Source organism: Urbifossiella limnaea, from assembly GCF_007747215.1.
Taxonomy (GTDB): Bacteria; Planctomycetota; Planctomycetia; order Gemmatales; family Gemmataceae; genus Urbifossiella; species Urbifossiella limnaea.
The window spans coordinates 2527771-2753215 of the sequence record NZ_CP036273.1 but is presented as its reverse complement, the minus strand read 5'-3'; the positions used below and the strand labels follow the sequence as shown (position 1 = coordinate 2753215).

The following is a 225445-nucleotide window of genomic DNA, read 5'->3' as shown; positions in this document are numbered from 1 at the left end:
CGGCGACGGCGCGGTCGTCCTTGTCCGAGCCGAGCTGCTTGCCCGTGTTCGGGTCCTTCAGCTCCTTCTTGTCGAGCACCGTGCCGAGCGCCTCGATGAACTCGCGGAACTGCTCCGCGATCTTCTTCGAGTAGACGGTGTCGATGTCCTTCTCCTGCCGCGCCAGCTCCTTCCGCTCGTCCTCGGTCATGCTCGCGCGGCGGCTGAACCGGTGGGCGGCGATGACGACGCCTTCCACGCCCGACGGCACCTCGAGCGAGTCGTTCTTCACGTCCTCGCCGGCCCGGCCGAAGATCGCGTGCAGCAGCTTCTCCTCGGGCGTCAGCTCGCTGCGGCTCTTCGGCGACACCTTGCCGACCAGGATGTCGCCGGGGTGGACGAACGTGCCGATGCGGACGACGCCGTTCTCGTCGAGGTTGCTCAGCGCCTTCGGCGACACGTTCGGGATGTCGCGGGTGAACTCCTCCTTGCCGAGCTTCGTCTCGCGGATCTCGATGTCGAACTCCTCGATGTGGATCGAGGTGTACGTGTCGTTCTTCACCAGCCGCTCGCTGATGATGATGGCGTCCTCGAAGTTGTACCCCTCCCACGACATGAACGCGACCAGCACGTTCCGGCCGAGGGCCAGCTCGCCCTCCTTGGTGGCGGCGCCGTCCGCCAGGATCTGGCCGCGCTTCACCTTCTCGCCCATGTCGACGATCGGCTTCTGGTTGAGGCAGGTGCGCTCGTTCAGGCCGTGGTACTTCCGCAGGACGTACTCGCGGACGATCTTGTCCTTCTCCTCCAGCTTGATCCGCTCGGCGTCCACGTACACGACGGTGCCGTCCTCCTGAGCGCGGACCAGCATCCCGGAATGCTTGGCGACTTCCCGCTCCAGCCCGGTGGACACGATCGCGGGCTCGGGCACGAGCAGCGGCACGGCCTGCCGCTGCATGTTCGAGCCCATGAGCGCCCGGTTGGCGTCGTCGTGCTCCAGGAACGGGATGAGCCCGGCGCTCACGCCGACCATCTGCTTCGGCGACACGTCGATGTACTCGAGCTTCTCGGCCGGGATGCTCGTGAGGTCGCCGTCGTACCGGCCGCTGACGCGGTCGGACGACAGCCGGTCGCCCTCGGTCGGGGTGTCGGCGGGGGCGAGCTTGGCCTGGCTCTCCTCGTCGGCCCGCAACTTCACCACGTCGTCGCTCAACTTCTTGTTGTGGACCTTCTTGTACGGCGTGATGAGGAACCCGTAGTCGTCGATCTCGGCGTAGATGCTCAGCGACGAGATGAGGCCGATGTTCGTGCCTTCCGGCGTCTCGATCGGGCAGATGCGGCCGTAGTGGGAGATGTGCACGTCGCGCACCTCGAACCCGGCCCGCTTGCGGTTTAGGCCGCCCGGCCCGAGGGCCGACAGCCGCCGCTCGTGCGTCAACTGCGCCAGCGGGTTCGTCTGGTCCACCACCTGCGACAACTCGCTGCGGCCGAAGAAGTACTCGATCGCGGCCGACACGCTCTTCGGGTTGATGAGCGTGCGGGGGCTCATGTCCTGCTGGTCGCGGATGGCCATGCGCTCCTGCACGGTGCGGCGGAGCTTCAGGAAGCCCTTCCGCAGCTCGTCGGCGGCCAGCTCGTCGATCGTGCGCAGGCGGCGGTTACCCAGGTGGTCGATGTCGTCGACGTGGCCCTTCCCGGCACGCAGGTCGAGGACGTACTTCACCGAGTTGACGAAGTCGACGCTGCGGAGCGTCATCTCCGTTTCGGCGATGGTCTGGTTGAACTTCCGGTTGATGCGGAAGCGGCCGACGCGGCCGAGCCGGTAGCGGTTCGGGTCGAGGAACTTCTCGCGGAACAGCTCGCGGGCCTTCTCCAGTTGCGCCGGGTTGCCGGGCCGCAGCCGCTGGTAGATCTTCAGCAGCGCCTCCTCGTGGGAGTGCGTGCCGTCCTCGTTCAGCGACGTGATGATGATCGGGTCCTTCGGGTACGGAAGAACCTCGATCTCCTTCAGCGTGGACACGAGAATCTTGTCCACCTTCTCGTTGGTGAACGGCTTGCCGGCGTCGAGGTAGACCTCGCCCGTCTCGGGGTCGATCACGTCGTCGGCGGCGTACATCGGGAAGATGTTGTTTTCCATGTCGCCGACGAGCAGCGCGCGCGACTTGTCGGACAGCTTCATCTTCTCGGTCGGGTAGAACTCCTTCAGGATGTTCGCGGTGCTGGTGTACATCGGGTCCATCGCCCGCAGCAGCGTCAGCGCCGAGAACTTGCCCGACTGGTCGATGCGGACGCCGAACGTCTCCTTCTTGGAGACGTTGATCTCGATCCAGCTGCCGCGCTCGGGGATGATGCGGCAGCTGTGCATGTCCTTGTCGGCCTCGCGGGTGACGACGAAGTCGACACCCGGCGACCGGTGCAGCTGCGACACGACGACGCGCTCGGCCCCGTTGATGATGAACTCGCCGCCGCCGATCATGATGGGCATGTCGCCGAGGTACACCTCCTCCTCGACGGCCGTGCCGTCGCTCTTGCGGAGGCGCAGCCAGACGCGGAACGGCCGGCCGTAGGTGAGGCGCAGCTGGCGGCACTCGTCCGGGTCGTAGCGCGGCTTACCGAGGTCGTACTTCACGTACTCGAGCGAGATCTTCTTGTCGTAGCTCTCGATGGGGAAGATTTCCTTCAACACCCCTTCGAGGCCGTGCTGCTCTCGCTTGTCGTAGCCGACCTCCAGCTGGAGGAAGCGCGCGTAGGAGCGGGTCTGGACGTCGGTCAGGTCGGGAACCTCCACGGCGTCGCCGAAGCGGCCGAAGTTCCGCTCGGTTTCCGGGAGAATGATCCGCTGGGCCGGGATGGGCATCGGGGTTGCTCCTGACCACGAATGACGGCACGACGCCGGGGCGGCGTTGCCTCCGGTGGCAACGGGCCTTGCGTCGGGTGGCGTGGGGCGTTATTGAATGCAGGCGGGCAACCGGCCCGCGACCGACGGTCGGACGACGATCGACGGCCCCTCCACACCGCGGGACGCGGCGTCGGCGGGTACCAGAATTAGCGGCATGGTGCGAATCTGAGAGGGCGGAGCGACACGGCGGACCGGGTTGGTCGCGAACATTGTCACCACTGTTTCGCGGCTCGGCCAATCATCCCTCCCGCGGCCGACGGGTGGGATCACGGGCCGTGGAAAACCAACGGCGCGAACGACCGCTAACGGAACATCATACCCACCCGAGTCGGAAAAGTCGACCCGGGCGGGCATTTTTTTTGCAGACCGCACCACCGGCAGGACCGACAACGCTTCGCAAAGGCGAGCCGGGGGCGTGAGCCCCCGGATTCTTTGCTTGCGAAAATGCGAATCCGGGGGCTCACGCCCCCCGACCCGCGCGGCACTTAGACCGGCTTGACCGACACCTTGCCGCCCGCCTCTTCCAGCTTCTTCTTGAGGTCTTCGGCGATCTTCTTGTCGACGCCTTCCTTGATCGCCTTCGGGGCGCCCTCGACGGTCGCCTTGGCCTCGGCGAGCCCCTGCCCGGTCAGCTCGCGGACGATCTTGATGACGTTGATCTTCTTGGCCGCGTCCACGCTCTCGAGGATCACGTTGAACTCGGTCGCCTCGGCGGCCGGGGCCGCCGGGCCGGCCGCAGCCGCCGGGCCGGCCATCATCACCGCGCCGCCGGCGGCGGGCTCGATGCCGTACTTTTCCTTCAGGTAGTTCTTCAACTCGACGGCCTGGGCGATGGTGAGCCCGGCCAGCTTGTCACCCAGTTCCGCGACGGCGCTCATGGTCAGTCCCTTTCAGTGTCACTTGCCGGGTGAAGCGGCCCGGCGGTGCGTAATAGGTCGAGGTCATGCCGCCCGGTGCCACACCGGACGGCGGAAAGTCACGTCAGGTTCACGCGGCCGGCGGGGCCGGGGCGTCCGCGGGGGCGTCGGCCGCCTTCTCCTCGATCGCCTTGAGGATGCCGGCCAACTGAGTCGCCGGCCCGGTGAGGGCGGCAGCGATGTTGCCGCCGGCCGACAGCACCGCGTTGAGCACGTCGCCGATCGCCTCCAGGCGGGTCGGCATCGTCTTGGCGATCGCCATCGTGACCGGCTGGCCGTCGGCCACGGCGGTCTTCTCTTTGAACTTGTCCGGCGCCTTCGGGTCCTTCTTCAAGTCCTTGACGACGCCGTCGACGGCGTTGCTCAGTTCCTTGATGCTCTCGGCACCCCAGCACAGGAGCGTCGGCCCGGACAGGCCGTCGATGGCGATGCCGTTCTCGCCGAACACCTTCTTCAGGAACGTGTTCTTGACGAGTTGCGTCTTGACCTTCTTCTCGCGGAGCCTCTTGCGGAACTCGAACTCGGTCGCGGAGTCGACCTTGATCGGCTCCAGGATGACGTAGTTCTTCACGCCCGCGAACGTCTTTCGCAGGGCCGCGAGCTCCAGTTCCTTGATCTTCTTGCTCATGTGTCAGTCCGCCGCGGTGGCCGCGGGTTTGGGGTGTCAGATGGCGACCCGGATGCCCGGGGACATGGTGGCGGAGACCGACACCCCGTTGATGTACACGCCCTTCACGGCGGCGGGCTTCGCGGCCCGCACCTGCTCGACGAAGGTCGTGATGTTGGCGACGAGCTTGTCGTCGTCGAAGCTCATCTTGCCGACGCCGGCGTGGACCTGGCCGGTCTTGTCGGAGCGGTACTCGACCTTACCGGCCTTGAACTCCTTCACCGCCGCGGCCACGTCGCCGGTGGCGGGGACCACGGTGCCGGCCTTCGGCGTCGGCATCAGCCCGCGCGGGCCGAGCACCTTACCGAGCCGCGACACCTGGCCCATCATGTCCTGCGTGGCGATGGCGACGTCGAACTCCAGGAAGTTCTCCTTCGTCACCTTTTCGACCAGGTCGGCACCGCCCACGACGTCCGCGCCGGCGGCCTTGGCCTTCGCCGCGTTGTCGCCCTGGGCGAACACGGCCACGCGGACCGACTTGCCGATGCCGTGCGGCAGGCCGATCGCCCCGCGAACCATCTGGTCCGACTGGGTCACGTCGATACCGAGGTTGATGTGCACCTCGATCGTCTCGTCGAACTTGGCCCGCTTGAGCTTGCGGAGCTCGGCGACGGCCTGCTTGAGCGGCATCGTGCCGGCCTCGCGGAGCCGCTTCTCGATGTTGGCCAGGTGATTCCGCAGCTTCTTGCCGCGCTTCGGCGGCACGCCGGGCTTCTTAGTCCGCTTCGGGGCGGCGATGGCCGCCTCAGCTTCCGGCCTCGCCGCGGGGGCTTCAGCCGGGGGAGCGGCCTCGGCGGCAACGGGCGGGGCGGCCGCGGCAGGCGCCGCGTCCTTGTTCTCGTCCTTGGCCATGTCTACCTCACGGGGCGGGGTTCTCGCGGCCGAAGCCCGATACAACCCCTCCCGCCTCTTGGGTGAAAAAGGCGGTGAATGTATAAACCTATTCGGCACGCCGGGTGCGGCAACGGGCGGGCGTGAAATTCGAAGCACGAAATCCGAAACTCGAACACACGCGACCGGTTCGAATTTCGGATTTCGTGCTTCGATACTCGGCCGCTACTCGGCCGCGACGGCGATGCCCATGCTGCGGGCGGTCCCCTCGATGATGCGGGCGGCGTGGTCCACGTCGCGGGCGTTCAGATCCTGCAACTTCTTCTTGGCGATCTCCAGCACCTGCTGCTTGCTGAGGACGAAGCCCTTGTACTTGCCGCCCTTCTTGCCGTCCGGCGGGATCACTTCCTTGCCCTGCTTCTTGCCGGCCGGGATCTTCGCGGCGAGCTTGATGAGCACGGCCGCGGGGGGCGACTTGATCTTGAACTCGAAACTGCGGTCCGAATAGACGGTGATCATCACCGGCAGCATCAGCCCCTTCGTGTCGGGGCCGCCGGTCTTCTCGTTGAACTGCTTCACGAACATGCCGATGTTGACGCCGTGCGCGCCGAGCGCCGGGCCGACCGGCGGGGCCGGCGTGGCGGTGCCGCCGGGGCACTGGAGCTTCACGACTGCCGTAACCTGCTTCGCCATGACTCACCTAGCGGCGCGTGTTTCCGTTGAAGATAACTGATTCTATGAACCCGCCCGCCGCCCGGCGAGCGGGTTCGGCCGGAAGCCCACCCGCCGCGGCAGGTGGGCGTCGAGAGCGTCACAGCTTCTCGACGTGCCAGTAGTCCATTTCCATCTCGACCGGCCGGCCCCAGATGGTGACCACCACGGTGACCTTCGGCGTGTCGGTCGGGTCCTTCGGCATGGTGATGACCTTGACCTCGGCCTCCGACCCGGAGAACGCCCCGTCCTTGACGCGGACGCGGTCGCCCTTCTCGAAGTCGAGCTTCACCGCGACCTTCGGCTTCCCCTCGCCGGCGGTGGCGGTGCCGAGCATCTTGCGGACCTCCAGCGGGTCCATCGGGGCCGGCGGCTTCAGCACGCCGCCGCCGCCGCCGACGAAGTCGCCGACGCCGCTCGTCTCGCGGAACAGGTACAGGATTTTGTCGTTGAACTCGACCTCGGCGAAGATGTACCCGTGGAACTTCTTCCGCTTCTTGACGACGTTCTTCTCCTGCGTGACCGTCTCCACCTCGCCGGTCTTCTTGTTCTTGACCTTGGCCCGGACGCTCTTCTTCTCCACGAACTCCTCGACCGGCACGAGCACCTGGCCGAAGAACTCTTCGAGCCCCTCGATCTTCACCTTCCGCTCGATGGCCGCCTTGATGGTGTCCTCGCGGCCGCTCTGCACCTTGATGACGTACCAGCGCTTCTTACTTTCCGGCTCGGCCGGGGGGGCCTCGACCTCGGCGGGGGCGGCTTCGGCCGGTACTGGCTCCGGTTCCGGCTCGGGCTCCGATTCAGGCACCGCCCCGGCTTCTGCCTCCGACTCGGGCGCCGTCTCGGCAACGGGTTCGGCGGCCGACTCCTCGGCGGCCGACTCCTCGGCGGCCGGCTCCTCGGCGGCCGACTCCTCGGCGGCCGGCTCGGGCAACGCCGCGTGCGGCTCCGGGGTCGGCTCGGCAGCCGGCTCCGCCGGCGAATCGGCCGGGGCGACCGGGGCGTCGTCGGGGGTGTGGGTGGTTTCGTCGGTCATGGGAACCTGGCTTGTAAGGGGCGAAGCCCGCCCGGGGACGCCGGACGGGCTTCCGCTTCAAACCGCGACTCAGTCAACTGCACCCGTCCGTGGGCTCACCAGCGGGCGGCCTGCACCTGGCCGCCCTTCTGCCCGGTCTCGCTCCGGCTCGGCAGGACGCCGACCGGCCCGCTGCTCAGCAGCCAGCCCCAGAACAGGTCCACGAACAGCAGGAAGAGGGCCATGAAGATGGTACACACCAGCACGACCACGGTGTCGGCCGCCAGCCGCTTCCGGCTCGACCACGACACCTTGTTCATCTCCGCCTCGGTGGCGATGAGGAACTCGGCGAACGCCGGCATGTTCACGGCCCGATACGCCACCCACGCGGTCAGCACGCAGATCAGCAGCGGGATGGTGATCTTGGCGTCCGACAGCAGGCGGAACAGTTTCGGGGCGCCGTCCTCGGTGTGCAGGAACGGCAGCGGCACGTCCCAGTTGTCCGGTAGCGTCCCCTGGGACACTAGCGCGTACGCGCCGGTCAGGCCGATGCCCAGGATGCCGATCATCGTCACCCGGCGGACGACCCGCCCGAGCACACGCTTGAACGTGCCCCCGTGGAACCAACCCTGCTCTTCGAGGCTCAGCATCCAGTTGGTGCCGCGGGGTGACACGAGCAGCCGAAACGCGCCGAACAGGATGCCGCCGACGACGATCGCGGTGACGACGGTACCGGCGGCACCCTCGAACTTCGCCGTCGCCCAGCCGCCGAGGAGCAGGACCAGGAAGAACGTCACGAGCACAAGAAAGACGCCCCCGCGCATCCCCTTCGGGGGCGCGGTGCCGGCGAGCTTGAGGCCGAACCACACCAGCCCGCCGAGCGCGCCGAGCGTGAGTACGCCGCGGACAAAGGCTTCGAGGATCGTGTCACCGCCGACGGCCGGGCGGACGTACTCGGCCCACAAGGTCGGGATGGCGTAAAAGACGACGGCCAGCGCGGCGAGGACGTAGCCCGCGCCGACGAGGCTGTACAGCAACAGGCCGGAGTCGGCACTCGGAGTCCGCGGTTGGGTCGGCGGGCTGGGTTCCACGGCGGTCGCCATCGTTCGTCCTTTGCGAGTCCGGTTCGCCGTCGGCGGGCCTTGCCCCGAACGAGTCGGCCGGCCCTCGCCCCCGCGTCCGAACGTCGGGGGCGGGCCGGCAGTGGTGGTCGGGTCGTGAGCAGGAGCGGAGGGACTCGAACCCCCGACCGGTGGTTTTGGAAACCACTGCTCTACCAACTGAGCTACGCTCCTTCGTCCTACTCGTCATTCGTCATTCGTCATTCGTCCCTCGAGCACTGGACTCGCCGCGGGGCGATCCTCGCTGCCGTGAGGCCGAATGACAAAGGACGAATGACAAAGGACGCCGCGTTACTTCTTCGCCGGCGGGTCGTCGGCCAGGATCTTCGTCACCACGCCCGAGCCGACGGTGCGGCCGCCCTCGCGGATGGCGAACCGGAGGCCCTCGTCCATGGCGACCGGCATCCCCTCCATCAGCTCGACGGACACCTTCACGTTGTCGCCGGGCATGCACATCTCGACGCCGGCCGGCAGCGCGATGCTCCCGGTCACGTCGGTCGTGCGGAAGTAGAACTGCGGCTTGTACCCGCTGAAGAACGGCGTGTGCCGGCCGCCTTCGTCCTTCGACAGGACGTAGATGCTGCCCTCGAACTTGCGGTGCGGCTGGATCGAGCCGGGCTTGGCGATGACCTGGCCGCGCTCGATGCCGTCGCGCTCGATGCCGCGGAGCAGCGCCCCGACGTTGTCGCCGGCGATGCCCTTGTCGAGGGTCTTCTGGAACATCTCGATGCCGGTGAGCACGGTCTTGATGCTGTCCTTGCGGAGGCCGATGATCTCGACTTCGTCGCCGACCTTGCACTGGCCGCGCTCGATGCGGCCGGTGGCCACGGTGCCGCGGCCCTTGATCGAGAACACGTCCTCGACGGACATCAGGAACGGCTTGTCCTCCTCGCGCTGCGGCAGCGGCACGTAGGTGTCCAGCGCGAACATCAGGGCGTCGATCGACTTCGGGCCGTCGAGGCCGTCGTTGGTCGGGTTCTCGAGCGCCTCCTTCGACCGGCCGTAGACGATGGGGATGTTGTCGCCGTCGAACTCGTACTTGTTGAGCAGGTCACGCAGCTCCATGACGACGAGCGGGATCAGCTCGGGGTCGGCCTTGTCGCACTTGTTGAGGTACACGACGATCTTCGGCACGCCGACCTGCTTGGCCAGCAGGATGTGCTCGCGGGTCTGCGGCATGGGGCCGTCGTCGGCGGCGACGACGAGGATGGCGGCGTCCATCTGGGCGGCGCCGGTGATCATGTTCTTGATGTAGTCGGCGTGGCCGGGGCAGTCGATGTGGGCGTAGTGGCGGCCCTTGATCGGCTGGCTGAAGTCGATCGCGGCGAGGCCGGGGTAGTCCATCAGGTCCTTGTACGGCAACGCGTCGGCGCTTGCGACGTTCCGGTCGTTGCTCTCGTACTCGACGTGCGAGACGGCGATGGTGACCGTCTTGTTGGCGTCGCGAACGATGCCGCCCTTGGCAATTTCGCTGTAGGTCTTGAATTCCTTCAGCTTGTTGATGTGGGCGTTACGGGCCATGATGGCCGCGGTGGTGGTCGTCTTGCCGTGGTCGATGTGGCCGATGGTGCCGACGTTGACGTGCGGCTTGGTCCGCTCGAAGTTGCCCTTCGCCATCGCAGTCTCCGCTCCTTAGTGGTGTGTCCGGTTGGTCGGCGGCCGGGGTCGCCGAGGTCCGGCGGGCCGCGTCACGTCCGAGAGCTGCTGATGGGACTCGAACCCATGACCTCCTCCTTACCAAGGAGGTGCTCTACCAGCTGAGCTACAGCAGCAAATCCGCCCGCGGCGCCGGCGACCGGGGGTGTGATACGGGCCGCGCGGCCGGCCGGCCAGAGCGGGCGATGGGATTTGAACCCACGACATCTTGCTTGGAAGGCAAGAGCTCTACCGCTGAGCTACACCCGCGTCGGATTTTCGATTGCCGATTTGTGCTTGACGATTGAACGGATACGGGCGGCAAGTCCGGGCCGGGCAATCATCAATCTCCAATCCTCGATCGAAAAAAATCCAGTGGGTAGGGAGGGATTCGAACCCCCGAACTCCGAAGAGGCCAGATTTACAGTCTGGTGCAATTGACCGCTCTGCCACCTACCCGTTACTCGATCCTCCGGCACGGCCTGTTGTACGAACCCGAGCCCCCGGTGGGGATAAGCTCGCGGAGGGATTTGAACCCACGACCCGCGCTTTACAAAAGCGCCGCTCTACCACTGAGCTACGCGAGCACGACCCGCGGACGGTCAGAGTAGGCCGCACCCCGCGGCGGTTCAAGCCGAAAAGCCCGCCCGCCGCACGGACGCGCCCGCCGCCGCCGGGGTTCACCGAAATCGCGCCTCGGCCTGCGCCTTCACCGCCGGCGTCCACCGGTACACCGTCGGCGAGCCGACGCCGTCGTACCCCGGCGTCCGCAGCTGGCCGACCACCACGAAGGCGTCGCCGCGCCCCTTCGCCAGCAACAGCAGGTACTCGCCCGGCCCATCGTACCCGGCCGCCTCCGACAGGTTCGCCACGGTCAGCGGGCCGTCGGGCTTCGTGCCCGAGAGCACGTCCTTCACCTCGACCACCTGCGGCCCCTCGACGGCCGGCACGTGAGCGACGACGGCGAGCGCCGCGACGGCCGCCTGGGACCGCGGCACCACCGGCCCGCGGTACTTCGCCAGCGCGGTGTACCCGAGCCAGCCGAGCCAGCCGAGGAGCAGCAGCGACGCGACCGCCAGACGGAGCTTGCGGCCGGTCATCGCTCCCCCCGCCGCGGGCGGTCGCCGATGGTGAGTTCGAAGCCGTCCAGCAGCACCTTTTCGATGTCGAACACCTCGCGGAAGTCCTCGGGGTCGTCGTCGTCGGAGCGGCTCAGGCGGTTGGCTTCGATCAGTTTGAAGACGAGCGTGCCGAAGTCGTCGGTGGTGCGAATACCCCAGCGGCGGAAGACGACCGGCGCCATCAGGCCGAAGTCGCGGACGGCCATGGCGCACGCGCCGCGGAGAAGTTCCTCGCCGCTGACGTGGTTCTCGTCCTCGCCGGCCTCGACGTCGGTTCGGCCGAGGCGGTCCTGGGTGAAGCCCACGGCCTCGCAAACGAACTCGTAGGCCTCGTAGGCGTACCGCGGGTCGGTGCGGGTGAGTTCGAGTAATTTCGCGTCCACTATGCCCTCGAGGATTCGGTCGGCGTGCGTCCTGCGTTTACGTTCTACAACCGCGTCAGCACCTCGGCGGCGGGTACCGGCAACCGCCGGCCGTCCTCGAACTCGACGAGGAGGCGGCGGGCCAACAATTCCTGCGCCAGCACCCGCCCCTGCCCCTTGGCGGTGACGACGCGACTGCCGACGGGCGGCAGTTCCTGGAGGACCTCCTCGTACACGTCCTGCTCGTACCGGAGGCAGCACTTCAGCCGGCCGCACCGGCCGCTGATCTTGTTCGGGTCGAGCGTCGCCTTCTGGAGCTTGGCCATCTTCATGCTCACGGGCGGCATCACCACCAGGTGCGTGTTGCAGCACACCGGCCGGCCGCAGTCGCCGTAGTCCGCCTTCAGCCGGGCCTCGTCGCGGACGCCGATCTGCCGCAACTCGATCCGCGTGTGAAACTCCCGCGCCATGCTGCGCACCAGCTCGCGGAAGTCGACGCGGCTCTCGGCCAGGAAGTAGAAAACGATCCGCTCGCCGCTGAACAGGTGCTCCACGTCCACCAGCTGCATCGCCAGCCGGTGCGCCGCGATCAGCTTCTCGGCCGCGGCGAACTCCTTCCGCTCCACGTCCGCCAGGTGGGCCAGCTTCGCCCGGTCCTCGGCGACCGCGACGCGGAGGATGTCGCCCTTGGTGGCGTCGGGGATGGCGCTCACCGCCTGCGGCGTCGCCGGGCACAGCACCTCGCCGACCTCCTGGCCGCGCTCGGTGCGGACGACGACCGTGTCGCCGCGCCGGGCCGACACGCCGACCGCCGGCACGAACGCGCCGAGGAGGCGCATCCGGCCGTGGCGCACGAGCAGCGGGTCGCGCGGGGGGAGGTTCATGGAGGTATTGTGGTCGCACGCGGTCACAGGTGCAACTCGACCACGTCCTTGTCCTTCACGACGTGGTCGCGGCCGACGGTCTGCCCGTCGAACGCCGCCGACCCCCAGACGCGGGCCGACTTCAGCCCCTCCTCGAAGTCCTTGTGGACGCACCCGGCGAACTCCGCGACCGTGCTGCCGGCGGGGCACGTGAACGGGCTCGTCATGTCGGCCGGCTTGCCCGGCTGCTTCGTGTACACGCGGATGACGCCCAGCCGGTCGTAAATCGCCTTCTTCAACTCGGCAACGCCGGTGCCCTGCTCCGCGGACACGACCAGGAACGGGTATCGGTCGCCGACCGCCTCGCGGGCCAGTTCCAGGCGAATGTCGGCGGCCTCGTCGTCGGCCTTCGTTGCGACCAGCAGCGTCTTCAGCGAGTACGTCGCGGGGTCTTCCTCGGCCGGCAGCTCGGTCACGAGTTCGCGACGGGCCTGCTTCAACCGGTCGATCGTGGCCTGCGTCGCGGCGGGGCCGTCGTCGTCGCTCAGGTCGAGGAACAGCACGGCGGCGTCGGCCGCGCGGGTCAGGTCGGTGACGAAGTGGTCGTAGTGGTCGGCGGTGACCGGCGGCAGGTCCACCAGCTGCACGCGCACGTCCTCGTAGTCCATCATCCCGGGGATGGGCTCGCGGGTGGTGAACGGGTACGGCGCGACGGCGGGCTGGGCCTTCGTGAGGGCGGCGAGGAGGCGCGACTTGCCGGCGTTCGGCGGGCCGAGGAACACGACCGTGCCGGCCCCCTGCCGCGGCAACTTGAACGTGCCGGGGGCAGCCTTCTTGGGGCCGCTCTTGGCCGCGTCGATCTCGTCGTTCAGCTCCGAGATGCGGCACTTGAGGTCCATCTGGACCTTTTCGCTGGCCTTGTGTTTGGGCAGCAGCACCCACATCTCGCGGAGCGCGGCGAGCTTGTCCTCGGGCGTCTTCGCCTTCTTGTACCGGGCGTCGGCTTCGTGGTAGTGCGGCGGGAGGTTGACGGCCATTGCGTGCGTCGTGAGGTGATACCGGGCTACTCGCCGATTGTACCGAACCGCGCCGCGAGTGCCCTCAAGCCGCGCCGGTCGAAGCGCGTGCCGGTCAGGTCGAGCGCCTGCAGGGTCGGGTGCCCGAGGAGCGGGGCGGGGTCGGCGAGCGGGTTCCAGGCGAGGTCCAGCACGCGAAGCTTCGGCAGCGCGGCGAGAACGGCAGCGAGTGCGGCGTCGGAGAGGCCGGTGTTGGCGAGATTCAGGTGTGTGACGTTCGGGCAGCGGGAGACGGCGGCGCCGGCGTCGGCGAGCGGGTTGACGCTGAGGTCGAGCGCGGCGACGGACGCAGACCGTATCGCGGGGCGGGCGAGACGGCACGCGCGCAAGCCGAGCACGCAAAGGGTGGGAAAGGCAGCGGCGTCGAAGGCGTCGCCGCAGTCGGTGAAGCCGAGGTTGAGGTGGGTCAACGCGGGGCACGGGCCGAGGGGCGGGACGCGGGTGTGGCGGAGGTCAAGAGATGCGAGAGTCGCCGTTCGGTCGTGGGGCCGGCTTCCAGTTGCCTGTGCCTGGCCCGCGGCAAGCCGGCCCCACGTCGAACCGACCGCCACGACCTCGCGCATCCCGCGCCGCGCCACCTCCGCGAAATCTGCCGCGTTCCCCGACACGTCCACCGCGGTCACCCGCGGCGCCGCATCAAGCACGCGAATCACGTCGTTTGCTGTCAGCCCGTTGCCTGCGACCTCCAGCCGTTCCAGCCCCGACAGCCACGGCGCACCCGGCAGCGCGGCCGCCCCCTCCGACCCAATCGCGTTCCCGTTCAACACGAGTTCCCGTAGCCCCCCAAAAAACGGCGACGCCACCAGCGCCCGCGCCCCGTCGGGGCCGATGCGGTTCCCCGTCAGGTCGAGGCGCCGGAGCGTCCGCAGGTGCGGGCACGCCGCCAGTTCGCCCACGAACGGCTGCACCGCAACGAGTCGCACGTCGGGCCGCGTCGAGCCGGAGGCGATGAACGCCCTCCCGCTCAGCACCAGTTCCGAGGACGGCCCCGCGGGCGGCTGGAAGGTGGTCGGGTCGTGCAGGTCGGCGGCGCGCGGCGCCCGGTAGGACGGGAACCGGGCGAGCCGCGCCAGCGCCACGGCGGTCAGCCGCTCGAACGGGAACCGCCCCCGGGGATGTGCGAGGCCGAACGAGGGCATAGAACCATCCGGGATTCGCTGGGGCCGCCACCGTACCGCCCCGCCGACGCCGCCGTCAACCGCGAGCCGCCATGACCCCGTCGCCGCTGTACGACCAGATCCAGGAAGCGGCCGCCGCCGTCCGGGCGAAGTGGCCCCGCACCCCCGCCGCGGGGATCATCCTCGGCACCGGCCTCGGCAAGCTCACCGAGGACATCGCGGCCGAGGCCGTGCTCCCCTACGAGAGCATCCCGCACATGCCGCGCTCGACGGCCCCGACGCACAGGGGACAGCTCGTGTGCGGCACCCTGGAGGGGAAGCCGGTCGTGGCGATGGAAGGCCGGTTCCACTTCTACGAGGGGTGGACGCTGCAACAGGTCACGTTCCCGGTCCGGGTGATGAGGGCGCTCGGGTGCGAGACGCTGCTCGTCAGCAACGCGTGCGGCGGGATGAACCCGCAGTGGAACAAGGGCGACCTGATGCTGATCGAGGACCACATCAACCTGCTCGGCGACAACCCGCTCATCGGCCCGAACGACGACCGCCTCGGCGAGCGCTTCCCCGACATGTGCCACGCCTACGACCGGGAGTTGCTGAAGCTCGGCAAGCGGCTGGCGATGGAGGAGCAGATCACCTGCCACCAGGGCGTGTTCGTCGCCGTGTCGGGGCCGAACCTGGAGACGCGTGCGGAGTACCGGTTTCTTCGCCAGTTGGGCGCGGACGTGGTCGGCATGTCCACCGTCCCGGAGGTGATCGTCGCGGTCCACGCCAAAATGCGCGTGATGGGCGTGTCGGTCATCACCGACCAGTGCCTGCCGGACGCCCTGGAGCCGGTCAGCCTGGCCGACATCGTGGCGACGGCGAACGAGGCCGAGAAGCAGTTGCGCCGGCTGGTCCGCCGCGTAGTCGCGGCCCTGTGAAGGTCGTCGTCTACGAGTACCTGACGGCCCGCGGCCTCGTCACCGACCCGATGTACGCCGAAGGCCGCGCCATGCGGGACGCGGTCGCCGCCGACTTCGCGGCGCTCCCGGGCTGCGCGGTCGTCACGCCCGACGCCGACGACGCCGCCGCGTTCGCCGCCGCCGACTGGGCGCTCGTCGTCGCGCCCGAATCGGACGGCATCCTGCTCGACCGGTGCCGCCGGGTGCTGGACGCCGGCGGCCGCCTCCTCGGCCCCTCGCTCGCGGCCGTGGAACTCACCTCCGACAAGCTCGCCCTGCACGACCACTGGCGCGCCCGAGCCGTCCCCACACCCGCGACGACCGACCGCGCCCCGACGGCGTGCGAGGCGTTCCCCGTGGTGTGGAAGCCGCGCGACGGGTGTGGCTCGACCGCCACGTTCCTGCTGCGCGACCGGTTCGAGTTGGTGCAGGCCCAGGCGCTCGCGGCCGAGGAGTACCCGGGGCCGATGATTCTCCAGGAGTACGTCCCCGGCGTCGCGGCAAGCGTGGGGTTCCTCTGCGGTCCGGAGGGGAACGTGCCGCTCCTCCCGACGACGCAAATCCTCTCGGCCGACGGCCGCTTCCACTACCGCGGCGGCGAACTGCCGCTGCCGCCGGCTCTGGCCGAACGGGCCGTCTCGCTCGCCACCCGGGCCGTCGCTTGCGTCCCCGGCCTGTGTGGGTACGTCGGCGTCGATCTGATCCTCGGCGACGGGCGCGACGTGGCCGTGGAAATCAACCCGCGGCTGACCACGTCCTACGTGGGGCTTCGGGCGCTCGCCGCGGACAACCTCGCGGCCGCCCTGCTCCGCGTCGCCGGGGGAGACGTGCGCCGTCCCGTACGCTGGCACGACGGCGGGGTCCGGTTCGCGTCCGACGGGACGGTCGTTCACGCGACGTTCAAATCGGGTTAATTGGTAACGCCGCAGCGCGGTGTTACGATGGCGGCACCTCGCCGACTCGTACCCGCCCCGGTGAAGTCCATGTCCGACACCGCCCTGTCGTTCCACACCGCGCACATGAACCGCTGCATCGACGGCCTCCGGGCCGGCGACCCGGCCGCGGTGAACGAACTCGTCCGCCGGGCGCAGGGCCGGTTCCACCGGCTGGCCCGGCGGATGTACCGGAGTTTCCCGAACGTGCGGCCGGTGGCCGACTCGGAGGACGTCGAGCAGGTCGGCTGGGTGCGGCTACTACGGACGCTTCAGCGCCTCCGCCCGGACAACACGGGGAAGTTCTTCCTCCTGGCCGGCGTGATGATCCGCCGCGAGCTCCTCGACCTGGCTCGCAAGGCCCGCGGGCAGGCGTACCAGCTCCGCTCGCTGGACGCCCTCACGTCGGAGGACGGCACGGCCGGGGCGAACGCCATCCCCGAGCCCGCCGCCCGCGCCGCCGCCGCCGAGTTCGAGCTGTGGGAGCTGTTCCACGAAGCCGTCGGGCGGGTCTCGATGAACCCGCAGAAGGTGATGATCCTGATCTTCTACGACGGCCGGACCCGGGCCGAGGTCGCCGACATCCTCGGGTGCGACATCCGCACCGTCGGCCGGTGGTGGAAGCAGGCGTGCATGGAGGTCCGCGCCCTCGTCGGCGGGGCCGCTCCGCTGCCGCACTAACGCGGCCCGGCCGCGAGGACGCGCACGTCGCCGTCGCGCCTCGTCAGGCCGATCCGGTCGAGGTACTCGCAGATCGGCACTGCGTACTTCCGCGTGGTGCCGAGCGCGTCGCGGATCGCGGCGACGGTAGCCCCAGGCGTCGCCGCAAGTAGGGCCAGTACCTTTTCTCGCAACTCCGCGGCCGCGGCCGCGTGCAGGTAAAGGTCCGCGGCCAGCTTCACCAACTCCCCCTCGGCCACGGCCACGTCGTAAATGTCCGTCAGCGCCGCCGCTTGCCCGCCGGCCTGCCCGGCGAACTCGCGCGGCTCCGGCGGGGCGAAGCCCGCGGCCGCGTGCGCGGACACGATGCGGTCCTTCAGCTTCCGCTGGTTCGCGGAGAGTTTGGGCTTGAAGTCCGCCCGCGCCACCCGCCGCCGGTCGCCGACCAGTTGCCGGGCCGCGAAGAGGCGGTCGATCACGGCCTGCGTCACGGCTTCTTCGGCCGCGGCGGTGAGGGACGCGGCGAGTTTCTGGCGGTCGTGGCTGGTGTGAAGCGGGAACTCGGCGTGGAGTCCGCCCAGGGCGCGCAGCACCGTCGCTTCCAACTCCGCGACGCGCTCGGCGGCGAGCACCAGTCGGCGGGCCGGCGGCAACAGGACTTCGACGAGTCCGCCGGTAGCCCGCTCCGTCACGGCAGCGATGTCGGCGGCGGGGACGCCGGTCGTCCGCGGCAGGTCGGCGGGGTCGAGACCCGCGCTGCCGGCGAACCACGCGGCGGCGACGAACCGGACGGAAGGATCTGCCGATTCGAGCCGTTCGACGCGCTCGAGGGCGACGAGGTGCCGGCGGCGGAGCTTCCGCGCGGTCGGGTGGAGGATCGTGCCGCCGCCGAGGGTGTGCTCGGCCGACGAATCGCGGACGACGAACGGCTGCCCCCACACGGCGGTGACGGGTGCGTCGAGGAATAACTGCGCCGGGCCCGTGCCGCCGGGGTCGAGGCGGTCGCTGTCGAGGAGCGAGACGGTGCCCATCACCTCGGCCGTGCCGATGTGGACGCGGAGCGGCAGTCGGTGTTTCAGCGGGCGCGGCGACCCACGGGCGACCCGCAGGCGCACCGTCAGCACGGTGGACGGTACCACCGCCCCGGGCGCAGCGAGTTCCTGCCCGCGGCGGACTCGCTCGTGCGGCACGCCAGCGAGATTCACGGCCGCGCGCTGCCCGCGGCTCGCGACCGGCACCGCAGCGCCGTGGTGGTTCAAGCCGCGCACCCGAACCCGCTCGACGGCGCCGTCGCCGGTGTGCCAGTCGAGTTCGTCGCCGACACGCACCCGGCCGGCGAGCACGGACCCGGTGACGACGGTGCCGTGCCCTTGCACGACGAACGCCCGGTCGATCGGCAACCGGAACGCCCCGTCGCGACCATCCGGCACGGCCTCCGCCGCGGCGCGGAGCGCGGCTCGCAGCGCGTCGATTCCCTCCCCGGTGTGGGCCGACACCGGAACGACGGCCGCGGCTTCGAGGCCGGTGCCGCGCAGCAGTTCTCGCACCTCCAGCGTGACGACCTCGCGGGTGGTGTCGTCCACGAGGTCGGCTTTCGTGACGGCGACGACGCCGGCGCGAACGCCGAGCAAGTGCAGGATGTCGAGGTGCTCGCGGGTCTGCGGCATGACCGAGTCGTCGGCGGCGACGACGAGCAGGGCGATGTCGACGCCGGTAGCCCCGGCGAGCATGTTGCGGACGAACCGCTCGTGCCCCGGCACGTCGACGACGCCGAGTTCCAGGTCGCCGAGGGCGAGGCGGGCGAAGCCGATGTCGATGGTGATGCCGCGGGCCTTTTCCTCCGGCAGGCGGTCGGTGTCGGTGCCGGTGAGGGCGCGGACGAGCGTCGTCTTGCCGTGGTCGATGTGCCCGGCGGTGCCGAGGATCAGGTGGCGCGGCATGGGGGCATTGTACCCGCCGCGGTTGGCCTAGTCCGGCGGCGCGGGTTTGGGTAACGTCGCGGGGCCGCGGGAGGGCGTGCGATGGGTGTTGAGGAGCCGCTAGAATTCGCTGGCAGGGGGGTAGTGAGGGACGGGCAGATCGTGCTCGACACCCCGCTCGACCTTCCGGACGGTACGTTCGTGACGATCAACCACGACAGGAAGAGAGATGTCCCGGGTCTGCTGAGCGACCCGGCCGTGTGGACGGAGGAGCAGGTCCGCTGGCTCGAGGAGGATCTCGCGTGGCTCAGCGCCCGGGCGGCCCGACAGGCGGCCGACAAGCAGCCCCGGCCGAAAGCCGCGTAGTCGCGGGCGCCCGGCCGACCACACTCACGGCTCACGACCGACGACGCGCGGGTTGCCGCGGCGACGCTGGTTGAGAAACTAGCCTTACACGCCCTCGACCCGGATCGTTACGCCGGCGTCTCAGGCCTGACCGCACTCCCCGCCCGCTGACCCGCGAGGACCGCCATGCTCGGCACGACGCTCAACCCCAAGGAATTCCTGGCCCGGGTCGCCGCCGAGCTCGGCCGCATCGACCCCCGTGAGGTGCAGAAGCTCGCCGACCTCATGTGGGAGCGGTACCAGGCCGGCCGGTTCGTGTTCGTCATCGGCAACGGCGGCAGCGGCTCCAACGCGTCCCACTTCTGCGAGGACATCGGCAAGGGCACCCTCGCCCGCAAGTTCTTCGACGACGACGCCAAGAAGCGGTTCAAGATTCTGAGCCTCACCGACAACACGCCCTACATCCTGGCCTGGGGGAACGACGAGGGCTTCGACCGCGTCTTTTCCGAGCAGCTGAAGAACCTCGCCTCCCCCGGCGACCTGCTCGTGGCGATCAGCGGCAGCGGCAACAGCCCGAACATCCTGCGGGCCGTGGACTGGGCCAACGCCCACGGCCTGACCACGTTCGGCTGCACCGGATTCACCGGCGGCAAACTCCGCGAGATCAACCACCACAACCTGCACGTGCCGCTCGACGACATGGGCATCGTCGAGAGCATCCACCTGACGGCGTTCCACTGGGTTGTGGACGACCTGCACCGCCGGGTGTCGCTGTAGCCGTCAGCGGAGCCGCGCCACGATCGCGTCGGTGAACTGCGTCGTGGTCGCGGTGCCGCCGATGTCGGCGGTGCGCACCTGCCCGTCCGTCAACACGCCTTCCACGGCCGCGACGATCCGGTCGGCCGCGACCGCCTCGCCGAGGTCGCGCAGCATCTCGACGGCCGGCAGCACGAGCGGCAGCGGGTTGGCCTTGTCCTTCGGCACCATCTCGTGACCGGCGCCGTACACGGCCTCGTACACCGTCACGCCGTCGCCGTGATTGACCGCCGCGGTCGCACTCACGCCGCCGACCAGCCCCGCGCCGAGGTCCGACAGCAGGTCGCCGTACAGGTTCCCGGCCGCCATCACCTCGAACTGCTGCGGCCGGCTCACCAGCTGCATGCACGTGTTGTCCACGATCAGGTCTTTCGCCGCGATGTCTGGGAAGTCGGCGGCGACGCGGCGGAAGCAGTCGAGGAACAGGCCGTCGGCCATCTTCAGGATGTTCGCCTTGTGAATGCAGTGGACCGACTTCCGGCCGGTGCGGCGGGCCAGTTCGAAGGCGAAGCGGAAGAACCGCAGGCTGGTCGCCGCCGTGACGATCTTGAAGCTCTGCACCACGCCCGGCACCAGCTCGTGCTCGCTGGCCGTGTACAGGTCTTCGCTGATCTCGCGGACGAGGAGGAAGTTCACGCCGCGGAACCGGCTCGCCAGGCCGCCCAAGTTCCGGACCGGGCGGACCGACGTGTGCAGTCCGAGCTGCCGGCGGAAGGCGACGTTGTAGTTCGTCGGCGGCGCGGCCCCCTTCTGCGTCAGCAGCTTCGTCTTGAGCGCGACGCCGCGGGCGCGGACGGCGGCGAACACGCTCTCGGGCAGTGCGTCGAGCCCCTGCTCCAGTGCGGCCCGGCCGGCGGTGACAACTTCGAACTGCACACTCACGCCGGCCGCGTCGAGAATGCGGCGGACGGCGAGTTCCTGATCCACGCCGACGCCACCGCCCTGAACGAACACCACCGAATGCATCGCCGGTCCCCGTGGGTGCCGCGGTCGCGGGTATGATAGGCCGATCCGCCCCTGCGACTCGGAGCGACGATGCCGCCCGACTGGCTGACCGTAAGCGACGAGGTGGCCGCCGCCCTCTCCGCGGGCCGGCCGGTCGTCGCGCTCGAATCGACGCTCGTCACGCACGGCCTGCCGTGGCCAACGAACCGCGACACGGCTCGGGAGGCCGAGGCCGCCGTCCGCGCCGGCGGGGCCGTCCCGGCGACCGTCGCGGTCTGGCACGGCCGGCCGACCGTCGGGCTGAGTTCGCCCCAACTCGACGAGCTGGCACAAACCAGCGGCGTGATGAAGGCGAGCCGCCGCGACCTGGGCGCGGCCGTCGGCCTGGGGCGGACGGCGGCGACGACGGTGAGCGCGACGATGGCGCTCGCCCACGCCGCGGGGGTGCGCGTGTTCGCCACCGGCGGCATCGGCGGGGCGCACCGGGCGGCCGAGGGGGTGAGTTGGGACGTGTCCGCGGACCTGACCGAACTGGCGCGGACGCCCGTGCTCGTGGTCTGCGCCGGGGCCAAGAGCATCCTCGACCTGCCGCGGACGCTCGAGTTGCTGGAGACGCTCGGCGTCCCCGTCCTGGGCTACCGCACCGACCGGTTCCCGCGCTTCACCGTCGCCGACGAGGGGAACGCACTGCCGGTGTCGGTGCGGGTCGAGTCGCCGGCCGAAGCCGCGGCGGCGTTCGCGGCGCACGTGCGGCTCGGCGGCGGTGGAGCGCTGCTGACCCAGCCGTGTGCCGCGGACGTGGCGGTTCCCGCGGGCGAGTACGAGGCCGCACTCGGGCGGGCGCTTGCGGACGCGGACCGGGCACACGCGCACGGGCCGGCGGCGACGCCGTTCGTGCTGGCCCGGCTCGCGGAGCTGACGGAGGGGCGGACACTGACCGCGAACCGGGCGCTCATTGTGGCCAACGCCCGGCTCGCGGCGGCCGTGGCTCAGGCCTTCGGCGGGAAGATGTAGCTGCGGAGCACGACCAGCACCGCGACCCCGCCCACGGCCATGAGCGCGTACAACGGCAGCTGGTAGTCGTTGAACGCGGGCTCGGGAAACTTCACGACGGGCGGCGTGGTCGAAGCCGGCTTGTCGTCCGTCGCCTCGGACTTGGCGTCGGTCTTCTCTTCCGCCTTGGGCTCGGCCTTCGGCTCGACCGGTGCGGACTTCGGCGCCGGCGGGTCGGCCTTCGCCACCGGCTTCGGGGCGGGCTCGGGTACAGGGTTCGTCTTCGGCGCCGGCATCGGGACCGGCGTCGGCTCGGCCTTCAACACCGGCTTCGGCTTCGGATCGACCGGGAACGTGGTGTCCACCCGCGGCGGCGCCTTCTTGGCGGTCGCCGCGGCCTTGAGGCGCGGCGGCGGGGCGACCGGTACGGGGTCGTCGTCCTGGCCGAGCGCGACGGGGGACAGCAGCACGAGCGCGAGGAGTGTCCGCACGACGTAACCTCTGGGGTCGGCCGGGGAGAGGGACGGCCGTGCGTGAGTGATGCCCCGCAACATACGGCCGGGCTCAGCTTTCGGCTACGGCGGCCCCGGCAGGTGCCACGCGAACCGGAACAGGTTGCGGGCGTCGACGTACCGGGCCTCGTTCGACGGCGCCCCGAGCACGACCACGATGCGGTGGTCGCCGTCGCGGCGGCCGCTGGCCACGAGGCAGGCCCCGGCCGCGCCGGTGGTGCCGGTCTTCACCCCGTCGTACCCCTCGATGCCGAGCAGGCGGTTCGAGTTGTCCCAGACCAGGGTGCGGGTCGTTCCGTCCTGCGCGGTCACGGTGCAGGTGTGGCGGCGCGTTCCGACGACCGCGCGGAACAGCTCGTTGCGGAGCACCTCGGCGGCGAGGGCGGCCAGGTCGCGTGGCGTGGAGCGGTTCAGCCCGAGGCCGTGCGGGTCGAGGTACCGGGTGCTCGTCATTTTCAGCGCCGCGGCCTCCTTGTTCATGGCGGCGACGAACGGCGCCGCCGGATCCGGGTCGGCCTTCGTGTCGGCCTTCGGGTCGGCCGGGTAGCGGCCGGCGAAGTGCTCGGCGAAGGCGCGGGCCGCGTCGTTGCCCGAGGGCAGCATCAGGCCGTAGAGCAGGTCGCGAACGGCGACCTTCTCACCGTTCCTGATCTTGGCGGACGTGCCGCCGGTGTTCGCGGCCTTGGCCGAGAACGTGACCACCTCGTCGAGCACCTTGGGGTCGGCGGCGACCAGTTTCAGGACGAGCCAGGCGGTCATGATTTTCGTGGTGCTGGCGATGGCCAGCGGCTCGGGCGGGTCGGCGGCGGCGAGGATGGCGCCGGTGCGGCCGTCGGCCACGGCCCACGCCTTCGCTGACACCACCGGCGGGCCGTCGAGGCGGTCCGGCGGCATCCGCGGCGGCAGCGGTTCCGGCTGGGCGAGCGTGACGAGCAGCAAAAGGGTGGGCGTCATGACGCACTCCGCGGCGAGACGTGATTCCGCCAGCGTACCCGGTATCGCGGCCGGGGGAAAGGTGCTGGTTCCGGGCGGCCCTGCGCGGTAGAGTGTTGGCACTTCCCGCCCCGGACCACGTTCATGCCGCCTGCCCGCTGGGCCGCCCTCCTCGTGCTGCTCGTTTCGCCCCCGGCCGCGCTCGCGGACCCGGCCGGCGACGAGTTCTTCGAGAAGAGCGTCCGCCCCGTCCTGGTCGAGCGCTGCCTGGGGTGTCACGCCGCCGACAAGGCGAAGGGCGGGCTGCGGCTCGACACCCGCGACGGCGTCCTGAAGGGCGGCGACGGCGGCCCCGCGGCCGTGCCCGGGAAGCTCGCCGACAGCCTGCTGGTGAAGGCGATTCGCTACGCCCACGACGTGCGGATGCCGCCGAAGGAGAAACTGCCGGACCGCGAGCGGCTCGCGCTCGAGCGCTGGGTCGAGATGGGGCTGCCCTGGCCGGCGCAGGCGGTGCTGAAGGCTCCGGACGCGATCGAGAAGGCGGCCGCGGCGCACTGGGCGTTCCGGCCGGTGACGCGCCCCGCCGGCGCCGGCATCGACGCCTTCGTCGCCGCGAAGTGGCGTGACAAGGGGCTGTCACCGGCGCCGCTCGCAGCCGCCCGCGCGCTAATCCGCCGCGCCACGTTCGACCTGCACGGCCTGCCACCGACGCCGGAGGAAGTGGACGCCTTCGAGAAGGACGCCGCCCCTGACGCCTACGCCAAGCTGATTGATCGCTTGCTGGCGTCGCCGCGGTACGGCGAGCGGTGGGGCCGGCACTGGCTCGACGTGGCCCGGTACGCCGACAACAAGGGGTACGTGTTCTTCGAGGGGAAGGAGTACCCCTGGGCGTGGACGTACCGCGACTGGGTGATCGACGCCCTGAACCGCGACCTGCCGTTCGACCGGTTCGTGACGGCGCAGCTGGCGGCCGACCTGGCCATGCCGGCCGATCGCGCGGCGCTCGGGTTCCTGACCGTCGGCGGGCACTTCGTCAACAACACGCACGACATCATCGACGACCGCATCGACGTGGTCACCCGCGGGCTGATGGGCCTGACGGTGACGTGCGCCCGCTGCCACGACCACAAGTTCGACCCGGTGCCGTCGGCGGATTACTACTCGCTTTACGGCGTGTTCCGCAGCACCGCCGAGCCCGTCGTCCCCCCGCTGCTGGGGGCCGCGCCGCAGACCGGCGAGCACACGCTGTACGACGCCGAGTTGAAGCTGCGGCAGGCGGCGCTCGACCGGTTCGTATCCGCCCGCCACGCTGAACTCGTGACCGGCGGCCGCAGCCGCGCCGCCGAGTACCTGCTGGCGGCGCACGCGGCGCGGAATCACCCCCCGGCCGACGACTTCATGCTGATCGCCGACCGCGGCGACCTGAACCCGGCGATGACGACGCGGTGGCGGCAGTTCCTCGCCGACACGAAGCGCCGCAAGGACGCCGCGTGGCAGCCGTGGCACGCCCTCGCCGAGTTGCCGGACGCCGACTTCCCGCGCAAGGCCGCCGAGGCGCTGGCCGCGCTCCCGTCCGGGAACAAGCTCGTGAAGCAGGCGTTCGCGACCGCGCCCGAGTCGATGAAGGACGCGGCCGCGCGGTACGGCAAGCTACTTGCGTCGGTCGACACGCCGACGCCGAACGCAGACCCGGACGCGGAGGCGCTGCGCCGCGTACTACACGGCCCCGATTCCCCCGCCGACGCGCCGCTGGCGCTGGACTGGGGCTTCCTGTCGCTGTTCCCCGACCGCGGCTCGCAGGGCGAGTACCAGAAGATCCTCCGCGATGTCGAAACGTGGCTGCTGAAGGGGCCGCCCCGCGCGATGGCGCTGGCCGACGCCGAGCGGCCGTACCAGCCGCGCGTCTTCGAGCGAGGTCAACCGGGCCGCGTGGGCGCTGAGGTTCCGCGGCAGGTTCCGAAGGTCGTGAATCCCCAGCGCCGCCCGTTCGGCCCCGGCAGCGGCCGGCTCGACCTGGCGCGCGAGATCGTGTCGCCGTCGAACCCGCTGACAGCGCGGGTGTTCGTGAACCGCGTGTGGATGCACCACTTCGGCGCCGGCCTCGTCACCACGCCCGGCGACTTCGGCCTTCGCGGCGAGCCGCCGAGCAACCCGGAACTGCTCGACTGGTTAGCCGCCGAGTTCGTGGACGGCGGGTGGAGCATGAAGCGCCTCCACCGCCTCATCATGCTGTCGGACACGTACCGCCGGTCGAGCGTGGGGGACGCGGCGGCCGATCCCGAGAACCGCTGGCTCGCCCGGCAGAACCGCCGGCGGCTGGAGTTCGAGCCGCTGCACGACGCGCTGCTCGCGGTGTCGGGTTCGCTCGACGCCAAGCTCGGCGGCCCGCCGGTGCCGCGGTTCGGGTCGCACCGCCGGGCCGTGTACGGCTACACCGACCGCCTGGAATTCCCGACACTCCTCACGACGTTCGACGTGCCGAACCCCGCGGCGAGCGTCACCGAACGGACCGCGACGACGGTCGCGCCGCAGGCGCTCTTCCTGATGAACGGCCCATTCGCGCGAGACGCCGCGGAGCGCCTGGCGGCGCGGCCCGACGTGCAGAGGCTGGACCCGGCCGCGAGGGTGGATCGCCTCTACCGCATCGTGTACGGCCGGCCGCCGTCGGCCGCGGAGGCGGAGCTGGCGCGGGCGTTCGCCGCCCGCGGCCCCGAGCGCTGGGCCGACCTGACGCACGCGCTGCTGCTGACCAACGAGTTTGCGTTCGTGGACTGAGGGAGCCGCATGTTCACCCGCCGCGAAGCCCTGGCCCGCTGCGGCACCGGCCTCGGCACGCTCGCCCTCGCCGGCGTCCTCGCCGACGACGCGCGCGGGCAACTCGACCCGCTCGCGCCGCGCGCCCCGCACTTCCCCGCGAAGGCGAAGCGACTCGTTCACCTGTTCATGAACGGCGGGCCGAGCCAGGTCGATACGTTCGACCCCAAGCCGATGCTCGACCAGTACCACGGCCGGGCGGTTCCCGCGGGCAACCTCCGCACCGAGCGCAAGACCGGCGCCGCGATGAAGTCGCCGTTCGCCTTCGCCCCGCGCGGCCGGTGCGGCCTCCCCGTCAGCGAGTTGTTCGCCCACACCGCCCGGCACATCGACGACATGTGCGTCGTCCGGTCGATGCACGCCGACGTGCCGAACCACGAGCCGTCGCTGCTCCTGATGAACAGCGGCGACGGCCGCGCGCCGCGTCCCAGCGTTGGCAGCTGGGTGACGTACGGCCTCGGCAGCGAGAACCAGAACCTCCCCGGGTTCGTCGTCATGTGCCCCGGCGGCTACCCGATCGTGACGACGCACAACTGGCGGTCGGCGTTCCTCCCCGGGGTTTATCAGGGCACCTACCTCAACACGCAGAGCACCGACGCCGACAAGCTCATCGCCCACCTCCGCAACCCCGAGTTGAGCCCCACCCGGCAGCGCGAACAGCTGGACCTCGTCGCCGCGCTGAACGCCCGCCACGCCGCCGATCGCCCCGCCGACCCGCGGCTCGAAGCCCGCATCCGCACCTTCGAGCTGGCCTACCGGATGCAGGCCGAAGCGACCGACGCTTTTGACCTCTCCCGCGAAGCGAAGAAGACGCGCGACCTGTACGGCGACACCGTCCACGGCCGTCAACTGCTCCTGGCCCGCCGGCTGCTCGAGCGTGGGGTGCGGGTGGTGCAGGTGTGGAGCGGGGCCGGGCAGCCGTGGGACAACCACGACGGCCTCGCCGCCGCACACCGCACGCTGGCGAGCCAGTGGGACCGACCCATCGCCGCGTTCCTGACGGACCTCAAGGCTCGCGGCCTGTTCGACGAGACGCTCGTGCTGTGGGGCGGCGAGTTTGGCCGTACGCCGGTCGCCGAGTTGCCGGCACTGAACGGCCGCGACCACAACCACTACGGCTTCACCTGCTGGCTCGCCGGCGGCGGCGTGAAGGGCGGCACCGCCGTCGGCGCGACCGACGAGTTCGGCTTCCGCGCGGTCGAGAACCCGGTCCACGTCCACGACCTCCACGCGACGATGCTCCACCTGCTCGGCTTCGACCACGAGAAGCTGACGTACCGCTACGCCGGCCGCGACTTCCGCCTGACCGACGTGCACGGCCGCGTGGTGAAGGAGATGCTGGCGTGAGCGATTCGCCCGTTCGGAGTAGTGTCGATTTCGAGAAGCCGGGGAAGCAGGTGGGGAACCTGTTCGTCCCGTACTCGTACAACCTCGGCGGCTGGGCCAACCTGCTGCTGCCGGTCACCGTCGTGAAGAACGGCGCCGGGCCGACGGTGCTCGTCCTCGCCGGCAACCACGGCGACGAGTACCCCGGCCAGGTCGCGGTGATGCGGCTCCTCCGTGAGTTGGTTCCCGAGCAGATCAGCGGCCGCGTCATCCTTGTCCCGACGCTGACGATGCCGGCGGCGAAGGCGGCGACGCGGCTGTCCCCGCTGGACGGCAAGAACTTCAACCGCTGCTTCCCCGGCAGCCCGACCGGCACGCCGAGCGAGGTGGTGGCGCACTACCTCACCACGGTGCTGTTCCCGCTCGCCGATGTCGTGATCGACATGCACACCGGCGGCCGCAGCATGGACTTCGTGCCGTGCGCGCACATGCACCTCGTCCCCGCAGGACAGCAGCGTGCCGCGATGCTGGCCGGCACCGAGGCGTGGAACACGGACGTGTGCTTTCTCTACGCCGACGTGGCGGGCACGGGGCTGCTGCCGGTGGAGGCCGAGCGGCAGGGGAAGACTGTCATCACGACCGAGATGGGCGGCAGCGAGAACGTCACGGTGGCGGTTCATCGCGCGACGCAGGCGGGGTTGCGGAACGTGCTCGTGCAGCAGGGCGTGCTGCGCGGCGAGGTGGTGCCGCGCACGAAGCCGGCGCGGTGGGTGCAGGCGCTGGCGTGGGAGGACTACCGCTTCGCCCCCGAGAGCGGCGTCTACGAAAACCTCGTGCCGCTGGGCGAAGACGTGGCCGCGGGGCAGCCGGTCGGGGCGATTCACTTCCTGGAACGGCCCGACCGCGAACCCGTCGAGGTGACCGCACACGCGGCCGGCGTGCTGGTCGCGTGCCGGGCGCCGTCGGTCGTGGCACAGGGCGACTGCGTCGCGTGCGTCGCCCACGACGTGGACCCGCGCCAACTCCCCTGATCCGAGGTCGTGATGTCCCGCGCCCGCACCGAGTACCGCTACGAGAAGCTGACCTGGCCCGAGGTCGACGACGCGGTCGAGATGGGCAAGGTGTGTGTCGTCCCGTGCGGGGCCGTGGAGCAACACGGGCCGCACCTGCCGCTCGATGTCGATCTCGTGTGCCCGGTCGGCATCGCCACCGGGGCCGGGAAGGAGATCCCCGACAAGCTGCTGGTGTTGCCCGTGGTCGCCTACGGCTACACCGGGCACGTCATGGACTTCCCCGGCACCATCAACACCGACTACGAGCACCTCATCCACCAGGTGCTCGACATCACGAAGTCGCTGGCCTACCACGGGTTCAAGAAGATCGTGCTGCTGAACGGGCACGGCTCGAACATGCCCAACCTCGACCTCGCGGCCCGCCGCACGAACGTCGAGACGGACGCCGAGTGCTGCGTCGCCGCGTGGTGGAATCTCCTCACCGTGGACAAGACGTTCCTGCCGAAGTGGCGCGAGAGTAAGTTCCCCGGCGGCTGCTCCCACGCCTGCGAGCTGGAGACGAGCCTGTACCTGTACCTCGACGGCGACAACGTCCGCAAGGACCTCATCAAGAGCGGCACCATCTCGTTCAACGCCGACGACAGCCCGTTCAACTGGGTCGACCTGTTCGCCGCCGGCCCGGCCACGACCGTGTCGTGGACCAGCAGCTATTCCGACACCGGCGTACTGGGCGACGCCGAACTGGCGACGCCCGAGAAGGGCCGGCAGGCCTACGAGGAGGCGGTGCAGCAGCTGGTGCGCTTCGTGACGTGGTGGAAGGACCGGCCGAAGGACGGGCGCAAGGACCGCCACCGCACGCCGCCGACGATGCCACTTCCTTGGGGACAACGCCCGCTATGAAGATCGTCGACATTCGCCTGACCGGCCTCAAGGGCGGCACCGTCGAAGGCGGCTGGGCCGCGGAACTGACGCCCGAGGATAACGTCCACACCGTCGTGGAAGTCCTCACCGACACCGACCACGTCGGCGTCGGCAGCGTGTTCACGAGCCGCGACCTCGTCGCCGCCGCGATGAAGCTGCTGCGGCCGTTCCTCATCGGCGAGCGGGCCGACGAACCGGCGCGCGTCAGCGAGAAGCTGCGACAACACACCTTCTGGCAGGGCCGCGGCGGGAGCGTCGAGCACGCCATCAGCGGCATCGACATCGCGCTGTGGGACTTGTTCGGGAAGCACACGAACCAGCCCGTCGCGCGTCTGCTCGGCGGCTGCTACCGCACGAAGATCAAGCCCTACGGCTCGCTGCTGTTCGCAGAACCGGGGCCGCTGCGGGAGAAGCTGCTTGCCGCGGTCGGACGGGGCTTCAAGGCGCTCAAACTCGGCTGGGCGCCATTCGGCCGGCACGACCACAAGAAGGACGAACTCCTGGTTAAGACCGCCCGTGACACCGTCGGCCCCGACGTGGAGCTGATGGTAGACGCCGGCGGCTCGGACGCCTTCTGGCCGCACGGCTACAAGTGGGCGCTGCGTACCGCCCACATGCTCGCGGCCTACGACGTGACGTGGTTCGAGGAAGCACTCCCGCCCGACGACATCGCCGGCTTCGCGGAACTGAGGCGGCACTCGCCCGTGCCCATCACCACAGGTGAGGTGCTGACGAGGCGGCAGAGCTTCCGCCCGCTGTTCGAGAAGCAAGCCGTGGACATCGTCCAACCCGACTGCACCAAGTGCGGCGGGCTCACCGAGGCGTGGCGGATCGCGTGGATGGCGCACGACCACAACGTGCTGTGGGTGCCGCACGGGTGGAACACGGCCGTCGGCCTCGCCGCCGACATCCAGCACGCCTGCGCCATGCCCGTGGCCCGGTACGTCGAGTTCCTCACGCCGTCGCCCTACGTGGATGACCTGATCCTCAACCCGTTCCGCCCCGACGCCGACGGGTTGCTGACGCTGCCGGACCGGCCGGGGCTCGGCATCGAACTCAACCCCGACGCGCTGGCCCGCTACGGCGACCGCGGGTGACTGGCGCAGACTCCGCCGCGCGGCTTCCGGTACAGTGCCCACCGGAGGAACCCGATGGGCCGGTGGCGCGGAGCACTCACGTTTCTTGTTGTTCTCGTTGGCGCGGTCGCGTTCGCGGCCGGGGGCTGGTACGTCTGGCTGCGCGACCCCGAGGCGGCGGCGCGGCCGCTGCCGGTGCCCGGCGGCGATCAGGAAGTCGTGTGGCTCTACCCGTCCACCGCCGGCGACGCGTGGTCGCTGTTCGTCATCGGGCTGAAGCGCTGCGAGATGCCGCTGAACGGCGCCCCCTCCGGCGTCACCGTGGACGACTCGGCCGCGTTCCCCGAGCAGACGACGGCCGTGCCCGAACTCGTGATCACGCGCGCGGGCCACGACGGCCAACTGCGCGTGCGCTGGTACAAGATCAGTTCCGAAGCGCCGATCGGGGCGTGGGTCGAAGCCCTGTCGCGCCGCCGGCCGGCGCCGCTGGCCGTCGTCGGCGGCTCGACCAGTGACCGGGCGCAGGAACTCGCCTCCGCCCTCGACCGGCAGGTGAGTTGGAACGGCCCGCGGCCGCTGTTTCTCATCACCACCGCGACCGTCGATTCCGTCCTTCCCGACGCCGCCGACGGGTTCGCGCGGGCGAGCGAGCAGCGGAACCTGGCCGACGTCTACCCCGGCCGCACGTTCCGGTTCTGCTTTACGAACGGCCAGATGGTCCGCGCCGTCAGCGACTTCGTGCGGCAAGACCCGACACTCGCCCTCCCCGCGGCCCCGAAGCGGCCCACGGTGTTCCCGCTGGAGTGGGCCGACGACCCGTACTCCGGCGACCTGTATAACCAGTTCCGCGAGTACCTCTTCGACGTTCTCGGCGGCGCGGCCGCGCCGCCGCGGATCGTCAAGGACGCGGCGTTCACCATCCCTTTCAGCGTCGGCACCTTCTCGCGCCCGAACCCCGGCGAATCCGCGGCCGTGAAGGCGATTCTGTCGGAACTGCCGGCTGATACGACAGAGCGGTCGATCCTCGTGCTGCCGACCGGGAGCAGTGCCCCGGCCCGGCGGGTGCTGCTGGCGCTGGCCGAGCGGGTGCCGCAGGCCGGAAAGCGACTCGTCGCTGTGACCGGCGACGGCATGTCGGTGAACACCTTCTACCGCGACACGGAATGGGCGTGGCCGGCCCGCTCGATCCCGATCCCGCTGGTGCTGTTCACGCACTCCAACCCCGTCGGCTGGGACGCCCCCGGCGACACGTCCCCGCCCGCGGGCTACCGGCTCCAACCGAAGACCTCGACCGAGGAAGTGTTCCTCGACCACACGCTGGCGCGGGCGCTGATCGCCGCGGCGTTCGCGGGTCAGCCGGCCCGCCTGCTTGGCAGCGCCGACGAGGTGGCGGCGAACCTCCGCAGCCGGGCCGACAAGTTCTTCGACGACAAGGGGAACCGCCGCAGCCTGGGCGGCGAGCACGTCGTGGTGGTGCGGCCGACGCTCCGCTACGGCGACACCACGCCCGGCGCCGTCCGCCCCGACGCGACCATCGACGTGTACCGCCGCGAGGACGACGGGCGCACGTGGACGCGCGTCGGCAGCGTGCCCGTCCGGTGAGGAACCCCGCGAGCATGAGCAGCGTCATCCCGCCGCCGTCGGTCCGCCGCTACGTCTGGCGGCTCGCGCCGCTGGTCGTCCTGTGGTTCATCCCCGTCGGCTGGGTCGGGTGGCAACTGGCCGCGCGCGGCGAGTGGACCCGCGAGACGGACGAGGCCGACGTGCGCGAGTGGCTGAACGAGTCGCGCGTGTTCCGCAAGCCGCTGCCGGAACTCGTCCGCGAGTACGCCGAGACGACGGACCCGGAGCGGCTCCGGCTGAAGGCCGACGAGATCGACGCCCACCTGACGGCACTCGCCGAGCCGACGCGGCAGTACGCCGGCAAGCTGCCGCTGTTCCCCGACGTGTACGCGATCGCGGTCGAGTTGCCGGGCCGCGACCCGCCGCCGGGCCGAGACGCACACCCGGCGTGGCGCTCGCCGATCCCGCGGCCGGGGGCCGACGCCAAGGGGCGCGTGCGCGTGCTGGAGTTCGACGCCGGCGGCGGCCGCATCCGCTGCGAGTACCGGGCACACAGCCTGAACCGCTTCGAGCAGGAGCAGCGCGAGCGGCGCGTCGGGCAGTTCGCGGCGGTCGCCGTGCTCGTCGCCGGGTTCGCGGTGGTGTCGTACTTCGTGGTGCGGTTCCTGCGCCGCGAGCGCGACCGCGAGGTCCGCGACTACGAGGACCGCCTCGCCGCCGAGCACCGCGAGCTGGAGTTGGTACAAGCGAAGCAGGCGGCCGAGGAGTTGGAGCGGCAGGTGCTCGCGGCCGAGCTCGACAAGGCGAAGGTCGAGGGCCGCGCGGCCGAGGCCGAGCGGGCGGCGCTGGAGATGAAGTCGCAGTTGTACGCGAGCATCGGCATCATGGCCGGCAGCTACGCCCACAACATCAAGAACCTGCTGGTGCGGCCGAACGACCTGCTGGCCCGGTGCATGGAGGCCGACGCCCTCCCCCGCGAGCAGCACGGCATGTTGCAGGAGGTGAAGGCGACGCTCGGCACCGTCACCGAGCGGTTGCAACAAATCCTCCGCACCGTCCGCCGCGACCCGAACAAGACCGAACTCACGCAGCTCGACCTGAACGACCTGGTGCGCGACTCCGAGCGCACGTGGGCGGCGATGGCCTGGGACAAGTGGAAGCTGCGGCTCACCGCCTCACCCGCGGGCGTGCCGCTGCCGGTGACGGGCGACTTGTCTCACCTGCAGCAGGCGGTCGAGAACCTGGTGTTCAACGCCCGCGACGCCACGTTCGAGATGCGGAACCACCTCCGCGAGGCGGCCCGCGGCGGCGACGCGGCCGGCCGAAAGCAGCGGCTGCTCGACGCCGCGGCGTGGAAGGGCGAGGTGAGTTTGCGGGCGTTCCGCGACGGCGACGAGGCCGTGCTGGAGGTGCGCGACAACGGCATCGGCATGACCGACGACGTGCGGATGAAGTGCCTGACGACGCACTTCAGCACGAAGCGCGACAATGCCCTGTACGAGGGCTACAGCGCGGGCATGGGGCTCGGGCTGTCGTTCGTGGCGGTGGTGCTCGAACACCACGGAGCTTCGCTCGAAATCGACTCCGCGCCCCTTCGCGGGACGACGTTCCGTGTGCGTTGGCGACGTGCCGAATGACCAATGCCGAATGACCCACCAATGACCAGGGAAACCCAGCGGTTCCCCCGCTTGGTCATTGGTGGGTCATTGGGCGTTGGTCATTCCGGCGACGTAGGTAGCTGCCACACGATCGGCGCCACGCCGTGCCCCGCCAGCGCCGCATTCACCGCCGAGAACGGCCGGCTGCCGAAGAACCCGCTCGACGCCGACAGCGGCGACGGGTGGACGCCCTTGATGACCGTGTGCCGCGCCGCGTCGATCAGCTTCGCCTTCTTCTGGGCGTAGCTCCCCCACAGCAGGAACACTGCCGGTTCGGCCCGGTCGTTCACGGCGCGGATGGCGGCGTCGGTGAATTTTTCCCACCCCTTCCCGGCGTGCGAGTTCGGCTCGTTCGCGCGCACCGTCAGGCAGGCGTTCAGCATCAGCACGCCCTGCTTCGCCCACGACGCCAGGTGGCCGTGCGTCACCGGCGTCGCCCCCACGTCGTCTTGCAGCTCGCGGTAGATGTTCTTCAGCGAGGCGGGCACCTTCACGCCCGGCAGCACCGAGAAGCACAGGCCGTGGGCCACGCCCGGAGTCGGGTAGGGGTCCTGGCCGAGCAGCAGCAGCTTGACGTCGTCGAGCGGCGTGAACTTGAAGGCGTTGAATACGTCGGCGGCGGGCGGCATGACGGCGTGGGCGGCGCGCTCCTCGGCGACGAAGCGCGACAGGTCGGCCCAGTAGGGCTTGTGCGTCTCCGGCTCCAGCACGGCGCGCCAGGACTCTGGCAGGTCGGCAGGCAAACCCGGCACGTCGGCCGGCCGCGAAGCCGCGGGCTCGGCGTCGAACAGTGACGGCGCGGCTGCGGCGGGCCTCTTCTTGGCCATCGGTCGCTCCCGGTTCAGTACGGCCCCGCCTCGTCCTCCGCCGTCGGGGGCGGAAGCGAAACCGGGGCCGGCGGCGGGGCCGGGGCGAACTCGCGGATGGCCAGCTTCGTCTGGTGCTCCTCGAACCCCTCGCCGCCCTGCCGTTTTCCTTGGAAGTAGTCCTTCTGCCAGCCCACCTTCACCGCCTGCGGGTCGCGGGTGTGGAGCCCGTGGAGGAACGTGTTCCGGCTCGCCTGCCAGGCGTCGTACTCGGCCTTCAGGTCGGGCGCCGACTCGATCCGTTCGCGCCGCGGCACCAGGCTCTCGGCCAGCCCGCGCGGCACCGGCACCAGCATGCAGAACGGGTCGCCGCGCTCGAACCGCACCCACTCGCACACCCGCGTCAGCTTCCAGTTCATCGTGAACGTCGACGCCAGCCAGTCGGTCTCCACGACGCCTTCGAGCGGCTGCGCGCCGTCCTTGATCCAGTTGGTCGGCCCCTTCACCCACAGGTTGATGCCCGGGGGCGTGCGGAACAGGAACGGGATGGTGAACGTGAAGGTGCCGACGCCGAAGTGGCTGCACACGCGCGGGTCGGGCGGCCCGTCGAAGCGGACCTCCACGTCCTCCTTGTTCGGCCCGCCGTACCAGTACACGGCGAAGCCGATCGGGCTACGGATGACCCAACCGGCCTGGTTGGCGATGGTCAGCGGCAGGCAGCGGTACGGGAAGCGCAGGTGCGCCTTGTCCATCCACTCGCGGTTGATGGGCGCCGCCTCCAGCGGGTAGTCCACCGGCTGGTGCAGCTCGTAGGCGATGAAGGGTTGTTCGGTCGGCTCGTCCGTCGGCATGGGGTCCGGTCCGTGGAGCGGGTGGGTTTCCCCCTCTCAGGATACGGACCGGCGCCGGCGGAGCAGCACGTACAGGAGAGTGCCGCCGAGCAGTAGACCGAGGCCGACCGACAGGCCGAGCGTCTTGTCGATCCGCCACCGCTCGTACGTCATCTCGACGACCGGCTCCGTGGCGGCCGGGGCGGGTGCCTCGATCGTGAACTCCTTGGTGTCGCGGTGGCCACCGTCGCGGACGACGATCACGTACTTGCCCGGCGGCGGCAGTGGCGTCGTCCACACGCCCTTGGCGTCGAGGACGCCCTTGGCGACTTCGGCCCCTTTGTGAACCGACAGCGTCACCTTCGCCTCCTCGGCCGGGGTGTCGTCGTCGTAGGCGGCCACGACCTTCAGTTCGGTCGCGGTGAAGGTGACCTTCGCGATCAGGTCGTGGGCGCGGGCGGGTGACGCCGTCGCGCCGACGACGGCGAGGGCCGCTAAAACGAGGATGCGGGTCGGTCGCATGACTTGGCTCGCGGGGCCGGTGTGACGTTTCACGCGGTCATCATACCGACCACCGGGCTGCCCGTCATGCCGCTGTGGCACGCCGTCGTCCTCGGAATCGTCCAGGGGCTGACCGAGTTCCTCCCCATCAGCTCCACGGCGCACCTTCTCCTCGTCCGCCAACTGCTCGGCCACCCACACCCGGACGACGCCTTCACCGTGGTGATCCAGCTCGGCACGCTCGTCGCCGTGGTCGCGTACTTCCGCATCGACCTTCGCCGCATCCTGGCCGCGGTGTGGGCCGATCTGCGCGAACGCCGCCTCGGCACCACCGTCGAGGGGCGCCTGGCGTGGTTCATCGTGCTGGGCACCGTCCCCGCCGTGGCCGTCGGCTTCCTGTTCAAGCGGCAGTTGAAGGAGACGTTCTTCAACCTGCCGGCCGTGGCCGTGGTGGCGACGGCGTTCGCGGTGCTGCTCGCGGCCGCGGAGTGGTGGGCGCGCCGCCGCGCCGCCCGCGGCCTGCCCGATCGCAACGACGCCAATCTTACGTGGCTCGACGCGCTGTGGATCGGCTGCTGGCAGGCGTGTGCCCTCATGCCGGGTGGGTCGCGCTCGGGGACGACGCTCACGGGGGGGTTGTTCGCCGGCCTCGGCCGGGCGGCGGCGGCGCGGTTCTCGTTCCTGCTGTCGGTGCCGGTCATCCTCGGCGCCGGGCTCAAGGACTTGCTCGACGAGTACAAGAAGCTCCGCGCCCCGGAGCCCGACGGGCCGCCGAGCCTGTTCGCGTCCGCCGACGACGCCGCGGCTCTGCTCGTCGGCACGCTCGTGTCGGCGGTCGTGGGTTACCTGGCTGTGGCGTGGCTGCTTCACTTCCTGAAGCGATACTCGACGGTTGTATTCGTCGCGTACCGATTGTTGCTCGGTTCCGCCATCGGCGGAGCAGTCCTGGCGGGCTGGCTAAAATAGGATCAGTGTTGCCGAATTGCGCATCTCGCTGCGCAATTTCGAACCACCTTCCTGAATCTTCGCCGTTACTCGACACGATTTGGGCCGAAAATCGGCACTTCCGGGTAGGGCACGCGGCTTGCTTGAGCGGGGATCCGCCGACGGCCCGCTCCCGCTGCGGGTTCGCTCGGGGTTCGCCCTCCCCCTTCGGGAGCGGACATCAGGACGAAGCACCGATTCGGAGGAATCACATGACCGTGCGGAAGCTGCTGACGGGGTTCGTGGCCGTGGCCGGCCTGCTGGCGTTCGCCACCGACGCCCAGGCGTTCGGCAAGCGGAAGAAGAACAAGGGGTGTGACACCTGTGCCACCGCGGCGCCGGTGAGCACCGGTTGCGGCGGGTGCGGCATGGCGTACGCCGGCACCGGCGCGGCCGTGGCGATGACCCCGGAGGCGATGCCGGCCACCGGTACCGCGACGACGGCTGTCACGCCGGCGAGCGGGACGCCGGCCGGCGTGGTGATTCCGGCCGCGTACTCGACGGTCGAGGACCAACCCGAGACGACGACCCGTACCCGCCGCGGCATCCTGCGCCGCTGAGTGCTGCACTGAGCCCGGGGACGGCCGTCCCCGGGCGTTCTTCACTTCTGCGCTTCCCGATACCAGTCGAGCGCCGCCTTCATCCCCTGCTGGAACGACACCCGCGGCGCGTAGCCGAGACGGCCGCGGGCCTTGGCGATGGAGAAGTCGAGGTTGAGCCCCGCGAACTTCAGCTGCGCCTGCGTCGCCCGCGGCGGGTGCGGCTTGTTCTTCCGCCGGAACACGCTCTCGCGCCAGTTGGCGACGAACCGCGCCAGCCACACCGGAATGCTCCCGCGCGGCCGCTTCGCCCCGATCCCGTCGGCGATCGTCTCGAAAAACGTCCGCTTGCTGACGAACTCGCCGTCGGTGATGTTGAAGACCTCGCCGACGGCCTCCGGCCGGTCCACGGCCAGCAGGATGGCATCGACGAGGTTGCCGACGTAGGTGGTGTTGAGGGCATAGCGGCCGCGGGCGATGTAGATGACGCTCCGCTCCCGCAGCCGGCCGGCGATCCGCGGCAGTACAGAGCGGTCGCGCGGGCCGTAGATGAACCCAGGCCGCAGCACCGTCACCGGCAGCTTCTGCTTGCGGTAGTACTGCAACGCCAGCCGCTCGGCCTCGACCTTCGACTGCGTGTAGCCGTCGATGTGGTGGTCGGGTAGCGGTTCGGTCTCGTCGGTGCCGAAGTGGTGGCGGGCCTCGTAGACGCCCAGCGACGAAACGACGACGAACCGGTCGAGCGGCCGACCCAGGGTGGCGTCGAGCAGCGACCGCAACCCCTCGACGTTCACCTTGCGGTAGTCGTCCACCGGCCCCCAGTCGCCGACCTTTGCCCCGCAGTGGATGACCACGTCGGCCCCCTCGGCGGCGCGCCTCACGGCGTCGGGGTCGGTCAAGTCGCCGCGAACCACGGTGACGCCGAGCCTGTCCAGGATGGCAGTGTCGCTCCCCTCCCGGGCGAGGGTGCGGACGAGGTCGCCGCGGGCCACGAGGGCTTCGGCGACGTGCGAGCCGACAAACCCGGTAGCGCCGGTGACGAGGAACGTGCGAGGCATCGCGGTGCGGCTCGTGGGGATCGGTCAGCGGATGTTGTGGCGGAACCGCGCCGCGGCGGCAAGCGCGGCCCTTGACGAAGCGGCGGCCGCGGCGATAATTCCGGGGAAGGACGTGAGCGGCCCTATCGTCTAGAGGCCTAGGACGGAGCCCTCTCAAGGCTCAGACTGGGGTTCGAATCCCCATAGGGTCATCAGGCTGTCAGGGCTGGACAGCCCCGGAGCGGACGGGATCGGACGGAATGCTTGCCCCGCAAGCATTTCATCCGAACTCGTCCGCTCCGGTCGTTTCGAGTCCGCCCCAGTCTGCGTCGGTTTCTGTGTCGCCCGTGCGTCTGATTCTGCGTCGCCCCGGCCGGCACCCGGTCGAGCAGTTTCCTAACGGCCGGGTCATCACTCACCGGGCGGATGATCGCGGGCCGTCGGCGCCGGGGGGTAGGTCCTTCGAATAGATCATCGGTAGAGCTCCTCGGGTTCGTCGCCACTCGGGCCGCCGGTGAAGCCGGTGGCCGGTTTGGATCATCACCACCCGGAACACCCGGCCGGCGAACCGGTCGAACGCGGCGCCGGCGGCGAGTTCGGCGTCGGCACGGGCGACCGTCGCCCGCGCTTCTCGTCGGTCGTGCTCGCGCATAGCCCGGATGTCGTCCGCTCGCCCACGGTAGTAATCGGCGTCCTCTGCGCACAACGGGCCGCGGTACTCCATGACGACCCGCCCGCGAACCCGGCGCACACCGGACAGGTACGGCCGACCCTTCCACTGTTCGACGGTCACGGTCGCCTCCCGCAGTGGTGCAACAGCTCGGTGGTTGCCCCGGTTCCCCCGACCAACCACTGTCGATCTGGCGATCTTCTTACAGTGCGATTTCGGGGACCTTTCCGAAGGAGTCAGGCGAGCGGCCCGTTGAGCCGCCTGTGTTGCGCGGTCCGCCCGCCAACGCCAGTGTTCTCTCCGGCGTCGCGGAGGGTGGCGCCTGCGGTGCGCCGAGTGTCGGCGTTTTCTCTAACACAGCGTGCCACGGACTTCCTTCCGCGCCGGACGGAAGCTAGGGGAGCTGAGGGGATGCCTCTTCATAACCCGAATGCCAGCCGCAAGGAGCCGCTCGGCCGAGTGGAAAGCACGTAGCGACTCGATTATGGACCGGATAACTCCCAACTTGGCGAGCCGCTGGCGACGCCGGCCGTTCTCCCGCTCGTCAACATCCGCCAGGTACGCCTTGGCCACCGCTACGAGTAGCGTAGCCGCCTCCGCCACCGGTTCGCCGTCCAACTCGACCTGCATGACCGAGGGGGACGGGACGAACGACACCCGGAGGGCGTCCTCCGGCCTGGCGCCTGCTGGCGGTTGGCGAGCGGCTCGAGGATGTGGCCGGTCAGCATTGTGCATCACCCGGACCCCTGGCCGCCGCTCGAGACAAGAAGGGAGGCGGGGCCGTCGGCCAGCTGGCCAGCCGCCCCGCGGCTTCCCGCGGGGCGGTCGTGGGTGGGCGGTTCATGCTGACTCACCGCCTAACGCGGACCGTCGCCGTGCCCTTCACCGCGCCGACGCTGGCCTGGACCAGCGCCGTGCCGGTCCTCCTCCCCGACGCGGTGTAGAGCCCGGATTGGTCGATCGTCCCGGGGCCGCTGGCTACCGTCCAGGTGAAGGTCGGCTGGGTCGTGAGGGCCACCCGGAACTGGTCGAGGGCCAGTGCCGCGAACCGGGTCTGCGTCCCAAGGCGGAGGGTCGTGGACAACGGGGTGACGGTGATGCTGGTGAGGGTCTGCACCACGCTCACGCTTACCGAACTGGTTATGGTGAGCCCGCCGGCGTCGGCGGCGGTGACCTGGAACAGGTACATGCCCGCCCGGTTGAACGTCACCGTGATGTCCCTCGCCGCGTTGGTCCCGTTGGCGCTGTAGACCGGGGCCGCCCCGGCGGGGCCGGTGAGCATCGTCCAGGTGTAGCGGAGGTTTGCCTCCCCGCCGTCGTCGGACCCGCGCATGCGGAGCGTGGTCGTCGTCCCCGCGATCGGGTTCGGGGTGGCCGAGGCCGGGGCCGATACGGTTGGTGCGGCGTTGGCCGGGGGCGGCGGGGGCGGGCTGGTGACGGTCAGAGTGAACGTGTCGGTGGCGGTGAGGCCGCCAGCGTCGGTCACGGTCAGCGTGATCGTTGCCGTACCGGTCTGGCCGGCAGCCGGGGTGACGGTAATCGTCCGGCTCCCGCCCGACCCGCCGAGCATTAGTCCGCTCGACGGGACCAGCGTCGTGTTCGACGAGGCGGCCGTCACTCCCAAACTCCCGACCGCAGTCTCGGCGTCGGCCACGGCGAACGGCAGGGGGCCGGTCGAACCGCCCGCGCTGACGGTCTGGGTGGCCACATCGCCGACGGTCGGCGGCGTGTTCGCCGGCGGGGGCGGGCTGACGCCGTACGTGAACCGGCCCGCGGCGGTGACCGGGGACAGGCCGTAGCCGAAGACCGGGTTCTTGACGTTCTGAGTCACCCCCGGGGCATCCACGCCCGACTTTACCTTCACGTCCACCGCCCCCGACCCGGCCGGAGCCCTGACCGTCAGTTGACTGTCGCTGAGGATGGTGACATTCGTCCCCGGGTTGCTGCCGAACAGCACGGACAGGCGCCCGGCGGTCCCGCCGAAGTTCCGGCCGGTCACGGTGACGGTGTCCCCGGCCGCTCCGGCGGTGACGCTCAAGCCGGTCACGGCGGGCGTAAGGTCCACCATTTCGAAGTCGCTGTACCGGAGCCGCTTCAGGCCGGTGGTCGTGCTCTGGATGTCGTTGTCGTCGAACGTCAAGGTGTAGGCGTTGTTCGCGTCCACCGAGTGGCTGGCCCCGGAGAAGAAGAAATTGCTCCCGTTGTCGGCGAGGATCAGCCCGTACTCCTTCATCGCCTGGGCGATGACCCGGGACTGCGGGCTGAGGGTGGAGATGTCCACCCCGGCCTTGAGCCGGAACCGCGACCCCATCGGAGGCTGGACCGCGGCATTCGTGTTCCCCGGGTTGGCGGTGTGCGACGCCGGGTAGACGAACTGGTTGAGGATCACACTGTTCTGGAGTGTGAACCGGATGGCGTGGTTGATGACCCCCTGCCCGCCCTGCGACACCGGCAGCGCCTCGTCGGGCCGCACCAGGCCCGGGAGGATGGCCAGCCCGGCGGCGTCGGCGCTCGTCCAGGTGAGGGGGCGGAAGGTGTTCCCCCGCATGTCCCAGACCGACTGCTGGGCGGCGTGCCAACGCCCGTCGGCGTTCTCCGACGGCCGGGAGGCGCCGAAGAACTCGTACCCGATCTGGTTGTCGATGTCGTAGACGAGCAAGTGTGAGTCACCCCGGTTGGCGAGCCCGGCCCGCGGGCCGTTCTGGTAGTCGCCTTCGAGAACCGCGTCGGCCGGGATCGGGGTGGCCAGGATGTCACTCTCGTCGGCGTAGTCGTCGATTACCACGCTGATCTTGGGCACGCTGTTGCCGCGAACCACGTTGTAAGGGATGCCGTACAGGTCCGCCCCGACGGTGCGAGCGTCCTGGCCGAAGTCCGGATGGAGCCGATTGTCGCCGAACGAGGTGACGATGCTGTTCATCACCGCGGCCGAGTTCGCCGCCACCGGGGCGTCAGCGACCCGTTGGTTCCACGGGTTGTCGGCCGGGAACAGGGTGGTGCCGAGCAGTGCCGGCACGGCCCGGTCCTCGAGCCGCAGGACGCCGAGACGTACGGTACGGGCGGCCGGGGGCCGCACACGAACGGAAATAGCCATGAAGTGTCCTGACAACGGTGCTACGGCCACGGGGACTGGTCCCGCGGTGAGCGGTGATGGGTGCGGGCGAAAAGAGAACTAGCAACGATCCCGGCTTCCCCGGGCTGAGCGATGGTGGCCGACTACGGGCGAAGGGTAGATGGGGCGAATCCGCCGGACTGTTCGAGAAGCCTAGAACAGGCTAGCCGAGAGGTCAACACATCCCCCCGGGTTCGACGGCGAGTCGTAATACTCACGCAAATAAGAGGCCGATGGTTGGCCAAGTTCAAGCCACCAACCACCGAAGCGGTGACGACAAGGCAACCGCGATCCGGCCCGCCGTGGACCCTACTGTACGCATCCGATCAGCGCCAGCACGGCCCTGCGTATCGGTTCGGTGAGGGTCGGCCACGCCGCGGTCACGGCGGCCAGATCGGGGTCGTTGGCCGTTTCGACTATCCGATGAGGACCACTTGCGTCGGAATCTGCGTCGTCCTCCCCTGCCACTGGCGCGTTTGGGCCTAGAATCATTGGTATTCCGGCGCCGCGTCGAATCCTAATAGGGTCACTGCCGGCGGGCCGTGTCGGGGTTTGTTCCCGACCCGGCCCGCTGCCGTTTCGGGGCACAACGCCCGCACCAAACGCGTCCGACCGATGCCACAACGTCACCTCTTTCCCGCTTTTCTGGCCGCCGCCGTCGGCTGGCTCGCCGCGTCGCCGACGCCGGTCCAACCGCCTCCCGCGACGGGCGGGTTCGCCGACGTGCGCGCCCACGTCACCGAACTGTGCGGCCGGTGCCACGGCGAAAAGACGTCGAAGGGCGGCGTGAACCTCGCCCCGTTCGCCGACGAAGCCACTGTCCTTCGCGAGCGAAAGCTGTGGCGCGCCGTCGCGGAGCAGCTCAAGTCTGGTGAGATGCCGCCCGAAGGGGCGAAGCAGCCGACCGCGGAGCAGCGCACCGAACTGGTGAAGTGGGTCACGTCGCGGCTGGACGCGGCCGACGAGCAGGACCGGCGTCGGCCCGACCCCGGCCGGTCGGTCGTGCGGCGGCTCAACCGCTACGAGTACAACCGCACCGTCCGCGACCTCCTCGGCGTGGACCTCGACGCGGCCGGTGCCGTCGGCATCACCGACGACGTGGCCGGCGAGGCGTTCGACAACCTCGCCGCGGCCCTCACCGTTACGGACGCGCTCGTCGAGAAGCACTTCGCCGCCGCCGACCTGATCGTCGACGCGCTGTACGCCACCGCCCCGAAGAAGGGCGCGAAGGCCGGCAAGGGGCCGACGCCGTTCGAGCGAGTCTTCCCCGACACCGCCGGCCTCCGGCCCCGCGACGCGGCACGTCGGGTGATCGAACCGCTGGCCCGCCGCGCCTACCGTCGCCCCGTCGAGGCGCGCGAGCTGGACCGACTCTTAACCGTTTTCGACCGCGCGGCCGCGGGCGGCGCGGACTTACCCACCGCACTCCGGCCGGTGCTGAAGGCGCTGCTGGTGTCGCCGAACTTCCTCCTGCGCGTCGAACGCGACCGGCCCGGCGCCGACGCGTACCGCGCGAGCGGGCACGAGTTGGCGACGCGGCTGTCGTACTTCCTGTGGTCCACGATGCCGGACGCCGAGCTGTTCGCGGCCGCCGACCGCGGCGAGTTGAACGACACCGCCGGCGTCGAGAAGCAGGCCCGGCGGATGCTCGCCGACCCGAAGGCGGAGGCGCTCACGGAGTCGTTCGCGGCCCAGTGGCTGCACCTCCGCAAGCTCCCGGACGCGCGGCCGTCGGTCGAGTTCTTCCCGACCTTCACGCCGCAGTTGCGCCGCGCCATGCACGACGAGGCCGCACGGTTCTTCGACGGCCTCCGCACCGAGGACCGCAGCATCCTGGAGTTGCTGGACGCCGACTACACTTACGTCAACGCCGACCTGGCAAGGCACTACGGCATCCCCGGCGTGAGCGGCCCCGAGTTGCGGAAGGTGAAGCACGCCGACGCAACACGCGGCGGCGTGCTCGGCATGGGGGCGGTGCTGGCAGTCACGTCGCACACCAGCCGCACGAGCCCGACGCTGCGAGGGAAGTACGTGCTGGACGTCATCCTCGGCACGCCCCCGCCCCCGCCGCCGCCGGACGCCGGGCAACTCGACGAGGCTAAGAAGGGGAAGGACGCGATGACCTTCCGCGAGCAGTTGGCGAACCACGCCGCGCGGCCGGCGTGCGCCGGGTGTCACGCCAAGATCGACCCGCTCGGCTTCGGCCTGGAGAACTTCGACGCCGTCGGCCGGTTCCGCAAGAGCGGCAAGGGCATCGACGCGACTGGCAAGCTGCCCGGCGGCGAGGCGTTCGACGGGGCTCGGGAGATGCGGCAGGTGCTGCTCAAGCGGAAGGACCGATTCGCCGAGAACCTGACGGAGAAGCTGCTGAGCTACGCGCTCGGCCGCGAGCTGGCGGCGCCCGACGCCGCGGCCGTGCGGGCGATCACGGCTGAGTTGAAGGACGGGTTCAAGTTCTCGACGCTGGTGCTGGGCGTGGTGAGGAGCTACCCGTTCGGGCACCGGCGGAACGAGCGGGATTGATCTTCCCGCGAGCGGCGAAGTCACGGGCCTACTTCACCACAACTGTGGTATCTTTTCCTCATGCACCGCCACCCACCCACCCGCCGCGCGTTCCTGGGCACCGCCGGCGCCACAGTCGCGCTGCCGTTCCTCGAACAACTCGCCCCCGCGGCGTCGCCGAAGCCGCCGACCCGCCTCGGCATCTGGACCGTCACCGGCGGCACCGTGCTCGAATCGTGTAAGCCCAAGGAATCCGGCCGCCTGCCGGACAAGCTGCCGTCGATCCTCCGGCCGCTGGAGTTCGCCCGCGACGACCTGTTGATCCTCTCCGGCCTCAGCCACCACGGCCGCAGCGAGGGCGGGTTGAACGCCCACGAGCACTGCTCGCTGCTGCACCTCACCGGCGCCGAGGTCGTCCGCAAGGTGGACGGCAAACTCGTCGCCGGGCCGTCGGTCGATCAGGTGGCCGCGCGGGCGGTCGGGGGCCAGACGTTCCTGCCGTCGCTGGAGATCGGCCTGGCCGGGCACGAGAACAAGTACTCGTTTCGCGCCGCCGACGTGCCGGTGCCGTTCGAGGCGAACCCGCGGCTGATCTTCGACCGCATGTTCCGCGGCCGCCGCCCGGTGGTGCCGAACTGGGCCGCCCGCGCGACTACCCCGCCGCCTGCCCCGACGACGCGCCCCGACACGCCCGACCGGAGCGTCCTGGACCTGGTGCGCGAGGAGGCCAACGACCTGCGCCGCGGCCTCGGCGCCGCCGACCAGCGCCGCCTCGACCAGTATTTGGAAGCCGTCCGTGCCATCGAGCGCCGCATCGCCTTTGCCGAGGCCCGGCAGCAGGTCGAAGCGCGCGACGCGCTCAACCCCGGCCCGTCTCGCCTGACCGTGCCCGGCAACCTCCCCGCGGCGAACGTGCCGATCTGGCAGATCACCAACCCCGTGTCCCGCGACCCGGAACGGCACGAGGACTACATCCGCCTCATGGCCGAGCTGATGGTGCTGGCCTTCCAGACGGACACGACGCGCGTCTGCACGTTCGCCTGCGGCAGCGACGAGGCGCTGTTCCCCGGTGTGGTCACCGTCGGCTACGAGACGCACTGCCACACGCTGGAGCACCAGGGGAATGCCGGCCGCGTCGAGGACGCCGACCCGATCGCCCGCGAGGCGCTGCGACAGATTCACGCCTGGTACACGAAGCTGTTCGCCGAAACGGTGCGGGCGATGAAGGCGATCGACGAGGGCGGCAGTTCGCTACTCGACAACACGCTGTTGCTCTACACGTCGTACATGGCCGACGGCGGCCACGGCACCCGCGACTACCCCGTGGTACTGGCCGGCAAGGGCGGCGGCTCGGTTCGGCCGGGCCGACACGTGGCGTACACGCCCCAGACGCCGGTCGCCAACCTGTACGTCGAGTTGCTGGACCGTATGGGGGCGAAGGTCGGCCGCTTCGGCGAGAGCCACACCAGCGCCCACCGCCGCTACGACGGCCGTCTCCCCGACCTCACCTGATTCAACCCCATGCCCCGCCCGCTGTTCATTGCCGCCGGCCAGGACGGCGTCCGCCTCGCGTCCGCGGACGGCGTTACCTGGGCCGACCGTCAGGCCGGCCGCGAAGGCGAGACGTACCGCGCCGCGGCCGCGGGGAACGGCCTGCTCGTCGCCGTCGGCAGCTACGGCGGCGACAACATCCTGGCGGCCACGGCCGACGGCCGCGCCTGGCGGACTGGCAAGCACGAGGCGAAGTACGTGCAGTACCTCCGCGGGCTGGCGTTCGGCAACGGCTCGTTCCTCGGCCTCGGCGGCGACCCCGGCTCGGTCGGCAGCTCGAAGCCGTTCGTGATGCTGTCGAAAGACGGCGTCGCCTGGGACGGCCCGCACGACATCCCCGGCCGGCACATCCTTCGCCGCGCCGCCTGGGGCGCGGGCCGGTTCGTCGCCGTCGGCGACCGCGGCCGCCGCGCCGCCTCCCCGGACGGGCGAACCTGGACCGATGCCGCCGAGGCCCGCGCCCTCGACACGCTCGTCGACGTGGCGTTCGGCGCCGGCGTGTTCGTCGGCGTCGGCCTGCACGGGTTGCGCATGACAAGCGCGGACGGAGTGACGTGGTCGGAGCCGGTCCGCGGCGAGGAGGGCGAGCACCTGAACAGCGTGGTCTTCGCCGCCGACCGGTTCGTGGCGATCGGCGCGACGGCGACCTACACGTCAGCCGACGGCCGCCGCTGGGAGCGGCACGCGGCCGAGAACGGCCCGCAGGCGGCGGCGTTCGGCCACGGCGTGTTCGTGGGGGCGAGCTGGCGCGGCCGGCTGATGCGTTCCGAGGACGGCGTGCGGTGGCGCGAGACGCACAAGAGCGACCAGCACCTCGGCGCCGTCGCGTTCGGGATGGTGAACTAAACCGGCGCCGCCTTCATGCGCATGGTCCCCGGCGTACGCTCGTGGGGTTGCATCACAGCCCCGACGCCGATCGTGTTCAGTCTGTGCATCGGCAGGGCGCAGAACTCCTCCACCAACTCCGGGTCGAGCCCGCCGCCGACCGCGTCCTTCCGCAGGATGGAGAGGCTCACGTCCGTCGGCAGCGACGCGCGGTACGGCCGGTCGCTGCTCAGCGCGTCGTACACGTCGGCCACGGCCAGCACCCGCACCAGCAGCGGAATCTTCTCGCCGGCAAGGCCGTCGGGGTAGCCGGTGCCGTCCACCCGCTCGTGGTGCCAGCGGACGAGCGGGATCACGTCGCGGACCGACTCGATCGGCTCGATCATCCGCACGCCCTGCACCGGGTGCTCGCGGATGACGGCCATTTCGTCCGGCGTCAGCGGGCCGGCCTTGTTGAGGATGGCGTCGGGTACAGCGATCTTGCCGATGTCGTGGAGGATGGCACCGCGGCGCAGCAACTCCTGGTCCGCGCCCGACAGCCCGAGCCGGGACGCGAGCGCCAGGGCGTACCCCTTCACGCGCTCGGAGTGGCCGCGGGTGAACGGGCTCTTGCCGTCTACGGCGCGGGCGAACGAGTAAACCACCGTCTCGCTCGTTTGCAGGGTGACGATCCGCCGGCCGACACGCAGCCGGGCGGCCAGCTCGCCGCGGTCGAACGGCTTCGTGACGTAGTCGTCGGCCCCGCCCTCGAGCGCCTCGGCGGCGCTCGCCTTGCCGTCGCGTGAGGTGAGGATGATGACGTACGTCGGCTCGGGCCGCGGCATCGCGCGGAGCCGGCGGCAAACCTCCACGCCGTCGGCCTTCGGCATCATCCAGTCGAGGACGGCGATGCGGGGGGCGGCGTCCGACTCGAGCACGGCCCACGCCGCCTCGCCGTCGGCGACCGCGGTCACCTCGTACCCCCACTCCCGGAGCGTCGCTTCCAGCGCGCAGCGGTAGAAGTGGTTGTCGTCGGCGATGAGCACCTTCATGGGCGCGAGACCCCGCGGCCGGAGGGCGGACCGGTCACCCAAGCGTAGGTCACGCCGGCGCGGGTTCAAGCGGGCGCCGGGCGCGGCGATTCCGGCGGCGGCCGAATTCGGCCCCGGCCTGAATCCGCGGCCGATTCGGCCGAAACCGCTCGCGATTGCCGCATCGGGCGAAGGGCGTGCTATGGGTTAAGCCACCCGCCCCGATTCGAGGCATGACCCACGTCCCCCCCGTCCGCCGCCGGCTCGCCGTCGAAGCTCTGGAGTCCCGCGTCCAGCCGAGCGCCAGCCTGGACCCGCTGCCTGCCGCGGTCACCACGGCGACGGTAGCCGGACAGCTACCGCTCGCGGTCGTGGACTTCCCGCTCCCCACTCTCAGCCCCCGACCTGCCCCCGTCACGGCCGCCCCGGCCGCGTCCGCGCCGTTGGTCGTGAGCGGCCTAGGGCAGGTGACGTACCTCGCCGCGTTCGACACCTCGGGAGCGGGCGGCGGGGCGATGATCTCGGCCGCGCCGGCCTTGCCTGCTGCGCTGATCGTGGCCGTCGACACGACCCCACCGACGGCCGTGGACGACGCCTACACGACGGCCGTCCGCACGAGTGTCCTTTCCCTCGACCTGGTGGTCGGAGTTCCCGGGGGGCTTCTCGGGAACGACCTGAGCCCCGGCGGGGCGGTACTCACCGCGTCCGCCGTGGCGCTGCCGTCGAACGGCCTGCTGCTCCTCAGCCCGGACGGCTCGTTCGTGTACACCGCGTTCGTGACCTTCACCGGCACCGACTCGTTTACCTACGTCGTGACCGACGGCGTCATCACGTCCGCCCCGGCGACCGTGGTCGTGACAGTCGCCGCCGCGAACCGGGCACCGGTGGCGTCGCCCGACGCTTACACGGTGGCGGAGGACACAACTCTCTCGGCAGGCGCCCCCGGCCTCCTCGGCAACGATACCGACCCGGACGGCGACACCCTGACGGCACTTTTGGAGACCGCCCCCGCCGTCGGCACACTCGTGCTGACCACCGGCGGCGCGTTCACCTACACGCCACCCGCCGGCTGGTCCGGCACGACCTCGTTCACGTACCGCGTGACCGACGGCAGCATGAGCCCGGCGCCGGTCACCGTCACGCTGAACGTCGTTGGCGCCGTCGCCCGGCCGGCTGCGGTGGACGACGACTACGCCGTCGCCGCCGGCGGCACCCTGAGGGTGACCGCACCCGGCGTGTTGGCCAACGACACGCCTTCGGGAATCGGGACACTCACGGCCGTTCTCAACAGCGACCCAGGCCACGGCACGCTGACCTTCGACCCCGACGGCTCGTTCACGTACACGCCCGACGTCGGGTACGCCGGGACCGACTCGTTCGGCTACTCGGCGGCGGACGGCGGCGGCGTCACCGGCGGCACAAGGGTGCGGATCTTCGTCCACAGTACCAACCGGCCACCGGTCGGCGGGGTGGACACCGCGACCACCGTCGCCGGTACGCCGGTCACGGTCTCGGCCGCGACCGTCCTGGCGAACGACTCCGACCCCGACGGCGACGTGCTGGCTGCCGAGTTGGTCGCCGGCGGCGCGCACGGGACTGTAACGGTCGCGGCCGACGGGTCCATGACGTACACGCCGGACGCCGGGTTCCACGGGACTGATACGTTCACCTACCTCGTCACCGACGGTCAGCTCCGCTCGGGGCTGGTACAGGTGACGGTAACGGTAGCGAACCCGCCCACGCCCGAACCCCCGCCGACACCCGATCTCTTGCCACCGGTACCGTCGCCGACCGGCACGGCCGGGCCGACGATTGCTGCCACGCCGCCCGACTCGGTCGCGCCGAGAGCCTCGGACTCTTCCGACGGCGATAGCCCGCTCGGTGGCGCTCCCGGGGGAACCGTCAGTCCGGTGCCCGCCGTCTCGTCCGGCACGCCGACCGGGAACTCCCAGCCGGCAGGCACGCCGACCGCGGCAGACGCGGGTCGTGTGTACGCCGCCGGCGACGCTCCGGTACTGCCCGAGGCACCAGCGCCGGCGCCGCAGCCGTCCCCCGCCACGCAACCCCAACCGGTGCCCACGGCGCCGGAACCGTCGGCACCGGCGGCCGCCGTGGCGTTGCCGCCCACGGTTCCGGCGACGGCGCCGGTGCCGATCACGCCTGCGATCACGACGCCACAAGCGGCGGTGAACCTGCCCGCGACGCTGCTCGCGCCTCTGGACCGCGTCCGCGACGAACTCCGGGCCGAAGCGGCAGAGCGGGCCACCGCCGACTCCATCGTCGTGTCGGGTACCGTGGCGGTCGCCGGGATGGTGCTACTGAACACGCGGGCCGTGTACTGGTTCCTCAGCGCCCTGCTGGCTCGCCCGGCGGTGATGCGGAGGTTCGACCCGCTGGACGTCATCTTCGCATGGGAGCGCGACGCCAGGCGGCCCCGCGACGGCGGCCCGGACGACTCCCTGCAGGCGATGGTCGGCTGACCGCGCACCCCGAGCTTCCCGCAATGAATCGCGTCTGCTTCGGCCTCGTCAGCCTCCTCCTCTGCGTGCTGTTCCTGGCGCGGAACGTCGGCGTGCTCGCGGACCCGGACGCGGCCGAGCTCGCCCGCCGGCAGGCCGTGTGCGAGGCCGTCGCGGTCGAGTGCGCCGTCCTGTCGTACCGCGGCGAGTCGCCCGCCGCCGCCGAGTCGTTCGCCCGAGCGGTTGCCCGCCGCAGCCCCGAGGTTCTGTCGATCGGCATCCGGAACGCCGACGGGCGCCTCGTCGCCGACACCGGCGGGCACACCCAGCACTGGGCCGACGCGACCGACACGGCGACGCCCACCCACTTACAGGCCGAGGTTCCGAAGGCGGACGGCAGCGCGTGGGCGCGCGTCGAGGTGGCGTGCCGGCCGCTGCCGTTCTCGGGCGCGTGGCGGTACGCCGGCGGGTCGATGCTTCCACTCCTGGCGTTCTGCTCGGTCGGCTGGTTCGCCGCCACCGCGGTCTACCTGAGGACCGTGCTGCGCAAGATCGATTTGGCCGAGGCCCGCGTGGTACCCGACCGCGTCAAGGCGACACTGAACACACTCTCCGAAGGCGTCGTAGTGTTGGACCGGCACGGCGTCATCGCCCTGGCCAACGACGCCTTCGGCCGAGCGGTCGGCGTGCCGGCCGACGACCTGCGCGGCCGCCGGGCGTCCGACCTGCCGTGGTCCGCGGGGGCGGTGCCGATCTCCGAGGCGGAGCACCCGTGGGTCAAAGTGCTGCGCGACGCCGCCCCGCAGACCGGGCACGTCCTCGGCCTCCGGGCCGGCGAGGGGAAGACGCTCTCGGTCAACTCCACGCCCATCCTCGCCGACGACGGCAGCTGCCGCGGCGCGCTGGCGACGTTCGACGACCTCACCCCGGTGGAGAAGGCGCGGGCCACGGCCGAGGCCGCGAACCGGGCCAAGAGTGAGTTCCTGGCCAACGTCAGCCACGAAATCCGCACCCCGATGAACGCCATCATGGGGATGACCGAACTCGTGCTCGAGGGCGGTCGGCTGACCGGCGAGCAGCGAGAGTGCCTCGGCATCGTCGGCGAGTCGGCCACGGCGCTGCTCGGCGTCATCAACGACCTCCTCGACCTGTCAAAGATCGAAGCCGGCAAGTTCGACCTCGACCCGGCCGACTTCGACCTCCGCGCCGTGCTCGACGACACGCTGCAAGGTCTGGCCCTACGGGCTCACACGAAGGGGCTCGAACTCGGCTGCGACATCCCGGCCGACGTGCCCGACGTGCTCGTCGGCGACGCCGGCCGGCTGCGTCAGGTGGTGGTCAACCTCGTCGGCAACGCCATCAAGTTCACGCACGCCGGCGAGGTGTTCGTCCGCGTCCGCGTCGGCGAGCGGTCCGCCGGCGTCGCGAACCTGCTGGTCAGCGTCGTGGACACCGGCATCGGCATCCCGTCGGACAAGCTGCAAGCCGTCTTCGAGCCGTTCACGCAGGCCGACGGCGGCACCTCGCGGAAGTACGGCGGCAGCGGCCTCGGCCTCACCATCTCGGCGCACCTCGTTCGGCTGATGGGCGGCGAGGTGTGGGCCGAGAGCACCGTCGGCCGCGGCAGTGCGTTCCACTTCACCGCCCGGTTCGGGGTGCCGAGCCACTCGCACGCGTCACTGTCCTTGTCCGACTTCTACCTGACCGAGGGCGGACCGGTCCTGGTGGCCGAGGACAACCTCACGACGCAGCGCGCCCTGGCCGGTATGCTGGAGCGGCTCAACTTCCAGCCGACGACCGCGGACGACACGCCGTCCGCGCTGGCAGCTCTGGAAGCCGCAGCGGCCGCGGGCACGCCGCTTCCCCTGCTGCTGGTCGACGCCACCCTCCCCGAGCCGGACGGCTTCGTGCTCGCCGAGCAGGCCGTCGCCCGCCGCCTCGCACGGTCGGTGGTGGTGCTGCTCTCCTCGGCCGACCTGCCGCGGGACGTGGAGCGCTGTCGGACGCTCGGCGTCGCCCACCTGCGGAAGCCGGTCCGCCGGGTCGACCTGGCCCGTGTGCTTCAGCTCGCCGTCGACCCGACGCAGCTCACCGGGGGCGTACCGACGCCGGCGCCGCGCGTGACGCCGCCGGCCGGTCCGACCGGGTTGCGGGTTCTGGTGGTGGAGGACAACCGGTTCAACCAGCTGGTAACGGCGAGGAAGCTGGAGCGGTGGGGCCACAGCGTCACCGTCACCGCCGACGGCCGTGAGGCGCTCACGGCCCTCGCCGACCGCTCATTCGATTTGATGTTCACCGACTTGCAGATGCCGGACATGAGTGGCTTCGAGCTGGCTGCGGCCGTCCGCCGCTCCGAGGCCGGCGGCCGCAGCCGAATGCCGATCGTGGCCCTCACCGCGCACGCCATGTCCGGCACCCGCGAGGAGTGCCTCAACGCCGGGATGGACGATTACGTCTCGAAACCGGTCCGCGACGACGACCTGCACGCGGTACTGCGGCGCGTCGCGGTGCCCGCCGAGTCGGGCGCCGAGGACACAAACGCGCGGCACCGGCAGGACACGAACGACGTCCGGACGCCGGCCGACGCGACGTTCGACCGCACGACGGTGCTCGAACGGGTCGGCGGCAACCGCGACGTGCTCCGCCAGTTGGTCGGCGTCTTCTACCAGGACTGCAACACGCAGATGGCCGCGCTCCGGGCCGCGATTGGCAACGGCGACGCCGACGGCGTCCGGGACGCGGCCCACACCGTCAAGGGAATGGTGGCGTTCTTCAGCCAGCCCGGCGCCACCGAGGCGGCGCGGGCGCTGGAGGACATCGGCACGCGCGGCGAGCTGAGCGGGGCGGCCTCCCGGTGCGCGGAGTTGGCGCGGGAGCTGGCGAGGATCGAGGCGGGACTGGCCGAGTTCGCCCCGCCGCCGGCCGACGGCTGGCACCTCGGCTTCGCCGACCGCTCCGAGGCCGAGACGGTGTGCCCCGCGGAACTGTGACACACGTCAGCGCGCGGCCAGCGTCGCCGGGATGCCGTACTTCGGCAGCAGCGTGATCTGCGGGTCGAAGTCGATGACCGCCGCGGGGTCGAGCGTGAACCGGTATCGCTGGCCGACCGTCGCCAGGAGGATCGCCGCCTCCATCAGCGCGAACGTGTTGCCGATGCACACCCGCGGGCCGCCGCCGAACGGGTAGTACGCGTACTTCGGAATCCGCTTCGCCAGCCCGTCCAGCCAGCGCTCCGGCTTGAACGCCCCCGGGTCCGGGAAGTACGCCGGGTCGCGGTGGTTGACCCACTGGCTCATGAAGATTGTGTACCCCTTCTTCACCCGGTAGCCGCCGAGTTCCAACTCCTTCGTCGCCTCGCGGCCGATGAGGTAAACCGGCGGGTAGACGCGCATCGCCTCGGCGATCACGGCGTCCGTGTACGGCAGGTTCGGCAGGTCGTCGGGCGTCGGCGAGCGGCCGCCGAGAACGGCCTTCCACTCAGCGACGAGCCGGTCCTCGGCCGCGGGGTTTTGGGCCAGCAACAGCCACGCCCAGCTCAGCGTCAGCGCCGTCGTTTCGTGGCCGGCGAGGTACAGCGTCATGGCCTCGTCGCGGAGTTGCCGCGGCGTCATCGCCGAGCCGTCCTCGTCGCGCGCGGCGAGGAGCCGCGTCAGCAGATCGACCGCCTCGCCGGCCGTGCTCCCCTGCCCTTCGCGCTCGGCGGCGCGCTTCTTCCCCGCGGCGATGAACCCGTCCATGACGGTGTCGAGGTGGCGGATGGCGCGCTTCAGCTTGCGGTTGGCCGGCGTCGGCACCCAGCGCGGCACCGCCAGCACGGTGCGGAACCGGGCGCTCATCAGGTCGAACGCCTCCCGCAGTGCCTCGACGAACGTGGCCCGGTCCTCAGTGCTTTCGAGGCCGAACAGCGTCTTGAGGGCGATCGCGCTGGTGAGGCCGCTGAACTCGTACTGCACGTCCACCCACTTCCCCGGCCGCCAATCGGCGAGCATCCGCCGCGTCAGTTCGGCCATCGCGGGGGCGTACGAGTGCACGCGCTGCTTCAGGAACGCGGGCTGACTGAGGCGGCGCTGGCGGAGCCAGAACTCGCCTTCGCTGGTGACCAGGCCGTTGCCGAGCACAGGCTTGTACATGCGGGCGCCGAAGTGCTTGATGTAATGCTTGGCGTCGGTCACCAGGACCTGCTCGATGAGTGCCGGGTCGGACGCCAGGAACATCCGCCGCGGGCCGAAGCGGAAGCTGGCGAGGGGGCCGTAGTCCCGGGCCACGTCGAGGAAGAAGTCGAGCCGGCGGGCGGTGAAGTCGCGGAGGCTGCCGCCGAGCCAGGAACTGCCGCGGGGGCCGGGCGGGAGTTGGTCGGAAGGCATGATTCACCACAGAGTCACAGAGGGCGCAGAGAGAAGACACAAAGCCGAAAAAAGACGTTGGTCCGAGCCCTGCATTGTCTCGGTCCTCTGCCTTCTCGCTGCGCCCGCTGTGACTCTGTGGTTATTTCTTCTTCCCGACGGCAACCACAGCCGCGTCGACCCACCCGGCCTCGGGTACGCCGTACGGGCGGAACTTCTCCGGCCGCTCCTGTTCTTCCTGGAGGAACAGCGCCCGGTGCCGGCCGAGCCGCGACGCCGCCGGGCTGTCCATCAGCGTGCTACTGTCGGTCGGGCTCATCTGGAACAGCACCCGCATCCCGAACTCGCGGAGCAGCGACCGGTCGAACGCGCGGTTCAGGTTCGTCAACGAGTCGCACCACGCCACCACGTGAACGCCGACGCCGGGGCCGTCCTTCAGCAGCGCGGCGAACCGCTCGGCCGGGCTCGGCTCGCGCTCGGCGCCGCGGCGGCTGAACGAGTAATCGTCTTCGGCCTTCCGCAACTCGCGGAACCGGTGGACGCCGAACACGAACAGGAACCGCGGGGCGCGGCCGCCCTCCCCCTTCGCTCGCCGCTCCACCTCCGCGGCGAGTTCGGCGATCGCCGCCGGCAGCGCGGGGCGGTCCGGGGCGCGGGCGTGACCGGGCACCTTCGCGGCGAGCCGGCGCAGCGTCTCGGCGTCGTCGGCGTCGTCCGGCGTGCCGTCGAGCAGGGTGAAGACGGGTGTGCCGGCCGGCGCGATCTGCCCCGCGAGCCCCAGCAGCGCGGCGGCGAACAGGCCGCGGGCGGCGTCTTCGTTCTGGCCGATCAGCAACAGGTTCGCCGACCCTTGGGGGCGGAACACGGCGACGGTCGGCTCCTTGATCGCCACCGGGTCGCCGAGCCACGCCGCGGGGGCCTTCGGCTCCGCCCACGTCTCGGCGGCCAGCACGCGGGCCAGGGCCGGGTTGCGGGCCGGGTCGGCGTCGCTGTTCCCCTCGAACACCAGCGGCGGCGGGTACTTCCCGGCCGCGCGCCGGCCCAGCTCGCGCAACACGCTCTCGCGCTTCTCCTCCGACAGCCACACCACCTGGAACGGGTCGTTCCCCTCGACGAGCCCGTTCTGGTCGTTGTAGATCGCCTCGCCGGGCCGGCTCAGCAGCCGGGCGGCGTTGTTGTCCTTGCTGAGGATCAGCTGAGCGTCGGCGTCCGAGCACTGGAGTGCGACGCGGACGGCCATCTGGTCGATGGTGCTCCGCGCCAGCGAGTACGCACCGCCCAGCGTCTGCGAGCCGAGCAGCACGTGCAACCCGAACGCGCGGCCCTGGCGGACGAGCCGGTCGAGGAGCAGTGCCGCCTCCTGGGCCAGCTTGTCGTCCTCGACGAAGAACTGCTGGAACTCGTCGACCACGAGCAGGATTCGCGGGCACGTCGCCTGCCCCTTCAAGAACTCGCGGTAGCCGGCGAGGTCGTTCACGCCCGCGTCGCGGAAGCGCTCGCCGCGCTCGCGGAGGATGCCGTCGAGCCGCTGGAGCACGCTCAGCCCGAACTCGCGCTCGCTCTGGATGGCCACGACCCGGGCGTGCGGCAGCTGGTACGTCGCGTACCACTGGAACTCGACCCCCTCCTTGAAGTCGATGAGGTACAGTTCGGCCTCGTCCGGGCTATAGTTGAGCGCCAGGTTCGTGATGAGGGCGTGCAGCAGCGTGGACTTGCCGGAGCCCGTCTTGCCGGCGACGAGCGCGTGCTGCGCGGTGCCGCGGCCGAGCACGAACGCCTGCCGGCGCGTCGCCCCGGCCCGGCCGACGGGCACGTCAAAGCCCTTCGCCGCACTCTTCGTCCACACCTCGTCCGGCTTCGGGGCGATGTACTCGAACGGCACCTCGACGCGGACCGCGTCCTTGCTCGCCTGCCCGACGCGGCGCACCAGTTGGGCCACCGTCGCGGCGTCGGGCGGGGCGTCCACCGTCAGCGGGAACGGGGCGAGGGCCGGCTCCTTGGGGCTGAACCGGCCGTCCTTCCAGTTCAGCACGAGGCTCGGCGCCTCCAGGTCGGACAGCACAAAATCGCGCGGCATGGCCGCCCGCGCGTCCACGCCGACGAGCACGCACACGCCGCACGACGGGCCGCTCTGCGCGATGCTCACGAGCCGCTTCGCCGCCTCGGGGCTGAAGTTCGCGGGGAAGTTGGCGACCACGAGCACGCGGTACGGCTCGGCCACCTCGCCGGCCACGCGGTTGTACTCCTCGATGCTCTTGTACTGGTTCCGCAGGTACTTCTGGATCACGCTGGCGACGTGGTCCGTCAGGTCCGTCAGCCGCGCCTCGATCTCGCGCGGCTCGGTCCAGATGCGGCCGGTCACCAGCTTCTCGTCGTGGTCGGCGAGGTGCATGAACGACGCGAAGTTGTCGCCGAGGCCGACGGGATCGACGATGGTGAAGCGCACCTTTCCCGGCGGCAGGCCGGTGAGGAACCGCAGCATCATCGCCTGGAGCGCCGCGACCGCCGCGGCGCGGCCGTCGTCGCGGGCCTTCAGCACGACGGAGCAGCGGTCGGGGAACGGCAGGAACGCCGGCGTCGGTCCCGCGAGGTCGGGGGGCGGCGCGAGCCGGGCGTCGGCCGAGACGCCGTCGGGGAGCAGGTGCGGGTCCACGGCCATGACGCCGTAGCGGATGCCGCCGGGGACCGTCGTGGGCAGCGCACGCCCGCCGGCGACCGTCGCCCAGTCGGGGAAGTCGGCGGCGGCCTCGGCGCGGAGGGCGATCAGCGTCGTCGTCGCTTCGACGGCGATGCCGTGCCACGCGGCCGACAGCCGTTCCCACGCGGCGTCGCGGGCCTCGGTCGCGTAGCCGATCTTGTCCTCGTGCGTCTCCTCGGCCGCCTTCAGCTCGGCCTTATTCCGCGCCGCGGAGAGGCGGCGGCCTTGCTTGTAGTCGCTCTCCGTCGTCGCGCCCTCGACGCCGCGCTTGCTCCGGACCGCGGTCGCGGCCGCCTCGAACTCCGCGCCGATCCGCGCCCGCTCCGCCTCGTACTGCTCCTTCTGCGTGGCGAGCAGCGGTTCGTAGTGCTCCTGTGCCTCGCGGCGCTTCCGGGCGTGCTTCTCGCGCGCCCGTTCGGTCTCCGCGGCGTACTCGGCGGCTGCGAACCGCTTCAACTCGGCGACCGCTGCCTCCGCCTCGCCGAGCCGCGCGCCCACGGCCTCGGCCTCGGCGAGCAGCCGGCGCCGGGTGCTGCCGAGTAGGACGAACAACTTGCCGCCCGCGTCCTTCCGCAGCGTCCCGATCGCGTCTTCGGCGGCGGCGATGGCCTTCTGCACGCGGGTGATGGGGTCGTCGTCGGTCGCCGCGGCGGCGGCCGCGCCGCTCACCGCCTCGCGGGAGGTGCCGGCCTTCTCGACCAGCGGCCCGGCCTCGGCCCACAGGCCGGCCACCTGCTCCTCCGCGGCGGCGGCCTTTCGACCGAGCGACTCCTTCTGATCGGCCGCCCGCTTCAGCGAACCCTCGAGCACGGAGTCGAGCGCCCACAGCTTGTCCTGGTACTCGGTCCGCCCCTTCTGCTCCGCGGAAGTGTACCGCAGCGACAGCGACGTGAGCCGCTCGTCGCGGGTGCGGGTGGCCGCGTACAGCTCGGCGTCGGCCCGCCCGTTCAGGTCGGTGACGGCGAGGGTGTAGTTCTCCTCGATGGCCGCCTGTTCCTTCTCGCGGGCGGCGGCGAGCGACTTCTTGGCCCGGCCGAGTTCGCGGTCGGCACGGTCGCTCGCCTCGCGGAACGCGGCGGCGGCGGCGGCCTCGGCGGCGGCGCGGGCCTTCGCGGCGTCGGCCAGGCGGGCCAGCGCCGTACGTAAACGGTCGTACTGGTTCGCGGCCATGCGGGAGGTTCCCGTGGGGCGATGGACGGCGGTCGGGTCGGACAGTTCCGGCGGCAGCGGCTCGCCCCGGAGGACGCGGCCCAGCGCGTCGGCCACGTCCGCGGCCGACGCGAACCGCCGGGCCGGGTCGGCGGCGAGGAGGCGGCGGACGACGACGTCCAGCGCCGCGGGCACGTCCGGCCGGCGGCCGCGGAGCGACGGGCGCGGGTCGGTGGCGGCGCGGCGGACGGCCTCGAGCGGCGTCTGCCCGGAGAACGGCGGCGCCCCGCTGAGCAGGAAGTACAGCGTGGCCCCGAGGCCGTAGAGGTCGGACCGGGCGTCGGCCCGGCGCGGGTCTTCGGCCTGCTCCGGGGCCACGTACTCCGGCGTGCCGAGGAACACGCCCGCTTCCGTCAGGGCGGAGTCGGACGGGTGCGAGGCCGGAAGCACCAGGCGGGCCACCCCGAGGTCGAGGAGCTTGACGCTCGCCGGCCCCGCGCCGTCGGCGGGGACGACCATGACGTTCGATGGCTTCACGTCGCGGTGGACGAGGCCGCACTCGTGGACGTGCCGCAGCCCTTGGGCTGCCAGGCGGGCGTACTCCACGGCCTCCCGCCACGGCAGCGAGCCGCGCTCGCGCACCAGTCGCACGAGGTCGAACCCGGGCACGTACTCCAGCACGAGGAACGGGCAGGGGGCGTCGAGCCCGGTGTGGTACAGGGCGACGACGTTCGGGTGCTGGAGCCGGGCGGCGGCGCGGGCCTCGCGCTCGAACCGCTCGCGCACGTCCGGCATGGCCAGCGCCGCCGGGGCGATCATCTTCAGCGCCACGACGCGGTCCAGGGCCGTCTCGCGGGCGCGGTAGACGACGCCCATGCCGCCATGGCTGAGCACCTCCAGTAGCTCGAACCCGGGCACGGCCACGGCGGGCGTGGCGTCGGCCGCCGCGGCGGAGCGGAGGGCGGCGGCGGCCGGGAGGACGACCGTGCCCTCGTCGGGTGATGGTGAAGGGCTCACAGGTTCCCCGGGTACTCGCACTCGCCGCGAATCTGGGTGAACAGCACGCTCAGCTGGTCGATCGCCCGCAGCGCCTCGCTCACGCCGGCGTCCAGTGGTGACACCACGGTGTCGTCGTGGTCGCGGCGGGCGGCGTCGTTCCAGTCGTCGGTGACGGCGAGCCAGTGGGCCTGCGCCGTCTTCTGGGCGTCGTACACCTGGCTGCGGGTGGTGCCGAACCTCACGGGGCGGCCTCCGGCGGCGGGGGCGGGGGTGCCGGCGGGGCGGCGGCGGGGGCGAAGTCGGTCCGCAGGCCCGCGTACGTCTCCAGCGTCTCGACCTGCCGGCCGAGGGCGGCGAGGCCGCGCGGCAGGTCGGCTTCGAGGAACCCGCCGAGACGGTTCGCCGGGCCGCGGTACATCTCGTCGATCAGCTTCGGCAGCCGGCCGATCCACGACCGTACGACCCGCACCTGATCCTCGGCGTATTCGAGCCGCGCCTTCGCCCGACGCAGCGCCCGCTCCTGAACGGTCGTGTCCGGCTCGCGGCCGTCCCAGCCGGTGAACTTGCGGGCCGACAGCTCGGCCTTCGCCTGTACCACCTCGTCCTCGCAGTCGCGGACCGCCTTCTGCCAGCGGCCGAGTTGCTCGTCGAGCCAGTCGAAGCCCCGGCGGAGCTCCAGTTCGACGCCGGCCAGCGACTCGGCCAGGCTCTCGCCGTAGCCGGCGAGGGCGGCGTACCAGTCGCGCAGCGCGGCGATCGATCTCACGTCCGCGGACATGGTGCGTTACCGCTGCGACAGGTATTCCTCGATCCGCTCGGCCTTGCGGAGGAGAAACGGGATGTACTCGCCGGACAGGTCGAGGAAGCGCTCCAGGGTCCGGACGACTTCCTCGAACTCCTGCTTGAAGCGCTCGTGTTCCTGGTCGCGCCACGAGTCGCCGAGGGCGACGAGCTGGCTGTGAAGGCCGGCCGAGTCGGCCTGCAGGTCGGCGTTGAACCGCTTCAGGTTCGCTGCAAACCGGCGGAGTTCGCCGGGGTCGACGATCGCCTGCGACATGGGGCCGGCTCCGGGGACGTGTCTACCGGATTATACCACCGCGGCGGCGAAAGCGGGCGCGGGGGTGGAAAGCCCCCGGGACCGCCGTCCCCGGGCGTCCCGTGTGCTAACTCCGCAGCAACCACCCGCCGACGGCGATCAGTACCGCCCCCGCGGCCAGACACACCGCCTCCGGGCTGATCGGCAGTTCGACGCCCGCGCCGTGTAGCAGCGACGGCCCGAGCAGTGCCAGCGCCGCGCCCGGTAGCGCCGCCGCGCTCGGCCGCCAGCCGAAGCAAACGACCCCCGTCATCATCAACAGGAACCCAGTCACGGGCGCCGGGTAGCCGCTCAGCGGCTTCACCAGCTCGGCCGGCAACCCGACCAACTGCAGCGGCTTCCCGGCCGCCTTGTCCAGCGCCGTGCCGGCCCCCGCGAAGTCGAACGCCGTCAGCTTCTGCAGGACGTTGTTGTCCTTGCTCAGCAGGCCGTTCTGGCTCATCCACAGCAGGCCGGCGGCGAACACCGCGGCGCCCAGCACGAACCGCGTCCGCTGGCCCAGCACCGCGTTGAGGAAGTACTTCGGCCCCATACTCCGGAGGGGCTTGCCGGCGATGTTCTTGCCCGGGTTCGGCCGGCGGCGCTCCTTCGCGGCGGCGACCATCTCGCGGACGCTGACCTCCTTCCCTTCCTTGCGGGCCTGCGTCGCCTCGGCCGCCTGCTCCACCATCCCCTCGGCCAGCTCCGCCGCCTTGGCCTTCGCCTCGGCCTTGCTCACGCCCTCGGCCTCCAGGGCCTTCGCCTCGATCCGCTGCAAGTGCTTCCGCTCCCGCGCCAGCCGCCGGGCTTCGAGCCGGGCGTCGAGCGCCTGTACCACCGGCTCGCGCCAGGTGCCCTGCTTCGTCCACGGCTCGCCGGTGTCGCCCTTGCGGTACGCCCGCGCGGCCAACTTCGCCTCGTACCCGAACAACCCCTCGTAAAACGGCTCCCAGTTCGGCCCGGCGTACTTGCACACGAACTGCCGCAGCGCCTCCTCGTCGAGCCCCTGCAGCCGCAGCGACCGTAACAGGCTGCGGGCGTCGTCCAGCGGCTCCTTCTGGGCCGTCGCGGCCGCCCGGTCGGCGGCGTACCACAGCCCCGCCGCCAGCGCCGCCGCCGCGACCGCGAAGGCGATCCAGCTCCACAACAGGCCGAACAGGTAGAGCGTCGCCAGGAACAGCAGCCCGCCGCCGACCACCATCAGCCAGTCGGTGAAGCCCATGCCGAACACGAGCACCCGGGCGCGGGTGAACACGACGTTGCCGCACAGTACCCCGTGCGTGACGAAGTACGCCAGCGGCGTCATCACCAGCAACCCGAGGATGCCGCCTGCGAGCCCCGGCATCCCGGCCAGGCCCGCGCCGACGACGCCGAGGCCGCACGCCGCCGCGAACGCCAGTGCGGCGACGGCCTTGAGCTTCCCCTTGCCGCGGACGTTGTACTGGCAGCAGAACTTCTCCAGTTCGTCGGCCTGGGACTCCTTCGGATTAAACGTGCCGCCTCGCTCGACGCCGAGGAAGCCTTCCAGAGCGGCGACCACCTCGTCCATCGAGGCGTAGCGGTCCGCCGGCTTCTTCGCCATCATCTTCAGCAGGATCGCGCTCAGCGCCTTCGGCACGCGCTTCACCACCACCTCGGGCGGGACCACTGCCTGCGTCTGGTGCTTGGTGATGATCTCGAGCGCCGTCTTGCCCTCGAACGGAGGCTTGCCGGTGAGCAGCACGTAGAGGGTACAGCCGAGCGAGTACACGTCGGCCCGCTGGTCCACGGTGCCGCTGTCCTTCCCCTGCTCCGGCGCCATGTACGCCGGGGTACCCATCACGGCGCCGGCGTGGGTGAGTTGGGTGATGCCGTCGTCGTCGTCGTCGCCGGCCGGCGACCCGGCCTGTGACGGAACGTCGCCGCTGCTCAGCTTTACGAGGCCCAGGTCGGCCACCTTCACGACGCCCTCGTCGTTCACCATCAGGTTGTCGGGCTTGATGTCGCGGTGGACCATCCCCTGCTTGTGCCCGTACCGCAGCCCGCGCGCCGCCTGCAGGATTAGGCCGACCGCGGCCTCCGGCGAGAGTTTCCCCTCCTCCTTGAGCCGCTCGCCGAGCGACTGGCCGTTGACGAACTCCATGCTGAAGAAGTGCCGCCCACGGTCCTCGCCGATGTCGTAGACCTGCACGACGTTGTGGTGCGTCAGCTGGGCCGCGGCGTACGCCTCGCGGGTGAACCGGGCCACAAAGCTGGGGTTCTGCGCCACTTTCGGGTGCATCACTTTGAGCGCCACCTTGCGGTCGAGCGAGATCTGCCGGCCCAGGAGCACGGCTCCCATCCCGCCCCTGCCGAGTACCCGCAGCACCTCGTAGCCGCCGAGGCGGGCCGGCGCGTCGGCGTCACCGAGGACCTCGCTGGCGTCTCCGGACTTGGCCGCGATCAGCTTCGGCTTCACCTTCGGCGTCAGCACCGGCTTCGGGCCGACGCTGAAGTCGACGTTGTCCGTACCCCCGGGCGCGGCCGTGAAGTCGCCGGTGGCCAGGGCGTCGGTCCGGTCGGGAACGCCGCGCGCTGCCGGGGCGTCGGCCTCCGTGAACTCGCCGGTCGCGCCGCCGGTTTCGGGCGAGTCGGTGAATTCGCCGGTGCGCTCCGCCACGCCGGCGGGCGGTGACATCTCGCGGGGGCCGTCGGGCTCGGTGAAGTCGCCGGTCGCACCCGGGCTCGGCATCGCGCCACCGACGACGACCGACTTCGAGGGTTGGCGGGCCGCCGGGCTCACGGCTTCCGGCTCGGTGAACGCGCCGGTGGTGGTGGGGTCGGTCGCCTTAACGGGTACGAGCGGCGGGTCCTGGGCGACGGCCATCGCGGCGGCGTCGGGGTACGTCGCCCACTGGACGTGGAGGACGAACGCCGTCTGACACTTCAGGCACTTGGGGGCATAGCGGCCGGGCTTCAAGTCTTTGGGCGCGAGCCCGGCCCCGCAGTGGGGGCACCTGGCGGACATGGGCGTAACCCTTACAGACCCCGCCCCGCCAGGTAGGGAAACACCCGGAATCCCGGGACGACGCGAACGATAGCGGCAGGGAGGAAACCCTCGGGCGATTATAACGCCGGTGCGCTTTTACCGGGTATCAGAAACCGGCCCTGCCACCCCGTTCGATTCCGGGCCGTTTCCGAAAATGCGGCCGAGTGCAGGACGAACACCACAGCAGCGGGTAAGATTTCAATATGATATCACTCCGCAATCAGGGGGATGCGTCGTGGACGACCGCGAACTTCGGCTGGGGTCGGGATGGATGGGGCTGGCCTGGGTGCTCGCGCTGCTGGGCGGCATCATCGGGCTGATCGCGCTGGCGGCCAAGTGGCGGGAGCCGCTGCTGATCTGGGTCATCGTGCCGCTGGGTTTGATGTGGCTCGTGAGCCTGTTCGGGTTCGTCGTGAACGGGCCGAACCAGGCCCGCGTCGTGCAACTGTTCGGCACCTACGTCGGCACCATCCGGGAGGTCGGGTTCTTTTACGGCAACCCGTTCTACTGGCGGACGCGGGTGAGCCTGCGGGTGCGGACGTTCGAGACCGGCGTGCAGCGGACCGAGGAGAAGAAGGACGCCTCCGGGAACGTGACCGCGGCCGCGACGCAGCGGCGGCAGCCGCTGAAGGTGAACGACGCCGACGGTACGCCGATCGAGATCGCCGCGGTGGTGGTGTGGAAGGTGACGAACGCGGCCGGCGCGGTGTTCAACGTGGACAGCTACGAGGGCTACGTCGAGACGCAGGCGGACGCGGCCCTGCGGGCGCTGGCGAGCCGCTACTACTACGACGCCCCGGCGGAGGCGTCGCACTCGCTCCGCGGCCACATCGAGGAGGTGGCGCTGCAGCTGAAGCAGGACATCCAGGCGCGGATGGCCCCGGCCGGGGTGGAGATGATCGAGGCGCGGATCAGCTACCTGGCGTATGCCCCGGAGATCGCGGCCGCGATGTTGCAGCGGCAGCAGGCCGGGGCGATCGTGGCGGCGCGGGCGCAGATCGTGGCCGGGGCCGTCGGTATCGTGCAGCACGCGCTGGAGCAGTTGGAGCAGTCGAAGGTGGTCGAGCTGGACGGCGAGCGGCGGGCGGCGATGGTGAGCAACCTGCTGGTGGTGCTGTGCGGCCACAGCACGCCGCAGCCGGTGCTGAACACCGGCACCCTGTACACCTGAGCCGGGGGTGCAGCCGTGGCGAAGAAGGCGTTCCTGTTGCGGGTCGATCCGGCGGTGCTGGCCGCGGTTCAGAAGTGGGCCGAGGACGACCTGCGGAGCCTGAACGGGCAGATCGAGTTCCTGCTGCGGCAGGCGCTGGCGCGGCGCGGGATGAAGCTCGCGCCGCCCGGCGCCGAGCCGCCGTCCGGGTCCGACGACGGCGGACAATAACCGGCTCACTCGCCGCCGCCGCCGATTTCAAATCGGAAGCCCGCTGACAGCCGCCCGCCGGCCGGGTACGATCGCGAGATGCCGCCCGTACCCGACGCCGTCCGCGACCACCTCGCACTCGCTCTGGTTCCCGGCCTCGGGCCGAAACTCACCGCCGCCCTCCTGGAACGATTCGGCTCCGCAGCCGCGGCCCGGCAGGCCACCGCCGCTCAGCTGCGCACCATCCCTCACATCGGCGACAAGACCGCCTCCGAACTGGCCGCCGCGCTGCGGGCCGTGGACCTGAAGCGCGAGCTGGAGTTGATCGCGTCCTTCGGTGTGACGCCCGTCCCGCTGGGCTTCCCCGACTACCCGCCGCCGCTGGTGCCGCTGACGACCGCGCCGCCGCTGCTGTACGTTCGCGGGGCGTGGGCCGAAGCCGACGCGACCGCTGTCGGCATCGTCGGCTCGCGGGGGTGTACCGCCTACGGCAAGAAGGTTGCCGCGGACATCGCGCGCGGGCTGGCGCGGGCCGGCATCACGGTCGTTTCGGGCCTGGCGCGCGGCATCGACGGCGCGGCCCACCGCGGCGCCCTCGAAGGCGGCGGCCGGACCATCGCGGTACTGGCCGGCGGGCTGGCGAGCATCTACCCGCCGGAGCACACCGAACTCGCGGACCAGGTCGCGGCGGCGGGCGCGCTGATGACGGAAACGCCGATGACGGTGGCCCCGCAGCCGGGGATGTTCCCGGCGCGGAACCGCATCATCAGCGGGCTGAGCCGCGGCGTCGTGGTCGTGGAGGCGAACGTCAAGAGCGGGGCTCTCATCACCGTGGAGCACGCCCTGGAGCAGGGGAAGGAGGTGTTCGCGGTGCCCGGGCCGACCGACAGCCCGGCCAGCGCCGGGTGCCTCGAACTGATCCGCAAGGGCGCCCGGCTCGTTCGCACCGCCGCCGACGTCCTCGACGACCTGAACGGCCTCGCACCGCTGGAATGGAAGCCGCGGGCAGCGCCCCAGCCGACGCTGTTCCCGGACCCGCCGCCGGCCGCGCCGACGAACCTGGATCCGGCGCAGCAGGCGCTGTGGGACCAACTCGCGTCGAAGCGGCACGCCGACGAGCTGAGCCGCGACACCGGGCTCGGCGCGGGCGAGCTGGCGAAGGCGCTGATGCAGCTGGAGTTGAAGCGCCTCGTGCGGCGGCTGCCGGGGAACTACTACGAGCGGCGCTAACCGCCCGCAAGCCGCAACCCGATCGGCAGCGACTCGCCGAACAGCCGGGCCTGCTCGTCGCCGTCGTTGCGGGTTACTTCCTCGACCATCTCCCGCCATGCCTTCGGGCCGAAGTTGCCCCGCAGTATCGTGAGCACGCGCTCGCGGGTCGTGTCCGACACGTCCACGGCGCGGAGGCCGCTGCGGCGGGCGAGTTGGGACAGCGCGAACAGCCAGCCGTTCCGCTCGTTGTCGTTGCCCGGCTCGAACTCCAGCAGCTGGTCGATCCACCCCTCCACGACCTCGGGGTGAACCAGCGTGTTGAGCGGGCCGTACAGCTGCACCCGCGCCCCGAGCCGCGTCAGGCTCCAGAAGGCGTACACCGGCACCGGCGACTTCTTCACTTCGCGCAACAGTGCCGCCGCGAGGTGCTCCTTCGTCTTGGAATCGAGCCGCTCCAGGCTCGCCGCGGCGCGCCACATCTCGGCGAACTCGTTCGCCGGCGGCTTGCTGTACGCCTTACCCTTCGTCGGCAACAGCGCCGGCCGCAGCCGCGCGAAGAGTGCCTGTTGCAGGGCCGTGTTCAACCCGCCGCTGACGCGCCGCCACATGATCCAGTAGTCGGCCCCGCCCTCGGGCACGGCGGCCTTCTTCGGCCCGGCGGGGGCACTGGCCGCGGCCGTGATGAGCTTCCACAGCGCCTCGACGCGGTAGCGGTCGACCGGGTCGCCGAACCCCGGGCGGAGGCAGAAGCCGACGAGGTTGTACCACCGCCCCAGGTGCTGCGGCGACCGCCCGCGGCCGGCGGCGTGTTCCTCCAGGAAGCCCCACAGGCGGCGGATCAAGCCGGTCGGCCAGTCGCCCCGCGGCGACTCCAGCGCCGCCTCCAGGAGCTTCGGCAGCTCGGCCGGCGCCGCGCTTTCCGCGAACGTCGCCGCGACCGCGCCGCCCGCCGCCTGCACCTTCTCCTCGGGGAACACGTCCACGACGCCGGAGGGGCCGTCGTCGTCCGGTTCGCCGGCCGCGGTCGGCTCGCGGAGGACGTCGCGGACGTTGAATTCGAGCCGCCAGCGGTTCCCGTCGCGGGACACGCAGTACAGTTCCAGCGTGCCGATCTCGGTACACTTCGCGGCCAGCGTCACCGGCACGCGCTTCGACCCGGCGCGCTTCCCGCCGCGCAGCACGGTGTGGAGTGGCGGGAGTTGCAGCAGCGATTCTGGCGGCAGGCTCAGCACCGCGCCGGGCGGGTCGTCGCCGCGCACGGTCGAGGTGTACAGCGGGAACAGCACCGGCTCGCCGAGCGCCAGTTCGAGCTCGGGCTGCGGCAGCCGCACCTCCTCACCTTCCTGCAACCGCCGCGGCACCACACAGAGCACGGACAGCTTCCCGCCCTCGGCCGGCGCCCCCTCGACGCCGACGTAATAGCTGCGCGGGATGCCGCCGCCGATGCGCTTGCCACCCGAATGCTTCAGCCACGCGAAGTACGCCGCGCCCCACGCCACCGCCAAGTCGAGTGACGGGCTGGTCAGGATGAGCGGCTTCCACTCGCGGCCCGGCGCCTCGAACCACGGCCGCATCACCTCGACGACGCGGTCTTGCAGCACCTTGGGCTGGAAGACGCCGCCGTTGAACAGGATGGCGTCCACCGTCGTGCTTTCCCCGGGTTGCTGCCGCAGGAACGAGGCCAGGTGCCGCGTCACCGCCGGGTCGGCGACGTACGGCAGGCCCATCTCCTGCAAGCCGACGCGGGCGCCGCGTGCGGGTTCGGCGTCGGCCGGCACCGCGGGGAAGAAGCCGTCGGCGATGGCCGCGAGAACGTCCGCCGCCGTCACGTTCACCGACACCGTGCCGCCGACAACGGATCGGCCCTTCCCCACCACCGTGACCGGGTACGTGGGAGGGGGGTCGTCCGCGAGTAGCACTTCCTTCGCGGCCCGGCACGCCTGCACGAGCGCGCCGAACTGCGCCGCGTCGAGCTTGCCGCCGGGGAGCTTCCCCTCCACCGCCTTCGCCAGCGCCAGGTCCATGTTGTCGCCGCCGAGCAGCAGGTGGTCGCCCACCGCGTCGCGGACGAAGCCGAACTCGCCGTGCTCCTCCGTCGCCCGGATCAGGCTGAAGTCGCTGGTACCGCCGCCGACGTCCACGACGACGCAGCGCATGCCCGGCTTCAGCATCCCGGCCTCTTGCGCCGAGTGCGTGCCGAGCCAGGCGTAGAACGCGGCCTGCGGCTCCTCCAGCAGCGTGACGTGCTTCAGCCCGGCCTGCTTCGCCGCGTCGGCGGTCAGGTTGCGGGCCACGTCGTCGAACGACGCCGGGACGGTGATGACGACCGACTGTTCCTCGAGCTTGTCGTCGGGCTTGTGGTGCGCCGCGTTCCACGCCTCGACGACGTGCCGGAGGTAGCGCGCCGACACTTCCAGCGGCGACAGCCGCGGCACGTCCGGCGGGGCGGCCCACGGCAGCAGCGGCGCGGTGCGATCCACACCGGGGTGGCACAGCCACGACTTCGCGCTGCTGACGAGCCGACCGGGAATCTTCGCTCCATGGTTGCGGGCGAACACGCCGACGACCTCGCCGGGGCTTTCCTTCCACGGCAGGTCAATGGCCCCGGGGGCGAGGTCGTGCGGCCCCGGCAGGTAGAGAAACGACGGCAGCAGCGGCCGGTCCTGCACCTGCCCGGCAGCGACGACCTGGGCGACGTTGAACGTGTGGAGCTTCGGGCCGCCGGTGTTGCGGGCTTGCGAATCGACGTAGGCGACGGCCGAGTTGGTGGTGCCGAGGTCGATGCCGACGAGGTAGCGGGGCATGGGGTCTTTCGCGGGCCGGTCGGCGGAATATCCTGCCCCGATGGGCACAGCGGGCATTTTAGGACTCGACATCGGCGGGGCGAACCTCAAGGCGGCGACGGCCGACGGCCGGGCCGCGTCGGTGCCGTTCGCCCTGTGGAAGCAACCGGACAGGCTCCCGGCCGCTCTCGCCGAGCTGGTGGCGCAATTCCCGGACGCCGCCGAGCTAGCGGTGACGATGACCGGCGAGCTCTGCGACTGCTTCGAGACGAAGCGGCAGGGCGTGAACGCCATCCTCGACGCAACCGAACACGCCGCGGCCGGCCGGCCGGTGCGGGTGTGGGGCACGGACGGGGCGTTTCACACGATCTCGGAATCACGCGCGAATCACCTGACGGTCGCCGCCGCGAACTGGCACGCGCTGGCGACGTTCGCCGGCCGCTTCGCCCCGTACCACGGCGGCATCCTGATTGACATTGGAAGCACGACGAGCGACCTGATCCCGCTCGACAGCGGGCTGCCGTCCACTTACGGGCTGACCGATTGGACCCGCCTTCAGGTACGGGAGCTCGTGTACGCGGGGGTGCGGCGCACCCCGGTGTTTGCCGTCTACCCCGATCGCGTGTGTGCGGAACTTTTCGCCACCACGGCAGACGTGTACGTCGTACTCGGTTTGTTGCCCGAGAACGAACACGACACGGATACTGCGAACGGTAGACCGCTCACGGTTGAGCACGCCCTGACCCGACTGGCCCATGTGCTGGGGGCGGACCGCGAGGAACTCGGCGACGACCACCTGATTCACTTCGCCACCCGTGTCCACGATCGCCTCCGCGGGCAACTCGCGGACGCAGCACGGGGGGTGTACTACGACCAGCAGCAGGCACCCGAGTTACGGACAGCGATCGTTTCGGGCACGGGTGAATTCCTTGCGCGACAGGTGATCGATCGCGTATTTGGAGGAGCACCAATCGAACGCACCGTCTCACTGAACGACGAACTCGGCCCGACGGTGTCGGCGTGCGCGCCGGCCTACGCGGTCGCGGTGCTGGCGGCGGAGGGGCGGGCGTGATCGTCGTGAAGGTCGGCGGCAGCCTGTACGACTGGCCCGGCCTCGGCCCGGCGCTGCGGGCGTTCGTCGCCGCGCTCGACCCCGCCCCGGTGCTCGTCGTCTCGGGCGGCGGCGGGTTCGCGGACGCCGTTAGGATGCTGCACCGCGTGCACGGCTTTACCGAGGAGCAAGCTCACTGGCTGGCGATCGATTCGCTGTGGCCGGCGGCCATGTTTCTCAGTGAACTTCTTGGCGCCGGTCTGACGGACAGCCTCACGGCGACGGGCGACCGCGTCAGCGTCTTTGACGTAACGACCTACTGCCGCTCGTACCCCGTCCCGCTGCCACACAGTTGGGAGGTAACTACCGACTCGCTGGCGGCGTGGGTTGCACGCGCGGTTCGTGCCGACCAGCTACTCCTGCTGAAGTCTGTGGACGTTCCCCCAGGCACACCGTGGGACGAAGCCGCGGCGCGTGGCTGGGTGGACGGCTACTTCACCCGCGCCCTCGCCGGCTTCGCGGGACGCACGGAAGCCGTGAACCTGCGCACCTGGGGCGGAAACGCGCTGGCGGGCGGCTCGCGGTAGACGTTAGGATTCGGGGAGAACACGTCTCGCACTCGCATTCTCCTGTCGGAGCCCGCCCATGTCCCGCGCGCCGCGTGCGTTCACGCTCATCGAGTTGCTGGTGGTGATCGCCATCATCGCCATCCTCATCGGGCTGCTGCTCCCCGCCGTCCAGAAGGTCCGCGAGGCGGCGGCCCGGGCGAAGTGCGCCAACAACCTCAAGCAGATCGGCATCGCCTTCCACGCCTACCACGACACCGCCGGCTTCGTTCCCACCGCCGGCAGCGACGGCGGCGTCGGCAACAACCCGGCCGTCAACCGGCTCGACTTCGGGTGGACGTACGAGATCCTGCAGTTCGTCGAGCAGGAGCCGCTCACCCGCGTCACCAGCGTGGCGACGATTCGGGTCACGCCGCTGGCCGTGTACGGCTGCCCGAGCCGGAGCGGCCCGCGGGTCGTCGGATCCAGCGCCAAGAGCGACTACGCCGGCAACGGCGGCACGAACCCGAACGCCCGGCCGACCCGGAACTGCACCGGCCCGATCGTCCTCAGCCGCGACGGCCTCAGCACCCCGACGTACCCCGGCGTCATCCGCTTCTCGGCGGTCCGCGACGGCCTGTCGAACGTGCTGTTCGTCGGCGAGAAGATCGTGAACCTGGACAAGACGTGCTGCGCCGACAACGAGTCGTGGGCCGGCCCCGGGATCGACGCCGACATCATCCGCGGCAGCCGCACGAACGGCACCGGCGGGTGGACGCCGGCCCAGGACCGCCGCGACGCCGGCGTGCCGGACGACGAGTATTATCGCTTCGGCTCCGCCCACGTCGGGGGCATGAACGCACTGCTCGGAGACGGGTCCGTCCGCATCATCCGCTACACCGTGGACCCGGTGCAGTTCCAGCGGCTCTGCCACAAGTCGGACGCCGCCCCGGTAAACTTCGACTGACTCAGCCGAGCCCGAACAGCGCCCGGGCGTTCCGCGTCGTGTGCTCGTCGATGACGCCGACGGGCACGCCCTTCACCTCCGCGAGGCACGCCGCCGTGTGGACGACGTACCCCGGCTCGTTCCGCTGGCCGCGGTGCGGCACCGGGGCCAGGTAGGGGGCGTCCGTCTCGATCAGCAAGCGGTCGAGCGGCACCCCGGCCGCCACGTCGAGGAGTTGCTGTGCCGTCTTGTACGTCACCATGCCAGCGAACGACACGTACAGCCCCATGTCGAGGCAGGCGCGGGCGGTGGCCGCGTCGCCGCTGAACGAGTGCATCACGGCGCGGACCGGGCCGTGCCGGTCGTACTCGGCGCGGAGTACCTTTACCACGTCGGCCTCGGCCTCGCGGCAGTGGATGACGAACGCCCTGCCGAGTCGCCGGGCGAGATCGATGTGGCGGGCGAAGTAGTCTTCCTGCAGCGCAAACGGCGCCCGGTCCCAGTAGCGGTCCAGGCCCGTCTCGCCGATCGCCGCCACGCTCGGCTCCGACTCCGCGAGGCGGACCACCTCGTCCCAGTCGCAGGGGTCGGCCTCCGCGGTGTGGTTCGGCTGGATGCCGACGGCCGCGACCACGAGTGGGTGCGCCTCGGAGATGCGGACGGCGGCGCGGCTCGTTTCAGCGTCGATACCGAGGCAGACGACGCGCTCGACGCCGGCGGCCGCGGCGCGGCCGAGGACCGCGGGCAGGTCGGCCGCGAACCGGTCGTCGAACAGGTGTGCGTGGGTGTCGATCATGCGCGACACGGCGAGAGGCCGGCGTGTGCCGCCGGCTCTACCCGCGCGACGGCTTCCTCGACGGGCTTTGGCGCGCGGCCGGGTTTGAACAGTACCGGCATCACCACGAAGATCGTGAAGATGGCGAACGCCAGCGTCAGCAGAGCGGCCAACCCGGCGCCGAACCGCAGTACCGGCCAGAACGCCACGTACCACGCCGCGAACATGCCGAGGTTGATGAGGATCGCCAGGAACACCGTCGTCGCCGACGGGATGTACACGACGCCGGGTTGGTCCAGCGACACGTACCGGCTGCCGTTCTCCTCCACGAACCGGCGGCCGTCGTTCCCCTTCGGGAAGTAGGTCTTGCCGCGGGCGTCCTCCTTGAACCCGGCGTTGAACCGCACCGCCGGCCCTTGCAGGTCGGGCTTCAGCACCACCGCCGCGGTCAGCGTGCCGCCGTCGGACAGGACGAAGTCCTTGCCCGTCTTCTCGTCGGCGAACCGCGGCGGCGACTTGCCGACCCGCTTGAAGTGGGTGACCGTCTCGGCCGGCTTTCCGGCCGCGTCCTTCTTGAACTCGGCCTTGTTCCGCACGGCCGGGTCCGCCTCCCAGCGGACGGCGTCGAACTCGTCGAACGTGGTGGTCGTGTACCCGGCGAAGGCCAGGAAGTCGTCGTACTTCCCGGGGCTCTTGCGGTCGAGCGCGACCCAGAAGATGACGTACCCGCTTACAATCAGGGCCGCGACCGCGGCCTTCGCCGGCAGCCGGTCGGTCGGCTGCTGGTAGACGTACGCCTGCGCGACGGCGGTGACGCCCCACAGCAGCGCGAACAGGCCGACGAGCACGAGGAGAAAGGTGAGCAGCATCGCGGGCGGTCCTACTTCTTGTACACCTGTTTGGGGTCGAACACCCGCTCGCCGACGACCTTCAGTTCGCCGCCGGCCAGCTCGCGGAAGAAGCAACTCGGGTAGCCCTCGTGGCACGCCGCGCCGCCGACCTGCTTCACCTTCAGCAGCACCGTGTCGGCGTCGCAGTCCACGAACACGCCCTTCACTTCCTGCACGTTGCCGCTCTCCTCGCCCTTCCGCCAGAGGCGGTTGCGGCTGCGGCTGAAGTACACGGCCCGGCCGGTGCGGACGGTCTCGTCGAACGCCTCGCGGTTCATCCACGCGAGCATCAGCACCTCGCCGGTGTCCGCGTCCTGGGCCACGGCCGGGACCAGCCCGCCGCTCTTGTCGAAGTCGATCAGCATACTCCCCTCGTTGTCCGCGTCAGTCGTTGTGGGGCGGGCCGCCGGTCTCGGCGTAGTCGTCGAACGCGTTCTTCACGTGCAGCCGGTTGATGACGATGATCGCCCAGATTCCCGCCGCCAGGTGGAAGATGCTCGACACCAGAACCGCCAGCACGGCCGCGGCCATCGCCCACGGCCGGCTCGACAGCCGCCGCAGGTGGCGGGCGCCGATGATGATCGGGATGTGCACACCCACCCCCAGCACGCCGATGCACCCGGCGAACCCGAGCGCGAACACCGCCGCCTCGGGCGGCTGGTTCGGCTTCCCGGGCGGTGGGGCCATGCCGATCGCGGCGAACAGAAATGCGATGCCGACCGACGCCAGGATGCCGAGCCAGCCCAGCAGTTCGAGGAACACGCTCGGGCCGTGCACATCCCTCTTTGCGTCGTCGTAGTCGTCGGCCGCCGACCTCGGCCGGCGCCGCCGGCGCGGGCGGTCGTCGAAGTCGTCGTCGGGCGGCCGGCGCGGGGCGAAGGCGTCGGCCGGGCGCGGCTCGTCGGGGACGAACTCGGCGGCGCAGCGCGGGCACCGGACCTTCCAGGTCCGGTGCTCGTCGTCCACGTCCAGCGGCTCCCGGCACCCCGGGCACGGCACGGTCAGCGGCATCGCTCCCCCGCCGGCGTGGTTAGTAGGTGAGGAGGCTGAACACCTCGTACCCGGGCAGGTGCGCCCGCCCGCCGAGGAACCCGAGTTCAATCAGGAACGCACACCCGGCGACGGTCCCGCCGGCCTGCTCGATCAACTTCCCGGCCGCGGCCATCGTGCCGCCGGTGGCGAGCACGTCGTCCACCAGCAGCACCCGCGCCCCGGCGGCGACGCCGTCAATGTGCATGTGGAGTTCGGCCGAGCCGTACTCCAGGTCGTAGCGGAACGAGTGCGTCTTGTACGGCAGCTTGCCCGGCTTGCGGAGCGGCACGAGCGGCAGGTTCAGCTCGAGTGCCAGCGGCGCCGCGAACAGGAACCCGCGGGCCTCGGCGGCGGCGATCGCACCGAGCGACGCCTTCGCGTAGTGAGCGGCCATCCGGGCGACGACGTAGCCGAAGGCTTTGGGGTCGGCGAGGAGGGGGGTGATGTCCTTGAACAGGACGCCCGGCTTGGGGAAGTCGGGCACGTCGCGGATGAGCGCGTTCAGGTCCATCGCCGGCCTCGCGGGTGGGGGATGTCTTACGCCCGCGCGCCGAAACGGGAAGCGCCGTCGGGCCTCCCCTACGGCAGCGCCAGCACGTAAGCCGTGCCGTCGGCGTTGGCCGTCACGAGCGACCGGCCGTCCGGAGTGTACGCGGCCGCCAGAACACCCACCGGCAGCGCCCAGACCCGCGACGGCTTCAGCTCCCCCGCCGCGGCCAGCGGCCACGCCTTCACCTCGCCGCCGTCGCGGCCGATCGTCACGAACGAGTCGCCGGCCGGCGACACCACCAGCGCCCGTACCCCCTTCGCGTCCGCCGCCGCGGTGGCTACCACGGCACGCTTCGCCACGTCGGCCACCTTCACGTGCCCGGCCGCGTCGGCGGCCACGAGCTTCGCCTTGTCCGCCGTCAGCCCCAAATCGGCGAGCGGTTCCGCGAACAGCGGCCAGTCGCCGCCGGCCTGCTTCTGCGTCGCCAGGTCCCACAGGCGGATCGTGCCGGTGGCGTCGCCCGCAACCGCCAGCGACAGGTCGGCCGCGAACGCCACCGCCCGCACATCGCGTCCCGCGTCGCGGACCACGGTCAGCGACTTCCCGCCGGCGTCGTACACCTCGTACGCGCTGGCCTTCACCACCTCGCCCTGCACGGCGCGGGCGGTCCACGCGGCCAGCTTCGAGCCGTCCGGCAGCGCCGCCAGCGCGTACACCTCGCCGGGCGTGACGGACGACACGAGCTTCGCCGGCCGCCCCTTCCAGAAGTGCAGCTGGCCCGAGCCGCCGGACAGGGCCAACGAGCCGACGGCGAGGCGGTCGGCGCCGAGGAAGGCCAGCGCCTGCGGCCTGTCGGTCGGGCCGGCGAGCGTGTCCAGCTCGCGGCCGGTGGCGACGTCCCACAGCTTCACCGTCCTGTCGTCCGAGCCGGTCGCCGCCGTCTTCCCGTCCGGGCTCACGGCCACGGCGTTGATCTTCAGCATGTGCCCGACCGGCGTCGCCCCCTCCTGCGGCGTCAGTTCGAACGCCAGCACCTTCTTGTCGGCGCCGCCGGACACCAGGAGCCGCCCGCCGGGGCCGAACGCCAGCGCCGTGGTCCACTCGGCGTGGCCGCGGAGGCCGCGCACCTCGGCCTTCGTGCGGGTGTCGAACACGCGGACGACGGCGTCGGCCCCGGCGCTGGCGACGAACCGGCCGTCGGGCGTGAAGGCGACGGCGGACAGCGGCGCGAACCCGCCCTTGTCGGCCCGCGGCGTCCCCTCGAAGCGGTGACCCGGGCTCGGCCGGCCGGCCTCGTCCAGCTCCCACAACTGCATCACCCCGTCGCCCCCGACCGTCGCCAGCGCGGCGCCGGCCGGCGCGTACGCCGCGGCCGCGACGCCGGCCGTGTGGGCGCTGCCGGACCAGACTTCCTTCGGCTCACCCCCGGTGACGTCGAGTACGGCGAGGTTGCCGTCCGCGGTTCCGACGGCGACCTGCTTGCCGCCCGGCCGCACCGCAGCGGCACACGCCGCCGCCTTACCCGTCCACGTCCACAGCCCCTTGCCGGCGGCCGCGTCCCAGCCGCGGGCGGTGCGGTCGGCGGCGGCGCTCACCAACAACTTGCCGTCGGTGGCGAGCGCGAGCACGGGCAACTCGTGACCGGGCAACTCCTTCACGACCGCCCGGGTCGCGGTGTCCCACAACTTGACGACGCGGTCGCCGCCGGCGGAGGCGAGCTTGCCGTCGGCGAGGAAGGCCAGCGCCGTGACCGCGGCGGCGTGCCCGGTCAGCTCCCCCGCGGCGGCGCCGGTCTCGGGGTCGTACAGGCGGACGGTCTTGTCCGCCCCCGCGGCCGCGGCGAGCTTGCCGTCGGCCGTCAGGGCCACCGCCCACACCGGCCCGGCGGCGCCCGCGAGCGGGCGGTTCTCGTCGGCCGCGTTCAAGTCCCACAGCCGAATCGAGCCGTCGTGCCCGGCGCTGGCCGCCTGCTTGCCGTCGAGCCGCACCGCCACCGCCGTCACCCCGGACTTCGACACCTGCTCGACGACGTGCCCCTGGAACAGCCGCACCTGCTTGGCCGTGTCCGTCTCCCACACGCGGACGGTGCCGTCGCCCGAGCCGGTGACGAGCGTCTTGCCGTCGGCGGTGAGGGCCAGGTCGGTCACCGCGTCGGTGTGGCCGACGTACTGCTTCAAGTCCTTGAGGATGTCCGGGTCCGGCGTGCCGTCGGCCTTCGGGCCGCTGGTGAGGCGGGCCTTGTTGTCGGCCCCGCAGGTGAACACGGCCCGCCCGTCGGCCGCGAACGCCACGCCGAGGCACGGCCCGCCGCGCTCGACCGCCGGCACCGACATCGGCATCGGGTTCGGCAGCCCCGGGGCGTACACGCCGACGTTCCCGGTGCTGTCGGCGGCGCCGATCAGCTTGCCGTTCGGGGAGAACGCCACCCGCTCGATGCGGGCGTTGCGGGGGCCGGACTTGAACGTCTCCTTGCCGCTCGCGGGGTCGTACACCCGCACGACGCCGTCGTCGCCGCCGACCGCGACCGCCTTGCCGTCCGGGGCGTAGGCCACGGCCCGGAGCGGGCGGTCGTCCTTCTCCACGACGGCGAGCGTCTTCACGACCTTCCCGGTGGCCGCGTCCCACAGGTGGAGTTCCTTGCCGCCGACGGACGCGACGGTCTTGCCGTCCGGCGCGAAGTCGACGCCGGCGACCTTGAACACGTCGGCCCCGCGCGGGGCGTCGGCGTCGGCGTGGCCGCGGTACGTGAGGAGTTCGCGGCCGTTGCCCAGGTCCCACAGGCGGACGGTGCCGTCCTTCGACGCGGACGCGAGCACGGCCCCGTCGCGGCGGTAGGCGAGCGAGTTGACGTGGTCGGCGTGGCGGACGCGGCTCTCACCGAGGACGCGGGTGACGTGCGGCGGCAGCCCGGCGGGGAGGAACGGCAGCTGCCAGCGGGCGTCGCGGTAGTAGCGGGCAGCGCCGCGGCCGTTGCCGGCCTTCAGGGCCGCCGCAGCCTTGGCGGCCAGGTCGTCGGCGGGGGCGAGGCGGCCGGCGGGGAAGCCGGCCTTGTCGGCCGCGGCGCGCTCGGCGGCGAACCGCTCGGCGAGCGCCGCCGGTTCGGGGTCGGGTTGTGCCCGGGCCGCGGTGACGAGCGCGCCGGCGATGACCGCCAGGGCGAGGGCGCGGGTACGGGCGTGCGGCATGGTTCGGACCTCGGCGCGTGCGGGACCGCGGGCGCAAGTGTGCTGTGAGTATAAGGGGACGACCGGACGGGGGGAACGCAACCGGCGAAGGCGAGCCGGGGGCGTCCGCCCCGGGTTTTCGCACAGCACACCGTGAGAATCCGGGGGCGGACGCCCCCGGCTCACCGGGTCGGGTGTCAGACGCCCACGTCGCGGTTGTCGAACGTGCCCCGCATCTCGCGCAGGTAGACGTGGCCGTCCGGGTCCAGCAGCCCTTCCGCCTTGCGGGCGTCGGCGAACCCGCTCGCCAGCCCCGGCGACTCGCGCCACCCCGTGCGCGGCGCCTCCGGTGCCTGGCAGTACAGGGCGTGGTCGAACCGCGCCCGCGCCGGCACGCTCCCGTCGTGGATGTGGACCGTGGGGAAGAACAGCACGCCGCGGTCGGCCCGCGGGAACTCGAACGCCATCGGGTGAACCTTCTTCTCGCCGCGCTCGGGCTTGCGGAGGCGGAACACGGCGAACCCGAACTCGCGGTACTGCGGCAGCCGGTCCCACGTCTCGGCGGGGATGCGGAACCGGGCGTCGAGCCGGCCGAAGTCGCCGACCGTCGGCACGAACGACGCCTCGAACCCGCCGACCTCCACCACCGCCAGCGGCGCGCCAACGCCCCCGGCCCGCGACGCCGGGTCGCTCTTGGCCGACTTCGGCGGCGGCGGCTCGGGGAAGCCCTTCTTCAGGTCCGCGAAGAATTCGGGGTACTTTTCCAGGTTGATGAACCGGACGGCGTTCTCGGGGCTGCGCGGCGGCGTCGGCAGGGGCAGGATCATGGCCAGGTCCTCGCCGGCCCGAAATTTCATCTGGTAGGCGAGGACCTGCCGGCCGTCGCGGGACGCCCGGGCGAAGATGTTGGTGTCGGCGACGGACTGCACGGGCCGGGAGAAGCAGCACATACGGGGGCTCCGGGGTCGGGGTGCGAAACGTACCATCATCCGGGCGCGGAGAGCCGTGGTCAACACCTGACCGGCCGGGGTTGCGGCCGGCGCGGCCCCGCGGTATGCGGCATTCCCTGTGATTCCGAGGGCGTTCGATGCGACTGGCCGCCGCGTGCGTCGTTGCCGTCGCGTTACAAACCGGGTGCGTTCCGGGCGACTTCCGGGTCGGCCAGGCGCCGATGGACGACGGCTGGTACGTCATGCGCAACCGCATGATGGACGCCGTTCCGCGGCACGTCAACACGGCAATCATCGCCGCCGCCCCGCCGGGCACGAAGGTCGCCGAGCTCGGGTGGATGTCGAGCGGCAGTTCCGGCGAGCACGAGTGGACGCGCCACGTCCGCTACCACCACCCCGACGGCCGTACCGAGCCGATGCCGCCCGGCTGGACCCGCACCGTTCGCAACGCACTCGAACACGCGATGCTGACCGAATTGGAGAACATCGAGTACCACCCCCCGCAGCCGGAAGAGCCGGTAGCCGACGACCGCTTCGTGATCCGCTACACGCGGGCGAACGGCACGGTCGCCGGCGACGTGGTCGGCGTCATCGAGCCGTCCCGCCAGTACGCCGGGTACACGAAGGTCACCGTCGTCCAGACCGAGTGGCGTACCCGATAGTGGAGGCGGCCGATGCGTCGGGTCTGCGTCCTTCTCGCAAGCCTGCTCCTCGGCTGCGCCAGCGTCGGGTCGCGGGCCGGGCTGCCGCCGACGGACCGGCACAACCGGGTCGTGGTGACGGCGCTGGAATCGGTCGTCCCACGGGCCGTGGAAGCTGCCATGCGAGACGCCGCCCCACCGGGAACGACTCCGGAGTTCCGCGGGCAGGGGTGCGTCGGAAGCACCGGCGAACAGGAATGGCAGATAGACGTGCGGTACGTCGGGACGGACGGGACCGCCGTCCTCGTAGAGGACTCGCACTTCGCGCGCGTCATGACGGCCGTGCGGGACGCGGCGTGGCACGCGGTGAAGGTTGACGGCGTCGAGGCGGTCGGCTCCGCCGGGTCGCCGTCGTCCGACGCGCTGAGCTTGAAGGGGAAGCACTGGGGCGAGCCGGTCGCCTTCGTACTCCAGTACTTCCGCCGCGACATGGCCGTACAGGGTGAGGTGGTCGGGAGCGTCGGCCCGTCGCCGTCACAACCCGGGTTCACGCGGGTCAAGGTGATCGCAACCGAATGGTGTACCCGCTGACCGAGGATCGACCGATGCTCCGCTGGTTGTGGGCACTTGTTCCGGCAGCGGCACTCGGGTGCGTCACGAACGGCGGGTCGCGGGTCGGCTTCGCGCCGTCCGATCACACGTCGCCGGTCCGCGAGGCGCTCGACGGCGTGGCTCTGAAGTCGATCGAGAAGCACCTCGTCGGCGCCGGCTGGGTGCCGTTCAAGTCCCTCCACGGGTCGGGCGGGTCGAGCACCGAACACTCCTGGCACACCCACTTCGCCTGCCAGAAGCCGGGCGAGTTTCCGGTTACGCGGGTGTGGAAACTGCCCGAGGCGGACTACGCCCGCATCCTCACCCCGATCCGCGCCGACGTACTCGCCGCGGTGGAGAAGACCGGCGTCGAGATCGGCACGGCGACGCCGGTCGAGATGACGGTCGGGGATAAGACGACGGCCCGGTTCGAGATCACCTACGTTCGCCGCGGGGGCGAAGTCGCCGGCGTCGTCGAGGGGATGCTGGGGCCGCAGATTCGCACGTCAGGCGTCGTGGACGAGTTCCTCGACCTGGTGGTCCGTATCCGCGAGTGGTACACCCGCTGACCGTCAGGGCAGCAGGTCGGCGGCGGGGATCGTGCCGACGGCCACGCCGTCGAGGACGAGGGACACGTCGTCGCCGGGGTGGTAGTCAGTGCGGGTGCGGTACGCCGGCGGCGTCGCGGCCGGGTCGGGGTCGGAATAGACCTCGACCTGCCGGTCTACAACGTTCACGATCCAGTACACCGGCACGGCCACCTCGGCGTACATCTTCCCCTTCACCTGCCGGTCGAACAGCAGGCTCGAATCGGACACCTCGATGATGATGCCGAAATCCGCCGGCACGGGGTGGCGGGTGGCGTACCTCGCCTCGTCGCCTCGGACCACCGACCCGTCGGGTTCCGGCTCGCTCTCCTGGAACGAGACGGCCGACTGAATCCGCACCTCCCAACCCGCAAGTCCGAGCCGCAATAGCCGCTTGGTAAGTCGCTGGAGGGTCACGTCGTGGGGGGGGTTGCGCATCGGCTTCTCCACGATGTACCCGTCGAGCAACTCCACCCGCTCCCCTTCCATCAGGATGCCGGCGTCGTGCATGGTGTGGTACTCGGCCACGGTCAGCCGGCGGGCGCCGAACGCGGCCAGGGCGTCGAGTACGTCCGGGGACGGGAACACAGCGGGCGCGGTCATTGGTCGAGCCTCCTGGGCCACCGCCCTCTTACCACACCGCGGGAAAAAAGAAAACCGCGGGGGGAACGCCCCCCGCGGCTCGTGCCGTTCGTCGTCCGCGACGGTTACTTGTCCCGCTGCCCCGCGCCGAGCGCGGCCTGGGCCGCGGCCAGCCGGGCGATCGGCACCCGGAACGGCGAGCAGCTGACGTAGTCCATCCCGATCTGGTGGCAGAACACCACGCTGTCCGGGTCGCCGCCGTGCTCGCCGCAGATGCCCACCTTCAGGTGCTGGCCGTGATTCGCGCTGCGGCTCGCCCGGCCCTTCGCGATGCCGATCTTCATCAGCTCGCCGACGCCGGCGAAGTCGATCGTCTGGAACGGGTCGATCGGCAGCACCTTGTCCGCCAGGTACGTCGGCATGAACCCCTTGATGTCGTCCCGGCTGAACCCGAACGTCATCTGCGTCAGGTCGTTCGTCCCGAAGCTGAAGAACTCGGCCTCCTCCGCGATCTTGTCCGCCGCGATGCACGCCCGCGGCAGCTCGATCATCGTGCCGATCTGGTACTCGACCTGAACGCCCGCCTTCTTCATCGCCTCCTCGGCGACGGCGACGGCCCGCTTCTTCAGGATCGTCAGCTCCTCCAGCACGCCGACCAGCGGGATCATGATCTCGGGGAGCACGGTCTTCCCCTTCTTCTTCACCTCGATCGCGGCCTCGATGATGGCCCGCACCTGCATGTCGCCGATCTCGGGGAACACCAGCGGCAGCCGGCAGCCGCGGAACCCCATCATCGGGTTCATCTCGTGCAGCTCGTCCACACGCTCGAAAATCTTCTCGACCGTCACGCCGATCTGCTTGGCGACGGCCTCGGCGCCGGCCTTGTTGTCCTTCTGCGGCAGGAACTCGTGCAGCGGCGGGTCGAGCAGGCGGATCGTCACCGGCAGCCCGGCCATCGCCTCGAAGATGCCGACGAAGTCGGCCTTCTGGAACGGCTCGATCTTCGCCAGCGCCGCCTTGCGGCCCTCGACGGTCGTGCTGAGGATCATCTCGCGGACGGCCGCGATGCGGTCCTCGCCGAAAAACATGTGCTCGGTCCGGCACAGGCCGATGCCTTCGGCCCCGAACTCGCGGGCCTTCAGCGAGTCGGCCGGGCTGTCGGCGTTGGTGCGGATCTTGAGCTTCCGGACCTTGTCGGCCCACGTCATCAGCGTGGCGAAGTCGCCGGTCATCGTCGGGGCGATCGTCTCGACCTTGCCGATCATCACGTCGCCGGTGGTGCCGTTGATCGTCAGGAACTCGCCGGCCTTCACCACGTTCCCGGCGATGGTGACGGTCTGGGCCTTCTCGTCGATCTTCACGGCCTCGCAGCCGACGACGCACGGCTTGCCCCAGCCGCGGGCGACGACGGCGGCGTGGCTCGCCTTGCCGCCGGTGCTGGTCAGAATCCCCTTCGCCAGGTGCATCCCCGCCACGTCCTCGGGGCTCGTCTCCTTGCGGACGAGCATGATCGGGTCGTTCGGGTACTTCGCCGCGTGCGCCACTGCGGCCTCGGCCGACAGGATCACCTTGCCCGACGCGCCGCCGGGGCTGGCGGCGATGCCCTGGGCCACCGGCTTCACCTTGCTCTTGGGGTCGAGCTGCGGCTGAAGCAGGTGGTTCAGGCTGTCCGGGGCGACGCGCTTCACGGCCGTCTGCTCGTCGATCAGGCCCTCCTTCGCCATCTCGACGGCGATCCGCACGGCCGCGCTGCCGGTCCGCTTGCCGCCGCGGGTCTGGAGCATGTACAGGGTCCCTTCCTGTACCGTGAACTCGATGTCCTGCATGTCCTTGTAGTGCTTCTCGAGCGTCTGCCGGATCTCCATCAGCTGCTTGTAGACGGCCGGCATCTCCTGCTCGAGCTGGTCGATGTGCTCGGGCGTGCGGATGCCGGCGACCACGTCCTCGCCCTGGGCGTTGATGAGGTAGTCGCCGTAGAAGACGTTCTCGCCGGTGTTCGGGTCGCGGGTGAACGCGACGCCGGTGCCGGACCCGTTGCCGGTGTTGCCGAACACCATCGCCTGCACGTTGACCGCAGTCCCCTTCAGGCCGGTGATCCGCTCGATGCGGCGGTACTCGATCGCCTTGTTGCCGTTCCACGAGTTGAACACGGCGTTGATGGCCAGGTACAGCTGCTTGCGGGCGTCCTGCGGGAAGTCGTCGCCGACGTGCTTCTTGTAGACCGCCTTGTACCGCTTCACCAACTCCTTCAGGTCGTCGGCAGTCAGGTCGGTGTCGAGCTTGACGTTCTTCTCGTGCTTGAGGGAGTGAATCTCGTGCTCGAACGCCTCGTGCTCGCACCCCATCGCGGTGCTGCCGAACATGTCGATGACGCGGCGGTAGCTGTCGTAGGCGAACCGGGGGTTGCCGGTCTTCTTGGCGAGCCCCTCGACCGAGGCGTCGGTGAGGCCGAGGTTGAGGATGGTGTTCATCATCCCGGGCATCGAGAGCGCGGCGCCCGACCGCACGGACACGAGGAGCGGGTCGGCGGCGTCGCCGAACTTCTTGCCGGCGACCTCTTCGACCTTCTTGAGCGCGGCGTCGATCTCGGGGACGGCGGCGTCGGGGATCTTCTTGCCGGCGTCGTAGTAGGCGGCGCAGACCTCGGTGGTGATGGTGAAGCCCGGGGGGACGGGGATGCCGATCTTGGACATCTCGGCGAGGTTGGCCCCCTTGCCGCCGAGGAGTTCCTTCTGCTTGCCGTCGCCGTCCGCCGTGCCGCCGCCGAAGAAGTAGACGTGCTTCGTGCTCATGGTCGCCCGTGTGGGGGGTCGGAGTAGCCCCGGCCGCGCCGCCGCGACCGATCAGCAGTCCGTTTTACGGACGGATGTCTCGACGGCGAGAGACCGCGGACCGGTGGTAGAATCACCACCCCGGAGACCCGCCCATGACCGACCGCGACGCCCTCCTCGCCGCCGTCGCCGCCCGCCCGCGGGACGACACGCCGCGGCTCGTCTTCGCCGACTGGCTCGACGACCACGGCGACCCCGACCGAGCCGCGTTCGTCCGCGTCCAGTGCGCCGCCGCCCGCGCCGCCCCCGGCAGCCGCGCCCGGGCGGACCTGCTCGACGAAGCCGACGACCAGCTCGCGACGGGCGACGCCCGCTGGCTCGGGAACGCGCGCGAGTACCTCCACGACTGGGAGTTCCGCCGCGGCTTCCTCCACCGCGTCCGCATCTCCGCGGCCGACTTCGTCCGCCACGCCGACGACCTGTTCCGCGCCGAGCCGGTGAGCCGCGTCGAGGTGTGCGGCGACGACGGGTGGGAGGAGACCGACGCGGACGCGGTGCGGGCGGTCGTTGCGCACCCGATGTTCGCCCGCGTTCGGAGTTGTGTCGTCGTCACGCGCTTCTTCGCGGTGCCGCTCGGGGCGTGGCTGGCCGCCCTGGCGTCGAACCCGCGCCTCACCCGGCTGCGGGAGTTCGGCCCGTCCGGGCACTTCACCTCGTTCCAGCACCCTCGCCGGCGGGGCCGGGTGGAAGGGTTCACCACGAGCTCGTTCCGGGCATTCTGCTCCGCCTCCCACCTGCGCGGGTTGCGGTCGCTCGACCTGTCCGTCCGCGGCGGGGAGCGGGAGCAACTCGCCCACTCGGTGCGCGTCCTCGAAATCGCCGGGGCCGCGTTCGCCACCGGCCTGCGGCGGCTGAACCTCCGGGGCTGCGGGCTCACCGCCGAGTGTTTCGAGCGGCTCGCCGGGGACCGCGTCTTCGCCCGGCTCCAGGCCCTGGACGTACGGGCGACGCTGTCGCAGCTCGGCGGGTGGCAACCGTTGTTCGGCAGCACCGTACTCCGTTCACTGCGGTCCCTTGCCGTGCCCGGCAACCTCATTCACACCCTCGCCCGGTCGCGGGTGGTCGGGCAGCTGAGCGACCTCCGCGTCGGCCGGGAGGAGGGCTACGGGCACCCCCGGCGTGACACCGACTGGCAAGAACTCGTTGACGCCATGCCTCCGCCCCGGCGGCTATCCTTCCAGATCCACAACCCCGGCGGCCGGGCGTTCCGCGCCATGAGCCGCGCCGGCTGGCTCCGCCATCTCCGCACTCTCGACATTGCCGGCGACTCGCAAGGGGACGTGTACCACAACCCGTCCGGGCTGCGCCACCTGTTCCGCCCCGGGGTGATGCCGCGGCTCGTGCGGCTGCGGCTCCACGAGGCGGCCGACGACGCCCTGCTCGGCCGCCTCGCCGAGTGGCCGGGCCTCGCCCGCCTCGAATCGCTGGAGGTGACCGACGACTACCTCGGCCGCCTCGACTTCGACGCCTTCGACCCCCGCCACCCGCCCGAGCGCGCCCGCACCCTCCGCGGCGTGACGCTGGCGAGCGACGCCGCGGTCGAGCGGTTCCTCGCCATGCCCGGCCTGGAGGCGGTGAACCGGCTCCAACTCCGGGTCGGCATCGACCCGGGACACACCGCGCCGTCGGTGACGGCCGGCGAGCGGGTGGTGCGGTCCGAGCGGCTGGCGAACGTGACGGACTTGACGCTGTCGTTCCACGACGCGGAGGACATCGAGTCGCGCACCTGGCCGGTACTCGCCGACCCCGCCGTGCTGCCGAGGTTGAAGTCGCTCACCATCCACGGGAGCGGCGCCGCCGACCGTCCGACGTTGGACCAGTCGGGCGTGCGGCGGCGGTTCGGCCGGCGGCTGCAGGCGTACTGAGGCGTCGTGCACGGGGTGCCCCACGCCCGTCACTTCCCCTTCGGGTAGTGCTTCTCGTACAGCGGGCCGATTTCCTTCGTGCCCGGCGGCACGTGGGTGTAGTACCACGCCAGCAGCCGCTTGTCGGCGGCCTTCAGCCGCGGCCCCCCCTCGGTCCCGCCGAAGAAGCCGGACTCCTTGTAATCGCTTGTGAACTGCACGCCGAGGCTGGCCGCGACCGAAAGTGCCACGCCCCACTCCACCTCCCCGGCGTCGGCCGCGTCCGACGACACGAAGATGAGCGACCGGGCCGTGACGTGCTTCGACGTGGGGTACGGGAACACCTGGGACGCGAAGCTCTGCTTGTCGCTCTCCCACAGCTTCACGTCCTTGGCCGACCACCCCGCCTGGGCGAGAGCAGCCGGGATGCGGGCCTTGGGCATGAAGCTCACCATCACGGTGGTGCCGCCCGCGCCGGCCGGCAGGAGTTTCATCCCCTTCAGCGGCGTCCCCTTGATCGCGGCGTGGAAGTCCTCCACGACGGCGGCGACCGCCTTGCGGTGCTCCTTCGTGCCGCCGGTCACGGACACGTTCAGCGGCTGCCCCTTCACCCACTGGAAGGCGCCGGTCTCGGTCGCGGCGCCGATGAACTTCGGCCGCAACACCACCTTCTCGACCCACTCGAACTCCGGGTCGGTGTCCTGAGCGGAGGCGGTGGCGAGCACGACGACAAGAGCGACGACCGCGGCGGCAGCCGGGCCGAAGATGCGGTTGCGGGTCACGGGTGGCTTTCCGGGCGGGGCGGGGCGGCGGAACTGGTGTAGGCGGCGAGTCGGGCGGGTTCAAGACGAATCGTGCGGGTCGGCGTTTGACCGACGTGAGTCGCCGGATCTACTACGCCCCGGATTCCGCACCGATTTCCTTGACAACCCCCACCGGGAGGTTATTGGACATGCGCACAAATCGCCCGAACACATCCCGCGGGTCTCCCCATGCCCCCCGCCGCCGACCTCGCGGACCTCCGGTCCGCGCTTGCGACCGTTCGCGCCGCCGACCCGTGCGAACCGGCCAACGGCCCCGCCGTGGCCGCCGGCTTCGTCGACGCCGTCCGCGCCCTGCGGCTCGTCCTCACCACGGGCACCACGGCCCACGTCCTGCGGGCCGCCGAATTGCTGTGCCGCGTCTGGATGACCCGTCGACGGCACCGCCGCTGCCGGTCAGCCGCCCACGAACACGCCGCCGAGGAAGGTCGGGTCGTCGGTGAGGATCTCGTCGAGCTGCGCCCCGTCGAGGGTGAACAGCCGGACCCGCGGCGTGTTGTCGGGGCTCGTCCCCGGACCGGTGCCGACCGCCAGCACGTCGGCGGCGACGCCGGCCCGCCGCGTGGCCGCGACCCGCAACCCGGACTGCCACGGCGCCCCGTTCTGGGCGGCGGCGGGCGGGAAGGCGAAGAACGACGCGAGCTGCGCCCCGGTCTCGGCCTCGAACACCCGGGCCGCCGGGCCGCCGCCGGCCCCCGGCCCGGTCAGCACCTCGGCCAGACCGTCGCCGTCGAAGTCGCCGGCCGCCACGAAGATGCCGTTGCGGACCGTGTCCTCGTAGGCGAAGAAGCTCGACCGGACGCGAACGTCCACGCCGTCGAACACCTGCACGTGCGGGCCGCCGCCGAACCCGGCCCCGGTGATGATGTCCGCCCGGCCGTCGCCGTTCACGTCCCCGGCCGCCACCGTCACGCCGCCGCTGAAGCTCGGGCGTAGGCGAAGAAGCTGTTGATGGGGTGGTTGTCTCGGCCGCTGAACACCTGCACGTGCGGGCCGCCGCCCGTGCCCGGCCGCGGCGATGCCGCGTTCGGCGTGCCGCAGCAGCGCCGTTCCGACACCCCTCCCCTGGGCCGCGGGTGCGACCCACAACCCGTTCACCTCGTCGCCTGCGGGCTGGACCACGCCGACCACCACCCCGCCCTCCTCAGCCACTGCCATGTCCGGCCAGTACCGGGGATACCAGTCGCGCTCGAACTCGCGGGCAAGCCGGTCGCGGACGAACGCGGCCGGCGCAGCCGCAAACGCGCCGACCCACGACCGGCGGGCCAGGGCGACCAACGCAGCCACGTCCGACTCGCGGGCCGGGCGGATGGTCAGCATCGGTCGTTCCCGACCAGACACTCACGCACGTGTCGGGTTCGCGCCGAGCCCGGGGGCCGTTCGGCGCCGAGCGAGCGCACGGCGACGACCGCGGCGAGAAGGTCGTCCAGCGTCTCGACCCGCTTCACCACCTCGAACCCGGCGAAGCCCCCGTGCCGAGCCGCCATCGCGAGCCACTGTTTGAGCCGCCGGACGGTTCCCCCGGGGCTCGCGGGGGTGAACCGGCTCACCCAGCCGACCAGCCGACGTAGCTCAGCGGCCCAGTCGACCGGACGATTCGCGTCGTCGGGCGGGACCGCCGGGGCTAGCCCGAGTTCAGCCGCCACCTGCCGGGGGAGCCGTGGGTCGGCCAGCGCGCCCCGGCCGAGCATGAAGTGTTGGCACCCGGTCTCGTCCCGGCACCGGCGAAAGTCCGCGACCGTCCAGATGTCCCCGTTCGCCACCACCGGCAGCCCGAGCCGCTCTCGCACCCGCCCGATCGGCCGCCAGTAGGCCGGCGGGGCGTACCCGGCCGCCCGCGTCCGGCCGTGCACCGTCAGCCACGTCGCCCCGCCCTCGGCCGCCATCGCTGCGACCGTGTCAATTGCATCGGGGGTGTCCCACCCGAGTCGGAGTTTGGCCGACACCGGCACGCCCCGCGGGACGGCGGCCCGGACCGCGGCGACGACGGCGCGGACCCGGGGAGGGTCGCGGAGCAGCGCGGCCCCGCCGTCGTGTCGGTTCACGGTCTTGGCCGGGCACCCGAAATTCAGATCGATGGCGGCGGCCCCGGCGGCGTGGGCTACAGCCGCCGCCTCGGCCATCCGACCCGGGTCGCCACCGAGGAGTTGGAGTTGAACGGGGAGGCCGCTCGGGGTTCGCCCGCCGGACAGTAGTTCGGGCACGTGTCGGCGGACGACGGCCCGGCCGGGGACGGTGTGGGCAACGCGGAGGAACTCGGCGACCGCGTAGGTGAAGGCGCCGGACTCCCCGAGGGCGGCCCGCATGGGGGCGTCGGTCACCCCCTCCATCGGGGCCAACACCACGGCGGGGGTTGCGGGGTCGAGCATCGGATTGGTGTACCAAGCCCAGCCGGGGCCGGACACGCCCGCCCGTTGGCCGAGTCCGAGATGACTGCGGGCGACGGGTCACGGCTCGTTGTCGGGGCCGCGGGGGGTTGCGACACCGTCCGGGTGCCGGGCGGGCCACACGTCGCGTACCTCGCCAACTTACCGAGACTGGGCCATCGATTGAGATCCTGAGCTGGTTCCGTGTAAGCGTTGCACGGAACCGGTCGGCTGGACGACGCGCCCGCGACTCGCGGGGCAAGGTTGAAAGCCTTCGGCGAAGGGATTTAGCAGAGTGGGCGGTACAGGATTTGAACCTGTGACTTCGTCCGTGTGAAGAACGCACTCTACCGCTGAGTTAACCGCCCGGTTCGCCCACGCTTTTGGCCGCGGGCGAGTGGTGTTTCTAACGGACGACCGGCGGGTCGTCAAGGTTCACACCTTCGGCGGCAACGTGGTCGGCGCCGGGGCGTCGTCGAACTTCGGGGCGGCGGCGGGGGTGACCCGCTGCGGCGGCCGCACCGGCTCCGGCTCGATCGAAGCCCGCGGGGCCGACGCCTCGCTCACCTCGTCCTCGATACCGCGCATCCCCTTCTTGAACTCGACCATCGTCTTGCCCAGAGACCGGCCGATCTCCGGCAGTTTCCGGCCGAACAGCAGGATGCCGAGCACCAGCAGCAGGAGCATTTCCTGGCCGCCGAGCCCCGGGATGAAACCGTACAGCATCGCATGCCTCCTCGGTGAGGGGTGGGTTGAAGAACCGTCTTCAGGAGGAGGTTGAAGGTAACCCCACCGGATGTCCGCCTGGCAGGCTTCCGGCAGTATATCCTATGCCCGCCCACGGGGGCAACGGCGCGGTGGCCGAAATCCGCCGGAATCGCGGACGCGGCTGTTACCCACCCGTTACCGCGCCGCCGCTACACTGGCGCCGTTCGGCCCACCGTGGAGCTCGCGCGATGACCACACGCGTCATTCTGCCCGCCGTCGAGGCCGCGGCACTGGCCCTGACCGCAGCGGCCCAGCAACGACCGGTTCCTCCCGACCCGGACCGGCTGGTTGACGTGTCCCTCATCCGTCTGATCGCCAACCCAGACGCCTTCGACGGCAAGCGAGTGCGGGTCCACGGCTTCGTCCGCGTCGAGCACGAGGGGACATCGGTCTACCTGCACCGCGAGGACTACGTGAGGGCGCTGTCCCGGAACGGCCTGTGGCTGGCGGCGAGCGACGTGGCCGTCCCGGGCAGTCGCGAGGCGGCGGTCAACAACCGCTACGCGCTGATCGAGGGGCGGTTCAGCGCCAAGATGACCGGACACCGCGGGATGTGGAGCGGGGCCATCCAGGACATCACCCGGATGGAGCCGTGGGACTTCGACCGCGACAAGAAGTGACCTCACTTCTCGGTCGAATGAATCGTCAGGTAGACCGACCCCACCACCGGCCGACCGTCGGCCGCGGTCAGGTTGTAGCCCACGTGCATCTGCATGACCGGCGACAGCTTCTCGAACCGGATCGTGAGCGTCTTGCCGTCCACGCTTAGCGCCGCGGAGCGAACGGGGACGGCGTCGGCCCCTTCCGTCGTCGGGTCGCTCGGCTTCCAGCGAATCGAGCCGTAATCGCCGGACCAGCGGTAGTTCCACGCCGAGCCCTGATACCGCGCCGCGTCCGCCGCCGTCCTCGCGTCCAGCGGGTGCGTGAAGCTCAGGCGGATCGTATCACCCTCGACAGCCATCGCCGCCGGCACGTCGAGTGGCTTGCCGGTGTAGCGCACGCGCTGCAACGAGCCGTCGGCCTTCGCCGCGGTCTGCCAGCCGTTCAGGCCGCACACGTAGAGCGAGCCGTCCGTGTGGAAGCGGCCGCGGCAACTGCCCAAGAGGAAGTGCATGTCCAGCGGGGCGACGCCGCCCTGCACCCGGCCGCCGGCGAGTTCCTGCCGCAGCAGCACGAACGCCTGGCAGCGGCCGTAGCTGAAGTGCAGCGGCTTGCCCGCGAGCGGGCCGAACGAGTTCGCCGGCACCCACACCTGCCCGCCGGCCGAGTTGTCCACCTCGCGCGGCAGCCAGCACAGCGGCGGGTCGAACGTCTTCGGCGGCGTCGCCCGGTGGTGCGCCCGCATGTCGCCGTAGAAGCCGCCCTGCCGGTACTCGTCGATCCGCGTGGCCGGCATCCAGTTCCCTTCCTGGTCGGCGCCCGTCAGGATGCCGGTGGGCGACATCCCCATGCCGATCGGGTGGCGGAACCCGGTGGCGAACGTCTCCGCCTTCGAGCCGTCCTTCGACACCTTGATGAGGGTGCCGCCGGAGGGCGTGTCGGTGTCGCCGGTCTTGAAGAAGTAGAAGTTGCCGGCCGGGTCGGTTTCGAGGCAGGTGTCGTAGCTGTGCTCGCCGCCGCCGGTGTGCCAGTCGTTGCAGACGCACTCGTAGAAGTCGGCCTCGCCGTCGCCGTTGTTGTCGTGCAACCGCGTCAGCTGACCGCGCTCCAGGACGACCACCTTGCCGGCCACGACCTTCAGGCCGAGCGGGTGGTATAGGCCGGTGGCGAAGCGCTGCCACGCGCACGTCCCCGCGGCGTCGTCCACGCGCACGAGCCACACGTCGCCGTGGCAGGTACACATGGCGACGCGACCGTCGGGGAGGAAGTCCACGCCGGTGCTGAAAAACAGCGCGCCGAAGCGGTTCTCGTAGGGGATGGTGAGCGTGTCCACGGCGAAGGGGCCGGTCTCGGCGCCGCGGACCAGCTTCGTGACGATCGGCTCGCCCCACCGCTTCGGGCCGGGCTCGGTGGGATCGTTCGAGACGGTTCCGTTCACAGGGTGGCCCAGGTCGCCTACGAACGGCAACAGGTGCCCTTGGTCCGACGCGGAAAGGCGAGTCACTCCACCGTTCGGAGTACGGAAGACCAGGGGCTTCGAACTCGGTGCCGTGTAGAGCGTGCAGACGAGCCGGCCCTCGGCGTCCGGACGCGCCGACTTGTGAACCCGCACCCCGTTCACGTCAAACGCCCACGTCACGCGGTCGCCGTCGAGGTAATGCCCACGATACTTCACCCACTCCTTCGGCAGCGGGGCGGTGAAGCGGCCCAGGGGTGGCGTCCAGTCGCCGTCGGGGTTCGCCCAGCCGGGGCCGGACGGCGACGCGAACAGCATCTTCCCGACGGGCGTCGGCGTGTTCAGGAGGCCGAACCGGCGGTCGCTGTGCTTGAGGTAGCCGCCGGTCCACGCGGCCGCGAGTTGGCACGTCGAGCGGTCGAACACCGCCCCGCCTTTCCCGTCCGTGAGGCGGACCACGCTTGCCTTGTAGACGCGCTGCCGGCCCGACCCGAACGGGTAGTCCATCGTGCAGTTCAGGACGGGGCCGGTGTCCATCGTGCGGAAGCGGGCGTCGATCCAGTCCTTGTCGGTGGCCCGCTCCCACGGCTCCTTGCCGATGGGGCGCGGCGTCCAGTCGGCGAGGGCGGGGTCGAGCCCGACCGGCCGCGGGGCCGGCGCGACGGGCGGCTGAGCCGGTGCGAGCAGCAGCAGGGCGAGCGGCAGCATGGGGGGGTTCCGAGTGGGCGCTGGGGTGCCGAGTTACTTCGCCCGCACGTCGTAGCAGTACAGCAGGTCGCCCTCGCGGACGTACAGCCGGCCGTCGCTCACCACCGGGTGCGCCCACGACGGGCCGCCGCGCCGCGGGGCCGTGAACGAGCCCACCTCGCGGTAGCCACCCGGCGACGGGTCCACCAGCGCCACGGTGCCGTTGTCGTAGTGGAAGTACAGCCGCCGGTCGGCGAACGTCACCGACGCCGACCCGCCGCCCTTCCCCTCGTCGCCGCGCTTCCAGATCACCTTCCCGGTCTTTACCTCGGCGCAGTACGGGTGGCCGCTGTCGTCGGTGTCGCCGTACACGTAATCGCCCACCTGGATCACGCCGCCGTGCTTGTTCGTCAGCTCCCGGGCGTAGTACACCTCGCGGACGGTGATGCGGCCGTTCTCCGCGGTCAGGTGGAGCAGCGACGCCCCGCGGCCGTAGCCGATGCTGCTGAAGATGTGGTCGCCCATCACGATCGGCGTGGGCACGTTGGCCGTGTTGCCGCCGAGTTTCTCGAACGTCCACAGCACCCGGCCGTCGAGGCTGACGCCGACCAGGCCGCCGTTGAACAGCTGCACGTAGTGGCGGATGCCGCCGACGGTCGCCACCACGACGGACGAGTAGCCGGCTTCCGTGTGCTTCGTGGGGATGGGACAGCGCCACACTTCCTTGCCGGTGTTCTTGTCGAGCGCCACCATCGTCGCCTCCTTGCCGCCGGGGGTGACGATCACGCGGTCGCTGTCCACGAGCGGCGACTCGCAGTAGTTCCAGCCGCCCTTCTTGCCGCCGAACTCCGTGGCCAGGTTGCGCTGCCACACCTTCTTGCCGTCGGCGTCGATGCACACCAGGTCGCCCATCTGGCCGAGGGCGTAGACGCGGCCGCCCTCGACGGTCGGGGTGCAACCCAGGCTGCCGCCGGCGGGGCCGACCTCTGCCGACCACAGGACGGAGCCGTCGGCGCGGCTCAGGGCGACAACGTGCGACTCCTTCCCCTTATTGCCAAGGGTGTAGATGCGGTCGCCGCTGACGCTGACGGTGCTGTACCCGCCGCCGAGCCCCTTCGCCGTCCACGCCAGCGGCGGGCCGCCGTCCGGCCAGCTCTGGAGCAGCCCCTTCTCCTTCGAAACGCCGTCGCGCGCCGGCCCGCGGAACTGGGGCCAGTCGGCAGCGAGGAGGGTGAGTGCGAGGAGTCCGGCGAGAACGCGCGGGAACATGAGAGGCTCCGGGGTGGGAAGATGAGCATAAACGGCCGCGAGCGGCGTGTCGAGCGTACGGGGCGAAAGGAATGGGGTTGTGGGCGGAAGGGGAAAAGGTCGAGCCCGGTTGACACGGCGCCAATCGGGCTTATATACAGATGTATACTCAATTCCGGAGGAGTCAAATCTCCCCGGACCGATTTTCTACTCCCGCACGATCTTCAACACCCGCCCGTTGCTGGCATCCGAGATGTACAGCTCGCCCGTCCGCGGGTGGACGATCACCCCGTGCGGCTGGTTGAACTCCGCCGCGCGCGGGTCGCCGCCCACGCCCGCGGTGCCGCGCCGACCGGTTCCCGCGACCAGTTCCAGCTCACGCTTCGCCGGCAGGTAGCGGACGATGCGGTGGTTCTCGGTGTCGGCGATGAGTACGCTGCCGTCGCGGTCGATGCACAGGTGCTTGGGGCCGTTCATGGCCGCCGCGAGTGCCGCCCCGACGCCCGAGCCGGCGCGGCCGGTGCCGGCCACGGTGCGGATGCGACCGTCCGGCGACACCACCCGCAGGGCGTGCCCGCCGCGTTCGAGGATGTACAGGTTGCCGGCCCGGTCCACGGCGTGTGCCCGCGGGTCCACCAGCGGCTGACTCGCCGCAGGCTCGCCGTCCTTCGGCACGCCCCTCTCCCCGTTGCCGGCCACCGTGCTCACGACGCCCGTCTTCACGTCGATCTTGCGGATGCGGCGGTTGTCCAGGTCGGTGACGTAGCACGCGGTCCCGGCGGGGTCGAACGACACGCAGAAGCAGCCGCCGAACTTCGCCTTCAGCGCCGGCCCCCCGTCGCCGCTGAACCCCTTCTCGCCGGTGCCGGCGAAGGCCGCGACGGTGCCGGTCTTGGGGTCGAAGGTGCGGACGCAGTTGTTCCACGTGTCGGCGAGGAAGACGCGGCCGTCCGGGCCCACTGCTAGGCTGTGCATGCCGTTGAACGTCGCACGCTCGCCGGGGCCGCCGTCGCCGCTGTGCCCCTTCTTCCCGAGCGTGCCGGCAAGGGTTGTCAGCTTCCCGTCGGGGGTGAGCGACCGCAGCCGTTCGCCCTTCGCCATCTCGACGATGAAGGCGGTGCCGTCCGCGCCGAAGTCCACGCCGAACGGTTGCACGAGCAGCGACTTCGTGGCGACGGGGTCGTCCGCCTTTCCCCCGCCGGCGACGAGGACGAGCTTTTCGGCCCTCGCGGCGGGCGACTTGATCGGCTCCAAGACGTAGCCGATCGGGTTCCCCTTCGGGTCGGTGAACGACCTCGGCCGCTCCGGCACGTCGCCGCGGGCGGCGTCGTACTTCACCGCGTCCGTCCCCCAGGTTCGCACCCAGCGGGCGTTCTTCCCCTCGAAGCGGATGATGCCCACCTTCACCCGGTCGCGGCCGGCGTCCTTGAACCGGAAGTCCAGCCACATCGGGTCGGCCTTCGCGTTCAGGGTCAGTTCGCCGACCCACTGCTGGGCTTCGTTGTCCCAGTCCGTTTGGAAGCCCGCGGTCGCGGGGCCGGCCGGTGTCAGTCGCGTGAACAGGTCCCAGGTCAGGCCACCATTCGGGTCGAGCTGCTTCTCGCGCGGTAGCTCCGAACTGATCTCGCGCCAGTGGCCGGTGAGCTTCGCCTTCACGGCCGCGTCGTCGGGCCGGGGCTGACCAGAGACGACCGCGGCGAACCCGAACACGGCGGCGAGCGTGAGGCGGCGCATGGTTCCCTCGGCGGCGGGTGCCCTCACAGCTTACCCGACCGGTCGCCCTTCGCCGAGCGGACGTGCTTCGCTACCCGGCGCGCGCGGACCCACAAATCCGGCAAGTGGCGCGAATCGGGCTCAAGTCCGGTTCTCGGAGTCGTCCGGACGGTGAAGAATGAACACGCGGGCCGGACGACTGGTGACGGTCGTCCCGCCCGGTCGGTCCGCACCGGGAGGCACACCATGTTACCCGCCCGCGAATCTCCCCCAGGCCGCTACCGCCAGCTTGCCGCCGCAGCCCTGCTGGCCGCGACTGCAGCCGGGCTGGTGTCGCACGGCCGCGCCGCGGACGGTATCGCCGTCGACGACGTGAAGCTGGCCCGCGACGCTCTCGCCGTGTTGGACGCCGACCCGGCGCTGCGGGATTTCATTCTCGTGGTCAGCGTCGTGGACCGGGTCGCGGTGGTGGGCGGTCCCGTCGGCACGACCGCGCAAAAGACCCGGGCCGCCGACCTCGTTCGCGCCGTGCCCGGTGTCCGCGAGGTGCGCAACGGCTGCTTCGTTCAGATCGGCTCGGAGCCGCTGCTGAAGTCGAACCTGTCGGCGGCGCGGCCGCTGCCGGTGCTGCCGCCTGTGGTGATCCCGCTTCGGCCGGGTTCGACCGCAGAGGCGCCACCGACGGGCGACTTGATCGCCGCCGCACCGCAGGCCGAGCCGCTAACGGGCGAGCGGTCGGTGGTCGCCCGCCGGCCGGCGAATCCGGGGGAGAACATCCTCCAGCCACCGGTGGCGTCATCGCCCGCGGCGTCGGCGGGGGTGTCGCCTTACCCGCCCGGCGTGCTCACCACGCGGCCGGCGTTCGCCGAATCGGTGGAGACGGCCCGCCGCTCCGACACCCGCTTCGCCGGCCTGCGGGCCGAGTTCCGCGACGGCGGAACGGTCGTCATCACCGGCACGGCCCGGCGGCCGGCCGACGCCTGGGACTTCGCCGATCTGGTCCGCGGCGTGCCGGGAGTGACGCGGGTAGCGGTCGGGCCGGTCGGGCGATAGCGGTCGGGTTGACCTCTCGGGTAAAATGGGCTTTCGCGCGGATTTCCCCATCTCGCTCTGCCCGCGCGTCGAAAGTGGTTCTACAATCCACGGGCAAGGAGTGCCCATGCGCGTCCTGCTCCTGGCCGACATTCACGGCAACCGGGCCGCCCTCGAGGCGATCCGCGAACCCCACGACCTGTGTCTGGTACTCGGCGACCTCGTGGACTACGGTCCCGAGCCGGGCGCCTGCGTGGACTGGGTCAAGCGCCACGCCCACGCCTGCGTCCGCGGCAACCATGACCACGGCGTCGCGCAGGACGTCGAAGTGCAGGGCGTCGGCGGCTTCCGCTTCCTGACCGCCTGCACCCGTCCGTTCAGCGTCGCGGCGCTGAACCCGTGCCAACGCCGCTTCCTCGCCGACCTGCCGACCTCGCGGATGGTGAACGTCGAGGGGCGGCGGTTCCTGCTGGTCCATGCCACGCCGCGCGACCCGATGGACGAGTACGCCCCCGCCGACCCGGCGTTCTGGGCGCCGCGGCTGGCCGGCCTCGGGGCCGATTTCGTGTGCGTCGGCCACACGCACCAGCCGTACTCGCTGGACGTGAACGGCACGACGGTGATCAACCCCGGGAGCGTCGGCCTGCCGCGCGACGGCGACCCGCGGGCCGGCTACGCCGTGCTGACGGTCACCGAGGCCGGCGTGCAGGTGGAGTTGAAGCGGATCGAGTACCCGGCCGACCAGACCGTGAGGGCGCTCTTCGCCAGCGCGATCGACCCCACGGCCAAGCAAACGCTCGCGGATCTGTATCAGGGCGGCCCGAACGTCAGCCGCTGGACCGGCCGGTCGGGGGGAGCGCCGGTGCCGGCCACCGCGGCGGGTTGAGCCTCACGTCTCGCTCGCCCACAACCCCGGGTTGACCCCAACCCCCGCTCCGGGCATAACCCCTCCGGCTTTCGGACCGGAGGCGATCGTGACCGAACCCCGCACGCCGCTGGCGTGGCTGCCGTTCCTGTTCACCCGCGTCCTGTTCCCGGGCACCGCGGAAGCCGACACGCGCGTCCGCGTCTCCGCCCTGCTGGTCGTGCTGCTCCTGCCGGCCGCCCTGCTCTACCCGACGCGCGGGTTCTACCTGCTGGAGCCGGACGAGGGCCGCTACGCCCAAATCCCGCGCGAGATGCTGGCGAGCGGCGACTGGGTCGTGCCGACACTCCAGGGCGAGGCGTACCTCGACAAGCCGCCGCTGATGTACTGGCTCGTCGCGCTCAGCTACCGCGTCTTCGGCGTCAGCCCCGACGCGGCCCGGCTCGTGCCCGCGGTGTGCGTCCACCTCACGATTCTCGCCGTGTACCTGCTCGGCCGCCGCAGCGTCGGTGAGCGGCCGGCGTTCTGGGCGGCGTTGCTCCTGAGCGTCGCGCCAGGCTTCGTCGCCGTCGCCCGGTTGCTGCTGCTCGACGGGCTGCTCGTGCTGTGCGTCACGCTGTCGGTGATCGCCGGCTTCGAGGCGGTGCGGACGGGCCGGCTGAAACTCGGCTGGTGGCTCGGCTCCGCGGCCGCGTCCGGGCTCGGGTTCCTGACGAAGGGGCCGATCAGCGAAATCCTGCTATTCGTGCCGCTGTGGGCGTTCGGGCTGCTGACCACCGGCCGGCTGATGGCGGTCGTGAAGCCGCGGCACTACGCCCTCTTCGCGGCCGTGGTGGTGGCGGTGAACCTGCCGTGGTACGTCGCCATCTACCAGCGGGAGCCGGCGTTCCTGAAGCACTTTTTCTGGGAACACAACGTCCAGCGGTTCCTCCAGCCGTTCGACCACCTCCAGCCGGTGTGGTACTACGTGCCCATCCTCGTCGGCGGCCTCTTGCCCGGCACCGTGCTGTTCGCCGTCTACCTGCGGAACCTCCTGACCGGCGGCCCCGACGCGGCGGCGCTGCGGAGCCCGGCCGGCGGCTTCTGGCTCCTCGCCGGCGGGTGGTGCGTGCTGTTCTTCAGCGTGAGCGGGAGCAAGCTGCCGACGTACGTGCTGCCGGCGTACCCGTTCCTGTGCCTGGCGCTCGGCGAGTTCGTGGCCCGCACCCGCTGGCACGCCGCAAGGTCGACACGCGCCGGCGTCGTGGTGATGGCGGGGTTGCTGCTCGGGGTGATCCACGTCGGGCTGCCGTGGTACGCGGAGCAGCGGTCGCCGTTCGGCCGGCCGGACCTGGTGGCGCGGTTCGTGACGGAGCCGGGGACGGTGGTGAGCTTCCCGCGGAACTGCGACTCGCTCGCGTTCTACGCCGGCCGGGCCGACTTCGACCGCGTCCGCACGAAGGACGCGAACCAGTTGATCGTCGATTGCCACCACCGCGAGCGGACGGTGATCCTGTTCACGCACCGCGACGCGCTCGCCGGCTTCCGCAACACGCTGCCGCCGAGCCTGGAGATTGCAGAGGCCGTGAGTCTGCGGCGCGGCACAGGCGTGGGGCTCGTCGACAAGCTGATCGGCTCGACGCCCTGGGGGTTGTGCGACGTGGCCGTGGTCGTGCCGCGGCGCGGTGACGCGGACGGCGGGCAGTAGCGCGGTTACAGCCCCTTCATCGCGGCGTCGTACTGCCCGAACACGCCGCGCGCGATGCTGAAGATGGCCACGATGATGAACAGCGCCCCGAGCGCGTACAGCGCCCAGCCGGTGTACTGGGCCGCCGCCTTCAACTGCCGGCTCCCCTCCTCGCGGTAGCTCTCGGACAGCCGGTCGCACACCTCGGTCATCATGCCGGCCTCCTCCGCGCCGAGGATCGAATCCTTCACCTCGTCGGGGAACGGGGCGCCGCTCGCCTCCAGGGCGTCGTAGATGGCGCCGCCCTTCTTCACGACCGCCACGGCCCGCGGCTCGCCGCGCATGAACACCGAGTTCGCCGTCGCCCGGAAGCTGTAGCGGAGCACGTGCTCGGCCCGCAGGCCGGCCTCGTGCGTCATCCGCACGGCGATGAGGAAGCGGTGGATGGCGAAAGCCTTCAGCGCCCCGCCCCACGCCGGCACGATCAGCAGCGCCCCCTCGATCTTCGACTTCCACTTCAGGCTGTTCAGCGCCGCCCGGATCAGGAGGATGGCCCCGCCGACGAGCCCGAACGACACCGCCATGAACGTCAGCGCCCCGGCCGTGCCGGTGAGGCCGATGCCCGTCACGTCCACCGGTTTGGGCGACAGCATCCCCTGCACGAAGATCAGGAGCGTGACGATGACCACGGCGGCGACGAACTGGATGGCCGGGTACACCATCTGGGCGCGGAAGTCGCGGCGGACGCGGTCGGCGGTCTCGTAGTAGATGGTGAGTTCGTCGAAGGTGTCCACGAGCCGGCCGCTCTTCTCGCCGACGGCGACCAGTTCCAGGAACAGCGGCGGGAACCGGTCGCGGTACGGCTCGAAGGCGTCTTCGAGGCTGCTCCCCTTCTCCAGCTTCGCCGCCACGTCGCGGGCGATCTCGCGCAACGGCCGCGGGCCGGACTTGGCTTGCTGCTTGAAAATCCGCACCGGGCTGAGGCCGGCCCCGAGGCTGTGCTTGAGGGTCCGGCACCAGGCGACGAGAGCCGGCAGCGGGCACTTCGCGGTGAACATCGGTAAGACACCCGGGTGCGGTTCGGTCCCCCGATACAGCATACCCGGTTCCGCCGATGCCCGACACGCCGGACCCACGCTACCTCGCCGGGATCGACCTGTTCAACCGCGGCGAGTTCTTCGAAGCCCACGACGTGTGGGAAGAACTGTGGACCGACTGCCCGGCCGCGGACCGGCGATTCTACCAGTCCTTGATCCAGGCGGCCGTTGCTCTCTACCATTGGGGCAGACGGAATCCGGCCGGCGCCGAGCGGCTGTTCGCGTCCGGCCGGGCGTACATGGCCCCGTTCGCCCCCCACCACCACGGGCTCGCCGTGGACGACTTCTGGCGGCAGGTCGAGGCCGCGCTGGCCGACCCGCCCGGCCCGCCCCCGCGGATCGCCCTCACCCCCGGTACCCCATGACCGACGACCTGGCGGCGCTGGCGAACTTCGACGGCCACGTTCGCCTGTTCCCGTTGCCGAACCTGGTGCTGTTCCCCCACGTCGTCCAGGGGCTCCACATCTTCGAGCCGCGCTACCGGCAGTTGATGGCCGACACGTTGCGGGCTGACGGCACGTTCGCGCTGGCACTCCTCCATCCCGGGTGGGAGGACGACTACGACGGCCGGCCGCCGATCGAAGAGGTGGCGTGCCTCGGCCGCGTCGGCTGGCACGAGAAGCTGGCCGACGGCCGCTACAACCTCCGCCTCCGCGGCCTGTCTCGGGTGCGTTTGATCGAGGAAGTGCCGACCGACCGGCAGTACCGTGTGGCCCGCGCCGAGTTGATCCCCGACGTGGCCCCCGCCGACCTGGCGCGACTGAAGCGATTACGGAGGGCGCTGGCGGAGGCGGTGACGCCGCACTTCACGGCGGACGCTTCGGCCCGTCGGCAGGTCGAAGACCTGTTCGGCGGCGACCTGCCGCTCGGTCACGTCTGCGACATCCTGGCGTACGGGCTGCCGCTGCCGTTGGAGGTCAAGCAGTCGCTGTTGAGCGAGCCGCACGTCGACCTGCGCGCCGAGCGGATGACCGACGCGCTGAAGTCTTCGGCCGCGCGGGTGGGCCGGCGGTTCCCGCCGGATTTCAGTGCGAACTAGGCCGGAATGTCCACCGGTTGCAATCGGCGGGCGTCGCCCCTACGCTGAGCCACGTCCCCACTCCCCCGGAGGTCGGCGATGAGCACGAAGCGCGAAGGTGCGGTCACGTTCAAGGGCGGGCCGGTCACCCTGGTCGGGCCGGAGGTGAAGGTCGGCTCGAAGGCGCCGGACTTCAAGTGCCTGAACGTCCTCTCGCCGGTCACCCTGGCCGACACCCCCGCCAAGGCCCGGCTGTTCAGTGTGGTGCCGTCGCTCGACACGCCGGTGTGCAGCATGCAGACGAAGAAGTTCGAGGACGCGCTGAAGGGGCTCGGCGACTCGGTCGCGGTCTACACGGTGAGCCTGGACCTGCCGTTCGCCCAGAAGCGGTTCTGCGGCGCCGAGGGCGTGACGAGCATGACGACGCTGTCGGACGTCCACAACCACTCGTTCGGCGAGAACTGGGGCGTGCTGATCGAAGGGCTGCCGCTGCCGCTGCTCGCCCGGTCGGTGTTCGTGGTGGACAAGAGCGGCACCGTGACGCACGCCGAGTACGTGAAGGAAGTGACCAGCGAGCCGAACTACGAGACGGCCGTCGCGGCACTGAAGGCCGCCGTTTGATCCGCCGCTTGCAGTGTAGCGCTACGCCGCAAGCGGCAACTCAGGCCGCTTCGCGGCGCTCGCTCGTGGGCTGGAACAGCCACCCGGTCGGCTTCGGGAACGCGCCCGGCCCGACCGGCCCCTCGGGGCTGCCGTTCCAGGCGTGACACCGCAGCGCCCCCAGCACGCGCTCGGCCAGTTCCAGCGCGTCACGGCCGTCCTCGCCCGTGACGCGCGGCCGCCGGCCGGTCTTCACGCAGTCCACGAAGTGCCGCAGCTCGCTCGTCAGCTGGTCGCACTTGCGGTCCTCGTCGCGGTGGAGCACCTGTAGGTACCGCCCGAAGACTTCGTCCTTGAGCCGCGCCCGCGCCGCGGCGTCCATTTTCTCCGGCCGCAGGCCGTACCGGCGCAGCTCATCACCGGGTTGCACCAGCGTCAGCTTGCGGGTCACGAAGTCGATGCCGGCGTACCCCTCAGGGGCCCAGATTCGCAGCCGCCGCTTGGCCCGCTGGCTGATCCGGCTCGCCGTGACGTGCGCGACGCAGCCGTTGTCGAATTCGAGCCGGGCGTTCACCATGTCCTCGTGCCCGCCGAACACCGACGCCCCGACCGCCGACACGCCCCGCACCGGGCCGCCGATCAGCGCCAGCAGCAGGTCCAGGTCGTGGATCATGAGGTCTAGCACGGCGCCGATGTCGACGCTGCGGCCGGTGTACGGGCCGTGTCGCTCGGCCTCGACGAACTTCGGCGTGATCGGCCGGCGGAGGAGGTCTTCGAACGCCGGGTTGAACCGCTCGATGTGCCCGACCTGGAGCGGCACGCCGGTCTTCTCGGCGAGCGCGATCAGCTCGTCGGCCTCGGCCAGCGTGCGGCAGATCGGCTTCTCGACGAGCACCGGCACCCCGGCCCGCAGGAACTCCGCGGCGACGCGGTGGTGGTAGATGGTGGGGGTGACGACGCTGACGGCGTCCACGCTGCCGACGAGCGGCTCGAAGTCGGTAAATGGGGTGGTGTCATGGCGGGCCGCGATGACGCGGGCCTGCTCGGCACTGTTGTCCACGACGCCGACGAGTTCCACGTCCGGAAGGCCGGCGAGGATTCGGGCGTGGTGCTGCCCCAGGTGTCCGACGCCGACCACCGCCATCCGCACGCGCGTCATGCCATCCTCGGTGTCGTGCAAGCCGCGGCGTCCTGCCGGGCTGGTGTGACGTCAGGCGGCCCGCCGGGTCGGCGGCCGGCACGCGGGCTTCGTCGCACGGGCCGCGCCCGCCAACGTGGCCGCAAGTCGGGCGTTCAGCGCGTGGCCCGACCGGTAGGCGACCACGTGGCCGACGAGGTCGAACCCGCACAGGGCCAGATCGCCGACCATGTCCAGCACCTTGTGCCGGGCCGGCTCGTCGGCGAACCGCAGCCGGTTGCCGACGGGGCCGCGGCGGCCGAACACCAGCACGTCGGCCGCGGTCAGGTGCTTCCCGACCCCGGCCGCACGGATGGCGTGCGCCTCCGCCTCTGTCAAGAATGTTCGGCAGGAAGCGACCTCCCGCACGAAGTTTTCTGGAGTCAGTTCCAGAGTGTGCGCCTGCGGCGGGATTGGCGCCCCCGGCCCGTAATCGAGTCGGTAGCTCAGCATCAGCCCCTCCCGGTCCGACGGGTGAAGCGCGACCGTGGCCCCGCCGGCGGTGAAGACGCAGGGTTCGTCCACGCCGCAGATCGGCCGGCGGGCCGTTTGTAGGGTGGCACCGGCGGAGGCGAGCGCGGCGACGAACCCGACGCACGACCCGTCGAGACCGGGGGGTTCGGGGCCGTCGAGTTCGACGACGCAGTTGTCGATGCGGAGGCCGGCCAGGGCCGCGAGCGCGTGTTCGACGAGGGTGACGCCGGCGTCGGGCGGGCCGAGTGTGGTGCGGCGCTCGGTGGCGGTCACCATGTGGGCCGCGGCGGGAATCAGCGGCGTGTTCGGCAGGTCGGTGCGGCGGAAGGCGAGACCGGTGTCGGCGGCGGCGGGCAGGAAGCGGGCGGTGACGCGCCGGCCGGCGACGAACCCGGTGCCGCTCACTTCGGCGGGGCCGGCGAGGGTGCGTTGCTGGCGGTAGCCGATGACGCGCACGGTGCGATCTCCGGGAGCGAGGCCGGCGGCCCGGAAGGTCCGGGCCGCCGACGGTGTCGTCACATCTTGCCGGGCACCGGCGGGGCGCCCATCGGGACCGGGCCGCCCGGGGCCGCTCCCGGCTGCGGGCCGGGGGCGCTCGGCGGGCCGGTCGGGATCTCGGCGCCGGCCGGGACCGCCGGGGCCGGGTTCCACTTGTTCAGCGTCTGCACGACGACGCCGGTCAGGTCCACCTGCGGGTGCACGAAGAACGGCTGGCACGCCGGCGGCTTCAGCTTCAGTTCCTTCAGGTACGGGTTCTTCTTCTCGTCCTCCGTGACCGCGTCCGGGTACGCCAGGACGAGGTGGTAGCCGTTCATCTCGGCCGTCTTGTCCACGACGAGCTTGATGTCGTCGTACAGGCCGGAGATGATCCCGCTGGCCTTCTCGTTGAGCACCTTGTCCACGTCGCGGCTCTTGTCCTCGATGCGGCGGGCCAGCTCGACCATCTGCTTGCCGTACTGGTCCTTGACGGCCGGGTCCGGGGCGGTCTGCATCGACTGCTGGAGCTTGATGTAGTCGGCCCGCCACTGGACGAGGTCCTTCGACATCCCCTTCCGCTCTTCGCTCAGCTGGTAGACCTGCCACTTGGCCTTGCCGTAGTCGCGCATCACGGCGGCCATGTTGAACACGGCGACGGTGGGGCGGCCGCCCTGCGGCGCGGGGGCCGGGGCGCCCGGCTGCTGGGCGCGGCCGGCGCCGGCGAGGAAGATCGCCCCGCCGAGCCCGACCAGGGCGGACAGGTACACGTACACGCGCTTCACGTCCATGCCTCCTCTGCCCGGTGCGGTGCGGGCGGGGGTTCCGGTCCCCGTCCGCACCCCGACCGCGGCGGCCGCGTGCGCGGGCCGTCTTCGCGGCGTCCTTTGGGTGCCGTGGCCCGGGGGTAATACCCCATCCCCCCGGGGGCGTCAACCGGAAGAACGCGGCAGTCCGCGGTGCCGGCGAGAGAGTTCGCCTGAACCGATTCGGGGGGTTGTGCCGATAGGGAAAGTGAGTCCGCCCAGGGGGTGTCATGCGCCGCGTGTTCCGCCTGCTCGTGCCGCTGCTGTCGCTGGCCGCCGGGGCCGGCGCGGTCGCGCTCCAGGGCGGGTGCGGGCCGTCGAAGCCGGCGCGCGAACTCACCGTGTGCGGCCGCCTCACGTTCCAGGGCCGGCCCGTCGCCGGCGGTACGGTCGTATTCACCCCTGACCCGGATCACGGCGGCACCGGGAAGCCGCTCCGCGCCGCCACCGCCGGCGACGGCACGTTCACCCTCCGCGCCGCCGAGGGCCCCGTACCGCCGGGCTGGTATCGCGTGGCGCTGGCGCCGTCGCCGGGGGAAACGACCGACCCACCGTTCCCGCCCCAGTTGCGTCGGCCGGACCGCTCCGGACTCGTCCGCGAAGTGACGACGGGGAAGGATCACGTCTTCGAGTTCGCGGTCGAAGTACCGCCGCCGGTCGGTCCTTGACCCGACCGACGGGCCGGTTAGAGTAGAGCGACCCGATTCATCCCGTTATCCGAGCGAGGAGAGCGCCGTGGGCCTGTTCGACAACCTCTTCGGCGGCAGCGAGAGCAGCGGCCGCGGCATCACCAAGCACGAAGCGTTCACCGGCATCCTCCTCGCCGCGGCCGCGGCCGACGGCCACATCGCCGACGAGGAGGCCCGCAGCCTGTGGACCACGATCGAGCGCATGAAGCTGTTCAGCAACTTCACCCCGGACAAGTTCAACCGGATGATCGACGTGCTCCTGAAGATTCTCAAGAAGGGCGGCCCCGAGCTGCTCATCGAGAAGTGCGTGCCCGAGGTGCCGGACGAGCTGCGCGAGACGGTGTTCGCCAACGCCTGCGACATCGTACTGGCCGACGGCGTCGTCGAGGACGAGGAGCGGGAGCTGATCGAGAAGTTGCAGAACGAGCTGGAAATCCCGGGCGACGAGGCGATGGACATCGTCCGCGTCATGGTCATCAAGAACCGCGGCTGACGCCGGATACAATCAGCACACCCGAAGCCCACCCGCCGCGGCCGGTGGGCTTCTTCGTTTCTCACCACGGACCACGCCATGCGACTGTTCCGCCTCGCGGCACTGGTGCTGGCCCTCGGGGGCACGGCAATGACGGCTTCCTCGGACGAGGGGATGTGGCTCCTCAACGACCCGCCCCGCCAACTGCTCAAGGACCGCCACGGGTTCAACCTCAGCGACGCCTGGCTCGACAAGGCCATGAAGGCGAACGTGCGCCTGAACAGCGGCGGCTCGGGCGGCTTCGTCTCGCCCGACGGCCTGCTCGTGACGAACCACCACGTCGCCGCCGACTCCATCCAGAAGCTCAGCACGCCCGGCCGCGACCTGTACCGCGACGGCTTCCTGGCCCAGACCCGCGACGCCGAACTGAAGTGCCCCGACCTCGAACTCAACGTGCTGCAGAACATCACCGACGTGACCGCGGGGGTGAACGCGGCCGTGACCACGGACATGACGCCCGCCCAGGCCGCGGCCGCGCGGCGGGCGGCGATGGCGAAGGTCGAGAAGGCGTCGCTCGACGCCACCGGGCTGCGGTCGGACGTGGTGACGCTTTACAACGGCGGGCTGTACCACCTCTACCGCTACAAGAAGTTCACGGACGTGCGGCTCGTCTTCGCCCCGGAGAAGAGCATCGCCGGGTTCGGCGGCGACGTGGACAACTTCGAGTACCCGCGGATGAACCTCGACGTGTCGTTCTTCCGCGCCTACGAGAACGGGCAGCCGGCGAAGACGCCCGACTTCTTCCGGTGGAACCCGGACGGCCCGAAGGAGGGCGACCTGGTGTTCGTCACCGGCCACCCCGGCACGACGAACCGGCTCGAAACGCTGGCGAAGCTGAAGCACCGCCGCGACCACACGCTGCCGTACACGCTGACCCGGCTGCGGGCTGTAGAGGCGGCGTTGCACCAGTACGGCGAGCAGGGGCCGGAGGAGCACCGGCAGGCGGCGACGGCCCACCACAGCGCCGCTAACGCCCGCAAGGCGTTCAGCGGACAGCTACAGGGGCTCCTCGACCCGGAGGTGATGAAGCAGAAGCAGCAGGCCGAGCGCGACCTGCACGCCGGCCTCGTGGTCGGCTCGCACCAGCACCGAATGATCCCCGGCTTACAGGACGCGAAGATTCACGCCGCCCCGACCGACTACCTGGACGCCATCGACCGCGTCGCGGCGCTGCAGGCCACGCTTGCCGGCTTCGAGCGCGAGCACCTCCTGATCGAAACCGGCCACGGCTTCACGTCCGACCTGTTCACCGTGGCCCGCCACCTTGTCCGGCTGGCGGAGGAACTGCCGAAGCCGTCGGCCGAGCGGCTGCGCGAGTACCGCGACTCCAACCTCGACTCACTGAAGCTCCAGGTGTTCAGCCCGGCACCCGTCTACCCGCCGCTGGAGCGGGTGAAGCTCCAGACGGCGCTCACGTTCCTGGCCGAGCAGTTGGGGGGCGCACACCCGTCAGTGCGGCTCGCGCTGGGCGGGAAGAACCCCGCGGGCCGAGCCGACGAACTCGTCCGCGGGTCGAAGCTCGCCGACGTGGCCGAGCGGAAGCGGCTCGCGGACGGCGGCAAGGCCGCGATCGACGCCAGTACCGACCCGCTCATCCGGCTGGCGAAGGCGCTCGACCCCGAGGCACGCCGGCTGCGCACCCGGTTCGAGACGGAGGTCGAGGAGCCGGAGCGACAGGCGTACGCGGAACTCGCCCGGCTGCGGTTTCTGGCTCTGGGCAAGAGCGTGGCCCCGGACGCGACGTTCACCCTGCGACTGGCGTTCGGCGTCGTGAAGGGCTACGACGTGGACGGCGAGAAACTGCCGTTCCACACGACGCTCGGCGGCGCGTTCGACCGCCACACGAAGCTCGGCGGCTCGGAGCCGTTCGACCTGCCGAGGCGGTGGCTGGACGGCAAGGCGAAACTGGACCTGGCGACGCCGTTCAACTTCGTGAGCACGGCCGACACGATCGGCGGCAACAGCGGCAGTCCGGTGCTGAACCGCGCCGGCGAGCTGGTGGGCATCAACTTCGACCGCAACCGGCACGGCCTGGTGCGGAACTTCGTGTACACCGAGGTACAGGCCCGTCACGTTGCCGTACACTCGCGGGCCGTGCTGGAAGCACTTCGGAAGTTGTACCCGGCTGAGGCGCTGGTGAAGGAACTGATCGGTGGCTGACCGGCGTTGTTCGCAGCCATGGCGTGGGGCATAATGGGTATGAGTCGTCGGAGTACACCATGTCGGCCGTCGCCGCCGGAACCCGGTATAGGTCGTTTGCGGACATTCTGGCGCGCGTGGGTCACGTCCCGCCCGAGCGGATCCTCCCACACCCGGAGCCAGGTACCGCCACACCGGAAGATGCGTTCGACCCGAAAATCGTCGGCGACAGGGGCGTCGAAGTTGTGGGTGGCGTCCTCGTGGAGAAGACCCTGGGAGTCTACGACGAGTACATCGCGTCTCGGCTCCTTGGTCTGCTCTTGACGTTTATGCACGAGCACAATTTGGGGGCCGTCACCGGTTCGCAGGGGGGGTACTGGTTCGCGTCGGACACGATGCGCATGCCCGACGTTTCCGTCGTCCTGTGGGAAAGCCTGGACGATCCCAACGACATCGAGGAGCGGGGCGAGGCGTTCCTCCGCACAGCGCCGGATTTGGTCGTCGAGGTTCTCAGCCCGAGCAACACCGCTCGCGAGATGGAGATCAAACTCGGCGACTACGCCAAGGCCGGCGTGCAACTCGTGTGGTATGTCGATCCCGACCGGAAAGAAGTGGTTGTGTACCCGAAGGCCCGGACGAGGGCCAGAGTGACTCTCACCGTCGGCGACACGCTCACCGGCGACCCCGTGCTGCCCGGGTTCACGCTGTCGGTGGCGAAGCTGTTCGAGAAGCGGGCTCCTGCCGCACGGAAGGGCGGTAAGAGCCCGAAGAAGCCGAAGAAAGGTTGACCGCCGGTCAGCACTTGCGGATGACGCCGGCGAGCAGGCCGAGAATCTGCACGTCCTGCCGGGCCGGGTCGACCACGATCGGCTCCATCGCCGCGTTCATCGGGTGGAGCAGAATCTGGTCCTTCTTCCGCTGGTACTTCTTCAGCGTCATCGCCCGGTCGACCATCGCCACCACCTTGTCGCCGTTCTCGCACGTCTCGCGCTTGCGGATCACCACGTAGTCGCCGTCGGCGATGTGCCCGTCGATCATCGACTGACCCTTCACCTTCACGACGTACAGGTCGTCCTCGCCGAACAGCTCGCGCATCTCCAGGCGGTCGTCGGTCTCCTCGGCCTCGATGGCCCGGCCGGCGGCGACGACGCCCTTGAGCGGCAAGCTGAACCCGCCGGCGGACACCCCGGGGATGGTGATGCCACGGGCCTGGGCGCGCTGCTGGTTGTCGCGCTTCTCGACGCGGTTGATGTACCCCTTCTTCTGGAGCGCCTTGAGGTGGCACATCACGCCGTTGGGCGACGAGATGCCGAACGCCTCACAGATGTCGCGGATGGCCGGGGGAAAGCCTTTGGTCTCAATCGTCTTGCGGATGTAGGCGTAAATCTGTTGCTGTTTGTCGGTCAGGGCGGTGTCACTCACGGCGGCCTCCGGGGGAGTTGTGTGCGTCCGGTCGGCCTCCGCCGGCGCGGCTGGTGTGATCGTCAACATGCGTCCATCCTGAATGGAAGTCTAATCCACACTTGTACAGATGGCAAGCGCGGAATTCCAGGTCGGTTGACCGCCCGCGGCCGGCGGGCGATGATAGGTGGCGTCAAGGAGTGCCGATGACCCCCGCCGCCACCCTCGCCGAGCTCGTTAGTCGCCCGTCCGTCAACCCGATGGGCCGGACCGACCTCCCTGCCGACATCCTCTACGAGCACCGCGTCACCGACTACCTCCACGGCCGGCTCCGCGACCTCGGCGTGAGCGTCGAGCGGTACGCCGTCCGCCCCGGCCGCGACAACCTCGTCGCCTTGTACGAACCGCCCGGTACTCCGGCCTTTTCCACGGTCTTCGAGTGCCACCAGGACACGGTGCCGGTGGACGCCATGACGGTCGAGCCGTTCGCCGCTCGTGTCGAGGGCGGCAGGCTCTACGGCCGCGGGGCGTGCGACGTGAAGGGCGGCGCCGCCGTCATGCTCGCCGCGTTCGAGCGGCTCGTGCGCGAGAAACCGGCCGGGTCGGCACGCGTCACCCTCGCCTACACCGTGGACGAGGAACACACCTTTCTGGGCGTCCAAGAGCTCGTCACGCGCGGCCTCGCGGCCGACTCCGCGGTCGTGGCTGAGCCGACGCTCCTGAACATCGTCAGCGCGCACAAAGGCGTCGTCCGCTGGGTCGCGGAGACGGCCGGGCGGGCGTGCCACAGCTCGCGCCCCGAGAACGGCGTGAACGCCGTCTACCGCATGGCGCGCATCCTTACCGCGATCGAGCGATACGCGACGGAATTGCAAGCCCGCCCGCCGCACCCGTCGCTCGGGCCGCGGACCACGTCGGTCGGCCGCATCACCGGCGGCGTCAGCCCGAACACGGTGCCAGACGTGTGCCGCATCGACATCGACCGCCGGCTTCTTCCGGGCGAAACGGCCCAGGCCGCGGCCGCCGACCTGGAGGCGTTCCTGAAGGCCGACCCCGTTATCGACTTCCCGTTCACGCTCTTGCAGTCACACGCCGCGTGCCCGCCGCTCGACCCAGCCCGCTCCGGCGAACTGGCCGCGCGCCTCGGGGCCGCCATCGACGCCGTCGCCGGCCGGCACGAGGTTCACGCCGTGCCCTACGGGACCGACGCCTCGACCCTCTCGGGGGGCGGCATTCCGGCGGTCGTGTTCGGCCCCGGTGACATCGCCCAGGCGCACACGAAGGACGAGTGGATCGACCTGGCACAGCTCGACCCCGCGGCGGAAATCTTGTTCCGCTTCGCGTGCGCGAAGTGATCCCATCCCGACGTGACAATCCGGCGCCGACGCATTAGAGTAACCCCATCACACGGACGGCGTCGGAACGGCTGGGGAACGTGAGCCGCGGCCGGGCTCGGGACCGGGAGACCGGTCAAGGGGGAACACCGTGAGCATCGTTCGCATGGGGATGGCCGAGGACGGGAAGTTCGGGAGCGGGTACGAGGCGATCTTCGGCAAGGGCGGCAAGAAGCCCGCCGCCAAGCCGGCCGCGAAGGCGGCGACCCCGACTCCGACGGCGAAGAAGAAGCCGGCGGCGAAGAAGAAGTAAGCGGCACGCCGGGTGCAACCGTGTCCGCCCGCCCCGCCGGCCCGGGCGGGCCGAACCGGAGTACCCCGCCATGACGAAGACCAGGACGAACCGCTTTCGCACGCAACTCCGCGCCCTGGCCGACCGCGTCGGGGCGACCGCCGCCGGGCTCGAAGAGCAAGTCCGCACGCCGACCGGCGGCGAGAGCGCGGGCGGACTCTCGAACGCTCCCCTACACCTCGGGGACGTGGGGTCCGAGGTCTACAATCAGGAACTGAACGCCACGCTGCTGGAGAACGAAGCACACCTGCGGGGTGAGGTGCAGGCAGCCCTGGACCGTCTCGACTCGGGCACGTTCGGCACCTGCGAGGCGTGCGGCCGGGCGATCGGCGAGGAGCGGTTGGAGGCGCTGCCGTACGTCCGCCACTGCGTCGGCTGCGCGGCGAAGATGCAGAGCGGCGCGGCGGTGAACCTGAACTCCGGCCGGCCCACGGCTTGGCAGTCCACCCTCGACGACACCGACATCGACGGCGTCCAGAACGACGACGTTCACGCCGCCGGGACGCCCGGCGGCGGTGGCCCCGAAGGCGGACTGGCTGGCACTAATTCCGGCCGCGGCAATCCCGCCGACGTATCGAATCTCGAAAGCGCGATGGGCAGCGGCCAGTTCGACGAGCGGACGGAGGGCGCCGCCGAGGACGACGGGGCGCACGCCGGCAGTTCGGGCGGCGCGGTCGGCGGCTTCCCGGCGAACAAGCGCTCCGGTTCGGCAAAGCGGCCGCGTTGAGTGCCCGCCCCACGCCGCGACCGGTCCGTGCCTAGAATTGCCGCATGTCCGACCTGCTCCCCTTCCTCTCCGTTACTGCCGCCGACGCCCCCCGCGTCGGCGGCAAAGGCTTTTCGCTCGGCCGCTCCATCGCCGCCGACCTGCCTGTACCGCCCGGGTTCGTCGTCACCACCGACGCCTACCGCCGCCTACAGCCGACCGGCGTTCACTCAGACGCCGCCTTCGTCACCAGCTTCGCGGAATACCTGCGGCAATTGGGCGATTGCCCAGTCGCGGTCCGGTCCAGCGCCACCGGCGAGGACGGCAGCGAAGCCAGCTTCGCCGGCCAACAGGAAACGATCCTCGGCGTCCGGGGCCTCGACGCCGTTCTGGACGCGGTGGAGCGCTGTTGGGCGTCGCTCCACACCGAACGGGCGAAGGCGTATCGGGCGAAGCAGGGCGTGGACGACTCAGACCTGGCGATGGCGGTCGTCGTGCAGGAACTGGTGCCGGCCGACGCGGCCGGCGTGCTGTTCACCCGCGACCCGCTCGATACCACCGGCCGGCGGATGCTGGTGGAAGCGGCGTGGGGGCTCGGCGAGGTCGTGGTGTCCGGCCGCGTCACGCCCGACCGCTTCACCCTGGACCGCGACAGCGGCGCCGTCCTCGACCGACGGCTCGGGGCGAAGGACGTGCGCGTCGGTGTCGCCGGCGAAGAAGCGGTGTCGGACGCCGACCGCGCCCGCTTCTGCCTCAGTGACAGCGAGCTGTCACGACTCGCCGACCTGGGCCGGCGCGTGGAGGCGTTCGACGGCGAGCCGCGCGACATCGAGTGGGCCGTCGCCGGCGGCCGGGTGTACCTGCTGCAGTCGCGGCCGATCACCGTCGCCACCGCGGCCGACCGCGAGACGGCGCTCCGCGAGTCGGTGGAGGACCTCCGGGCGAAGGCGGCCCCAGGCGGCACGGTGTGGGTGCGTTACAACCTGAGCGAGGTACTACCGGCGCCGACGCCGATGACGTGGGGGGTTGTTCAACGGCTACTCGCGGCCGACGGCGGGTTCGGGGCCATGAACCGCGACCTGGGGGCGCCGCCCGACCCGGGGTTGGGGGCGCTGTCGGCGTTCGACCTGGTCGCCGGCCGGCCGATGGCGAACCTGTCGCGGATGCCGCGGATGCAGGGGGCGCACCCGCCGTTCGAGTACCCGTTCGCCGCGCTCAAGGCCGACCCGCGGAAGGCGCTCGACCCCAAGCCGACGCTCAACCCGCTGGCCGGCGGCGGGCTGATGGGGTGGCTACGGCTGCCCGCGACGGTGTGGCGGCTGACGCGGCTGATGTCGCGGACGAAGCGCGAGGCGGAGACGTTTGCGGAGCGGTTCACGACCGAGATCGTGCCGCCGTTCGTGGCGGCGGCCCGGGAGGCGCTGGCCCGCGACTGGGCGCGGGTGCCGTCGTCCGCACTCGTCGCCGCGGTCCAGGAGTGGACGCAGCGGACGCTCGTGGACTTCGCCCGGCACAGCCTGAAACCTACGGTCTTCGCCGATCTGTGCTGGAGCACACTGGTCGAGCGGCTCAAGCCGGCGATGGGAGATGAACGGGCCCGCGCGGCTGTCGGCGAGCTGAGCCTGGGGGCACAGCCGCCCGCGGACGCGCACCTCGCCGGCGGGCTGCGCGACCTGGCCGCGGGTACGCTGGGCCGGGAGGAATTCTTGGAGCGGTTCGGCCACCGCGGCCCGAACGAGATGGAACTGAGCCAGCCGCGCTGGGCCGAGGTGCCGCACCAACTCGACGCGCTGGTCCGGTCGGGCGACGGCCACCGGTCGCAACCGGCGGGCGCGACCGAATCCTGGGACCGCGTCGCCGCCGAGGCCAAGTTGACCGGCACCGCGAAGGCGCAGGCGGGCGTGTGGGTGAATCGCTTGCGGACGTACCTCGGACTCCGCGAGGCGGCGAAGCACTACTTACTTCTCGGGTACGCCGTCATCCGCCGGGCGCTGGTCACGATCGACCGCCGCTACGGCTTCCACGGCGGCGTCTTCTACCTGCTGCCCGACGAACTGCCGCTCGTCATCGCGGACTGCTACACGGACCTGGCACCGGGGATCGCGCAGCGGCGAAAACGGCGGCAGGCGGAGTTGTCGCTGGAGGTGCCGCCGGTGCTGTTCAGCGACGATCTGGAGGCGATCGGCCGGCCCCTCCCCGCGCCCGACGGCGGCGACGTGCTCACCGGCGTGGCACTGTCCGCGGGGACCGCCGAGGGGCCGGCGCTGGTGCTGACAGAGCCGACGGCGCCGCCGACGGAGGGGGGCTACGTGCTGGTGTGTCCCTCCACCGACCCGGCGTGGGTGCCGCTCTTCGCGCGCGCCGCGGGGCTGGTAATGGAGACGGGCGGCGTCCTGTCGCACGGGGCGATCGTGGCGCGCGAGTTCGGCCTGCCCGCGGTCGCCGGGTTGCCGGGCGCGGTGCGGCGGCTACGGACGGGGCAACGGGTGCGCGTCGACGGTGGGTGTGGGACGGTGACGGTGCTGGAGTGAACAGGGCACGGGGGCGAGTCCGCATGCGGCTTGGCGTCCTGCAGCGCTAAGCCGCAAGCGGCAACACCACCATCACACATCCTTCCCGCGAATCTGGGCCTTGAGGACGTGCCGGAGCCGACCCTCGATCTTTTGGTGGGCCTTGTCGATTTCCTTGTCCGTCAGCGTCTTGTCGGCCGGCTGGTACACCAGCGCGAACGCCAGGCTGCGGGTGCCGGCCGGGATGCGGTCGCCGGTGTACACGTCGAACAGTTCCGCCCCCGTCAACAGGTCGCCGCCGGCGGCGCGAATCTCGGCCAGCACCGCGTCCGCGGGCGTGTCGGCGGGCACGATGACGGCCACGTCGCGCTTGGCCGGCGGCACCGTCGGGAACGGCCGGTACGGGAACCGCACCGGCACTGCCGCGAGCAGCGCGTCGAGATCGAGCTCGGCCACCTGAACCGCCCGCTCCCCGAGTCCGAAGCTCGCCGCGACCGTCGGGTGGAGTTCGCCGATCGCCCCGACCGCCGCGCCGTTCACGACCACCTCCGCGGCCCGGCCCGGGTGCAGGTGCGCCAGGCCCTTCGCGGTGCGGAACGACGCCGACAGGTGCAGGTCGGCCGTGAGCGCCTCGATTACGCCTTTGAGGTCGAAGAAGTCGAACGCCGCCGGCTTGGTGCCGAGTGGGTCGTCCCACGCGGCGGCGGTGCGGCGGCCACTCTGCACCAGCGCCAGCCGCCGCGGCTCGGCCGGAAGCGGCTGACCGGCCACCGGCAGGAACACGACGCCGATCTCGAAAAGGCTCACGGCGTCGGCCGCCAGGAGGTTCCGCTGCGCGACTTCGAGCAGGCCCGGCAGCAGCGTCGTCCGCATCACGCCGCGGTCGGGGCTGATCGGGTTCAACAGCGCGACGTGCGACCGACCCGTAGACAGTTTCCCTTCCGTCGCGGCCCCGGTCAGCGAGTAGGTGATGCACTCCTGCAAGCCCTGGTCGGCGAGCAGGTCGCGGACGTGCTCCTCCAGTTCCAGCGGCCGATTCCCCAGTTGTTCGGGCAGGGGCTGCGACAGCCGCGTGTCCGGCAGGTGGTCGTAGCCGTAGACGCGGGCCAGTTCCTCGATCAGGTCGGCGACACCGGCCTGGATGTCGAGCCGCGTCGGCGGCGTGGCCACGCGCCAGCCCTCACCCTTCGACTCAACCTGGAACTGAAGCGCCGACAGCACGCGCACGACTTCGGCGGGCGGGATGTCGAAGCCGAGAACGCGGCGGATCGCGGCGGGCGTCAGGTCGATCACCTGCGGCGGCACCGGCGCGGGGTAGCTGTCCACGATTCCGCTCAGCACCTCGCCGCCGGCCAGGGTGCGGAACAGCTCCGCGGCGCGGACCGCGGCCGGCTTCGCCAGCTCGGGGTGGACGCCCTTGGCGAACCGCGTGCTCGCCTCGCTGAACAGTGTGAACTGCCGCGCCGTCTTGCGCACGCTCACGAAGTCGAACGCCGCCGACTCCAGCAGGATGGACTTGGTCGCCGCCGTGACTTCGGTGTCGAACCCGCCCATGACCCCAGCCAGCGCGACCGGCCCGGCGGCGTCGGCGATGACGAGGTTGTCCGGCCCCAACTCGCGGTCCTGGCCGTCGAGCGTCTTCAGCTTCTCGCCCGCCTTCGCCGGCCGCACCGTGATGACCGGCGCCTTGCCGCCGGCCCGCGCCACGAGGGCGTCGTAGTCGAAGGCGTGGAGCGGCTGGCCGTATTCGAGCATCACGTAGTTCGTGATGTCCACCGCGTTCGAGATCGGCCGCATGCCCGCAGCGTCGAGCCGCGACCGCATCCAGCGCGGGGCCGGGCCGATCGTCACGTTGCGGATGATTGTCGCCGTGTAGCGACCGCACAGCTTCGGGTCGGCGATCTCGACCGACACCTTGCCGGCGATCTGGTCCGCGATCGTCTGCACCGTGGGTTCAGCGATCGTGGTGGCGGCGCCGGTGAGGGCCGCAACCTCGCGGGCGATGCCGATCAGCGACAGGCAGCGGGCCATGTTCGGGAGCACGTCGAGCTCGACCACCACGTCACCGAGCACGTCCGCGACCGGCGTCCCGGGGGCGGGGTCGGCGTCGTCGAGGAGGATGATCCCCTCGTGCTCGTCGGAGATGCCCAGTTCGTAGTTCGACATGCACATCGCGTCGTTCATGATGCCGCGGAGTGCCTTCGGCTCCAGGGTGAAGACGGCCTTCTTGCCCTCCTTGTCGGCGTAGAAATACTTCGTGCCGCGGAGGCCCAGCACGACCTTCATGCCGCTCTGACCGGGGGCGATGTTCGGCGCGCCGGTCACCACGGTTTTCGGCTCGGCCGCGCCGTAGTCGATCGTCACCAGCTTCAGCTTGTCGGCGTCGGGGTGCTTCTCGATTTTCAGCACCCTGCCGAGCACAACCTTGTCGCGCTCCCACACCAGGCCGGCGCGTTCCGGCTTCACGCGCAGGCCGGTCGGAACGGGGAGGCCGAACACCGTCACGCCCGCGGCTTCCAGGCCGGCGAGCGTGAGACGCTCGACCAGAATCGCGGGGTCGGCCGGGAGCGCAACGAGGTCGCGGAGCCAAGAGAGCGGGACGAGCATGGCGAGGTTCCGGTAGCGGGGAACCGTCATGGTAGCAGCGGGGGCGCGGCCGGCGACCGTACGACGACCGGCTACGATTGTTCGGCCCGCGCCTTGCCGCCCTGCGGCGCCGCGAATAATGTTCCACCTTCCGATTTCCCGGCGACCGAGCGGTCCGCGGCGACAGGGGGCAACGTGGCGGCCAACCAGAGCGAGCGCATCCGCATCCGGATGGAAGGGTACGACCACGAGGTTCTCGACCGCACCGCGGGCGAGATCGTGCAGACGGCCCGGGACAACGGCGCCGACGTTCACGGGCCGATTCCGCTGCCGACGCGCATCGAACGGTACACGGTGTTGCGGTCGCCGCACATCGACCGCAAGAGCCGCGAGCAGTTCGAGATCCGCACCCACAAGCGGCTCATCGACATCCTCAAGCCGACGCAGAAGACCATCGAGGCGCTCAACAAGGGGCTCAACCTGCCCCCGGGCGTGGACATCAAGATCCGCGTCATCACCGGCGGCTGAGCCATCGCGGCACAAAAACGATGCCGGGTGCTTGACTCCCACCCGGATGCCGCTAAGAAATTAGTCCCGCCCGCCGCGGCACCCCTCCGGGGTGGACAGTTCGGCGGGCGGTTCTCGTGCAGGACGACCCAGCTTCGCCGCGGTTCGGGCAACTGAACCAAATATGCGGCTCACCGGGCAACCGGTCAGGCGGGGTCGAGATGAGGTTCCCCCATGGCCGACTTGAACGGCGCCAACGGGGCCGCGAAGGCTCCCGCGTCCTCGCGTGTCACCGAGTACACGACCGCCATCACCGTCCCCGTGGTCAACAAGGCCGGGGCCGAGGTGGGGTCGATCACGGTCGACCCGAAGGACTTCGGCGGCAAGATCAGCAAGCAGCTGATGCACGAAGCCGTGCTGATGTTCCTGGCCAACCAGCGGGCCGGCACGCACAGCACCCTCCGCCGCGGCGAAGTGGCCGGCAGCACAAAGAAGCTGTTCCGGCAGAAGGGCACCGGCAACGCCCGCGCCGGCACCAAGCGCACGAACAAGCGGCGCGGCGGTGGTACCGCGAAGGGGCCGAAGCCCCGCGACTACTACTACCGCCTCCCGAAAAAGGCCGTGAAGGCCGCCAACCGGATGGCCGTGCTGTCGAAGATCGTGGACAAGGAGATCGTCGTCCTCGACGAGCTGGCTCTCGCCGCCCCGAAGACGAAGGAAGTGTTCGGCCTGCTCAAGAGCCTGAAGGTCGGCAAGAAGACGACCGAGGGCGGCGAGAAGGACGTGACCCTGGCCGACACCACGGTGCTGATCGGCACCAACGGGCTGGACCAGAACGTGTACCGCAGCGCCCGCAACATCGAGGGCGTGAAGGTGCTGCCGGTCGCCGAGTTCAACTGCTACACCGTGCTTCGGCAGAAGCGGCTGCTGGTGACGAAGGCGGCGCTCGAGGCGTTCATCAAGCCGCCGGCGACCGCCACCGCGGCCCCGAAGGCCGAGAAGCCCGCGATCAAGCGCCGCGGCCGGGCCGCCCGCATCGCCGCCCGTAAGGTCGCCGCCAAGTAGCACCCGGAGGCTCCGGGTTCGCCCCGGAGTGGAGAAGCGTCATGCCGCGTCCCCGTCCACACCCGAAGCGGTACGTGCGGAAGCTCGCCGCCCGCAAGCCGTGCGTCCACGGCGAGCCGGGGATCGAGCTGCGGCCGTACCAAGTGCTCCTGAAGCCCCTCGTCACCGAGAAGGGCACCCACCAGAGCACGCGGTACAACGCGTACACCTTCCAGGTGAACCCGATCGCCGACAAGACGCAGATCCGGAAGGCGGTCGAGGAGCTGTTCAACGTCCGCGTCACCGACGTGCGGACGATGAACCGGAAGGGGAAGACCCGCCGGTTCCGCCAGGAAGAGGGTTCGCTGCCGGCCTGGAAGAAAGCCATCGTGGCGCTGCACCCGGACGACAAGATCGAGTTCTATTGACCGGCGGCGGCTGTCAGCGGTCAGCTGTCAGCCAGGCGGCGAGGCACCCGGCCGTCGGCGGAACGCCGACGGCCGATAGCTGAGAGCAAGACATGGGCATCAAGCAATACAAGCCGACCTCCGCCGGCCGCCGCGGCGGGAGCGTGTCCGACTTCGCGGACTGCACGTTCCCCGGCGTCAACAAGCCGGAAAAGTCGCTGCTGTCGCCGATCAAGAAGAGCGGCGGGCGGAACCACCACGGCATCACCACCACCCGGTTCCGTGGGGGTGGTCACAAGCGGATGTACCGCCAGATCGACTTCAAGCGGAAGCGCGACGGCGTCGAGGCGGTGGTGATCTCGGTCGAGTACGACCCGAACCGCAGCGCCCGCATCGCGCTCATCGAATACCCGAAGGACGAGAAGTACGACAACGCCAAGAGCTACATCCTGGCCCCGGTCGGGATGAAGGCCGGCGACAAGGTCATCTCGGGCGAGACCGAGGCCGTCGAGCCGAAGCCGGGCAACTGCATGCCGCTGTGGAAGGTGCCCCTCGGCATGGCCGTCCACAACGTCGAGCTGACCCCCGGCCGCGGCGGTCAGATCTGCCGCTCCGCCGGGTGCTCGGCCACGCTGAGCGCCCGCGAGAAGGACTGGGCGCAGCTGACGATGCCGAGCGGGGAAATCCGCCGCGTGTCGAGCAAGTGCCGGGCGACGATCGGCAGCGTGTCGAACCCCGAGCACATGAACATCAGCCTCGGCAAGGCCGGGCGGAACCGGTGGAAGGGCCGCAAGCCGCACAACCGCGGCATGGCCATGAACCCGATCGACCACCCGATGGGCGGCGGCGAGGGGCGCAGCAAGAGCGGCGGCCAGCCGAAGGGCCCGACGGGCGTGCTGTCGAAGGGCGGCAAGACGCGCAAGGACCGCAAGCCCGGCGGCGGCGCCATCCTGCGGCGGCGCCCGAGCGGCAAGCACCAGAAGAGCAGTTAAGTGAGCTGAGGCCCGCCCGGCGTGCGGGCTTCGCCGCTGAAGTAGAAATCCGGTGGCCGGTCCGCGTGGGCCTGCCTACGTTACACAGTCCCGGGTTCGTGACGCCCGGTGTGTGTGTTTGGCGAGCCTGGCAGGACACGAGCGGGACGACGCATGAGCCGGTCGCTGAAGAAGGGTCCTTACGTCGACCTCCGGCTCCTCGGCAAGGTCGAGAAGCAGGGGCCGAACAAGGAGCCGATCAAGACCTGGGCGCGGGACTGCACCGTCGTCCCGGAGTTCATCGGCGCGACGTTCCTCGTGCACAACGGGAAGTCGTTCCTGCGGGTCTACTGCACCGAAGACATGATCGGCCACAAGCTCGGCGAGTTCTCGCCGACGCGGACGTTCAAGGGTCACAGCGGCGGCAAGGCGAAGGGCGGGAAGTAAGACATGGAATACAAGGCCGTACACCGCTACGCCGACCAGGGCCCCCGCAAGATCCGCGTGTTCGCGGACCTGATCCGCGGGCGGAACGCGGACGAAGCGATCGAGATGCTGAAGTTCTACCACAACCGGGGCGCCCGGCTGTTGGAGAAGGTCGTCAAGAGCGCCCTCGGGAACGCCGACGACCGCGAGTGCCCGGACCTCGACGCCCTTGTCGTGACCGAGGCCCGCGTCGACGAGGCGCCGATGTTCAAGCGGATCCAGCCCCGGGCGCGCGGCACCGCGTTCCCGATCAAGCGGCGGATGTCGCACATCCACGTCACTCTCGGCGAACCCGCCGAAGGCTGAGCGGCGGGTGGGGTTGTAGAAGCGGGGGCCGGCCGCGGTCGGCCCCCGGCGCATTAAGCGACCGCGACGGACCACGACGGACCAAGAGGCACGGCGATGGGTCAGAAAGTCCGACCGACCGGCTTCCGCACGGGGATCATGCGCCCCTGGCGCTCCACGTGGTACGCCAGCAAGGCCGACTTCTCCGAACTGCTGATCGAGGACTTCAAGGTCCGGGCGTTCGTGCAGAAGTACCTGACCAACAAGAAGGACCGCAAGGTCCAGCGGCCGGCCATCTCGGACATCAAGATCGAGCGGACCCGCGAGCGGGTCACGATCACGATCAGCAGCAGCCGGGTCGGCGCCATCATCGGCAAGAAGGGCGAGAAGATCGACAACCTGACCAAGGCGCTCGAGAAGCTGACGCGGCGGCACATCGAGGTGAAGACGATCGAGATCGCCCGCCCCGAGATCGACCCGCAGCTGATCGCCGAGGACATCGCCGAGCAGCTCGAGCGCCGGGCCAGCTTCCGCCGCACGATGAAGCAGGCGATGCAGCGGGCGATGGAGGGCGGCGCCAAGGGCGTGAAGCTCCAACTGTCCGGCCGCCTCGGCGGGTCGGAAATGGCCCGCTGCGAGAAGGGGATGGAAGGCTCGATCCCGCTCTCGACCCTCCGCGTGAAGGTCGAGTACGGGTTCAGCGAGGCCACCACCCCCCAGGGGAACATCGGGATCAAGTGCTGGGTGAATCAGGGCGACTACCTGACCGGCGACATCATCGACCCGACGGACGCGTCCGGCGCCCCGACGCAGCGGCGCCGCGGCCCGCGGCGCGGGCCGGGCGGGTTCGGTGGCGGCGGCCGCTGAGTGCGGCCCCGGGGTGTGACTCATTGAGGGAGACGGCCGATGCCGCAGATGCCGAAGCGGGTGAAGTTCCGGAAGGGACAGCGCGGGGTGACGAAGGGCATCGTCGCGCAGCGGAAGTACGCCGGCTACATCAAGGGTAACGCCCACCGCGGCAACTACGTCGCCTACGGCGACTTCGGCCTGCAGTCGCTCGAAGGCGGCTGGCTGTCGGCCGAGTGCATCGAGTCGGGCCGTATCACGATGACGCGGTTCGTCTCGGGCGAGGGCCGGTACTACATCCGCGTCTTCCCGCACAAGCCGGTGACTGCGATCCCCGCCGAGACCCGCATGGGTAAGGGCAAGGGCGAGCCCGAGTACTGGGCCGCGGTGGTGCGGTCCGGGCAGGTGATGTTCGAGATCGGCGGCCTCCCGGAGAGTGCCGCCCGCGACTGCCTGGCCCGCGTCGCCTACAAGATGCCGTTCAAGTGCCGGTTCGTGACCCGCCGGCCGAACGTCTAAAAACGGGTGCGTAGATGCCTGCGACCAAGACCGACTTCCGCGGGATGAGCGACGAACAGCTCGCGCTCAGCCTGAAGGAAACCGAAAAGACCGTGTTCTCGCTTCGCTTCCAGTCGGCGTCCGACCGCAAGGAGACGGCGACCGAGCTGAAGAAGGCGAAGAAGGACATCGCCCGCATCCGCACCCTCCAGCGGGAGCGCGAGCTGACCAAGCTGAAGGCCCTCCCGGCCGATCAGCTGGCCACCCGCGTCGCCAGCCTGGGCGAGAAGGACAAGGCCGGCGGCCCCGGCAAGCGGCTGGTGCGGCGGCAGCTCCGGCGCGTCGAGGCGCTGCACGCAAAGGCGACGGCCAAGAAGGGGAGCAAGTGATGGCGGACGCGACGGCCACCCCGGCGAAGAGCACCGGCCCCCGGCACCTGACCGGCATTGTCACCCGGGACAAGAACCTCAAGACCCGCCGGGTCGAGGTCACCCGCTCGGTGCGGCACCCGAAGTACGGCAAGTACGTCAAGCAGCGGACGATCTGCTACGTCCACGACGAGAAGAACGAGTCGCACCTCGGCGACACGGTCGAGATCGCCGAGAGCCGGCCGCTGTCGCGGACGAAGCGCTGGAACCTCGTCCGCGTCGTCACGAAGAGCCCGAGCCGAACGCTGTCGAAGCTGGAAGGCGCCGTCGCCGGGAGCGACGCCGCCGCCCCCACCCCCGCGGCCGACGCCAAGTAAGACACCCCGGGGCCGCAACGCCCCGCCGAGGCGCTGACATGATCCAGATGTACACGTACATGGACGTGGCCGACAACACCGGGGCCAAAGAGGTGATGTGCATCCAGGTGCTGGGCGGCAACAAGCGCCGCGTGGCCAACCTGGGCGACATCATCCGGGCCAGCGTGAAGAAGGCCATCCCCGGCGGCGACGTCAAGCCGGGCGACGTGATCAAGGGCGTGGTCGTCCGCACGAAGGTGGCCACCCGCCGCGAGGACGGCAGCTACGTCCGGTTCGACAGCAACGCGCTCGTCCTACTGGACAACGACAACAACCCGCGCGGCACGCGCATCTTCGGGGCCGTGCCCCGCGAGCTGCGGGCCAAGTACAACAAGATCATCAGCCTGGCGTCGGAAGTGGTCTGAGGTTGAACGCCCGCCCGCGCGACGTGTGGCCCACGGATACGAGTAGCAAGAGCGACCCATGTACATCCGCAAAGACGACACCGTGGTGGTGCTGACCGGGGACGACAAGGGCGTCCGCGGCAAGGTGCTGTCCGTCTCGCCGAAGTCCGGGAAGGTGCTCGTCCAGGGCGTCAACCGCGTGTACCGGCACCTGAAGCCGTCGCGCACCAACCCGCAGGGCGGCCGGCTCTCGAAGGAGATGCCGGTCAACGCCTCGAACGTGATGCTCATCGACCCGAGCACCAACCAGCCGACCCGCGTCGGCGTGCGGTACGCGGCCGACGGCACCAAGGAACTGTACGCCAAGAAGAGCGGCGCCCGCATCCGCATCCTGGCCAAGGCCAACCCGAAGTACGCCACCAAGGCGTGAACCCGGCCCGTACCGGCCCCGTCGGCATGGGGCCGCCATAGGCTGCACGAGGTATCGACGACATGGCCGCGACCGCCGAAGACGTGAAGGAAGCCCCGGTCCCGCCGCCCCGGCTGCTGGAGCGGTACAAGGCCGAGATCGTCGCCGCTCTGAAGCAGAAGTTCGGCCGCGACAACCCGCACGCCGTGCCCAAGCTGATGAAGATCAGCTTGAACATGGGCGTGGGCAAGGCGCTCCAGGACAAGGAGCGGATGAAGCAGTCGGCCGAGCAGCTCGGCCTCATCGCCGGTCAGAAGCCGCAGGTCATGAAGGCCAAGGTGGCCGTCAGCGGGTTCCGGCTCCGCGAGGGGAACGAGATCGGCTGTCGTGTCACGCTCCGCGGCAAGCGGATGTACGAGTTCCTCGACCGGCTCATCAACGTGGCCCTGCCGCGAATCCGCGACTTCCGCGGGGTGAACCCGAAGAGCTTCGACGGCAACGGCAACTACAGCATGGGGCTGACCGAGCAGCTAGTCTTCCCCGAGATCGACCCTGACAAGGTGACGTTCACGCAGGGCATGGACATCACCTTCGTCACCAGCACCCGGAACGACGACGAGGCCCGCGAGCTGTTGCGGGCGTTCGGGATGCCGTTCCGGGACGACAGCAAGTAAGCGGACAGCGATTCACGGAACGGCCGGCTCGCCCGGGAAGTGTACCCCCGGGGCCGAGCCGGAACGCCGACCCGAGACCACGATGTCGACGAACGCCAAAGAAGCTACGTTCGCGCGCCAGATGGAGCGCCTCGACGCCCACCGCGCCGAGATCAAGAAGCCGGCCGACCAGCAGAACCCGGCGAACCTGATGTCGGGCCGCGACCGCATCCGCGTCCGGTTCCGCTGCGGCCTGTGCGGCCGCGGCCGTGCCGTCTACCGGAAGTTCGGCGTCTGCCGCATCTGCTTCCGCAACCTGGCGTCGAGTGGCCTGATCCCCGGCGTCCGCAAGGCGTCCTGGTAACACGCGAAAAGGGAGGACACGCGCATGATGACCGACCCGATCGCGGACATGCTGACCCGCATCCGCAACGCCAACACCATCGAGCGGCCGCTCGTCGAAATGCCGGCCACGAACCTGAAGGTGGGCATCGCCAAGGTGCTGCTCGAGGAGGGTTTCGTCCTCGGTTACCGCACCGGCAAGACGGTCACGAACCCCGAGACCGGTGTCAAGGACTTCGTCGAAGTGCCGAAGCTCGGCGAGCCACACGTCGTGCTGCAGGTGTTCCTGAAGTACGGCCCGGACGGCGAAAAGGTGATCCGCCACCTGGAGCGGTACAGCCGCCCCGGCCGCCGCGTGTACCAGAAGTACACCGAGGTGAAGCGGGTGCTCGACGGCCTCGGCATCGCCATCCTGAGCACGAGCCGCGGCGTGATGAGCGACCGCCAGGCCCGCCGCGACAAGGTTGGCGGCGAGGTGCTGTGCACGGTGTGGTGAGTTAGATTGGGCACACGGCCGACGTGAGCTGCTGGCCGTTACACCAGACACCTACACCAACGACCTGCCGGCTCAAGCCGGCCGTTCGCCAATATTCAGGGGCTGCGTTCCGGCCGCGAGCCGGTGAAGCCCGGAGGACCAACAATGTCGCGTATCGGCAAACAGCCCGTCGCCGTCCCCGGCGGCGTCACGGTGAACATCACCAACCGCCTCATCACGGTCAAGGGGCCGAAGGGCGAGTTGAAGTTCACCCACCACGAGAACGTCGCGGTGGCCAGCGACGGCAAGCAGGTCACCGTCACCCGGCCGAACGACGAGCGCCTCAACCGCGCGCTTCACGGGCTGACCCGGGCTCTGGTCAATAACATGATCGTGGGCGTGACCAAGGGCTACGAGAAGAAGCTCAAGGTCGAGGGCGTCGGCTTCCAGGCCGCGGCCAAGGGCAAGGGCGTGGAGCTGACCGTCGGCTTCGCCAACCGCATCGTCCACGAGCCGCCGGCGGGCGTGACGGTGGCCGTGCCCGACCCGACGACCATCGTGGTGAGCGGCATCGACAAGCAGATTGTCGGCCAGTTCGCCGCCGAGGTCCGCGCCAGCCGCAAGCCGGAGCCGTACAAGGGCAAGGGCATTCGGTACGAGGGCGAGGTCGTCCGCCGCAAGGAAGGTAAGTCGTTCGCCGCGGGCAAGTAGCCGTCGGCTGGTGGCCCGACTTGCTGCCGCGTCGCGTGACCCGACCCCGAACACCAACGCCGTTCGCTGCCCGACAGCGGACGGCTGAGAGCTGAGAGCAGGACGATGGACGCACAGAAGCTGAAGGCGAAGCGGTCCGAGCGGCGGCGGAACCGCGTGCGGAAGCCGATCTACGGCACCCCGGCCCGCCCGCGGCTGAGCGTGTTCCGCAGCAACCTGCACATCTCCGCCCAGCTGATCGACGACCTGAACGGCGTCACGCTGGCCGCGGCGACCAGTTCGGGCAAGGCTTCCGGGCTGAAGCACGGCGGCAACGTTGCCGCCGCCACGGAGGTGGGCAAGAAGCTCGCCGCGGCGGCCACGGGCAAGGGGATCACCGCCGCCGCGTTCGACCGCGGGGCGTACCGGTTCCACGGCCGCGTCGCCGCCCTGGCCCGCGCCGCCACCGAGGCCGGGCTGGTCTGCACCAGCCTGGACGCGCCGGTCCACAAGGAGAAGCCGGCGGCCACGGCTCCCGAGAAGAAGCCGGCCAAGGAAGCCAAGCCGAAGGGCGAGGGGAAGCCGAAGGGCGACGCCCCCAAGAAGGACAAGAAGTAACCCCGGACACAGCCGCGGCGCCGGCCCGGCGCCCGAGTGAGGACCCCATATGGCCCGCGACCGTGACCGCGGCGGCGACCGCGACTCCCGCGACAACGCCCTGGTCGATTTCGTCGTGAAGATCAAGCGGTCGGCGTGCGTCGTCAAGGGCGGCCGCCGGTTCAGCTTCAACGCGCTGGTCGTCGTCGGCGACAAGCGCGGCAAGGTGTCCTACGGCTACGGCAAGGCCAACGAAGTGCCGCCGTCGGTCGAGAAGGCCATCAAGGAAGGCGAGGCCAACGTCAACCGGTCGAAGAAGGTGTCGCTCCGCGGCAACACCATCCCGCACCGGGTGATCGGCAAGTTCGGCGCCTCGAAGGTCATCATGGTCCCGGCCGGGCCGGGCACCGGCGTCAAGGCCGGGCCGGGCGTCCGCGAGGTGCTCCAGGCCGCCGGCGTCACCAACATCCTCACCAAGGTCCACGGGAGCACCAACCCGATGAACCTGGTGAAGGCCACGATCAACGGCTTGAACCAGCTACGCACCCGCGAGGAAGTCGCGGCGCTGCGGGGGGTGGCACTCTAATGGACCTGAACGCAGTTCACAGCGGCGTCGCCAAGCGGAAGCTCAAGCGTCGCGTCGGCCGCGGCATCGGCTCGGGCCAGGGTAAGACTTGCGGCCTCGGCCAGAAGGGCCAGTACGCCAGCGCCGGCGCCAGGCTCCCCAGCGGCTTGTTCGAGGGCGGCCAGATGCCGCTCTACCGCCGCCTCCCGAAGCGCGGGTTCAACAACGCCCGCTTCCAGAAGAACCACTCCGTGGTCAACGTCGGCGATCTGGACGTCTTCGACGCCAACGCCACCGTCGACCTGGACGCGCTGAAGGCGAAGAAGTTGGTGCCGTCGAGCACCGAGGGCGTGCGGGTCCTCGGCGACGGCGACCTGGCGAAGAAGCTTACGGTCAAGGGCGATCACTTCTCCAAGTCGGCGAAGGAGAAGATCGAGAAGGCCGGCGGCAAGGTAGATCTGATCCCGCCGCCGAAGAAGCCGGTACGGAACAAGATGACGCCGCGGCCGCCGAAGGCCGCCAAGTGAAGGGCTGAGCAGGTGAAGGGGTGAAGGGGTGAGAAGGGCCGGCTGCACGCCCCCTTTCTTGCCCCCTCTCCCCTTCATCCCTTCAGAGACAGAGCCGCAAGCCGAGAATCGGGTCGGTCGGCGTCCCGTAGCGTAGACAGCCGCCGGAGGGAACCATGCAGACCCTGCTGACGATCTTCAAGATTCCCGAGCTGCGGAAGAAGATCTTCATCACGCTCGTGTTCCTCGCCGTTTACCGGATCGGGTACTACGTCCCGCTCCCGATGATCGACCACGCGAAGATGGCCGAGAAGATGGCGAACGCCCAGGGCGGGGCGCTCGGCCAGGTGCTCGGCTTCGTCTCCATGTTCTCCGGCGGCAACCTCAGCACGGCGTGCATCTTCTCGATGGGGATCATGCCGTACATCTCGGCGTCGATCATCATCCAGCTCCTCGCCAGCGGCGTCGTCCCGTCGCTCGAACGCCTCCGCAAGGAGGGCGAGAGCGGCCGCAAGAAGCTGAACGAGATCACCCGCTACCTCACCGTGCCGATCTGCCTCGTCCAGGGCTTCATCATCGCCCAGTCGGTGATGCGCCCCGAAGGCTCCGACGGCATGGGGCTCACGCCGCCGACCTACGCGGAAGGCTTCAACCTGTACTGGTTCGGGTTCTCCGCCGTCGTCACGATGACGGCCGGGACGGTGTTCCTGATGTGGCTCGGCGAGCAGATCGACGAGTACGGCATCGGCAACGGCATCAGCCTCATCATCATGGCCGGCATCGTCGCCCGCCTCCCCGACGCCACCGGCAAGCTGATCTTCGACAGCACGACCGGGAAGGTGAAGGAGTCGCTGTTCACGCTCGGGGCGGCGACCGGCGACGTGAGCTTCGAGAAGCTGGTGGTGCTGCTGTTCCTGTTCGTCGCGGTGGTGGTCGGCGTGATCGCCATGACGAAGGCCCAGCGGCGCATCCCGACGCAGAGCGCCAAGCACGTCCGCGGCCGGCGCGTGTACGGCGGCACCCGGCAGTTCCTGCCGATGAAGGTGAACGCCGCCGGCGTCATGCCGGTGATCTTCGCCAGCACGCTGCTCATCCTGCCGTGGTTCCTGTTCAACCTGATCGCCAACGTGACCGACGCCGGGTGGGCGGCCAGCATGGCGCAGACGTTCCAGAACCACAGCGGGTGGATGTACAACGTGATGTACATCGTGATGATTTACGTGTTCTGCTACTTCTGGGTCGCCATCACCTTCAACCCGAAGGAGATCGCCGACAACCTGAAGGACTACGGCAGCTTCATCCCCGGGTACCGGCCGGGCAAGCGCACCGCCGACTACCTGGAGCGGGTGCTGATGCGGATCACGTACGTGGGGGCGGCGTTCCTCGCGGTCATCGCCATCATCCCGAACGTGGTGACCGGCGTGCTGGAAATCGACCCGGTCGTGGCGAGCTTCTACGGCGGCACCGGCCTGCTCATCGTCATCAGCGTCGCCCTGGACCTGGTGCAGAAGATCAACAGCCACCTGGTCATGCGGAACTACGCCGGCCTGACCGACGACTGACGTGCGGACGGAGGTAGCCGCCATGCTCCGACAGAACACGAACCGGCCGCCGGAGCTGAAGTCGGCCCGCGAGATCGGGCTGATGCGGGAGGCCGGTAAGCTCGTCGCGCGGGCCCTGCGCATCTGCCGCGAGCTCGCCAAGCCCGGCACCAAGACCATCGAGATCGACCAGGCCGTCGAGAAGTTCTACGCCGAGCACGGGGCCGTCCCGCTGTTCAAGGGCTACCCCGGCAAGACGCCCTTCCCCGCCGTCACGTGCCTGAGCGTGAACGAGCAGGTCGTCCACGGCATCCCCGGCAACCGCGTCCTCAAGGAGGGCGACCTCCTCAAGGTGGACACGGCCTGCAAGCTGAACGGCTGGTGTGCCGACCGGGCCATCACCATCCCGATCGGCCCGGTGTCGCCGGAAAAGGCCCGGCTGGTGAAGGTGGCCGAGGAGACGCTCCAGCTGGCGATCGACCTGCTGCCGAAGCGGAAGTGGTGGACGCAGGTCGCCAGCGAAATGCAGAAGCACGTGGAGCAGTCCGGGTTCAGCGTGGTGACGAGCTACGTCGGGCACGGCATCGGCCGGGTGATGCACGAGAACCCGCAGGTGCCGAACTACGTGGACCGCGAGACCCGCAAGCAGGACTTCAAGCTGGAACCCGGCCTGACCCTGGCCGTCGAGCCGATGGTGAACATGCGGAAGGGCGAGGTGGACACGCTCTCCGACACCTGGACGGTGGTGACGCGGGACCGGATGCCGAGCGTCCACGTCGAGCACACGCTGGCGCTGACCGCCGGCGGCGTGTTGATCGTGACCGCGGACGAGGAGTAGAATTCTCCGCCGCGCCCTTGCCCGGGAAAACGGGCGTTCCTACTGTGAAAGTTTACCCGCCCGTGGGCGGCATCGGAACAGGTGGCCCATGAAGGTGCGTGCGAGCGTCCGCCGGATGTGCGAGAAGTGCAAGCTGATCAAGCGGAAGGGCGTCGTCCGCGTGATCTGCGAGGACCCCCGCCACAAGCAGCGGCAAGGCTAAGGTCTTGAGCCCGACCGGCTCGACCACGAACTCGAACCTCCCAACGCGAAACCGACCATGCCGCGTATCCAAGGCGTCGACATCCCGCCGGACAAGCCGACCCACATCTCCCTGCGGTACATCCGCGGGCTGGGGCCAACCACGGCCCTCGAGGTGTGCGGCAAGCTGAACATCGACCCGCAACGGCGGGCGAAGGAACTCACCGACGACGAGGTCGCCCGGATCGCGGTGCTGATCGACCGCGACTACCTGGTCGAGGGGCCGCTGCGGCGGTTCGAGGGCGCGAACATCACGCGCCTCAAGGAGATCAAGAGCTACCGCGGCGAGCGGCACCGGAAGAACCTCCCGGTCCGCGGCCAGCGGTCGAAGACGAACGCCCGCACCCGGAAGGGGCCGCGCAAGACGGTCGCCGGCAAGAAGGGCGTGAAGGACAAGTAAGGCGTAACGCGGTGATCGGGGGGCTGCCCCCGGCGGTCCACCCCGACAACCGACAACCGGCATCCCACAAATGGCAAAGTCGAAGAAGAAGAAGGCCCGTCGTAACGTGTCGCGTGGGATCGCCCACGTGCAGAGCACGTTCAACAACACGATCGTGACCATCACCGACACCAACGGCGACGTGCTGTGCAACGCGTCGGCCGGCACCGTTGGGTTCAAGGGGAGCCGCAAGAGCACCCCGTTCGCGGCCCAGCGGGCCGCCGAGGAGTGCGCCGCCAAGGCGTCCAAGTTCGGCGTCAAGGAAGTCGAAGTCCGCGTGAAGGGGCCGGGCGCCGGCCGCGAGTCGGCCATCACCGCCCTGCAGGCCTCGGGTCTTAACGTCAAGGCCATCGAGGACGTGACCCCGCTGCCGCACAACGGCTGCCGCCCGCCCAAGAAGCGGCGCGTGTAAGCCGTCCCCCGTCGTCGTCTTTCCGCCGCTTGCGGCGTTGCCCCCGGGTGCAACGCCGCAAGCGGCGTTAGACGGGTGCCCGAACCGACCCTGGGGTTCGCCGGGCCTACCTTCCGACGACACCTAACGGCCCGTCCGCCGGACGCGCCACCTGACCCCTGGCTCCGAGTCCCGACCCAATCATGGCCCGCAACGTCGACCCCGTCTGCAGGATGTGCCGCCGCGAGCAGATGAAGCTCTACCTGAAGGCGGAGCGCTGCTTCAGCCCGAAGTGCCCGATCGACCGCGAGGCGCTGCCGCCGGGCATGCACGGCGCCCGCCGCAGCAAGACGTCCGAGTACGGCGTCCGCCTCCGCGAGAAGCAGAAGCTCAAGCGGTTCTACGGCGTGCTCGAGAACCAGTTCCGCCGCTACTACCAGCTCGCCACGCGGTCGCCCGAGAACACCGGTGAGCAGTTGCTCTCGATTCTCGAACGGCGGCTCGATAACGTCGTCCACCGACTCGGGTTCGCCGGCAACCGGAACACGGCCCGACAGATGGTGGCCCACGGGCACGTGCTCGTCAACGGCCGCAAGTGCGACATCCCGAGCGCGCTGGTCAAGCCCGGCGACGTGATCAAGGTGAAGGCCGTGGACCGCAGCCTCAAGATGGCCCGCGAGGGGTTGCAGAAGAACCTCGTCCGCGTCCCCGACTTCCTGGTCGTGACGAACAACAGCGACGCCCCGGAAGGCTCGATGACCCGCCTCCCGAGCCGGGCGGACGTGGACGAGCGGATCGACATGATCCGCGAGCAGCTGATCATCGAAATCGCGACCCGGTAACGGGGGCGCTCGGCGCGACTCGTCCCCGGCCGCCGCGACCGGCCGGGGCTTCTGACCGATTCTTTCAAGTCGCCGTCTGGCTCGTCCACGTCGTCCCGGTCGCGGGGCCGGCGGGGGGCGGTAAGCCGACGGCCGGAGGACTTCTCATGCGGGTTCGCTGGCGCGGGCTGGAACTGCCCAACCGGGTCTCGGCCGACCGGGCCACCCTCACCGACACCTACGGCAAGTTCTACATCGAGCCGTTCGAGCGCGGCTTCGGGATGACGCTGGGGAACTCCCTCCGCCGCATCCTCCTGTCGAGCCTCGAAGGGTCGGCCGTCACGCGCGTCAAGATCGGCGGCGTGCAGCACGAGATCTCCACCATCACCGGCGTCGTCGAGGACGTGACCGACATCCTCCTCAACGTCAAGAGCCTGGTCGTCAAGAACGTGAGCGACCAGCCGAAGGTCGTCCGCATCCAGAAGCACGAGGCCGGCGTCGTCCGCGGCGTGGACGTGCAGCACGACGAGACGGTGCAGATCATCAACCCCGAGCACCACCTCGCCACGCTCACCGCCGACGTGCCGTTCAGCGTCGAGATGACGGTCGAGAACGGCCGCGGGTACAAGACGGCCGACGAGAACGCCGGCAAGGAGCGCGAGATCGGCGTGATCCCGGTGGACAGCTCGTTCTCGCCGGTCGTTCGCGTCAAGTACGACATCGAGGAGACGCGCGTCGGCCAGAAGACGAATTACGACCGGCTCGTGATCGAGATCTGGACCAACGGCACCGTCGGCCCGCAGATGGCGCTGGTGGAGGCCGCGAAGATCCTGCGGAAGCACCTGAACCCGTTCGTGCAGTACACCGAGCCGGGGCCGGAGGTGCCGCTGGACGAGCCGATCGAGGTCGGCGGCAGCGCCCCGCGCGACGCCGGCGACGCCGAGCTGGAGAAGAAGCTGAACATGAGCCTGGCCGAGCTCGAGCTGTCGGTCCGGGCCACGAACTGCTTGGAGACGGAAGGGATCACCACCGTCCGCGAGCTGGTGATGCGGGCCGAGGACGAGCTCCTCGAGGTCCGCAACTTCGGCGAAACGACCCTCCGCGAGGTGAAGGCCAAGCTCCAGGAGCGCGGCCTCTCGCTGGGGATGAAGCTGCCCACACGCCGCTAAGCGGCACCCGGGAGACAGGGGGCGGGAGCCTGGAACCACCAGCCCCGTACCCGACGGACGCCCCGCGACCCGTGGCACGGCGCGGGGGTCGTTCCAGTCTCCTGTTTCCTGTGTCCTGCTCCCTGGAGAAGCCATGCGCCATCGTCAGGCTGGAAAGCACTTCAGCCGCACCCCGGCCCACCGCGAGGCCCTGTTCCGCAACCTGTCGCGGTCGCTCATCACGCACGAGCGGATCGTCACCACGCTGCCGAAGGCGAAGGCGCTGCGGCCGTACATCGAGAAGCTCATCACGCTGGCGAAGAAGGCCGCCGTCATCACCGCCGCGGCCCCCGAGGGGGACAAGGTGGCGCGGGTGAAGGCGCTCCACCTCCGCCGCCAGGCCGCCACGATCCTGGGGCCGACGCACGGCACCGCCGTCGTCGACAAGAATGACGAAGTGGTGGAAGGCGACACGATCCTGAAGAAGCTGTTCCGCGACATCGGCCCGCGCTACAAGGAGCGGCCGGGCGGGTACACGCGGATCATCAAGCAGCACTACCGCCGCCTCGGCGACGGCGGCCACACGGCCGTGATCGAGCTACTGAAGGAGGGCGAGCAGAAGGTGCGCCTGAACGCCAAGGCCGCTCCTGCCCCGGCCCCCGCGCCGGCCGCCCCGACGGCGTGAGTCAAACCCTGGCGAGCGGCCCGCGTGAGCGGGCTGTTCCCGAGCGCGTACGACGCGCTCGGGAACAGCCCGCTCACGCGGGCCGCTCGCCTCGCTTCCACGTCCACGTTGCAACACACACCATCAACCCCGCCCACAGCACGCCCCGCCGCCAGTCCGCCGCGAACAGCACGGCCGCGTTCACCACCACGAACGCCAGAAACCCGTGGACGCACGACGTCACCCACCGCGGGCGTCGCCGACAGCTCTCCCCCCACACCGCCAACCACACCGCGTCCGCGAGCCACACGGCGACGAAGGCGTAGTTCACCCAGACGCCTGCCCCCACGCCCGACACCTCCGCCGTGCGCCGCACCGCGTCCGCGTGCGACCAGCCGTGTCCGACGTGCATCGCCACCGCCACGTGGAACGCCGCCGCACTCGCACCCCACACCCACACCCCTGCCCCGCTGCCGCGCCACGCCCGCGGCCAGCCGAGTGCCCACGCCGCCACGGCCAGCCATGCCGTCTCGCGAATCGCCGGGTGCGCCGGGTCGAAACTCGGCGCCCCAAGCACCGCCAAAGCACCGCGCCATCCCAGCGCCGCGGTCAGCGCCGCCGCCGCGGCGAATTGAACCCGTACGCCCCACGCCATACACCACCCCGGCGGCGGTCCCATCCTACCGGAGTACAGCCACCATGTCCCCGACACCCCGACGGACCAAGATCGTCGCCACACTCGGGCCGGCCACCGACGACCCGCCGGTGCTCGAAGCCGTCCTCCGCGCCGGCGTCGACGTGGCCCGCGTCAACTTCTCGCACGGCGCCGCCGACGAGCACCTGGCCCGCGTCGCCCGCTTCCGGGAAGCCGCGCGGAAGGTCGGCAAGTTCGCCGCCGTCCTCGCGGACCTGCCCGGACCGAAGCTCCGCGTGAAGATCGCCGCCGCCCGCGAGCTGGCCCCCGGCGGCGAAGTCAGTTTCAGCCTCACCGCCGAGCCGGTCCACGCCGACGACCTGGTACTGACGGAACCCGAAGTGCTGGCCGACGTGCGGCCCGGCCAGCGGATGCTCCTGGACGACGGCCGGCTGCAACTCGACGCCGGCACCACGCAGGGCGGCCGGCTGCTGGCGCGTGTGGTGGTCGGCGGCACGCTCAAGCCGAACAAGGGGCTCAACCTCCCCGACACGCCGCTCACCATCGCCGCCGTCACCGACCGCGACCGGGCGGCGCTGCTGGTCGCGGCGCGGGCCGGCGTGGACTGGGTGGCGCTGTCGTTCGTCCGCGGCCCGGAGGCGGCCGGCGAGGTGCGGGCGGCGCTGGCCGCGGCCGGGATTCGTGCCCCGGTGATCGCGAAGGTCGAGCGGCCGGAGGCGGTCCGGAGCGCGGCCGCGATCGTCGCCGCGTTCGACGGCGTGATGGTGGCCCGCGGCGACCTCGGCGTCGAGATCGCGCTGGAGAAGGTGCCGACCGTGCAAAAGATGCTGATCAACGAGTGCCGGGCCGCGGGGAAGCCGGTCATCACCGCCACCGACATGCTCGACTCGATGCGCGAGAGCCCGCGGCCGACCCGGGCCGAGGCCAGCGACGTGGCCAACGCCATCTTCGACGGGACCGACGCCGTGATGCTCTCGGGCGAGACGGCGGTCGGGAAGTACCCCGTGGAGGCGGTCGGCTGCATGGCCCGCATCGCGGTCGAGACGGAGACGCACCTCCGCGACACCGGCCGGTCGCTCGGGGCGCACTTCAACCGCCCGGACTTCGGCATCGACGACCCGATGGCCGAGGCTGCGTTCGACCTCGCCGACCAGGTGGAGGCGACCGCGATCATCATCCCGACGCTGTCCGGCCGCACGGCCCGGCTCGTCACGCGGCGGCGGCCCTGGGCGCGGGTGATCGCCGTGGCTCCGACCGACCCGGTCTTGCAGGGGCTGGCCATCGACTGGGGCGTGACGCCGGTGCGGATGACGCCCGCCGGCCCCGGCGGCGACCGCACCGCGATGGCCGTCCGCGACGCCTTCGCGGCGGGCACGGTCCGCCCCGGCGAGCGCGTCGTGATCCTGGCGGGCCACCCGATCGAGGGCGGGCCGCTGTACCCGACCATCCGCGTCGTCCGCGTCGACGGGAACGGCGAGTCCGTGCCGCCGTGACCGTCAGCCGACGCGCCAGCGCTTCAGCTGCTCCTCGTCGAGTTCGACGCCGAGCCCGGGCCCGTCCGGCACCCGCGCGTACGGCGGCCCCAGGTCGAGCGGTTGCGTGATGAGGTCGGCGTCGTGGTAGAACGGGCCGATGGTGTCGGCGGGGAAACTGTCCGTGTCGATCTCGGGGAACGCGGCCGCGACGTGGAGCATGGCCGCGGTGCCGATCCCCAGTTCGAGGTTGCTCCCGATCGTGCAACGGATGCCCGCCGCCTTCGCCACCGCCACGATCTCGGCCGTGGCCGCGATGCCGCCGTGCTTCCCGGGATAGACGCTCAGGATGTCCGCGGCCCGGTGGGTGGTGAGGAGCCAGGCGTCTTGCAGCGTGAAGACGCTCTCGTCGGCCATGATCGCCGCGTCGGTGACGTGCCGCAGTTCGGCCAGCGCCGCGGGGTCGCCGGCCGGGATCGGCTGTTCCGCGAGCAGCAAGTTGGTGTCGGCGAGCGCCCGGAGGCAGTGGCGGGCCTGGCGGATGGTCCAGCCGCAGTTGGCGTCGATGGTCAGCGGCACGTCGGGGCCGGCGACTTCGCGGACGGCCCGCACCCGCGCCACGTCCGTGTCGGGGTCGAGGCCGACCTTCACCTTCACGCACGACACGCCGAGCGCGAGGTGCCCCTCGGCCATGGCGCGGGAGCCGGCCACGTCGCGCGCCCAGACGACGAGCTTGATCCGCACGTGGTCGCGGACCCTCCCGCCGAGGAGTTGGTACACCGGCCGCCCGACGGCCTTGCCCGAAATGTCCCACAGGGCCATCTCGACGGCGGCCTTCGTGAACGGGTTCAGCTTGATGATGAAGTCCATCGCCCGGCGCGCCGCCGTGATATCGCGCGGGTCGGTGCCGACGAGTTGCGGGGCGATGTAGTCGCGGATCGCGGCGACGCTGCCGGCCTGCGTCTCGCCCGACCACAGGCCGGAGATGGTGGCCTCGCCGAGGCCGACGAGCCCGGCGTCGGTGTGAACCTTGACGATCACGTAGGGCGAGACGGCGTGTTCGCCGTGAGCCGTCTTCGCGGTCCAGCCCTTCTTGAGGGGCACACAGACCGGGATGGCTTCGACGCGGGTGATCTTCATGGGCGACCCTGGTGTGCGTGCGGCAATGCCGCAATCGGCCTACTTCGCTGGCGCTTCAATCACAAGCCGGACGGCGCCGCCCTCCTTCGGCAGCGCCTCGGGGTTCACGTCCAGCTTCAGGTACTTCTCCTCCTTCATCGTCCAGTCGGTCTGTAGCACCACCTCGTCGGTGACCGGGAACAGGCACACCAGCGAGCCGGTCAGGTCGGCGCCGTACTTCTTCTCGTCCGGCTTCGTCGGGTCCGGGGCCACCATCGTCGAGCCGGTGAACCGGAACGTCATCTTCGGCGCCTGCTTCTTCGACTTTGGGTCGATCAGCACCTTCTCGATGGCCACCTTCTTCGAGGTGCTTCCTTCGGGCACCTCGAAGTACACCAGCACGGCCGGCCCTTCGGCCTTCGCGTCCGGCCCCTTCGCCGGTTTCCCCGCCTTGAGACCGAGGGCCTCCAGCCCCTTGTGGACGTCCGACGGCATCACGTCGATCGCCACCACGATTTCGTGGGCCTTCTTGCCGCGCGGGTGGCCCCAGCCGGCAATCAGCTCGATCGGGTAGACCTCCCCCTTGAGGTGTTCGAGCTTCCGCGGGGCGACCTTCGCCGGCACGCTGACCGTCCGCTTCTCCTTGTCAACGACCACGACCGCCGACTTGTCCTGCCCCGCCGCGGGGTCGCCGCCGACGCCGACGAGTACCGCGAACACGACCGCCAGCGCGGGGACCAGGAGACGCTTCATCGGGAACTCCGTGCGTTAGCGGGTGCCGAGGCAGACGACGACGGTGTCGCGGCGGGCGAAGGGGCCTTCCAGGTTGCACGTCGCCACCACCAGCCGGCCGCCGTGGACGGTGACGCCGCCGTACACCATCCCCGGCGTGTCCTTCGGCAGTGGGAACGTCCACTTGGCGGCGCCGGTCTTGGCGTCGATGGCGTGGACCGTGCCAAGCAGGTCGGCGGAGTACACCACGCCCCCGGCGACGGCCGGCGGCGCGAACATCGGCGCCTTCGCGTCGTACAGCCAGGCGCGGTCGCCGTCGGCGAGCTTGAAGGAGCGGACCTTGCCGTCGGTGGCGGTACACACGGCCTGCCCGTCGGCGATCGCCGCGGCGCCGACCACGCCGCCGGGCAAGTCCTTCTTCCAGCGCTCCTTGCCGGTGGCGAGGTCGAGCGCCGTCAGGCTCCCCTTCGCGCCCTTGATGTCGTTGAAGTAGTAACCGACGGAGCTGCCGGGGACCACCACCGTGTCGCCGCTCACGCTCGCGCCGCCCCACGGGTTCAGTGGCAGCGGCACCTTCCACAGTTCGGCCCCGGTGTCGGCACTCAGGCAATACAGGGCGCGCTCGCCGACCTTTTCCTTGTCGAGGTACGAGGTCGGCACCAGCACCTTACCTGCGGCCACGTTCACCGCGGCGTCGACGTGCCAGCGCTTCTCCCCGGCCTGCCACACCTTCTTCGGGGCGGGCCGGAGCAACTGGTCCTCCGACGGCGGGACGGCGAAGTCGGGGGCCTTCTTCTTCTGCTCCTCGAACTTCGCCTGCAAGTCCTTCCACTTGGCGTCCTGCAGCTTGGCGATCGTCGCCGGGTCCACGTCCTTGCCGTCGAGGGTGGCTTTCTCCAACTCGACGCAGACCACACCCGCGGTGCCGGCGCCGATGTAGACCTTGCCGTCGGCGATGCTCGGGCCGCCTTCGAGGTGCACGAGGTCGCCGGGGACGGGGAGTTGCCACACGGGTCGGCCGCCGGCGGCGGTGACGCAGTGGAGCACCCCGCCGGAGTCCTGGTGCATGCCGTCGCCGAACACGAGCAGCCCCTTCTCGGTGGCCGCCGAGCTGACCGACGCCTGCTTGAGGTACGGGGCCGACTTCGACCACGCGGGCTCGACCTTCGCACCGGCGGCGGTCAGCGGGAACAGGCTGATGGTGGGGCGGTTGAACCCGCCGAGGCCGCTGAGCATCACCTTGTCGCCGACGGCGACGGGCGAAGCGACGAAGTGGTCCTGCGAGCGGACCGACCACAACACCGTCGGCGCGGCCGGGCCGGGTTTGCCGTCGGTGTTGCCGGTGCGCTGGGGGTTGCCGCGGTAAGTGGCCCACGGCCCGGGGTCGGCGGCGGCCGCGGGGGCGGCCAGGAGGGCGACCAGTAGGAGGGGGATGCGGGGCATCGATGGTCTTTCTGTGGGACCGGTTTCCAACCGGCCGGCGATAATGGGCCGGTTGGAAACCGGCCCCACGAAATGCTACTGCACCCGCACCGTAATCGGGCTCGTCTGCACGTCGAGCGCCGCACCCGCGGTGCGGCCGCCCGGCGCCGTCACCTCCACGCGGTACGACCCCGGCGCCAGTGCGAAGCGCGGCGCCAGCGCGTTGCCGCCGCGGCCGTCGCCGCCGCACACGCATGATGTCGCCACCGCCTTGCCGTTCATGTCCTTCACCACCACCCGGCCGCCGCTCAGGCCGGGGCTGCCGTTGAGCGCCACCACGACCGGCGTCCGCGGCATCGCGTCCTGCCGCGCCCCGAACAGGATCGCCGATTCCAGCCCCTCGTTCGCCAGGATCAGGTCGAGTTGGCCGTCGCCGTTCAGGTCGGCGAACGCCGCGGCCTGCGTGTTGAACACCCGCGTCGTCAGGCCGACCTCCACCGAGCGGTCGGTGAACGTGCCGTTGCCGTTGTTCTTGAAGTAGCGGTTCACGCCGCGCAGGCAGCCGACCAGCAGGTCGGGGTGGCCGTCGTTGTCGAAGTCGCCCCACGCCGCGGTGACCGCACCAGGGATGCCTTTCGCCAGGTCGCCGGCCTGTGCCGTCACTTCGGCGAAGGTGCCGGTGCCGGCGTTGCGGTAGAGCTTGCACCTGCCGTCGGCCTGCGGGATGAACAGGTCGGGGTGGCCGTCGCCGTCGAAGTCGGCGAGCGCCGGGCCGATGCGGCCGGGGCGGTAACTGACGCCGCTGTCAGCCTTCCGTTCGAGCTTGCCGCCGGTGTTCCGAAACAGCATTCCGGTGCCGGCGCCGTACAGCACGTCCGGCCGGCCGTCGCCGTCGAAGTCGGCAACGGTGAGCGTGTCGCCGCGGTGTTCGGTCTCGCTGAGCCCCCACGCCGAGGACACGTCGGCGAACCACGGCCCCGGCGGGCCGCTCGCGCCGCTGCCGAGCGCGAAGGTAATACCCGCCACTTGCTCGGCGACGCACACTTTCACCAGCAGCACGTTCTTGCCCGGCCGCAGCTTCAGCGACACGGCGTGCGGGTCGGCCTTCGCCTGCTCGGCGTGGTACGCCTTCTCGCCGTTCACCCACACGGTCAGCGTACCGGGGCTCGTGATGCTCACCGCCACCTCTGCGGCGGCGGCCGCCTCCACCTCGCGGAACAGGTACGTCGCCTGGTTCGCGCCCAGCTCGGCGAACTGGTGCGCTTCGCCGTCCTTGAGTTGCTTCTTGGCCCACGTCACGGGCATGTCGCGCTTCCCCTTGTACGTCTTGCCGGCGGCGAACGCCTCCGTCTCGACGGGGAACGCGGTCTTCACGTTGTCCGCCGGGTTCGCCGCGCGGAACATGCCGATGACGTGCCAGTCGCCCAGCTTCGGCGGCGGCGGCGCCTTCGCCACCTCGGGCCGCGTGTTGCGGTACAGCCGCAGGCCGTGGTAGCCGTTGCCGAGGAGAATGTCGGCCTTGCCGTCGCCGTCGAAGTCGCCCCACGCGGCCGCGGTCAGGTCGTAGCCGGATTCTTTGGGGAGGCGGGAGGAGTCGTCGCGGAACTGGCCCTTGCCCAGGTTCGTGTACAGCCGCGGGCCGTCGGCGGTCGCTAAGAGCAAGTCGGGTATGCCGTCGCCGTTGTGGTCGGCCCACACGGCGGAACGGGCGCCGCCGGTGAGGCCCGGTAGCGGCGTCTCGGCATAACTGTCGCCGCCGTTCTGGTACAGCCCCACCTTCCCCGCCGCGAGGAGGAGCACGTCCTGCTTGCCGTCGTTGTCGAAGTCCACGACCGACACCGCCTGCGCCTCGGCGTCGAGCTTCGTGAGGCCGGCGTACTTGCTGAACCCGGGCATCCCGTTCAGCGCCCGGATGTCCTCTCCGCCCCAGCCCACGAAGTCGCGCTTCGGGTTGTAGTCGTTCAGCTTCAGGCTGGCCTTCAGCCGCTGCACGCGGGCCGTCTTCTTGTGTATCGCCTCCTTGTCGCCGTCCACCATGCACGGCACCACCACCTCCTTGCCGGCCATCATGTCGGCCATGATCCCTTGCAGGCGGTCGATCCGCCCCGCGTACGACCGCAGCAGGTACGGCTCGCCGTGGGACATGCCCCACCACTCGCCCTGCGGGTACGCCTGGTACCACGTCACGCCGATGTACGTCTCGCTGGCCCCGCCGTTGTGGAAGAACACCGCCTGCTTGCCGACCTCGGCCCAGTTCATGATCTCCTGCCACTCGCCCGGCCGGAGCCCGCCGCGGCCGATGTTGTGCTTGATCGTCTGCTGCGGGTGCTTCCCCTTCAGATCGGCCACCTTCTCGTAGATGATGAGATTCTGCGTCTTGTCCACCCGGGTGACGGTCATTAGCACGACGTTCGTGGACTGGTTGACGACCGACCCGAAGGACATGACGGCCTCGGCATAGGCCGGGGCGACGCGGGGGGTGAGGGCGACCGCGACCAATGCGGCCACGGGCACCAGGAGCCGGCGGGGGAGGTGCATGGAGGCCTCGGAGGGGCCGGGGGCGGGCGGGCGAAATCCTCCTCACAGGGTAAACGCCCGCGCGGGGAAAGCAAGCGCCGGGTCAGCGGCCGGGCGGCAGCCGCTTGTCCGCGGCTGGGGCCATCGGGTCGTTCAACTTGAACGACTCCACGAACCGCCGCAGCCGCGGCTCGGTCACCGGCGTGAACGGGCCGCCGGCGATGACCGTGTACCACTTCGTTCGCGTCACCACGACCCGCACCAGCGCCGACTGCTGCTCCACCCGCAGGTGAAGCTCGCGGGCCGGGAAGCCGGACACGGTGATGTCCTTCGTCGAGACGACCTCGGCGGGCGGGGGGTCGTCGCGGAGGTTCTTCACCATCCCGTCGAGGATTTCGGCGTCCGTCTGCGTGTTCCGCACCTCGGCGTCGAGGTCGCCGTGGGTGACGCGGTACTCCTCCAGCCGGCCGAGGAGGAGGGTTCCTTCGTAGACGACGCCCGGCTCGACCGGGCCGTGCGCGGCGGCGAGATCCGCCATGTCCGTGCGGGCCCTCGCCGGCAGGTCCACACTGTACCCGCCGGCCGGCGAGCGGAACTCCTCCCACCGCGGCTTGCCGGACCAGACGACGACGCCGACGAGGCCGGCGCAGGAGAACAACACCAGCAGGCCGATGGCGCCGAGGACAAGGAGAACGGGGCCGTTGCCCGACTTCTTCGGGCGGCGCCGGCGCGGGCCGTCGTCGTAGTCGTCGGGGGTGCGGCGCGGCTCGCGCACCTGCGCTCCGCACCGGCCGCAGCGGTACCCGTCGCCGTCCCGGTCGGCCCGCGTCAGCCCCGCCCCGCAGTCCGTGCACTCCAGCGCCATCGCGTCACCCCCCAGGTCGATGCTACCCGCGGGGCGGCCGACTTTCGAGCCGGCGGGACAGGAATCAGCGCCGCCGCGGGACGAACGGCGGCGGCGCGTTGCCGCCGCCGGCCGGGTTCGGCTCGGTCAACTGGAACGACTCGACGAACCGCCGCACCCGTGGCTCGCCCGTTCCGGTGAACGGGCCACCCGCGATGACCGTGTACACGCGCGTCGGCGTCACGACGATGCGGGCGAGGCGGGCCTGGGTCTTGATGCGGAGTTCGACCTCGCGGCCCTGGTAGCCCGACACGGTCACCGGCCTCGACGAGACGACCTGCGCCGGCTGCGGGCCGTTCTTCATGCCGTCGACCGCGGCGTCGATGACGCGTTCCGCGGCGCCCGGGCCGCGCGGCCCGGGGGGAAGTTCGCCGTAGGCGATGCAGTACTCTTCCAGCCGGGCCAGGAGGAGCGTCCCCTCGAACGTGACGCCCGGGAAGTTCCCGCCCTGCTTGGCGACGATCTTGCCCATGTCCGGCCGCGCCTTCGCCGGCATGGAAACGGTGTACCCACCGTTCGGCGAGCGAAACTCCTCCCACCGCGGCTGCGCGGCAACGTACCAGCTGCCGCCGATGCCGCCGCACGCCAGCAGCATCAGCACGCCGACGCCGACCACCACCAGCAGAACGACTCGTCCGTTGCCCCGCTTCGGCGGCCGGCGGCGACGGGTCGGGCGGTCGTCGTAGTCGCGGGTGCGGCGCGGCTCGCGCACCTGCGCGCCGCACCGGCCGCAGCGGTACCCGTCGCCGTCCCGGTCGGCCCCGGTCAGCCCCGCCCCGCAGTCAGGACACTCCAGCGACATCGCGTCACCCCCAGGTCGATGCTACCGGCACGGGCTCCGGTGGGGCCACCGAATTCCCCGCGGCCGGGAAGTGGGGTTGCGTCGGACCCGCGGCGGGTGCAACAATCCCCGCTCGCCGAGGTTCGCCCCCCGTGGGGACAGGGATGTCGATCACCACCGCCGCACCCGCACCGCCGCCGACGACCGCCGTTTTGCCGACCACCCCCGTCACGGTCGTCACTGCGCCCACGCCGCCCGCCCCGTTCCGCCCGCCGCTGTGGCAGGTGGCCGCGCTCGTCGGCCTGCTGGTCTGGGCGTACCTGCCCATGCTGGCCGTGTTCTTCGACAAGTGGATCAACGACCCGCAGTACTCGCACGGCCTGCTCGTGCCGTTCTTCTCCGCGTACCTCGTGTGGAAGGCGTGGCAGGCCGGGCCGCTCGTGCCCCTGCCGCGGCCCTGGGTCGGCTGTGGGCTCCTCGCCGTGGCGGTCGTCCTCCGGGCGTTCGCCGGCAGCCTGCTGTTCCACCAGCTCGACGCCGCCAGCCTGATGCTCGCCCTCGTCGGCGTCGCGCTCGCGGCCGGCGGGATGCCGCTGCTGAGGCGCGTCGGCGGCGGGCTGCTGTTCCTCCTGTTCATGGTGCCGCTCCCGTACGAGTTGGAGCGGAACGTCGGCCAGCCGCTCAAGACGGCGGCCACCATCAGCAGCACGTACTTGTTGCAGACGCTCGGCCAGCCCGCGATCCGCGACGGCAACCTCATCCTGATCGACGAGGTGCGGCTCGGCGTCGTGGACGCGTGCTCGGGCCTGAAGATGCTGGTGACGTTCGCCGCGTTCTCGGTCGGGGCCGTGCTCCTGACGAACCGCTCGTGGTTCGAGCGCGGCATGGTGCTGCTCGGCATCATCCCGATCGCCGTGCTGACGAACGTGCTGCGGATCACCGCCACCGGCCTGGCGTACCTCGTCCTCACCGACAAGGGGACGCTCGACTTCCTGCACGACTTCTACGGCTGGCTCATGATGCCGGTCGGCCTGGCGCTGCTGGCGCTGGAGCTGTGGGTGCTCAAGAAGCTCGTCACGAACGACTGACGCGCCCGACCGCCGCGACTCACCCCTGGTCTGAGCCTGCAAGGACGCAGAGCCCATGAACGGACCGACCTTCGCCCCCGCGCTCGCCGCCCCGAGGCCCGCCCCGCCGCGGCCGCTCGCCCGCCCGGCCGCCAAGCCGGACGGCGACGGTAACGGCCTCCGCGTCCTCACGTACCTCCAGCTCCACTGGCTGATGATCCTGTTCTGCGGCACCCTGCTCGGGGCCGTCGGCAGCTACGCCGCGTGGGAACTGCTCGCCAGCAAGTACGAGTCGTACGGCCTCCTCCAGGTGTCGCAGGTGCCGCCGGCGCTGGCCCACCAGGGGAACGCCCAGGAGGCCCGGACCGACTTCACGACCTACGTCCGCACCATGAGCGGCCTCATCAAGTCGGAATTCGTCCTCAACGCCGCCATGCGCGACCTCAAGGACCTGCCGACGGTCAAGGCCCAGAAGGACCCCATCAAGTACCTCGGCGAGGAGGTGCTGGTCGGCGCCCCGGACGGGTCGGAAGTCATCCGCGTCAGCATGGCGTCGCACAACCCGGCGGACGCGAACAAGATCGTCAACGCCGTCCAGAAGGCGTTCCTGGCCGAGGTCGTGCAGAAGGAGGTGGCGACGAAGCAGGCCCGCTTCCGCCAGTCCGAGCAGGCCATGCAGGACATGCAGAAGCGGCTCGAAAACATGAGCCGCGGCCACACCCTCGCCAAGGCGCCGGGCGACGGCGTCACGCCGGTGCAGGCCGTGGAAGGCACGCCCGGCGTTCTGCCGCCGGGCGTCGCACCGCCGGCCGCGGCGCCCGCGGCCGTGAGCGGCCTGGAACTCATGGCCAAGCTCGACCCGCGGGCGCTGGTCTCCCGGCTCGCCGCGCTCCAGATGGAAGTGGACCGCACGCTGCCGATCGAGATCGGCGCCGGGAAGGCGCGGATGCGTGAACTCGAAGGCCAGATCGAGGCACTTAAGCGGGCGCCCCTAGACCCGGCGACGCTGGCCGCGGTCGACAACGACCAGCAGGTCGTGGATCAATCGATGCAGGTGCGGCGGGCCAAGGCGAACCACGACTTCGCGGCGAGCGCCGGCCGGCCGGACGCCCCGGACGTGGTCAACCTCCGCCGCGTGTACGAGGCGCAGAACGCCCGCCTGGCCGAGGTCCGCCGCGAGAAGGCCGGTCTCCTCGAAGGCGGGAGGCGCGCCGCCGAGGGGAAACTGCTCTTCACCGAGTGGACGACGGTGAAGAACCAGGTGGCCCGCTACGAGACGCAGCTCGCCACCGCCCGCATCAGCATGGCCAACCTGGAGCGCATGCTCAACAACCTGCCGCAGGCGGCGGAGGTGGTCCGCACCGACGGCCGCGGCGGGCTCGTGCCGCCGAGCTACGACCCGGCCGACACCGACCTGCGCTCCCGCGACGGCATGTACGCCCGCCTCATCACCCAGCACGAGGCGCTGAAGCTCGACCTGCTCGCCGGGCAGCGCATCCAGCTGCTCCAGCCGGCGTCCAGCCCGATGCAGAAGGACATCAAGAAGCAGGTGCTCGGCACCGTCGCCGGCGGCCTGTTCGGCTACTTCCTCGTGGCCCTCGGCGTGGTCGCGTTCGAGACCGTCAGCCGCCGCGTCAGCTCGCTCGCCGACCTGAAGTCGGTCGGCCCCGCGCCGGTGGTCGGCGTCATCCCCGGCCTGCCGACCGACGCCACCGGCCGCGACCCGGCCCGGCGGGCGGCCGCGAACGAGGCGATCGACAAGCTGCGGGCCTACGTCGCGCAGACGTGGCTGAGCCGCGGGGCGACGTGCGTGGCGGTGACGAGCCCGCTGGGCGACGAGGGGAAGGCGTTCACCGCGTTCGGCCTCGCCAGCTCGCTGGCCCAGGCCGGGTACAAGACGCTCCTCGCCGACTTCGACCTGCGCGAGCCCGCGCTGCACACCTACGCCGGCGTGCCGAACACCGTCGGCGCGTGCGAGGTGCTCCGTGGCGAGACCGACCCGCGCTCGGCGGTCGTGACGCTGCCGAGCGGGCTGGCGTTCCTGCCGGCGGGCAAGTGGTCCGACGAGGCGCGGCAGGCCGCGGTCGGCGGGCGGCTCGAAGCCGTGTTGGCGAAGCTGAAGGAGCCGTTCGACTGCGTCATCCTGCACGGCCACGCCCTGCTGACGGTCGCCGAGTCGGTGGCGGTGGCCCGGCGGTGCGAGGTGGTGCTGGTGTGCGCCCGCTACCGCGAGACGAAGCTGCCGCTGCTGGAGAAGGCGACGGACCGCGTGGCGGCGATGGAGATCCCGTACAGCGGCGTCGTGTACGTCGGCGCGACCGAGACCGAGGCGCTGTGCTGAGTGTGGGCTGAGGGACAGTGGGACTCAGGGACAAAGGGACTCTGAGTTCGGGAACAAGGCTCGTCTTTGGTCCCTGAGTCCCTCAGTCCCACTGTCCCTCGGCCCAGCCCGGAGAAGCACCATGCTGAAGACACCCGCGCTCGTCGTCGTCGCCGTGCTGGTCGTGGCCGGGGCCGTGGTCCACGGGGCGGCCATCCAGCGGTGGACGTTCGTCGAGCCCGACCAGACGCAGAACGACCGCATGCACGCCCTCGAAGTCCGCTTCGAGGACTGGCAGCCGACGCCCATCCCGACCGAGATGCCGACCAACGAGCGGAGCGTCGCCACCTCGCACCGCTACCAGTCGGCGAGCACCGGCCGCGGCGGCGCGGTGACCATGATCAGCGGCATCCCGGGGTCGGTGTCGACGCACACGCCGGACGTGTGCTACCCCGGCAGCGGGTACAAGACGCTGCGGGCGCCGAAGAAGGAGACCGCGGAGCTGCCCGGCGGCGGCACCGCGACGTACTACGTCGCCGACTTCGAGAAGACGACGGCGACGCGCCAGGACCGGGTGCGGGTGCGCTGGGCGTGGCACACCGGCGAGGGAGCGTGGGAGGCCCCCGACAACCCGCGGTGGCAGTTCGCCGCCCGGCTGGCGCGGGTGGCCGTGCTCTACAAGGTGTACGTCGTCACCCCCCTCGCCGACGGCGACGACGAGCGGCCGGAGGACGACGCCACCACGCGCGCCTTCGTCGCCGCCGCGTTCGCCCAGTACGCCGCCGGGTTCGCCCGCTGACGGACGACCGACGGCCGGGACGCCCCGCCCGGCATCACCGCGAAGGACCGCACCGATGACCGACCGAACCACCCGGCCGTGGGCCGTGGCGGCGACCCCGAAGCCCGCGATGCGAAGTCCAGCCGTGTCGATCCAGCACCCGCCCTGCCGGCCGTCAGGCCCCGCCCCGGTGCGACCCGCGGGGTGGGCCAAGCCGGCGTTCGACGGCGTGGCGGCGTTGCTGATCCTCATCCCCGGCCTGCCGCTGATGGGGCTGTGCTGTCTGCTGGTCCGGCTCACGTCCGCGGGGCCGGCGATCTACAGCCAGACGCGCGTCGGCCGCGGCGGGCGGGTGTTCACGCTGTACAAGATTCGCAGCATGGTCCACGACTGCGAGAGCCTGACCGGCCCGCGCTGGAGCCTCCCCGGCGACCCGCGGATCACGCCGCTCGGCCGCGCCCTCCGCAAGCTGCACCTGGACGAGTTGCCGCAGCTGTTCAACGTGCTGCGCGGCGACATGAGCCTGGTCGGCCCGCGGCCGGAGCGGCCGGAAATCGTGAAGCGGCTGCGGCTGAGCATCCCCGGCTACGACCGCCGGCACGTGGTGAAGCCCGGCCTGACCGGCTTCGCACAGGTCCACCTGCCGCCGGACACGTGCGTCCGCAGCGTGAAGAACAAGCTGGCCTACGACCTCTTCTACGTCCGCCACCGGACGCTACGGATGGAACTGGTGGTGTTGTTCGCGACCGGGTTGAAGCTGCTCGGGCTGAAGCGCCTCTACCAGCGCAAGCCGCGGGTGCCGACGGAATAGCCCTCCTTCGTCATTCGTCCTTCGTCATTCGCCCGGGGCGGGATTCCTCGATGGTCACTCACGGCGTCGGCCGAATGACGAATGACGAAGGACGGATGACGAAGGACGAATGCTCCGTCTCCGTCATCGTGCCGATCCGCAACGAGGCGAAGGCCATCGAGCCGGCGCTGCGGACGCTCCTGACGCAGGACTTCCCCGCCGACCGGTTCGAGGTCATCGTCGCCGACGGCGGCTCGGACGACGCCACCGTCCCCATCGTGCGCCGCCTCCAGGGCGAGTTCCCGAACCTGAAGCTCGTCTTCAACGCCGGCCGCCTCTCCAGCGCCGGCCGCAACACCGCCCTGCGGCACGCCAGCAAGGACGTGGCCGTCATCGTGGACGGCCACTGCACCGTGCCGGACCGGAACTACCTGCGGAACGTGGCCGACGCCTTCGCCACGAGCGGCGCCGACAGCCTCGGCCGGCCGCAGCCGCTCGACGCCCCGAACCCGACGCGGTTCCAACTCGCGGTGTCGGCGGCGCGCGCGAGCCGGCTCGGGCACAACCCCGACTCCGACATTTTTTCCGACGAGGCCAAGTTCGTGCCGCCGCAGAACACGGCGGTGGCGTACCGGCGGGGCGTGTTCCACCGCGTCGGCTTCTTCGACGAGGCGTTCGACGCCTGCGAAGACGTGGAGTTCAACCAGCGCGTGGAGGCGGCCGGCTTGACGTGCTATTTCACGCCGGCGGTGAAGGTGGTGTACCACCCGCGGGCCAGCTTCCGGGCGCTGTTCTACCAGCTCGGCCGGTACGGCCTCGGCCGCGCCCGGCTGGCGTTCAAGGCGCCGCGGTCGCTGACGCTACCGGCGCTGGTGCCGCCGGCGTGGGCGCTGTGGGTCGTGCTCGGCGGGCTGCTGAGCCTCGTGGTGCCGTACCTGGGCTGGGTGTGGGGCGCGAGCCTGGCGCTGTACGCGGCGGTGCTGCTCGGCGCGGCCGTGGTGCTGGGCCGCGGCCGCCCGGCGGGCGTGGCGGCGCGCATCCCCGCGGTCATCGTCGGCATCCACTTCGGGTTCGCGTGGGGCTTCCTGAAGGAAATGTGGCGGCGCGTCCGGGGGTGAACCCGCTACACTACCCACCATGACCGCCCTGCCCCTCCTCCTCCCGGACGGCACGCCGACCACGCTCGGCGCCTTCATCGACCGGCCGTTCCTGCTCGTCGTCTTCCTGCGGCACCTCGTCTGAATCCCGTGCAACGCCCACCTCGGCGAGGTGGACGCCGCCCGCGACGAGTTCGCGGCCCGAGGCTGCTCCGTCCTCGCCGTCGCGCAGGCGAAGCCCGAGTTCCTCGCACACTACCTCGCCCGCCACACCTACAGCGTCGCCTTCGCGTCGGACCCGGAGCGCGGCGCGTACCGGGCCTTCGGCCTGGAGCGAACGCCGTTCCGCACCTTCCTCCGGCCGCGGGTGCTCCTCGGGTACGTCGCCGGAATGGTCCGCGGGTTCGCCCCGCAACAACCCTACCAGGGCGAGGACGTGTTTCAGCTCGGCGGCGACTTCGTCCTCGACCGGTCGGGCCGAACCCTGTTCGCGTATCGCTCGAAGGACCCGACGGACCGCCCCGCCGTCTCCCGGTTGCTCGCCGCCCTGCCATCGTCGCCGCCGATGCCGTGAATACCCGCCCCCGATGACCGCCGCGTTGACTCCGCGCCCGGCGGCGCCTAACGAATAACTGTTACTCCCGCCGCACACGCCCCTTCCAGACCCGCGAAAGGACGCACCATGTCCGCCGCCTGGCGCTTCTCCCGACCCGTCGCCGTGGCGGCCGCGCTCGCCGCGCTGGCCGCCGTCCCCGGTCCGACCTCGGCCAACCCGCCGACCAAGCCCGGCCTCGCCGGCCTCACCGAGCCCGCCGACTACCTGCTGCCGAACGAGGCGGTCATGATCCCGTTCAAGGATCAGGTGCCGATGACCTTCGTCACCCGCAACCAGCCCGGCTGGGCCGACCTGAAGGCGTTCTTCACAGACTACCAGGAAGACACCGTCAACCCCGCCACCGGCGAGAAGGTGACGCGGCGGGCGATCAAGGTGCGGGTGCCGCTCGGGCTCAACTCGGCGCCGCCGGTGCCGGCCGAGAACGCGATGACGCTCGCCAAGTGGCTGCTGGGCCGGAAGCTGTACTACGACCCGATCCTGTCCACCAGCGGCAACGTGTCGTGCTCGACGTGCCACCACCCGGCGAAGGGGTTCACCGACCAGAAGCGTACCTCGACCGGCATCGGCGGGGCGCTCGGGCCGATCAACTCGCCGACGGTCATCAACGCCGCCTACGCCAAGTTCCAGTTCTGGAACGGCCGGGCCGACACGCTCGAAGACCAGTCGCAGGGGCCGGTCGGCAACAACAAGGAGATGTTCGGCGGCAAGGCCGACGCCTGGGAGGAAGCCGTCCTACGGCTGCGCGGCACGCCGGAGTACGTGAAGGCGTTCGCGCAAGTGTTCGGCCACGCCCCGACCCGCGACTCGGCCGCGAAGGCCATCGCTACCTACGAGCGGACCGTGCTGTCGGGCAACTCGGTCCACGACCGGGCGGAGGCGGCGATGAAGAAGCGCGTGACCGAGGAGGAGAGCGGCAAGTTCGAGCTGAAGGCGGAGGACTACGCGGCCGTGCTGAAGGCGGCGTTCGCGGCGAAGGACGCGGCCGCGCTGAAGGCGCTCAACCTCGACCCCGACGCCGACGCCGGCAAGGCCGACGCCGTGGGGGCGAAGCTGGTCACAGGCCGGACGCTGTTTTTCGGCAAGGCGAAGTGCTCGACCTGCCACACCGGCGACACCTTCAGCGACGGCGGTTTCCACAACCTCGGCGTCGGCGCCGACGGGAACGGCGACCTGCCGTACGAGGAGTTCGGCCGGTTCTCGATCCTGCGGACGGGGCACAAGGACGTGAACCTCGTGGGGGCGTTCAAGACGCCGGGCCTGCGCGGGCTGGTGGACACCGCCCCGTACATGCACAGCGGCGACGAGAAGACGCTGGAGGCGGTGGTGGACTTGTACGACCGCGGCGGCAACGCCAACCCGTACCTGAGTGACAAGCTCCGGGACACGGCGGCGGAGGCGGCGTACCTGCGGGCGCGGGCGGCCGGCCAGCCGGTGGACGCGGCGGTGAAGACGTTCGGCCCGTCGAAGAAGCCGATTATCCCGCTGAAGCTGAACCTGACCGCCGACGAGAAGGCGGCGCTGGTGTTGTTCATGCGGGCACTGAACGGCGAGCCGATCGATCCTGTGGTGAGCGACCCAACGCGCGAGGTGAAGTAACGTCACAGCCGGTCGCGGCGTAGCCCCTTGGGGCTACGCCGCGACCGGCGGATTTTCTTGACGCTCCTCAATCCCCCGGCCACCATGTCGGACGCCTCACGGGGGTTTGCCATGCGCCCGCGCCTCGTCCTCGCTTCCACCTGCGTTGCCGCCGTCGCCGCGCTCGCGTGGCTGACCCACGCCCGCCCGCAGCCCGCCGCGGGCCGTTGGCGCGAGGTCGTCCCCGGCGTCTACCGCACCGCGACTGCCCCGCACGGCTACGCAGTCGTCAACGGTCGTCGCGCGCTCCTCATCGACGCCACCGTGCCACCCGACGAGCTCACGGGTTTGCCGATCGAGACGGTCGATGCCGTCCTGCTCACGCACCACCACCGCGACACCGCCGCCCACGCCGCGGCGTACCGCAAGGCCGGCGTCCCCGTCCGCGCCGCGAAGGAAGCGGCCGAGTGGCTCGCGCCGGAAGCGGTCACCAAGGCGTGGAAGGACGCCGTGCCGCTGCGCAGCTCGCGCACCGGGTACTTCCTCATCCCCGAGGGCGTCCCCGGCGTCGATTGCACCGTCGAGCCCGGCAAGGCGATCCCGTTCGGCCCGTGGACGATCACGCCCGTCGCCACGCCGGGCCACAGCCGCGACCACCTGGCGTATCACCTCACGAAGGCCGACGGCACGAACGTCGTCTGCTGCGGCGACGCCTTCCATTCGCCCGGCAAGTTGTGGACGCCGTACACCACCGACTGGGACCACTGGACCGACGCCGGCCTCAAGCCCGCCGCCGAGTCGCTGCGGGCGCTCGCCAAGCTCGCCCCCACGCACCTGCTGCCGGCCCACGGCCCCGTGCTGGCGAAGGACTGCGCCAAAGCCCTCACCGACACCGCGGCTTTGGTGGACGAAGCGGCGTTCCTCAAGAGCTTCGAGCGCTTCTCGAAGCGCGAGGGGAACCCGCCCCAGTACTCGTTTCTCGTGCCGAAGGAGCAGGTCGGCAGCGGCGGCGACAAGCCGTGGTCGAAGGTTTCGGACCACCTGTGGATCACCGGCAACACCTACGTCCTGAAGGCCCGCGACGGCAGCGGCTGCTTCGTCCTCGACCCGTGGGCCGAGCGGATCGCCGCGCAGATCGAGAAGCTCCGCGCCGCCGAAAAGCTCGGCCCCGTCGAGGTCGTCGCGTTCAGCCACGCCCACTACGACCACTTCGACGGGCTGTACTACATGGCCGGCCGCGACCGCGTGCAGGTGTGGGGGCTCGACACCGTCGCCGGGCCGCTCAAGGAGCCGTTCCGCTTCCGCGCCCCGTTCCTGGACGAGCGCCCCATCCGCTTCACGAAGGAACTGAAGGACGGCGAGACGGCCGCGTGGGGCGGCTACGAGTTCAAGTTCGTCCACCTGCCGGGCCAGACGCACTACACCGCCGGCATCGAAACCACGATCGACGGCAAGCGCTGCCTGTTCACGGCGGACAACTTCTTCCACCAGGACCAGTACAGCGGCTCCGGCGGGTGGATGGGCCTGAACCGCAGCTCGCCGGCCGTGTACGGCGCGAGCGCTCGCAAGGTGCTGACCCTGGCCCCCGAGTGGGTGCTGGCCGAGCACGGCGGCCCCTACGTGTTCAATGCCGAAGACTACCGCCGCCGCGAGCGCTGGGGCTCGGCCGCGGCGAAGGCGTGCGACGCCGTCTCGCCCAGCGGCAGCCACCTCCGCGACTGGACGCCGCACCGCGTCTCCGTCGAACCCGTCCGGCTTCAGGCGAAGGCTGGCGACACGGTCCGCGTCGTCGCCCACCTCAACGGCGTCGGCCCGGCCGACGAGGCGGTCACGCTCACCCTCCGCGGCCGCGGCGTCTTCGCCGACCGTGCGACGGCAACGAAGGTCGCCCCCGGCCGCCGTGCTACCGCGACGTGGGATGTCCCCCTACCTGCGAACCTCCCCACCGGACGGCACGCGTTCGCGGTGTCGTTGTCCGAGGCGGCCGGTGTCGAGCCCGTGGACGCATTAGAGGCGCGCCGTAATAGTGGCGGTCACGACCGTCCCCCTCCCCGAGAACGGGTCAGTCCGCCGGCCGGGCGTCGATCATCCGGTTGACCAGCCCGGCCACCGCCCGCACCCGGACCTCGTGCCTCTTCCGCCCGTGCCGGTTCACCTGGGTCAGCGACTGGAACACCCGCAGCCGCCGGATCGTGTGCTCGACCACGATCCGGCGCCGGGACACCGCCCGGTTGTACCGCACGTCCGCCGCCGGCCGCGGCTTCCCCCGCGGCTTCCGCCGCGGGGTCGTACACACCACCCCGGGCCGCAACTCGCCCGCCCCGATGTACGCCTTGTCCCCGATCAACCCGACCCCCTTCGGCAGCCGCCCCAGGAGCCGCGACCGCCCCAACAGCTTGAGGTCGGCCGTCGGCCCCGGCACGCTCGGCGGGACGTGGACGACCCGCCCGGTCTCCTCGTCCACCCCGACCTGACTCTTGACCGTGTGCCGCTTCTTCTTCCCCGAGTAGTAGGCCCGCTGCCGCCGCTTCGGCCGGTGCGTCGGCTGCTCGAACGTGTCCACCAGGACGGCCAGCCCGGGGGTGTGCCGGAGCACGGCCGGGAGGTCGCGGCGGTGGTGCTTGCCCGGGTCGGGCATTCGCATGGTGTCCTTCCCGGCCGCGGCGAGGACCGGGACGGACCACCCGGCGAGGCGGCGGGCGGCCGACTCGGAAACCCCGAACAGGTACCCGAGGACGGCGTAGGTCGGGTACACCCGGAGCCAGACGACGGCGAGCAGGATGCGGTCGGGGTGTTCGAGCCCGGTGGTGCGGCCGCCGCCGACGGCGCGGCTCCGGTCGGGTCGGTCGTGGCGGGCGAAGTCGGCGTCGGCCAGGGCCGGGAGGACGTCGGCGAGGAGGGCGTCGAACACGTCCGGGGTGACCCCGGTGAGGGACCGGAAGACGGCCGGGTTCTTCCGGAGGCGGTCGAGACGTGCGATCATGGGCGAGTGTTGGTGTGGGGTCGGAGCCGTGAGCTCAGCCAGGTTAGAACCCCACCCCTTACCCGGCTATTGCGGCGCCCCTCTATTCGTCGTCATCGACGTTAATACCCCGTGACCACCGGCCGGTGCTCCGCACGGAAACCGCCGCCTCGGCACAACCCGCACATTCGTCACCGGTTGCGTTCCGGGTAGGGCTTACCCTAACGGTAGTTCCTTGCTCCCGACCCGCCGGGTCTCTATAACGGATGTTGTGACTCTACGGGCCGCCCTCCTCGCGGCCGTCATTCCGACACACGTTCCCGGACGGGTTGCCGCGTGGCCGTCCCGGGGAGGGCTACCCCCTTCCCCGCCGGTCCGCCGTGCGCCCCGAGGTTCCCCGATGCCGACTCTGAAGTTGCGGCGGATTGACCTCACGGCCCCGAACGCCAACGCCCAGCTCACCAAACTCCGCGACCAGTTCCGCACCGAAGGCGAGATCGTCACCCCCGCCAGCAAGAAACTCACGCAGGCCGTTTTCGGCGAGCCGCTGTCCCCGGCGCAGGCCGTGTCGCGCATCTGCAACGACGTCCGCGACCGCGGACTCCCGGCCGTGCTCCAGTACACCGAGTCGTTCGACAAGGTGAAGCTGAAGCCCGACCAGTACCGCGTGAAGCCGGCCGAGCTGGCCGCCGCCCACGCCGCGGCGGACCCGGCGTTCCTCGAAGTGCTCCGGCAGATCCAGTACAACGTGCTCCAGTTCCAGTCCGGGCTGCTCCACCGCGACGCCGAGATGCGCGTCAGCGGCAAGCACGAGCTGCACCTCCGCTACCGGCCGCTGAAGCGAATCGGCGTGTACTGCCCCGGCGGCGCCGCGGCGTACCCCAGCACGCTGCTGATGACCATCTGCCCGGCCCAGGCCGCGGGCGTCGAGAACATCGTGGTGTGCATGCCGCCGAAGGACACCGGCGGGTTCAGCCAGGACATGCTCGCCGTCTGCCACGAGTTGAAGATTACCGAAGTGTTCCGCTTCGGCGGCGCCCAGGCCATCGCCGCGATGGCGTACGGCGTGGACGGCCTGAAGCCGGTCGACATGATCGTCGGCCCCGGCAACCAGTTCGTCGCGCTGGCCAAGAAACACGTCTTCGGCCAGGTCGCCATCGACTGCATCGCCGGACCGAGCGAGGTCGTGGTCGTCGCCGACGACTCGGCCCACCCGGACTACGTGGCCCTCGACCTCATCGCCCAGGCCGAACACTCGCCGGGCGTGCCGGTGCTGGTGACGTGGTACGAGCCGCTCCTGAACGAGGTGCAGGTGGCGCTGGAGAAGCGGCTGGCCAAGTTGTCCCGGGCCGACCTGGCGCGGGACAGCCTGGAGCGGTACGGCGCGTTCGTCCTCGCCCCGGACAAGCAGGGCGCCATCGACTGCGTGAACGCCCTCGCCCCCGAGCACCTGCACATCCAGACCCGCGACCCCGACGCCTTCGTCGAGGAGGTCGAGAGCGCCGGCGCCGTGTTCCTCGGGCCGTTCACCCCCGTGGCGCTCGGCGACTACGCCGCGGGGCCGTCCCACGTCCTGCCGACCGGCGGCACCGCCCGGTTCAGCAGCGGCCTGACGGCGAACGACTTCCGAAAGCGGACGAGCATCCTCCGGTTCACCCGCAACGGGCTGAAGGAGATCGCCGACGACGTGATCTTCCTGGCGAACAAGGAAGGGCTGACCGGCCACGCCGCGAGCGTCGAGCAGCGGGCGCACGACAACGGCCCCGCCGCCCGCCCGAAGCCGAAGCCCGACAAGGTGCTCGCCGCCGCTGGTGCGAAGAAGTAGGCGAACCGGCGGCGTCAGCCGCCGGGTGGCGGGAGCCGTCGACATCCTCCTTGAGTTCCCGCCTCGCCCACCCGGCGGCTGACGCCGCCGGTTCGCCAGTTACACACACGACTCGTCATGCTCCCCATTCGCAGCAACATCCGCGACATGGCCGGGTACGTTCCCGGCGAGCAGCTGAACGACCCCGACATCGTCAAGCTCAACACCAACGAGTGTCCCTACCCGCCGAGCCCGCGGGTGTTCGAGGCCGTCCGCGCCGCCCTCACCGGCGACCGCCTCCGCAAGTACCCCCAGCCGCTCGGCGACACCTTCCGCCGCGCCGCCGGCCGCGTCCTGAACGTCGATCCCGACGGCGTCCTCATCGGCAACGGCTCCGACGACATCCTCACCATCCTGACGCGGGCGTTCGTCCCCGAGGGCGGGCTCGTCCTGGCCCCGACGCCGAGCTACATCCTCTACAAGTCGCTGGCCGAGATTCAGGGCGCCCGCTTCGAGACGGTCCCGTTCACGGCCGACTGGCAACTCCCAACCGCGTGGCCGGCCGGCGGCCACATCACCTTCCTGCCGAACCCCAACTCGCCGTCCGGTACCGTCGTGCCGCTCGCCGAGGTGGAACGACTCGCGGCCGCGGTCGCCCCCGCCCCGCTGGTGCTGGACGAGGCCTACGCCGACTTCGCCGACGACAACGGGCTGTCGCTCCTCGGCCGCGTCCCGAACCTGGTCGTGACGCGGACCCTCAGCAAGTCGTACGCGCTGGCCGGCATCCGCTTCGGGTTCGCCGTCGCCGACCCGGCCGTCGTCCGCGAGTTGGTGAAGGTGAAGGACAGCTACAACTGCGACGTGCTGAGCCTCGCCGCCGCCACCGCCGCCGTGGAAGACCAGGACTACTTCCGCGAGACGCGCGCGAAGCTCCTCGCCACCCGCGCCCGGCTCGCGGCGGAGCTGCCGGCGCTCGGCTTCGACGTGACGCCGAGCCGCGCCAACTTCCTGTGGTGCCGCCGCGCCGACCGCCCGGTGAAGCCGCTGTACGAGGAACTGAAGCGCCGCAAGGTGCTGGTCCGCTACATGAACTACGCCGGGTACGACGGCCTCCGCATCACCGTCGGCACCGAAGTCGAGACGGACCGGCTGCTGGCCGAACTCCGCTCCATCCTTTGACGGGACCGTCCCCCATGCCCCGCACCGCGTCGATCCGCCGCGAGACGGCCGAGACGGCGATCGACCTCGACCTCGACCTCGACGGCACCGGCCGCGTCCAGGCGAGCACAGGCGTCGGCTTCTTCGACCACATGCTCACGCACCTCGGCAAGCACGGCCTGTTCGACCTGACGGTGGCGTGCAAGGGCGACCTGCACATCGACGCCCACCACACCGTCGAGGACGTGGGCATCTGCTTCGGCAAGGCGCTGGTTCAGGCGCTCGGCACGAAGGCCGGCATCCGCCGCTACGGCGACTGCACGCTGCCGATGGACGAGGCGCTGGCGACGGCCGCGGTGGACCTCTCCGGCCGGCCGTTCCTGGTGTGGAAGGCGGACGTGCCGCTGGAGACACTCGGTACGTTCTCGTCGCAGCTGGCCGAGGAGTTCTGGCGGGCGGTGTCGTCGGCCGGGCTGCTGACGCTGCACGTCGTGCTGCACCACGGCAAGAACACGCACCACGTCGTCGAGACGATCTTCAAGGCGTGCGCGCGGGCGCTGCGGGCGGCGGTCGAAGCCGACCCGCGGGCGACGGGCGTGCCGTCCACCAAGGGCGTGCTCTGACGCCGAACTTTACCAAGGAAGCCGAAGTGGCGAAGAAGCCCGCAGTTGACGTCGACGCACTCGTGGACGCCGCCCTCCTCGCGGTGGCGACCGCCGACGAGCCGCCGGGGCTCAGCGCGAAGTGGCACCCGAACCCGCTGTTCGCCGACAAGAAGGGGCCGAACGGGGCGGCGATCGAGCGTCTGACCGCGGACGCCGAGCCGCTGGTCGCGGTCGAGGGCAAGGCGAAGGCGGAAGCCGTCCGGCTGACCGCCGCCGGCTTCCTGCGCGTCCTGCCGAAGCTCCCCGACGACCGCGTCGGTCCGCTGGCGAAGGCGTTCACGACCGGCCTCGGGCTCGACGACCGGGTCGCGTTCCTGGAAGAACTCGTCCGTCGAACTCCGACCGCGGCGCCGGAACTCCTGCCGGAGCTGGAGGCGGCCGTGACGGCGGCGCGGGCCGAGGCGGACGCCCGGATCGCGGCAGCGGCGAAGCGGCGGGAGCGCGAGGAGGCCAGCCGGGCGGCGCTGACGCAGTGGCTGGCGTTGCTCGACCGCCGCCAGCAGGACCGGCTCGACGCCCTGCGGCGCGAGTACGAGGCCGAGGGCGGCCGGGCGACCGACCTGCCGGTCGCGGCACCGCGCCCGGCGGCCACGGAACCCGTCGCCCCGCAGACGCCCGAGGAGCACGGGTTCCGCCGGGAAGTCATCCGCCGGCTGGCCGCGGCGTGGCGGGAGGCGGTCGAACTCGGCCGCGACGAGCCGGCCCGGTTCCTGGAAGCCGGCATCGGCAACGTCCGCGGCGTCCGTCAGGTGGGCGAACCCGGCGAGTCGGTCTCGTTCGACGGCGAGAATCACGAGGCGGACGAGGGCGTCTCGACCGGGGCGGCGGTTCGGGTGCTGCGGCCGGGGTGGGCGATCGACGAGGACGACGACCGGCGGGTCGTGATCCTCAAGGCCAAAGTCGCGCGGTGAGGTGGGCCATGGCCGAGCGCGTGTTCTGCATCGACTTCGGCAGCGGCTTCACGAAGGTCGCCCTCCGCCCCGACCCCGGGGCGACCGCCCGGCTCATCAACGACCGCGACGTGGAGACGGCCGACTTCTGCTTCCCGAGCGTGGTCGTGGTGGACCGCGCGGGGCCGAAGCCGGTGCTGGAGTTCGGCAAGAAGGCGGCCGGCCGCACGGCGTCGAACGGGATCGAGGTTCACGCCAACTGGAAGAAGCGGCTGTTCCTCAATCCCGGCCCCGACGACCCGACCGCCAACCCGCTCGAAGCCTTCCTCCGCTCCGACGACCTCGCCGCCCTGGCAACGCAACACGGCGTCACCGCCACCCAGCTCGGCCACCTGCGGGCGGTGGTGGCGTCCGCCCGGGAGATGCTCGCCGGCGTCGGCATCCAGCCGGCCGGGCGGCACGCCCAGCAGCAGCAGTTCGCCGCGTCGCTGGCCGCGCACTTCTTCGCGTGGCTCCGGAAGGAAGTGATGAAAGAGTGCGAGCGGCTGCCGCACGCGGGGCTCCGCTACGACGGCATCCCGGCGCGCCTGACCGTGCCGGCGTTCGCCCACGGCGCGGACGTGACCACCCACCCCGGCTGCCGCCTCCTGACCGCCGCCGCGGAGAAGGCCGGCTGGCCGCTCCACCCGACCCGGCCGGTGGTGAGCGAGCCGTACGCCAACGCGGTCGGCGTGCTGACGAAGGGCGTGAACCTGCTCAAGAAGGACAAGTACGACCTGGGCGGGTCGTTCGGGAAGGGGCCCCTCGTGACGGCCCTCAAGGACCCCGACCACTACGCCCCGTACCGCGCGGTGGTGATCGACGTGGGGGCGTTCACCACCGACTTCGCGGTGCTCACGATGCGCCCGGACGGGCCGGGCGAGTCGGACCCCGACCGTGCGTTCGCCGTGCGGGAACACTCGGTGGCCCTCGGCATGAGCGACCTGGACGAGCGGGTCTTCCGCGTCCTGCCGGCGGAGAAGGCGGCCTGGCTGCGGGCGCGCTCGGCCGACGAGGTGGACGGGTTCCGCGAGTCGGTCTACACGGAGGGAAAGCCGGTCCGGTCGGCCGCCCTCGGGCCGATCGGCGCCGGCGCCGAGTTGGAGGCCATCCGCGGGGTGGTGGCCGACTTCGGCGCCGGGCTCGCCGCGGAGGTTCGACAGTTCCTGTCCTCACTCGGCCCCGGCGGAAGTGCCGAACTCGTGCTCACCGGCGGCGGGATGTTCGTGCCGGCGCTCCGCGAGGCGGTGCTGTCCGCGGCCGCGGCCGACGGCCGCGAGTTCGCCAAGGTCCACGGCCCGGGCTTGAAGAAGCAGACCGGGAAGCCGGTGGACAAGCTCGACCCGCGCTTCACCCGCGGCGGCTCGGCCCTCGGCGGCGCGGGGTTGTACTTCGAGCCGGAGTACGCCTGACGCGGGTACAATGCCGGCGTGAACTTCCTGGCGCACCTCCACCTCGCCGCCCCGGACCGCGGCCGCATGCTCGGCGGCGTCCTCGCCGACCTTCTCAAGCCGGTCGAGATCACCGCCCTGCCGACGGACGTGGTCGAGGGCGTGCGGCTGCACCGGCTCATCGACGGGTTCACCGACCGCCACCCGGTCGTGCAGCGGAGCATCCGCCGCGTGTCGGCCGGGCTCGGCTGGTTCAGCGGCATCGTCGTGGACGTGTACTACGACCACCTGCTGGCGCGGAGCTGGGCGGAGTACGCCGCCGGACCGCTGCGCGACTTTGCCGACCACTGCTACGCACTGTTCCGCGACGCGGCGCCGGGCCTGCCGGTGGAAGGGCAGCGGTTCGCGTACCACTTCGCGGCCGACGACCGGCTCGTCCGCTACGGCACCGCCGACGGCATTACCGACACACTCGACCGCGTGTCGGCGCGGATCGCGGCGCGGATGCCGACGCGGGCCGTCCGGCTGCGCGACGCCATGCCGGCGCTGCTCGCGGCCGACGCCGAACTCGCCGCCGACTTCCGTGTCTTCTACCCGGAACTGATCGCTTACGCGGCCGCCGAACGGGATGCCCACCCATGACCGAGCGCGAGTTCGCCGTCGAGTGCGTCCGCACCCTTCAGAACGCGGGGTTCCGCGCCCTGTGGGCCGGCGGGTGCGTGCGCGACGAGCTCCTCGGCCTCGAACCCAACGACTACGACATCGCCACCGACGCGCGCCCGGAGCAGGTGCAGAAGCTGTTCCGCCGCACGATCGCGGTCGGGGCGGCGTTCGGCGTCATCGAGGTGATCGGCCCGCGCGACCCGAGCCGCGGCGGCGAGCACCTGACAGTCGAGGTGGCGACGTTCCGCTCCGACGGCACGTACTCCGACGGCCGGCGGCCGGACTCGGTCGTGTTCTCGTCGCCCGAGGAGGACGCGGCCCGCCGCGACTTCACCATCAACGGCATGTTCTTCGACCCGATCGCCGGCCAGCTGCACGACTACGTCGGCGGCCGCGCCGACCTGGACTCTCACACGCTCCGGGCGATTGGCGACCCGTTCGCCCGGTTCGCCGAGGACAAGCTCCGCGTCCTGCGTGCGGTGCGGATCGCTACTCGCTTTCATTTCGGCATCGACGACGACACTTTCGCCGCGGCGAAGGCGATGGCCCCGCAGATCACCGTCGTCTCGCCCGAGCGGATCGCGGACGAGTTGCGGAAGCTCCTCACGCACCCGAACCGTGCGGTCGGGGTTTGGCTCCTCCGGGATGTTGGGCTGATCGAACCGATCTTGCCGGAACTCGTGCCCGAGCAACCGCGCTGGGACCGGACCGCGGAGATGATGGAATCCTTCCGAGTGGGGCCGAACTCGTTCCCTCTCATCTTCGCGGCGCTGATCCACACCGTGGATCGGCCGGCGGCGGAAGTGATTGCAGAGCGGTTGCGGTTCTCGAACGCCGAGAAGTCGCGGATGTCGTGGTTGGTCGAGAACCAGCGTGTGCTACTCGACGCGCCAACGATGCGGCCGAGCGCGCTAAAGCCGATTCTGGTTCATCCAGGCATAGACGAACTGCTTGCGCTTCACCGGGCACTCGCGCGCGGTCAAGTGGCGCCGCACGTCGAGTTCTGCGAGCGGGTGCTGCAAGATACGCCGCGCGAGGTGCTCGACCCGCAGCCGCTCCTCACCGGAAACGACCTGAAGGCGCTGGGGATGCGGCCTGGGCCGGACTTCAAGCGGCTTCTCGACGCCGTCCGCGAGGCGCAACTGGACGGGGAACTTCGGACGCGGGACGACGCGCTGGCGAGGGTTCGGGCACTGTCACCCGGGTCTGGGTGACGGCCGCGGCCGGGCGCGTGCGCCACACCACGTCGTTCCACCAGAAGCCGACCAGCGTGCGGAACGTCCGCGGCACCTCCCACAGTGACACCTTGCTGTCACCGCCGGCCCGCGGGCGGTGCGTCACCGGCCGCTCCGTCACCGTGAAGCCCTGTTGCCGGGCGCGCGTCAGCATCTCCGTGTTCACGAAGAAGCCGCGGCTCTCGGGGAGCAAGTGCGCCAGCGCCGCGCGGCGGAACACCTTCAGGGCGCAGTCCACGTCGCGGACGCGGGTGCCGAGCAGGGTGCGCGTCAGCAGGTTGTAGCCACGCGACAGGAAGCGGCGGCGCCACGGGTCCTTGCGGTCGGCGCGGTAGCCGGCGGCGATGTCGTACTCCGCGGCCAGCGCGGCGAGGTCGGCCAGTTCCGACAGGTCGAACTGGCAGTCGGCGTCGGTGAAGGCGACGAGCGGGAAGCGGGCCGCCTCGAAGCCGGTGCGGAGGGCGGCGCCGTAGCCGCGGTTCGTGGCGTGGCGCAGCAGCCGCGTGTGCGGCGCGTTCAGCCGCTGCACTTCGTCCGCAGTGCCGTCGGTGCTGCCGTCGTCCACGACGACGACCTCGAAGGCGGCGAAGCGGCCGGCGAGCGCGGCTTCCGCCTCGGCAACGGCGCGGCCGATGACTGCGGCCTCGTTGAACGCCGGGAGGACGAGGCTGATGCGAAGGGGTGCGTCCATGCTCGCCCGGTGGGTGGGGTTGTGCGCGGGAACTGTACCCAGGGTGCGGCGGCGTTGCAACGCCGCCGGCGGGGCTTGACTAGTGAACACCCGTTCCGTATGATTGCTCTTGAGGTGTCGGGTGGGGTTCAAGCCTGAGTTCGTCGCGGCCCGGACCGCGCAACAAGAGTGGCCGGTCAACCCCACCTCGACCCGTGGGTCCCAACGCGAGCCGCGCGGTACGCCTCCTTCAGGAGGTGCCGGGGGGCGCCGGTCGTCCGGGCGACTGGCCGCAGGGTCGAACCTGCAAACCCCCTGGCTAACGAGTGCGGCCCGGAGGGCGCGTCTGTGCCGAAACCCGACACCCCGCCGCCGGCGGCCGTCGCACCGCGTTCCCGCGCGGCCGACGACCGCCGGTTGGCGTTTTCGCTTCCCGCGAACCGCTTCGTGAAATCGCACTTGCCTGGGGCGATCTTCTGTCTACAAATAGGAGTGCGGTGCTGCTGATTCCCCGATCCCACCCCAGTAGGGCGAGCGATGACGCTCCTGAGCCGCAAAGCGGACTACGCCCTCCTGATTCTGTCGTACCTGCACGGCAAGCCCGTCGGCGGCAACGCCCGCAGCATCGCCGAGACGTTCAACCTGAGCCGTCCCTTCGTGGCAAACATTCTCAAAGAGCTGTGCCAGAAAGGCTTTGTGACGAGCCACCGCGGGGTGAAGGGCGGCTACGCCCTGGCCCGGCCGGCGGACTCGATCAGCCTCGCCGAACTGCTCGAATCCGTCGAGGACGGGTTCCGACTGACGGCCTGCAACCCGTCGCAGCACGACGGTGCCGACGCCTGCTCACTGACCGACGTGTGTACGATCTACGGCCCGATGGCCGAGGTTCACAACCGGCTCGTCGGCGTCCTCCGCGGGGTGACGCTGGCCGAGCTGTTCGACCCGGCGACGCCGAAGCCGACCGCCTACCCCGCGCTGCCGGTGCTGTCCGGCGGCTGTTGCGGGTCGGCCCGTCCGCTCGGCACCCCGGCCTGAATCACCCCCAGGATGCGAACGATGTCGACGCTGCCGATCTACATGGACAACAACTCGACGACGCGGTGCGACCCGCGCGTGGTCGAGGCCATGCTGCCGTACTTCACCGAGAAGTACGGCAACGCCGCCAGCCGCAGCCACGCCTACGGGTGGGAGGCCGAGAGCGCCGTCGAGGAGAGCCGCGACCAGATCGCCGGCGTCATCGGCGCCAGCCCGAAGGAAGTGATCTTCACCAGCGGCGCCACCGAGAGCAACAACCTGGCGATCAAGGGCGTCGCCGCGATGTACAAGAAGAAGGGGAACCACATCGTCACGCAGGCGACCGAGCACAAGGCCGTGCTCGACACCTGCAAGCGGCTCGAGCGCGACGGGTTCCAGGTGACCTACCTGCCGGTGGACAAGTACGGCCAGGTCCACGCCGAGCAGGTGAAGGAAGCCCTCACCGACAAGACCATCCTCGTGTCGGTCATGGCCGCGAACAACGAGATCGGCACGGTCCAGCCGATCGGCGCCATCGGCAAGATGTGCAAGGAACGCGGCGTGCTGTTCCACACCGACGCGGTGCAGGCCGTCGGCAAGATTCCGCTGGACGTGGAGGCGATGGGGATCGACCTGCTGAGCCTCACGGCCCACAAGATTTACGGGCCGAAGGGGATCGGGGCGCTGTACGTCCGCAAGAAGGACCCGCGCGTCCGGCTGGAGCCGCAGATCGACGGCGGCGGCCACGAGCGCGGGATGCGGTCGGGCACCCTGCCGGTGCCGCTGATCGTCGGCCTGGGCACCGCCTGCGACATCGCCCGCCGCGTGATGCCGGAGGAGACCGCCCGCACGTTCGCGCTGCGGGAACGGCTCCGCAAGGGGATCATGGAGGTGCTCCCCGAGAGCTACCTCAACGGCCACCCGACCGAGCGGCTGCCGGGGAACGCGAACATCAGTTTCGCCTACGTCGAGGGCGAGGGGCTGATGATGGGCATCAAGGACGTGGCCGTGTCGAGCGGCTCGGCGTGCACGAGCGCGAGCCTGGAGCCGAGCTACGTCCTGCGGGCGCTGGGCGTCGGCGACGAACTGGCGCACAGCAGCATCCGCTTCGGCCTGGGCCGGTTCAACACCGAGGCCGAGGTCGATTTCGTGGTGAACCTCGTGACCCGCGAGGTGAACCGGCTGCGCGAGATGTCGCCGCTGTTCGAACTGGTGCAGCAGGGCGTGGACTTGAAGACGATCGAGTGGGCGGCGCACTAAACCACCAACCACAGCGCGGGGGCGAGTGACCCGGGCTTACCGAGCAGGAGACGCACGATGCCGTACAGCGACAAGGTGCTCGAGCACTACAACAACCCGCGGAACGTCGGCAGCTTCGACGCCAAGGACGAGACGGTCGGCACCGGCCTCGTCGGCGCCCCGGAGTGCGGCGACGTGATGAAGTTGCAGATCAAGGTGAACCCCACCACCGGCGTGATCGAGGACGCGCGGTTCAAGACGTTCGGCTGCGGCTCGGCCATCGCGTCCAGTTCCCTGGCCACCGAGTGGCTCAAGGGCAAGACGGTGGACGAGGCGCTCGACATCAAGAACACGCAGATCGTCGAGGAGTTGGCCCTGCCGCCGGTCAAGGTCCACTGCTCGGTCCTGGCCGAGGACGCGATCAAGGCGGCGATCCAGAACTACCAGCAGAAGCAGGACGCCGTCGAGGCCCGCGAGCCGGCCGCGGTCGGCTGACCCGAAAGGCGAACCGCCGCCGGCGGTACAATGCTCTAACCCGCAGACCTATTCCTCGAAAGGGACACACTCATGGCGACCGCGACGGAAACGATCGGCCTCGGCCGGACCAGCAGCCCGACCCCGGTGGCGGCCCCGCTGACGGTGACGGAGAAGGCGGCGGCGGAGGTGAAGCGGCACATCGCCGACGTGGCCGCTGGCGGGGCGTCGGAGGCCGAGTCGAAGCTGTACCTGCGCGTCCGGGTGCAGGGCGGCGGGTGCAGCGGCTTCCAGAACAAGCTCGACCTCGACCCGAAGTACGACGAGAAGACCGACCACAAGTTCGAGTTCCACGGCATCGAGGTGGTGGTGGACAAGCGGTCGATGCTGTACCTGGACGGGGCGGTCGTGGACTTCCACGACGACCTGAACAAGCGCGGCTTCACCGTGAACAACCCGAGCGCCAAGAGCACCTGCGGGTGCGGCAGCTCGTACTCGATGTAAGTGGTCACCGGCATGGATCACTTCACCCGCCTCGGCCTGCCGAGGCGGTTCGTCGTTGACGCGGCCGCGCTGGAGCGGGCGTACCTGGCGCAGTCGCGGGCCGTCCACCCGGACTACCACGCTGCGGGGGCCGCGGCCGACCTGGCCGCGAGCACCGACCTGTCGGCCGCGGTGAACGAGGCGTACACCACACTGCGCGACCCGTTCGCCCGCGCCGACTACCTTCTGGGGTTGCTCGGCGGCCCGCCGGCGAGCCAGGAGAAGGGCGTCGAGCCGACGTTCCTCGCGGAGGTGATGGACCTGCGCGAACGAGCCGAGGACGCGATCCAGCACGCCGCCGTTCGGGCCGACATCGAGGAGCGATCGGCCGCGCTGATGACGCAAGTCGCGGACGGGTTCGCACGGGTCGAAGCCGGCGACGCGGGGCGGTTGGTGGCGGTCCGCCGGTCGTTGAACGCCCTGAAGACGCTCCGCAGCCTGGCGCGGGCGCTGCCCGAAGACTAACTTTGGACGCTTAGCTCAGCGGTAGAGCACTCCCCTTACACGGGAGTGGTCACAGGTTCGAATCCTGTAGCGTCCACTGCTCGGCCGCCAGTCCGATGCGACGCAATTCAACTCGGAGGATGCCACGTGAACAGCCTTACTGAGGCGGAAGCCGCGATCCTTCTTGAGTTGTACCAAGCAGGTCCGACCGGGTTGTTGCGCGACGTTCTCGAACAAGTTGGTGGACGTGCACGAATCCTCGGTGCGTTGACCGTGGGTCCGCCTGACTACGGCACACAAGGCGGTGGGTTGCTCGGAAAGGGATTCATCGCTGGCACAGTGGAAGCCGACAGAGCGTTACGTTACACACTAACACCGAGTGGGAAGGCTGCGTTGAACACGCATTTCGGCTGGTAGTCCGCAAATGAGGAGTCAATGTCTGCTGATGAGCTCCTTAACGCTGCCCGCATTTTGCCGCGGCCAGAGAGACTGCGACTCCTGCACGCGCTACTCGACGACGTAGCGCGACCCGATCTCCCACCCGATAACATCCTTCAACGGGCGCTCGTACTCGATTTCGCGCACAACCCACCGCCCGAGTTACTCGACGCGATGTACCAGATGCTCGGGTACGACAAGAACGGAAATCTCCCCGCATGACCACACCGGCCGTCGTCGGCATCGACCTCGGGACCACGTTCAGCCTCGCCGCCGCGGTCGTGGACGGGTCGCCCACCGTCCTCCGCGACGCGGCGGGGAACGCCCTCATCCCCAGCGCCATCAGCTTCCACCCGGACGGCACGGTCCTCGTCGGCACGGCCGCGCGCGAGCGGGCCCTGTCGGACCCCGAGCACACCATCTTCAGCGTCAAGCGGCTCATGGGCCGCACCCTCGCCGACCTCGAGCGCGAGCTGAAGCTCATCCCGCACCAGATCGTCGAGCGCGAGACGGACGGCGGGCGGAAAGTGCTCCGCGTGAACGTCGCCGGGCACGAGCACACGCCGGAAGAACTCTCGGCGATGATCCTGAAGGAGGTCCGGAAGCGGGCCGGCAACCCGACGAAGGCGGTCATCACCGTCCCGGCGTACTTCGACGACGCCCAGCGGCAGGCGACCCGCGACGCCGGCCGCATCGCCGGGCTGGACGTACTGCGGATCGTGAACGAGCCGACGGCCGCGGCGCTGGCCTACGGGCTCGACCGCAAGGGAGCCGGCACCGTCGCCGTGTACGACCTCGGCGGCGGCACCTTCGACTGCTCGCTCCTCACGCTCGCCGACGGCGTCTTCAAGGTGCTCGCCACCAACGGCGACACGTACCTCGGCGGCGACGACTTCGACCGCGAGCTGATGACGCTCGCCGCCCGCGAGATGGGGGCCGACCTGACCGCCCGCGACCCGGAGCTGTTGCAGCACCTCCGCGACGCCGCCGAGCGCTGCAAGATCGCCCTGAGCAACAGCGACTCCGCACCGCTGACCGTACGGGCGCCGAATCGCCCGCCGTTCGAGCGGGTCGTGACGCGAACCGAGTTCGAGGCGCTGATCGCCCCGCACATCGACCGCAGCCTCGCCCGCTGTAAGGCCGCACTCAAGGACGCCGGCCTCGCCGCGGCCCAGGTGCAGGAAGTCGTGATGGTCGGCGGCTCGACCCGCATCCCCTACGTGCGGCGGCGCGTCGGCGAGTTCTTCGGCCGCACCCCGCATACCGACCTGAACCCCGACGAGGTCGTCGCCCTCGGGGCCGCGGTACAGGCCGACATCCTCGCCGGCGGCCGCCGCGACGTGCTACTACTCGACGTGGTACCGCTGTCGCTCGGCGTCGAGACGCTCGGCGGCGTCGTGGACAAGCTCGTCCACCGCAACACCACCGTGCCGTGCCGGGCCACCACGCGCTACACCACCGCCGCCGACGGCCAGACCGCCATCCTCCTGAACATCTACCAGGGCGAGCGCGAACTCGCCCGCGACTGCCGCTGCCTCGGCACGTTCAAGCTCGCCGGCATCCCGCCGATGCCGGCGCAGTTCGCGCAGGTGGACGTGACCTTCCTCGTGGACCAGAACGGCCTCCTGACGGTGTCGGCGAAGGAACTGCGGAGCGGCGCCGCGGCCGAGGTGACGGTCCAGCCGACTCACGGGCTGTCGCCCGCGGAGGTGGATCAGTTGGTGACGGAGAGCATCGAGAACGCCGCGGACGACTTTACCGCCCGCCGGCTGATCGAGCTGCGGAACAAGGCCGCCGTGGATCAGCGGCACACGGAGAAGGCACTCGCGCAGGCCGGCGACCGGCTCACCGCCGAGCAGCGGGCCGCGATCGACGCCGCCGGCGTGGAGTTGAGGAATGCCGCGGCCGGGAGCGAACTCCCGGCGTTGCAGCGGGCGATCGACCGGTTCGCGGCCGCGACCAACCCGCTGGCGCAGCTCGTGATGAACGAGGTGCTGCGGCGGGCGGTCGGCGGCCGGACCGAGGACGAGCTGGGCCGCGGCGTTTAGGGCGAGCCGGCGAGGTGGCCGTCGCGGAGCTTGCCGTCGCGGGCCAGGAAGAATTTCAGCGGCAGGAACGTCGCGTAGTCGCGGTGCGTCAGCACGAACGCCACGTCGTCCACCCGCAGCGTCTCCCACGTGTGCAAGCCCACCAGGATGTCGCCGCGCTGGATGCCCGCCGACCCGGCAACCCCGCCCGGCACAACCTCGGTCACCAGCAGTCCGCCGCGGAGTTGGGGGTTGGCCCTCGCAACGGCGTCGGCGCCCACCGGGTTCAGCTTCACCCCGAGCCGCCGCCACGCCAGGTCGACCGGGTTCGAGATGGCCTTCGTGGCCGGCTCCAGAGCCAACTCCAGCGGCTCGACGGCGGCCCCGCCGCGCGTCACGCGGACGGCCAGCTTCCCGGCCGGCTTGTCGAGCAGGCCGCGCTCCAGGTCGATGGCACTCAGCACCGGCACGTCGTCCACGCGGTCGATCACGTCGCCGGCCTTGAAGCCCGCCGCGGCCGCCGCCGAACCGGCCTCCACCGACTCGACCGCGACGCTGCGCCGAACCGGCCCCTCGGTGGCATCGCGGATCACGTCGCTGCGAACACTCAGCCCGTGCCGCACGCCGCCGCGGCGGAGCGCCATCATGTTCGCGGCACGACCGACCACGTAGTCGATCGGCAGTGCGAACCCGATGTTCTGGGCGCCGGCGCGGATGGCGACGTTCACGCCGACCAGCTCGCCGAGCACGTTCAGGAGGGGGCCGCCGCTGTTGCCGGGGTTGATGGGGGCGCTCGTCTGGATGAGGTTCTTGTAGCCGGTGTCCTTGTTCAGCGACACGTCGCGGCCCTTGAACGACACGCGGCCCTGCGTCACCGTGTGCTCGTACCCGAAGGCGTTGCCGATGGCGATGACCGGCTCGCCGACCATCAGGTCTGTGGACGTGCCCGGCGGCATCACCGGCAGCGGCCGGGCCGGGTCGATCTTCACCAGCGCCAGGTCGGCCTCCTTGTCGGTTCCGACCACGCGCGCCGGGTAGCCGGTGCCGTCGTGCAGCCGCACCCGCAGGGCGGACACGTCTTCGATGACGTGGAAGTTGGTGAGGATGTAGCCGCGCGGGTCGAGCACGATGCCCGTGCCCATGCCGTTGACCTGCTGCGGCCGCACGGGCGTGCGGCTGAACGGGTCGTCGCCCGGGGTGTTGACCGTTCGCTCGGAGTGGATGTTGACGACGGACGCCTTCACCCGGTCGTACACGTCCACGACCTCGTCGCGCCGCTTGCCGGGGGTGATGCTGCGGCCCGACGCGGTCACGACCGCCGGCGGCTCGGCCGACGCCACGGGCGCGGTACTGGGGGCGGCAACGGCGAACCCGAAACCGGCGGCGAGGCCGGCCCCGAGAAACAGCCGGCGGACGAAGCGCGTGGCCATCGGCGAACGCATGGTGACCCCGGAGCTGCCGAGCCGGACGTGCCATCCCGCGGGGGCGGCCGTCCGTGCCGTCGGTGGACGGGTGAACGATCGGCCCTTCGGCGGCGCCCGCTGCATCGCGGCAAGCGGTGGAACGCCCGGGATTTCCGGGCCGGGGCGCGGCTGCGACGGCGGTGCGGGGTGGGTCAGTGTCCGCGGGTTCGGCCGGTCCGTGCGACGGTGCGGGTCGGTCCGGTTGTCCGGCGGCGGCGGCGGCCGTAGCGTGAGCAGGTGACCGCAGAACCGGCACGACCGGCACGGAGCGAACGATGTCGCGGATGGCTCGAATCGAGGCACTCCTGGCCGAGACGCCGGACGACCCGGAGCTGCACTACGCCCTGGCGATGGAGCACAGTAGTGCCGGCGACGACGCCGGGTGCGTTACGGTGCTGCGCGACATGATCGCGAGGTTCGCCGCGGCGCCGTTCATCCCGGCGTACCTGCAAGCGGGTCAGGCGCTGGCGCGGCTGGACCGCACCGACGAGGCGGCGACGGTGCTGCGCGACGGGATAGCGGCGGCGGATCGAGTCGGAACGGCGGACGCCATGCACGCCCGTGGCGAAATGTTGGGCCTGCTAGCGACGGTCGAGTAGGCTCAGGTCCACGCGAACAGCCCCACGCGATACCCGTCCGGGTCGCGGACGAACGCCTCGCGGTAGCCCTCGGGGCTGACCACGGCCGGGCCGTCCGGCCGTAGCCCCCGTATCGCCGCGGCCACGTCCGCGACCTCGAAGTGCAGCGTCACACCCCCCGGGTTCGGCGTGCCTGGCTTCAGCGCGAGCCGCCCGCCGCGCTCGTCCTGGAGCAGCGCGAACCCGGTGGACGCATCGACCGTCACGACCTTCATCCCGAGCGTGACCTCGTACCACCTGCGGGACGCGGCGGCGTCAGCGACGGCGAGTTCGACCATGAACAGGGTCGGCATCCCGTCAGGATATGCGGCTGGGGAAACTGGGCTGGCACGGCGGCGGGGCTTGGGGTAAACCGAGCCGCCCGCGGTGCCCGGAAGGAAGCCCATGCCGCCGCTGATTCACCCCTCTGCCGTGGTGTCGCCCGACGCCCAACTCGCCCCGGACGTACGCGTCGGCCCGCTGGCGGTAATCGACGGCCAGGTCGAACTCGGCCCCGGCTGCGTGGTCGCCGCGCAAGCCCGTCTGACCGGCCCGCTGACGGCCGGCCCGAACAACACGTTCGACACTGGCAGTGTGATCGGCGGCGCCCCGCAGCACACGGCCTACGCCGGCGAGCCGACTCGCGTCGTGATCGGCGCCGGCAACACGTTCCGCGAACACGTCACCGTTCACCGCGGCATGCCGACCGGCGCCGGCCCGGGGACGGGCGTGACGACCATCGGCGACGGAAACCTGTTCATGGCCGGTGCCCACGTCGCCCACGACTGTGTGGTGGGCAACCACGGCATTTACGCGAATTCGGCCCTGCTCGGCGGCCACGTGACGACCGGCGACCGCGTCTTCCTCAGCGGGAACTCGGCCGTCCACCAGTTCTGCCGCGTCGGCCGACTGGCCTTGCTCAGCGGCTCGTCGGCCAGCAGCAAGGACATCCCGCCGTTCTGGGTCATCCAGGACGTGAACCACGTCTGCGGCGTGAACGTCGTCGGGATGCGCCGCGCGGGCGTATCGAACGCGGAGATCAACGCCGTGCGGCGCGTCTTCCGGTCGATCTACGTCGAGCGGCTCCTGATTCCGGTGGCGATGCTGCGGGCCGAGGCCCAATTCGGGGCGCTCCCCGCGGTGCGGGAGCTGATCGACTTCGTGAGAGACTCGAAGCGGGGGGTGACCGGGCCGTCCGGGTTCCGCCCGGACGGCGAAGCCGCGTAGGGGCACCGATGGAGCGGTGGAACGCGGTCGTGGTCGGCGGCGGGTTCTACGGCCTGTACCTGGCCGAGCAACTGGCCGCCCGCTTCCGCCGGGTGCTGCTGTGCGAGGCCGGGCCGGCGCTGATGGCGCGGGCGTCCTACGCGAACCAGGCCCGCGTCCACAACGGCTACCACTACCCGCGGAGCGTGCTCACCGCCGTCCGCAGCCGGGTGAACTTCCCGCGGTTCGTCGCCGAGTTCGCCCCGGCCGTGGACGCGACGTTCGAGAAGCTGTACGCCGTGGCCCGCCGCGGCTCGAAGGTCACGGCCGGCCAGTTCGCCGAGGCCATGCGGCGGATCGGCGCCCCGGTCGAGCCGGCGGACGTGGGCGTGACGCGGCTGTTCGACCGCGACCTGGTCGAGGACGTATTCCGCGTCCGCGAATACGCCTTCGACGCCGCCCGCCTCCGCGACGTGATGGCTGAGCGGGTGCGACGCGCAGGCGTGACCGTGCGGCTGAACACGCCGGTGGAAAAGGTTACGCCGCTACCCGGTGCCGCGTTGCGGGTACGTGCGGCGGGGGCAGACGTGGCGGCGGGGCTGGTTGTGACCTGCTCCTACGCCCAGACGAACGCGGCGGCCGCCGCGTCGGGGCTGCCGGTGATCCCGCTGAAGCACGAACTCGCGGAGATGGCGCTGGTCGAGGTGCCGGCCGCGCTGAAGGGGCTCGGGGTGACGGTCATGGACGGCCCGTTCTTCTCGTGCATGCCGTTCCCCCCGCGCGGCCTCCACACGCTGAGCCACGTCCGCTACACGCCGCACGGCCACTGGTACGACCCGGCCCCGACGGCGGCCTACGCCGTAGCCGCCGCCGCCGAGCGCCGCACCGCCTTCCCGCACATGGTGCGGGACGCCGCCCGCTACCTGCCGGCGCTGGCCCGCTGTGAGTACCGTGACTCGCTGTGGGAGGTGAAGACGGTGCTGCCCCGCAGCGAGGCCGACGACAGCCGGCCGATCTTGTTCCGCCCCGACCACGGCGTGCCGAATTATCACGTGGTGATGGGCGGTAAAATCGACAACGTGTACGACGTGACCGACGAATTGAACAAGCGCCTCGACGCGCCGCCGACGACACTCCGCGAGGCTGCATGACCCGCGCCGCACCTCGATCCGACGTGTTCGTCTCCGTGGTCGCCGCGCTGCGGAGCTACGCGCGGTTCCTCCCGGCGTTCGTGGACGAATCCTACAAGACGCTCGACGCGCACTACACGAATTTCGAGCTGGTGTTAGTCGACAACGGCTCCCGCGACGACACGCCCGCTGTCGTGCGGGAACTGCTGGCCCGGTACAAGTGCGTCCGCTACTTGCGGCTGTCGCGGCGGCAGGCGCCGGAGACCGCCGTCATGGCCGGCCTCGACGCGGCCATCGGCGACTACGTGGTGACGCTTCACCCGGAGTTCGACCCGCCCGCGGTGATCCCGGAGTTGGTCGAGGCGTGCCGCGGCGGGGCGGACGTGGTCGTCGGCGTGGCCCCGTACCCCGCCGCGCCGGGCGTCTCGTACCGGGTTCTCCGCTGGCTTTTCCAGCGTATCGCGGGGCCGACGTTCGGCGCGAACGTGGTCCGCGTGAACAGCGGCTTCCGCTGCCTGACGCGCGCCGCGGTGAACGCCCTGACGCGCGTCCGCGTCCGCAAGCGACACTTCGGCCTCCTCGCCGCCGAGATCGGGCTGACGACCACGACGCACCCGTACCGCTTCCTGGCCCGCGGCGGCAAGCAGCCGCGCGTCAACCTCCGCCGCTCCGCCCGCCGCGCCGTGAGCCTCACGCTCGGCCACTCCGTCGCCCCGCTCCGCGTCGTCTCACTCCTCGGCCTCGGCGGCAGCGCCCTGAGCGTCCTGTACAGCCTGTACGTGATCGGCGTGTACCTCACCAAGCCGGACGTGATGCCGGGGTGGACGGGGATCAGCCTCCAGACGAGCGGCCTGTTCTTCCTCGTGTTTGTGATGCTCACCATGATCGGCGAGCACCTCGGCCGGCTGGTCGACGACTCGGGCGGGCGGCCGCTGTACCACGTCCGCGAGGAGCAGGCCAGCGCCGTGATGTTGTCCGACCTCACACGCCGAAACGTGATGAGCCACTCCGAGTAGACATGATGCCCGACGCGCTCCTCCAGCCGCGGCAGGTGCCGGCCTTCACGGCCGACGAGTTCGCGCCGCGCGCCACGGACTACTGCGTGTGCGTGTTCGTCATCAACGAGGCCGCCAAGCTCCCGAAGCAACTCGCCGCCATGCGGGAGCACTGCGCCGGGCTCGCCGACGTGGTCGTCGCGGACGGCGGCAGCACCGACGGCTCGACGGAGCGTGAGGCGCTCCGAGCCCTGGGCGTGAACACGCTGCTGACGAAGACCGGGGCCGGCAAGCTCGGTGCGCAGATGCGAATGGCCTTCGCCTGGGCGCTCGATCGCGGCTACCGCGGCGTCGTGGCGATGGACGGCAACGGCAAGGACGGCCCCGACGCGATTCCGCGGTTCGTCGCCGCCCTGGGAGCCGGCTGTGATCACGTTCAGGGTTCGCGCTTCGTCCCCGGCGGCGTGTCGGAGAACCTGCCGCTGTCGCGCTGGCTGGGGGTGAAGCTCGTTCACGCACCGCTGGTGTCGCTGGCGAGCCGGTTCCGCTACACGGACACGACCAACGGCTTCCGCGGCTACAGCGCCCGCTTCCTCGCCGACCCGCGGGTGGCGGCGTTCCGCGACGTGTTCCCCGGCTACGAGCTGCACTACTACCTGGCCATCCGGGCCGCCCGGCTCGGGTTCCGGGTCAAGGAAATCCCGGTCGCGCGCCGATACCCGCGACACGGGCCGACGCCGACGAAGATCAGTCCGGTCCGCGGCAACCTGCGGGTTCTGCGGTGCCTGTTCGCCGCGTGCCTCGGCCGGTTCAACCCCTGATACGCGGAGATTGCCATGTCGGACGCCCTCGTCGGCCACACCGGGTTCGTCGGCGGCAACCTCGCCGCGCAGCACCGGTTCGACGCCGTCTTCAACTCCAAGACGATCGAGGCCATCCGCGGGAAGCGGTTCCGCCGATTGGTGGTGAGCGCGATGCCGGCCGAGATGTGGGTCGCCAACCGCGACCCGGTCGCCGACCGCGCCAACCTCGAACGGCTGTGGGCGAACCTGGAACAGTGCCGGGCCGACGAGTGCGTGGTGATCTCGACCGTGGCCGTGTACGCCACGCCGATCTGCGTGGACGAGGGCTCGATGATCGAGCCGAACTTTTCGACGCCGTACGGCGAGCACCGGTGGGAGTTGGAGCGCCGCGTGCGGTGGCACTTCCCGCGCAGCCTGGCGGTGCGGCTCCCCGGGCTGTACGGGCCGGGCCTGAAGAAGAACGCCCTGTACGACCTCCTCCACGACAACCGGCTGGACAAGGTTCACGCCGGCGCCAGCTACCAGTTCTACAACCTGGCCCGACTCGGCCGCGACATCGAGACGGCCCTCGCCGCCGGCTTGCGGCGCGTCAACCTGGCGACGGCGCCGGTCACGGTGCGCGAGGTGGCGCGGGCGGCGTTCGGCCGCGACTTCACGAACGACCCCGGCACGCGACCGGCGTGCTTCGACGTGCGCACGGCGCACGCCGAGTTGTTCGGCGGCCGCGGAGACTACCTGGAAACACGCGATGAAGTGCTCGCCGGGTTGACGCGCTTCGTCGCCGCCCAGCGGACCGCCCCGAGGCTCGCGGCGTGAAGCTGGCCGTCTCGAACATCGCCTGGCCGGTCGCCGAGCAGCCGGCGGTGCTTTCCGCGCTCCGTGAACTCGGTGTCACGGCCGTCGAGGTGGCGCCGACGAAGCTGTTCGCGGACCCGTCGGCGGCAGCGCCCGCGGACGTGGACGCGGCCCGCGAGTGGTGGGCCGACCAGGGCTTCGCCGTCGTCGCGGCCCAGGCACTCCTGTTCGGGCGGCCCGACCTCACGCTGTTCGATTCCGCCGAGGTGCGCGAGCGAACCCTGGAATACCTGGGGCGCGTGCTGGCGACGTGCGGCCGGCTCGGGGCCGGGGCGTGCGTGTTCGGCTCGCCGAAGAACCGCCGCCGCGGCGACCTGCCGGGCACGGCGGCGCGTGACACCGCGGTACCATTCTTCCGCCGCCTCGCGGCGCACGCCGCGGACGCCGGCACGACCGTGGTGCTGGAGGCGAATCCGCCGCGGTACGGGGCCGACTTCGTCACGCGGGCCGCGGATGCGGTCGAGCTGGTCCGCGTCGTCGACCACCCGGCGTTTCGACTGCACCTGGATACGGCGTGCATGACGCTCGCCGGCGACCCGCTCCGAGAGACGTTCGAAGCCGGCTTCGCGCTGCTCGGGCACTTCCATGTCAGCGAGCCGGACCTGGCGGCCCCCGGGGCGCGAGGCGCGGTCGATCACGCGGCGTTCGCCGGCGAGTTGAAGCAGCGCGGGTACGCGGAGTGGGTGTCGGTGGAGATGCGGGAGCCGACGCCGTTCACGACCGATGCGGTATCCGATGCGGTGCGGCTCGTCCGCGACGTGTACTCGAGAGTGGGGTCGGATTCCAACCGGCCGGCGTGAACCGGCCGGCTGAAAACCGGCCCCACGACCGCGTCACGGAATCCAGTTCGTCTCCGGCCCGACGGCCAGACAGAACTCCGCCAGCAGCTTCGCCGCGTTCGTCAGGTCGTCGAGGTGGACGACCTCCACCGGGCTGTGCATGTAGCGGTTCGGGATGCCCAGCAGGCCGCACGCCACGCCGGCCCGGCTAATTTGGATGGCGTTCGCGTCCGTCCCCGTCGCCCGCGGCACGCCGCGCACCTGCACCGGGATGCCGTGCGCCTTCGCCAGCTCGTCGAGCAGGTCGAACACCCGCGGGCTGATGTTCGGCCCGCGGAACAGCACCGGCCCGGCCCCGCACTTGATGTCGCCCTGCGTCTTCTTGTCGTTGCCCGGCGTGTCGGTGGCGTGCGTCACGTCCACGGCGATGCCGACGGTCGGGTCCACGGCGTAGCTCGCGGTCGTCGCCCCGCGCAGGCCGATCTCCTCGGCCACCGTCGAGACGCCGTACACGGCCGCCTTCAGGGTTTTCCCCTTCAGCAGCCGCACGGCCTCCATCACCACCCACAGGCCGACCTTGTCGTCCATCGCCGGGCTGGCCGCGAGGCCGTTGCGGAGCGGCCGGTACCCCAGCTCGAACGTCACCGGGTCGCCGTGCCGCACCACGGCTTCCGCGTCGGCCTTGTCCTTCGCGCCGATGTCCACCCACACGTCGGCGAAGTCCGGCACCTTCGTCCGCTCCTCCGGCTTCAGCAGGTGAATCGCCCGCCGGGCGACCACGCCGGCGACGGGGCCGGTCTTCGTCCACACGGTGAGGTGCTGGCCGAGGAGCACCTGCATGTCCCAGCCGCCGATGGGCTGCACGTACAGGTAGCCGGCGTCGTCGACGTGCTGCACCATCAATGCGATCTGGTCGCAGTGGCCGGCCAGGAGGATCCGCGGGGCGTCGGCGGGGCGGCCGTCGGGGAAGCGGTTGGCGAAGACGTTGCCGTGGCGGTCGGTGGTCACCTCGTCGGCGAAGTCGCGAACGTGGTCGCGGACGACCTGCTGGATTTGCTGCTCGAACCCGGACGGGCTCGGCGTGTCCAGCAGGCGGCGGAGGAAGTCGTGTGAAGTGTGTTCCATGTAGTCTGGCTCGTGGAAAGAAGATTAACCACAGAGTCACAGAGAGCACCGAGGGAAGACAGAAAGCAGAGCGAAAGCAGGAGATTGATTTCTAACTCTGCTTCGACTCGGGTTTCTGTCTTCCCTCGGTGCTCTCTGTGACTCTGTGGTTAAATCGGATTCTGCCTTTCAATGGCGGAAGTGCCGCACGCCGGTGAACAGCATGGCGATGCCGTGCTTGTCGCAGGCCTCGACGCTGTCGGCGTCCTTGACCGAACCGCCGGGCTGAACGATCGCCGTGACGCCGGCCGCCGCCGCCAACTCCACGTTGTCCGGGAACGGGAAGAAGGCGTCGGACGCGAGAACGCTCCCCTTCGAGCGGTCGCCGGCCTTCTTCGCCGCGATGTCCACCGACACCACGCGGCTCATCTGCCCGGCGCCGACGCCGACCACCTGCGTGCCGGTCGCCAGCACGATGGCGTTGCTCTTCACGTGCTTGCACACCAGCCACGCGAATCGCAGCGCCGCGGCCTCGGCGTCCGTCGGCTTCCGCTTCGTGGCTACCTTCCAGGCGTCGGGGTTGTCCGCGCCGGTGTCGCGCGTCTGCACCAGCAGGCCGCCGTCGACGCGGCGGTAGTCGAGTCCCTCCGGTCCGCCTGTGAGTTCGCCGGTGCGGAGGAGCCGAACGTTCTCCTTCCAGCCGCGGAGGGCAGCAAGCGCGGCGGGCTCGAAGTCGGGGGCGATGACGCACTCGACAAATCGCTTGGCGGTCGGGTCGGTCAGCGCCGCGGCGGTAGCCGCATCGACGGGTCGGTTGAAGGCGATGATGCCGCCGAAGGCGGAGAGCGGGTCGCCGTCCCAGGCCTGACGGAAGGCGTCGGCCAGCGACGCGGCCGTGGCGGCGCCGCAGGGGTTGTTGTGCTTCACCACCACGGCGGCGGGGGCGCTGAACTCGCGGGCCAGGTTCAGTGCCGAGTCGAGGTCGAGGATGTTGTTGTAGCTCAGCTCCTTGCCGTGCAGCTGAAGCGCCGACGCGACGCACGGGTGCTCCAGGTCGGGCTCGACGTAGAACGCCGCCTTCTGGTGCGGGTTCTCGCCGTAGCGGAGCGTCTGCTTCAGGTCGAACGGCGGGTCGATCTCGTCCGCCCACTCGGTGGGCTCGTCGGCTTCGTCGTCGGGCTCGGCGTCCGGCATCAGGCCGTGGAAGTACTCGGCGATGGCGGCGTCGTACTGCGTCACGCGCTGGAACGCGACGAACGCCAACTCCTTGCGAAAGTCCTTCGGCAGTTGGCCGTCGTGGTTCTTGAGTTCGAGGAGGAAGTCGTCGTACTGTTCGGGCTCGACGAGGACGGCGACGGCGTCGTGGTTCTTGGCCGCGGCGCGGACCATGCACGGCCCGCCGATGTCGATCTTCTCGATGGCCTGCGCCTCGGTCACGCCCTCCTCCGCGACCGTTTCCTCGAACGGGTACAGGTTGCAGACGACGAGGTCGATCTCGGGCAACTGGTGCGCCGCGAGCGTGACCATGTGCTCCGTCTTGTCGCGGCGGGCGAGCAGGCCGGCGTACAGTGCGGGGTGGAGCGTCTTGACGCGGCCGTCGAGGATTTCCGGGAAGCCGGTGAGGTCGGACACGTCCTTGACCGGCAGACCGGCGTCGGAGATCGCCTTCTTCGTGCCGCCAGTGGCGACCAGTTCGACGCCGAATTTCGTGGCGAGTTCGGTGGCGAGGTCGACGAGGCCGGTCTTGTCGGAGACGCTGAGCAGGGCGCGGCGGATCGGGCGGAGCATGGCGGCCTCGGCGGGAACGAAGACGGGTGTTTTACGACTGCCGCCCGAGCCGAACCACCCGCCCGACCCGCCGCGCGCAGGTGCCGCCGGGGAAATCAGCCGCCGCGGGGTCGCCGTGGGCCACGGCCAGCAGTCGGTGCCAGTGCGCGGCGCGGAACTGACTCGTCGGCCAGCCCTCACGCTCCCACACGCGACGGAACGCCTCACGCGCCAGCAGCGGCACCGCGCCGACGATCGCGGCGGAGTCGAGAATGACGAGGTCGCCGGCGCGCGGCAACTCGGCGCGGCCGAGGAGTTCAGCGGCGAGACGATCGATCAGGTCGAACGCTTCCGACGACTGCTCGGCGGCACGGGTCAGCGCGGCGGGGGCGGCGGGGTTGAAGGTTGTCAGCAGCGGCAGGAGTTCGGCGCGGACGCGGTTGCGGGTGAAGCGCGGGTCGGCGTTCGACGTGTCGGTGCGGAACGGCTGGCCGAGGTCGGCGAGGAACGCGAGCACGTCCACGCGGCCGACGGCGAGCAGAGGGCGGACGAGTTGTACCGTCCCGAGCGGCATCGCCGCCGCAATCCCGCGCAGGCCGCGCAGTCCGGTCCCTCGCACGAGCCGGTGCAGCACCGTTTCCGCCTGGTCGTCGGCCGTGTGGCCGGTCGCCACCCACGCGGCGCCGGTCGCCGCGGCCACCTCGGCGAGCCACCCGTAGCGGAGCCGCCGCGCCGCTGCTTCCAGGTTCCCACCCGCGGCCCGCACGTCGGCGCCGCCCAGCTCGAAGCGGCACCCCAGCCGCCCGGCCAGCTCGCGTACGAATGCGGCGTCGGCGTCCGCTTCCGCGCCGCGTAACCCGTGGTGGAAGTGAGCCACGATCAACGGCTCGACACCCTCCAGCGCCCGCAGCAGCGCCACGCTGTCGGCCCCGCCGGAGACGGCGACGACGCCCGGCCCGGTGATGCGGTGCTCGGCGAAGAAGGCCCGCACGGCGGCGGGCAGCGGCGCCCCCATTCCCCGCCCCCGGTACAATTCCCCGTGCCCCCGCGGCCACCCCCGTTATACCCTACCCGGCCCTGACTTCCGCTTGATTCGCCCCGGACCCGAGGCTATCCGTGCCCGCTGAACAGCAGCCCCAGGACGCGACACCGGTGCCTCCCGAGTCGATCCCGCTGGCCGTCCCGGTCCGCCCGGACCCGCGGCTGACGCGGGGCGTGCGGGTCGGCCTCGCGGCCGTCGCGGTCACGCTGGCGGTGGTGTTTGGGGTGGCGGCGTACCTGAACCCGTACGGCCCCGACGGGGCCGCCCGGACGATGGCGACGCACACCCAGCTCGGCCTCCCGCCGTGCAACATGGTGAGCCTGACCGGCAAGCCGTGCCCGACGTGCGGGATGACCACCAGTTTCGCCCTGCTCGTCCGGGGGGACGTGCGGGCGTCGCTGGCCGCGAACTGGGTCGGTACCGTAACCGCCCTGGGGTGGGCCGCGCTGCTCGTGTGGTCGGTGGCGAGCCTCTTCGCGGGCCGGATGCTGTTCGTCCGCCGCGGCGAGTTGGCCCTGACCTTGCTGGTCGCGGCATTCTTGGTGCTGGCGCTCGGGCGGTGGGCGGTGATCCTGCTGGACTGAGTCAAGGGGGGGTTCGCATGGACGCGACCGGGAAGTGGGCCAAGCGGAGCGTGTGGCTGACCCTGGCCGCGGTCATTGCCATCGGGTGCAACCCGATCACCCTGCCGTTCGTGCTGCTGCGGACCGAGGCCAAGATTCCGGCCCAGTACCCGCTGCGGCCGAAGGAAGGCCCGAAGCACGACAAGGACGAGGAGATCAAGGTCCTCCTCCTGGCGAACATGGCCCCCGGCTCGATGACCGGCGAGTTCGCCGGGTACGAGCGCGAGCTGGCCGCGGCCGTCGCCAAGAAGCTGCCGGAGGTCGGGAAGGCGAACAAGGAGCTCTACACCGTCATCCCGCCGCACGAGTTGGACACGTTCAAGATGCGCAACCCGAACTGGCGCGGGATGCGGGCCGGGTCGATCGGCCAGCGGCTGAAGGCCGACTACGTGGTCGAGATGACGCTCAGCGGCCTGCAGACGTACCAGCCGGGGTCGCTGAACCAGATTTACGAGGGGAAGGCGCAGGTGGCGGTGGAGGTGACGGACACGTCGGAGGAGCGCGGCGAGCCGAAGTTCCGCTACGCCTTCACGTTCTCGCACCCCGGCTTCCCGCGCCCCGCCGACTCCGTCTCGCCGTCGCAGTTCAAGCTCGAGTTCCTGGACAAGCTCGCCCAGGACGTGGTGTTCCGCCACATCGACCACAAGGCCGCCGACGGGATCGCCGCCCGCTGACAGAAGGCGTTGACGCTCGAAAGCCCGGGGGCAGCCGTCCCCGGGCTTTCGTCGTTCCTACACTTCCCGCATGTCGCTGTTGTGGGTGAACGGCACGCTCGTGGACAAGGCCGACGCCCGGGTCAGCCCGTTCGACCACGGGTTCCTCTACGGCGACGGCGTGTGGGAGCCGCTCCGCGTCTTCGGCGGCCGGCTGTTCCGCGGCGCCGATCACATCGACCGACTGTTCGCCGTCGCCGAGCACTACGAACTCGATGTTCCCTACACCGCGGCCGAGTTGCTCGCCGCGGTCGAAGCAACCGTGCGTGCGAACCACCGCACCGACGGCTACTGCCGCGTCATCGTCACCCGCGGCCCCGGCACGATCGGCCCCGACCCGCGAAAGCTCGACCCGCAGGTGTTCATCACCGCGGAAGAGTACTACCCCTTCCCGTCGGAGTTGGCCGGCCACGGGCTCCACGTCGTCACCTACCCGCACCCGGTGGCGGCCGCCGGGCCGCGGTTCTGGCTTCAGGCGCTCGGCCGACCGGACATCGTGTCCGCACGCCGCCACGCCCTCCGGGCGGGGTGTCTCGACGCCGTGATCTGTGGTCCCGGGGAGGGCGTGATCGGCACGACCGAGGGCGACCTGTTCTTCGCCCGCGGCGGCACAGTGTCGCCGGTCCCGCCGACGACGACAGTCGAAGCCCGGGCGGTCGCCGAACTGGCCCGCGACTTGGGACCGTGGAAGCTTGAGCCGCCCCCCACGCCGTCGGACCTCAACACCGCCGACGAGGTGTTCCTGGTCGGCACCGCGTGCGGCGTCATCGGCGTCGTCCGCATCGACGGGCACACCATCGGTAACGGCACGGAAGGACCGGTCACGCGCGCGGTGCGCGAGGCGTACCATGCCCTCACCCGCGGTGCGGATACAATGCCCGCGGAAGGAGGTGCCCCGTGATCGCCATCCGCCGAGTCCTCGCTCCGACCGACTTCAGCGACTCGTCCGTCCCCGCCGTCCGCTACGCCGCCGAGCTGGCCACGAAGTTCGGCGCCGAACTCACGCTCGTACACGTCGTGCAAGACCTGACACTCGTCGTCCCCGACGTGATGATGCCGACGCCCGTCACCACACCCGCACTCGCCGACATGGTCGAGGCCGGTAAGGCCGGGCTGGCCGCGTTCGTGAAGCGCGTCGGGCTAGAAGGATTGCGCCCGACGACCGAGGTGCGCATCGGCGCCCCCGCCGCGGAGATCGTGACCGCGGCCGAGGAGTTAAAGGCCGACCTGCTGTGCATCGGGACCCACGGCCGTACCGGTCTGGCGCACTTCCTCCTCGGCAGCGTCGCCGAGCGGATCGTGCGGCACGCCCCCTGCCCCGTCCTGACCGTCCGCCCGCCGGCGAAGTGAGCCATGACGCCCGAGTTGATCACAAAGCGCGACCGGCTCCTCGCCGTGCTTGGCGAGCTGCCGGGCGTCGCGGTCGCGTTCAGCGGCGGCATCGACAGCACCGTCGTGGCACAGGCGGCGCACCTTGCGCTCGGCGACAGGGCGGTCGCGGTCACGGCCGACAGCCCGAGCGTGCCGCGGGCCGAACTCGCCACCGCCCGTGAACTGGCGGCCCACATCGGCATCCGGCACGTCGTCGTCGCCACGGACGAGTTCGAGAACCCGGACTACCTGCGGAACGGCGGCGACCGCTGCTACCACTGCAAGAGCGAGCTCTACGCGCGGGTCGAAGACCTACTCCCACGGCTCGGCGTACCAGTGATCGTCAGCGGGGCGAACCTCGACGACAACGGCGACTACCGCCCGGGCCTCGCCGCCGCCGCGGAGCACGCCGTGCGACACCCGTTACAGGAAGCGGGGTTCACGAAGGCCGACGTGCGGGCGGTCGCGCGGCACTGGAACCTGCCGACGTGGGACAAGCCCGCCGCCCCGTGCCTGTCGAGCCGGCTGGCCCCGGGGTTGGCCGTCACGCCCGAGCGCACCCGCCGCGTGGAAGACGCCGAGGCGTACCTGCGTGGGCTGGGGTTGCGCGAGTGCCGCGTCCGCTACCACGAGGGCGAGCTGGCCCGCGTCGAGGTGCCGGCCCACGAGATCGCGCGGCTCGCCGACGCGGACATGCGTGCCGGGCTGACGCGCGAGTTCCGCCGGCTCGGGTTCACGTTCGTGACGCTCGACCTGGACGGCTTCCGCTCCGGGAGCCTGAACGAGCTGGTGCCGCTGGAACTGAAGGCCCGTTTCACCCCGACCGCGAACCCGACATGACACCGCTCCCCGCCGCCCGCGCGCTCGACCAGTTCTTCCTGGACGCCCGCAGCCGGGTGCTCGACCTCGCCGCGACACTCGACCGCGTCGGCCGAGGCGCCGACCCGGCCGCGGCCGCGGCCGACCCGCGGGCAAAGCTACTGCGGCAGGCGCTGGAGGTGCTGTTGAGCGACGCTCCGAACCGGGCGGAGAAGGTGCAGCAGGTGTTCTCGCTGGCCTACGACGCGAATTGGGAGCGGCCGACGCCGCGGTTCTGACCAGATGCGCAAAGGCGAGCGGCCCGCGTGAGCGGGCTGTTCCTCAGCCCATGTGGCGCTGAGGAACAGCCCGCTCACGCGGGCCGCTCGCCTGCGCTCTCGCTTACGGCCGCAGGGTGCCCGGTAGCGCGTTGGCGTCGAGCCGGTATTGGAGGCGGTCGCTGGTCAGCTCGGACTCGACCCGACCGATGCGGTCCTTTACCTGCACGCGGACGGCGCCGGTCATCGCCACCTCACCGGAACCGGCCTGGAACGACAGGCTCTCGCACGTCCCCTCGGCCCCAAACCCGACGAACCGCACGCGGCCCGTGGCCACGACCGACGACGGCCCCTGCCCCTTCTCGGGGCTCTTCACGTCCACCTTCTCGCAGACGACGCGCAACACCAGGTCGTCGCCGCTCTTGACCTCGAACATCGGCTCGCCCTCGCCGACCCGCAGCAGGATGCGGAACCGGTTGGCCACCGCAACGGCCTGCTGCTGCGGCGCCGGCGTCACGGCGGCCGGCGTCGGGCGCGGCGGGGCGGGTTCGACGGACGGCGTCGGCGGCACCGCGGTCGGCGGCAGGGCCGGCGTGGTGACGACGGCGGTCGTAGCGGGCGGCGCCGGGATCAGCGCGGCCGTCGGGGGCATCGGCTCGACTGCAGGAAGCGGGGCCGCCTTCGGCGTCATCGGCGGCAGCGCGGGCGTGACGTCCGGCAGCGTCGTCCCGGATGCAGGGATCACGATCGGAGTCGGCACCGACACCGGCCGGGGGGCCTCGACCTTTACCGGCGGCGCCACCGGCAGTTCGGGCAGCTTCGACGGCGCGGACGTGGGCAGTGGCAGCGGCAGCGCCGGCAGGTCCACCGTCACAGGGCTCGGCACGGTCGGCAACGGCAACACGGCCGGCGGCGGCGGCACGGCCGGCAGTGGCGCCGGCTTGGCCCCGGCGCTGGGCACCTTCGGGTCGGCGGTCGGGGTGTCGTTGCTGCGGTGCGGGGTGTCGGGGCGGCTGCACTGGCCCGCGACGGCGAGCCCGCCGAGCGACACGCCGAGGATGCCGGCCATGATCTTGTACCGGGAAATCGTCATCGCCTCGTCTCCTGGCGGGCGGGTCGGACGGGGGAACCCACGACGTTCCGGTGCCGCGGGGGCCGACCTGCCCGGGTCAACGCGGCGGGACGATAGCGGCACCTTCTTGCCGTGTCTGCGCCACTTGCCGGGGACTCAGGAGGCAGGAGACAGGAGACGGGAGACGCAGGTAAACGAGGAAAGCCCGGGGGGTGTACCCCGGGCTTTCCTGACTCCTGAATCCGGTCTCCCGTCCTCTACTTCTTCAGGTACGCGTCGTGGAACGCGACCGTGGCGTCGGCCAGGTCGCGGGCCGTCTTGGCGAGGTTGTCGGCCGAGCGGTAGTTGGTGCCGATCTCCAGTTGAATGGCGTCGATGCCGTAGCCGGTGTGGCTGCCGTAGTTGGCGACGGCAAACCCGCCGGTGTAGCCGGTCTCCTCCTTCGCCTTCTCCCCGGCGTCGGCCCGCGGCAGTACCTTGTTGCCGCCGCGCTCGAACCGGCCGAGGATGCTGTTCTTGCCGTTGACCGCGGCGAACCCGTGCCGCTGCCGCAACAGCACCACGGACTTGCCGTTCTGGGTGCCGCGGAGCAACGCGTCCGGGTACTTCCCCTGGCCGTGAACGTCGAGCAGGATGCCGTTGCCGTGCTTCTCCTTCACCGCCTTCAGGGCGGCGACCAGCGGCACGTGGTAGGCGTCGTAGTAGGCCTTCGCCTCCTTCACCTCGTAGGCCTGGTCGGCGGCGCGGTTGGCGTCCACGAACTTGCGGTCGTACTTGGCGATGACCACCCACGGCTTCTTGCCCAGCTGCCGCTCCACGTCGGCGGCGTAGGCCTTGGCCAGCTTGTCCGTGCCCACGTCGCGGACGGTGGCGAACTGCTTGACGCCGACGCCCATCCGCTCGGGCACGCCGGGAATCTTCTCGGTGCCGCCGTGCGCGGCGACGATGACGATCGGCAGCGTCCCGGTCTGCACCTCGACGAGTAACTTCGGGTCGGCCTTATCGTCGGCGGTGGAAGCGGCGGGGAGGGCCAGCGGGGCGGCGCACAGGAGCAGCGCGAGCCGGCGGCGGGCGGACAGCATGGAAACCCCGGGGTCGAGCGGCGGGCCGACGGCCGGGTTGTTCCGGCTCACGTCCCCGCGTCCGTACTGTACCCGTCCGGGTGTCCGCCGGGAAGCGCCCGGGTCAGTCCCGAACCGGTACCGTACCCAGGGGAACGGTTAGCCGGTCGAACAGGTGTGTGAGGTCGATCACCGGGACATGAGTAGCGCGGACGGCGGTCGACACCGCGGCAGCAGGAACGGTCGGGGCGGCGCCGGAGGCGGACGCCGTGGCGACGCCGACGAAAAGCACGAGGGAGAGACGGCGGGCCATAAGGGTTCCCCGGCCGGGTCGGCGCACTGGTCCCCCCTTGCGCCGCGTCCCGGAAGGCGGGGACAATAGCGTGCGGCGGGGCGAACGCAAGCGAAATGCCAAACGAATCACCGGCGTTCGGCCCACGACTGATTCGCCTGAAATTTCCCCGGGGGTTTCGGGGACCCCTCGAGTCGGCGGTAAGAAAGAGTGTTGCAGGAATCAACGCCCCGTGCCCTTCGTCTGCACGTCCAACTTTACCCGGCCGTCATCTTCGCTTCGCACTTTCACTTTCGCGCCGGGCAGCTCGACCTGCACGTCGTGGCGCTTCTCGGTCGGGGTGACGGAGCGGGTCGTCGGCGAGCCGGAGCCGGCGCCGCATCCGAGCAAGCCGCCAACGGTCAGGGAGCAGACGGACGCGAACACGATGACCCGGTTCATAGGGTTCCTCCACAGGGACAAAATCGACCGCTGCGAGCTTGCAACCCGGGTGCCGCTTCATCCGTGCTCATCGCGGTATAATCGGGGCATGAGCTTCGTGCCCGACCTGCCGACCCTTGTCCGCCGCGGCCAGACCTACGTCCGCCGCGGCGAGTACGAGAAGGCGGCCGACGTGTTCTCCGGGGCAATCGACCTCGACCCGACGGACCCCGAACTCCTGTTCCTCCGCGGTAACGCCCACGCCGCCGCCGGCGACCCGGCCGCGGCCGTTGCCGACTTCACGCGGGCCATCGACCTACGACCCGACTTCGCGGCCGCGTTCCACAACCGCGCCACCGCCCGCGCCGACGCCGGCGACCTGGCCGATGCCGTCGCCGACTACACCCGCGCTGCCGAGCTCGCCCCCGACGACCCCGACCCGCTCAACGGCCGCGGCGCGGCCCGCAGCCGACTCCGCGAGTACGAGGCGGCACTCGCGGACTTCGACGCCGCGCTGGCGCTCGCACCGCAGACCTTCCGGGCGCTGTTCAACCGGGGGAACGCCTTGTCGTCGCTCAGCCGCCACGCCGACGCGGTGGCCGACTACGACGCCGCACTGGCGCTGAACCCGCACCACGCCCGCGCGTACGTCTACCGCGCGCTGTCGCTAAACGACCTCGGCCGCGGCGACGAGGCGCTCGCGGACCTGGCGACGGCGCTGCGGCTGAACCCGACCGGCCCCGACGCCTACTGGCACCGCGGCCGGCTGTGGTCGGCTCGCGGCGAGCACCCCAAGGCGGTCAACGACTTCACGTGGGTACTCCGCCTCGACCCGCACAACGCGGCGGCGTTCAACCTCCGCGGCGTGGCCCACTCCGAGCTAGGCGACTACGCGGCGGCCGCGGCCGACTTCGGCGAGTCGGTGAAGCTCGACCCGGACGACGTGGCCCCGGTGTTCAACCGCGGGCTGTCGCGCGTCCGCCTCCGCGACACGGACGGCGCGCTCGCCGACTTCAACCGCGCCGCCGAGCTGGCCCCCGACGACCCGGCCGTTTTCGTGCAGCGCGGCTACCTCCACCACGAGCGCGGTGACCGCGACGCCGCGGAGGCCGACTTCACGACCGCGATCCGACTGACGCCCGATAGTCCGCGTGGGTACGTGGCCCGCGCCGTGGCGCGACGCCGGTCGGGCGACCTGACCGGCGCCCTCCTCGACGCCACCGCCGCGGTCGAGCGCGACGAGGTGGGCGTGGGACCGCTGAACCTGCGCGGCGCGGTCCGGGCGCAGCTCGGCGACCACTCGGGGGCACTGTCCGACCATCTGATGGCGAAGGAGCGGAACGCCGACGACCCGGCGACCCTGAACGTGTTGGCGTGGCTGCGCGCGACGTGCCCCGTCGATGGGTTGCGCGACGGCCCAGCGGCCGTGACGGACGCGACCCGGGCGTGCGAGCTGACCGGCTTCCGCGTGGCGAGCTACGTGGACACGCTGGCCGCGGCGCTGGCCGAAGCTGGCGACTTCGCCGAGGCGGTCCGTCGGCAGGAACAGGCGATGGAGTTGGCACCGTCGGAGCAACGGCCGGACTATGCGACTCGCCGTGACACCTACACCGCCGGCCGACCCCACCGCGACACCGAGGGCGAACCCGTCGCCGGGGCGTGACCGTGGCGGACCCCGGGGCGCTTCCTAGAATGGCCCCCGACCCGACCCCATCCACCGTCCCCCAGGGAAGCCCATGGCCACCCCCACCGCCGACATCGGCCTCGTCGGTCTCGCCGTCATGGGCGAGAACCTCGTGCTCAACATGGAGTCCCGCGGGTACACCGTCGCCGTGTACAACCGCACCGCCGCCAAGGTGGACGAGTTCGTCAACGGCCGCGGCAAGGGGAAGAAGTTCGTCGGCGGCAAGACGCCGCCGGAGTTCGTCGCCAGCATTAAGCGGCCGCGCAAGATCGTCATGCTGGTCAAGGCCGGTCAGGCCGTGGACGACACCATCGCCTCCGTCGCCCCGTTCCTGGAGAAGGGTGACATCCTCATCGACGGCGGCAACACCCACTTCCCCGACACCACCCGCCGCATGAAAGAGCTCGCCGCGAAGGGTATTCGCTACGTCGGCAGTGGCGTCAGCGGCGGCGAGGAGGGGGCGCTGAAGGGGCCGAGCATCATGCCCGGCGGCGACGAAACGGCGTGGCCCGAGATCAAGCCGATCTTCCAGGCCATCGCCGCCAAGGTGAAGGACACCGACGGCACCGAGGCGGCGTGCTGCGACTGGGTCGGGCCGGAGGGGTCGGGGCACTTCGTGAAGATGGTCCACAACGGCATCGAGTACGGCGACATGCAGATGATCTGCGAGAGCTACCAGCTCCTCCGCGACGTCGGCGGCCTGTCCAACGCCGAGGTCCAGCAGACGTTCACGAAGTGGAACAAGGGGGTGCTCGACAGCTACCTCGTCGAGATCACCGCCGAGATCTTCGGGTACAAGGACCCGGAGACGGGAAAGGACATGGTGGACCTGATTCTCGACAAGGCCGGCCAGAAGGGGACCGGGAAGTGGACGGTGGACGCGGCCACCGAGCACGGCGTGCCGCTGACGCTGATCGCCGAGGCCGTGTTCGCCCGCTGCCTGTCGGCGCAGAAGGACGAGCGCGTCGCCGCCGCCCCACTGCTGGCCGGGCCGAAGGTGGCGAAGGTGGCCGACAAGACGCAGTTCATCGCGGACGTGGAGATGGCGTTGTACGCGAGCAAGGTGGTGAGCTACGCCCAGGGATACGCGCTGATGGCGGCCCAGGCGAAAGCCAGCGGGTGGACGCTGAACAACGGCGGCATCGCCCTGATGTGGCGCGGCGGCTGCATCATCCGCAGCGCCTTCCTGGGCAAGATCAAGGAAGCGTTCGACAAGAACCCGAAGCTGGTGAATCTGCTGACCGACCCGTACTTCGCCGGCGAGCTGGGCCGCGCCCAGCACGGCTGGCGGCGGGCGATCGCGGCCGGCGTGACGGGCGGCATCCCGCTGCCGGCGCTGGGGAGCGCCCTGAGCTACTACGACGGCTACCGCACGGCGGCGCTGCCGGCGAACCTGCTGCAGGCGCAGCGCGACTACTTCGGGGCTCACACCTACGAGCGGACCGACAAGCCGCGCGGGCAGTTCTTCCACACGAACTGGACGGGCCGCGGCGGGAACACGACCAGCAACGCCTACAACGTGTGACCAACCCGCCGCTTGCGGCGTTGCCTCAGTGCAACGCCGCAAGCGGCGTTACTCCGCCACAAGTCGCCGTACCGTCTCCTTCAACTTCGTCAGGTTCTCCGCGAACGCTTCTTTCGCGTCCGGCCGGGCGTCGTCGCGCATCCCCGCGAACGTGGCGCGGATCACGCCCTTCTTGTCGACCACCGTCAGCCGCGTGCTGTGGTCGTACTCGTCGCCCTCCTTCGCCTCTTCTTTGCGGCCGACGGCGAGCTTGAAGCGGTCGCGCATCAGGGCGTGAACCGTCGCCTCCGGGCCGGTGAGGAACAGCCACCGCTCCGGGTCGGCCGCGTACTTCGCGGCGTACTTCGCCAGCTCGTCCGGGTTGTCGCGGCTCGGGTCCACCGTGAACGTCACGAAGCGCACGTCCGGCAGCTCGCGCAGGTCGGCTTGGAGTTCCTTCACGGTGCCGGTGACCGCGGGGCACGGCCCGAGGCAGCGCGTGAACACGAACGACGCCACCCACACCTTGCCGAGTAAGTCCTTGTCGGTGACTGTCCTCCCCGAGCGATCGGTGAGGCTGAACGCGCCGACCGGGAAGTCCAGGTCCGACGTGCCGCTCGAACGTGCGGACGAGGAACCGCGGGGGCCGCAGCCGGCGGCGACGAGCAGTAGCAAGACAAGAGTGGTTCGCATCCCGCTGTTTTAGCCGACGGCCGCGGGTTCACCCATCTTCACCGAATTCTCCCGGCCCCGTCTGCCGATACAACCCGCGTGATTCGCCCCGACGTGCGCGGAGGGACATCTATGGCCGGCGGATTCACCCGACGGGGCTGGCTCGAAGGCGCCGCGGCCGTAGGTGGCGTCCTCGCCGCATCCGCGACCACGGCCAACCCCCTCACCCGCGTCCAGGCCGCCCGTCACCCGGGCTGGGTCTTCGGCCGCATGACCGGCGCCGCCGCCCTCACCGAAGCGCTGCTCCTCGAAGGCACGGGCTGCGTGTACGGCATCCCCGGCGCCCAGGGGAACGAACTCTGGGACACGTTCAAGCAGAAGCACCTGCCGTACCTGCTGGTCACCCACGAGTTCAGCGCCGCGGTCATGGCCGACGCCTACGGCCGCACCACCGGCCGACCCGGTGTGATGTGCGTCGTCCCCGGTCCCGGCGTCACGAATTCGCTCACCGGCCTCGGTGAGGCGCTGCTCGACTCGTCGCCGGTGGTAGCGATCGTCGGCGACGTGGCGAACGGCGAGCACTTCAAGCCGTTCCAGGTCCACGCCCTGCCGAACGCCGACATCCTGCGGCCGGTCTGCAAGGCGGTTTACCCCGTCAGCACGGTCGAGCAGCTTCCCGCGCTCGTGCGGCAGGCGTTCGTCACGGCCGTGTGCGGCGAGCCCGGCCCGGTCGCAGTCGTGGTGCCGTACAACCTGCTGATCGAGGCGGCCGACTTCCGCTGCCCGCCGCCGGCCGTCCCCGCCCCGCCGTTCGACGACGCCGCGTTCGCCCGTGCCCACGCCATCCTGCGCGACCCGCGCCAGCGTGTGGGCATTTATGCCGGCGCCGGCTGCATGGACTACCCCGGCGAGCTGGCCGCGGTCGCCGAGCTGCTGCAAGCGCCCGTGGCGACGAGCGTGTCGGGCAAGGGGGTCATCAGCGAGGCGCACCCGCTCGCGGTCGGCTGGGGCTACGGGCCGCACGCCTCGGCCGTGGCGGAAGCGGCGTTCGAGGGCGAACGCGCCCACCCGCTGCGCACCGGCGTGACGACTGTGCTGGCCGTCGGCGTGAAGTACTCGGAGGTCTCGACCGGGTACTACGGCAACCCGCAGCCGCGGCACCTGATCCACGTCGACGCGAACCACTGCAACCTCGGCCGCGCCGTGCGCGCCGACGTGTGCGTCCACGCCGACGCCGGCATCTTCCTCGGCCGCCTGCTGGCTTGCGCCGATCAGCTCCGCCGCGCCCCGGACCAGCGCCTTACCGAGCGCATTCGCCGGCTGAAGGTGGACGCCGACCGCACGCTCTGTTCCGTGCCGGCGGCGCGGTGCGGCTCCGATCCGCTGGCCGTGGTCGCCGCCCTGCGCCGCGTGCTGCCCGAGGACGCGCTGCTGTTCACCGACGTGTCGGTGACCGAGCACCTGGCCGCGGAGTTCTACCGGGTGTGCCGGCCGCGGACGTACTTCAACCCGGTGGACAACCAGGCGATGGGCTGGAGCATCCCCGCGGCGATCGGCGCGGCGAAGGTGCACCACGGCCGCCGCGTCGCCACGCTCACCGGCGACGGCTGCATGCTGATGACCGCCGTCGAGATGAGTACCGCGGCCCGCGAGGGGCTCCCGGTCACGTTCGTGATCCTGGACGACCACGCCTACCACTACATGCAGATGCTCCAGATGCCGGCGTACCGCCGCACCACGGCGACGCAGCTGGCGGCGATCGACTACCGGGCGCTGGCCCAGGCGTTCGGGCTCGGCTACGTCGAAGTGCTGGCACAGGCCGAGCTCGAGCCGAAGCTACGGGCGGCGGTGTGCGAGCCGCGGCCGGTGCTGGTGCGCGTGGCCACCGACTACGGCGAGCGGAAGGTGCGCTGGGTGGAGGCCGTCCGCGATCGCTACACGAACGACCTGTCGGCGGCGCAGAAGGCCCGCTTCCTGACGCGCATCAGCGCCCGCACCCTGAACCTGCGGCCCGAACTGAACGACTGACGCGGCCGGCTACAATAAGTCTCGTCTCGCGGCGAATCACCCGGCGTCTCTCGCCCAACTCCACGCGACGAGGTTCCCGATGACGCGCACCCGGCTGGCCGGTCTCACGTTCTCGCTCGCTCTGCTGGTCACCAGTTCCGCCCGCGGCGACGACGCCGCCGACGCCCGCGCCCTGGTCGACAAGGCGATCAAGGCCCACGGCGGGGGCGCGAACCTCGCCAAGTTCAAGGGCGGCTCCGTCACGTTCAGCGGCACGTTCCACGGCATGGGGATGAAGGTGCCGATGACCGGCACGATCATGACCTACGCCGACGACAAGGTCAAAGCCGACATCGAGATCGAGGCCGGCGGCCAGAAGTTCCGCATCGTCAACGTCTTGGCCGGGGACAAGGGGTGGGCCAAGTTCGGCAACGACACGAAGGACATGAGCAAGGACGAGATCGCCCAGGGCCAACAGGAGCAGCACGCCGGCTACCTCGCGTCGCTCACCCCGCTCGTCGGCGCCGCCAAGGGCTACACCCTGGCCCCGGCCGGCGAGATGCTGGTGAACGACAAGGCGGCACTCGGCGTCAAGGTGTCGGCGAAGGGCCGTCGCGACGTGACGCTCTACTTCGACAAGACCACCGGCCTGCTCGTCCGACACGACCAGACGGTGAACGATGAGGGGAGCGGCCGCGAGGTGGCGCAGGAGACGTACCCGAGTAACTACAAGGACGTGAACGGGACGAAGCAGTCGTTCAAGTTCGTCGTGAAGCGCGACAGCAAGCTTTACCTGGAGGGCGAGGCGAGCGAGGTCACGCTCACCGAGACACTCGACGCCGGCCTGTTCGTGAAGCCGTAACCAAATGACGAAGCCCACCCGTTGCGACGGGTGGGGTTTCACGTACGAACCCTGTTCCGCTACCGCGCTCCGAGGTCGCCCCGCATCTGCTCCAGCGCGTGCCGGATCGCGTCGGCCTCGGTCGGCCCCGCTCCAGTGTAGCCGCGGACGCCCCCGTCCGGCAGCGGTACCCGCGCCTGGAACAGCGTCCGCCCGCCCTCGCGCGTTACCGTGTAGTCGCCGCGGTCCACGCGGTACCGCTTCAGCTCGGCGTACAGCGACTCGGCCCCGCTCGGCACGCTCGTCGCCGCGGCGGCCGATCCGCCCGTCGGCGTCAGCTGCGTGCCGCCGTGGCCGTCCATCTTCAGGCCGAAGCCGTCGTCCTTCGTCCGGTTCGTCAACGCCGCAGGGGTGCCGCCGGGGCCGGGCACGTAGGGGCCACCCTTCCAGCGCTCGGGGTCGTTCGTGTAGCCGGATCGGTCGTTGGGCCGCGCTACCGGTGCCCCCAGCAGCGGGTCGCCGCGGCGGTTACCCGCGGTGCCGCCCTTCTCGGGAAGCGGGATGTTCTGCCGCGGGATGCGCCCCGGGCCGGCCACGAGCGGGTCGGGCCGCGTGTCGCCGGACGCGGTGCTCCCGTCCTTGCTCTTGCAGCCGGGCGCGAGCGCCAGCGCCGCGGCAAGGACCGCGAGGCGGCGGGCGGCGGTGGGGGCTCGTGCGGTCATCTTGACCCGCCTCCGGGGGCGGCTACACCACAGGGGATCGACAGTCCTCCGGATGTATCGTTCACCGCGGGCGGTCCAGGGTCCAGGCGCGGCGGGCGGATTCGGCCGCGGGCGCGCGGCGGCCCCTCCGGCGGCGCCCGGCGGCGCGGGTTGTAGCGGTAGCGTTCCTCTTCCACAAGGCGGGTTCCATGGCGGGGCACCGGATCGCGGTCATCGGCGGCGACGGCATCGGGCCGGAGGTCATCGACCAGGCCATTCGCGCGGCCGAGGCTGCGGCGAAGAAGCACGACCGCGCCGAACTGAGCTGGAACAAGCTCCCCTGGTCCACCGCCTTCTACAAGCAGACCGGCCGGATGCTCCCCGCCGACGGGTGGGACACGCTGGCCGAGCACGACGCCATCCTGTTCGGCGCCGTCGGCGACCCGAGCGTGCCGGACAAGATCACCGTTCACGAACTGCTCCTGCCGATGCGGCGGAAGTTCGACCAGTACGTGAATCTGCGGCCGGCGTACCTGTTCGCCGGCGTGCCCTGCCCGCTCGTCGGCAAGAAGCCGGGCGCGATCGACATGCTGGTGTACCGCGAGAACACCGAGGGCGAGTACGCCCCTATCGGCGGCCAACTCTACCCGCAGACCGCCGACGAGGTGGCGATTCAGACCAGCGTGTTCACCCGCCGCGGCTGCGAGCGCATTTTGCGCGCGGCGTTCGACGCCGCCCGGAAGCGGCCCCGCAAGCTGCTCACGAGCATCACCAAATCGAACGCCCTGGTGTACGGCATGGGCCTGTGGGACCACGCCTTCGAGGCGGTGCGGAAGGACTACCCCGACGTGAAGTCGAACAGCCTGCTCGTCGACGCCTGCGCGATGGACTTCGTGCGCAAGCCCGAGGCGTTCGACGTGGTGGTGGCGAGCAACCTGTTCGGCGACATCCTGACGGACCTGAGCGCCGCCGTGACCGGCAGCATCGGCCTGGCCAGCTCGGCGAACGTGAACCCGACGAAGAAGTTCCCGAGCATGTTCGAGCCGGTCCACGGCAGCGCCCCGGACATCGCCGGCAAGGGGATCGCAAACCCGCTCGCGGCCGTGCTGAGCGCGGCACTGATGCTCGACCACCTGACCCTCGCCTCGAGTGCGGACGCCGTCCGCGCCGCGGTGGCGACGGTGCTGGCCGCCGGGGCCGTGAAGACGCCCGACCTGGGCGGCACCGCCACGACGACGCAGATGGGCGACGCCGTCGTCGCCGCGATCGGCTGATCCGACTCCGTACCCGAGGACTGCTCATGCGTTTCCGCTTCTTCGCCGCCCTGGTCGCGGTCGCCGCCCCGCTGGCGGCCCACGCCCAGGACGCCGCCCAGAACCCGTACAAGAACGCCAAGGTCGGCGACTACGCCAGCTACGCCTCGACCACGAAGTTCGGCGCGATCGACATCCAGGGGACGATCACGAACACGGTGAAGGCCGTGTCCGACAAGGAGGTCACGCTCGAGATCACCGGCAAGATGAACGGCATGGACATCCCCAAGCAGACGCAGAAGATCGACCTGACGAAGGCGTTCGACCCGACGGCCCTGGCCGGCGGCGGGGCGAAGGGCGACGCCAAGATCGAGAAGTCCGGGGAGGGGACGGAGAAGGTCACCGTCGGCGGCAAGAGCTACGACGCGAAGTGGGTGAAGATGAAGGTGACGACGAAGACCCCGGCCGGCGAGGTGACGATGGACATGAAGACGTGGGTCGGCAACGACGTGCCGCTGGGCCTCGCCAAGATGGAGATGTCGAGCCAGGTCGCCGGCATGGCGATGACGATGAAGATGGAGCTGACGGAGACGGGGAACAAGAAGTAAAGCCGTGGCGAGCGGCCCGCGTCAGCGGGCTGTTCCGGAGGGCGGGAGCGCTCCGGAACAGCCCGCTGACGCGGGCCGCTCGCCCGACTACGACGCAAACACGTCCAGCGGCGGGAACCCCTCGCCGAGAATCGCCTTGCTGTCGACGCCGAGCCAGCGGTCGAGTACGGCCGCGTACACCTGGCGGAAGTCGGTCGCGTGCGGCAGGTTTCCGTCCTGCAAATTCACAATTCGAGGGTGGTCGCCGACCACGCCGCCCTTCACCCTGCCGCCGACCAGGAACACCGGGGCGCCGGCCCCGTGGTCGGTCCCCTTGCTGCCGTTCTCGTGCGCCCGCCGGCCGAACTCGCTGAACGTTAGCACGCACACTCGCTCGCGCTGCCCGCGCTCGGACAGGTCGCGGTAGAACGACGACACGCCGTCCGCGAACTGCTTCAACAGTGCCGAATGCGCCCCGACCGCGCCCCCCTGCCCGGCGTGCGTGTCGAACCCGTCCAGCGACACGTAGAAGATGCGGGCGCCGACGCCCGCGTCGATGAGTTGCGCGGCGAGCTTCAGCCGGTTGGCGAACGGCGTGTCGGGGTACGGCACCTTCGGCTGGTACTCCCGGCCGACCGCGGCGAGGCGGTCGCTGCTGCTGTACGTGTTCAGCTGCGTCCGCGCCACAAAGTCGAGCAGGCCCGGGGTACGGGCGTCCGGCGCGGGTTGCGCGGCGCCGGTCATCACGCCGCGCTGGGCGGCGGTGTCGGCACCCCCGGAGGCGGTCAGCCGCAGGCGGAAGTCGTCGAGCGACGCCACCGACGGCACCCGCACAGGCGCCCCGGCGAGAGCCAGCGGTGCGGCCTCGTTCGGAGCCGTCAGGTGGAACGCGGGCAGTGATTTCGCCTTGAGTGCCTTGCCGACCCAGCCCTCGGTGAGCGTCTCGGCGGTGCTGGCGGCGTGCCACACGTCCATCGACCGGAAGTGCGACTGGCTCGGGTTCGGGTAGCCGACGCCCTGCACGACCGAGACGACGCCGCGGTCGTTGAAGAGCCGGGCCAGCATGTCCAGACCGGGGTGCAAGCCCAGGTCGTTGCCGATCGGCTTGAGCTGGTCGCGCGGCACGGCGATGGTCGGCCGGAGGCGGTAGTAGTCGGCGTTGCGGTACGGCACGACGGAGTTGAGCCCGTCGTTGCCACCGGTGAGCTGGACCACGACCAGGACGGTGTCGCGGCTGCCCGCGGTACCGGTCGGCGGCGCGGCCACCGCCGAGCGGCCGACGAAGCCGGGGACGGAGGCGCCGAACCCGAGCAGCGTCGAGCGGCGGAGAAACTCGCGGCGGTCGGTCATGGCGGGGCTCCGATTCAAGACAGGACGGCCACAAAAAGGCACGAAAAGACACAAAAAGTAAGACCGAACCTAGATTCAACCCGTTCTTCGTCTTTGTTCTCTTTTTGTGTCTTTTCGTGCCTTTTTGTGGCGGTCCTGTCTTCGTCTTCAATCCAGTTGGAACTCGGGAAGCGTCAGTACCAGGTGCGTGACGGCGCGTGAGCGGTGGCCGGCGGCGTCGGCGGCGGACCAGTAGCCGGGGTGACGCACTCCCTTCGCCTGCTCCAGGTAGCCGAGCAACCGCTCGCGCGAACCTGCCGGCACGTCGCCCTGGAGGAACACGCCGAGGAGGAAATCGACAACTTCGACGTCGGTCGTCTTACCGTGGCGGGCGAGGAACGCGGCGGGGTCGCTGCGACGACCGAAGCGCGAATCCTCCGCGCTGGTGAGGGCGAGCGCCAGGTTGTTGCGGGCGAGCAGCGTCTGGGCGTTCAGCCAGGCGGGGCCGCCGTCCCAGCCCTTCACCGACGGCGGCGCGAACGGCACCTGCCCGAGCCCCGGCAGCGCCTCGGCCAGCGGCAAGGTGCCGACCGTCGCTTCGAGCCCGCGGACGATGCCGAGCGCGAACTCGACCGGCGGCTTGATCCGCTGCCGATACGCTGCCGCGCTGAAGAATAGCTTCGACCGCAGAATCGTCGCCACCACGCGGCCGGTGTCGTACCCGCTGTCGCGGAACTGCGTCGCGAGTGCGTCTAGCACCTCGGCGGCCGGCGGCTCGGCCTCGCTCACGAACGCGCGGTACAGCTTCCGCACCACGAAGCGGGCGCACGCCGGGTGGTCGAGGCACATGCGGGCGATGTCGTCGCCGCGGAACGCGCCGGTGCGGCCGAACACCGTCTTCGGCGTCGGGTCGTGCTCGCGGGGGGTGAACACGCCGGTGCCGCCGGTCACCTTGTAGCCGGTGAACGCCCGCGCCGCCTCGCGGATGTCGGTCTCCGTGTAATTCCCGATGCCGAGGCTGAACAGTTCCATCAGTTCGCGGGCGTAGTTCTCGTTCGGCCGGCCGCGGACGCTCTCGGTAATGTCGAGCCAGACCATCATGGCCGGGTCGATGCCCATCTCGATGAGCAGGTCGCGGAAGCTGCCCAGCGCGTGGCGGTGAATCAAGCGGTACTGTCCGAGCATGAACCGGGCGTTGCCGACCTTGGCGTGGCTCGTGGCGAAGTGGTTGTGCCAGAAGAGTGACAACTTCTCGCGGAGCGGGTGCGCCGTCTTCAGCATCCGGTCGAGCCACCACGCCGTCAGCCGGGGCAGCGGGGCGCCGGCGGGCAAGCTCCGCTCGCTCGCCATGAAGTCGGACGTGCGTGCTAAGTCGTCCGACTCCGGGCGGCCGGTGAGGACGCGCCGCATCGTCGCCTCAAACCCGTCGCGGACAGCCGCGTCGAGCTCGGCGTGTGTGGGGCCGAAACCGGTACGGCGGAGGAGGTGACCGGCCTTGCGGCGGTCCCACGGGTCGGCGGCGGTGGGGAGGTAGGGGTCGAGCATGGCGTTTACTTCGGCTCCCAGATCACGTCCGCCCGGTACACGTCGCGGCCGATGTCGAGTTCGGCGCGGGCGGTGCCGAGGCCGCGCACCCACGCCGTCAGCGCGTCCACCTGCTTCCGCGCGTCCGCGAGGCCGACGCCGTTCCGCAGCACCGCGTCGGTGATGAACGGCTCCGGCACCGCCGCGAGGGCGTCGGCCGCGCCGGCGGCGTAACCCTTGCCGCGCCACACGGCCGCGCCACCCGGGAGCGTCGCGGTCCGCTTCACTTCGGGAATTAACGCCTTGCACACGTCCACGGTACTGGCCACGACGAGGCTGTCACCGACGACCGCGAAGCACGGCTCGAAGTTGAACCTCAGCCCGTCCGGGTCGCCGTCCAGCGCCTTGTTCTCGGGGAACCGCCAGCCGACGATCTTCACGCCGTCGTGCGTCGTCTCTGTCATCTTGAGACCGAGCTGAAGGCTGGCGACGAGCCCGGCCGCGCGGATGGTCGCGGGGACTCCCGTGAGGAACCTCGGGTCGCGGGCCGAGGCGACGTAGCCGAACCCCGGCAGCGCCTGTCCGGGGGTCGTCTTGTACGGCTGTGTCGGCCGGTTCACGACGACGAGCCGGTGGTGCGGCCCCCACGCCTCCAGGAGTTCGCCGAACTTGGCCGAGCCCGGCAGCAACTTCGACAGGTCGGCGTTCGCCTTGTCGAGTTGCCCGACCATCTCGGCGGTGAACAGGTCGCCGCGCTTGGCCCAGGCGTGGCCGAAGTCGAGGTAGAAGCTCTGGCTGTACACCACGCCCGGCGGCTCGAGCAGCGGCAGCGAGCCGGGGCCGCCGGCGGCCGGCGTGTGGAGGGCGTACCCGTCGGGGAAGCCGCCGCGACCACCCGGCAGCCGCACCGCGAAGCGCAGCCCACGCCCCTCGCGGTGGAGCCCGGCGGCGACGAAGTCGGACTGCCGCAGCGACGCCATCGTGCCACCCAAGACCATCTGGAAGAGGAAGTCGTTGCGGGTGCTGTCGAGAAAGTCGCGAGTGGCCTGCGCAGAGCGGACGGCGGCGAAATCGACCCACACCCACGCCAGCGGGTCGGCCGGCAGCGCCCCCCGAGCCGCGGCCACGCTCGGCTTCACGGCGAGCGACCCGGCCCTGTCCGTAGGCTGCGCGAGCGCCGAAGCCAGCACCTCGGCGCGATTGGAGATCAGCAGCGCGGCCCCGACGCGGGCGGCGAAAAAATCCTTCCCGAGCCGGGCGGTGTCGACCCCGGCCTGCGTGCCGCGGCCGACCTTCTCCTTCGACCCCTGCCGGGCCAGTTCGTCGTCCAGAGCCCGGATCAACAGGTCGAACCCCTTCCGGACCGCGACCTCTTCCGTCCCCTGTACGACGAGCAGCGCCGGTTGATTCCCCTCGCCGAGTGTGCCGGCCACGACCGCCCCACCACCGGCGAGTTGGTCGAGTAGTTCGGGCCACTTCGCCCCGAGCTCACGTTCGACGAAGCCGAGTAGTTGCAACCCGCGGCGGACGACCGGGCCGTCGAGAACGTCGCGAACGGGGCCGAGCGTCGGAGCGGCCCTCACGGCATCGAGGCCGGTGACAACCTCGGCCAAGGCCCGGGGGCGTTCGACCTTCAAGAAGAAACCCGCCTTCGCGGAAACGAAGCGGAGCGGGTCGGGGGTGTCGGCGCGGGCGGCCGGCGCGAGTGCGAGTAACGCAACGAGAGCGGCCGAGCGGATCATGGGGCGGTCCGGGAAAGGGAGGCGCGTCAGGAGTTACCCCAGGGGGTCTGCGGCGGGTTTCACCAAATCCGTCCCGGAGGCGGAACCCGACGGACCGTCTGGGGTTCCAACGGGTATCACGTCCGTAGACACGGGCCGCATCGTCAGGAGACACGACCATGTTCGCGCGAGTTACGGTGGCCGGGGGGGCGACTCTGGCGGCGGTTCTGCTGATCGGTTCCGACCCACTCGACGCCCAGGACAAGGCGAAGACGAAGGCCACGGCCAAGACCAAGGCGACCGTGAAGGCGACGGCCAAGGCCAAGGCCAAGTTCGAGCCGCTGAACACCGGCGCCTTGTTCAATAAGCTCGACGCCAACAAGGACCTGTTCCTCGACGGCGAGGAGTTCGGCCGCATCCTGTCGGTCGAGCCGGCGCCGAGGGGCAAGAAGGGGAAGGAGGCCGAGGCGCCGGACCTGCCGTTCGTGTTCAAGAGCCTGGACGCCGACGGCAACAAGAAACTGTCGCCGGACGAGTTCAAGGGCGTGGTCGGGGCCGTCTACCCGAACGGCAAGCGGTAGTCACGCCGGCTCGTTCGCCAGCTCGCGCATCGCCCCCTTGATGTCCGCGAGTTGCGGCACGCTGTTCGACTCGTACACCGTGTTCATCCCGATGCCTGGCAGGTGCTTCCCCATGAGGCACCGCGGCCGCACCGCCAGGTCGTAGAAGTGCTCGTCGACGACGCGACGAAGCAGGTGCTCGCCGAAGTTCGTCACCTCGGTGTCTTCGTTGACAATCAGCAAGCGGCCCGTCTTCAGGACGCTCGCCGAGAGCAGCGGCCAGTCGTACGGGAAGATGCTCCGCAGGTCGATCACGTCGAAGCCGTGGCCGGCCTCGAGGGCCAGCTCGTCGGCCGCCTGCGCGCACAGCGGCAGCGGCCGGCCGTAGCTCACCACTGTACCGGCGCTGCCCTCGCGGATCAGATCGGCCTGGCCGATGGGGACGACGTACTCCCGAAGGGCCGGCCACTGCGGCTTCCACGCCGAACGGTCGCCGATCGGCGCGTCGATCATCCGCGCCAACTCCTCCGCGTCGGCCGGCTCGCCGGGGAGGAGTTTGTCGCCCTTCACCCGCAGCAGCGCCTTCGGCAGCAGCACCAGCACGGGGTTCGGGTCGAGAATGGCGGCGGTGACGAGGCCGTAGGCGTCGAGCGGGTTGGACGGCATGACCACCTTCCACCCGCCGAGCCGGCTGGCCCAGCTCTCGAAGCTGTGCGAGTGGTACAGGCTGCCGCGGATGCCGGCCCCGTTGGGCGTCATCACGACGATGGGCATGTCGTACCCGCCGGCGCCGGCCCAGCGCTGGTTACCGGCGATCTTGAACACGTCGATGGCGTTGAAGGCGTAGTCGGCGAACTGAATCTCGCACACCGGCCGACCGCCGGCGTAGGCGATGCCCATCGCCGTACCAAGGATGCCGCGCTCGTCGAGCGGCGAGTTCCAGGCGGTCTTCAGCCCCTGCGTGGCGGTGAAGACGCCGCCGAGCGGCGGCCCCACGTCCTCGCCGAAGATGTCGGTGACGCCGAGGTGCGTCTCGCCGTAGTGGAGGGCCATCCGGACGGCCTGGACGAGCGTCGCCATGTGCGGCCCACGGGGAGGGTGCGTCCCTTCCAGTTTACGCAGTCACGGCCACGCCGATGCTCTCGAGCGCCTCGCGCACCTTGCCGCGGATCAGGTCGCGGACGGCCCGGAATTCTTCCGGCGGCATGTGCTTCGGGTCGGGGATCTGCCAGTCGGCGCGGACGGCCGCGCGGACGAGCGGGCAGGCGTCGCCGCAGCCCATCGTGGCGACGAAGTCGAACGGCACGTCCGGCAACTCGGTGAGGGACTTCGACCCGTGCTTCGTCAGGTCGTACCCCAGCTCAGCCATCGCCGCGATCGCCTTCGGGTTCACGACCCCCGACGGCCGCGAGCCGGAACTGTACGCCTCGACGGCGGGGCCGCCGAGCATCCGGGCGAAGGCCTCGGCCATCTGGCTTCGGTTGGCGTTCTCGACGCACACGAACAGCACGCGCTTCACGTCGCCCACGCGGAACCCTCCGGGAAAGTCAGGAACACCCGGACACGCCGCAGCGGTCCGGGGCGAGGCAGGCCGTGTGCTTCCCACCGAGGTGGAACAGCAGCCCGGCGGGGGTCACCTCAGCGCCCGTCACCGGCAGCTGGGTGATGACGCCGGCGTCGTACTCGACCTCGACGGGCAGGTCGTCCGCGCCGAGCACCGGCGCGCCGAGCTGGATAATCCGCGCCAGCTTGCCTGCGAGGAGCCGGTGGGCGGTGTCGTCGGCCACCCACACCTGAAGGACGCAACTGCGGGTCGAGCGCCGCTCACCGCCGCAGTCAATGAAGTCCTTCGCCACCCGCCCCACCTCGGTAACGTGGAAGTGGGCGGGGACAAAGTCGCCGTCGGGGAGCATCAGGTGGAGCCCGGCCGCGGGGTGGGCGGTCAGCAGCGTCGTGAACTCGCTCAGTAGCATCGCGTCACTCCGGGGCGGGGGCGGAACAGCAGCCGGGCTCGCGGACGCAGCGGCACGCGGGGACGGCAAGCGCGGCGCCGACGACGGGGGCCGTCAGGTACAGCCACAGCCCGCCGAGTTGGCCGGCGACCAGCGCCGGGCCGAGTGACCGGGCCGGGTTCATCGACGCGCCGCTGACCGGCCCGGCAAACAGCGCCTCGAGCGCGACGACGCCGCCGATCGCCAGCCCGGCCGTGATCCCCTTCTCTTTGGCGCCAGTGGAGACACCCAGAATCACGAACATGAGCCCGGCCGTGAGCAGCAGTTCGAGCGCCCACGACTGCGTTTCGGAACCCGACGGCGTCGTACCGCCGAGGCTGATGGCTTCGGGGAACAGGAGCCGCACCGTGAGGCTCGCCGCGAGTGCCCCGGCGCACTGGGCGGCAATATACGGCAGCACTTCGCGGCCCGGGAAGCGGCGGGCGAGGCGGAACGCGAGGGTTACGGCCGGGTTCAGGTGTGCCCCGGACACGTCGCCGAGTGCTGCGATGAGGGCGAACACGACGAGACCGAAGGTGAGAGCCACACCGACGTGCGACACCGCCCCGGTGGAGTTGACGACGACGGCGGTGGTACCGGCAAACACGAGTGCGAACGTGCCGAGTGCTTCGGCCGCGAGACGCTTCCGGAGCGGGAGCAAGGGGTAATCCTCCTGTTACCGTAGGCGCGCGACGGCTGCGATTCCAGCACCCGAGTACGACGGGTACTCGTGCCCCACTGAAGTCACGGTGTCCCCAACAGATACGCCGCGAGCCCGAGCCCGCCTGCGGCCAGAACCGTCGCCACCAGGAGCCCGAACCCCTGACCGGGCGCGGCGTTGTCGCCACCTCTCAGGAGCGTGGACGTGTAGCGCCAGTGCCGCCACCCGGCCAGCCCGAGCACGAAAACGCCGAACAGTACCAGGCCGACGCCGAGCCACATCGATCCGACGGGGCCATCGGGTACGGGTCCGGCGCGGGCCGCGGCCAACTCGCGCAGGAACAGGCCGAACCGGGCCACGACGAACCCGAACCCCATCAGTGCAAGGCCGGTCCGAACCCACGCGAGGAGGGTCCGCTCGGCGGCAAGTATCACACGCGGGTCCACCGGCGACGGCGAGGGCACGGGCGTGCCTCCTCGAAAACGATCTCTTCGACGCCTCCGGTCACACCCGGACGAGTCCGCGGAAGTACTCCATGGTGCGCCTCAGCCCCTCGCCGCGGTCCACTTTCGGCTCCCACCCCAACAACCGGCGGGCGCGGGTGATGTCCGGCTGGCGCACCTTCGGGTCGTCCTGCGGGAGTGGCCGGTACTCGACCGTCCCCGGCCGGCCGCACAGGGCCAGAATCTCCTCCGCGAACTGGCGGATGGTGATCTCCGCCGGGTTACCGACGTTCACCGGGTCGTGCTCGTCCGTCATCAGCAGCCGGACGATGCCCTCTACCAGATCTGTCACGTAGCAGAAACTGCGGGTCTGCGAGCCGTCACCGTACACGGTCAGCGGTTCGCCGCGTAGAGCTTGGTCCATGAAGTTTGGAAGAACCCGGCCGTCCTTCAGCCGCATCCGCGGGCCGTACGTGTTGAAAATGCGGACGATGTGCGTGTTCAGCCCGTGGACGCGGTGGTAGGCCATCGTCATCGACTCGGCGAACCGCTTCGCCTCGTCGTACACGCCGCGCACGCCCACCGGGTTCACGTTCCCCCAGTACGCCTCCGTCTGCGGGTGTTCGAGCGGGTCGCCGTACACCTCGGAAGTGCTCGCCAGCAGGAACCGCGCCCCGTGCGCCTTGGCGATGCCGAGGGCGTTGTGGGTGCCGAGCGAGCCCACCTTGAGCGTCTGAATCGGCAGTTCCAGGTAGTCCACCGGGCTCGCCGGGCTTGCGAAGTGGAGAACCGCGTCCAGCGGTTCCTTCACCTTCAGCAGGGCGGAGATGTCGTGGCCGACGAACCGGAACCGCGGGTCGGCGCGGAACGGGTCGAGATTTTCCAGGCGGCCGGTGAGCAGGTTGTCGACGGCCACCACGGTGTGGCCGTCGGCCAGGAACCGCTCGCAGAGGTGTGAGCCGATGAACCCGGCCCCACCGGTGATGAGCACGCGCATGGGCAGCCTCCGTTCCGCCGGGCGACGACGCGCACCCGGCGCACCGGGTGGGCGTTCCGGGCAGGATACGACAACGACACCTGCCGAGGAACGGCCTCCGACCGCACCTGTGATTTCGACCGTCGGTCGCGGCGTGTTCGCTCGCCACACCGAGTGGCAAAGCGAGACGGAAACTACGGCCCAGAGGCCGCAACACCGGCATTCGCACCCGTCGGGGGGAATTGTGAGCAGATCGTCGGGTCTTGCAGCCTCACGGGCAGCCTTGGTGGTAGCTTGAGAGTCTTCTGTCGCAACACGGATGGCGGGCCCCAATCGCAGCCGAGTATTCTTCTGCCGCGGCCCTGCCGGGACCGAAAAAAGCCCTGTCAAGAGTCGGGTACCTGGCGCTACAGTGGGGGTGGAGCGGGTTTCCGGCATCAAACATGAAAAGAGCGACTTATCCCCGAACAGGAGCTCATTACCGTTTGCCGCGTTTCTCGTCGGCTCGCTGCGGGTGCTTCCGCGCAGCGGACCCCGCGGTCGGCTGGCGCGGCATACAACGTCACCCGGGATCAAATCGCTCAAACCCAACGCCGAGCCTCGCAGCACCTGCCACGGAGCGGCATTGTTCCACCCACGGGTGCCGGTTGACCATTCCACTCCGGTGAGTCGTACCGGGTGTTTCGGTTGGCGCGGCATTAGCGCTCCCGGCGGGGAACTTCCGGGCGCCGGGGCAGCGACTCACGATCCCCCACGTCCGGCGTGAAGGCAAGATGAAGTCCGGCCGCGCGCGACACCGCGGGTCGGGTTACCCAGAGGCGGATTCGCAGATGCAGATCACTCGTCGCTTCACCCGCGAAGGCCAGGACCCGTTCGCCGGGATCACCTTCGCCCCGCGGACCTCGAAGATCGTCAACCCGAACGGGTCGGTGGTGTTCGAGATGAAGGACGTGATGGTCCCGGCCGGGTGGTCGCAGGTGGCGGTGGACATCCTCGCGCAGAAGTACTTCCGCCGCGCCGGCGTGCCGGCCCGCACCGTGCGCGTCCACGAGGACGCGGTGCCCCAGTGGCTCCAGCGCGCCGCGGCCGACGGCGACGCCCCCCTCGGCGGCGAGACCGACAGCCGCCAGGTGTTCCACCGCCTCGCCGGCTGCTGGGCGTACTGGGGCTGGAAGGGCGGCTACTTCAGCGGCCCGCGCGACGCCCGCGCGTTCTACGACGAAACCTGCTTCATGCTGGCGACGCAGATGGCGGCGCCGAACAGCCCGCAGTGGTTCAACACCGGCCTGCACTGGGCCTACGGCATCGAGGGGCCACCGCAGGGGCACCACTTCGTCGACCCGCTCACGAACGAGGTCACGCGCAGCGGCTCGGCCTACGAGCGCCCGGCGCCGCACGCCTGCTTCATCCAGGAGGTCACCGACGACCTGGTGAACGAGGGCGGCATCATGGACCTGTGGGTCCGCGAGGCCCGCATCTTCAAGTACGGCAGCGGCACCGGCTCGAACTTCTCCAAGCTCCGCGGCGAGGGCGAACCGCTCAGCGGCGGCGGCAAGTCGTCGGGCCTGATGAGCTTCCTCAAGATCGGCGACCGCGCCGCCGGGGCGATTAAGAGCGGCGGGACGACGCGGCGCGCGGCCAAGATGGTCGTCCTCGACCTGGACCACCCGGACATCGAGGAGTTCGTCAACTGGAAGGTGACCGAGGAGCAGAAGGTCGCGGACCTCGTCACCGGGTCGCGGCTGATGAACAAGCACCTCAACGCGGTGCTCACGGCCATTCACACGCACCCGACCGCGGCGGAGCGGTTCGAGCCGGCCAAGAACCCGGCGCTGAAGCAGGCAATCCTCGACTCCCGCGTCGCGCTCATCCCGGAGAACTACATCGCCCGCGTGATGCAACTGGCGAAGCAGGGCTTCACGCACCTCGAAGTCGAGGAGTACGACACCGACTGGAATTCGAAGGCGTACTACACGGTGTCCGGGCAGAACAGTAACAACTCGGTGCGGATCACGAACGAGTTCATGAAGGCCGTGGAGACCGACGGCCCGTGGCACTTGTACTGGCGGACGGAGTTGGAGAAGGCGGCGAAGGAGGGCCGCGCCCCGCGGGCGAAGAAGACGATGAAGGCCCGCGAACTGTGGGACCAGATCGCGTACGCGGCGTGGAGCTGTGCCGACCCCGGCGTGCAGTTCGACACCACGTTCAACGAGTGGCACACCTGCCCCGCCGACGGCCGCATCAACGCCACGAACCCGTGCTCCGAGTACGCCTTCCTCGACGACACGGCGTGCAACCTCGCGTCGCTCAACCTGCTGACGTACTACGACGCCAAGACCGCCAAGTTCGACACCGAGGCGTACCGCCACGCCGTCCGCGTCTGGACGCTGATCCTCGAAGTCAGCGTGTACATGGCACAGTTCCCGAGCGTTAGCGTGGCGCGGAAGTCGTTCGACTTCCGCACCCTCGGACTCGGGTACGCCAACCTCGGCGCGCTGCTCATGGTGCAGGGCATCCCCTACGACTCGGCCGAGGGCCGGGCGCAGTGCGGGGCGCTCACCGCGATCATGCACGCCGGCAGCTACGCCGCCAGCGCCGAGATTGCAGCCGAGGTCGGGCCGTTCCCCCGCTACGAGGCGAACAAGGACGCGATGCTGCGGGTGATCCGCAATCACCGCCGCGCGGCGTACAACGCGGCCCCGGCTGAGTACGAAGGGCTCACCGTCACGCCCGTCGGAATCGACGCCCGCTACTGCCCGCCGGACCTGTTGGCGGCCGCACGCTTCGAGAGCGACCGGATGCTGGAGCTGGGCGAGCGGCACGGCTTCCGCAACGCCCAGGTCACGGTCGTCGCGCCGACCGGCACCATCGGCCTCATCATGGACTGCGACACCACCGGCATCGAACCGGACTTCGCGCTGGTGAAGTTCAAGAAGCTCGCCGGCGGCGGGTACTTCAAGATCATCAACCAGTCGGTGCCGCCGGCCCTCGTCAAGCTCGGGTACGCCCCGTGGCAGGTGGACGACATCGTCCGCCACTGCCGCGGCGCGGCCACGCTCCAGGGCTGCCCGCACATCAACCCGTCGAGCCTCAAGGCGAAGGGGTTCACCGACGAGATCATTTTGAAGGTCGAGGAGACTCTCCACGGCGCGTTCGAGCTGCCGTTCGTCTTCAACCGCTGGACGCTGGGCGACGCCCTCTTCACCGACGTGTTGAAGATTCCCGAAGCGGTGGCGAACGCCCCCGGGTTCGACCTGCTGACGCACCTCGGCTTCACGCGCAAGCAGATCGAGGAGGCGAACACGTTCGTCTGCGGCACGATGACCATCGAGGGGGCGCCGCACCTGAAGCCGGACCACTACCCGATCTTCGACTGCGCCAACAAGTGCGGGAGGCTCGGCCGGCGGTTCCTGTCGTGGGAGTCGCACATCCGCATGATGGCGGCCGCGCAGCCGTTCATCAGCGGGGCCATCTCCAAGACCATCAACATGCCGAACGACGCCACCGTCGAGGAGGTGAAGCGGGCGTACTGGCTGAGCTGGCAGTTGATGACGAAGGCCAACGCCCTGTACCGCGACGGGTCGAAGCTGAGCCAGCCGCTGAACTCGGTTGCCGACTCGCCCGAGGCGGCGCTGCTGGCGAGTGTGACGGCCGAGCCGGAACCGGTCGTGGTCGCGGAGGCGCCGAAGCCGGCGGCTGTGGCGGCGGCGGAGAAGATCACCGAGAAGATCGTCCACCGCTACATCGCGCGGCGGCGGCGGCTGCCGGACCGGCGGGCCGGGTACACGCAGAAGGCGCGGATCGGCAACCACAAGATGTACATCCGCACCGGCGAGTACGAGGACGGCACGCTCGGCGAGATCTTCATCGACATGCACAAGGAGGGGGCCGCGTTCCGCAGCATGACGAACTGCTTCGCCATCGCGGTGAGCCTCGGCATGCAGCACGGCGTGCCGCTGGAGGAGTACGTGGACGCCTTCCTGTTCACCCGCTTCGAGCCGAACGGGATCGTGCAGGGGAACCCGTACATCAAAATGTCCACGTCGATCATCGACTACATCTTCCGGGAGCTGGCCATCACGTACCTGGACCGCAAGGACCTGGCCCACGTGCTGCCCGAAGACCTGCGGGCCGACGCGCTCCACGACGACGGGGACGACCCGGACTTCGACTCGGAGGAGGTCGTCAGCACGCGGACGGTGAGCGCCGCGGAGTCCGCGTCGCCGAAGTCGTCGCTCGCGCCGCCGCGGTCGTCGCACGCCCGGCCCGGGGCAGCACCCGCGCCGGCGCCGGTCGTGAACGGCAGCGCGAAGCCGGCGGTCGTCGCGGCGCCGGTCGCGGCCCCGCCGCCGCGGGTGACGGCCTACGCGCCGGCGGTGAACTCGCGCGAGGAGAAGATTCGGCAGGCCCGCGCGAAGGGGTACGAGGGCGACCCGTGCTCCGAGTGCGGCCAGCTGACGCTGGTGCGGAGCGGGGCGTGCGCGAAGTGCGACACCTGCGGGGCGACCAGCGGGTGTAGTTGACGCGAAGCGCCGCCGGCTCGCGTCGGGCCGCGGGCGCTCCCGCCAAAACCGTTTGCCCTCCTGCCGCCGGGCGTCTTATCATGCACCCGGCCCCGGAGGTTCCGCCATGCGCCGCGCCGCCCTTCTGCTCGTCGCCTTCACGATCACGATCGCCGCCGCGCAGGACGGCGACCCGGAGGTGGACGGCAAGAAGGCCTCGGAGTGGTTCAGCATCCTCCGCAACGACGCCAGCCCGCGCAAGCGCGCCCAGGCGGCCGCCGCACTCGGGCCGCTCTGGCTCAAGCACCAGCACAAGGACGCCCTGCCGGACCTGGTGCGATCCATGAAGGTGGACACCAGCGCGGCCGTCCGCGCCCAGTGCGTGCGTACGTTCGGCAGCCTCCCACCCGACACCGCCGCGGTGCTCGCCAAGGAGGTGTCCGCGGCGTTCGCGGAGGAGAAAGAAGCGGCCGTCCGCAAGGAGTTGGCCGTCGCACTATCCCGCTTCCCGGACGTGGCCAAGAAAGCCGTCGAGCCGCTGTCGGGCGTCCTGAAAGACCCCGACCCGGCCGCGAAGGTTGCGGCCGCGGAGGCACTCGCCCGCGCCGGCAAGGACGCGAAGGATTCGGCCGACGACCTGTTGCCACTGCTCGACGACAAGGAGAAGCCGGTGCGGCAGGCGGCCGTGTTCGCGCTCGGCCGGGTCGGGCCGGACAACCCGTCGTTCGTCGCAGCCGCGCTCGCAGGCCGGTTCGGACGTGAGCCCGACGTCGAGGTCCGCCGCGAGGTCGTCGGATCTCTCAAGCTTCTGGGCGACAAATCGGACGCGGTCGTGGCTATGCTCGCCGGCGCTACCGCCGACGCCGACGCGGAGACGCGAACGGGCGCGGTGCGGACGCTCGGTTCGTTCGGCCCGCCGGCGAAGGCCGCCGCCGACCCGCTGCTAAAGTCGGCGACGGCGAACCCGGACAAGGCGCTGCGCGAGGACGCGCTACGGGCGTTCGCGGCCGTACTCGGGCCCGACGGGCTGAAGACGCGGGCGGCCGACGTGGTCAAGGTGATGGAGGCCGACCCGGAGTTCGAGGTGCGGCTCGCGGCCGTCGAGGAATTGGGGGCGCTCGGCCCCCTCGCGAAGGGCGACGCGCTCATCACCGGCGCGCTGCGGGCGCGGCAGAGCGACCCCCAGGTGAAGGTACGGCAGGCCGCTGCCGCCGCGGTGCGGCGGATCGAGAAGAAGGTGGAGCCGAAGGAGCCGGCCAAGAAGTGAGGCCCACGTGAAGCCCGCCGGCCGCGGCGGGCTTCACGCCCTTTCTCAACTCTGAACTGTGGAATCCGAAGTCGGAACCTCCCCTTCGACCCCGTCAGAACCGTTGCGACCATTCTCATCCCGACAGACCGTTTCGGTTGACTTGGCAGGGCGCCGTTCTAGATACCAGTTGAACCGGCGATTCAGCCCACGCCAAAGTGACGCGGCCGCGACGGCCCGGAGACGCACCCCATGACCACGCCCGGCTTTCCCGCCGCCCTGGCATATTTGCCGAGCTGGTGGCAGGACGCCGCTGAGCCCTCCGCCTTCGACGCCCTCCTCGCCGGTTGGGTGCGGGCTTGCGGGTGGCGCGCCGCCGGGTTCGTCTGGGCCGCGGAATCCGGCCCCGCCGTCGTCCGCGTCGCCCCCACCGGCTTCGTGTCGGACGCCGTACTGCCGCAGGAACTACCCGAGGTGCTGACTCGCCTTCGAGGCGGTGAGGCGACGGCCTTCGTCGCCACTGCCCACACCGCGGGCCGCGTTTACGCCCCGGTGCAGTTCCCCGGCCGCGTGCCAGCCGTACTGTGGGCCGAGCGCGCCGCGGGGCAGACGTGGAGCGACGCCGACCACGCGTACATCGCCCTCGCCGGCAAGGCGCTGGAGCGCTCGCCCGCCGCGGCCGCGCTCGTCGGGCCGGTGGTAGATGCCGACCGGCTCGAGCAGCGACTCGCCGACGCGGCCGTCGTCGCCGGGCGGATGGCGCACGACTTCGACAACATCCTCACCGGCATCATCGGCTACTCCGACCTGGCCGCGCCGCTGCTCCCGGCCGGGTCACAGGCCCAAAGCTTCGTCGCCGAGATCGCCAAGGTCGGGCAGCGCGGCATCGCGTTCACCCAGCAGTTGCACTCGCTCAGCCGCGCGGGTCACGCCCGGCCGAACCCCGGCTCGGTGGTCGCCACGCTCGGCCGCGAAGAAGCACGCCTACGGCCGCTGATGCACCCGAACCTGCGGTTCGAGAAAGACCTGCCGAGTGGGCTGCCGGCCGTCGCCGTCGAGGCGGCGCTGTTGCAGACGGCCCTCGGGCACCTGCTGGAGAACGCCGTCGAGGCGTGTCCGCAAGGCGGGTTGGTCCGCGTCGCGGCGCGGGCGATCGACCTCAGTGCGGCCGACGCCCGCGGCTACCTCGGGAAGGCCGAGGCCGGGCCGCACGTGATCGTAGTCGTCACCGACACCGGGACCGGCATCAAGCCGGAGGTGCGGCGGCGCCTGATCGCCGAGCCGTTCTTCACGACCAAGGTCCGGCACCGCGGGCTCGGGCTCGCGGTGGCGTTCCGCATCCTGTCCGCCCACCGCGGGGGCGTTCAGCTCGACCCGGCCCCCCCGCCGGGTTCGGGCACCGTGGCCCGCGTGGTGCTGCCCCTGGCCGCCCACCGTGCCCCCGTCGCGTCGACCACTCCGCCGCCGGCCCACCCCACGTCGCTCGCCGACGCCGTCCGGCCCCACCCACACGCCACCAGCCGAGGCTAATCGATGCCGTTCGACGTTGAGGACCGCCTGATTCAGACGCCGCGACCGGCCCGCGCCCCCGCCGCCCCGCTGCTCGAATTGCAGTCGTCCGGGGACATCCGTATTCTCGTCATCGACGACGACCCGCCTACCTGCGCCGTCATGAAGTCGGCGCTGGCCAACCGCGACTTCGTCATCGACACGGTGTCGGACCCGGCGCTGGTCGAGTCGGCGCTGCGGGCCGGCCGGTACCACCTGGTCATCCTCGACTACGTGCTGCCGGGCGTCGAGGCGGAGCAGGTGTTCGCCTGGGTGCGGGAGTTGCAGCCGGACGCCAACGTGGTCGTCGTCACCGGCTACCCGTCGGTGGACAGCGCCCTCAGCTGCCTGCGGGCTCGCACGTTCGACTACCTGACGAAGCCGTTCCAGGTGGACCAACTGCGTGAGGTGGTGTTCCGCTGCCTGGAGGGGAAGGGGCTGCTGCGGATGACCGAGTCGGCGCTCCGCGAGAGCCTCGGCAACGCCATCCGCGAGCGCCGCAAGGCGCTGGGCCTCACGCTGTCGAACATGAGCGACCGGACCGGCGTGTCGCTCGGCTACCTGAGCCAGATCGAGCTCGGGAAGAACTCGGCGTCGATCGAGACGCTGTACCGCATCTGCCTGGCTCTGGGGATGAAGATGAGCGAGTTGTTCCAGGCGGTGCAGCGCGGGTAAGAGGTGGTGATTCTCGTCCGCCGCTTGCGGCGTAGCGACGTGTCGCTACGCCGCAAGCGGTGACTCATTTCAGCTTGGCCGACACCTGCGCTTCCAGTAGCCGGATCAGCTGCGGCACCCGCCCTAACACTTGTTGCAGTTTCTCGAACGCGGTGCCGCCGGTCGCAGGCCAGTCGGCCAGCCACACTGCCAGCGGCGCCGTAAGCGTCTCCGTCATCAGCGATTCGCGGTGGTTCCGCACCTTTAGCCTGGCCGCCTCCGCCGCGCCGCGGGCGGCGAGTTCCGCGGCCTGGTGCGTCGCCGACACGCCGAGCGGGACTAACAGGAGCAACACCCACCCCGGCGGCCACGTGAACCACACCGCGGCGCCGACCACGGCCGCGTCCGCGGCCAGTTTCCCACCGCGGAGGCCGTACAGCAGCGCCGGGTTTCCTTCGAGGTGGGCGACCAGCTGCCGGCCGGTCGTCTCGAGGTCGTCGGTCTCCTTCAGTTCGAAGGTGCGGAACGCGTGATGAAAGCGGTCTCGCGCCTCGGCCGACAACGGGCCGTCGAAGCCGCGCGCCGCCGCCTTCCACACCGGGTGCGACGCCGCCCGTTTCAGGGCCTCGGCACGCAGCCCGTCGAGCCAGCCGAGGAGGGCCGCGTCGAGGACGGTCTTCTCGGACAGGTTGAACACCTCGGGCCGCACGATGAGTCGCGTCAGTGTGTCACGGCCCCAGCGGTACGGGGCGCGGAGGACCCACATCACGTTGCCCCACACCCGGCCGGCGCCGGGCAACTCGACGAGCTCCACCAGCCGCTCGCGGTACCGGTCGAAGCGGCGGAACTGCTCGCCGCTCAGGTACTCGTTGCGGTAGCGGTCCTCGAACGCGAGCCGGCCGTCCTGCACGGCCCCCTTCCACGCCTCGAACTCGGCGAGGTCGCGTCGCGCCACGTCGAGCAGGCCAACCCCCGCGGAGGCGAGGAAGCGTGCCGCGTTAGTCACGGTGCGGGCGCGGCTCGCCTCGACCGACTCGCACTGCACGAGAATCTGGTTGAGTAGCTGGACGCGGCGCTTGGCGCCGGCCCCGGCCGGGTCGTTGCGCACGTCGGGCGGCATTTGCGGGAACGGCACCACCTGCACGGCCGGTTGAGCTCCGCCCGGGAGCGGCGGGAGGCGACCCAGCACCTCCTGCCGGAAGTGCTCCACCATCGCCGGCGCGTCGGCCTCGCGCATCTTGGTGAGGACGCACACCACCGCCTTGCCGGCTCTCACCGCCAGGTGCAGGAACTGCGTCGGAACCTCGTCGTTGTAGCGCTCGTCGGACGCGACGTACACCACGACATCGGCCAGCGCGGCGACCTCCATCAGCCGCGCGACGTAGCCGCTGCTCGCCCACGTCGTCATGTCGGGGCAGTCCCAGACGACGAAGTCGGCGAGTGCGTCGGCGCCCGCGCCGGGTTGCAGGCGGCGGACCTGGTACACGTCCTCGTCGAGGTCGGCGGGCTTCGACTCGCTGACGCGGCGCAGCGGGCCGAGGAAGCCGACCGTGCTCGGGAGCGCCGCCCCGCTCGCCGGTAGAAACGCCGTCGGGTGGCGGGTGAAGCCGGCCTGCGGGTTGGCTTCCGCGACGACGGAACCGCACAGGAAGTTGACGACCGTGCTCTTGCCGGCGCCGGCACCGCCGACGACGGCGACGTGGAGCGGCCGGGCCGGCTGGTCTTCGAGGAACGGGCCGAGGACGTTGCGCGTGAGCGCGGAGGCGAGGCGGAGACTGCCGGCGTGGTCGGCGAGGCCGGGCTGGGCGCGGCAGTGGTCTTCGAGCCAGCCGAGGTCCGCGGCCAGTTCGCCGACCGCCGCCCGGGTGTCGGGGGATTGCATGGGCACAGTTTCGAGTTTCGCGCCAGGAGTTTCAAGCCGGGCGAACCGGCGGCGTCAGCCGCCGGGTGGCGGCGCGTAGGTGAATACCGTCCACACCCGGCGGCGACGCCGCCGGTTCGCCCGGTTAAGAGCGGAATGCCGGCCGCGTCGTCTGATCCGGCGTGCGGTCGAGCGCGAACGCCGACACCGGCACGCTCGGCGACTTCCCAGTCAGCAGCTCCACGAGTACGCGAGCCGTGCCGACCGACAGTTGCACCCCGGCGCGGAAGTGACCAGTGGCTACGAGCACGCCCTCCCACCCGGGCACCCGCCCGAGATAGGGTAGGCCGTCGGCCGAGCCCGGGCGTAGGCCCGCCCACGTCTTCTCGACCTCGGCGTCGGCCCACGCCGGGATCAGGTTCGTCGTGAAGGCGAGTAGATCGGCGACTCCGCCGGCCGTCGACCACTTTACGAACCCGGCCTCGGGTTCCTCCGTCGAACCGACCAGCACGCGGCCGTCGGCGCGCGGCACGAAGTACCGCTTCCCCGTCATCAGTACGCGCTCGATGGACGGCGTCGGCTGGCGGAACAGGACGATCTGCCCGCGCACCGGATGCACCCCGGGCGCGTGGCCGAGCGGTTCGAGGAAGGATTCGCTCCACGCCCCCGCCGCGAGGACGCACGCTTCCGCCGTCACCGTCTCGCCGCGCGACAGGCGCACGCCGGTGACGCGCTTCCCCGAGTACGTCCAACCATCGACGGGTGTGTCGGGTCGCAGGCGCACGCCCAACCGCCCGCAGGCTTCGATCAGAGCGCGGACGTGCCACGGGTTCCGCACCTGGGCGCAGGTCGGCAGCAGGTACGGCTCGCCGGGGAAGCCGCCGGCCGCGGGCTCCCGCACCGCCAATTCCCCCTGCGTCAGCCGCTCGTACGGGAGTCTTTCAGCCTCCCACAGGTCGATTACGTCGCGGTCGGCGGCGTGCAGGAACTCGATCCCGCCGCAGCGGCGGTAGCCGGTGTCGATGCCAGTCCGCTCGCGCAGCTCCTCCGCGAGCCGTGGCATCCCGACGGAGCCGAGCGCCCGCAGCGTGTCGATGGGGGTCGCGGCGCGCTCCGGATTCCCCGGCGGGATGATACCCGCACCCGCCCACGACGCCTCGGCGCCGAGCGGGCCACGGTCTAGCACTTCGACCGTAAACCCTGCCTTCGCCAGCTCATACGCCGCGGTCAGGCCGACGATGCCGCCGCCCACCACCGCCACGTCCGGGTGCCGTTCCATCCGGGCATTCTAAGACGACTCCGGTTCGGGTTGCTCGCCGTGCGGCGATAACCCATAATTCGACGCCCTCGCCCCGCCACACGACGCCCGCCAGGGACTCAGGCATGACCATGACGGAATCGAACACGCAGGAAACCGGGCTGACCCAGATTCTCGACCGGCTCCCCGCCGACCGCGAGGCGCGGGTGGCGTTCCTCCACAAACTCCTCGGCGAAGGCCCGTGCCGGCAGATCGGCATCTTCCCGCTCCCCGCCGGGTTCAAGCTCTCGGTCGTCATCCCCGTCTACAACGAGGAGCGGTGGCTGGCCGAGCTCGTGCGGCGGGTGCAGGTCGTGCCGATCCCGAAGGAACTGATCCTCATCAACGACCAGTCCACCGACGGCACGCCGGCCATCCTGAAGCAGCTGGAGGAGCGGTACGACAACGTCCGCGTGTTCCACCAGCCGAAAAACATGGGCAAGGGGGCCGCACTCCGCGAGGGGTTCAAGCACTGCACCGGCGACCTGGTGATCGTGCAGGACGCCGACTGGGAGTACGACCCGGCCGAGTTCCCGAAGTTGATCCAGCCGATTGTCGAGAACCGGGCCGACGTGGTCATCGGGTCGCGGTTCATCGGCGAGCAGCACCGGGTGCTGTACTACTGGCACTCGGTGGCGAACAAGGGGCTGACGCTGCTGTCGAACATGTTCACCAACCTGAACCTGACCGACATGGAGACGTGCTACAAGGTGTTCCGCCGCGAGGTGATTCAGAGCCTGAACCTCAAGAGCGACCGGTTCGGGTTCGAGCCGGAGGTGACGGCGAAGATCGCCAAGAAGAAGGCGGACGGCAGCCGGTGGCGGATCTACGAGGTGCCGATCAGCTACAGCGGCCGGACGTACGAGGAGGGGAAGAAGATCGGGCTGAAGGACGCCTTCCAGGCGCTGTGGTGCATCGTCCGCTACTGGGCGGCGGACTGAGCGCGTGAGAGTCCTGAGCCGGCCCCGTAAGGGGTCGGAGCGATTGTCGCTCCGACCCCTTACGGGGCCGGCACTGTTACGCGACTGCATCCCAGCACGTATCGCAGCGCCGCCTCCGCGTCCGCGTGGTCGAACACGAATCCCGTCTCCAGGAGCTTCCGAGGCACCGCCCGCAGGCTCGTTAGCAGTGCCTCGTCGGCCATCGCCCCGAACATCACGCGTAACACCGACCGCGGCAGCCGCAGAAGCGCCGGCCGGTGCAGCACCCGCGCCAGCGTCTCGGTGAACGTGCCGTTCGTCACCGGATGCGGTGCCGTGACGTTCACCGGCCCGCGAACGGCGTCCGTCATCAGGGCGTGGTGAACGGCCCCGACCCAGTCGCCGCTCGTGACCCACGCAAACCACTGCGTGCCGTCGCCCAGCACGGCCCCGCCGCCGGCGCGGAACGCCGGCAGCTGCTTCGCCAGCGCCCCGCCGCGCGGGGTCAACACGATTCCGGTCCGCAGGAGGGCCACGCGTGTCCCGGCATCCGCGGCAGGAGTCGCGGCAGCTTCCCACTCGCGGCACACGTCGGCGAGGAAGCCGCTTCCGGGTGCCGACTCCTCGGTCAGCACCTCGTCCCCGCGGTCGCCGTAGATGCCGACCGCGGAGCCCGACAGGAACACCCGCGGCCCGTTCGGCGCCTTCGCTACGGCTTCGGCCAGCAGCCGCGTCGGCGTCACTCGGCTGTCGCGGATGGCTCGACGCTTCCGCTCCGTCCACCGGCCGTCGGCGAGGTTGTCGCCGGCGAGGTGAACGACCGCGTCGCACCCGGCCAGAAGCTCGGGCGGCGGCGCGGCATTCGGGTTCCACGGCACCGACTCGGTACCGTCGTCGTAGGTCGCCTTCGGCACGTCGCCGCGCACGAGTCGGCGAACGCGGTGCCCGCCGCACGTGAGAAAGTGCGTCAACTCCGCGCCCAGGAGCCCGCGCGACCCCGTGATTGCGACGCGCAACCGCGGCCGGTCGCGGAACGCGGCGTGCCGTCGCAGGTCACTGGCGGTAACGGCGTGGCGGTACGCGAACATCGCGGCGAGCCGGCGCTCGACCATCCCGCCGCCGAACAGCTTGCCGAGCGGCCCCAGCGGCAGGCGGAACTCGATGTGGTCTTCCAGCGTCGAGGCCTCGGGGCCGTCAGGAAGGAAGCGGTGGGTGTGCTCCCAGTACGCGAACGGGCCGCGGCGCTGCACGTCGCGGAACTCGCGGCCCGGGGTGAACGACGGGTGTTCGGCCACCATCGTACCGCCGACCGGACCGACGAGCTTGGTTCGGACGGAAACGCGGTAGCCGGGCGTGCCGAACGCGCCCTCGACGCCGAGCACATCGGCGGTCTCCCAGGGCGGGGTGAGTCGGGCGAAGGCGCCGGGCCGGGCGTGCCACGCGAACACGTCGTCGGCCGACGCCGGCATGGGGGAGCGGCGGCTGAAGGTGGAGTTGTTCATCGCACCGATTGTAGGTGGCGTTTCCGCTTCCCCGCACCCGAAGTGCGGGGTAGACTCGGTTTGTTGGTTCCCGCCCCGCCGCCCGTCCCCGGTCCCGCCATGCCCCGCCTCGCGGCCGTACTGGCCGTTCTTGCCCTCGCCGGCACCGCCCGCGCCGACCTTACGGCTCGCATCGACGCACTGATCGAGGCGAAAGCCGCCGCAGACGCCGTGCCGCTGTCGCCGCCGGCCGACGACGGCGAGTTCCTCCGCCGCGTCACCCTCGACCTGGCCGGTACGCTGCCCAGCGCCGCCGAGGCGAAAGCGTTCCTCGCCGACATCGACGCCAAGAAGCGGGAGAAGCGGATCGCCGCCCTGCTGGCCGCGCCAAGCTACGCGGAGCGGATGACGGACCTGTTCCACGTCGCGCTCATGGAGCGGCTCGGCGACAGCCCCGAGTGGACGGCGTACCTGCGGAAGTCGTTCGCCGCCAACGCCCCGTGGGACACGATGGCCCGCGACATGCTCCGGGCCGACCACAAAAACCCCGACACGCTCGGCGCCGCGTTCTTCCTCAGCAAGCGGCTCGAAAACTACGGCCAGAACCCGGTGGACCACTCGGCCCTCACCCGTGACGTGGGCCGGCTGTTCCTCGGCAAGAACTTCCAGTGCTGCGAGTGCCACGACCACCTCGTCGTGGCCGACTACAAGCAGCAGGACTTTCAGGGGCTCCACGCCTTCTTCCGCAACCTCTCGCTGGTCAGCGCCGCCAAGCTGCACGTCGGCGAGAAGGTGACCGCGGAGAAGCTCGGCTTCGCCAGCGTCTTCACGAAGGTGCCAATGACCACTGCCCCGGCCCTGCCCGGCGGCACGATGCTCGCCATTCCCACTTTCCCGAAGGGGCAAGAATTCGCCGAGCCGCCGGACCGCAAGACGAACAGCCCCGGCGTGCCAAAGTTCAGCACCCTGGCCGCGGCCGCCGAGTTGATCCCACGCGCGGGCAACCGCGACTTCGCCCGCAACATCGTCAACCGGGTGTGGTTCGCGTTCATGGGCCGCGGGCTCGTTCACCCGCTCGACCTGCACCACTCCGCGAACCCCGGCTCGCACCCCGAGTTGCTGGACCTGCTGGCCACGGAGTTCGCCGCGAAGCGGTTCGACCTGAAGTGGCTGATCGGTGAGTTGGCCCGCACGAAGGCGTACCAGCGGAGCAGCCGCCTCCCCGCGAGCGCGGAGCGGGCCGACCCGTGGTACTTCGGTACCGCCGTCGAGAAGCGGTTGACGGCCGACCAACTGCTGAGCGCGACGCTGAAGGCGACCGAGGCGGACGCGAAGGCGGCGGACGCGCTTCGGGCGAAGTTCCACAAGGCGTTCGACAACCAGCCGCGCGACCCCGAGGACGAGTACGCCCCGTCGCTGAAGGCGGCGCTGTTCGTGCTCCACGACGCGGCCGTGCTGAAGCTCGTGGAGCCGGCACCGGGAAACCTCGTGTCGCGGCTCGCGGCGCTGCCGGATGCGGCCGTCGCGGACGAACTGTACCTGGCGGTGCTGACGCGGCGGCCGTCGGCGGACGAGGCCCGGACGGTGTGCGAGGTGCTGGCGAAGCACGCAGCGGCGCGGCCGGCGGCGCTCGGTCGGCTGGCGTGGGCGCTGCTGGCGTCGCTGGAGTTCGGCGTGAACCACTGACGGCCGCGAGTCGGTCTGGCCCGCCCCCGCCAGCTTCCTTTACAATCGACCTCGTACGGGGGCGCGGACGCCCACCCGACTCCAGGCCGGAGACACCGATGCGGACGCTGTGCGGGTTGTTGCTGATCGTGGCGCTGGGCTGCGGTGGGAATTCGACCCCGCCAACCCCGGAGCCGAAGGCCCCGACACCTGCCGACGCACCGCCGGCCGGCACCCCGACCCCGCAGCCGAAGCCCGACGAGCCGAAGAAGGAGGATCCGAAGACGCCAGTAGTGCCCTCCGTGCCCGCAGCGGTGTGGGAGCCGGACCCGGCGAAGCACGTCGTCCCCGCCGCTCCGCCGTCCGGGTCACTCGGCAAGGCCGCGTTCGCCCCGCAGCAGGTCGAGTTCCAGACCGACACGCTGACGTTCCGCACCATCGACAAGGACGGCAACGCCCTCAAGACGATGTCCGTAAAGCTGCTGGAGGAGCAGGCGAAGACCGCGGCCGGCGGTGTCAAGCTGGTCGTAAAGCCGGACGACCCGATGGGGAAGGTGCCCACGGTGGGCGTCGAGTTGCCGCCGGTGAAGGCGGGCGACCTGCCGAAGCTGTACGAGTACCCGCACGGCTACGGCCTGACGCTGGAACTGGGCAAGCGCGAGAAGGGGAGTGTCGCCGGCCGTGTCTACCTGAGCCTGCCCGGCGAGGAGAAGGACTTTCTGGCCGGCACGTTCACCGCCGACTTCGTGCGGTCGCCGAGCGAGCCGCCGGGTGCGGACGACACGCCGTTCGTGCAGGGGGCGGTGACCGTGGCCGGGGCGAAGGCCGACACGAAAGTCGCGGTCGGCTACGTGGGACTGGTGAAGGAGGCGCCGCCGGTCGATTCCCTGGTGATGCCGTTCGCCGGCGCCGGCGGGCTGTTCGGCCGCTCGGACAACGCCAAGCCGCGGGCCACAGTGTACGTCACGGCCGAGGCCGCGGACAAGGCCGGGCGGTACGAGCACGTCCGGCTGCCGGCCGGGAAGTACCTGGTGTTCGCGGCGTCGGACGGGTTCGCCCCGCAGGCCAAGTGGCTGACCCTGCCGGCCGACGGCAAGCTGGCGCACGACTTCGCGCTGAACCCCGCCGCAGCCGGCAAGTTGGCCGTCAAAGCGCCGGCGGGGACGACCGGAAAGGCACAGGCCGTGCCCGCCGACGACTCGCCGCTGCCGCCGGAAGTGTTTGCCACCGCGGCGTCGGCGCTGGGGCTCGACGCCGACGTGCGCGACGGCGTGGCCCGGTTCGAGCGGCTGGCCCCCGGCCGCTACGAGGTTCGGCTCGGCGAGCTGAGCGGTACCGTCGAAGTTAAGGTGAACGAGACGGCGACGCTGGAACTGGCGCCGCCGAAGAAGTAAGCGGGAGTGGGTGATGAACCGCCTGTGTACCCGGGCCGAACATCGGTTCTCGCGCCGCCGCTGGCTCGGCGCCGCGGGGGCCGGCCTCGCCGGGCTCTGCACCCCCGCCGTCGCACAGGAACTGCGGCGCCGGCGCAAGCAGGTGCTGTTCGTCTGGCTCGACGGCGGCATGAGCCAGCTCGAAAGCTGGGACCCGAAGCCGAACACGCCGTTCGGCGGGCCGCTCCGCGCGATCCCCACCAGCGTCCCCGGCATCCGCATCTCGGAAACGCTGCCCCACTCCGCCCGGGTGATGAAGCACCTGGCGCTCGTGCGGAGCGTGTCCACGCAGGACAACTCACACTCCGCGGGCGTGGACCGCATCCAGCGCGGCGACCCGAAGAACCGCGGCGTCGTGTTCCCGTTTTTCGGCTCGGCCGTGGCCAAACTCGTTGGCGACGGCGACAGCGGGCTCCCGCCCTACGTGTGGGTGAAGCCGATGAGCGGGGGGTTCATCCCGAAGGACGCCGGGTTCCTCGGCCCGCGCTACGGGGCGCTCGCCCTCGGCGACGGCAAGCCGCCCGAGAACCTGCTCCGCCCGCCGGGCCTCGCCGCGGCCGACGACGACGAGCGGAACGCGCTCCGCCGCCTCGCCGACCAGCGCTACGCCGCCGGCCGCCGCACCGAGAACGTGGAAGCCAACAGCTACGCCTTCGACATGGCGGCCCAGTTGCAGCGCCGCGTCGAGCTGTTCGACCTGTCGAAGCTGCCCGAGCGCGACCAGCAGCGGTACGGCACTCACGACCTCGGCCGGCACCTGCTGCTCGCCCGGCGGCTGCTCGAAGCAGGCGTCACGTTCGTGAAGGTGACGAGCTACGGCTGGGACTCGCACGGCGACCACTTCAACCAGGCGCTGAGCCAGCACCCGAAGTTCGACAAGCCGTTCGCCGCCATCATCGAAGACCTCCACGAGCGCGGCATGCTCGACGACGTGCTGGTGGTGGCGATGGCCGAGTTCGGGCGGACGCCGCGGATCAACGGCCACGTCGGCCGCGACCACTGGCCGGAGGCGTGGAGCGTGGCGATGGCCGGCCGCGGCCTGAAGCGCGGCGTCGCCGCGGGCCGCACCAACGACAAGGGGACCGACGTGGCGACGGAGCCGCACGACATCGGGGCGCTGTTCCACACCTGGTGGCGGGCGCTCGGCATCGACCCCGAGGCGACCCAGTACCGCAACGCGGGTCAGCCGCTGCCGATCGCCCACGAAGACATGAAGCCGGTGCGCGAAATCCTGAGTTGAGCCACCGCCCTTCCTTCGGACCCCCACCATGCCGCCCGTCGAACTCGGCCGCCCGCTCGACCCGCCGTGCCAGCTCACCCGCCTCCGCTTCCGGCCCGACGGCCGCGTCCTCGCAGGTGCCGGGTGCGACGGCAAAGTTCACCGCTGGGCCACGTCCGCCGACACGCCGACAGTGCTGCCGCCGCTCGACGGTCACAACGGCTGGGTGAGCGGGCTGGCGTTCGGCCCCGCCGCGCTGTTCACGGCCGACAGCTGGGGTCGCCTCACCGCCCGCGACAACGACGGCAAGCAACTGTGGACCGTCGAGGCCGCGCACGACGGCTGGGCGCGGTCCGTCGCCGTCTCGGCCGACGGCACCCTGCTCGCCTCCGGCGGCCGCGACGGCCACGTCCGCTTCTGGGACACTCGCACCGGCGCGAAGCGCGCCGAGGTGAACGCCGCCTCGGACATTCTGGGCGTCACCTTCACCCCCGACGGAGCGACGGTACTGGCCGGCGACCTGTTCGGCGTCGTCCGCGAGTTCGAGGCGCCAACCGGCAGACCCGGCCGCACTTTCGAGGCCCGCGAGTTGCACAAGCTCGACCGCGTCCAGGACGTGGGCGGCGTCCGCAGCCTCCTCCTCAGCCCCGACGGGCGGACGTTGGTCGTCGGCGGCGCGGAGCCGAAGTCGGGCGGGTTCGTGGAGTGTACGCCACTGCTGATCGCGTTCGACCGGCCGGGCGGCAAGCGGCTGTGGCAGTGGAAGGGCGGCGCCCCCGCCGAGGGCTACGTCACCGACCTGGCGTGGCACCCGGGCGGTTCCGTCGTGGCGTGTACCAGCGGCCAGCCGGGGCAGGGAAAGGTGCTGATCCTCAAGCCGGGAGAGGCACAGCCGGTGTTCCAGGTGGCGAAGCCGAACGTGCAGAGCGTGGCGCTGACGGCCGACGGGTCGAAGCTGGCGGCGGCGTTAACGAACGCCAACAGCAGCGGTAACGGTCGCGTCCGCGGGCAGGCGGGCGACTACCCCGAGAACCGTTCTCCAGTTCAACTCTGGCGCGTGCCGCCGGCAGCGTAGGCACAACGAGTGGAGCCCGGGGACGGTCGTCCCCGGGCTCCCTTACCCGTCCACTACCCGCCGGTTACCAGCGGACGATCAGGTCCATCCCGCCGGTGAAGAGGTTCTGGTTCCCCTCCCACACGTTGGTCCGGTTGTTGTTGTCGTACCGGGCGAACGGGCGGACCATCAGCCCGGTCATCGGCTTCCACGCCAGGCCGTAGGTGACGGCCGTGTACAGCCCCTCGAACCCCGTGCGGAACCCGTCGGCGTCGTCGAACACCTCGGCCCGGAGGGTGCTCGTCAGGTTGTCACAGTGGGCGTAGCTGAGGTAGTTGGCGGCCCCGTACCAGTTGGTGAACCCGACGTTCGGAGCGTTGTTCATGTGGGCGTAGCCGGCGTCCAGGACGTAGCTCAACTTCTCGGTCAGCTTGTGGGTGACCACCAGGTTGTAGAAGTTGTAGTGGGCGAAATTCTCGGCCGCGACGAACGACGGGTTCGTCACCACCACGTTCGCGGTCACCGTCGTGTCGCCGTCCTTCGGCGCCCACTTGAGGGCACCC

General features: G+C 70.7%; 206 protein-coding genes, 8 tRNA genes and 2 pseudogenes (2 of these 216 running past the window's edge). 125 read left to right on the top strand and 91 right to left on the bottom strand.

Annotated features, from left to right (window positions below; genetic code table 11):
* From rpoB to ETAA1_RS11050, 18 genes are all read right to left on the bottom strand, one after another.
* On the bottom strand, positions 1-2833 hold the 5' portion of the coding sequence (rpoB, locus tag ETAA1_RS11140) for a DNA-directed RNA polymerase subunit beta (protein ID WP_145237677.1). Its footprint begins 905 nt before the window's first position; the window shows 2833 of its 3738 coding nt (coding positions 1-2833); the start codon lies at positions 2831-2833; its stop codon lies beyond the left edge, outside the window.
* A 527-nt stretch (positions 2834-3360) separates the two neighbouring features.
* Positions 3361-3753, bottom strand: a complete 393-nt coding sequence (gene rplL, locus ETAA1_RS11135; RefSeq protein WP_145237674.1) for a 50S ribosomal protein L7/L12 — start codon at positions 3751-3753, stop codon at positions 3361-3363.
* A 109-nt stretch (positions 3754-3862) separates the two neighbouring features.
* Entirely contained in the window at positions 3863-4420 is a 558-nt protein-coding gene (gene rplJ, locus ETAA1_RS11130) for a 50S ribosomal protein L10 (RefSeq protein ID WP_145237671.1), read from the bottom strand.
* 36 nt (positions 4421-4456) lie between these two features.
* A complete protein-coding gene (gene rplA / locus ETAA1_RS11125; protein WP_145237668.1) occupies positions 4457-5311 on the bottom strand; it encodes a 50S ribosomal protein L1 in 855 nt (284 codons plus the stop codon).
* A 204-nt stretch (positions 5312-5515) separates the two neighbouring features.
* On the bottom strand, positions 5516-5983 hold the full coding sequence (rplK, locus tag ETAA1_RS11120) for a 50S ribosomal protein L11 (protein WP_145237665.1): 468 nt from the start codon (positions 5981-5983) through the stop codon (positions 5516-5518).
* Positions 5984-6101: 118 nt separating this feature from the next.
* The gene (gene nusG, locus ETAA1_RS11115; protein ID WP_202920825.1) at positions 6102-7037 is read right to left on the bottom strand and encodes a transcription termination/antitermination protein NusG; all 936 of its coding nucleotides are present in this window, start codon (positions 7035-7037) and stop codon (positions 6102-6104) included.
* 95 nt (positions 7038-7132) lie between these two features.
* On the bottom strand, positions 7133-8119 hold the full coding sequence (secE, locus tag ETAA1_RS11105) for a preprotein translocase subunit SecE (RefSeq protein WP_145237657.1): 987 nt from the start codon (positions 8117-8119) through the stop codon (positions 7133-7135).
* 119 nt (positions 8120-8238) lie between these two features.
* Positions 8239-8311, bottom strand: a tRNA-Trp gene (locus ETAA1_RS11100).
* A gap of 117 nt (positions 8312-8428) precedes the next feature.
* Positions 8429-9754 (bottom strand): elongation factor Tu, encoded by a 1326-nt coding sequence (gene tuf, locus ETAA1_RS11095; protein WP_145237654.1) that lies wholly within the window; start codon positions 9752-9754, stop codon positions 8429-8431.
* 82 nt (positions 9755-9836) lie between these two features.
* A tRNA-Thr gene (locus tag ETAA1_RS11090) sits at positions 9837-9909 on the bottom strand.
* Positions 9910-9970: 61 nt separating this feature from the next.
* Positions 9971-10042: transfer RNA gene (locus ETAA1_RS11085), tRNA-Gly, on the bottom strand.
* Positions 10043-10148: 106 nt separating this feature from the next.
* Positions 10149-10231, bottom strand: a tRNA-Tyr gene (locus ETAA1_RS11080).
* Positions 10232-10287: 56 nt separating this feature from the next.
* Positions 10288-10359 (bottom strand) — tRNA-Thr (locus ETAA1_RS11075).
* Between the two features lie 93 nt (positions 10360-10452).
* The gene (locus tag ETAA1_RS11070; protein WP_145237651.1) at positions 10453-10872 is read right to left on the bottom strand and encodes a hypothetical protein; all 420 of its coding nucleotides are present in this window, start codon (positions 10870-10872) and stop codon (positions 10453-10455) included.
* Positions 10869-11276: a Minf_1886 family protein gene (locus ETAA1_RS31810; RefSeq protein ID WP_202920824.1), complete on the bottom strand. Its 408-nt coding sequence runs from the start codon at positions 11274-11276 to the stop codon at positions 10869-10871. The genes ETAA1_RS11070 and ETAA1_RS31810 overlap by 4 nt, the downstream gene beginning before the upstream one ends.
* Positions 11277-11320: 44 nt before the next feature.
* Complete coding sequence (locus tag ETAA1_RS11060; RefSeq protein ID WP_238389414.1) at positions 11321-12139, bottom strand: PSP1 domain-containing protein; 819 nt, start codon at positions 12137-12139, stop codon at positions 11321-11323.
* Positions 12140-12162: 23 nt separating this feature from the next.
* On the bottom strand, positions 12163-13155 hold the full coding sequence (locus tag ETAA1_RS11055; RefSeq protein WP_145237646.1) for a GTPase: 993 nt from the start codon (positions 13153-13155) through the stop codon (positions 12163-12165).
* 26 nt (positions 13156-13181) lie between these two features.
* Complete coding sequence (locus tag ETAA1_RS11050; RefSeq protein ID WP_145237643.1) at positions 13182-14333, bottom strand: leucine-rich repeat domain-containing protein; 1152 nt, start codon at positions 14331-14333, stop codon at positions 13182-13184.
* 71 nt (positions 14334-14404) lie between these two features.
* On the opposite strand from ETAA1_RS11050, the gene ETAA1_RS11045 reads away from it, so the two are divergent.
* From ETAA1_RS11045 to ETAA1_RS11035, 3 genes are all read left to right on the top strand, one after another.
* Entirely contained in the window at positions 14405-15232 is an 828-nt protein-coding gene (locus ETAA1_RS11045; protein ID WP_145237640.1) for a purine-nucleoside phosphorylase, read from the top strand.
* On the top strand, positions 15229-16167 hold the full coding sequence (locus ETAA1_RS11040; protein ID WP_145237637.1) for an ATP-grasp domain-containing protein: 939 nt from the start codon (positions 15229-15231) through the stop codon (positions 16165-16167). The genes ETAA1_RS11045 and ETAA1_RS11040 overlap by 4 nt, the downstream gene beginning before the upstream one ends.
* Before the next feature lie 69 nt (positions 16168-16236).
* Positions 16237-16866: an RNA polymerase sigma factor gene (locus ETAA1_RS11035; protein WP_202920823.1), complete on the top strand. Its 630-nt coding sequence runs from the start codon at positions 16237-16239 to the stop codon at positions 16864-16866.
* Here ETAA1_RS11035 and selB read toward each other — a convergent pair.
* On the bottom strand, positions 16863-18785 hold the full coding sequence (gene selB, locus ETAA1_RS11030; RefSeq protein WP_145237631.1) for a selenocysteine-specific translation elongation factor: 1923 nt from the start codon (positions 18783-18785) through the stop codon (positions 16863-16865). The genes ETAA1_RS11035 and selB overlap by 4 nt on opposite strands.
* Before the next feature lie 141 nt (positions 18786-18926).
* Here selB and ETAA1_RS11025 point away from each other — a divergent pair, with 141 nt between their 5' ends.
* Positions 18927-19130, top strand: a complete 204-nt coding sequence (locus tag ETAA1_RS11025; protein ID WP_145237628.1) for a hypothetical protein — start codon at positions 18927-18929, stop codon at positions 19128-19130.
* 165 nt (positions 19131-19295) lie between these two features.
* Positions 19296-19886, top strand: coding sequence for a D-sedoheptulose-7-phosphate isomerase (locus tag ETAA1_RS11020; RefSeq protein ID WP_145237625.1), 591 nt, complete (start codon positions 19296-19298; stop codon positions 19884-19886).
* 3 nt (positions 19887-19889) lie between these two features.
* On the opposite strand, the gene ETAA1_RS11015 is transcribed toward ETAA1_RS11020, so the two are convergent.
* Positions 19890-20891 carry an isocitrate/isopropylmalate family dehydrogenase gene (locus ETAA1_RS11015; protein ID WP_145237623.1) on the bottom strand — a complete coding sequence of 334 codons (1002 nt, stop codon included), beginning with the start codon at positions 20889-20891 and terminating at the stop codon, positions 19890-19892.
* 69 nt (positions 20892-20960) lie between these two features.
* Here ETAA1_RS11015 and ETAA1_RS11010 point away from each other — a divergent pair, with 69 nt between their 5' ends.
* Entirely contained in the window at positions 20961-21884 is a 924-nt protein-coding gene (locus ETAA1_RS11010; protein WP_145237620.1) for a pseudouridine-5'-phosphate glycosidase, read from the top strand.
* Here the strand turns inward: ETAA1_RS11010 and ETAA1_RS31805 are convergent.
* Both ETAA1_RS31805 and ETAA1_RS11000 read right to left on the bottom strand, forming a co-directional pair.
* Positions 21860-22354 (bottom strand): hypothetical protein, encoded by a 495-nt coding sequence (locus ETAA1_RS31805; protein WP_202920822.1) that lies wholly within the window; start codon positions 22352-22354, stop codon positions 21860-21862. The genes ETAA1_RS11010 and ETAA1_RS31805 overlap by 25 nt on opposite strands.
* 84 nt (positions 22355-22438) lie before the next feature.
* Positions 22439-23329, bottom strand: a complete 891-nt coding sequence (locus tag ETAA1_RS11000; RefSeq protein ID WP_145237617.1) for a D-alanyl-D-alanine carboxypeptidase family protein — start codon at positions 23327-23329, stop codon at positions 22439-22441.
* Positions 23330-23452: 123 nt separating this feature from the next.
* Here ETAA1_RS11000 and ETAA1_RS10995 point away from each other — a divergent pair, with 123 nt between their 5' ends.
* Genes ETAA1_RS10995 through ETAA1_RS10965 form a run of 7 tightly spaced genes read left to right on the top strand, consistent with a single transcriptional unit; the run spans position 23453 to position 33658 of the window.
* On the top strand, positions 23453-26083 hold the full coding sequence (locus ETAA1_RS10995; RefSeq protein WP_145237614.1) for a PSD1 and planctomycete cytochrome C domain-containing protein: 2631 nt from the start codon (positions 23453-23455) through the stop codon (positions 26081-26083).
* A 9-nt stretch (positions 26084-26092) separates the two neighbouring features.
* Positions 26093-27469 carry a DUF1501 domain-containing protein gene (locus ETAA1_RS10990; RefSeq protein WP_145237611.1) on the top strand — a complete coding sequence of 459 codons (1377 nt, stop codon included), beginning with the start codon at positions 26093-26095 and terminating at the stop codon, positions 27467-27469.
* Entirely contained in the window at positions 27466-28479 is a 1014-nt protein-coding gene (locus tag ETAA1_RS10985; protein ID WP_145237608.1) for a succinylglutamate desuccinylase/aspartoacylase family protein, read from the top strand. The genes ETAA1_RS10990 and ETAA1_RS10985 overlap by 4 nt, the downstream gene beginning before the upstream one ends.
* A 12-nt stretch (positions 28480-28491) precedes the next feature.
* Positions 28492-29361 (top strand): creatininase family protein, encoded by an 870-nt coding sequence (locus ETAA1_RS10980; RefSeq protein WP_145237605.1) that lies wholly within the window; start codon positions 28492-28494, stop codon positions 29359-29361.
* A complete protein-coding gene (locus ETAA1_RS10975) occupies positions 29358-30479 on the top strand; it encodes a mandelate racemase/muconate lactonizing enzyme family protein (RefSeq protein ID WP_145237577.1) in 1122 nt (373 codons plus the stop codon). Before ETAA1_RS10980 ends, ETAA1_RS10975 begins: the two co-directional genes overlap by 4 nt.
* A gap of 54 nt (positions 30480-30533) precedes the next feature.
* Positions 30534-32060 carry a hypothetical protein gene (locus ETAA1_RS10970; RefSeq protein ID WP_145237573.1) on the top strand — a complete coding sequence of 509 codons (1527 nt, stop codon included), beginning with the start codon at positions 30534-30536 and terminating at the stop codon, positions 32058-32060.
* A gap of 14 nt (positions 32061-32074) precedes the next feature.
* Positions 32075-33658 carry a sensor histidine kinase gene (locus tag ETAA1_RS10965; protein WP_145237571.1) on the top strand — a complete coding sequence of 528 codons (1584 nt, stop codon included), beginning with the start codon at positions 32075-32077 and terminating at the stop codon, positions 33656-33658.
* Positions 33659-33738: 80 nt separating this feature from the next.
* Here the strand turns inward: ETAA1_RS10965 and ETAA1_RS10960 are convergent, their stop codons facing one another.
* Genes ETAA1_RS10960 through ETAA1_RS10950 form a run of 3 tightly spaced genes read right to left on the bottom strand, consistent with a single transcriptional unit; the run spans position 33739 to position 35837 of the window.
* On the bottom strand, positions 33739-34506 hold the full coding sequence (locus ETAA1_RS10960; protein WP_145237568.1) for a uracil-DNA glycosylase: 768 nt from the start codon (positions 34504-34506) through the stop codon (positions 33739-33741).
* Positions 34507-34520: 14 nt separating this feature from the next.
* Complete coding sequence (locus tag ETAA1_RS10955; RefSeq protein WP_145237565.1) at positions 34521-35336, bottom strand: DUF6065 family protein; 816 nt, start codon at positions 35334-35336, stop codon at positions 34521-34523.
* Between the two features lie 36 nt (positions 35337-35372).
* Complete coding sequence (locus tag ETAA1_RS10950) at positions 35373-35837, bottom strand: hypothetical protein (protein WP_145237563.1); 465 nt, start codon at positions 35835-35837, stop codon at positions 35373-35375.
* Positions 35838-35858: 21 nt separating this feature from the next.
* On the opposite strand from ETAA1_RS10950, the gene uppP reads away from it, so the two are divergent.
* Both uppP and ETAA1_RS10940 read left to right on the top strand, forming a co-directional pair.
* Complete coding sequence (gene uppP / locus ETAA1_RS10945) at positions 35859-36782, top strand: undecaprenyl-diphosphatase UppP (protein WP_238389413.1); 924 nt, start codon at positions 35859-35861, stop codon at positions 36780-36782.
* Between the two features lie 230 nt (positions 36783-37012).
* Positions 37013-37360 carry a hypothetical protein gene (locus ETAA1_RS10940; protein ID WP_145237560.1) on the top strand — a complete coding sequence of 116 codons (348 nt, stop codon included), beginning with the start codon at positions 37013-37015 and terminating at the stop codon, positions 37358-37360.
* A 41-nt stretch (positions 37361-37401) separates the two neighbouring features.
* On the opposite strand, the gene ETAA1_RS10935 is transcribed toward ETAA1_RS10940, so the two are convergent.
* Positions 37402-38397 (bottom strand): NAD-dependent epimerase/dehydratase family protein, encoded by a 996-nt coding sequence (locus ETAA1_RS10935; protein WP_145237557.1) that lies wholly within the window; start codon positions 38395-38397, stop codon positions 37402-37404.
* Positions 38398-38515: 118 nt separating this feature from the next.
* Here ETAA1_RS10935 and ETAA1_RS10930 point away from each other — a divergent pair.
* Positions 38516-38588 (top strand) — tRNA-Glu (locus tag ETAA1_RS10930).
* Between the two features lie 203 nt (positions 38589-38791).
* On the opposite strand, the gene ETAA1_RS10925 is transcribed toward ETAA1_RS10930, so the two are convergent.
* Positions 38792-39169 carry a hypothetical protein gene (locus tag ETAA1_RS10925; RefSeq protein WP_145237554.1) on the bottom strand — a complete coding sequence of 126 codons (378 nt, stop codon included), beginning with the start codon at positions 39167-39169 and terminating at the stop codon, positions 38792-38794.
* Between the two features lie 727 nt (positions 39170-39896).
* Positions 39897-42062: an IPT/TIG domain-containing protein gene (locus ETAA1_RS10920; protein ID WP_202920821.1), complete on the bottom strand. Its 2166-nt coding sequence runs from the start codon at positions 42060-42062 to the stop codon at positions 39897-39899.
* Positions 42063-42773: 711 nt separating this feature from the next.
* Between ETAA1_RS10920 and ETAA1_RS10915 the strand changes: the two genes are divergently transcribed.
* The 3 genes from ETAA1_RS10915 to ETAA1_RS10905 are packed head-to-tail and all read left to right on the top strand — an operon-like array spanning position 42774 to position 47057.
* Complete coding sequence (locus ETAA1_RS10915; protein ID WP_145237548.1) at positions 42774-44681, top strand: DUF1592 domain-containing protein; 1908 nt, start codon at positions 42774-42776, stop codon at positions 44679-44681.
* Positions 44682-44741: 60 nt separating this feature from the next.
* Complete coding sequence (locus ETAA1_RS10910) at positions 44742-46172, top strand: DUF1552 domain-containing protein (protein WP_145237545.1); 1431 nt, start codon at positions 44742-44744, stop codon at positions 46170-46172.
* 9 nt (positions 46173-46181) lie between these two features.
* Entirely contained in the window at positions 46182-47057 is an 876-nt protein-coding gene (locus tag ETAA1_RS10905) for a WD40/YVTN/BNR-like repeat-containing protein (RefSeq protein ID WP_145237542.1), read from the top strand.
* Here ETAA1_RS10905 and ETAA1_RS10900 read toward each other — a convergent pair.
* The gene (locus tag ETAA1_RS10900) at positions 47054-48067 is read right to left on the bottom strand and encodes an HD-GYP domain-containing protein (RefSeq protein ID WP_145237539.1); all 1014 of its coding nucleotides are present in this window, start codon (positions 48065-48067) and stop codon (positions 47054-47056) included. The two genes, ETAA1_RS10905 and ETAA1_RS10900, sit on opposite strands and share 4 nt — an antisense overlap.
* A gap of 212 nt (positions 48068-48279) precedes the next feature.
* On the opposite strand from ETAA1_RS10900, the gene ETAA1_RS10895 reads away from it, so the two are divergent.
* Entirely contained in the window at positions 48280-50526 is a 2247-nt protein-coding gene (locus ETAA1_RS10895) for an Ig-like domain-containing protein (RefSeq protein ID WP_145237538.1), read from the top strand.
* A 23-nt stretch (positions 50527-50549) separates the two neighbouring features.
* Positions 50550-53495 carry a hybrid sensor histidine kinase/response regulator gene (locus ETAA1_RS10890; protein WP_145237535.1) on the top strand — a complete coding sequence of 982 codons (2946 nt, stop codon included), beginning with the start codon at positions 50550-50552 and terminating at the stop codon, positions 53493-53495.
* A gap of 6 nt (positions 53496-53501) precedes the next feature.
* On the opposite strand, the gene ETAA1_RS10885 is transcribed toward ETAA1_RS10890, so the two are convergent.
* The 6 genes from ETAA1_RS10885 to ETAA1_RS10860 all read right to left on the bottom strand — a co-directional run bounded on the left by ETAA1_RS10885 (position 53502) and on the right by ETAA1_RS10860 (position 63755).
* Positions 53502-54869 carry a cytochrome P450 gene (locus tag ETAA1_RS10885; protein ID WP_145237532.1) on the bottom strand — a complete coding sequence of 456 codons (1368 nt, stop codon included), beginning with the start codon at positions 54867-54869 and terminating at the stop codon, positions 53502-53504.
* 121 nt (positions 54870-54990) lie between these two features.
* Positions 54991-59712 carry a protein kinase domain-containing protein gene (locus ETAA1_RS10880; protein WP_145237529.1) on the bottom strand — a complete coding sequence of 1574 codons (4722 nt, stop codon included), beginning with the start codon at positions 59710-59712 and terminating at the stop codon, positions 54991-54993.
* Positions 59709-59936, bottom strand: coding sequence for a hypothetical protein (locus ETAA1_RS10875; protein ID WP_145237526.1), 228 nt, complete (start codon positions 59934-59936; stop codon positions 59709-59711). The genes ETAA1_RS10880 and ETAA1_RS10875 overlap by 4 nt, the downstream gene beginning before the upstream one ends.
* On the bottom strand, positions 59933-60472 hold the full coding sequence (locus tag ETAA1_RS10870) for a hypothetical protein (RefSeq protein WP_145237523.1): 540 nt from the start codon (positions 60470-60472) through the stop codon (positions 59933-59935). The genes ETAA1_RS10875 and ETAA1_RS10870 overlap by 4 nt, the downstream gene beginning before the upstream one ends.
* A 6-nt stretch (positions 60473-60478) precedes the next feature.
* Positions 60479-60751: a WXG100 family type VII secretion target gene (locus ETAA1_RS10865; RefSeq protein WP_145237520.1), complete on the bottom strand. Its 273-nt coding sequence runs from the start codon at positions 60749-60751 to the stop codon at positions 60479-60481.
* 106 nt (positions 60752-60857) lie between these two features.
* Positions 60858-63755: a serine/threonine-protein kinase gene (locus ETAA1_RS10860; RefSeq protein WP_145237517.1), complete on the bottom strand. Its 2898-nt coding sequence runs from the start codon at positions 63753-63755 to the stop codon at positions 60858-60860.
* Between the two features lie 256 nt (positions 63756-64011).
* Here ETAA1_RS10860 and ETAA1_RS10855 point away from each other — a divergent pair, with 256 nt between their 5' ends.
* The 3 genes from ETAA1_RS10855 (at position 64012) to dprA (ending at position 66366) form a co-directional block, all read left to right on the top strand.
* Positions 64012-64947: an SPFH domain-containing protein gene (locus tag ETAA1_RS10855; protein WP_202920820.1), complete on the top strand. Its 936-nt coding sequence runs from the start codon at positions 64012-64014 to the stop codon at positions 64945-64947.
* A 15-nt stretch (positions 64948-64962) separates the two neighbouring features.
* Positions 64963-65157, top strand: coding sequence for a hypothetical protein (locus ETAA1_RS10850; RefSeq protein ID WP_145237511.1), 195 nt, complete (start codon positions 64963-64965; stop codon positions 65155-65157).
* Between the two features lie 78 nt (positions 65158-65235).
* Complete coding sequence (dprA, locus tag ETAA1_RS10845; protein ID WP_145237508.1) at positions 65236-66366, top strand: DNA-processing protein DprA; 1131 nt, start codon at positions 65236-65238, stop codon at positions 66364-66366.
* Here the strand turns inward: dprA and ETAA1_RS10840 are convergent.
* Complete coding sequence (locus tag ETAA1_RS10840) at positions 66363-69152, bottom strand: hsp70 family protein (RefSeq protein ID WP_145237505.1); 2790 nt, start codon at positions 69150-69152, stop codon at positions 66363-66365. The genes dprA and ETAA1_RS10840 overlap by 4 nt on opposite strands.
* A gap of 40 nt (positions 69153-69192) precedes the next feature.
* Here ETAA1_RS10840 and ETAA1_RS10835 point away from each other — a divergent pair, with 40 nt between their 5' ends.
* From ETAA1_RS10835 to ETAA1_RS10825, 3 genes are read left to right on the top strand one after another with little or no spacing between them, the layout of a single operon-like run.
* A complete protein-coding gene (locus tag ETAA1_RS10835; RefSeq protein WP_202920819.1) occupies positions 69193-70203 on the top strand; it encodes a hydantoinase/oxoprolinase family protein in 1011 nt (336 codons plus the stop codon).
* On the top strand, positions 70200-70769 hold the full coding sequence (locus ETAA1_RS10830) for an amino acid kinase family protein (RefSeq protein WP_145237499.1): 570 nt from the start codon (positions 70200-70202) through the stop codon (positions 70767-70769). Before ETAA1_RS10835 ends, ETAA1_RS10830 begins: the two co-directional genes overlap by 4 nt.
* A 58-nt stretch (positions 70770-70827) precedes the next feature.
* The gene (locus tag ETAA1_RS10825; protein WP_145237496.1) at positions 70828-71694 is read left to right on the top strand and encodes a DUF1559 family PulG-like putative transporter; all 867 of its coding nucleotides are present in this window, start codon (positions 70828-70830) and stop codon (positions 71692-71694) included.
* A 1-nt stretch (position 71695) separates the two neighbouring features.
* Here the strand turns inward: ETAA1_RS10825 and ETAA1_RS10820 are convergent, their stop codons facing one another.
* From ETAA1_RS10820 to ETAA1_RS10790, 7 genes and pseudogenes are all read right to left on the bottom strand, one after another.
* Positions 71696-72469, bottom strand: a complete 774-nt coding sequence (locus tag ETAA1_RS10820; protein ID WP_145237494.1) for a TatD family hydrolase — start codon at positions 72467-72469, stop codon at positions 71696-71698.
* The gene (locus tag ETAA1_RS10815; protein ID WP_145237491.1) at positions 72466-73317 is read right to left on the bottom strand and encodes a hypothetical protein; all 852 of its coding nucleotides are present in this window, start codon (positions 73315-73317) and stop codon (positions 72466-72468) included. Before ETAA1_RS10815 ends, ETAA1_RS10820 begins: the two co-directional genes overlap by 4 nt.
* Before the next feature lie 11 nt (positions 73318-73328).
* A pseudogene (hisI, locus tag ETAA1_RS10810) lies at positions 73329-73772 on the bottom strand (phosphoribosyl-AMP cyclohydrolase); the annotation flags it as partial.
* Positions 73723-74349, bottom strand: a complete 627-nt coding sequence (locus tag ETAA1_RS10805) for a hypothetical protein (RefSeq protein ID WP_145237485.1) — start codon at positions 74347-74349, stop codon at positions 73723-73725. The pseudogene hisI and the gene ETAA1_RS10805, both read right to left, overlap by 50 nt.
* Positions 74350-74368: 19 nt before the next feature.
* A complete protein-coding gene (locus tag ETAA1_RS10800) occupies positions 74369-74881 on the bottom strand; it encodes an adenine phosphoribosyltransferase (protein ID WP_145237482.1) in 513 nt (170 codons plus the stop codon).
* A gap of 68 nt (positions 74882-74949) precedes the next feature.
* Complete coding sequence (locus ETAA1_RS10795) at positions 74950-78045, bottom strand: WD40 repeat domain-containing protein (RefSeq protein WP_145237479.1); 3096 nt, start codon at positions 78043-78045, stop codon at positions 74950-74952.
* Between the two features lie 176 nt (positions 78046-78221).
* Positions 78222-78974, bottom strand: a complete 753-nt coding sequence (locus tag ETAA1_RS10790) for a hypothetical protein (protein WP_145237476.1) — start codon at positions 78972-78974, stop codon at positions 78222-78224.
* Between the two features lie 137 nt (positions 78975-79111).
* On the opposite strand from ETAA1_RS10790, the gene ETAA1_RS10785 reads away from it, so the two are divergent.
* The 3 genes from ETAA1_RS10785 to ETAA1_RS10775 are packed head-to-tail and all read left to right on the top strand — an operon-like array spanning position 79112 to position 80775.
* Positions 79112-79636 carry a hypothetical protein gene (locus ETAA1_RS10785; protein WP_145237473.1) on the top strand — a complete coding sequence of 175 codons (525 nt, stop codon included), beginning with the start codon at positions 79112-79114 and terminating at the stop codon, positions 79634-79636.
* Positions 79637-79648: 12 nt separating this feature from the next.
* Positions 79649-80206, top strand: coding sequence for a hypothetical protein (locus ETAA1_RS10780; RefSeq protein WP_145237470.1), 558 nt, complete (start codon positions 79649-79651; stop codon positions 80204-80206).
* A 14-nt stretch (positions 80207-80220) separates the two neighbouring features.
* A complete protein-coding gene (locus ETAA1_RS10775; RefSeq protein WP_145237467.1) occupies positions 80221-80775 on the top strand; it encodes a hypothetical protein in 555 nt (184 codons plus the stop codon).
* Between the two features lie 3 nt (positions 80776-80778).
* On the opposite strand, the gene ETAA1_RS10770 is transcribed toward ETAA1_RS10775, so the two are convergent.
* Both ETAA1_RS10770 and ppdK read right to left on the bottom strand, forming a co-directional pair.
* On the bottom strand, positions 80779-81396 hold the full coding sequence (locus tag ETAA1_RS10770) for a Uma2 family endonuclease (RefSeq protein ID WP_145237465.1): 618 nt from the start codon (positions 81394-81396) through the stop codon (positions 80779-80781).
* Between the two features lie 104 nt (positions 81397-81500).
* Positions 81501-84167, bottom strand: coding sequence for a pyruvate, phosphate dikinase (gene ppdK, locus ETAA1_RS10765; RefSeq protein WP_145237462.1), 2667 nt, complete (start codon positions 84165-84167; stop codon positions 81501-81503).
* Between the two features lie 134 nt (positions 84168-84301).
* On the opposite strand from ppdK, the gene ETAA1_RS10760 reads away from it, so the two are divergent.
* Positions 84302-86071, top strand: coding sequence for a TIGR02996 domain-containing protein (locus tag ETAA1_RS10760; protein ID WP_145237459.1), 1770 nt, complete (start codon positions 84302-84304; stop codon positions 86069-86071).
* 29 nt (positions 86072-86100) lie between these two features.
* Here the strand turns inward: ETAA1_RS10760 and ETAA1_RS10755 are convergent, their stop codons facing one another.
* The 5 genes from ETAA1_RS10755 to ETAA1_RS10735 form a co-directional block, all read right to left on the bottom strand.
* A complete protein-coding gene (locus tag ETAA1_RS10755; protein ID WP_145237457.1) occupies positions 86101-86832 on the bottom strand; it encodes a hypothetical protein in 732 nt (243 codons plus the stop codon).
* A gap of 435 nt (positions 86833-87267) precedes the next feature.
* On the bottom strand, positions 87268-88191 hold the full coding sequence (locus ETAA1_RS10750; protein ID WP_145237454.1) for a GNAT family N-acetyltransferase: 924 nt from the start codon (positions 88189-88191) through the stop codon (positions 87268-87270).
* A complete protein-coding gene (locus ETAA1_RS10745; protein WP_238389412.1) occupies positions 88185-89240 on the bottom strand; it encodes a tRNA dihydrouridine synthase in 1056 nt (351 codons plus the stop codon). The genes ETAA1_RS10750 and ETAA1_RS10745 overlap by 7 nt, the downstream gene beginning before the upstream one ends.
* A 293-nt stretch (positions 89241-89533) precedes the next feature.
* A tRNA-Val gene (locus ETAA1_RS10740) sits at positions 89534-89605 on the bottom strand.
* Between the two features lie 67 nt (positions 89606-89672).
* Positions 89673-89963, bottom strand: coding sequence for a twin-arginine translocase TatA/TatE family subunit (locus tag ETAA1_RS10735; RefSeq protein ID WP_145237451.1), 291 nt, complete (start codon positions 89961-89963; stop codon positions 89673-89675).
* 230 nt (positions 89964-90193) lie between these two features.
* Between ETAA1_RS10735 and ETAA1_RS10730 the strand changes: the two genes are divergently transcribed.
* On the top strand, positions 90194-90625 hold the full coding sequence (locus tag ETAA1_RS10730) for a hypothetical protein (protein WP_145237448.1): 432 nt from the start codon (positions 90194-90196) through the stop codon (positions 90623-90625).
* A gap of 2 nt (positions 90626-90627) precedes the next feature.
* Here ETAA1_RS10730 and ETAA1_RS10725 read toward each other — a convergent pair whose 3' ends face one another.
* The 3 genes from ETAA1_RS10725 to ETAA1_RS10715 all read right to left on the bottom strand — a co-directional run bounded on the left by ETAA1_RS10725 (position 90628) and on the right by ETAA1_RS10715 (position 95730).
* Positions 90628-92769: a DUF6797 domain-containing protein gene (locus tag ETAA1_RS10725; RefSeq protein WP_145237445.1), complete on the bottom strand. Its 2142-nt coding sequence runs from the start codon at positions 92767-92769 to the stop codon at positions 90628-90630.
* 33 nt (positions 92770-92802) lie between these two features.
* Positions 92803-94017 (bottom strand): PQQ-binding-like beta-propeller repeat protein, encoded by a 1215-nt coding sequence (locus tag ETAA1_RS10720; protein WP_145237442.1) that lies wholly within the window; start codon positions 94015-94017, stop codon positions 92803-92805.
* Positions 94018-94203: 186 nt separating this feature from the next.
* On the bottom strand, positions 94204-95730 hold the full coding sequence (locus ETAA1_RS10715; RefSeq protein WP_238389411.1) for an NHL repeat-containing protein: 1527 nt from the start codon (positions 95728-95730) through the stop codon (positions 94204-94206).
* A gap of 225 nt (positions 95731-95955) precedes the next feature.
* Here ETAA1_RS10715 and ETAA1_RS10710 point away from each other — a divergent pair, with 225 nt between their 5' ends.
* From ETAA1_RS10710 to ETAA1_RS10700, 3 genes are all read left to right on the top strand, one after another.
* A complete protein-coding gene (locus ETAA1_RS10710) occupies positions 95956-96762 on the top strand; it encodes a BON domain-containing protein (protein ID WP_145237440.1) in 807 nt (268 codons plus the stop codon).
* 106 nt (positions 96763-96868) lie between these two features.
* Positions 96869-97627, top strand: a complete 759-nt coding sequence (locus ETAA1_RS10705; protein WP_145237437.1) for a metallophosphoesterase family protein — start codon at positions 96869-96871, stop codon at positions 97625-97627.
* A gap of 88 nt (positions 97628-97715) precedes the next feature.
* Complete coding sequence (locus tag ETAA1_RS10700) at positions 97716-99293, top strand: ArnT family glycosyltransferase (RefSeq protein ID WP_238389410.1); 1578 nt, start codon at positions 97716-97718, stop codon at positions 99291-99293.
* 5 nt (positions 99294-99298) lie between these two features.
* On the opposite strand, the gene ETAA1_RS10695 is transcribed toward ETAA1_RS10700, so the two are convergent.
* Positions 99299-100330, bottom strand: a complete 1032-nt coding sequence (locus tag ETAA1_RS10695) for a type II secretion system F family protein (RefSeq protein ID WP_202920818.1) — start codon at positions 100328-100330, stop codon at positions 99299-99301.
* A 56-nt stretch (positions 100331-100386) separates the two neighbouring features.
* On the opposite strand from ETAA1_RS10695, the gene ETAA1_RS10690 reads away from it, so the two are divergent.
* The 3 genes from ETAA1_RS10690 (at position 100387) to tpx (ending at position 102008) form a co-directional block, all read left to right on the top strand.
* Positions 100387-100734 (top strand): DUF309 domain-containing protein, encoded by a 348-nt coding sequence (locus ETAA1_RS10690; protein ID WP_145237433.1) that lies wholly within the window; start codon positions 100387-100389, stop codon positions 100732-100734.
* Positions 100731-101408, top strand: coding sequence for an LON peptidase substrate-binding domain-containing protein (locus ETAA1_RS10685; protein ID WP_145237431.1), 678 nt, complete (start codon positions 100731-100733; stop codon positions 101406-101408). The genes ETAA1_RS10690 and ETAA1_RS10685 overlap by 4 nt, the downstream gene beginning before the upstream one ends.
* Positions 101409-101486: 78 nt before the next feature.
* Complete coding sequence (gene tpx / locus ETAA1_RS10680; protein WP_145237429.1) at positions 101487-102008, top strand: thiol peroxidase; 522 nt, start codon at positions 101487-101489, stop codon at positions 102006-102008.
* 40 nt (positions 102009-102048) lie between these two features.
* On the opposite strand, the gene ETAA1_RS10675 is transcribed toward tpx, so the two are convergent.
* The 3 genes from ETAA1_RS10675 to ETAA1_RS10665 are packed head-to-tail and all read right to left on the bottom strand — an operon-like array spanning position 102049 to position 104903.
* Positions 102049-103146, bottom strand: coding sequence for a Gfo/Idh/MocA family protein (locus ETAA1_RS10675; RefSeq protein WP_238389409.1), 1098 nt, complete (start codon positions 103144-103146; stop codon positions 102049-102051).
* A gap of 51 nt (positions 103147-103197) precedes the next feature.
* The gene (locus ETAA1_RS10670) at positions 103198-104094 is read right to left on the bottom strand and encodes a UDP-3-O-acyl-N-acetylglucosamine deacetylase (protein ID WP_238389408.1); all 897 of its coding nucleotides are present in this window, start codon (positions 104092-104094) and stop codon (positions 103198-103200) included.
* A 59-nt stretch (positions 104095-104153) separates the two neighbouring features.
* On the bottom strand, positions 104154-104903 hold the full coding sequence (locus ETAA1_RS10665; protein WP_145237425.1) for an OmpH family outer membrane protein: 750 nt from the start codon (positions 104901-104903) through the stop codon (positions 104154-104156).
* A gap of 245 nt (positions 104904-105148) precedes the next feature.
* Here ETAA1_RS10665 and ETAA1_RS10660 point away from each other — a divergent pair, with 245 nt between their 5' ends.
* From ETAA1_RS10660 to ETAA1_RS10645, 4 genes are all read left to right on the top strand, one after another.
* Complete coding sequence (locus ETAA1_RS10660; protein ID WP_145237423.1) at positions 105149-105586, top strand: carboxypeptidase-like regulatory domain-containing protein; 438 nt, start codon at positions 105149-105151, stop codon at positions 105584-105586.
* A 67-nt stretch (positions 105587-105653) separates the two neighbouring features.
* Positions 105654-106100: a tellurite resistance TerB family protein gene (locus ETAA1_RS10655; RefSeq protein ID WP_145237422.1), complete on the top strand. Its 447-nt coding sequence runs from the start codon at positions 105654-105656 to the stop codon at positions 106098-106100.
* 78 nt (positions 106101-106178) lie between these two features.
* Complete coding sequence (locus ETAA1_RS10650) at positions 106179-108299, top strand: S46 family peptidase (RefSeq protein WP_145237420.1); 2121 nt, start codon at positions 106179-106181, stop codon at positions 108297-108299.
* A gap of 59 nt (positions 108300-108358) precedes the next feature.
* Positions 108359-109066 carry a Uma2 family endonuclease gene (locus tag ETAA1_RS10645; protein ID WP_145237419.1) on the top strand — a complete coding sequence of 236 codons (708 nt, stop codon included), beginning with the start codon at positions 108359-108361 and terminating at the stop codon, positions 109064-109066.
* A 7-nt stretch (positions 109067-109073) separates the two neighbouring features.
* On the opposite strand, the gene lexA is transcribed toward ETAA1_RS10645, so the two are convergent.
* The gene (lexA, locus tag ETAA1_RS10640; RefSeq protein WP_238389407.1) at positions 109074-109700 is read right to left on the bottom strand and encodes a transcriptional repressor LexA; all 627 of its coding nucleotides are present in this window, start codon (positions 109698-109700) and stop codon (positions 109074-109076) included.
* A gap of 185 nt (positions 109701-109885) precedes the next feature.
* On the opposite strand from lexA, the gene ETAA1_RS10635 reads away from it, so the two are divergent.
* From ETAA1_RS10635 to ETAA1_RS10620, 4 genes are all read left to right on the top strand, one after another.
* A complete protein-coding gene (locus tag ETAA1_RS10635) occupies positions 109886-111034 on the top strand; it encodes a M20 family metallopeptidase (RefSeq protein WP_145237416.1) in 1149 nt (382 codons plus the stop codon).
* Positions 111035-111164: 130 nt separating this feature from the next.
* A complete protein-coding gene (locus ETAA1_RS31800) occupies positions 111165-111326 on the top strand; it encodes a hypothetical protein (protein ID WP_202920817.1) in 162 nt (53 codons plus the stop codon).
* 70 nt (positions 111327-111396) lie between these two features.
* On the top strand, positions 111397-112092 hold the full coding sequence (locus ETAA1_RS10625; protein ID WP_145237414.1) for a TraR/DksA family transcriptional regulator: 696 nt from the start codon (positions 111397-111399) through the stop codon (positions 112090-112092).
* A 44-nt stretch (positions 112093-112136) separates the two neighbouring features.
* Entirely contained in the window at positions 112137-114602 is a 2466-nt protein-coding gene (locus ETAA1_RS10620) for a PEP/pyruvate-binding domain-containing protein (protein WP_145237412.1), read from the top strand.
* A 72-nt stretch (positions 114603-114674) separates the two neighbouring features.
* Here the strand turns inward: ETAA1_RS10620 and pheT are convergent, their stop codons facing one another.
* A complete protein-coding gene (pheT, locus tag ETAA1_RS10615) occupies positions 114675-117188 on the bottom strand; it encodes a phenylalanine--tRNA ligase subunit beta (RefSeq protein ID WP_202920816.1) in 2514 nt (837 codons plus the stop codon).
* Between the two features lie 174 nt (positions 117189-117362).
* Between pheT and rpsJ the strand changes: the two genes are divergently transcribed.
* The 27 genes and pseudogenes from rpsJ to rplQ all read left to right on the top strand — a co-directional run bounded on the left by rpsJ (position 117363) and on the right by rplQ (position 133679).
* Positions 117363-117695, top strand: coding sequence for a 30S ribosomal protein S10 (rpsJ, locus tag ETAA1_RS10610; RefSeq protein ID WP_145237405.1), 333 nt, complete (start codon positions 117363-117365; stop codon positions 117693-117695).
* A gap of 213 nt (positions 117696-117908) precedes the next feature.
* On the top strand, positions 117909-118739 hold the full coding sequence (gene rplD, locus ETAA1_RS10605; RefSeq protein ID WP_145237402.1) for a 50S ribosomal protein L4: 831 nt from the start codon (positions 117909-117911) through the stop codon (positions 118737-118739).
* A 41-nt stretch (positions 118740-118780) separates the two neighbouring features.
* Positions 118781-119146 carry a 50S ribosomal protein L23 gene (gene rplW, locus ETAA1_RS10600; protein WP_145237399.1) on the top strand — a complete coding sequence of 122 codons (366 nt, stop codon included), beginning with the start codon at positions 118781-118783 and terminating at the stop codon, positions 119144-119146.
* A gap of 92 nt (positions 119147-119238) precedes the next feature.
* Positions 119239-120117: a 50S ribosomal protein L2 gene (rplB, locus tag ETAA1_RS10595; protein ID WP_145237396.1), complete on the top strand. Its 879-nt coding sequence runs from the start codon at positions 119239-119241 to the stop codon at positions 120115-120117.
* 153 nt (positions 120118-120270) lie between these two features.
* Positions 120271-120543, top strand: a complete 273-nt coding sequence (rpsS, locus tag ETAA1_RS10590) for a 30S ribosomal protein S19 (protein WP_145237393.1) — start codon at positions 120271-120273, stop codon at positions 120541-120543.
* 3 nt (positions 120544-120546) lie between these two features.
* Entirely contained in the window at positions 120547-120888 is a 342-nt protein-coding gene (gene rplV, locus ETAA1_RS10585) for a 50S ribosomal protein L22 (RefSeq protein ID WP_145237391.1), read from the top strand.
* A 96-nt stretch (positions 120889-120984) separates the two neighbouring features.
* Entirely contained in the window at positions 120985-121734 is a 750-nt protein-coding gene (gene rpsC, locus ETAA1_RS10580) for a 30S ribosomal protein S3 (RefSeq protein WP_145237388.1), read from the top strand.
* Between the two features lie 39 nt (positions 121735-121773).
* Positions 121774-122232 (top strand): 50S ribosomal protein L16, encoded by a 459-nt coding sequence (gene rplP / locus ETAA1_RS10575; RefSeq protein ID WP_145237385.1) that lies wholly within the window; start codon positions 121774-121776, stop codon positions 122230-122232.
* Positions 122233-122246: 14 nt separating this feature from the next.
* Positions 122247-122600 (top strand): 50S ribosomal protein L29, encoded by a 354-nt coding sequence (gene rpmC, locus ETAA1_RS10570; RefSeq protein ID WP_145237383.1) that lies wholly within the window; start codon positions 122247-122249, stop codon positions 122598-122600.
* The gene (gene rpsQ / locus ETAA1_RS10565; protein ID WP_145237381.1) at positions 122600-122956 is read left to right on the top strand and encodes a 30S ribosomal protein S17; all 357 of its coding nucleotides are present in this window, start codon (positions 122600-122602) and stop codon (positions 122954-122956) included. The genes rpmC and rpsQ overlap by 1 nt, the downstream gene beginning before the upstream one ends.
* Before the next feature lie 38 nt (positions 122957-122994).
* The gene (rplN, locus tag ETAA1_RS10560; protein WP_145237378.1) at positions 122995-123360 is read left to right on the top strand and encodes a 50S ribosomal protein L14; all 366 of its coding nucleotides are present in this window, start codon (positions 122995-122997) and stop codon (positions 123358-123360) included.
* Between the two features lie 58 nt (positions 123361-123418).
* Complete coding sequence (gene rplX, locus ETAA1_RS10555) at positions 123419-123769, top strand: 50S ribosomal protein L24 (RefSeq protein ID WP_145237376.1); 351 nt, start codon at positions 123419-123421, stop codon at positions 123767-123769.
* 62 nt (positions 123770-123831) lie between these two features.
* Positions 123832-124422, top strand: a complete 591-nt coding sequence (gene rplE / locus ETAA1_RS10550; RefSeq protein WP_145237373.1) for a 50S ribosomal protein L5 — start codon at positions 123832-123834, stop codon at positions 124420-124422.
* Between the two features lie 82 nt (positions 124423-124504).
* The gene (locus ETAA1_RS33805) at positions 124505-124765 is read left to right on the top strand and encodes an uS14 family ribosomal protein (protein WP_145237370.1); all 261 of its coding nucleotides are present in this window, start codon (positions 124505-124507) and stop codon (positions 124763-124765) included.
* Between the two features lie 24 nt (positions 124766-124789).
* Complete coding sequence (gene rpsH / locus ETAA1_RS10540) at positions 124790-125239, top strand: 30S ribosomal protein S8 (RefSeq protein WP_145237369.1); 450 nt, start codon at positions 124790-124792, stop codon at positions 125237-125239.
* Positions 125240-125383: 144 nt separating this feature from the next.
* On the top strand, positions 125384-125929 hold the full coding sequence (gene rplF, locus ETAA1_RS10535) for a 50S ribosomal protein L6 (RefSeq protein WP_145237367.1): 546 nt from the start codon (positions 125384-125386) through the stop codon (positions 125927-125929).
* A 105-nt stretch (positions 125930-126034) separates the two neighbouring features.
* A pseudogene (gene rplR / locus ETAA1_RS10530) lies at positions 126035-126388 on the top strand (50S ribosomal protein L18); the annotation flags it as partial.
* 187 nt (positions 126389-126575) lie between these two features.
* Entirely contained in the window at positions 126576-127091 is a 516-nt protein-coding gene (gene rpsE, locus ETAA1_RS10525; RefSeq protein ID WP_145237364.1) for a 30S ribosomal protein S5, read from the top strand.
* Positions 127091-127597: a 50S ribosomal protein L15 gene (rplO, locus tag ETAA1_RS10520; RefSeq protein ID WP_145237362.1), complete on the top strand. Its 507-nt coding sequence runs from the start codon at positions 127091-127093 to the stop codon at positions 127595-127597. Before rpsE ends, rplO begins: the two co-directional genes overlap by 1 nt.
* 155 nt (positions 127598-127752) lie before the next feature.
* Entirely contained in the window at positions 127753-129138 is a 1386-nt protein-coding gene (gene secY / locus ETAA1_RS10515) for a preprotein translocase subunit SecY (RefSeq protein ID WP_145237359.1), read from the top strand.
* 22 nt (positions 129139-129160) lie between these two features.
* Positions 129161-129955, top strand: a complete 795-nt coding sequence (map, locus tag ETAA1_RS10510) for a type I methionyl aminopeptidase (RefSeq protein WP_145237356.1) — start codon at positions 129161-129163, stop codon at positions 129953-129955.
* 88 nt (positions 129956-130043) lie between these two features.
* A complete protein-coding gene (gene rpmJ, locus ETAA1_RS10505) occupies positions 130044-130157 on the top strand; it encodes a 50S ribosomal protein L36 (protein ID WP_145237353.1) in 114 nt (37 codons plus the stop codon).
* Between the two features lie 57 nt (positions 130158-130214).
* Entirely contained in the window at positions 130215-130595 is a 381-nt protein-coding gene (rpsM, locus tag ETAA1_RS10500) for a 30S ribosomal protein S13 (RefSeq protein WP_145237351.1), read from the top strand.
* Positions 130596-130665: 70 nt separating this feature from the next.
* Complete coding sequence (gene rpsK, locus ETAA1_RS10495; RefSeq protein ID WP_145237349.1) at positions 130666-131046, top strand: 30S ribosomal protein S11; 381 nt, start codon at positions 130666-130668, stop codon at positions 131044-131046.
* 182 nt (positions 131047-131228) lie between these two features.
* Positions 131229-131867 carry a 30S ribosomal protein S4 gene (rpsD, locus tag ETAA1_RS10490; RefSeq protein WP_145237347.1) on the top strand — a complete coding sequence of 213 codons (639 nt, stop codon included), beginning with the start codon at positions 131229-131231 and terminating at the stop codon, positions 131865-131867.
* 146 nt (positions 131868-132013) lie between these two features.
* Complete coding sequence (locus tag ETAA1_RS10485; RefSeq protein WP_145237344.1) at positions 132014-133015, top strand: DNA-directed RNA polymerase subunit alpha; 1002 nt, start codon at positions 132014-132016, stop codon at positions 133013-133015.
* A 133-nt stretch (positions 133016-133148) separates the two neighbouring features.
* A complete protein-coding gene (gene rplQ / locus ETAA1_RS10480) occupies positions 133149-133679 on the top strand; it encodes a 50S ribosomal protein L17 (RefSeq protein WP_145237341.1) in 531 nt (176 codons plus the stop codon).
* Positions 133680-133752: 73 nt separating this feature from the next.
* Here the strand turns inward: rplQ and ETAA1_RS10475 are convergent, their stop codons facing one another.
* Complete coding sequence (locus tag ETAA1_RS10475) at positions 133753-134313, bottom strand: hypothetical protein (RefSeq protein ID WP_145237338.1); 561 nt, start codon at positions 134311-134313, stop codon at positions 133753-133755.
* 44 nt (positions 134314-134357) lie between these two features.
* Between ETAA1_RS10475 and pyk the strand changes: the two genes are divergently transcribed.
* Complete coding sequence (pyk, locus tag ETAA1_RS10470; RefSeq protein WP_145237335.1) at positions 134358-135806, top strand: pyruvate kinase; 1449 nt, start codon at positions 134358-134360, stop codon at positions 135804-135806.
* 3 nt (positions 135807-135809) lie between these two features.
* Here pyk and ETAA1_RS10465 read toward each other — a convergent pair whose 3' ends face one another.
* From ETAA1_RS10465 to ETAA1_RS10440, 6 genes are all read right to left on the bottom strand, one after another.
* On the bottom strand, positions 135810-136925 hold the full coding sequence (locus ETAA1_RS10465; protein WP_145237332.1) for a mandelate racemase/muconate lactonizing enzyme family protein: 1116 nt from the start codon (positions 136923-136925) through the stop codon (positions 135810-135812).
* Between the two features lie 39 nt (positions 136926-136964).
* Positions 136965-137657, bottom strand: coding sequence for a YdjY domain-containing protein (locus ETAA1_RS10460; protein ID WP_145237329.1), 693 nt, complete (start codon positions 137655-137657; stop codon positions 136965-136967).
* A 15-nt stretch (positions 137658-137672) separates the two neighbouring features.
* On the bottom strand, positions 137673-139079 hold the full coding sequence (locus ETAA1_RS10455) for a PQQ-binding-like beta-propeller repeat protein (protein ID WP_145237326.1): 1407 nt from the start codon (positions 139077-139079) through the stop codon (positions 137673-137675).
* 75 nt (positions 139080-139154) lie between these two features.
* A complete protein-coding gene (locus ETAA1_RS10450) occupies positions 139155-141596 on the bottom strand; it encodes an FG-GAP-like repeat-containing protein (RefSeq protein ID WP_145237323.1) in 2442 nt (813 codons plus the stop codon).
* 82 nt (positions 141597-141678) lie between these two features.
* The gene (locus ETAA1_RS10445) at positions 141679-142440 is read right to left on the bottom strand and encodes a hypothetical protein (RefSeq protein WP_145237320.1); all 762 of its coding nucleotides are present in this window, start codon (positions 142438-142440) and stop codon (positions 141679-141681) included.
* 64 nt (positions 142441-142504) lie between these two features.
* The gene (locus ETAA1_RS10440) at positions 142505-143281 is read right to left on the bottom strand and encodes a hypothetical protein (RefSeq protein ID WP_145237317.1); all 777 of its coding nucleotides are present in this window, start codon (positions 143279-143281) and stop codon (positions 142505-142507) included.
* A 143-nt stretch (positions 143282-143424) separates the two neighbouring features.
* Here ETAA1_RS10440 and ETAA1_RS10435 point away from each other — a divergent pair, with 143 nt between their 5' ends.
* From ETAA1_RS10435 to ETAA1_RS10400, 8 genes are all read left to right on the top strand, one after another.
* Positions 143425-144348 carry an exosortase/archaeosortase family protein gene (locus ETAA1_RS10435; RefSeq protein ID WP_145237314.1) on the top strand — a complete coding sequence of 308 codons (924 nt, stop codon included), beginning with the start codon at positions 143425-143427 and terminating at the stop codon, positions 144346-144348.
* Positions 144349-144403: 55 nt separating this feature from the next.
* Positions 144404-146668 carry a tyrosine-protein kinase domain-containing protein gene (locus ETAA1_RS10430; protein ID WP_145237311.1) on the top strand — a complete coding sequence of 755 codons (2265 nt, stop codon included), beginning with the start codon at positions 144404-144406 and terminating at the stop codon, positions 146666-146668.
* Positions 146669-146789: 121 nt separating this feature from the next.
* Positions 146790-147446 (top strand): hypothetical protein, encoded by a 657-nt coding sequence (locus tag ETAA1_RS10425; protein ID WP_145237308.1) that lies wholly within the window; start codon positions 146790-146792, stop codon positions 147444-147446.
* 55 nt (positions 147447-147501) lie between these two features.
* Positions 147502-148236, top strand: a complete 735-nt coding sequence (locus ETAA1_RS10420; RefSeq protein ID WP_238389406.1) for a sugar transferase — start codon at positions 147502-147504, stop codon at positions 148234-148236.
* A 95-nt stretch (positions 148237-148331) separates the two neighbouring features.
* Entirely contained in the window at positions 148332-149333 is a 1002-nt protein-coding gene (locus tag ETAA1_RS10415; protein WP_202920815.1) for a glycosyltransferase family 2 protein, read from the top strand.
* Between the two features lie 19 nt (positions 149334-149352).
* Positions 149353-149886 (top strand): peroxiredoxin-like family protein, encoded by a 534-nt coding sequence (locus tag ETAA1_RS10410; RefSeq protein ID WP_241392848.1) that lies wholly within the window; start codon positions 149353-149355, stop codon positions 149884-149886.
* Between the two features lie 108 nt (positions 149887-149994).
* Positions 149995-151524 (top strand): cytochrome-c peroxidase, encoded by a 1530-nt coding sequence (locus ETAA1_RS10405; RefSeq protein ID WP_145237299.1) that lies wholly within the window; start codon positions 149995-149997, stop codon positions 151522-151524.
* A gap of 111 nt (positions 151525-151635) precedes the next feature.
* Entirely contained in the window at positions 151636-153600 is a 1965-nt protein-coding gene (locus tag ETAA1_RS10400; RefSeq protein ID WP_202920813.1) for an MBL fold metallo-hydrolase, read from the top strand.
* On the opposite strand, the gene ETAA1_RS10395 is transcribed toward ETAA1_RS10400, so the two are convergent.
* Complete coding sequence (locus ETAA1_RS10395) at positions 153566-154486, bottom strand: transposase family protein (protein ID WP_145237293.1); 921 nt, start codon at positions 154484-154486, stop codon at positions 153566-153568. The genes ETAA1_RS10400 and ETAA1_RS10395 overlap by 35 nt on opposite strands.
* A gap of 379 nt (positions 154487-154865) precedes the next feature.
* Between ETAA1_RS10395 and hisD the strand changes: the two genes are divergently transcribed.
* The 7 genes from hisD to ETAA1_RS10360 all read left to right on the top strand — a co-directional run bounded on the left by hisD (position 154866) and on the right by ETAA1_RS10360 (position 162289).
* Entirely contained in the window at positions 154866-156290 is a 1425-nt protein-coding gene (gene hisD, locus ETAA1_RS10390) for a histidinol dehydrogenase (protein ID WP_145237290.1), read from the top strand.
* A gap of 117 nt (positions 156291-156407) precedes the next feature.
* Entirely contained in the window at positions 156408-157448 is a 1041-nt protein-coding gene (gene hisC, locus ETAA1_RS10385) for a histidinol-phosphate transaminase (protein ID WP_145237287.1), read from the top strand.
* A gap of 14 nt (positions 157449-157462) precedes the next feature.
* On the top strand, positions 157463-158050 hold the full coding sequence (hisB, locus tag ETAA1_RS10380; RefSeq protein WP_145237285.1) for an imidazoleglycerol-phosphate dehydratase HisB: 588 nt from the start codon (positions 157463-157465) through the stop codon (positions 158048-158050).
* A gap of 26 nt (positions 158051-158076) precedes the next feature.
* Entirely contained in the window at positions 158077-159003 is a 927-nt protein-coding gene (locus ETAA1_RS10375; protein ID WP_145237282.1) for a hypothetical protein, read from the top strand.
* Between the two features lie 8 nt (positions 159004-159011).
* Positions 159012-160433 carry an acetate and sugar kinases/Hsc70/actin family protein gene (locus tag ETAA1_RS10370; RefSeq protein WP_145237279.1) on the top strand — a complete coding sequence of 474 codons (1422 nt, stop codon included), beginning with the start codon at positions 159012-159014 and terminating at the stop codon, positions 160431-160433.
* 18 nt (positions 160434-160451) lie between these two features.
* Positions 160452-161054, top strand: a complete 603-nt coding sequence (locus tag ETAA1_RS10365) for an acyl carrier protein phosphodiesterase (protein ID WP_145237276.1) — start codon at positions 160452-160454, stop codon at positions 161052-161054.
* Positions 161051-162289 (top strand): CCA tRNA nucleotidyltransferase, encoded by a 1239-nt coding sequence (locus tag ETAA1_RS10360; protein ID WP_145237273.1) that lies wholly within the window; start codon positions 161051-161053, stop codon positions 162287-162289. Before ETAA1_RS10365 ends, ETAA1_RS10360 begins: the two co-directional genes overlap by 4 nt.
* On the opposite strand, the gene ETAA1_RS10355 is transcribed toward ETAA1_RS10360, so the two are convergent.
* Complete coding sequence (locus tag ETAA1_RS10355) at positions 162183-163001, bottom strand: glycosyltransferase family 2 protein (RefSeq protein WP_145237271.1); 819 nt, start codon at positions 162999-163001, stop codon at positions 162183-162185. The genes ETAA1_RS10360 and ETAA1_RS10355 overlap by 107 nt on opposite strands.
* 516 nt (positions 163002-163517) lie before the next feature.
* Between ETAA1_RS10355 and ETAA1_RS10350 the strand changes: the two genes are divergently transcribed.
* The 7 genes from ETAA1_RS10350 (at position 163518) to hscA (ending at position 169180) form a co-directional block, all read left to right on the top strand.
* Positions 163518-164015 carry an RrF2 family transcriptional regulator gene (locus ETAA1_RS10350; protein ID WP_145237268.1) on the top strand — a complete coding sequence of 166 codons (498 nt, stop codon included), beginning with the start codon at positions 163518-163520 and terminating at the stop codon, positions 164013-164015.
* 21 nt (positions 164016-164036) lie between these two features.
* Complete coding sequence (locus ETAA1_RS10345) at positions 164037-165254, top strand: IscS subfamily cysteine desulfurase (protein ID WP_145237266.1); 1218 nt, start codon at positions 164037-164039, stop codon at positions 165252-165254.
* A 57-nt stretch (positions 165255-165311) separates the two neighbouring features.
* Entirely contained in the window at positions 165312-165728 is a 417-nt protein-coding gene (gene iscU, locus ETAA1_RS10340) for a Fe-S cluster assembly scaffold IscU (protein WP_145237263.1), read from the top strand.
* A 72-nt stretch (positions 165729-165800) separates the two neighbouring features.
* On the top strand, positions 165801-166211 hold the full coding sequence (locus ETAA1_RS10335) for a HesB/IscA family protein (RefSeq protein ID WP_145237260.1): 411 nt from the start codon (positions 165801-165803) through the stop codon (positions 166209-166211).
* Positions 166212-166223: 12 nt separating this feature from the next.
* Positions 166224-166715: a Fe-S protein assembly co-chaperone HscB gene (hscB, locus tag ETAA1_RS10330; protein WP_145237257.1), complete on the top strand. Its 492-nt coding sequence runs from the start codon at positions 166224-166226 to the stop codon at positions 166713-166715.
* Positions 166716-166719: 4 nt separating this feature from the next.
* Positions 166720-166791: transfer RNA gene (locus tag ETAA1_RS10325), tRNA-Val, on the top strand.
* Between the two features lie 559 nt (positions 166792-167350).
* Complete coding sequence (gene hscA / locus ETAA1_RS10320; RefSeq protein ID WP_145237254.1) at positions 167351-169180, top strand: Fe-S protein assembly chaperone HscA; 1830 nt, start codon at positions 167351-167353, stop codon at positions 169178-169180.
* Here hscA and ETAA1_RS10315 read toward each other — a convergent pair.
* Positions 169177-170601 carry a trypsin-like peptidase domain-containing protein gene (locus ETAA1_RS10315; protein WP_145237251.1) on the bottom strand — a complete coding sequence of 475 codons (1425 nt, stop codon included), beginning with the start codon at positions 170599-170601 and terminating at the stop codon, positions 169177-169179. The genes hscA and ETAA1_RS10315 overlap by 4 nt on opposite strands.
* 305 nt (positions 170602-170906) lie before the next feature.
* On the opposite strand from ETAA1_RS10315, the gene ETAA1_RS10310 reads away from it, so the two are divergent.
* Positions 170907-171221 (top strand): hypothetical protein, encoded by a 315-nt coding sequence (locus ETAA1_RS10310; RefSeq protein ID WP_145237248.1) that lies wholly within the window; start codon positions 170907-170909, stop codon positions 171219-171221.
* A 2-nt stretch (positions 171222-171223) separates the two neighbouring features.
* On the opposite strand, the gene ETAA1_RS10305 is transcribed toward ETAA1_RS10310, so the two are convergent.
* Positions 171224-171553: a VOC family protein gene (locus ETAA1_RS10305; protein ID WP_202920812.1), complete on the bottom strand. Its 330-nt coding sequence runs from the start codon at positions 171551-171553 to the stop codon at positions 171224-171226.
* 91 nt (positions 171554-171644) lie between these two features.
* On the opposite strand from ETAA1_RS10305, the gene lpxA reads away from it, so the two are divergent.
* The 6 genes from lpxA to ETAA1_RS10275 are packed head-to-tail and all read left to right on the top strand — an operon-like array spanning position 171645 to position 177028.
* Entirely contained in the window at positions 171645-172466 is an 822-nt protein-coding gene (gene lpxA, locus ETAA1_RS10300; RefSeq protein ID WP_145237242.1) for an acyl-ACP--UDP-N-acetylglucosamine O-acyltransferase, read from the top strand.
* Positions 172467-172474: 8 nt separating this feature from the next.
* Positions 172475-173596 (top strand): NAD(P)/FAD-dependent oxidoreductase, encoded by a 1122-nt coding sequence (locus tag ETAA1_RS10295; protein WP_145237239.1) that lies wholly within the window; start codon positions 172475-172477, stop codon positions 173594-173596.
* The gene (locus ETAA1_RS10290; RefSeq protein WP_145237236.1) at positions 173593-174591 is read left to right on the top strand and encodes a glycosyltransferase; all 999 of its coding nucleotides are present in this window, start codon (positions 173593-173595) and stop codon (positions 174589-174591) included. Before ETAA1_RS10295 ends, ETAA1_RS10290 begins: the two co-directional genes overlap by 4 nt.
* Before the next feature lie 5 nt (positions 174592-174596).
* On the top strand, positions 174597-175391 hold the full coding sequence (locus ETAA1_RS10285; RefSeq protein WP_145237233.1) for a glycosyltransferase family 2 protein: 795 nt from the start codon (positions 174597-174599) through the stop codon (positions 175389-175391).
* A gap of 15 nt (positions 175392-175406) precedes the next feature.
* On the top strand, positions 175407-176189 hold the full coding sequence (locus tag ETAA1_RS10280; protein ID WP_145237231.1) for an NAD-dependent epimerase/dehydratase family protein: 783 nt from the start codon (positions 175407-175409) through the stop codon (positions 176187-176189).
* A complete protein-coding gene (locus ETAA1_RS10275; RefSeq protein ID WP_145237228.1) occupies positions 176186-177028 on the top strand; it encodes a sugar phosphate isomerase/epimerase family protein in 843 nt (280 codons plus the stop codon). The genes ETAA1_RS10280 and ETAA1_RS10275 overlap by 4 nt, the downstream gene beginning before the upstream one ends.
* Positions 177029-177061: 33 nt before the next feature.
* On the opposite strand, the gene ETAA1_RS10270 is transcribed toward ETAA1_RS10275, so the two are convergent.
* From ETAA1_RS10270 to tilS, 3 genes are all read right to left on the bottom strand, one after another.
* Positions 177062-178132, bottom strand: a complete 1071-nt coding sequence (locus ETAA1_RS10270) for a M42 family metallopeptidase (RefSeq protein ID WP_145237225.1) — start codon at positions 178130-178132, stop codon at positions 177062-177064.
* A gap of 168 nt (positions 178133-178300) precedes the next feature.
* Complete coding sequence (purH, locus tag ETAA1_RS10265; protein ID WP_145237222.1) at positions 178301-179899, bottom strand: bifunctional phosphoribosylaminoimidazolecarboxamide formyltransferase/IMP cyclohydrolase; 1599 nt, start codon at positions 179897-179899, stop codon at positions 178301-178303.
* 31 nt (positions 179900-179930) lie between these two features.
* Positions 179931-180893: a tRNA lysidine(34) synthetase TilS gene (tilS, locus tag ETAA1_RS10260; protein ID WP_145237219.1), complete on the bottom strand. Its 963-nt coding sequence runs from the start codon at positions 180891-180893 to the stop codon at positions 179931-179933.
* A gap of 101 nt (positions 180894-180994) precedes the next feature.
* Between tilS and ETAA1_RS31795 the strand changes: the two genes are divergently transcribed.
* From ETAA1_RS31795 to ETAA1_RS10230, 6 genes are all read left to right on the top strand, one after another.
* Complete coding sequence (locus ETAA1_RS31795; RefSeq protein WP_202920811.1) at positions 180995-181504, top strand: DUF2752 domain-containing protein; 510 nt, start codon at positions 180995-180997, stop codon at positions 181502-181504.
* A gap of 17 nt (positions 181505-181521) precedes the next feature.
* A complete protein-coding gene (locus tag ETAA1_RS10250) occupies positions 181522-182217 on the top strand; it encodes a hypothetical protein (protein WP_145237216.1) in 696 nt (231 codons plus the stop codon).
* A 70-nt stretch (positions 182218-182287) separates the two neighbouring features.
* Positions 182288-183157: an aminotransferase class IV gene (locus ETAA1_RS10245; protein WP_145237213.1), complete on the top strand. Its 870-nt coding sequence runs from the start codon at positions 182288-182290 to the stop codon at positions 183155-183157.
* Positions 183154-183606: a universal stress protein gene (locus tag ETAA1_RS10240; RefSeq protein ID WP_145237210.1), complete on the top strand. Its 453-nt coding sequence runs from the start codon at positions 183154-183156 to the stop codon at positions 183604-183606. Before ETAA1_RS10245 ends, ETAA1_RS10240 begins: the two co-directional genes overlap by 4 nt.
* Before the next feature lie 3 nt (positions 183607-183609).
* Positions 183610-184467: an ATP-dependent sacrificial sulfur transferase LarE gene (larE, locus tag ETAA1_RS10235; protein ID WP_145237207.1), complete on the top strand. Its 858-nt coding sequence runs from the start codon at positions 183610-183612 to the stop codon at positions 184465-184467.
* Positions 184464-184724 carry a hypothetical protein gene (locus ETAA1_RS10230; protein ID WP_145237204.1) on the top strand — a complete coding sequence of 87 codons (261 nt, stop codon included), beginning with the start codon at positions 184464-184466 and terminating at the stop codon, positions 184722-184724. The genes larE and ETAA1_RS10230 overlap by 4 nt, the downstream gene beginning before the upstream one ends.
* Before the next feature lie 103 nt (positions 184725-184827).
* Here the strand turns inward: ETAA1_RS10230 and ETAA1_RS31790 are convergent, their stop codons facing one another.
* From ETAA1_RS31790 to ETAA1_RS10215, 3 genes are all read right to left on the bottom strand, one after another.
* On the bottom strand, positions 184828-185796 hold the full coding sequence (locus ETAA1_RS31790) for a hypothetical protein (RefSeq protein ID WP_202920810.1): 969 nt from the start codon (positions 185794-185796) through the stop codon (positions 184828-184830).
* Between the two features lie 236 nt (positions 185797-186032).
* The gene (locus tag ETAA1_RS10220) at positions 186033-186908 is read right to left on the bottom strand and encodes an N-formylglutamate amidohydrolase (protein ID WP_145237201.1); all 876 of its coding nucleotides are present in this window, start codon (positions 186906-186908) and stop codon (positions 186033-186035) included.
* Positions 186909-187350: 442 nt separating this feature from the next.
* A complete protein-coding gene (locus ETAA1_RS10215) occupies positions 187351-187569 on the bottom strand; it encodes a hypothetical protein (RefSeq protein WP_145237198.1) in 219 nt (72 codons plus the stop codon).
* A gap of 88 nt (positions 187570-187657) precedes the next feature.
* Here ETAA1_RS10215 and ETAA1_RS10210 point away from each other — a divergent pair, with 88 nt between their 5' ends.
* A complete protein-coding gene (locus ETAA1_RS10210) occupies positions 187658-189211 on the top strand; it encodes a tetratricopeptide repeat protein (protein WP_202920809.1) in 1554 nt (517 codons plus the stop codon).
* A gap of 73 nt (positions 189212-189284) precedes the next feature.
* Positions 189285-190757, top strand: coding sequence for a decarboxylating NADP(+)-dependent phosphogluconate dehydrogenase (gnd, locus tag ETAA1_RS10205; protein WP_145237193.1), 1473 nt, complete (start codon positions 189285-189287; stop codon positions 190755-190757).
* Positions 190758-190805: 48 nt separating this feature from the next.
* Here the strand turns inward: gnd and ETAA1_RS10200 are convergent, their stop codons facing one another.
* Complete coding sequence (locus ETAA1_RS10200; RefSeq protein WP_145237190.1) at positions 190806-191429, bottom strand: SCO family protein; 624 nt, start codon at positions 191427-191429, stop codon at positions 190806-190808.
* Positions 191430-191540: 111 nt separating this feature from the next.
* Here ETAA1_RS10200 and ETAA1_RS10195 point away from each other — a divergent pair, with 111 nt between their 5' ends.
* Positions 191541-193436 carry a thiamine pyrophosphate-binding protein gene (locus ETAA1_RS10195; RefSeq protein ID WP_145237187.1) on the top strand — a complete coding sequence of 632 codons (1896 nt, stop codon included), beginning with the start codon at positions 191541-191543 and terminating at the stop codon, positions 193434-193436.
* A gap of 79 nt (positions 193437-193515) precedes the next feature.
* Positions 193516-194277, top strand: a complete 762-nt coding sequence (locus ETAA1_RS10190) for a hypothetical protein (RefSeq protein WP_145237184.1) — start codon at positions 193516-193518, stop codon at positions 194275-194277.
* A 59-nt stretch (positions 194278-194336) separates the two neighbouring features.
* Here ETAA1_RS10190 and ETAA1_RS10185 read toward each other — a convergent pair whose 3' ends face one another.
* The gene (locus tag ETAA1_RS10185; RefSeq protein WP_145237182.1) at positions 194337-194978 is read right to left on the bottom strand and encodes a hypothetical protein; all 642 of its coding nucleotides are present in this window, start codon (positions 194976-194978) and stop codon (positions 194337-194339) included.
* 188 nt (positions 194979-195166) lie between these two features.
* Between ETAA1_RS10185 and ETAA1_RS10180 the strand changes: the two genes are divergently transcribed.
* Positions 195167-196231 carry a 3-isopropylmalate dehydrogenase gene (locus tag ETAA1_RS10180; protein ID WP_145237179.1) on the top strand — a complete coding sequence of 355 codons (1065 nt, stop codon included), beginning with the start codon at positions 195167-195169 and terminating at the stop codon, positions 196229-196231.
* Positions 196232-196257: 26 nt separating this feature from the next.
* Complete coding sequence (locus ETAA1_RS10175; protein WP_145237176.1) at positions 196258-196818, top strand: hypothetical protein; 561 nt, start codon at positions 196258-196260, stop codon at positions 196816-196818.
* An 87-nt stretch (positions 196819-196905) separates the two neighbouring features.
* On the opposite strand, the gene ETAA1_RS10170 is transcribed toward ETAA1_RS10175, so the two are convergent.
* The 3 genes from ETAA1_RS10170 to ETAA1_RS10160 all read right to left on the bottom strand — a co-directional run bounded on the left by ETAA1_RS10170 (position 196906) and on the right by ETAA1_RS10160 (position 201392).
* Positions 196906-198147: a DUF1501 domain-containing protein gene (locus tag ETAA1_RS10170; protein ID WP_145237173.1), complete on the bottom strand. Its 1242-nt coding sequence runs from the start codon at positions 198145-198147 to the stop codon at positions 196906-196908.
* A 147-nt stretch (positions 198148-198294) separates the two neighbouring features.
* Positions 198295-199671: a DUF1800 domain-containing protein gene (locus ETAA1_RS10165; protein WP_145237170.1), complete on the bottom strand. Its 1377-nt coding sequence runs from the start codon at positions 199669-199671 to the stop codon at positions 198295-198297.
* Positions 199672-199676: 5 nt separating this feature from the next.
* Positions 199677-201392, bottom strand: a complete 1716-nt coding sequence (locus ETAA1_RS10160; protein WP_145237167.1) for a hypothetical protein — start codon at positions 201390-201392, stop codon at positions 199677-199679.
* Positions 201393-201550: 158 nt separating this feature from the next.
* On the opposite strand from ETAA1_RS10160, the gene ETAA1_RS10155 reads away from it, so the two are divergent.
* Complete coding sequence (locus tag ETAA1_RS10155; RefSeq protein WP_145237164.1) at positions 201551-201952, top strand: EF-hand domain-containing protein; 402 nt, start codon at positions 201551-201553, stop codon at positions 201950-201952.
* Here ETAA1_RS10155 and ETAA1_RS10150 read toward each other — a convergent pair whose 3' ends face one another.
* The 6 genes from ETAA1_RS10150 to ETAA1_RS10125 all read right to left on the bottom strand — a co-directional run bounded on the left by ETAA1_RS10150 (position 201953) and on the right by ETAA1_RS10125 (position 206023).
* A complete protein-coding gene (locus tag ETAA1_RS10150) occupies positions 201953-203011 on the bottom strand; it encodes an alpha-ketoacid dehydrogenase subunit beta (protein ID WP_145237161.1) in 1059 nt (352 codons plus the stop codon).
* A gap of 34 nt (positions 203012-203045) precedes the next feature.
* Positions 203046-203459 (bottom strand): arsenate reductase ArsC, encoded by a 414-nt coding sequence (locus ETAA1_RS10145; protein ID WP_145237158.1) that lies wholly within the window; start codon positions 203457-203459, stop codon positions 203046-203048.
* Between the two features lie 19 nt (positions 203460-203478).
* Positions 203479-203904, bottom strand: coding sequence for a DUF6428 family protein (locus ETAA1_RS10140; protein ID WP_145237155.1), 426 nt, complete (start codon positions 203902-203904; stop codon positions 203479-203481).
* Between the two features lie 4 nt (positions 203905-203908).
* Complete coding sequence (locus ETAA1_RS10135) at positions 203909-204583, bottom strand: aquaporin (protein WP_145237152.1); 675 nt, start codon at positions 204581-204583, stop codon at positions 203909-203911.
* 83 nt (positions 204584-204666) lie between these two features.
* Positions 204667-205047, bottom strand: coding sequence for a YidH family protein (locus ETAA1_RS10130; protein WP_202920808.1), 381 nt, complete (start codon positions 205045-205047; stop codon positions 204667-204669).
* Positions 205048-205087: 40 nt separating this feature from the next.
* Positions 205088-206023 (bottom strand): UDP-glucuronic acid decarboxylase family protein, encoded by a 936-nt coding sequence (locus tag ETAA1_RS10125; protein WP_145237150.1) that lies wholly within the window; start codon positions 206021-206023, stop codon positions 205088-205090.
* A gap of 809 nt (positions 206024-206832) precedes the next feature.
* On the opposite strand from ETAA1_RS10125, the gene ETAA1_RS10120 reads away from it, so the two are divergent.
* From ETAA1_RS10120 to ETAA1_RS10105, 4 genes are all read left to right on the top strand, one after another.
* Positions 206833-210525 (top strand): vitamin B12-dependent ribonucleotide reductase, encoded by a 3693-nt coding sequence (locus ETAA1_RS10120; protein ID WP_145237148.1) that lies wholly within the window; start codon positions 206833-206835, stop codon positions 210523-210525.
* 106 nt (positions 210526-210631) lie between these two features.
* Positions 210632-211771, top strand: a complete 1140-nt coding sequence (locus tag ETAA1_RS10115; RefSeq protein WP_145237146.1) for a HEAT repeat domain-containing protein — start codon at positions 210632-210634, stop codon at positions 211769-211771.
* A gap of 231 nt (positions 211772-212002) precedes the next feature.
* Complete coding sequence (locus ETAA1_RS10110; protein ID WP_145237144.1) at positions 212003-213280, top strand: ATP-binding protein; 1278 nt, start codon at positions 212003-212005, stop codon at positions 213278-213280.
* Positions 213281-213283: 3 nt separating this feature from the next.
* A complete protein-coding gene (locus ETAA1_RS10105; RefSeq protein ID WP_145237141.1) occupies positions 213284-213973 on the top strand; it encodes a response regulator in 690 nt (229 codons plus the stop codon).
* 64 nt (positions 213974-214037) lie between these two features.
* On the opposite strand, the gene ETAA1_RS10100 is transcribed toward ETAA1_RS10105, so the two are convergent.
* Entirely contained in the window at positions 214038-215834 is a 1797-nt protein-coding gene (locus tag ETAA1_RS10100) for a GTPase domain-containing protein (protein WP_145237138.1), read from the bottom strand.
* Positions 215835-215958: 124 nt separating this feature from the next.
* Entirely contained in the window at positions 215959-217092 is a 1134-nt protein-coding gene (locus ETAA1_RS10095) for an NAD(P)/FAD-dependent oxidoreductase (protein WP_145237135.1), read from the bottom strand.
* A 110-nt stretch (positions 217093-217202) separates the two neighbouring features.
* On the opposite strand from ETAA1_RS10095, the gene ETAA1_RS10090 reads away from it, so the two are divergent.
* Entirely contained in the window at positions 217203-218051 is an 849-nt protein-coding gene (locus ETAA1_RS10090) for a glycosyltransferase family 2 protein (protein ID WP_145244618.1), read from the top strand.
* A 59-nt stretch (positions 218052-218110) separates the two neighbouring features.
* On the opposite strand, the gene ETAA1_RS10085 is transcribed toward ETAA1_RS10090, so the two are convergent.
* Positions 218111-219532: a TIGR01777 family oxidoreductase gene (locus tag ETAA1_RS10085; RefSeq protein ID WP_145237132.1), complete on the bottom strand. Its 1422-nt coding sequence runs from the start codon at positions 219530-219532 to the stop codon at positions 218111-218113.
* Between the two features lie 99 nt (positions 219533-219631).
* On the opposite strand from ETAA1_RS10085, the gene ETAA1_RS10080 reads away from it, so the two are divergent.
* The 4 genes from ETAA1_RS10080 to ETAA1_RS10065 all read left to right on the top strand — a co-directional run bounded on the left by ETAA1_RS10080 (position 219632) and on the right by ETAA1_RS10065 (position 224903).
* Positions 219632-221197 (top strand): DUF1549 domain-containing protein, encoded by a 1566-nt coding sequence (locus ETAA1_RS10080; RefSeq protein WP_145237129.1) that lies wholly within the window; start codon positions 219632-219634, stop codon positions 221195-221197.
* 98 nt (positions 221198-221295) lie between these two features.
* Positions 221296-222570 carry a carboxypeptidase-like regulatory domain-containing protein gene (locus ETAA1_RS10075; protein ID WP_145237126.1) on the top strand — a complete coding sequence of 425 codons (1275 nt, stop codon included), beginning with the start codon at positions 221296-221298 and terminating at the stop codon, positions 222568-222570.
* Between the two features lie 13 nt (positions 222571-222583).
* A complete protein-coding gene (locus ETAA1_RS10070; RefSeq protein ID WP_145237123.1) occupies positions 222584-223849 on the top strand; it encodes a DUF1501 domain-containing protein in 1266 nt (421 codons plus the stop codon).
* A 28-nt stretch (positions 223850-223877) separates the two neighbouring features.
* Positions 223878-224903: a WD40 repeat domain-containing protein gene (locus ETAA1_RS10065; protein ID WP_145237120.1), complete on the top strand. Its 1026-nt coding sequence runs from the start codon at positions 223878-223880 to the stop codon at positions 224901-224903.
* A gap of 64 nt (positions 224904-224967) precedes the next feature.
* Here ETAA1_RS10065 and ETAA1_RS10060 read toward each other — a convergent pair whose 3' ends face one another.
* Positions 224968-225445, bottom strand: partial view of an outer membrane beta-barrel protein gene (locus ETAA1_RS10060; protein WP_145237118.1) — the 3' end only. It continues 842 nt past the right edge of the window; the window shows 478 of its 1320 coding nt (coding positions 843-1320); its start codon lies beyond the right edge, outside the window; it ends in the stop codon at positions 224968-224970.

Coding starts and splice junctions, on each gene's coding strand:
- rplL (WP_145237674.1), bottom strand. CDS start 3,753: ATGAGCGCCGTCGCGGAACTGGGTGACAAGCTGGCCGGGCTCACCATC.
- rplJ (WP_145237671.1), bottom strand. CDS start 4,420: ATGAGCAAGAAGATCAAGGAACTGGAGCTCGCGGCCCTGCGAAAGACG.
- rplA (WP_145237668.1), bottom strand. CDS start 5,311: ATGGCCAAGGACGAGAACAAGGACGCGGCGCCTGCCGCGGCCGCCCCG.
- rplK (WP_145237665.1), bottom strand. CDS start 5,983: ATGGCGAAGCAGGTTACGGCAGTCGTGAAGCTCCAGTGCCCCGGCGGC.
- nusG (WP_202920825.1), bottom strand. CDS start 7,037: ATGACCGACGAAACCACCCACACCCCCGACGACGCCCCGGTCGCCCCG.
- secE (WP_145237657.1), bottom strand. CDS start 8,119: ATGGCGACCGCCGTGGAACCCAGCCCGCCGACCCAACCGCGGACTCCG.
- tuf (WP_145237654.1), bottom strand. CDS start 9,754: ATGGCGAAGGGCAACTTCGAGCGGACCAAGCCGCACGTCAACGTCGGC.
- ETAA1_RS11070 (WP_145237651.1), bottom strand. CDS start 10,872: ATGACCGGCCGCAAGCTCCGTCTGGCGGTCGCGTCGCTGCTGCTCCTC.
- ETAA1_RS11060 (WP_238389414.1), bottom strand. CDS start 12,139: ATGAACCTCCCCCCGCGCGACCCGCTGCTCGTGCGCCACGGCCGGATG.
- ETAA1_RS11055 (WP_145237646.1), bottom strand. CDS start 13,155: ATGGCCGTCAACCTCCCGCCGCACTACCACGAAGCCGACGCCCGGTAC.
- ETAA1_RS11050 (WP_145237643.1), bottom strand. CDS start 14,333: ATGCCCTCGTTCGGCCTCGCACATCCCCGGGGGCGGTTCCCGTTCGAG.
- ETAA1_RS11045 (WP_145237640.1), top strand. CDS start 14,405: ATGACCCCGTCGCCGCTGTACGACCAGATCCAGGAAGCGGCCGCCGCC.
- ETAA1_RS11035 (WP_202920823.1), top strand. CDS start 16,237: ATGTCCGACACCGCCCTGTCGTTCCACACCGCGCACATGAACCGCTGC.
- selB (WP_145237631.1), bottom strand. CDS start 18,785: ATGCCGCGCCACCTGATCCTCGGCACCGCCGGGCACATCGACCACGGC.
- ETAA1_RS11020 (WP_145237625.1), top strand. CDS start 19,296: ATGCTCGGCACGACGCTCAACCCCAAGGAATTCCTGGCCCGGGTCGCC.
- ETAA1_RS11015 (WP_145237623.1), bottom strand. CDS start 20,891: ATGCATTCGGTGGTGTTCGTTCAGGGCGGTGGCGTCGGCGTGGATCAG.
- ETAA1_RS11010 (WP_145237620.1), top strand. CDS start 20,961: ATGCCGCCCGACTGGCTGACCGTAAGCGACGAGGTGGCCGCCGCCCTC.
- ETAA1_RS11000 (WP_145237617.1), bottom strand. CDS start 23,329: ATGACGCCCACCCTTTTGCTGCTCGTCACGCTCGCCCAGCCGGAACCG.
- ETAA1_RS10995 (WP_145237614.1), top strand. CDS start 23,453: ATGCCGCCTGCCCGCTGGGCCGCCCTCCTCGTGCTGCTCGTTTCGCCC.
- ETAA1_RS10990 (WP_145237611.1), top strand. CDS start 26,093: ATGTTCACCCGCCGCGAAGCCCTGGCCCGCTGCGGCACCGGCCTCGGC.
- ETAA1_RS10980 (WP_145237605.1), top strand. CDS start 28,492: ATGTCCCGCGCCCGCACCGAGTACCGCTACGAGAAGCTGACCTGGCCC.
- ETAA1_RS10975 (WP_145237577.1), top strand. CDS start 29,358: ATGAAGATCGTCGACATTCGCCTGACCGGCCTCAAGGGCGGCACCGTC.
- ETAA1_RS10970 (WP_145237573.1), top strand. CDS start 30,534: ATGGGCCGGTGGCGCGGAGCACTCACGTTTCTTGTTGTTCTCGTTGGC.
- ETAA1_RS10965 (WP_145237571.1), top strand. CDS start 32,075: ATGAGCAGCGTCATCCCGCCGCCGTCGGTCCGCCGCTACGTCTGGCGG.
- ETAA1_RS10960 (WP_145237568.1), bottom strand. CDS start 34,506: ATGGCCAAGAAGAGGCCCGCCGCAGCCGCGCCGTCACTGTTCGACGCC.
- ETAA1_RS10955 (WP_145237565.1), bottom strand. CDS start 35,336: ATGCCGACGGACGAGCCGACCGAACAACCCTTCATCGCCTACGAGCTG.
- ETAA1_RS10950 (WP_145237563.1), bottom strand. CDS start 35,837: ATGCGACCGACCCGCATCCTCGTTTTAGCGGCCCTCGCCGTCGTCGGC.
- ETAA1_RS10940 (WP_145237560.1), top strand. CDS start 37,013: ATGACCGTGCGGAAGCTGCTGACGGGGTTCGTGGCCGTGGCCGGCCTG.
- ETAA1_RS10935 (WP_145237557.1), bottom strand. CDS start 38,397: ATGCCTCGCACGTTCCTCGTCACCGGCGCTACCGGGTTTGTCGGCTCG.
- ETAA1_RS10915 (WP_145237548.1), top strand. CDS start 42,774: ATGCCACAACGTCACCTCTTTCCCGCTTTTCTGGCCGCCGCCGTCGGC.
- ETAA1_RS10910 (WP_145237545.1), top strand. CDS start 44,742: ATGCACCGCCACCCACCCACCCGCCGCGCGTTCCTGGGCACCGCCGGC.
- ETAA1_RS10905 (WP_145237542.1), top strand. CDS start 46,182: ATGCCCCGCCCGCTGTTCATTGCCGCCGGCCAGGACGGCGTCCGCCTC.
- ETAA1_RS10900 (WP_145237539.1), bottom strand. CDS start 48,067: ATGAAGGTGCTCATCGCCGACGACAACCACTTCTACCGCTGCGCGCTG.
- ETAA1_RS10895 (WP_145237538.1), top strand. CDS start 48,280: ATGACCCACGTCCCCCCCGTCCGCCGCCGGCTCGCCGTCGAAGCTCTG.
- ETAA1_RS10890 (WP_145237535.1), top strand. CDS start 50,550: ATGAATCGCGTCTGCTTCGGCCTCGTCAGCCTCCTCCTCTGCGTGCTG.
- ETAA1_RS10885 (WP_145237532.1), bottom strand. CDS start 54,869: ATGCCTTCCGACCAACTCCCGCCCGGCCCCCGCGGCAGTTCCTGGCTC.
- ETAA1_RS10870 (WP_145237523.1), bottom strand. CDS start 60,472: ATGTCCGCGGACGTGAGATCGATCGCCGCGCTGCGCGACTGGTACGCC.
- ETAA1_RS10865 (WP_145237520.1), bottom strand. CDS start 60,751: ATGTCGCAGGCGATCGTCGACCCCGGCGAACTCCGCCGGTTTGCAGCG.
- ETAA1_RS10860 (WP_145237517.1), bottom strand. CDS start 63,755: ATGTCCGCCAGGTGCCCCCACTGCGGGGCCGGGCTCGCGCCCAAAGAC.
- dprA (WP_145237508.1), top strand. CDS start 65,236: ATGCCGCCCGTACCCGACGCCGTCCGCGACCACCTCGCACTCGCTCTG.
- ETAA1_RS10840 (WP_145237505.1), bottom strand. CDS start 69,152: ATGCCCCGCTACCTCGTCGGCATCGACCTCGGCACCACCAACTCGGCC.
- ETAA1_RS10835 (WP_202920819.1), top strand. CDS start 69,193: ATGGGCACAGCGGGCATTTTAGGACTCGACATCGGCGGGGCGAACCTC.
- ETAA1_RS10825 (WP_145237496.1), top strand. CDS start 70,828: ATGTCCCGCGCGCCGCGTGCGTTCACGCTCATCGAGTTGCTGGTGGTG.
- ETAA1_RS10820 (WP_145237494.1), bottom strand. CDS start 72,469: ATGATCGACACCCACGCACACCTGTTCGACGACCGGTTCGCGGCCGAC.
- ETAA1_RS10815 (WP_145237491.1), bottom strand. CDS start 73,317: ATGCTGCTCACCTTTCTCCTCGTGCTCGTCGGCCTGTTCGCGCTGCTG.
- ETAA1_RS10805 (WP_145237485.1), bottom strand. CDS start 74,349: ATGCCGCTGACCGTGCCGTGCCCGGGGTGCCGGGAGCCGCTGGACGTG.
- ETAA1_RS10800 (WP_145237482.1), bottom strand. CDS start 74,881: ATGGACCTGAACGCGCTCATCCGCGACGTGCCCGACTTCCCCAAGCCG.
- ETAA1_RS10795 (WP_145237479.1), bottom strand. CDS start 78,045: ATGCCGCACGCCCGTACCCGCGCCCTCGCCCTGGCGGTCATCGCCGGC.
- ETAA1_RS10790 (WP_145237476.1), bottom strand. CDS start 78,974: ATGTGCTGCTTCTCCCGGCCCGTGCAGTCCGTCGCCGACACCAACATC.
- ETAA1_RS10785 (WP_145237473.1), top strand. CDS start 79,112: ATGCGACTGGCCGCCGCGTGCGTCGTTGCCGTCGCGTTACAAACCGGG.
- ETAA1_RS10780 (WP_145237470.1), top strand. CDS start 79,649: ATGCGTCGGGTCTGCGTCCTTCTCGCAAGCCTGCTCCTCGGCTGCGCC.
- ETAA1_RS10775 (WP_145237467.1), top strand. CDS start 80,221: ATGCTCCGCTGGTTGTGGGCACTTGTTCCGGCAGCGGCACTCGGGTGC.
- ETAA1_RS10770 (WP_145237465.1), bottom strand. CDS start 81,396: ATGACCGCGCCCGCTGTGTTCCCGTCCCCGGACGTACTCGACGCCCTG.
- ppdK (WP_145237462.1), bottom strand. CDS start 84,167: ATGAGCACGAAGCACGTCTACTTCTTCGGCGGCGGCACGGCGGACGGC.
- ETAA1_RS10760 (WP_145237459.1), top strand. CDS start 84,302: ATGACCGACCGCGACGCCCTCCTCGCCGCCGTCGCCGCCCGCCCGCGG.
- ETAA1_RS10750 (WP_145237454.1), bottom strand. CDS start 88,191: ATGCTGACCATCCGCCCGGCCCGCGAGTCGGACGTGGCTGCGTTGGTC.
- ETAA1_RS10745 (WP_238389412.1), bottom strand. CDS start 89,240: ATGCTCGACCCCGCAACCCCCGCCGTGGTGTTGGCCCCGATGGAGGGG.
- ETAA1_RS10735 (WP_145237451.1), bottom strand. CDS start 89,963: ATGCTGTACGGTTTCATCCCGGGGCTCGGCGGCCAGGAAATGCTCCTG.
- ETAA1_RS10730 (WP_145237448.1), top strand. CDS start 90,194: ATGACCACACGCGTCATTCTGCCCGCCGTCGAGGCCGCGGCACTGGCC.
- ETAA1_RS10725 (WP_145237445.1), bottom strand. CDS start 92,769: ATGCTGCCGCTCGCCCTGCTGCTGCTCGCACCGGCTCAGCCGCCCGTC.
- ETAA1_RS10720 (WP_145237442.1), bottom strand. CDS start 94,017: ATGTTCCCGCGCGTTCTCGCCGGACTCCTCGCACTCACCCTCCTCGCT.
- ETAA1_RS10715 (WP_238389411.1), bottom strand. CDS start 95,730: ATGCGCCGCCTCACGCTCGCCGCCGTGTTCGGGTTCGCCGCGGTCGTC.
- ETAA1_RS10710 (WP_145237440.1), top strand. CDS start 95,956: ATGTTACCCGCCCGCGAATCTCCCCCAGGCCGCTACCGCCAGCTTGCC.
- ETAA1_RS10705 (WP_145237437.1), top strand. CDS start 96,869: ATGCGCGTCCTGCTCCTGGCCGACATTCACGGCAACCGGGCCGCCCTC.
- ETAA1_RS10695 (WP_202920818.1), bottom strand. CDS start 100,330: ATGTTCACCGCGAAGTGCCCGCTGCCGGCTCTCGTCGCCTGGTGCCGG.
- ETAA1_RS10690 (WP_145237433.1), top strand. CDS start 100,387: ATGCCCGACACGCCGGACCCACGCTACCTCGCCGGGATCGACCTGTTC.
- ETAA1_RS10685 (WP_145237431.1), top strand. CDS start 100,731: ATGACCGACGACCTGGCGGCGCTGGCGAACTTCGACGGCCACGTTCGC.
- tpx (WP_145237429.1), top strand. CDS start 101,487: ATGAGCACGAAGCGCGAAGGTGCGGTCACGTTCAAGGGCGGGCCGGTC.
- ETAA1_RS10675 (WP_238389409.1), bottom strand. CDS start 103,146: ATGACGCGCGTGCGGATGGCGGTGGTCGGCGTCGGACACCTGGGGCAG.
- ETAA1_RS10665 (WP_145237425.1), bottom strand. CDS start 104,903: ATGGACGTGAAGCGCGTGTACGTGTACCTGTCCGCCCTGGTCGGGCTC.
- ETAA1_RS10660 (WP_145237423.1), top strand. CDS start 105,149: ATGCGCCGCGTGTTCCGCCTGCTCGTGCCGCTGCTGTCGCTGGCCGCC.
- ETAA1_RS10650 (WP_145237420.1), top strand. CDS start 106,179: ATGCGACTGTTCCGCCTCGCGGCACTGGTGCTGGCCCTCGGGGGCACG.
- ETAA1_RS10645 (WP_145237419.1), top strand. CDS start 108,359: ATGTCGGCCGTCGCCGCCGGAACCCGGTATAGGTCGTTTGCGGACATT.
- ETAA1_RS10635 (WP_145237416.1), top strand. CDS start 109,886: ATGACCCCCGCCGCCACCCTCGCCGAGCTCGTTAGTCGCCCGTCCGTC.
- ETAA1_RS10625 (WP_145237414.1), top strand. CDS start 111,397: ATGACGAAGACCAGGACGAACCGCTTTCGCACGCAACTCCGCGCCCTG.
- ETAA1_RS10620 (WP_145237412.1), top strand. CDS start 112,137: ATGTCCGACCTGCTCCCCTTCCTCTCCGTTACTGCCGCCGACGCCCCC.
- pheT (WP_202920816.1), bottom strand. CDS start 117,188: ATGCTCGTCCCGCTCTCTTGGCTCCGCGACCTCGTTGCGCTCCCGGCC.
- rplD (WP_145237402.1), top strand. CDS start 117,909: ATGGCCGACTTGAACGGCGCCAACGGGGCCGCGAAGGCTCCCGCGTCC.
- rplW (WP_145237399.1), top strand. CDS start 118,781: ATGCCGCGTCCCCGTCCACACCCGAAGCGGTACGTGCGGAAGCTCGCC.
- rplB (WP_145237396.1), top strand. CDS start 119,239: ATGGGCATCAAGCAATACAAGCCGACCTCCGCCGGCCGCCGCGGCGGG.
- rpsS (WP_145237393.1), top strand. CDS start 120,271: ATGAGCCGGTCGCTGAAGAAGGGTCCTTACGTCGACCTCCGGCTCCTC.
- rplV (WP_145237391.1), top strand. CDS start 120,547: ATGGAATACAAGGCCGTACACCGCTACGCCGACCAGGGCCCCCGCAAG.
- rpsC (WP_145237388.1), top strand. CDS start 120,985: ATGGGTCAGAAAGTCCGACCGACCGGCTTCCGCACGGGGATCATGCGC.
- rplP (WP_145237385.1), top strand. CDS start 121,774: ATGCCGCAGATGCCGAAGCGGGTGAAGTTCCGGAAGGGACAGCGCGGG.
- rpmC (WP_145237383.1), top strand. CDS start 122,247: ATGCCTGCGACCAAGACCGACTTCCGCGGGATGAGCGACGAACAGCTC.
- rpsQ (WP_145237381.1), top strand. CDS start 122,600: ATGGCGGACGCGACGGCCACCCCGGCGAAGAGCACCGGCCCCCGGCAC.
- rplN (WP_145237378.1), top strand. CDS start 122,995: ATGATCCAGATGTACACGTACATGGACGTGGCCGACAACACCGGGGCC.
- rplX (WP_145237376.1), top strand. CDS start 123,419: ATGTACATCCGCAAAGACGACACCGTGGTGGTGCTGACCGGGGACGAC.
- rplE (WP_145237373.1), top strand. CDS start 123,832: ATGGCCGCGACCGCCGAAGACGTGAAGGAAGCCCCGGTCCCGCCGCCC.
- ETAA1_RS33805 (WP_145237370.1), top strand. CDS start 124,505: ATGTCGACGAACGCCAAAGAAGCTACGTTCGCGCGCCAGATGGAGCGC.
- rpsH (WP_145237369.1), top strand. CDS start 124,790: ATGATGACCGACCCGATCGCGGACATGCTGACCCGCATCCGCAACGCC.
- rplF (WP_145237367.1), top strand. CDS start 125,384: ATGTCGCGTATCGGCAAACAGCCCGTCGCCGTCCCCGGCGGCGTCACG.
- rpsE (WP_145237364.1), top strand. CDS start 126,576: ATGGCCCGCGACCGTGACCGCGGCGGCGACCGCGACTCCCGCGACAAC.
- rplO (WP_145237362.1), top strand. CDS start 127,091: ATGGACCTGAACGCAGTTCACAGCGGCGTCGCCAAGCGGAAGCTCAAG.
- secY (WP_145237359.1), top strand. CDS start 127,753: ATGCAGACCCTGCTGACGATCTTCAAGATTCCCGAGCTGCGGAAGAAG.
- map (WP_145237356.1), top strand. CDS start 129,161: ATGCTCCGACAGAACACGAACCGGCCGCCGGAGCTGAAGTCGGCCCGC.
- rpmJ (WP_145237353.1), top strand. CDS start 130,044: ATGAAGGTGCGTGCGAGCGTCCGCCGGATGTGCGAGAAGTGCAAGCTG.
- rpsM (WP_145237351.1), top strand. CDS start 130,215: ATGCCGCGTATCCAAGGCGTCGACATCCCGCCGGACAAGCCGACCCAC.
- rpsK (WP_145237349.1), top strand. CDS start 130,666: ATGGCAAAGTCGAAGAAGAAGAAGGCCCGTCGTAACGTGTCGCGTGGG.
- rpsD (WP_145237347.1), top strand. CDS start 131,229: ATGGCCCGCAACGTCGACCCCGTCTGCAGGATGTGCCGCCGCGAGCAG.
- ETAA1_RS10485 (WP_145237344.1), top strand. CDS start 132,014: ATGCGGGTTCGCTGGCGCGGGCTGGAACTGCCCAACCGGGTCTCGGCC.
- rplQ (WP_145237341.1), top strand. CDS start 133,149: ATGCGCCATCGTCAGGCTGGAAAGCACTTCAGCCGCACCCCGGCCCAC.
- ETAA1_RS10475 (WP_145237338.1), bottom strand. CDS start 134,313: ATGGCGTGGGGCGTACGGGTTCAATTCGCCGCGGCGGCGGCGCTGACC.
- pyk (WP_145237335.1), top strand. CDS start 134,358: ATGTCCCCGACACCCCGACGGACCAAGATCGTCGCCACACTCGGGCCG.
- ETAA1_RS10465 (WP_145237332.1), bottom strand. CDS start 136,925: ATGAAGATCACCCGCGTCGAAGCCATCCCGGTCTGTGTGCCCCTCAAG.
- ETAA1_RS10460 (WP_145237329.1), bottom strand. CDS start 137,657: ATGAAGCGTCTCCTGGTCCCCGCGCTGGCGGTCGTGTTCGCGGTACTC.
- ETAA1_RS10455 (WP_145237326.1), bottom strand. CDS start 139,079: ATGCCCCGCATCCCCCTCCTACTGGTCGCCCTCCTGGCCGCCCCCGCG.
- ETAA1_RS10450 (WP_145237323.1), bottom strand. CDS start 141,596: ATGCACCTCCCCCGCCGGCTCCTGGTGCCCGTGGCCGCATTGGTCGCG.
- ETAA1_RS10445 (WP_145237320.1), bottom strand. CDS start 142,440: ATGGCGCTGGAGTGCACGGACTGCGGGGCGGGGCTGACGCGGGCCGAC.
- ETAA1_RS10440 (WP_145237317.1), bottom strand. CDS start 143,281: ATGTCGCTGGAGTGTCCTGACTGCGGGGCGGGGCTGACCGGGGCCGAC.
- ETAA1_RS10435 (WP_145237314.1), top strand. CDS start 143,425: ATGTCGATCACCACCGCCGCACCCGCACCGCCGCCGACGACCGCCGTT.
- ETAA1_RS10430 (WP_145237311.1), top strand. CDS start 144,404: ATGAACGGACCGACCTTCGCCCCCGCGCTCGCCGCCCCGAGGCCCGCC.
- ETAA1_RS10425 (WP_145237308.1), top strand. CDS start 146,790: ATGCTGAAGACACCCGCGCTCGTCGTCGTCGCCGTGCTGGTCGTGGCC.
- ETAA1_RS10420 (WP_238389406.1), top strand. CDS start 147,502: ATGACCGACCGAACCACCCGGCCGTGGGCCGTGGCGGCGACCCCGAAG.
- ETAA1_RS10415 (WP_202920815.1), top strand. CDS start 148,332: ATGACGAAGGACGAATGCTCCGTCTCCGTCATCGTGCCGATCCGCAAC.
- ETAA1_RS10405 (WP_145237299.1), top strand. CDS start 149,995: ATGTCCGCCGCCTGGCGCTTCTCCCGACCCGTCGCCGTGGCGGCCGCG.
- ETAA1_RS10400 (WP_202920813.1), top strand. CDS start 151,636: ATGCGCCCGCGCCTCGTCCTCGCTTCCACCTGCGTTGCCGCCGTCGCC.
- ETAA1_RS10395 (WP_145237293.1), bottom strand. CDS start 154,486: ATGATCGCACGTCTCGACCGCCTCCGGAAGAACCCGGCCGTCTTCCGG.
- hisD (WP_145237290.1), top strand. CDS start 154,866: ATGCCGACTCTGAAGTTGCGGCGGATTGACCTCACGGCCCCGAACGCC.
- hisC (WP_145237287.1), top strand. CDS start 156,408: ATGCTCCCCATTCGCAGCAACATCCGCGACATGGCCGGGTACGTTCCC.
- hisB (WP_145237285.1), top strand. CDS start 157,463: ATGCCCCGCACCGCGTCGATCCGCCGCGAGACGGCCGAGACGGCGATC.
- ETAA1_RS10370 (WP_145237279.1), top strand. CDS start 159,012: ATGGCCGAGCGCGTGTTCTGCATCGACTTCGGCAGCGGCTTCACGAAG.
- ETAA1_RS10360 (WP_145237273.1), top strand. CDS start 161,051: ATGACCGAGCGCGAGTTCGCCGTCGAGTGCGTCCGCACCCTTCAGAAC.
- ETAA1_RS10355 (WP_145237271.1), bottom strand. CDS start 163,001: ATGGACGCACCCCTTCGCATCAGCCTCGTCCTCCCGGCGTTCAACGAG.
- ETAA1_RS10350 (WP_145237268.1), top strand. CDS start 163,518: ATGACGCTCCTGAGCCGCAAAGCGGACTACGCCCTCCTGATTCTGTCG.
- ETAA1_RS10345 (WP_145237266.1), top strand. CDS start 164,037: ATGTCGACGCTGCCGATCTACATGGACAACAACTCGACGACGCGGTGC.
- iscU (WP_145237263.1), top strand. CDS start 165,312: ATGCCGTACAGCGACAAGGTGCTCGAGCACTACAACAACCCGCGGAAC.
- ETAA1_RS10335 (WP_145237260.1), top strand. CDS start 165,801: ATGGCGACCGCGACGGAAACGATCGGCCTCGGCCGGACCAGCAGCCCG.
- hscB (WP_145237257.1), top strand. CDS start 166,224: ATGGATCACTTCACCCGCCTCGGCCTGCCGAGGCGGTTCGTCGTTGAC.
- hscA (WP_145237254.1), top strand. CDS start 167,351: ATGACCACACCGGCCGTCGTCGGCATCGACCTCGGGACCACGTTCAGC.
- ETAA1_RS10315 (WP_145237251.1), bottom strand. CDS start 170,601: ATGCGTTCGCCGATGGCCACGCGCTTCGTCCGCCGGCTGTTTCTCGGG.
- ETAA1_RS10310 (WP_145237248.1), top strand. CDS start 170,907: ATGGCTCGAATCGAGGCACTCCTGGCCGAGACGCCGGACGACCCGGAG.
- ETAA1_RS10305 (WP_202920812.1), bottom strand. CDS start 171,553: ATGCCGACCCTGTTCATGGTCGAACTCGCCGTCGCTGACGCCGCCGCG.
- lpxA (WP_145237242.1), top strand. CDS start 171,645: ATGCCGCCGCTGATTCACCCCTCTGCCGTGGTGTCGCCCGACGCCCAA.
- ETAA1_RS10295 (WP_145237239.1), top strand. CDS start 172,475: ATGGAGCGGTGGAACGCGGTCGTGGTCGGCGGCGGGTTCTACGGCCTG.
- ETAA1_RS10290 (WP_145237236.1), top strand. CDS start 173,593: ATGACCCGCGCCGCACCTCGATCCGACGTGTTCGTCTCCGTGGTCGCC.
- ETAA1_RS10285 (WP_145237233.1), top strand. CDS start 174,597: ATGCCCGACGCGCTCCTCCAGCCGCGGCAGGTGCCGGCCTTCACGGCC.
- ETAA1_RS10280 (WP_145237231.1), top strand. CDS start 175,407: ATGTCGGACGCCCTCGTCGGCCACACCGGGTTCGTCGGCGGCAACCTC.
- ETAA1_RS10270 (WP_145237225.1), bottom strand. CDS start 178,132: ATGGAACACACTTCACACGACTTCCTCCGCCGCCTGCTGGACACGCCG.
- purH (WP_145237222.1), bottom strand. CDS start 179,899: ATGCTCCGCCCGATCCGCCGCGCCCTGCTCAGCGTCTCCGACAAGACC.
- tilS (WP_145237219.1), bottom strand. CDS start 180,893: ATGGGGGCGCCGCTGCCCGCCGCCGTGCGGGCCTTCTTCGCCGAGCAC.
- ETAA1_RS10250 (WP_145237216.1), top strand. CDS start 181,522: ATGGACGCGACCGGGAAGTGGGCCAAGCGGAGCGTGTGGCTGACCCTG.
- ETAA1_RS10245 (WP_145237213.1), top strand. CDS start 182,288: ATGTCGCTGTTGTGGGTGAACGGCACGCTCGTGGACAAGGCCGACGCC.
- larE (WP_145237207.1), top strand. CDS start 183,610: ATGACGCCCGAGTTGATCACAAAGCGCGACCGGCTCCTCGCCGTGCTT.
- ETAA1_RS10230 (WP_145237204.1), top strand. CDS start 184,464: ATGACACCGCTCCCCGCCGCCCGCGCGCTCGACCAGTTCTTCCTGGAC.
- ETAA1_RS31790 (WP_202920810.1), bottom strand. CDS start 185,796: ATGACGATTTCCCGGTACAAGATCATGGCCGGCATCCTCGGCGTGTCG.
- ETAA1_RS10215 (WP_145237198.1), bottom strand. CDS start 187,569: ATGAACCGGGTCATCGTGTTCGCGTCCGTCTGCTCCCTGACCGTTGGC.
- ETAA1_RS10210 (WP_202920809.1), top strand. CDS start 187,658: ATGAGCTTCGTGCCCGACCTGCCGACCCTTGTCCGCCGCGGCCAGACC.
- gnd (WP_145237193.1), top strand. CDS start 189,285: ATGGCCACCCCCACCGCCGACATCGGCCTCGTCGGTCTCGCCGTCATG.
- ETAA1_RS10200 (WP_145237190.1), bottom strand. CDS start 191,429: ATGCGAACCACTCTTGTCTTGCTACTGCTCGTCGCCGCCGGCTGCGGC.
- ETAA1_RS10195 (WP_145237187.1), top strand. CDS start 191,541: ATGGCCGGCGGATTCACCCGACGGGGCTGGCTCGAAGGCGCCGCGGCC.
- ETAA1_RS10190 (WP_145237184.1), top strand. CDS start 193,516: ATGACGCGCACCCGGCTGGCCGGTCTCACGTTCTCGCTCGCTCTGCTG.
- ETAA1_RS10185 (WP_145237182.1), bottom strand. CDS start 194,978: ATGACCGCACGAGCCCCCACCGCCGCCCGCCGCCTCGCGGTCCTTGCC.
- ETAA1_RS10180 (WP_145237179.1), top strand. CDS start 195,167: ATGGCGGGGCACCGGATCGCGGTCATCGGCGGCGACGGCATCGGGCCG.
- ETAA1_RS10175 (WP_145237176.1), top strand. CDS start 196,258: ATGCGTTTCCGCTTCTTCGCCGCCCTGGTCGCGGTCGCCGCCCCGCTG.
- ETAA1_RS10170 (WP_145237173.1), bottom strand. CDS start 198,147: ATGACCGACCGCCGCGAGTTTCTCCGCCGCTCGACGCTGCTCGGGTTC.
- ETAA1_RS10165 (WP_145237170.1), bottom strand. CDS start 199,671: ATGCTCGACCCCTACCTCCCCACCGCCGCCGACCCGTGGGACCGCCGC.
- ETAA1_RS10160 (WP_145237167.1), bottom strand. CDS start 201,392: ATGATCCGCTCGGCCGCTCTCGTTGCGTTACTCGCACTCGCGCCGGCC.
- ETAA1_RS10155 (WP_145237164.1), top strand. CDS start 201,551: ATGTTCGCGCGAGTTACGGTGGCCGGGGGGGCGACTCTGGCGGCGGTT.
- ETAA1_RS10150 (WP_145237161.1), bottom strand. CDS start 203,011: ATGGCGACGCTCGTCCAGGCCGTCCGGATGGCCCTCCACTACGGCGAG.
- ETAA1_RS10140 (WP_145237155.1), bottom strand. CDS start 203,904: ATGCTACTGAGCGAGTTCACGACGCTGCTGACCGCCCACCCCGCGGCC.
- ETAA1_RS10125 (WP_145237150.1), bottom strand. CDS start 206,023: ATGCGCGTGCTCATCACCGGTGGGGCCGGGTTCATCGGCTCACACCTC.
- ETAA1_RS10120 (WP_145237148.1), top strand. CDS start 206,833: ATGCAGATCACTCGTCGCTTCACCCGCGAAGGCCAGGACCCGTTCGCC.
- ETAA1_RS10115 (WP_145237146.1), top strand. CDS start 210,632: ATGCGCCGCGCCGCCCTTCTGCTCGTCGCCTTCACGATCACGATCGCC.
- ETAA1_RS10110 (WP_145237144.1), top strand. CDS start 212,003: ATGACCACGCCCGGCTTTCCCGCCGCCCTGGCATATTTGCCGAGCTGG.
- ETAA1_RS10105 (WP_145237141.1), top strand. CDS start 213,284: ATGCCGTTCGACGTTGAGGACCGCCTGATTCAGACGCCGCGACCGGCC.
- ETAA1_RS10100 (WP_145237138.1), bottom strand. CDS start 215,834: ATGCAATCCCCCGACACCCGGGCGGCGGTCGGCGAACTGGCCGCGGAC.
- ETAA1_RS10095 (WP_145237135.1), bottom strand. CDS start 217,092: ATGGAACGGCACCCGGACGTGGCGGTGGTGGGCGGCGGCATCGTCGGC.
- ETAA1_RS10090 (WP_145244618.1), top strand. CDS start 217,203: ATGACGGAATCGAACACGCAGGAAACCGGGCTGACCCAGATTCTCGAC.
- ETAA1_RS10085 (WP_145237132.1), bottom strand. CDS start 219,532: ATGAACAACTCCACCTTCAGCCGCCGCTCCCCCATGCCGGCGTCGGCC.
- ETAA1_RS10080 (WP_145237129.1), top strand. CDS start 219,632: ATGCCCCGCCTCGCGGCCGTACTGGCCGTTCTTGCCCTCGCCGGCACC.
- ETAA1_RS10075 (WP_145237126.1), top strand. CDS start 221,296: ATGCGGACGCTGTGCGGGTTGTTGCTGATCGTGGCGCTGGGCTGCGGT.
- ETAA1_RS10070 (WP_145237123.1), top strand. CDS start 222,584: ATGAACCGCCTGTGTACCCGGGCCGAACATCGGTTCTCGCGCCGCCGC.
- ETAA1_RS10065 (WP_145237120.1), top strand. CDS start 223,878: ATGCCGCCCGTCGAACTCGGCCGCCCGCTCGACCCGCCGTGCCAGCTC.